Annotated in this window: 155 protein-coding genes, 1 tRNA gene and 4 pseudogenes; 67 read left to right on the top strand and 93 right to left on the bottom strand. The window is 60.1% G+C overall.

Annotated elements, in window-relative coordinates:
• The 8 genes and pseudogenes from VCA57_RS04770 to VCA57_RS04735 form a co-directional block, all read left to right on the top strand.
• Positions 1 to 833, top strand: a pseudogene (locus VCA57_RS04770) (hypothetical protein); the annotation flags it as partial.
• A 615-nt stretch (positions 834 to 1,448) separates the two neighbouring features.
• A complete protein-coding gene (locus VCA57_RS04765) occupies positions 1,449 to 1,679 on the top strand; it encodes a winged helix-turn-helix domain-containing protein (protein WP_411183813.1) in 231 nt (76 codons plus the stop codon).
• Entirely contained in the window at positions 1,624 to 2,244 is a 621-nt protein-coding gene (locus VCA57_RS04760) for a GIY-YIG nuclease family protein (RefSeq protein ID WP_411183822.1), read from the top strand. Before VCA57_RS04765 ends, VCA57_RS04760 begins: the two co-directional genes overlap by 56 nt.
• Before the next feature lie 91 nt (positions 2,245 to 2,335).
• On the top strand, positions 2,336 to 2,995 hold the full coding sequence (locus VCA57_RS04755) for a hypothetical protein (protein ID WP_411183812.1): 660 nt from the start codon (positions 2,336 to 2,338) through the stop codon (positions 2,993 to 2,995).
• A gap of 82 nt (positions 2,996 to 3,077) precedes the next feature.
• Positions 3,078 to 3,356 carry a putative quinol monooxygenase gene (locus tag VCA57_RS04750; protein WP_411183811.1) on the top strand — a complete coding sequence of 93 codons (279 nt, stop codon included), beginning with the start codon at positions 3,078 to 3,080 and terminating at the stop codon, positions 3,354 to 3,356.
• Between the two features lie 235 nt (positions 3,357 to 3,591).
• Positions 3,592 to 4,599, top strand: coding sequence for a GlxA family transcriptional regulator (locus tag VCA57_RS04745; protein WP_411183810.1), 1,008 nt, complete (start codon positions 3,592 to 3,594; stop codon positions 4,597 to 4,599).
• Complete coding sequence (locus tag VCA57_RS04740) at positions 4,592 to 4,840, top strand: DUF1272 domain-containing protein (protein WP_411183809.1); 249 nt, start codon at positions 4,592 to 4,594, stop codon at positions 4,838 to 4,840. The genes VCA57_RS04745 and VCA57_RS04740 overlap by 8 nt, the downstream gene beginning before the upstream one ends.
• A gap of 36 nt (positions 4,841 to 4,876) precedes the next feature.
• Positions 4,877 to 6,070, top strand: coding sequence for an MFS transporter (locus VCA57_RS04735; protein WP_411183821.1), 1,194 nt, complete (start codon positions 4,877 to 4,879; stop codon positions 6,068 to 6,070).
• Positions 6,071 to 6,150: 80 nt separating this feature from the next.
• On the opposite strand, the gene VCA57_RS04730 is transcribed toward VCA57_RS04735, so the two are convergent.
• On the bottom strand, positions 6,151 to 6,714 hold the full coding sequence (locus tag VCA57_RS04730) for an MFS transporter permease (protein WP_411183808.1): 564 nt from the start codon (positions 6,712 to 6,714) through the stop codon (positions 6,151 to 6,153).
• Positions 6,715 to 7,072: 358 nt separating this feature from the next.
• Between VCA57_RS04730 and VCA57_RS04725 the strand changes: the two genes are divergently transcribed.
• The gene (locus VCA57_RS04725; protein ID WP_411183807.1) at positions 7,073 to 7,726 is read left to right on the top strand and encodes a 7-cyano-7-deazaguanine/7-aminomethyl-7-deazaguanine transporter; all 654 of its coding nucleotides are present in this window, start codon (positions 7,073 to 7,075) and stop codon (positions 7,724 to 7,726) included.
• 39 nt (positions 7,727 to 7,765) lie between these two features.
• Here the strand turns inward: VCA57_RS04725 and pdxY are convergent, their stop codons facing one another.
• Positions 7,766 to 8,644 (bottom strand): pyridoxal kinase PdxY, encoded by an 879-nt coding sequence (gene pdxY, locus VCA57_RS04720; RefSeq protein WP_411183806.1) that lies wholly within the window; start codon positions 8,642 to 8,644, stop codon positions 7,766 to 7,768.
• 226 nt (positions 8,645 to 8,870) lie between these two features.
• On the opposite strand from pdxY, the gene VCA57_RS04715 reads away from it, so the two are divergent.
• Positions 8,871 to 9,365: a PaaI family thioesterase gene (locus tag VCA57_RS04715; RefSeq protein ID WP_411183805.1), complete on the top strand. Its 495-nt coding sequence runs from the start codon at positions 8,871 to 8,873 to the stop codon at positions 9,363 to 9,365.
• A gap of 93 nt (positions 9,366 to 9,458) precedes the next feature.
• Here the strand turns inward: VCA57_RS04715 and VCA57_RS04710 are convergent, their stop codons facing one another.
• On the bottom strand, positions 9,459 to 9,956 hold the full coding sequence (locus VCA57_RS04710) for a DUF2938 domain-containing protein (protein WP_411183804.1): 498 nt from the start codon (positions 9,954 to 9,956) through the stop codon (positions 9,459 to 9,461).
• 79 nt (positions 9,957 to 10,035) lie between these two features.
• Here VCA57_RS04710 and VCA57_RS04705 point away from each other — a divergent pair, with 79 nt between their 5' ends.
• From VCA57_RS04705 to VCA57_RS04685, 5 genes are all read left to right on the top strand, one after another.
• Positions 10,036 to 10,440, top strand: coding sequence for a helix-turn-helix domain-containing protein (locus tag VCA57_RS04705; protein ID WP_411183803.1), 405 nt, complete (start codon positions 10,036 to 10,038; stop codon positions 10,438 to 10,440).
• A gap of 124 nt (positions 10,441 to 10,564) precedes the next feature.
• Positions 10,565 to 10,696: a hypothetical protein gene (locus VCA57_RS04700; RefSeq protein WP_411183802.1), complete on the top strand. Its 132-nt coding sequence runs from the start codon at positions 10,565 to 10,567 to the stop codon at positions 10,694 to 10,696.
• 79 nt (positions 10,697 to 10,775) lie between these two features.
• The gene (locus VCA57_RS04695; RefSeq protein ID WP_411183801.1) at positions 10,776 to 12,239 is read left to right on the top strand and encodes an NAD-dependent succinate-semialdehyde dehydrogenase; all 1,464 of its coding nucleotides are present in this window, start codon (positions 10,776 to 10,778) and stop codon (positions 12,237 to 12,239) included.
• Positions 12,240 to 12,258: 19 nt separating this feature from the next.
• On the top strand, positions 12,259 to 13,635 hold the full coding sequence (locus VCA57_RS04690; RefSeq protein WP_411183800.1) for an aspartate aminotransferase family protein: 1,377 nt from the start codon (positions 12,259 to 12,261) through the stop codon (positions 13,633 to 13,635).
• Between the two features lie 216 nt (positions 13,636 to 13,851).
• The gene (locus tag VCA57_RS04685; protein WP_411183799.1) at positions 13,852 to 14,358 is read left to right on the top strand and encodes a hypothetical protein; all 507 of its coding nucleotides are present in this window, start codon (positions 13,852 to 13,854) and stop codon (positions 14,356 to 14,358) included.
• A 30-nt stretch (positions 14,359 to 14,388) separates the two neighbouring features.
• On the opposite strand, the gene VCA57_RS04680 is transcribed toward VCA57_RS04685, so the two are convergent.
• The 5 genes from VCA57_RS04680 to def are packed head-to-tail and all read right to left on the bottom strand — an operon-like array spanning position 14,389 to position 18,922.
• Positions 14,389 to 14,709 carry a hypothetical protein gene (locus VCA57_RS04680; RefSeq protein WP_411183798.1) on the bottom strand — a complete coding sequence of 107 codons (321 nt, stop codon included), beginning with the start codon at positions 14,707 to 14,709 and terminating at the stop codon, positions 14,389 to 14,391.
• 8 nt (positions 14,710 to 14,717) lie between these two features.
• Entirely contained in the window at positions 14,718 to 16,091 is a 1,374-nt protein-coding gene (gene trkA / locus VCA57_RS04675) for a Trk system potassium transporter TrkA (protein WP_411183797.1), read from the bottom strand.
• A 12-nt stretch (positions 16,092 to 16,103) separates the two neighbouring features.
• Positions 16,104 to 17,417 carry a 16S rRNA (cytosine(967)-C(5))-methyltransferase RsmB gene (gene rsmB / locus VCA57_RS04670; RefSeq protein WP_411183796.1) on the bottom strand — a complete coding sequence of 438 codons (1,314 nt, stop codon included), beginning with the start codon at positions 17,415 to 17,417 and terminating at the stop codon, positions 16,104 to 16,106.
• Positions 17,414 to 18,358 (bottom strand): methionyl-tRNA formyltransferase, encoded by a 945-nt coding sequence (gene fmt, locus VCA57_RS04665; RefSeq protein WP_411183795.1) that lies wholly within the window; start codon positions 18,356 to 18,358, stop codon positions 17,414 to 17,416. The genes rsmB and fmt overlap by 4 nt, the downstream gene beginning before the upstream one ends.
• Before the next feature lie 57 nt (positions 18,359 to 18,415).
• Positions 18,416 to 18,922 carry a peptide deformylase gene (gene def / locus VCA57_RS04660; protein WP_397491924.1) on the bottom strand — a complete coding sequence of 169 codons (507 nt, stop codon included), beginning with the start codon at positions 18,920 to 18,922 and terminating at the stop codon, positions 18,416 to 18,418.
• A gap of 152 nt (positions 18,923 to 19,074) precedes the next feature.
• On the opposite strand from def, the gene VCA57_RS04655 reads away from it, so the two are divergent.
• The 3 genes from VCA57_RS04655 to VCA57_RS04645 all read left to right on the top strand — a co-directional run bounded on the left by VCA57_RS04655 (position 19,075) and on the right by VCA57_RS04645 (position 21,912).
• Entirely contained in the window at positions 19,075 to 20,100 is a 1,026-nt protein-coding gene (locus tag VCA57_RS04655; RefSeq protein WP_411183794.1) for a LysM peptidoglycan-binding domain-containing protein, read from the top strand.
• A gap of 96 nt (positions 20,101 to 20,196) precedes the next feature.
• Positions 20,197 to 21,300 carry a DNA-processing protein DprA gene (gene dprA / locus VCA57_RS04650; RefSeq protein ID WP_411183793.1) on the top strand — a complete coding sequence of 368 codons (1,104 nt, stop codon included), beginning with the start codon at positions 20,197 to 20,199 and terminating at the stop codon, positions 21,298 to 21,300.
• Between the two features lie 54 nt (positions 21,301 to 21,354).
• Positions 21,355 to 21,912, top strand: a complete 558-nt coding sequence (locus VCA57_RS04645; RefSeq protein WP_411183792.1) for an L-threonylcarbamoyladenylate synthase — start codon at positions 21,355 to 21,357, stop codon at positions 21,910 to 21,912.
• 182 nt (positions 21,913 to 22,094) lie between these two features.
• On the opposite strand, the gene VCA57_RS04640 is transcribed toward VCA57_RS04645, so the two are convergent.
• The gene (locus tag VCA57_RS04640; RefSeq protein ID WP_411183791.1) at positions 22,095 to 23,072 is read right to left on the bottom strand and encodes an NADPH:quinone reductase; all 978 of its coding nucleotides are present in this window, start codon (positions 23,070 to 23,072) and stop codon (positions 22,095 to 22,097) included.
• A gap of 186 nt (positions 23,073 to 23,258) precedes the next feature.
• Here VCA57_RS04640 and hemF point away from each other — a divergent pair, with 186 nt between their 5' ends.
• The 7 genes from hemF (at position 23,259) to VCA57_RS04605 (ending at position 29,551) form a co-directional block, all read left to right on the top strand.
• A complete protein-coding gene (gene hemF, locus VCA57_RS04635; RefSeq protein WP_411183790.1) occupies positions 23,259 to 24,176 on the top strand; it encodes an oxygen-dependent coproporphyrinogen oxidase in 918 nt (305 codons plus the stop codon).
• Between the two features lie 189 nt (positions 24,177 to 24,365).
• Positions 24,366 to 25,190, top strand: coding sequence for a shikimate dehydrogenase (gene aroE / locus VCA57_RS04630; protein WP_411183789.1), 825 nt, complete (start codon positions 24,366 to 24,368; stop codon positions 25,188 to 25,190).
• A gap of 4 nt (positions 25,191 to 25,194) precedes the next feature.
• Positions 25,195 to 25,824 carry a class I SAM-dependent methyltransferase gene (locus VCA57_RS04625; protein ID WP_411183788.1) on the top strand — a complete coding sequence of 210 codons (630 nt, stop codon included), beginning with the start codon at positions 25,195 to 25,197 and terminating at the stop codon, positions 25,822 to 25,824.
• A 202-nt stretch (positions 25,825 to 26,026) separates the two neighbouring features.
• Complete coding sequence (gene modA / locus VCA57_RS04620; RefSeq protein ID WP_411183787.1) at positions 26,027 to 26,785, top strand: molybdate ABC transporter substrate-binding protein; 759 nt, start codon at positions 26,027 to 26,029, stop codon at positions 26,783 to 26,785.
• 17 nt (positions 26,786 to 26,802) lie between these two features.
• Complete coding sequence (modB, locus tag VCA57_RS04615) at positions 26,803 to 27,483, top strand: molybdate ABC transporter permease subunit (RefSeq protein WP_411183786.1); 681 nt, start codon at positions 26,803 to 26,805, stop codon at positions 27,481 to 27,483.
• Entirely contained in the window at positions 27,480 to 28,622 is a 1,143-nt protein-coding gene (modC, locus tag VCA57_RS04610) for a molybdenum ABC transporter ATP-binding protein (protein ID WP_411183785.1), read from the top strand. Before modB ends, modC begins: the two co-directional genes overlap by 4 nt.
• Positions 28,623 to 28,807: 185 nt before the next feature.
• Positions 28,808 to 29,551 (top strand): hypothetical protein, encoded by a 744-nt coding sequence (locus VCA57_RS04605; RefSeq protein WP_411183784.1) that lies wholly within the window; start codon positions 28,808 to 28,810, stop codon positions 29,549 to 29,551.
• A gap of 96 nt (positions 29,552 to 29,647) precedes the next feature.
• Here VCA57_RS04605 and VCA57_RS04600 read toward each other — a convergent pair whose 3' ends face one another.
• Positions 29,648 to 30,172 carry a DUF962 domain-containing protein gene (locus tag VCA57_RS04600; protein WP_411183783.1) on the bottom strand — a complete coding sequence of 175 codons (525 nt, stop codon included), beginning with the start codon at positions 30,170 to 30,172 and terminating at the stop codon, positions 29,648 to 29,650.
• Positions 30,173 to 30,260: 88 nt separating this feature from the next.
• Between VCA57_RS04600 and VCA57_RS04595 the strand changes: the two genes are divergently transcribed.
• Entirely contained in the window at positions 30,261 to 30,944 is a 684-nt protein-coding gene (locus VCA57_RS04595) for a Crp/Fnr family transcriptional regulator (protein WP_411183782.1), read from the top strand.
• 86 nt (positions 30,945 to 31,030) lie between these two features.
• Here VCA57_RS04595 and VCA57_RS04590 read toward each other — a convergent pair whose 3' ends face one another.
• Positions 31,031 to 32,344, bottom strand: coding sequence for an NAD(P)/FAD-dependent oxidoreductase (locus VCA57_RS04590; RefSeq protein ID WP_411183781.1), 1,314 nt, complete (start codon positions 32,342 to 32,344; stop codon positions 31,031 to 31,033).
• Between the two features lie 632 nt (positions 32,345 to 32,976).
• Here VCA57_RS04590 and VCA57_RS04585 point away from each other — a divergent pair.
• Both VCA57_RS04585 and VCA57_RS04580 read left to right on the top strand, forming a co-directional pair.
• Positions 32,977 to 33,753: pseudogene (locus tag VCA57_RS04585) on the top strand (PAS domain-containing protein); the annotation flags it as partial.
• Positions 33,748 to 34,293 carry a methyl-accepting chemotaxis protein gene (locus VCA57_RS04580; RefSeq protein WP_411183820.1) on the top strand — a complete coding sequence of 182 codons (546 nt, stop codon included), beginning with the start codon at positions 33,748 to 33,750 and terminating at the stop codon, positions 34,291 to 34,293. The pseudogene VCA57_RS04585 and the gene VCA57_RS04580, both read left to right, overlap by 6 nt.
• 69 nt (positions 34,294 to 34,362) lie before the next feature.
• Here the strand turns inward: VCA57_RS04580 and VCA57_RS04575 are convergent, their stop codons facing one another.
• On the bottom strand, positions 34,363 to 34,779 hold the full coding sequence (locus VCA57_RS04575; RefSeq protein WP_411183780.1) for a MerR family transcriptional regulator: 417 nt from the start codon (positions 34,777 to 34,779) through the stop codon (positions 34,363 to 34,365).
• A gap of 76 nt (positions 34,780 to 34,855) precedes the next feature.
• Between VCA57_RS04575 and VCA57_RS04570 the strand changes: the two genes are divergently transcribed.
• Positions 34,856 to 36,088: an NADH:flavin oxidoreductase/NADH oxidase family protein gene (locus tag VCA57_RS04570; protein ID WP_411183779.1), complete on the top strand. Its 1,233-nt coding sequence runs from the start codon at positions 34,856 to 34,858 to the stop codon at positions 36,086 to 36,088.
• Positions 36,089 to 36,144: 56 nt separating this feature from the next.
• Here VCA57_RS04570 and VCA57_RS04565 read toward each other — a convergent pair whose 3' ends face one another.
• From VCA57_RS04565 to VCA57_RS04500, 14 genes are all read right to left on the bottom strand, one after another.
• A complete protein-coding gene (locus tag VCA57_RS04565) occupies positions 36,145 to 36,801 on the bottom strand; it encodes a cupin domain-containing protein (RefSeq protein WP_411183778.1) in 657 nt (218 codons plus the stop codon).
• A gap of 85 nt (positions 36,802 to 36,886) precedes the next feature.
• Entirely contained in the window at positions 36,887 to 37,570 is a 684-nt protein-coding gene (locus VCA57_RS04560; protein WP_411183777.1) for a type 1 glutamine amidotransferase domain-containing protein, read from the bottom strand.
• Positions 37,571 to 37,750: 180 nt separating this feature from the next.
• Positions 37,751 to 39,232, bottom strand: a complete 1,482-nt coding sequence (locus VCA57_RS04555) for a methyl-accepting chemotaxis protein (RefSeq protein WP_411183819.1) — start codon at positions 39,230 to 39,232, stop codon at positions 37,751 to 37,753.
• Positions 39,233 to 39,635: 403 nt separating this feature from the next.
• A complete protein-coding gene (locus tag VCA57_RS04550; RefSeq protein ID WP_411183776.1) occupies positions 39,636 to 40,709 on the bottom strand; it encodes an FAD-dependent oxidoreductase in 1,074 nt (357 codons plus the stop codon).
• Positions 40,710 to 40,930: 221 nt separating this feature from the next.
• Positions 40,931 to 41,665: an MBL fold metallo-hydrolase gene (locus tag VCA57_RS04545; protein ID WP_411183775.1), complete on the bottom strand. Its 735-nt coding sequence runs from the start codon at positions 41,663 to 41,665 to the stop codon at positions 40,931 to 40,933.
• Between the two features lie 49 nt (positions 41,666 to 41,714).
• A complete protein-coding gene (locus VCA57_RS04540; protein ID WP_411183774.1) occupies positions 41,715 to 43,055 on the bottom strand; it encodes a purine-cytosine permease family protein in 1,341 nt (446 codons plus the stop codon).
• 86 nt (positions 43,056 to 43,141) lie between these two features.
• Positions 43,142 to 43,579 (bottom strand): YybH family protein, encoded by a 438-nt coding sequence (locus tag VCA57_RS04535; RefSeq protein ID WP_411183773.1) that lies wholly within the window; start codon positions 43,577 to 43,579, stop codon positions 43,142 to 43,144.
• Between the two features lie 40 nt (positions 43,580 to 43,619).
• On the bottom strand, positions 43,620 to 45,221 hold the full coding sequence (locus tag VCA57_RS04530; protein ID WP_411183772.1) for a 5-guanidino-2-oxopentanoate decarboxylase: 1,602 nt from the start codon (positions 45,219 to 45,221) through the stop codon (positions 43,620 to 43,622).
• Positions 45,222 to 45,308: 87 nt separating this feature from the next.
• Positions 45,309 to 46,268, bottom strand: coding sequence for an agmatinase (gene speB, locus VCA57_RS04525; protein ID WP_411183771.1), 960 nt, complete (start codon positions 46,266 to 46,268; stop codon positions 45,309 to 45,311).
• 131 nt (positions 46,269 to 46,399) lie between these two features.
• Positions 46,400 to 47,122, bottom strand: coding sequence for a class II aldolase/adducin family protein (locus VCA57_RS04520; protein ID WP_411183770.1), 723 nt, complete (start codon positions 47,120 to 47,122; stop codon positions 46,400 to 46,402).
• Positions 47,119 to 48,633, bottom strand: a complete 1,515-nt coding sequence (locus tag VCA57_RS04515) for an amino acid ABC transporter permease/ATP-binding protein (RefSeq protein WP_411183769.1) — start codon at positions 48,631 to 48,633, stop codon at positions 47,119 to 47,121. The genes VCA57_RS04520 and VCA57_RS04515 overlap by 4 nt, the downstream gene beginning before the upstream one ends.
• Positions 48,634 to 48,821: 188 nt before the next feature.
• Entirely contained in the window at positions 48,822 to 49,631 is an 810-nt protein-coding gene (locus VCA57_RS04510) for an ABC transporter substrate-binding protein (RefSeq protein ID WP_411183768.1), read from the bottom strand.
• A gap of 42 nt (positions 49,632 to 49,673) precedes the next feature.
• On the bottom strand, positions 49,674 to 50,714 hold the full coding sequence (locus VCA57_RS04505) for an isopenicillin N synthase family dioxygenase (protein ID WP_411183767.1): 1,041 nt from the start codon (positions 50,712 to 50,714) through the stop codon (positions 49,674 to 49,676).
• 8 nt (positions 50,715 to 50,722) lie between these two features.
• A complete protein-coding gene (locus tag VCA57_RS04500) occupies positions 50,723 to 51,565 on the bottom strand; it encodes a sugar phosphate isomerase/epimerase family protein (RefSeq protein ID WP_411183766.1) in 843 nt (280 codons plus the stop codon).
• 287 nt (positions 51,566 to 51,852) lie between these two features.
• On the opposite strand from VCA57_RS04500, the gene VCA57_RS04495 reads away from it, so the two are divergent.
• A complete protein-coding gene (locus VCA57_RS04495) occupies positions 51,853 to 52,746 on the top strand; it encodes a LysR family transcriptional regulator (protein WP_411183765.1) in 894 nt (297 codons plus the stop codon).
• Here the strand turns inward: VCA57_RS04495 and VCA57_RS04490 are convergent.
• Positions 52,743 to 53,771 (bottom strand): AraC family transcriptional regulator, encoded by a 1,029-nt coding sequence (locus VCA57_RS04490; RefSeq protein WP_411183764.1) that lies wholly within the window; start codon positions 53,769 to 53,771, stop codon positions 52,743 to 52,745. The genes VCA57_RS04495 and VCA57_RS04490 overlap by 4 nt on opposite strands.
• Before the next feature lie 99 nt (positions 53,772 to 53,870).
• On the opposite strand from VCA57_RS04490, the gene VCA57_RS04485 reads away from it, so the two are divergent.
• The gene (locus VCA57_RS04485) at positions 53,871 to 54,941 is read left to right on the top strand and encodes a fatty acid desaturase (RefSeq protein ID WP_411183763.1); all 1,071 of its coding nucleotides are present in this window, start codon (positions 53,871 to 53,873) and stop codon (positions 54,939 to 54,941) included.
• Positions 54,942 to 54,945: 4 nt separating this feature from the next.
• Here the strand turns inward: VCA57_RS04485 and VCA57_RS04480 are convergent, their stop codons facing one another.
• The 5 genes from VCA57_RS04480 to arsS are packed head-to-tail and all read right to left on the bottom strand — an operon-like array spanning position 54,946 to position 61,130.
• Complete coding sequence (locus VCA57_RS04480) at positions 54,946 to 55,659, bottom strand: DUF3047 domain-containing protein (RefSeq protein WP_411183762.1); 714 nt, start codon at positions 55,657 to 55,659, stop codon at positions 54,946 to 54,948.
• On the bottom strand, positions 55,659 to 57,800 hold the full coding sequence (locus VCA57_RS04475; protein ID WP_411183761.1) for an FAD-dependent oxidoreductase: 2,142 nt from the start codon (positions 57,798 to 57,800) through the stop codon (positions 55,659 to 55,661). Before VCA57_RS04475 ends, VCA57_RS04480 begins: the two co-directional genes overlap by 1 nt.
• A complete protein-coding gene (locus VCA57_RS04470) occupies positions 57,793 to 58,761 on the bottom strand; it encodes a hypothetical protein (RefSeq protein WP_411183760.1) in 969 nt (322 codons plus the stop codon). Before VCA57_RS04470 ends, VCA57_RS04475 begins: the two co-directional genes overlap by 8 nt.
• Positions 58,761 to 60,146: a sodium:solute symporter family transporter gene (locus VCA57_RS04465; RefSeq protein WP_411183759.1), complete on the bottom strand. Its 1,386-nt coding sequence runs from the start codon at positions 60,144 to 60,146 to the stop codon at positions 58,761 to 58,763. The genes VCA57_RS04470 and VCA57_RS04465 overlap by 1 nt, the downstream gene beginning before the upstream one ends.
• Before the next feature lie 15 nt (positions 60,147 to 60,161).
• A complete protein-coding gene (gene arsS / locus VCA57_RS04460; protein WP_411183818.1) occupies positions 60,162 to 61,130 on the bottom strand; it encodes an arsenosugar biosynthesis radical SAM (seleno)protein ArsS in 969 nt (322 codons plus the stop codon).
• A 200-nt stretch (positions 61,131 to 61,330) separates the two neighbouring features.
• On the opposite strand from arsS, the gene VCA57_RS04455 reads away from it, so the two are divergent.
• Together VCA57_RS04455 and VCA57_RS04450 are read left to right on the top strand one after the other, a co-directional pair.
• Entirely contained in the window at positions 61,331 to 61,747 is a 417-nt protein-coding gene (locus VCA57_RS04455) for a hypothetical protein (RefSeq protein ID WP_411183758.1), read from the top strand.
• 159 nt (positions 61,748 to 61,906) lie between these two features.
• Positions 61,907 to 64,807: an EAL domain-containing protein gene (locus VCA57_RS04450; protein ID WP_411183757.1), complete on the top strand. Its 2,901-nt coding sequence runs from the start codon at positions 61,907 to 61,909 to the stop codon at positions 64,805 to 64,807.
• A gap of 190 nt (positions 64,808 to 64,997) precedes the next feature.
• Here VCA57_RS04450 and gabT read toward each other — a convergent pair whose 3' ends face one another.
• Positions 64,998 to 66,278, bottom strand: coding sequence for a 4-aminobutyrate--2-oxoglutarate transaminase (gene gabT / locus VCA57_RS04445; protein ID WP_411183756.1), 1,281 nt, complete (start codon positions 66,276 to 66,278; stop codon positions 64,998 to 65,000).
• Between the two features lie 171 nt (positions 66,279 to 66,449).
• Positions 66,450 to 67,892, bottom strand: coding sequence for an NADP-dependent succinate-semialdehyde dehydrogenase (gene gabD / locus VCA57_RS04440; protein ID WP_411183755.1), 1,443 nt, complete (start codon positions 67,890 to 67,892; stop codon positions 66,450 to 66,452).
• Between the two features lie 337 nt (positions 67,893 to 68,229).
• Here gabD and VCA57_RS04435 point away from each other — a divergent pair.
• The 3 genes from VCA57_RS04435 to VCA57_RS04425 all read left to right on the top strand — a co-directional run bounded on the left by VCA57_RS04435 (position 68,230) and on the right by VCA57_RS04425 (position 70,009).
• Positions 68,230 to 68,306 (top strand) — tRNA-Arg (locus VCA57_RS04435).
• A 165-nt stretch (positions 68,307 to 68,471) separates the two neighbouring features.
• Complete coding sequence (locus VCA57_RS04430) at positions 68,472 to 69,698, top strand: tyrosine-type recombinase/integrase (protein WP_411183754.1); 1,227 nt, start codon at positions 68,472 to 68,474, stop codon at positions 69,696 to 69,698.
• Complete coding sequence (locus tag VCA57_RS04425) at positions 69,695 to 70,009, top strand: hypothetical protein (protein ID WP_411183753.1); 315 nt, start codon at positions 69,695 to 69,697, stop codon at positions 70,007 to 70,009. Before VCA57_RS04430 ends, VCA57_RS04425 begins: the two co-directional genes overlap by 4 nt.
• Before the next feature lie 121 nt (positions 70,010 to 70,130).
• Here the strand turns inward: VCA57_RS04425 and VCA57_RS04420 are convergent, their stop codons facing one another.
• Complete coding sequence (locus VCA57_RS04420; RefSeq protein ID WP_411183752.1) at positions 70,131 to 71,102, bottom strand: hypothetical protein; 972 nt, start codon at positions 71,100 to 71,102, stop codon at positions 70,131 to 70,133.
• Positions 71,103 to 71,223: 121 nt separating this feature from the next.
• The gene (locus VCA57_RS04415; RefSeq protein WP_411183751.1) at positions 71,224 to 71,766 is read right to left on the bottom strand and encodes a gamma carbonic anhydrase family protein; all 543 of its coding nucleotides are present in this window, start codon (positions 71,764 to 71,766) and stop codon (positions 71,224 to 71,226) included.
• Positions 71,767 to 71,938: 172 nt separating this feature from the next.
• On the opposite strand from VCA57_RS04415, the gene prlC reads away from it, so the two are divergent.
• From prlC to VCA57_RS04400, 3 genes are read left to right on the top strand one after another with little or no spacing between them, the layout of a single operon-like run.
• Complete coding sequence (gene prlC, locus VCA57_RS04410; protein ID WP_411183750.1) at positions 71,939 to 73,987, top strand: oligopeptidase A; 2,049 nt, start codon at positions 71,939 to 71,941, stop codon at positions 73,985 to 73,987.
• On the top strand, positions 73,984 to 74,271 hold the full coding sequence (locus VCA57_RS04405; RefSeq protein ID WP_411183749.1) for a YheV family putative zinc ribbon protein: 288 nt from the start codon (positions 73,984 to 73,986) through the stop codon (positions 74,269 to 74,271). The genes prlC and VCA57_RS04405 overlap by 4 nt, the downstream gene beginning before the upstream one ends.
• A 21-nt stretch (positions 74,272 to 74,292) precedes the next feature.
• Positions 74,293 to 75,072 carry a DUF3658 domain-containing protein gene (locus tag VCA57_RS04400; protein ID WP_411183748.1) on the top strand — a complete coding sequence of 260 codons (780 nt, stop codon included), beginning with the start codon at positions 74,293 to 74,295 and terminating at the stop codon, positions 75,070 to 75,072.
• On the opposite strand, the gene VCA57_RS04395 is transcribed toward VCA57_RS04400, so the two are convergent.
• The 8 genes from VCA57_RS04395 to recC form a co-directional block, all read right to left on the bottom strand.
• Complete coding sequence (locus tag VCA57_RS04395) at positions 75,062 to 75,823, bottom strand: substrate-binding periplasmic protein (RefSeq protein WP_411183747.1); 762 nt, start codon at positions 75,821 to 75,823, stop codon at positions 75,062 to 75,064. The two genes, VCA57_RS04400 and VCA57_RS04395, sit on opposite strands and share 11 nt — an antisense overlap.
• Before the next feature lie 58 nt (positions 75,824 to 75,881).
• Positions 75,882 to 77,564 carry a phosphate ABC transporter substrate-binding/OmpA family protein gene (locus tag VCA57_RS04390; RefSeq protein ID WP_411183746.1) on the bottom strand — a complete coding sequence of 561 codons (1,683 nt, stop codon included), beginning with the start codon at positions 77,562 to 77,564 and terminating at the stop codon, positions 75,882 to 75,884.
• Between the two features lie 37 nt (positions 77,565 to 77,601).
• A complete protein-coding gene (locus VCA57_RS04385) occupies positions 77,602 to 78,459 on the bottom strand; it encodes a hypothetical protein (protein WP_411183745.1) in 858 nt (285 codons plus the stop codon).
• On the bottom strand, positions 78,456 to 80,105 hold the full coding sequence (locus VCA57_RS04380) for an AAA family ATPase (RefSeq protein ID WP_411183744.1): 1,650 nt from the start codon (positions 80,103 to 80,105) through the stop codon (positions 78,456 to 78,458). Before VCA57_RS04380 ends, VCA57_RS04385 begins: the two co-directional genes overlap by 4 nt.
• 3 nt (positions 80,106 to 80,108) lie before the next feature.
• The gene (locus tag VCA57_RS04375; RefSeq protein ID WP_411183743.1) at positions 80,109 to 80,861 is read right to left on the bottom strand and encodes a PspA/IM30 family protein; all 753 of its coding nucleotides are present in this window, start codon (positions 80,859 to 80,861) and stop codon (positions 80,109 to 80,111) included.
• A 312-nt stretch (positions 80,862 to 81,173) separates the two neighbouring features.
• Positions 81,174 to 83,012, bottom strand: a complete 1,839-nt coding sequence (recD, locus tag VCA57_RS04370; protein WP_411183742.1) for an exodeoxyribonuclease V subunit alpha — start codon at positions 83,010 to 83,012, stop codon at positions 81,174 to 81,176.
• Positions 83,013 to 83,135: 123 nt separating this feature from the next.
• Complete coding sequence (locus VCA57_RS04365; RefSeq protein WP_411183741.1) at positions 83,136 to 86,801, bottom strand: UvrD-helicase domain-containing protein; 3,666 nt, start codon at positions 86,799 to 86,801, stop codon at positions 83,136 to 83,138.
• Positions 86,798 to 90,088, bottom strand: coding sequence for an exodeoxyribonuclease V subunit gamma (recC, locus tag VCA57_RS04360; protein ID WP_411183740.1), 3,291 nt, complete (start codon positions 90,086 to 90,088; stop codon positions 86,798 to 86,800). The genes VCA57_RS04365 and recC overlap by 4 nt, the downstream gene beginning before the upstream one ends.
• 319 nt (positions 90,089 to 90,407) lie before the next feature.
• On the opposite strand from recC, the gene VCA57_RS04355 reads away from it, so the two are divergent.
• Positions 90,408 to 92,054: a Na/Pi cotransporter family protein gene (locus VCA57_RS04355; RefSeq protein WP_411183739.1), complete on the top strand. Its 1,647-nt coding sequence runs from the start codon at positions 90,408 to 90,410 to the stop codon at positions 92,052 to 92,054.
• Between the two features lie 76 nt (positions 92,055 to 92,130).
• Here the strand turns inward: VCA57_RS04355 and VCA57_RS04350 are convergent, their stop codons facing one another.
• Positions 92,131 to 92,883, bottom strand: a complete 753-nt coding sequence (locus tag VCA57_RS04350; protein ID WP_411183738.1) for a M48 family metallopeptidase — start codon at positions 92,881 to 92,883, stop codon at positions 92,131 to 92,133.
• Between the two features lie 247 nt (positions 92,884 to 93,130).
• On the opposite strand from VCA57_RS04350, the gene VCA57_RS04345 reads away from it, so the two are divergent.
• Positions 93,131 to 93,442, top strand: coding sequence for a hypothetical protein (locus VCA57_RS04345; protein WP_411183737.1), 312 nt, complete (start codon positions 93,131 to 93,133; stop codon positions 93,440 to 93,442).
• 157 nt (positions 93,443 to 93,599) lie between these two features.
• Positions 93,600 to 95,855 carry an EAL domain-containing protein gene (locus VCA57_RS04340; RefSeq protein WP_411183736.1) on the top strand — a complete coding sequence of 752 codons (2,256 nt, stop codon included), beginning with the start codon at positions 93,600 to 93,602 and terminating at the stop codon, positions 95,853 to 95,855.
• A 203-nt stretch (positions 95,856 to 96,058) separates the two neighbouring features.
• Here VCA57_RS04340 and VCA57_RS04335 read toward each other — a convergent pair whose 3' ends face one another.
• Positions 96,059 to 98,614, bottom strand: coding sequence for a TRAP transporter permease (locus tag VCA57_RS04335; protein WP_411183735.1), 2,556 nt, complete (start codon positions 98,612 to 98,614; stop codon positions 96,059 to 96,061).
• 184 nt (positions 98,615 to 98,798) lie between these two features.
• Positions 98,799 to 99,770 (bottom strand): TAXI family TRAP transporter solute-binding subunit, encoded by a 972-nt coding sequence (locus VCA57_RS04330; RefSeq protein WP_411183734.1) that lies wholly within the window; start codon positions 99,768 to 99,770, stop codon positions 98,799 to 98,801.
• A gap of 288 nt (positions 99,771 to 100,058) precedes the next feature.
• On the opposite strand from VCA57_RS04330, the gene VCA57_RS04325 reads away from it, so the two are divergent.
• Both VCA57_RS04325 and VCA57_RS04320 read left to right on the top strand, forming a co-directional pair.
• The gene (locus VCA57_RS04325; protein WP_411183817.1) at positions 100,059 to 100,406 is read left to right on the top strand and encodes a VOC family protein; all 348 of its coding nucleotides are present in this window, start codon (positions 100,059 to 100,061) and stop codon (positions 100,404 to 100,406) included.
• Positions 100,407 to 100,419: 13 nt separating this feature from the next.
• A complete protein-coding gene (locus VCA57_RS04320; RefSeq protein ID WP_411183733.1) occupies positions 100,420 to 101,433 on the top strand; it encodes a DUF5924 family protein in 1,014 nt (337 codons plus the stop codon).
• Between the two features lie 113 nt (positions 101,434 to 101,546).
• Here VCA57_RS04320 and VCA57_RS04315 read toward each other — a convergent pair whose 3' ends face one another.
• The 5 genes from VCA57_RS04315 to VCA57_RS04295 form a co-directional block, all read right to left on the bottom strand.
• Positions 101,547 to 102,776, bottom strand: coding sequence for a nucleoside recognition domain-containing protein (locus tag VCA57_RS04315; RefSeq protein WP_411183732.1), 1,230 nt, complete (start codon positions 102,774 to 102,776; stop codon positions 101,547 to 101,549).
• Between the two features lie 104 nt (positions 102,777 to 102,880).
• On the bottom strand, positions 102,881 to 103,339 hold the full coding sequence (locus tag VCA57_RS04310; protein ID WP_411183731.1) for an inhibitor of vertebrate lysozyme family protein: 459 nt from the start codon (positions 103,337 to 103,339) through the stop codon (positions 102,881 to 102,883).
• A gap of 150 nt (positions 103,340 to 103,489) precedes the next feature.
• The gene (locus VCA57_RS04305) at positions 103,490 to 103,654 is read right to left on the bottom strand and encodes a DUF1328 domain-containing protein (protein ID WP_069521449.1); all 165 of its coding nucleotides are present in this window, start codon (positions 103,652 to 103,654) and stop codon (positions 103,490 to 103,492) included.
• A 77-nt stretch (positions 103,655 to 103,731) separates the two neighbouring features.
• On the bottom strand, positions 103,732 to 104,166 hold the full coding sequence (locus VCA57_RS04300) for a ferritin-like domain-containing protein (RefSeq protein WP_411183730.1): 435 nt from the start codon (positions 104,164 to 104,166) through the stop codon (positions 103,732 to 103,734).
• 162 nt (positions 104,167 to 104,328) lie between these two features.
• Positions 104,329 to 105,165 (bottom strand): BON domain-containing protein, encoded by an 837-nt coding sequence (locus VCA57_RS04295; RefSeq protein WP_411183729.1) that lies wholly within the window; start codon positions 105,163 to 105,165, stop codon positions 104,329 to 104,331.
• 245 nt (positions 105,166 to 105,410) lie between these two features.
• On the opposite strand from VCA57_RS04295, the gene algB reads away from it, so the two are divergent.
• Both algB and VCA57_RS04285 read left to right on the top strand, forming a co-directional pair.
• Complete coding sequence (gene algB / locus VCA57_RS04290) at positions 105,411 to 106,763, top strand: sigma-54-dependent response regulator transcription factor AlgB (protein WP_411183728.1); 1,353 nt, start codon at positions 105,411 to 105,413, stop codon at positions 106,761 to 106,763.
• On the top strand, positions 106,760 to 108,535 hold the full coding sequence (locus VCA57_RS04285) for a KinB sensor domain-containing domain (RefSeq protein WP_411183727.1): 1,776 nt from the start codon (positions 106,760 to 106,762) through the stop codon (positions 108,533 to 108,535). Before algB ends, VCA57_RS04285 begins: the two co-directional genes overlap by 4 nt.
• Before the next feature lie 73 nt (positions 108,536 to 108,608).
• On the opposite strand, the gene VCA57_RS04280 is transcribed toward VCA57_RS04285, so the two are convergent.
• Both VCA57_RS04280 and VCA57_RS04275 read right to left on the bottom strand, forming a co-directional pair.
• Positions 108,609 to 109,397, bottom strand: coding sequence for an N-acetylmuramoyl-L-alanine amidase (locus VCA57_RS04280; RefSeq protein ID WP_411183726.1), 789 nt, complete (start codon positions 109,395 to 109,397; stop codon positions 108,609 to 108,611).
• Positions 109,394 to 109,987, bottom strand: coding sequence for a MarC family protein (locus VCA57_RS04275; protein ID WP_411183725.1), 594 nt, complete (start codon positions 109,985 to 109,987; stop codon positions 109,394 to 109,396). Before VCA57_RS04275 ends, VCA57_RS04280 begins: the two co-directional genes overlap by 4 nt.
• Positions 109,988 to 110,165: 178 nt before the next feature.
• On the opposite strand from VCA57_RS04275, the gene VCA57_RS04270 reads away from it, so the two are divergent.
• The gene (locus VCA57_RS04270; RefSeq protein WP_411183724.1) at positions 110,166 to 111,584 is read left to right on the top strand and encodes a DASH family cryptochrome; all 1,419 of its coding nucleotides are present in this window, start codon (positions 110,166 to 110,168) and stop codon (positions 111,582 to 111,584) included.
• Positions 111,585 to 111,592: 8 nt separating this feature from the next.
• On the opposite strand, the gene VCA57_RS04265 is transcribed toward VCA57_RS04270, so the two are convergent.
• The 5 genes from VCA57_RS04265 to VCA57_RS04245 form a co-directional block, all read right to left on the bottom strand.
• The gene (locus VCA57_RS04265; RefSeq protein WP_411183723.1) at positions 111,593 to 113,491 is read right to left on the bottom strand and encodes a diguanylate cyclase; all 1,899 of its coding nucleotides are present in this window, start codon (positions 113,489 to 113,491) and stop codon (positions 111,593 to 111,595) included.
• Between the two features lie 78 nt (positions 113,492 to 113,569).
• A complete protein-coding gene (locus tag VCA57_RS04260) occupies positions 113,570 to 114,430 on the bottom strand; it encodes an endonuclease/exonuclease/phosphatase family protein (RefSeq protein WP_411183722.1) in 861 nt (286 codons plus the stop codon).
• Positions 114,431 to 114,454: 24 nt separating this feature from the next.
• The gene (locus tag VCA57_RS04255; RefSeq protein ID WP_411183721.1) at positions 114,455 to 115,084 is read right to left on the bottom strand and encodes a thiol:disulfide interchange protein DsbA/DsbL; all 630 of its coding nucleotides are present in this window, start codon (positions 115,082 to 115,084) and stop codon (positions 114,455 to 114,457) included.
• Between the two features lie 173 nt (positions 115,085 to 115,257).
• Entirely contained in the window at positions 115,258 to 115,863 is a 606-nt protein-coding gene (locus VCA57_RS04250; protein ID WP_411183720.1) for a c-type cytochrome, read from the bottom strand.
• Positions 115,864 to 115,909: 46 nt separating this feature from the next.
• Positions 115,910 to 116,200, bottom strand: a complete 291-nt coding sequence (locus VCA57_RS04245; RefSeq protein WP_411183719.1) for a c-type cytochrome — start codon at positions 116,198 to 116,200, stop codon at positions 115,910 to 115,912.
• Positions 116,201 to 116,448: 248 nt separating this feature from the next.
• Here VCA57_RS04245 and yihA point away from each other — a divergent pair, with 248 nt between their 5' ends.
• Complete coding sequence (yihA, locus tag VCA57_RS04240) at positions 116,449 to 117,102, top strand: ribosome biogenesis GTP-binding protein YihA/YsxC (RefSeq protein WP_411183718.1); 654 nt, start codon at positions 116,449 to 116,451, stop codon at positions 117,100 to 117,102.
• A gap of 290 nt (positions 117,103 to 117,392) precedes the next feature.
• On the opposite strand, the gene polA is transcribed toward yihA, so the two are convergent.
• Positions 117,393 to 120,236 (bottom strand): DNA polymerase I, encoded by a 2,844-nt coding sequence (gene polA / locus VCA57_RS04235; RefSeq protein ID WP_411183717.1) that lies wholly within the window; start codon positions 120,234 to 120,236, stop codon positions 117,393 to 117,395.
• A gap of 74 nt (positions 120,237 to 120,310) precedes the next feature.
• Between polA and VCA57_RS04230 the strand changes: the two genes are divergently transcribed.
• Together VCA57_RS04230 and VCA57_RS04225 are read left to right on the top strand one after the other, a co-directional pair.
• On the top strand, positions 120,311 to 120,595 hold the full coding sequence (locus VCA57_RS04230) for a DUF2782 domain-containing protein (protein WP_411183716.1): 285 nt from the start codon (positions 120,311 to 120,313) through the stop codon (positions 120,593 to 120,595).
• A gap of 15 nt (positions 120,596 to 120,610) precedes the next feature.
• Positions 120,611 to 121,561, top strand: a complete 951-nt coding sequence (locus VCA57_RS04225; protein WP_411183715.1) for a homoserine kinase — start codon at positions 120,611 to 120,613, stop codon at positions 121,559 to 121,561.
• A gap of 66 nt (positions 121,562 to 121,627) precedes the next feature.
• On the opposite strand, the gene znuA is transcribed toward VCA57_RS04225, so the two are convergent.
• Positions 121,628 to 122,557: a zinc ABC transporter substrate-binding protein ZnuA gene (gene znuA, locus VCA57_RS04220; protein ID WP_411183816.1), complete on the bottom strand. Its 930-nt coding sequence runs from the start codon at positions 122,555 to 122,557 to the stop codon at positions 121,628 to 121,630.
• An 87-nt stretch (positions 122,558 to 122,644) separates the two neighbouring features.
• Here znuA and VCA57_RS04215 point away from each other — a divergent pair, with 87 nt between their 5' ends.
• The 7 genes from VCA57_RS04215 to VCA57_RS04185 all read left to right on the top strand — a co-directional run bounded on the left by VCA57_RS04215 (position 122,645) and on the right by VCA57_RS04185 (position 128,511).
• Positions 122,645 to 123,130, top strand: a complete 486-nt coding sequence (locus VCA57_RS04215) for a Fur family transcriptional regulator (RefSeq protein WP_411183714.1) — start codon at positions 122,645 to 122,647, stop codon at positions 123,128 to 123,130.
• Positions 123,127 to 123,933, top strand: coding sequence for a zinc ABC transporter ATP-binding protein ZnuC (gene znuC, locus VCA57_RS04210; RefSeq protein WP_411183713.1), 807 nt, complete (start codon positions 123,127 to 123,129; stop codon positions 123,931 to 123,933). The genes VCA57_RS04215 and znuC overlap by 4 nt, the downstream gene beginning before the upstream one ends.
• Positions 123,926 to 124,714 carry a zinc ABC transporter permease subunit ZnuB gene (gene znuB / locus VCA57_RS04205; RefSeq protein WP_411183712.1) on the top strand — a complete coding sequence of 263 codons (789 nt, stop codon included), beginning with the start codon at positions 123,926 to 123,928 and terminating at the stop codon, positions 124,712 to 124,714. The genes znuC and znuB overlap by 8 nt, the downstream gene beginning before the upstream one ends.
• A 210-nt stretch (positions 124,715 to 124,924) precedes the next feature.
• Positions 124,925 to 125,770 (top strand): PA5502 family lipoprotein, encoded by an 846-nt coding sequence (locus VCA57_RS04200; RefSeq protein WP_411183711.1) that lies wholly within the window; start codon positions 124,925 to 124,927, stop codon positions 125,768 to 125,770.
• Between the two features lie 201 nt (positions 125,771 to 125,971).
• Positions 125,972 to 126,979 carry a methionine ABC transporter ATP-binding protein gene (locus VCA57_RS04195; RefSeq protein WP_411183710.1) on the top strand — a complete coding sequence of 336 codons (1,008 nt, stop codon included), beginning with the start codon at positions 125,972 to 125,974 and terminating at the stop codon, positions 126,977 to 126,979.
• Positions 126,979 to 127,656 (top strand): methionine ABC transporter permease, encoded by a 678-nt coding sequence (locus VCA57_RS04190; RefSeq protein WP_411183709.1) that lies wholly within the window; start codon positions 126,979 to 126,981, stop codon positions 127,654 to 127,656. The genes VCA57_RS04195 and VCA57_RS04190 overlap by 1 nt, the downstream gene beginning before the upstream one ends.
• Positions 127,657 to 127,734: 78 nt before the next feature.
• Positions 127,735 to 128,511, top strand: a complete 777-nt coding sequence (locus VCA57_RS04185; protein ID WP_411183708.1) for a MetQ/NlpA family ABC transporter substrate-binding protein — start codon at positions 127,735 to 127,737, stop codon at positions 128,509 to 128,511.
• Between the two features lie 81 nt (positions 128,512 to 128,592).
• Here the strand turns inward: VCA57_RS04185 and VCA57_RS04180 are convergent, their stop codons facing one another.
• From VCA57_RS04180 to VCA57_RS04155, 6 genes are all read right to left on the bottom strand, one after another.
• A complete protein-coding gene (locus tag VCA57_RS04180) occupies positions 128,593 to 129,996 on the bottom strand; it encodes an ABC transporter ATP-binding protein (protein ID WP_411183707.1) in 1,404 nt (467 codons plus the stop codon).
• Positions 129,993 to 130,790, bottom strand: coding sequence for an ABC transporter permease (locus VCA57_RS04175; protein ID WP_411183706.1), 798 nt, complete (start codon positions 130,788 to 130,790; stop codon positions 129,993 to 129,995). Before VCA57_RS04175 ends, VCA57_RS04180 begins: the two co-directional genes overlap by 4 nt.
• On the bottom strand, positions 130,790 to 131,728 hold the full coding sequence (locus tag VCA57_RS04170; protein ID WP_411183705.1) for an ABC transporter permease: 939 nt from the start codon (positions 131,726 to 131,728) through the stop codon (positions 130,790 to 130,792). Before VCA57_RS04170 ends, VCA57_RS04175 begins: the two co-directional genes overlap by 1 nt.
• The gene (locus tag VCA57_RS04165) at positions 131,716 to 133,245 is read right to left on the bottom strand and encodes an ABC transporter substrate-binding protein (protein ID WP_411183704.1); all 1,530 of its coding nucleotides are present in this window, start codon (positions 133,243 to 133,245) and stop codon (positions 131,716 to 131,718) included. Before VCA57_RS04165 ends, VCA57_RS04170 begins: the two co-directional genes overlap by 13 nt.
• Before the next feature lie 183 nt (positions 133,246 to 133,428).
• Entirely contained in the window at positions 133,429 to 135,480 is a 2,052-nt protein-coding gene (locus tag VCA57_RS04160; protein WP_411183703.1) for a TonB-dependent receptor, read from the bottom strand.
• A gap of 141 nt (positions 135,481 to 135,621) precedes the next feature.
• On the bottom strand, positions 135,622 to 136,482 hold the full coding sequence (locus tag VCA57_RS04155; protein WP_411183702.1) for a LysR substrate-binding domain-containing protein: 861 nt from the start codon (positions 136,480 to 136,482) through the stop codon (positions 135,622 to 135,624).
• A gap of 110 nt (positions 136,483 to 136,592) precedes the next feature.
• Between VCA57_RS04155 and VCA57_RS04150 the strand changes: the two genes are divergently transcribed.
• Positions 136,593 to 137,018, top strand: a complete 426-nt coding sequence (locus VCA57_RS04150; RefSeq protein ID WP_411183701.1) for a VOC family protein — start codon at positions 136,593 to 136,595, stop codon at positions 137,016 to 137,018.
• A gap of 16 nt (positions 137,019 to 137,034) precedes the next feature.
• Here the strand turns inward: VCA57_RS04150 and VCA57_RS04145 are convergent, their stop codons facing one another.
• The 5 genes from VCA57_RS04145 to VCA57_RS04125 are packed head-to-tail and all read right to left on the bottom strand — an operon-like array spanning position 137,035 to position 140,951.
• On the bottom strand, positions 137,035 to 137,667 hold the full coding sequence (locus VCA57_RS04145) for an SCO family protein (protein ID WP_411183700.1): 633 nt from the start codon (positions 137,665 to 137,667) through the stop codon (positions 137,035 to 137,037).
• Between the two features lie 6 nt (positions 137,668 to 137,673).
• Positions 137,674 to 138,573, bottom strand: a complete 900-nt coding sequence (gene cyoE, locus VCA57_RS04140) for a heme o synthase (RefSeq protein ID WP_411183699.1) — start codon at positions 138,571 to 138,573, stop codon at positions 137,674 to 137,676.
• A 21-nt stretch (positions 138,574 to 138,594) separates the two neighbouring features.
• Positions 138,595 to 139,635, bottom strand: a complete 1,041-nt coding sequence (locus tag VCA57_RS04135; RefSeq protein WP_411183698.1) for a COX15/CtaA family protein — start codon at positions 139,633 to 139,635, stop codon at positions 138,595 to 138,597.
• Positions 139,636 to 139,660: 25 nt separating this feature from the next.
• On the bottom strand, positions 139,661 to 140,245 hold the full coding sequence (locus VCA57_RS04130; RefSeq protein ID WP_411183697.1) for a hypothetical protein: 585 nt from the start codon (positions 140,243 to 140,245) through the stop codon (positions 139,661 to 139,663).
• Positions 140,220 to 140,951, bottom strand: coding sequence for an SURF1 family protein (locus VCA57_RS04125; RefSeq protein ID WP_411183696.1), 732 nt, complete (start codon positions 140,949 to 140,951; stop codon positions 140,220 to 140,222). Before VCA57_RS04125 ends, VCA57_RS04130 begins: the two co-directional genes overlap by 26 nt.
• 88 nt (positions 140,952 to 141,039) lie before the next feature.
• Here VCA57_RS04125 and VCA57_RS04120 point away from each other — a divergent pair, with 88 nt between their 5' ends.
• Positions 141,040 to 141,243: a twin transmembrane helix small protein gene (locus VCA57_RS04120; RefSeq protein ID WP_411183695.1), complete on the top strand. Its 204-nt coding sequence runs from the start codon at positions 141,040 to 141,042 to the stop codon at positions 141,241 to 141,243.
• Between the two features lie 5 nt (positions 141,244 to 141,248).
• On the opposite strand, the gene VCA57_RS04115 is transcribed toward VCA57_RS04120, so the two are convergent.
• From VCA57_RS04115 to coxB, 4 genes are read right to left on the bottom strand one after another with little or no spacing between them, the layout of a single operon-like run.
• Positions 141,249 to 142,145 (bottom strand): cytochrome c oxidase subunit 3, encoded by an 897-nt coding sequence (locus tag VCA57_RS04115; RefSeq protein WP_411183694.1) that lies wholly within the window; start codon positions 142,143 to 142,145, stop codon positions 141,249 to 141,251.
• An 11-nt stretch (positions 142,146 to 142,156) separates the two neighbouring features.
• Complete coding sequence (locus tag VCA57_RS04110) at positions 142,157 to 142,720, bottom strand: cytochrome c oxidase assembly protein (RefSeq protein ID WP_411183693.1); 564 nt, start codon at positions 142,718 to 142,720, stop codon at positions 142,157 to 142,159.
• Position 142,721: 1 nt separating this feature from the next.
• Complete coding sequence (gene ctaD, locus VCA57_RS04105) at positions 142,722 to 144,326, bottom strand: cytochrome c oxidase subunit I (RefSeq protein WP_411183692.1); 1,605 nt, start codon at positions 144,324 to 144,326, stop codon at positions 142,722 to 142,724.
• A gap of 4 nt (positions 144,327 to 144,330) precedes the next feature.
• A complete protein-coding gene (gene coxB / locus VCA57_RS04100) occupies positions 144,331 to 145,455 on the bottom strand; it encodes a cytochrome c oxidase subunit II (RefSeq protein ID WP_411183691.1) in 1,125 nt (374 codons plus the stop codon).
• Positions 145,456 to 145,816: 361 nt separating this feature from the next.
• On the opposite strand from coxB, the gene VCA57_RS04095 reads away from it, so the two are divergent.
• Complete coding sequence (locus VCA57_RS04095) at positions 145,817 to 146,473, top strand: hypothetical protein (protein WP_411183690.1); 657 nt, start codon at positions 145,817 to 145,819, stop codon at positions 146,471 to 146,473.
• Positions 146,474 to 146,503: 30 nt separating this feature from the next.
• Here the strand turns inward: VCA57_RS04095 and VCA57_RS04090 are convergent, their stop codons facing one another.
• From VCA57_RS04090 to VCA57_RS04080, 3 genes are all read right to left on the bottom strand, one after another.
• On the bottom strand, positions 146,504 to 147,232 hold the full coding sequence (locus VCA57_RS04090) for a carbonic anhydrase (RefSeq protein ID WP_411183689.1): 729 nt from the start codon (positions 147,230 to 147,232) through the stop codon (positions 146,504 to 146,506).
• A gap of 157 nt (positions 147,233 to 147,389) precedes the next feature.
• Positions 147,390 to 148,448 carry a PA0069 family radical SAM protein gene (locus tag VCA57_RS04085; RefSeq protein WP_411183688.1) on the bottom strand — a complete coding sequence of 353 codons (1,059 nt, stop codon included), beginning with the start codon at positions 148,446 to 148,448 and terminating at the stop codon, positions 147,390 to 147,392.
• 93 nt (positions 148,449 to 148,541) lie between these two features.
• The gene (locus VCA57_RS04080) at positions 148,542 to 149,480 is read right to left on the bottom strand and encodes an AEC family transporter (protein ID WP_411183815.1); all 939 of its coding nucleotides are present in this window, start codon (positions 149,478 to 149,480) and stop codon (positions 148,542 to 148,544) included.
• A 79-nt stretch (positions 149,481 to 149,559) separates the two neighbouring features.
• On the opposite strand from VCA57_RS04080, the gene VCA57_RS04075 reads away from it, so the two are divergent.
• Complete coding sequence (locus VCA57_RS04075) at positions 149,560 to 149,961, top strand: GFA family protein (protein ID WP_411183687.1); 402 nt, start codon at positions 149,560 to 149,562, stop codon at positions 149,959 to 149,961.
• 13 nt (positions 149,962 to 149,974) lie between these two features.
• Here the strand turns inward: VCA57_RS04075 and VCA57_RS04070 are convergent, their stop codons facing one another.
• The 13 genes and pseudogenes from VCA57_RS04070 to VCA57_RS04010 form a co-directional block, all read right to left on the bottom strand.
• Positions 149,975 to 151,927, bottom strand: coding sequence for a DUF4105 domain-containing protein (locus VCA57_RS04070; RefSeq protein WP_411183686.1), 1,953 nt, complete (start codon positions 151,925 to 151,927; stop codon positions 149,975 to 149,977).
• Entirely contained in the window at positions 151,924 to 152,244 is a 321-nt protein-coding gene (locus tag VCA57_RS04065) for a DUF2388 domain-containing protein (RefSeq protein ID WP_411183685.1), read from the bottom strand. The genes VCA57_RS04070 and VCA57_RS04065 overlap by 4 nt, the downstream gene beginning before the upstream one ends.
• Before the next feature lie 104 nt (positions 152,245 to 152,348).
• On the bottom strand, positions 152,349 to 152,666 hold the full coding sequence (locus VCA57_RS04060) for a DUF2388 domain-containing protein (protein ID WP_411183684.1): 318 nt from the start codon (positions 152,664 to 152,666) through the stop codon (positions 152,349 to 152,351).
• Positions 152,667 to 152,747: 81 nt separating this feature from the next.
• Positions 152,748 to 152,954 (bottom strand): DUF1127 domain-containing protein, encoded by a 207-nt coding sequence (locus VCA57_RS04055; RefSeq protein ID WP_411183683.1) that lies wholly within the window; start codon positions 152,952 to 152,954, stop codon positions 152,748 to 152,750.
• A 269-nt stretch (positions 152,955 to 153,223) separates the two neighbouring features.
• A complete protein-coding gene (locus VCA57_RS04050) occupies positions 153,224 to 153,439 on the bottom strand; it encodes a DUF1127 domain-containing protein (protein ID WP_411183682.1) in 216 nt (71 codons plus the stop codon).
• A 384-nt stretch (positions 153,440 to 153,823) separates the two neighbouring features.
• A pseudogene (locus VCA57_RS04045) lies at positions 153,824 to 153,999 on the bottom strand (NAD(P)(+) transhydrogenase (Re/Si-specific) subunit beta); the annotation flags it as partial.
• 39 nt (positions 154,000 to 154,038) lie between these two features.
• A complete protein-coding gene (locus VCA57_RS04040; protein ID WP_411183814.1) occupies positions 154,039 to 158,652 on the bottom strand; it encodes an autotransporter domain-containing protein in 4,614 nt (1,537 codons plus the stop codon).
• Positions 158,653 to 158,700: 48 nt separating this feature from the next.
• Positions 158,701 to 158,811: pseudogene (locus VCA57_RS04035) on the bottom strand (ESPR domain-containing protein); the annotation flags it as partial.
• Between the two features lie 138 nt (positions 158,812 to 158,949).
• Positions 158,950 to 159,930, bottom strand: coding sequence for a helix-turn-helix domain-containing protein (locus tag VCA57_RS04030; protein ID WP_411183681.1), 981 nt, complete (start codon positions 159,928 to 159,930; stop codon positions 158,950 to 158,952).
• 264 nt (positions 159,931 to 160,194) lie between these two features.
• The gene (locus tag VCA57_RS04025) at positions 160,195 to 161,631 is read right to left on the bottom strand and encodes an NAD(P)(+) transhydrogenase (Re/Si-specific) subunit beta (RefSeq protein WP_411183680.1); all 1,437 of its coding nucleotides are present in this window, start codon (positions 161,629 to 161,631) and stop codon (positions 160,195 to 160,197) included.
• Complete coding sequence (locus VCA57_RS04020; protein WP_411183679.1) at positions 161,631 to 161,948, bottom strand: NAD(P) transhydrogenase subunit alpha; 318 nt, start codon at positions 161,946 to 161,948, stop codon at positions 161,631 to 161,633. Before VCA57_RS04020 ends, VCA57_RS04025 begins: the two co-directional genes overlap by 1 nt.
• Before the next feature lie 14 nt (positions 161,949 to 161,962).
• Positions 161,963 to 163,084: a Re/Si-specific NAD(P)(+) transhydrogenase subunit alpha gene (locus tag VCA57_RS04015; protein WP_411183678.1), complete on the bottom strand. Its 1,122-nt coding sequence runs from the start codon at positions 163,082 to 163,084 to the stop codon at positions 161,963 to 161,965.
• Positions 163,085 to 163,639: 555 nt separating this feature from the next.
• Entirely contained in the window at positions 163,640 to 164,539 is a 900-nt protein-coding gene (locus tag VCA57_RS04010; protein WP_411183677.1) for a LysR family transcriptional regulator, read from the bottom strand.
• A 197-nt stretch (positions 164,540 to 164,736) separates the two neighbouring features.
• Between VCA57_RS04010 and VCA57_RS04005 the strand changes: the two genes are divergently transcribed.
• On the top strand, positions 164,737 to 165,915 hold the full coding sequence (locus VCA57_RS04005; protein WP_411183676.1) for an acyl-CoA dehydrogenase: 1,179 nt from the start codon (positions 164,737 to 164,739) through the stop codon (positions 165,913 to 165,915).
• A gap of 123 nt (positions 165,916 to 166,038) precedes the next feature.
• The gene (locus VCA57_RS04000; RefSeq protein ID WP_411183675.1) at positions 166,039 to 167,262 is read left to right on the top strand and encodes a CaiB/BaiF CoA transferase family protein; all 1,224 of its coding nucleotides are present in this window, start codon (positions 166,039 to 166,041) and stop codon (positions 167,260 to 167,262) included.
• Positions 167,263 to 167,281: 19 nt separating this feature from the next.
• Here VCA57_RS04000 and hmpA read toward each other — a convergent pair whose 3' ends face one another.
• On the bottom strand, positions 167,282 to 168,463 hold the full coding sequence (hmpA, locus tag VCA57_RS03995; protein ID WP_411183674.1) for an NO-inducible flavohemoprotein: 1,182 nt from the start codon (positions 168,461 to 168,463) through the stop codon (positions 167,282 to 167,284).
• 175 nt (positions 168,464 to 168,638) lie between these two features.
• On the opposite strand from hmpA, the gene norR reads away from it, so the two are divergent.
• From norR to VCA57_RS03975, 4 genes are all read left to right on the top strand, one after another.
• Positions 168,639 to 170,192: a nitric oxide reductase transcriptional regulator NorR gene (norR, locus tag VCA57_RS03990; protein ID WP_411183673.1), complete on the top strand. Its 1,554-nt coding sequence runs from the start codon at positions 168,639 to 168,641 to the stop codon at positions 170,190 to 170,192.
• Between the two features lie 193 nt (positions 170,193 to 170,385).
• The gene (locus tag VCA57_RS03985; protein WP_411183672.1) at positions 170,386 to 172,080 is read left to right on the top strand and encodes a putative bifunctional diguanylate cyclase/phosphodiesterase; all 1,695 of its coding nucleotides are present in this window, start codon (positions 170,386 to 170,388) and stop codon (positions 172,078 to 172,080) included.
• A gap of 150 nt (positions 172,081 to 172,230) precedes the next feature.
• Complete coding sequence (locus VCA57_RS03980) at positions 172,231 to 175,185, top strand: PAS domain S-box protein (RefSeq protein WP_411183671.1); 2,955 nt, start codon at positions 172,231 to 172,233, stop codon at positions 175,183 to 175,185.
• A partial coding sequence (locus VCA57_RS03975) for an STAS domain-containing protein (protein WP_411183670.1) occupies positions 175,175 to 175,431 on the top strand: 257 nt, incomplete at its 3' end. The genes VCA57_RS03980 and VCA57_RS03975, both read left to right, overlap by 11 nt.

Below are 175,431 nucleotides of genomic sequence, written 5' to 3'. Positions count from 1 at the left end.
GATCAGGAACAACTCTTTGCGGGTCTGCTTGCGCTTACCGGCGTACTCGGCGTCGGCGAAGGTCATCTGCTTCATCGGAAAACTCAGCGGGTGGAGTCTGGGTATTTTGCCAAAATCAGGAAGTCTTTTTCAGAGTTTCCCTAGAAGAAACCTTTCATGAAGCAATGTTGACTGTATATACCCAGGCAGGAAAAGAGGTCGGGTATTGGGCAAACTATTTCTTACGTTCAGTTCGGCGCCATGGGGGCTTAGAAACCGCACATCGCATGCTTCTTCCTTTAAAGAGTGAGTCAGTCCAAAGCGGACTACAAGCTCTTATAGACTCTGGTCGTTCAGATATTAGCGTTGAATCACTAGTACTCAGGCCACAATTCCAATCTCTTTTTTCTGAGCCAGAGCTTAGTGAAGCCAAGCGTCGATTAAGCACTTTCCCTGATTACACTGTCCGTAAAAGTGTACAAATTGATTCTATATTTCCTGAAACCCTGCACCAAGACTTACCTTATTTCGAAGATGCTGTTCGCAAAGTTACTATAAATTCTTACGAACGTGATCCTAACGCTCGTGCCGCTTGCCTTGCTAGGCATGGCTACAATTGCTCTGTATGCAACATGAACTTTAAAGAACAATACGTAGTAATTGGTGAGAAATTTATTCATGTTCACCACAAAAAACCGCTGGCTACTATTCGTAAAAATTATGAGATAAAACCAACCAAAGATTTGGTTCCGGTTTGCCCAAACTGTCACGCGATGCTTCATACCAGTGAGCCGCCACTTTCAGTTTCAGAACTAAAAGTAATTATTGAAGAACACCGCGTTAGTGTCGGCTAACAATGCGCTAAAATCGGTCGATTTGCTCACTGGGACTGGCTAAAGCTAAGCCCCTTAGCTTAAACGTGATGTGAATAGGGGGAAGTAAATTTGAACTGGAGCCCAATAGAAGCAAGAGCGCTTTTAGATAAATAAACACTTTGTAAATTTGTTCGATCTGTCAAAAAGATATCTGGATTTTCATTCGAGTCATCTAGAGAGCTCGTGCTATTAGAGGCAAATATAACTAAAGTTACGGTCTACGTTTCTGTAGCTCCTTGTTATATGTCGGATGTTGAGGTTGAAGAAGAGTATTTACCTACATTTACAAAACGTGGCCGTCATGCTGATATTGAATCAGTGTCTCGTTCTTTAGGCTATGAACATAAGGCGTACAGACTCCATGTAAAAACGGAAGTTACATTTGAACTATTGCTAGACTGGTATCAGTATGCAAAAAAAGTCGCTCAGCTCCGCTATTTCGTGGCTGGACAGTTTTTAAGTCGCTGCTAAAGGGGCGGGTTGAATTATCTAGCAGTCGATATCCCGCTCAAAATTGGTCTATTTATTAATGGATTAGTGCGGGCTCCGTCTAATCCTTGTTAGACCCCTATCCAAAATATATTCGGTTATCACATGACAAAAGAACTTACTTGGCGTGCAGCTATCGACAAAGTGTTGGGAGTATCAACAACTCCGCTGCACTATAAAGACATCACGGACAAGATCATTGCTGACAAATTACGCACAAGTCTAGGGGCTACGCCAGCAGCAACAGTTATCGCCCAGATAAGCGCTTCCATTAAGCACGATGGGGAGTCGTCCCCCCTACATTCGCGTAGCAAAAGGCACGTTTACACTAAATAAATCTGCCGCAACATTAGGTTCACCGAGCAAAGTCAAACTAACCCCTACAGTCGAAGAGTCTGAGGAGACTGAAGAGCAATACGACATTGTTAGCTCCTTCGGTATGTTCTGGCGTAGAGAAGCGGTTCAATGGGTTGCAACGCCAAAGCTACTAGGCATGCAACAGCTAGGAGCCACACCAGTAGACTTTAATAAGCAGCTTGGTATCTACCTACTGTATGACGGCAGAGAGGTCATCTATATTGGTCGCTCTACTGATCGCCCATTAGGGCGCAGGCTGTACGAACATACCTCGGATCGTCTAGCCGCTCGATGGGATCGATTCTCTTGGTTTGGTCTTCTGCCCGTCTCAGAGTCTGGTCAGCTTGGAGAGCTGCCAGCAACATTTGAGGCAGCAAAGATGATTCCTGCACTAGAAGCCATTCTAATCGAGGCACTTGAGCCCCGCCAAAATAGAAAGCGTGGTGACGACCTTTCGGCTGTTGAGTTCATTCAGCGCGAAGACCCTGAGATTAATAAGAAGCGCGTAAAGGCCTCTCTAGAAGCGGCAATTGAAAAGTTGTGAGGTCTAACAACGGATTTCTATCGTTCGCTACGCTCACTGGGACGGGCTAAAGCCCGCCCCTTAACCAAACCTTAACCCTTAAGGAGATATCGTGGCATATATTGCCGGAATGGATTTTCATATTGACCTAGACTTCAGTGAAATTGACCTCGAAAAAACAGAGCAATATCTAAAAGAGATTGTCCGTAAATACTCTGATATTATTTTCCGTCAAGATACTGAAGTGCTAGTAAGGCTCGAAGATGGCAGTCTTAAAGTAAAGCTTGCAATAGTTGGTGCCATTTACATAGGTGTCGGCCAGTATGGCTCTTTTCGTTCAGGCATTGACTATTTGATTAAGGATGCCAAGTCTCTTAAAGAAATTGTTACTAGTGAGATTGTTAGAAATGGCCTTAATGAGTCAGATATTATAGATAGCAAAAGAATTTACTGTGACCCAGACAGAATACGCCGAGTATTTCTAGCAATTGATCGACTTGAATCTAAAAAAGGGGTCTCTGAAAGTGAGCTGCTTAAAGAGGTCTCAAAAATTAAGAGATCAATCCGAAATATCTGTCATTTAATTGGCGAGATAGATGCTGGGCTTTTCGCTTCTTCAGTTTCAGAAAAATATTGGCCAGATGACAGGCGAATTCCGGAATATGTTCGTAGATTTCAGATCGTCGCTAGAGAAGAGGATATTGTTCCGCTCCTGGGTGATAGCTTGAGTTCACCTGAGGTTAACAAGGCATTGCCGCGGAAAAGCCGCTGAATGCTGCTAAAGGGGTCAGATTAATATCCAAAAACTGATAAAACTAAATCAGCCTGATTACTTTAATATTGAGGTAAAGCTTGTGTCGAAAGTAATCCTGGAAGGATTTATAGTTGTACCAGAAGCCGACCTGAAGCAGATCAAAGAAGAGTTACCCACTCATATTGAATTAACCCGGAATGAGCCGGGTTGTATGGTTTTCCATGTAGAGCAGTCTGCTACGGATGTTCAGCGATTTGCTGTTTATGAAGAATTTGATAGCGAAGCGGCATTTGAACAACACCAAGCAAGAGTAGCGGGTTCTCGTTGGGGGTCCGTTACGAAGGACGTTCAAAGGCATTACACGATTACTAAAATTTAATATCTAAAGTAAGCAGGGTTATTAAACATCCACAATTTTTAACCTATAGGTAAACAGAATTGTTCTGTTACCAGCAAAGCTAAAAATAAACACTCCTCGCCTCAAGAACCTTTGCTGCAAAAATCCTCGAGGCTTATCCGCCACAGCAAAAAGTGGCGAGATATGTGGGGTTAATGTCATTGCCGCCAGGCTTGCGCCTGCGCACACTCTGTCCATCGTGCTCGCAGAGATCGCCATGGACACCATCAAGTGCATCGCCGCCCTTATTTACCCTGATTTTATGAGCCTGGATGTAGTCGGCCCATTGCAGGTTTTTGCCTCGGCCAACGCCGAGCGCAACCGGCAGGGCTTGGGCGATGCTTATCGCTTGCTGTTGCTGAGCGAACAGGTTGGCCCGGTAAACAGCTCATCCGGCATGCGTCTGTTGGCGGATGCCAGTTGGCTGGACTGTGACCCAAGTGAGCTGGACACGCTGCTGATTCCCGGTGGCGTGGGTGAAACCGTGCAGTGTGAAAACCCTGCTCTGCTGGCCTGGTTGCGCGCTGCCGAACCGCAGATTCGTCGGCTCGGCTCGGTGTGTTCCGGGGCGTTGATTCTTGCCCGTACTGGCTTGCTCGATGGCCAGCGCGTGACCACGCATTGGGCCGATGTGGCGGCGTTGCGTGAGCACGAGCAAGTTGAGGTAGACGCCGACTGCTTACACACCTATGACCCCGACGACCGCCGCGCTGCCCATCTGTTTACCTCGGCGGGTGTGACAGCCGGCATCGATTTGGCCCTGGCCCTGGTGGAAGCCGATCTGGGTCGCAGCATGGCGCTGGCTGTGGCGCGGCGTTTGGTGATGTTCCTGCGTCGCCCTGGTGGCCAGGCGCAATTCAGTGCGCTGCTCGCACCAGAGCCCTGCCGTACACCGCGTCTGGCCGATTTGTTGGCTTGGATTCCCGGCAATCTGGGTGGCGATTTGTCGCTGGAGGCGCTGGCCGAACAAGCCAGGCTGGCGCCGCGCACGCTTTCCCGAGTATTCGCCAAAGAGTTGGGCACCGGCCCGGCGCGCTATGTCGAGCGGGTTCGCCTTGAGGCTGCCCGCGCGCTGTTGCAGGACGCCCAGGCTTCGATCAGTACGGTGGCCAGGCTCACGGGCTTTGGCCACCCGGAAAACCTGCGGCGGGTTTTCCATAAGCACCTTTGTGTTAGCCCTCTGGAATATGCCGAACGCTTCGGCCGGGAGATTCACCATGCTTGAGTTACGCCCCAACTGCGAATGCTGTAACCGCGACCTGCCGCCAGATGCGCCGGACGCGCGGATCTGCTCGTTCGAGTGCACGTTTTGCAGCCACTGCGCCGATAGCCACCTGCAGGGGCACTGCCCGAACTGTGGCGGTGAGCTGGTGCGTCGGCCTATCCGCCCAGCCGCCAAGCTGGAAGGCGCGCCGGCGTCCACTACGCGGGTATTCAACCCTGCCGGCTGTAGCGCCGCGCACTAACGTCAACGCCTGGGTATTGGCTGGAGTCACCCTATGGTGCTGTTACGCAATCCATCGATTCGCCTGTTGTTCGCCGGCCAGGCGCTGTACTGGTCGTGCTCGATGATCGGCATCACCCTGACTGCCTTGGTGGGGCTGCAACTGGCCCCACTGAATAGTCTGGCAACCTTGCCGTTATGTTTATGGATGCTCGGCAACCTGTTCAGCGTGCAGCCGATGTCGCGGTTTATGCAGCGCCATGGTCGTCGCCCTGGTCTGATGCTCGGTGCCGGCGCTGGCGTAGTGGGCGGCCTGCTGAGCGCGCTGGGCGTTTGGCTGGGTGACTTTATGCTGTTTTGCTTGGGTGCCCTGCCCATCGGCGTGTATCAGGCGTCGGCGGTGTACTACCGCTTTGCCGCCCTGGAAGCCGTCGCAGCGACTGAAAAAGGCCGGGCCAGCGGTTATGTGATTGGCGGCGGGGTATTGGCGGCCTTGCTGGTGCCGAGCGCGCTGCAGTGGGCCGGCAGCTTACTGGGCACGCCCTTTGTCGCGGCTTATCTGCTGATTGCTATCTTTGCCCTGCTCGCGTTGTTGCTGATGAGCCGGCTGCGCGAGGGCGCTGCACCGCCCAGGCCCAAGGCTGGATTCACGGCGCTACGGCAACTGTTGAGTAACCCGGTGGTGCGCGCCGCTATCGCCACCACGGCGATTGGCAATGGCCTGATGGTTTTAGTGATGAATGCCACGCCTCTGGCCATGAACTTCTGCGGCTTTGCCCTGGAAAGTAGCGCCCAGGTGATCCAGTGGCACATGCTCGGCATGTTTCTCCCGGCCTTTTTGGCAGGCCCTCTGGTCGATTATCTCGGTAGCCGCCGGGTGGCCTTGCTTGGCGGCTTGATACTGCTGGGCAGCGCCACCATTGCCCTCAGCGGCCTGCAACAGCTGCACTTTCTCCTCAGCTCGTTGTTGCTTGGTTTGGGTTGGAACCTGATGCTGGTCGCGGGCACCACGCTGCTCGCCGAGGGGCATGGCGAAACGCAGCGTGCCCAGGCGCAGGGGTTGATGGAGTTGCTCAACGGCATACTGGCTGCCGGTGCTGCCTTTAGCGCTGGGGTGTTGATCAGCGGCCTCGGCTGGAGCGCGATCAACTTGATTGTTCTGCCCTTCGTTGGCCTGGCCGTGCTGATGCTGTGGCCGGCAAGGCGCAGCCTGCAGCCAATTGATGGCATGCCGGTAAATGGCAGGCAATAAAAAGGCGACCTAGTAGGGTCGCCTAGACGCTTATCTCGCGGTGCAACGTCTTGTTAGAGCCGCCCGCGATGGGGGGGCGATTAGAGAAAAAGACCGACTAGGATCAGCAACCAGAGCAACGCCCCTGGAATAATGCAGAGCACGTTGTGCAGGCTGATGCGCTTGTTGTTTGCACCTTGTGGGTCGCCGCTGGCCAGGTTGGCTTTTGCTTGGATCACCGCCATGGGCCAGGCGGGGATAATGACGCCGACCGTTATCAGGAGCAGCTCGACGACTGCGCTCTCTTGGCTATCGACTTTGGCCAGGCCGTTACTAACCACAGTGATAACGATATACATCCAGGCGGTCAGGCCGTATTTCCAGTCGTCCAAGCCTTGGGCTTGCAGTTGGTCGCGGATGCGCGCGCACAGCGAATGGACGAAGAAGATGTTGAACAGCGAACGCGCTGCCGGGTAAATCTTCTTTGGCAGCATGGCGGCGCGCTGGGTGTCCCACTGTTTGTAGAACCAGTAAACGCTGTACAGGCCCAAGGTCAGGAAGAACAGCAGAAACAGCTTGCTGGTCGAGGTGACGAAGAAGGTTGTGGCGGAGGGGGAATCATTGACCAGCAGATCCGCGCTGGGGGTTTGATACAGGTTATCCATTGACCTTTGCTCATGAGTGGCGCTGCGTGATCGGGATGCGCAGGCGCGTTGGTTTCGAGTCCGTGATCCGCTGCGGGTATCCCTGTGGCCTGTGCGGCGGACGAACTGTCCGGTTAACTGACTGCTGCAAAACGCCCTGCGTTCCTCAACAGCCCGTTCAGGGCAGCCGCGATTCTATAAATAATCGGCGGCTAGGTGTGCCAAGTGCTTGGTATAACCGCACGGCGGATTGCCGTCTGTGCCGCCCGCTGAAACCTATCTCCTGAGTCAAGATCGCGCTAGAATGCGCGCCGCTTGTGGCCATGTCGGCTGCAGCAATGGGTTCCCTAACCCCATTCAACGCAAAAAGGACACACCCATGACCTTGATTCCTGCGTCGGTCAGCCGCTCTGTGCTGGCTGGGCTAATCGCCTTTCACCTGCTTATCATCATCGCCAGTAACTACCTGGTGCAGCTGCCGATCACCCTGTTCGGCTGGCATACCACCTGGGGCGCATTCAGTTTCCCGTTTATCTTTCTCGCCACCGATCTGACTGTGCGCCTGCTCGGCAAGCACTCGGCGCGGGTGGTGATCGCCCGCGTTATGCTGCCGGCGTTGGCGGCTTCCTACGTGGTGTCGGTGCTATTCCACGACGGCGCTTTCGGCGGCCTGGCGACGCTGGGTGAGTTCAATCTGTTCGTCTTCCGTATCGCCATTGCCAGCTTTCTGGCTTATGCCTTCGGCCAGTGGCTGGATATTCAGGTGTTCGACCGCCTGCGCACGCTGCGCCAGTGGTGGGTCGCGCCGACGACCTCGACCATCTTCGGCAACCTGCTGGATACCTTCCTGTTCTTCTCGGTGGCCTTCTGGCACAGCGACGATCCGTTTATGGCCGCCAACTGGGTGGAGATCGCCTCGGTGGATTACGTGATCAAGCTGGCCATCAGCCTGATTCTGTTCGTGCCGCTGTACGGCATGCTGCTTGGCGCCATCGTGCGGGCGTTGCCGCAGCGCGCGGTGCCGGCTGTTTGAGCGCAGGAAAGCGCGCAAGCAAGCCCAGCTGGCGCGCCGTTATGCGCCCTGCACTGGGCTGGCGGGGTAACGCTGCTGTGGTTCGATGATCTGCTCCTGGGCGGCCACTAAGGGCAGGTCACGCGAGCCTTCAGCGGTTTTCTGCACCAGCGCATAAAGCGTCGCGGTGGCCAGTTCCAGCGCTTGCGGCAAGGCATGGCCGGCCAGTAAACGCGCCAGCAGGGTCGCGGAAAACACGTCGCCCATGCCGTTGGGCAGCGGATGCAAGGCCAGGCGCGGGGTGCTCACTAACCACGCCCCTTCACCGTTGACGGCCAAGGTGCCGAGTTGGTCGGCGGGGATGTCGGGTGTGGACAGGCTGGTGATCACAATCACGTCTGGGCCACGGCCGCGCAGTTGGCGTGCCGTGCGTACGGCGTCCGCCACGCTGTTGAGCGTGCTGGCGGTCAGCAGTTCGAACTCGAACTGGTTGGGCGTGATGATGTTGGCGCAGGGCAGCGCCAGGTTGCGCAGAAAATCCGGAATAGCCGCGTTAACGAAAACACCCCGGCCGACGTCGCCCATCACCGGGTCGCAGAGGTAGCGCACGGCTGGGTTGTCGCGACGAATCTCGTCCACCGCTTCGAGAATCACCGCACCAATCGCCGCATCGCCCAGGTAGCCGGACAACACCGCCGATACCCGCGCCAGCGCGCCTCGCTCACGCAGCCCGGTGAGCACGTCACGAATGTGCTCGGCATCGAATACCTGGCCACGAAACTGACCGTAACCGGTGTGGTTGGAGAACTGCACCGTATGCACCGGTAGCACCTCAAAACCTAAGCGTTGCAGCGGGAACACAGCCGCGTCGTTACCCACGTGGCCGAGGGCGACATGCGATTGAATCGACAGAACAAGGGATGGGGCGCAAGCATTCATGGTCGGTGAAGATCCTTATGCGAAGGGTGCGAGTCCAGCGGCGCATTATTGGCCAATCACTGCGGTCTAGGCCATGACCGCTTGCGTTTGATGATCGCTGTCGCGGCACGTTGGCTTGGCCGAGCCTAACTAATTGCCCCTCTGGCATATTTCCGGCAGGGTTGCAGATTGATCACCGTGAGCCACATGAGCTGCGCTGTTAACAATAAATAAGAGGTGTTTGGCTATGAATGATGCATCCCTCCAAGACGCGGCAGCCCCCGAGGGCGTTTGCTACGGCTGCGGTCCTTCTAATTCTCATGGCCTGCATATTAAAAGTTACTGGCATGAGGACGGCGTGCACGTCATGGCTGAGCACCTTCCTGACGCCAAATACTCAGGCTGGCCAGAGCTGGTCTACGGCGGGTTGATTGCCATGCTGGTCGACTGCCACTCCAACTGGACGGCCATGGCCTATCACTACCGCGCCGAGGGTCGCGAGGTTGGTAGCCTGCCGCGCATTGATTGCGTCACCGGTAATCTCGGCATCAAGTTCATCAAGCCAACGCCTATGGGTGTACCGCTAACCTTGCGCGCCAAAGTTGAAGGCGAAGTCGGGCGTAAGAGCCGGATTGTCTGTGAGGTCTACGCAGGTGATGTGCTCACTGCCATCGGTGATTCGGTATTCGTGCGGGTTGATACCGCGCAATTAACTGCTGATGCGCACGGGCGGGATGCTTGAGGAGCTAATAGGGGACAGCTCCCCATTCTTCTGAGGGTTTTCAAGCGCAGTGGTCAACTAATCCCGGACAGCGCTTCAGGTTTTCTTGCGCGTTTAAGCAATCAGCCAAGCCGCTAACTTGAGCGCTAGGTATAAGCCAAGCCCGAAAACACTGTGCGTTACTAGGCTTTTTAGGCAGTTTTTCAGGGGGGTGGCGGTCTTGGATGATGCGATGCCCGATCCCATTGCGGGCTGAATGATCAGCAGTGGGATGAGCACCGTTAGCACACCCATCGCCAATGCCGGCAGCCAAGTCGGCTGCAGCGCCCACTCCATGCCTTGAACACCAATCAGTACGCCAGCAAAGGCGATTCCGGTGGCGTAGTGCATGAGCCACCCGAGAGCAAGCTCATCCTGCACAGGCGCAGATTTGGCGATAGCCTTGTGGCGAAACTGGCCGCGAAAAATATGTCCCACCCAGCGCCCGACGTAGGCAAAGTTGAGTGTTGCCACGCCAAAGCGTTGCAGCAACATTAGCCATGCGTCCATGACTAATGTTGCGCCGACGCCGATGCTGAAAATCAGTAAAAGCTTATTGAGTAGTGGGGGCATGATGACCTCGATGGGTTGATTGCTCTGCTGTTGAGCATCAATCTACAAGTTCAAGTTAACTTGAGGTCAAGAGGTCGTTATGGACATTCGCGATGTGGTTAAACGCTCGGGCTTGCCTGCGTCGACTTTGCGTTTTTACGAGGAAAAGGGCTTGGTCATGACCCTTAGCGAAAAGGGCGAGCGGCGGCGCTTTTCGGCAAATATTCTCGACCAGTTGGCGTTGATCGCTTTGGGCCAATCTGCCGGCTTCACGCTTGAAGAAATTCGCCTGATGCTTGCCGCCAATGGCGGGGCAAGCATTGACCGGCAGGCTCTTATGCACAAGGCCGAGGAGATCGAGCAGAACATTAAACGCCTGCGCGCAGTGAGTCTCGGGTTGAAGCATGCAGCGCAGTGCCCGGCACCCAGTCACGCCGAATGCCCGACGTTTCAGCGCCTGTTAAAAGCGCAATCTGCTTTAGCGCAGGCTAAACGCAAAAAGTGAAAACGGGTTGGATATCGCCAAACAAAACGCAAACAAGCCCCGCACGAGGCGAGGCACAGGGAGCGTGTTGAGCGCCGCTTAAGCCGCGCTCAATGACCCCCAGCATTTGCAATGCCGTTACAGCATGGCCAGCAAACTGGCGTACGGCATGGCTTGGAAGTCGATCGACATCATTGCCAGCGCGCCGGGTGCATTCCACCGCACTGACACGAAAAACACCCTGCCCGCCCGCCGTTTTCAGAAAAAACTGCGGTGACGCCCTGCTGGCTTGGAAAAAACGCCAAGCCGCCTGCCCCTAAGCTGTGTCCCATGCCCACCGGCCCGGAGACATTGCCATGCCCCTCGACCATCCTCTTTTGTTTAAATCGCTCTGCTATGTCGACGGGCATTGGCTGCACAGCAGCAACGGCGCCAGCGTTGCCGTGCAGAACCCCGCCGACCAGCGTGTGATCGGCCATGTGCCGATGCTCCAGCGGGAGCAGATCGTTGCCGCGGTAGACGCTGCCCAGCGCGCCTTTGTGGTGTGGCGTGAGCAGAGCCTGGACTACCGCGCGGCTATTCTGCGGCGCTGGGCCGAGTTGATCCTGCAGCATCAGGAAGACTTGGCGCGCATCCTCAGTGAAGAACAAGGCAAACCCCTGGCCGAGGCCCGTGGCGAAATCCGTTACGCGGCGAGCTTTATCCCTTGGTATGCCGAAGAAGCGCGGCGCTTGTATGGCCAGACTATCCCCAGCCACATTGCCGGTGCCCAGCTCGGCACGCTGAAGGAGCCGGTGGGTGTCTGTGCCCTGCTCACGCCGTGGAATTTCCCCTCGGCGATGATCACCCGCAAGGCCGCCGCCGCCCTGGCTGCTGGCTGCACGGTGGTGGTTAAACCGGCGCATGAAACGCCCTATTCTGCCTTCGCCCTGGCGCAATTGGCCGAGGAAGCGGGCTTCCCCGCCGGGGTGTTCAACGTGGTGTTGGGCGAGCCGCAAATGGCCATGGAAACCCTGGTTAAGGACGTTCGCGTGCGGGCGGTGAGCTTTACCGGCTCAACCCGCGTCGGCAAGTTGGTGCTGCATGCTGCGGCGCAGGACGTGAAAAAGGTCGCGCTGGAACTGGGCGGCAATGCGCCGTTGATTGTTTGCGCCGATGCCGACATTGGCCACGCCGTGCAGGTGGCGCTGGACGCCAAGTTTCAGACCTCCGGCCAGGACTGCTGCGCGGCCAACCGCATCCTCGTGCAGCGCCCGGTTTATGAGGAGTTTTTGCAGCGTTTTGCCAAGGCGGTGCGCGGCCTGAGCGTCGGCCCGGGCCTGGATGACCGGCATGCAATTGGCCCGCTGATGCACCAGGCGGCGTTTGATGTAACGGCGGCGCGGGTGGCCGATGCCCTGGAGCAAGGCGCGCGCCTGCTGGCGGGTGGCGAGCCGCATGCGCTGGGCGGCTGGTTTTGGCAGCCGACGCTGCTGGCTGATGTCACCCCGGCCATGCGTATCTACCAGGAAGAAAACTTTGCGCCAATTGCCGGCGTGCTGCCCTTCGACACGCTGGATGAGGCCGTGGCCATGGCCAACGACACCGAGTACGGCCTGGCAGCTTACATTTGCTCCAATCGGCTGGACGTTGTTCACCCACTGATCCGCCGTCTCGACCACGCCATGGTCGCGGTCAATGGAACCAAATTCACCGGCCACCCGATCCCTTTCGGTGGCAAAAAATCCTCCGGCCTCGGCCGTGAGGGCGGCGCGGAGGGCTTTGAGCCTTTCGTCGAAACCAAGTACTTCTGCATTCATCACCAGGGCCAGCGTTACTGAGCCAATCCGGAGGATTTCCATGAGCCATTACGACGAGTTGTTCGAGCAGGACCGTGCCCACTTTATGCACCCGTCCACCCACGCCCATGACCACGCCAGCGGCGCGCTCCAGGGACGCATCATCAAGAGCGCTTCGGGCATCCGCATCAAGGATCACCAAGACCGCGAGCTGATCGACGCCTTTGCCGGCCTGTACTGCGTGAACATCGGCTACGGCCGCACCGAGGTCGCCGAGGCGATCTACAAGCAGGCCAAAGAGTTGGCCTACTACCACACCTACGTTGGCCATTCGACCGAGGCGATCATTGAGTTGTCCCGGCGCATTATCGAGTGGGCACCGCAGGGCATGAAAAAGGTTTACTACGGCATGTCCGGCTCGGACGCCAACGAAACCCAGATCAAGCTGGTGCGTTACTACAACAACGTGCTCGGTCGGCCGCTGAAGAAGAAGATCATCTCGCGTCAGCGCGGCTACCATGGCTCGGGCATCATGACCGGCAGCCTGACCGGCTTGGCCAGCTTCCACCAGCATTTCGACCTACCGCATGCCGACATCAAACACGCCACGTGCCCGCATTTTTACAAGGCTCCGGCGGGTATGGATGAGGCGGCGTTCGTGCGTTATTGCGCCGAGGACCTAGAACGCATGATCCTGGCTGAAGGCCCGGACACCGTGGCGGCCTTTATCGGCGAGCCGGTGATGGGCACCGGCGGCATCATCGTCCCGCCTGAAGGTTACTGGGCCGCGATCCAGGCCGTGCTGGCCAAGTACGACATCCTGCTGATCGCTGACGAAGTGGTGTGTGCCTTCGGTCGTCTGGGTACGCCGATGGGCAGCCAGTTGTTCGGCATGCAGCCAGACCTGATCACCACGGCCAAAGGCCTGACCAGCGCTTATGCGCCGTTGTCAGCGGTGATCGTCGGTGAAAAGGTGTGGAACGTGATCGACGAAGCCTCCACCCGCGACGGTGCCATGGGCCACGGCTGGACCTATTCCGGTCACCCGATCTGCGCCGCTGCTGCACTGGCCAACCTGGACATTCTGGAGCGGGAAAACCTCACCGCCAACGCCGCCGAGGTGGGTGCTTATCTCAACCAGCAATTGCGCCAAACCTTCGAAGGCCACCCGTTGGTTGGCGAAGTACGCGGTGTCGGCATGCTCGCCGCGCTGGAGTTTATGGCGGACAAAGAAGCGCGCACGCCGTTCGATGCCGCGCTGAAGGTTGGCCCACGGGTCTCGGCCGCTTGCCTGGAGCGCGGCATGATTGCCCGCGCCATGCCGCAAGGTGACATCCTCGGCTTCGCCCCGCCGCTGGTGCTGACTAAGGCTGAAGCGGATTTGCTGGTGGGTATCGCCAAGTCGGCGGTGGATGCAGTGGCCAGCGAAGTGCTGTAACGGCGGTCACGCTGAGCCAAGCACATCGTCGTAGCAAGACGCCTACAGGAAGTTGTTTCTGTAGGCGTCTTGCTCGTTGCACATAAGCCTGCCCAGGTGCTGTGGCAGGTTAGCTTTACATGGTCTTTACACTGCGCTGACCTGCGCTTGCACAGGCTTGCCGATAATGTGCCCTGCCCGTAAACCCTGCGGGCGCTGCATTCTTCGGAGCCCATGATGAAATCATCCCTCGCGCGTAGTGCCATCGCTGCTTTGCTGTTGGCGACCCTTTCCGTCAATGCCTTTGCCGGCCCGGGTGGGCCTGGCCCTGGACATGGCCCGCAGCCTGGTGGTCCGGGATTTGGCTGGGGTGGTCCAGGCCCGCGTCATGGGCACGGCTTGCCAGACTTTGCGCGCGAACTGTGGATAGGCAGTGCTTTGTATTTCGTTGCGGCAGGTTCCTATTACATGTGGAACGCCGACCGTAAACAGTACGTGGTGGTCGATGCGCCGCCAGTAGCGAACAATGCTCCGGCCGCTAACTACACCGTCATTGCTTATCCGGCACGGGGTCAGGACGCCGATTTGCAGGCCCGCGACCGCTACGAATGCCATACGTGGGCGGTTAGTCAGAGTGGCTTCGATCCAGCCAGTGCGACCAGTGCACCCGCGGAGAGCACTAGCGGTTATTACCGGCGTGCCCTTGGTGCTTGTCTTAGCGGGCGTGGTTACAGCATTAACTAAGCGTGTAGCCTAACTTGGAGCAGAGCGGCCTCAGCGGGCCGCGCTCTTCTCCAGCTTGCGCAGGAACACACTCATTTCCTTTTCTGCCTGCTTGTCGCCCTTGGCCTGTGCCGCGCTGATGCCTTGCTGCCAGGCTTGGCCTGCGCCCGTAGTGTCGCCGTCGGCTTGCAGGGCCTTGCCCAGCAGCTTCCAGGCGGCGGAGTAGCTGGGGTCGAAGGCCACACAGCGTTGCAGGTGCTCGCTTGCCAGAGCGGCGTTGCCTGCATCCAGATGGCCTTTGCCTAGGCCGAAGCGCAGTAAGGCGTTATCGATGCCCTTGGCCAGCATCTTCTCCAGCGCTTCAGTGCTCATTGCGACTCCTAGAAGAAGGTCAGGCCGACCTGGAACAAGCGCTCGGCATCGCGGATGTACTTTTTGTCGACCAGGAACAGGATCACGTGGTCGCCCGACTCGATCACCGTATTGTCGTGGGCGATCAACACTTCTTCCTTGCGGATCATCGCGCCAATCGTGGTGCCGGGCGGCAGGGCGATATCGGCGATGGCGCGGCCGACCACCTTGCTCGACTTGGCATCGCCGTGGGCGATCATCTCAATGGCTTCGGCAGCACCACGGCGCAGGCTGTGCACGCTCTCAATGTCGCCACGGCGCACGTGGGTCAGCAGGGTGCCGATGGTGGCCATCTGCGGGCTGATGGCAATGTCGATTTCGCCGCCCTGAACCAAATCAACGTAGGCCGGGTTGTTGATGATGGTCATCACCTTGCGCGCGCCGAGGCGCTTGGCCAGCAAGGACGACATGATGTTGGCCTCGTCGTCGTTGGTCAGGGCTAGGAAGATGTCGGCGTCGCTGATGTTTTCTTCCACCAGCAGGTCGCGGTCCGAGGCGCTGCCCTGCAGCACGATGGTGCTGTCGAGGGTTTCCGAGAGATACCGGCAACGGGCCGGGTTCATCTCGATGATCTTCACCTGATAGCGGCTCTCGATGGCTTCGGCCAGGCGTTCGCCAATATGCCCGCCGCCAGCGATTACCACCTTTTTGTAGCTGACTTCCATGCGGCGCATTTCGCTCATCACTGCGCGGATATGCGCTTTGGCGGCGATAAAGAACACTTCGTCATCAGCTTCGATCACGGTGTCGCCTTGCGGCATGATCGCCCGGTTACGGCGGAAAATCGCCGCCACGCGGGTGTCGACATTCGGCATGTGTTCGCGCAGCTGGCGCAGTTGTTGGCCGACTAGCGGCCCGCCGTAGTAGGCCTTGACCGCCACCAGTTGGGCCTTGCCGTCGGCGAAGTCGATCACCTGCAGCGCGCCAGGGTATTCGATCAGACGTTTGATGTAGTTGGTCACCACCTGCTCGGGGCTGATCAGTACGTCGACCGGAATCGACTCGTTGCTGAACAGGCCGCTGCGGGTCAGGTAGGCCGCTTCGCGCACCCGGGCAATCTTGGTCGGGGTGTGAAACAGGCTGTAGGCCACCTGGCAGGCGATCATGTTGATTTCATCGCTGTTGGTCACCGCCACCAGCATATCGGCATCATCCGCGCCGGCCTGGCGCAGCACCGTCGGGAACGAGCCGCGACCCTGTACGGTGCGGATATCCAGACGGTCGCCGAGGTCACGCAAGCGCTCGCCGTCAGTGTCGACCACGGTGATGTCGTTGGCTTCACTGGCCAGGTGTTCGGCCAGGGTGCCGCCGACTTGGCCTGCACCGAGAATGATGATCTTCATGCAGTCTGTTCCTCAGCCGCGCGGGGCGGCAGCGATTTTCATCAGCTTGGCATAGTAAAAGCCGTCGTGGCCGTCTACTTGCGGGAATAACTGGCGACCGTGCGGCGTTTTGCTACCGAACGTGCCGGCAATATCCAATTCACGGGCACCTGGGGTACGCGCCAGAAACGCCGCGATGTTCTCGCTGTTTTCCGCGGGCATCACCGAGCAGGTGGCGTAGAGCAGAATGCCGCCGACCTCCAGGGTTTGCCACAGGCTATCCAGCAACTCGCCTTGCAACTGCGCCAGCGCCGGAATGTCTTCAGGCTGGCGGGTGAGTTTGATATCCGGGTGACGACGAATCACCCCAGTGGCTGAGCAAGGTGCGTCGAGCAGGATGCGTTGGAACGGCTTGCCGTCCCACCAGGCCGCCAGATCGCGACCATCGGCGGCGATTAATTCAGCGTGCAGGCCCAGGCGTTTTAGGTTTTCACGCACGCGTACCAGGCGCTTTTCTTCCAGGTCCACCGCCACTACCCCGGCCAGCGCGGGTTGCGCCTCCAGCAGGTGGCAGGTCTTGCCGCCGGGCGCGGCGCAGGCGTCCAGCACGCGTTGGCCGGGTGCGAGGTCAAGCAGTTCGGCGGCCAGTTGCGCGGCTTCGTCCTGCACGCTGAGGCGACCTTCAGCAAAGCCCGGCAGGGTGGTCACGTCACAGGCTTGCAGCAAACGGATGCCATCGCGGCTATAGGTGCAGGGCTCGGCTTCAAAGCCGACCCGGCGCAGCTCGGCCAGATAGTCGTCCCGTGTACCGAGGCGACGATTGACCCGCAGAATCAGCGGTGGATGGGCGTTATTGGCCGCGCAGATGGCTTCCCACTGCTCCGGCCATTGCGCCTTCAGGGCTTTCTGCAGCCAGCGCGGGTGGGCGGTATGCAGCACCGGGTCGCGATCCAGGCTGGCGATAATGCTCTCGCCGTCGCGCTGGGCATTGCGCAGCACGGCATTCAGCAGGCCTTTGAGCGACGGCTTCTTCAGCTTGTCGACGCAGGCCACTGTTTCACCGATGGCGGCATGCGCCGGGATACGGGTGTAGAACAGCTGATAGAGGCCGATCAGCAGCAAGGCTTCAACGTCACGGTCGGCGGCCTTGAAGGATTTTTGCAGCAGCTTGTCGGCAATCAGCGCCAGGCGTGGCTGCCAGCGGGCGGTGCCGAAGGCCAGGTCCTGGGCCAGGCCACGGTCGCGTTGCTCAACCTTATCCAGTAGCGGCGGCAGGCTACTGCCCAGCGAGGCTTTGCCATTGAGCACCACGGCCAGGGCGCGGGCAGCAGCCAGACGTGGGTTCATTGACCGAGCACCAGGCCTGGGGCGAACTGCTCGCGGCGGCTGTTGTACAAGTCGCTGAAGTTCAGCGCCTTGCCACCGGGCAATTGCAGGCGGGTCAGGCGCAATGCGCCGCTGCCGCAGGCCACGGTCAGGCCGGATTTGTCGGCGGCGAGAATGCTGCCTGCTGCCCCGCTGCCTTCACCGATCTCGGCTGCGTGTACTTTGAGTGCTTCGCCATTCAGCGTGCTGTGACAGATCGGCCAGGGGTGAAAGGCGCGTACCAGACGCTCCAGCTCGATGGCTGGGCGGTTCCAGTCAAGCCGCGCTTCATCCTTGTTGAGCTTGTGTGCGTAGGTCGCCAGGCTGTCGTCCTGCACCTCGCCAAGCAGCGTGCCAGCAGCCAGGCCGCTAATGGCTGCAATGACTGCCTGCGGGCCGAGGCTGGCCAGACGGTCGTGCAGGCTGCCGCCTGTGTCGGACGCAGAGATCGGCGTGCAGACTTTCAGCAGCATCGGCCCGGTATCCAGGCCGGCTTCCATCTGCATCACGGTGACGCCGGACTCGGCATCGCCGGCTTCGATCGCGCGCTGAATCGGCGCGGCACCGCGCCAGCGTGGCAGTAGCGAAGCGTGACTGTTGATGCAGCCCAGGCGCGGCGTATCCAGAACCACCTGCGGCAGAATCAGGCCGTAAGCCACCACCACCATCAGGTCGGGTTGCAGTGCTGCCAGTTCGGCCTGTGCATCGGGGTCGCGCAGGGTCTGCGGCTGATACACCGGAATTGTGTGTTGCAGGGCGAGCTGCTTGACCGGGCTTGGCGTGAGCTTTTGCCCTCGGCCAGCCGGGCGATCTGGCTGGCTGTACACGGCAACAATCTGGTGGGGCGTGTCGAGCAGGGCTTTGAGGTGCTCGGCGGCGAACTCGGGGGTGCCGGCAAAGACAATACGCAAAGACTCAGACATGGGTTCTCACTGCTAGAAAGAAAAAGGCTTGCCGCAGCAAGCCTTTATAGATGTGGCTCAAGCCTGCTGGCGATGTTGCTTTTCCAGCTTCTTCTTGATGCGGTCGCGTTTGAGATTAGACAGGTAATCGACAAACAGCTTGCCGTTGAGGTGGTCGCACTCGTGCTGAATACACACGGCCAGCAGGCCTTCGGCGATCAGTTCATAGGGTTGGCCATCGCGGTCCAAGGCCTTGATCTTGACCTTCTGCGGGCGGTCGACGTTTTCGTAGAAGCCCGGCACCGACAAGCAGCCTTCCTGGTACTGATCCACTTCCTCGGTCAGCGGTTCAAACTCGGGGTTGATAAATACCCGTGGTTCGGACTTGTCCTCGGATAGGTCCATCACCACCAGGCGCTTGTGCACGTTGACTTGCGTCGCCGCGAGGCCAATGCCGGGTGCGTCGTACATGGTTTCAAACATGTCATCGATCAGTTGACGCAAGGCGTCGTCGACTACGTCCACCGGTTTAGCGATGGTACGCAGGCGCGGATCGGGAAATTCGAGGATATTCAGGATCGCCATATGCGTTTGTGATGCACTTGTGGAATAAAGTCAAAATCCGCTGCTAAGATGATGAGCAGCATTGAAAAACGGCTTCACGCCGCAGTACGACTGGGTTTCGTCGCGGCGCTAGGGCGCTCTACGTGAAGGCACATAATAAAGGGATTCACCGCATGAGGAAATCACTACTCGCCCTGCTGCTGCTTGCCGCAAGCGGCTTGGCCCAGGCCGAAGTGCAACTCAAGGACGGTCACCCAGACCGTTACACCGTCGTTAAGGGTGACACCCTCTGGGATATTTCCGGAAAGTTTCTTAGCCAGCCGTGGAAGTGGCCTGAGATCTGGCACGCCAATCCACAGGTGGAAAACCCTCATCTGATCTATCCGGGCGACCAGCTCAGCCTGGTATATATCGATGGCCAGCCACGCCTGATGCTCAACCGTGGAGAGTCGCGCGGCACTATCAAGCTGTCGCCGCAGGTGCGTAGCACGCCGATGGCCGAAGCTATTCCGGCGATTCCGCTGGAGGCGATCAACAGCTTCTTGTTAAGCAACCGCATCGTGGATACGCCTGAACAATTCCAGGCTGCCCCTTATATCGTTGCTGGCAACGCGGAGCGTGTAGTCAGTGGTGCGGGTGATCGTGTGTATGCCCGTGGCAGTTTTGTTCAAGCTGCGCCGATCTACGGCATCTTCCGTCAGGGCAAGACCTATACCGACCCTGACACCAAGGAGTTCCTTGGGATCAACGCCGATGACATCGGTTCCGGTGAAATCGTTGCTGAGGAAGGTGATATTGCCACCATGACCCTCACCCGTTCGACTCAGGAAGTACGCCTCGGCGACCGTCTGTTTCCGACTGAAGAGCGGGCCATCAACTCGACCTTTATGCCGGGTGAGCCGAGCGCTGAGATCAATGGTGTGATCATTGATGTACCCCGCGGCGTGACCCAGATTGGTCAGTTCGATGTGGTGACCATCAACAAGGGCGCACGTGATGGTCTGAGCGAAGGCAACGTGCTGGCGATCTACAAGACCGGTGAAACCGTACGTGACCGGGTAACGGGCGAGTCGGTGAAGATTCCGGATGAGCGCTCTGGCCTGCTAATGGTGTTCCGTACCTACGACAAGCTGAGCTATGGCTTGGTCCTGGGGGCTTCTCGCTCCCTGGCAGTGATGGATAAAGTACGTAACCCTTAACACCGAGAGCCCCGCGAATGCGGGGCTTTTCATGGCGCGCCATCCCCGGCCGCCGCTCTGCCGCCCATGCGGCGCGACTGATCAAGGATGATCCGCATGTCGCAACCTTCTGCTGTTTCCCCGTCTGAGTTAGAAGCCCGTTTGCGCCTGCACTGCTTGCCAGAGCTTGGGCCTAGACGCTTTCGCAAATTACTCCAAGCCTTCGACAGTGCCTCCGCTGCGCTCAGTGCCCCGGCCAGTGCCTGGCGCTCTTTGGGGTTGCCACAGGCGTGCAGTGACGCGCGGCGCAGTGCCGAGGTGCGCGAGCGAGCGGCGCAGAGCCTGGCCTGGCTAGAGGCGGATAGGCATCACCTGCTGATGTGGGATGCCAGCATTTATCCCGGGTTGCTGGCCGAGTTGGTGGATGCACCGCCGTTACTGTTTATTGCCGGTGATTCGACGCTGCTGGAGCAGCCGCAATTGGCGATGGTTGGTAGTCGGCGTGCATCACGGCCGGGGCTGGATACCGCACAGAGTTTTGCCCGCAGCCTGGCCGGTGGCGGCTTTGTGATTACCAGTGGCTTGGCGCTGGGGATTGATGGTGCTGCCCATCAGGGCGCGCTGGATGCCAATGGTAAGACGGTCGCGGTGCTCGGTACTGGCTTGCAGTGTTTGTACCCGGCGCGACACAAAGCCTTGGCAGCGGCGATTGTCGAGCAGGGTGGTGCGTTAGTCTCCGAGTTGCCGCTGGACTGCCCACCGCAGGCGGGTAATTTTCCGCGGCGCAACCGCATCATCAGTGGCCTTTCTGTAGGGGTATTGGTGGTTGAGGCCAGCCCGTCTAGCGGCTCGCTGATCACTGCGCGCCTGGCCGCCGAACAGGGCCGTGAGGTGTATGCGATCCCGGGCTCAATTCACCATCCCGGCGCGCGTGGTTGCCACCAGTTGATCCGCGAAGGGGCGACGCTGGTGGAAAGTATTGAGGACATTCTGCAAGCCTTGCGCGGCTGGCAGGTGCAGTCGCCCAGTGCTGCAACACGCAAAGCAGAGCCGGTTAGCCATCCACTGCTGGCGCTGTTGCATGCTGCGCCGCACAGCAGCGAGGCGCTAGTAGCGGCCAGTGGTTGGCCATTGGTCGAGGTTTTGGCCGCGCTGACCGAGCTGGAGCTGGAAGGTCGTGTGGCCTGTGAAAATGGCCGCTGGGTGGGCCTTGCACCTTGAACGGGGTCTTGGCTTGGATACACTGCCCGTCAAGTGTTTAGCGGAGAGCAGTAAATGGTCAGCAACTGGCAGATACAGCAAGCCGCACTGGTGGTGCGTAATGGTGGGGTGATTGCCTATCCGACTGAAGCCGTATGGGGCTTGGGCTGTGACCCGTGGAATGACGAAGCGGTCGAGCGTTTATTGGCGCTGAAGGACCGCCCCGTGCACAAAGGCCTGATTCTGGTGGCTGGCGATATCGAGCAGTTTGATTTTCTGCTCGAAGACTTGCCGGAAATTTGGTTGGCGCGCCTGAGTGGAAGCTGGCCGGGACCGAACACCTGGCTGGTGCCGCATCAAAACCGCTTACCGGAGTGGATCAGTGGGCAGCACAGCAGCGTGGCCCTACGCGTCAGCGATCATCCACAGGTGCGGGCACTTTGCCGGTTGACCGGCCCGCTGGTCTCGACGTCGGCCAATCCGGCAGGCCGGCCTTCGGCACGCAGCCGTTTGCGCATCGAACAGTATTTTCCCGGTCAGTTGGACCACGTGCTAGGTGGCACCTTGGGTGGGCGCAAAAACCCCAGCCTGATTCGTGACCTGGTCAGTGGTGATGTGGTCAGGCCGTCCTGAGGGTTTCCGCTTACGTAGGGTGGGTTAGCGGCGCATTGCCACGAAATCGATAATCTGTGCGGTGTTAGCGCCGCGTAACCCACCATTCCGGCACCACGGATGGCCATGGTGGGTTACCGCGCGGCAGGCATTGGACTGTGCCTGTGAAACCGCTTGGCGTGCCTAACCCACCCTACGGGTTTTTATGGCAGCAGAATGGTCGAGCCAGTGGTTTGCCTCGCGCTCAGGGCTGTTTGCGCTAGCGCAGCATCTTTGAGTGCATAGCGGTTACTGATCTCAACCTGCAGTTGCCCGCTGCTGATCATGCTGAACAATTCGTCAGCCATGCTTTGCAAGTGTGCCGGTGTATCGGCGTATCCCGCCAGGGTCGGGCGCGTGACGAACAACGAACCCTTCTGCGCGAGAATGCCCAGATTGACCCCGCTAACCGCACCGGAAGCGTTGCCGAAGCTGACCAGCAAGCCGCGCGGTGCCACACAATCCAGCGATGTTTCCCAGGTGTCCTTGCCGACGCCGTCGTAGACCACCGGACACTTCTTGCCGTCAGTCAGCTCCAGTACGCGCTCGGCGACGTTCTCATGGCTGTAGTCGATGGTCGCCCAAGCACCCTGCTCTTTGGCCCGCGCGGCTTTTTCAGCCGAGCTAACGGTGCCGATCAACTTGACGCCTAGTGCCTTGGCCCATTGGCATGCCAGCGAGCCAACGCCACCGGCGGCGGCATGGAACAGAATGATTTCGCCGCCTTGCAGGGGGAAGGTCTGGCGCAGCAGGTATTGCACCGTCAGGCCTTTGAGCATCACCGCGGCGGCCTGCTCGAAGCTGATCGCATCCGGCAGCTTCACCAGCTTCTCAGCCGGTAGCACATGCAATTCGCTGTACGCGCCCAGCGGCCCGGTGGCATAGGCCACGCGGTCGCCAACCTGAAAGCTGCTCACCGCAGCACCCACTGCCTCGACAATCCCCGCGCCTTCAGTGCCCAAGCCGGAAGGTAGGGCTGGCGGCGCATACAAACCGCTGCGGAAATAGGTGTCGATAAAATTCAGGCCAATTGCCTGGTTTTGCACCCGCACTTCATGCGGGCCAGGCGCGCTTGGTTGATAGTCGAGGTAGTCGAGAACTTCGGGGCCGCCGTGGCGGTTGAACTGGATACGCATGGGCATTATCGGATTCCTCAACGATTGAATTGCTGGATCATGCACGTGCAGGCGCAAGAGTGTCGCTATCCAACCGCCTCCATTGACTGGCGTCAACTGCGACGTGGTACTGGCAGATGCTATGCTTGCCGCCGATTTTGCTGCTCAGCGCCTGTGCTGCTGAGTGGCCTTAACTGCTTTCAAGGTGCCGCCGTGAGTGACCGTACTGAGGCCGTCAAAGCCTACCTGCTGGATCTACAAGACCGTATCTGTAATGCCCTGCAAGCCGAAGACGCTGGTGCTGAGTTCTTCGAAGATGCCTGGCAACGTCCTGCCGGCGGCGGCGGTCGTACGCGGGTTATGGAGAATGGTGCGCTGATCGAAAAGGGCGGGGTGAACTTCTCCCATGTGTTCGGTGACAGCCTGCCGCCTTCGGCCAGTGCCCATCGTCCAGAATTGGCCGGGCGCGGTTTTGAAGCCCTCGGCGTGTCGCTGGTGATCCACCCGGAAAACCCCTACGTGCCGACCTCGCACGCCAACGTGCGGTTCTTCAGCGCCGAGAAGGAGGGCGAAGAGCCGGTTTGGTGGTTCGGTGGTGGCTTCGACCTGACGCCTTACTACGGCAATGAAGAAGACTGCCGACACTGGCACCAGGTCGCCCGTGACGCCTGTGCGCCGTTCGGTGCCGAGGTCTATCCAAAGTTCAAGGCTTGGTGTGACCGCTACTTCCACCTCAAACACCGGGGTGAGCCGCGTGGCATTGGCGGGCTGTTCTTCGATGACCTGAACCAGTGGGACTTCGACACCAGCTTTGCCTTTATGCGTGCCATCGGCGATGCCTATATCGAGGCCTATCTGCCCATCGTGCAGCGCCGCAAGCTGACCCCGTATGGCGAGCGCGAGCGTGAATTCCAGGCCTTCCGCCGTGGTCGCTACGTCGAGTTCAACCTGGTGTTCGACCGTGGCACGCTGTTTGGTCTGCAGTCTGGCGGCCGCACCGAGTCGATCCTTATGTCGCTGCCGCCGCATGTGCGCTGGGGCTACGACTGGAAGCCCGAGCCCGGTAGCGAGGAAGAGCGCTTGACCGAGTACTTCCTGACTGACCGCGATTGGCTGCCGGCAGCACCGTAGGATGGGTTAGCCGTCCGCGCCGTGCTCGAAGTTGAACGCGGTGTGTAGGCGGCGTAACCCATCATTGCGTAGTACCTGCTGACGCCTTGTTGGGTTACGCGGCGGCTTATACCGTTGTATTTTTCTGATGAGCGAGTGCGCCGCTAACCCAACCTACGAGCGCGCTCTGTTGCTACATAAGGACTCTCCATGGACCGCTACGGTGTATTCGGCAACCCCATCGGCCACAGCAAGTCGCCGCTGATCCATCGCCTGTTTGCTGAGCAAACGGGCGAGTATCTGAGTTATGAGGCCTTGCTCGCTCCGCTTGAGGACTTCCCGGGCTGTGCCCGCAGTTTTTTTGCGACGGGGCTGGGCGCTAATGTCACCGTGCCGTTCAAAGAGCAGGCATTCGCTCTGGCTGATCAGCTCAGTGCCCGTGCTCGCCGTGCTGGTGCGGTGAATACCCTGAAGAAACTCGCCGATGGCCGCTTGCTCGGTGACAACACCGACGGTGCCGGCCTGGTGCGTGATCTGACCGTCAATGCCGGGGTCACGCTCAAGGGCCAGCGCATCCTTCTGCTTGGGGCTGGCGGTGCGGTGCGCGGGGTGCTTGAGCCGCTGCTGGCCGAGCACCCGGCGGCGCTGGTGATCGCCAACCGTACGGTAGAAAAAGCCGAGCAACTGGCCCGCGAATTCGCTGACTTAGGCCCAGTGGTCGCCAGCGGCTATGACTGGATCGACGCGCCGGTGGACCTGATTATCAACGGCACGTCGGCCAGCATGGCTGGTGATGTCCCGCCGCTTGCCCCGAGCCTGATTCACCCAGGGCATACCCAGTGCTACGACATGATGTACGGCAAAGATCTGACGGCCTTCAACCGTTGGGCGGTCGAACAGGGTGCGGCCCGCGCCCTGGATGGCCTGGGCATGCTGGTTGAGCAGGCGGCTGAAGCTTTTGCTCTGTGGCGCGATGTGCGTCCAGCCAGCGGTCCGGTGTTGGCCGAGTTGCGTCGCTTGTTAGCCGAGGGTTAAGCGCATGCGCCTGAGTGCGGATCAGTTGGCGCAAATTAGCGCGCTGACCGTGAGCCATTATCAGGACTGTGCCGAAGACTTCCGCGCCGGCACTCGCGATCATGACGTCAGCCAAAACATCGTTGCCCTGCTCGCTGCTATTCAAGCCTCTGCGCCCTACCAGATTCTCGATTTCGGCTGCGGGCCGGGACGCGATCTGCGCACGTTTAGCGCCATGGGTCATAGCGCTGTTGGTTTGGACGGTTGCTCGCGCTTTGTCGAAATGGCCCGCGCGGACAGCGGCTGTGAAGCCTGGCAACAGGACTTTCTAGCCCTCGATCTGCCGCCTGAGCGCTTCGACGGGGTGTTCGCCAATGCCGTGCTGTTTCATATCCCGAGTCAGGAGTTGCCCCGGGTGCTGGCGCAACTGCATGCCACGCTGAAGCCGGGCGGTGTGCTGTTTAGCTCCAACCCACGGGGCGATAACCAGGAAGGCTGGAATGGGGATCGCTACGCGGCGTACTACGACCTCGACAACTGGCGCGCTCTGCTCCGCGCTGCCGGCTTTAGTGAGCTGCAGCATTACTACCGTCCAGCCGGTTTGCCCCGCGCTCAGCAGCCCTGGTTAGCCAGTGTTTGGCGGCGGGATGAGTGATGCCGGCGCTGCACAAACCATGGCGGTAGCCTGTTGTGGCCCGGCTTAAAGCCAGACGTTAAAAGCCTCGCTGCTTCGTGCAATTGCCGACCTTGCTTGTGTTTGAGTCGTAGCGGGGCGTATCGCATTATCGTTATATCTTGCTGTATATAACGATGGCTGCTCTACTTGCGCCAGCGCCACAGACAATCAGGAGTTTTTGATGAAGTTCGGTCTTTCCCAAGCACTGCTCACGCTATTTGCCGCCGTGGCATGCAGTAGTAACGCCATGGCTGATCAGGTGCAGGTCGCGGTTGCCGCTAACTTCACTGCGCCTATGCAAGCGATTGCCGTCGAGTTTGAGAAGGATACCGGCCACACCGTGCTCGCCGCCTTCGGTGCCACTGGTCAGTTGTATGCGCAGATCCGCAATGGTGCACCGTTTGAGGTATTCCTGAGTGCCGATGCGAGCACGCCGGCCAAGCTGGAGAGCGAAGGTCTTGGCGTTCGTGGTTCGCGCTTTACTTATGCGCTTGGCAGCCTGGTGCTGTGGTCGGCCAAACCGGGTTACCTCGATGGCAGCGATGCGGTGCTCAAGGCCAATCAGTACCAGCACCTAGCGCTGGCCAATCCGAAGGCTGCGCCGTACGGCCTGGCTGCCAGCGAAGTGTTGGCGAAACTGGGCCTGAGCACGGCGGTGCAGGACAAGCTGGTTGAGGGGCAGAACATCACCCAGGCGTATCAGTTCGTGGCGACTGGTAACGCTGAGCTGGGCTTTGTCGCGCTGTCGCAGGTGTACAAGGATGGCCAGCTCAGCAGCGGTTCGGCGTGGAGGGTACCGGCGCAGATGCATACGCCGATCAAGCAGGATGCGCTAATCCTCAAGCAAGGCGAGCAGAACCCGGCCAGCCAAGCCTTGGTTGACTACCTCAAAGGTGCCAAGGCCGCTGAGATCATCAGGTCCTATGGTTACCAGCTCTGAACAGGTAAGTAGTTGCGATGCCACTGACTAATGCTGATTTCGCGGCGGTACTGCTGACGCTTGAGCTGGCCGCGCTGAGCACGGTATTGCTGCTACTGATCGGTACGCCGATTGCCTGGTGGTTGGCGCGCACCGGCTCGCGCTGGCAGCAGCCGATTGGTGCCATCGTCGCCCTGCCGCTGGTGCTGCCGCCAACGGTGATCGGTTTCTACCTGCTGCTCAGCATGGGTCCGCATGGCGTTATTGGCCAACTGACCCAAAGCCTCGGCCTGGGCGCTCTGACCTTTAGCTTCGCCGGGCTGGTGATCGGTTCGGTGTTCTATTCTCTGCCCTTTGTTGTGCAACCGTTGCAGAACGCCTTTGAGGCGATTGGCCGGGCACCGCTGGAGGCCGCCGCAACCCTGCGCGCCGGGCCGTGGGATGGGTTTTTCAGTGTGGTACTGCCGTTGGCCAAACCAGGTTTTGTCACTGCCGCGATTCTTGGCTTTGCCCATACCGTGGGCGAGTTCGGCGTGGTGCTGATGATCGGCGGCAATATCCCCGGCAAGACGCAGGTGGCCTCCGTACAGATCTACAACCATGTAGAAAGCATGGAGTACGCGCAGGCCCATTGGCTGGCAGGCGGTATGTTGCTGTTTTCCTTTATCGTGCTGCTGGCTCTCTACTCCGGGCGTAGTCGCCAGCGGGTGTGGCAATGATCTGGCCGTTTTCGCCTGGTAACTCGGTTATTCGTACAGTCGCGGGGCTGGGGGAAATTCAGGCGCGGTTCAAGGTTGAGCATGCTGGCTTCACCCTGGATGTCGACGTGCATCTGCCTGGTCGCGGGGTCAGCGCCCTGTTTGGTCACTCCGGCTCGGGTAAGACCAGTTGCTTGCGTTGTTTCGCTGGCTTGGATCAGCCCGCTGAGGGCTACCTGCAGGTTAATGGCGAGTTGTGGCAGGACAGCGCCCAGGGCATCTTCGTGCCGGCGCATAAGCGTGCCGTGGGGTACGTGTTTCAGGATGCCAACCTGTTTGCCCACCTGTCAGTGCTGGGCAACTTGCAGTTTGGCCTGAAACGCATTCCCACCGCGCAGCGACGGATTGCCCTGGAGCAGGCGGTGGAGCTGCTGGGTATTGGCCATTTGCTGCAGCGTTTGCCGGGCAAACTGTCCGGTGGTGAGCAACAGCGGGTCGGCATCGCCCGGGCGCTGCTGACCAGCCCGCGTTTGCTGCTGCTGGATGAGCCGTTGGCCTCGCTCGACCTCAAGCGTAAGAAGGAAGTGCTGCCCTACCTAGAGAGGCTGCATGCTGAGCTGGAAATTCCAATTGTCTACGTCAGCCATTCCCCGGACGAAGTGGCGCGTTTGGCCGATCATCTGGTGCTGCTGGAGGACGGCAAGGTCAGCGCCAGCGGCCCGCTCAAGGAAACCTTGCTGCGCGCCGACCTGCCTTTTGTTTTCGAGGATGATGCCGAGGCCGTTATCGATGCACAGGTCTTGGCCCATGACCACGCTTACGGGCTGCTTGCGGTGCAGCTGCCTGGCAGTGCCATCAGCCTGCAGTTGCCGCACGGACCGTTGCCGCTGGGCCAGTCGGTGCGGATTAAGATCAAGGCGCGGGATGTCAGCCTGAGCCTGCAGCGGGCCGAGGACAGCAGCGTGCTCAACCTGTTGCCGGCCCGGGTAATCGACTGGATCGAGGTGGCTGAACAAGCCCACGTATTGGTGCGCATCCAAGTGGCTGGTGAGCAACTGATTGCGCGCATCACGCGTTATTCCTTCGACCGCCTGAACATTCAGCGCGACCAGTCACTGTGGGCGCAGGTCAAGTCGGTGTCGCTGCTGAGCATTGCCTGACTCAGCGGCTTTTGGCTGTCGACACGGATGCCTGCCAAGTTCTGCATAATCGCGCTATCTTTCTGACGGAATCACTCTTTCGGCTGCTTTTATCCCGTATTCGCTGCAGTACCCTGTGGCGCGCGTTTGTCTAAGCTGACTCGGTTCAGCATTGCTCACAAAAATAATAAGGAGCACACCCTCGTATGCGTTCTACAGCGCTATCTCGTCCGCTATTGCTTGTGGTTGTTGGCCTGTTGCTCGGCTTGGCGCCGTTAACCTCGGCCCAGGCTGTCAGCTCTCAGGAACAGGTTCAGGTGCAGGCCAGTCGGGTCACCAGCAGCCTGATGCTGTTACGTGGCGAAGGTTTCCAAAAGAAACATCAGGAAGCCCTAGAGGCCGATCTGCAGGCGCTGGCCGCCGCCGTGCAGAGTTTGCCGCAAAGCAGCGATGGCCTGCGTAGTGCCCATCAGGAACTGGTGGTGCAGATTCGCCGTGGCGTGGGCTTTGGCCCGAATGAGGATGACATGCCCTGGCGCTACCCCGAAGAGCTCAGCAAAGCGCTGCTCGGTGTGCTGGAACATACTCGCCCACTCGCCAGCCCAGGTGACAGCGAGTTGGCCGCCAAGCTCGAATACCTCGCGGTGCAGTACCTCAGCCGTGCCTACTTCGGCAATTTTGAAATCGCCCGCGAGCAGCCCGATAACTACCTCGGCCAGGACGAACGCAAGATTGTGCCCTCGGTTGATCAGCACCTGGCCGCGCTGGACGGTAAAACCAACCCGCAGATTGGCAAGCTGAAAACCCGCTGGGACTACCTCAAGGCCGCGCTGGTCGACCTCAACAGCCAGAGCAGCGCCTTGCAAAGTGCCTCAGGCCGACCCTTTGCGCCGCTCACCGTGTATCGCCAAACGCGCGCATTTACCAATCAATGGATGGCGATGTACTAAGTCTGCTTACGATCTGCTGCGCATATACCGGCTGCGAGGTTTGGCTGTGCTGCAAACCGCCCCGGATTACATCCGGGCTACCAAGGCTTGGCCACCTTAGGCGGTGGCCTTTTTCTCGCGAATACAGGTTGGCCCGGCGCGCTCGACGATGGCCTGTTCCACTTCTTTACGCAGGCCCAGCAGGAAGGCTGCTTCGGCGGCGACAAACAGCGGGCCAACCAGCAGCCCCATGATGTCGTCGACAAACGCCGGTTTGCGCCCTTCGTAGTAATGGCCGACAAACTGGATGATCCAGCCGATCACGAACAGGCCGAGGCCACTGCTTAGCCAGACTGCTGTTGATTGCACGGCTAGCCCAGCAGCGGCCCACAAACTGAGTGCCAGCAGCAGTGCCATAAGCAGGCCGAAACGCCGGTCTAGGCGCAGGTAGAATGCCCCGGCTGCCAACGCCACCAGCAGGGCTGGCGAAAGCCATAGACCGAGAACCTCAACGCCGGGGCGCGAGAGCAGCACCGCAACGGCCAGAACGATCAGTGGAATACCGATAAAGTGGCTGAGAATATTGCGTTGGTCGCGGTGATACGCCGCGTATTGAGCCAGATGGTCGACCAGGGTTTTCATTATTGTTTTCCTCACGCAGACAGGTGCTCAGCATGAACCCGGTTACGCGCGCGGCACTGTCAGCTAGCCGACAAACCAGGAGCGACCCATGAGTGATGCCAGTTGTTATCAGGCGCGTTTACGCGAGGGCAACTGGTTTAACGCCCTGCCTGCTGAGCTGCAGGCGGCGCTATTGGCGAGTGCCCAGGTGCAGCAGCTAACTGCGGGCCAGGTGCTGTTTCGCCGTGGTGATAAACCCTGCGGCCTATATGCCGTGGTTGAGGGTGGCATGCGCATTGGTGCGGTCAATGCGGCCGGCAAGGAAGCGCTGCTGACCCTGGTTGAACCGCCCTATTGGTTTGGCGAAATCTCCCTGTTCGACGGCCAGCCGCGTACCCACGATGCCTTTGCCGAAGGGCCTACGACGCTGCTGCTGGTGCCGCAAGCGCGCTTGCTGGCGCTGCTCGAACAACAACCACAGCACTGGCGCGACTTCGCCCTGCTGATGAGCCAGAAGCTGCGCCTGGCGTTTAACGCCCTGGAAGAAATGAGCCTGCTGCCCGCCGCCCCGCGCTTAGCTCGGCGGCTCCTGTTGATTGCCGAGAACTACGGCGAAGGTGAACCGCGTCGGGTCATTCATCTGCCGCAGGAACAGCTGGCGCTGATGTTGGCGATCTCCCGGCAAACCACCAACCAGATTCTCAAGGAGCTCGAAGGCCAGGGCATTTTGCGCCTGACCTACGGCGAGATTGAGATTCTCGACCTGCTGCAGTTACGCAAAGCCTCTCAATAATCCGTGCCCGGCTGTTTCGCGGCTAAAGCCCCTCCCACAGGAACGCTGAGGATCCGTGGGGGGCTTTAGCCGCGAAAAATGATGGTTTAACGCAGCTTTTCCAGCATCTGGTAGTACCACATACCGGCGGCCAGCATCGGGTTGCCGAACACATCACCCAGCGGCACCTTGATGTGCTTGCAGGCGGCGAAGGTGTCGTAATGGCCCATGGTGCCGGTCAAGGCGTTGGCCATGATCTCACCCATGATGTGGGTGGTGGCGATGCCATGGCCGGAGTAGCCCTGGCAGTACCAGACGTTGTCCGAGAGCTTGCCCAACTGCGGGATACGGTTTATCACGATGCCCATGGCACAGCTCCACTGGAAGTCGATATCGACGCCCTTGAGCTGCGGAAAGGTCTGTTCGATACCGGGGCGCAGCTCGGCGGCGATATCGCGAGAGTCGCGACCCGAGTAATTGCAGCCGCCGCCAAACAGCAGGCGACCGTCAGCGGTCATGCGGTAGTAATCGAGGACAAAGCGGCAGTCGTACACGGCCAGGTCTTGCGGGTTGATTTGCTTCGCTAATTCACCCAGCGGCGCGGTGGTGACGATGCCGCCCATGGCCGGGAAGATCATGCCCTTGAGCTTTTTCGGCTCTAGCTTGTGGTAAACGTCGCCGGCCAACAGCACCTGTTTGGCATTGATCCGGCCGCTAGCAGTTACCACTGCCGGTTTGGCACCGTGAACAATCTCCAGCACCTCGGAGTGCTCGAAGATCAGCGCGCCCAGGCTGGCGGCGGCTTTGGCTTCACCGATACACAGATTTAGTGGGTGCAGGTGCATATTGCGGGTGTTCTTCAACGCGCCGTTGTACAGGTCGCTGGCCAAGTGGCTGCGCACGCCGGCGCGGTCAAGCAGGGTGACATCGTCGGCCATGCCGCGGCGCACAGCTTCAGCGTAGGTGGCTTCCAGTTCGTGCATGTGCACCGGCTTCATCGCCGCGTGCAGGTGGCCGTGCTTGAGGTCGCACTGAATGTCGTACTTGGCCACGCGCTTTTTAATGATCTCGTGGCCGCGCCAGCGCAGGTGCCAGATAAAGTCTTCGACTTCCTCGCCGAGGGTGTTGCGCATCTGCTTGGTCATCGCCGCATCGCCCGACAGGCTGCCGGTGACCTGGCCACCGTTGCGCCCGGTGGCGCCCCAGCCAATCTTGTTGGCCTCGACAATCGCCACTTTCAAGCCGCGTTCGGCCAGCTCCACGGCGGACGCTACGCCGGTAAAACCGCCACCGATGATCACCACATCGACGCTGACCTCACCTTGTAAGGTCGGGTAGTGGGTTTCTTCATTGAGGGTGGCGCTGTAATAGGACGGGCAGCGTTCGGCAACAGGCGTCACGGCTTGGCTGGCGGCATTCATTGCGGTGTTCCTTGTTCGATATTGGGCACACTGGCCCAAGGCAGCCTGGTTAAGCACCGAGGCTTTTTGGCGCGCCGGTTAGGCGGCATGGTCTGGTTCGGCTCAGGCAGAGTCTGGCGGCCGCGCGTGCCGGCAGTGCCAGAGCGCCCAGAAGGCGCGCTGTGAATAGCGGGTGCCTGTGCGCAGCAACAGGGCCGGATAGAGAAGTGAGTAGCTCATGAGGCAGGAGACTCGCACGCTGAAGAGCTCCGGTTAAATCATATTTCAGGCACGTTTATGTTCGCGGTGACTAAACATTGTGTGCCGTCACGCTAAACCGCAGGCATGTAGAACGTTCGTAGGTTCAATAAGAGGGCTGTGAGGTTTGCAAACCGAGCTTGTTTCGCTGCGTGCGTGACACGTCTGGTTAATAAATTAATGCCTTAGTGTTCGTTTTTGTGCCGTTCTGCGGCTTTACTTCAAGGCAGCCGCGCAGAGGAGTGACGCAGTTGTACACGTCCCATCTTGAACCGCAGCAGTTGCTCCGCACGCTACAGGACGTAACGCCTTGCTATTTTTTCTGCTGGTCATTTAGAAAGTCGCCGATCAGCCGAAGATGCAAGAACAAGAAACTGCACCCTCATGGTGGTCACATGTTTGGTAAACAGCTGAAACAAGAACTGGAAGCGTTGCGTGAAGTGTACGCACGTACTCGGCAGATCAAAGAGTCGCTCTGCGAAGAAATGTTGGTGTTGGACCTCGACCCCAAAGGTCAGATTACTGACGTGAACGAAAACTTTCTTAGTGAAATGGGCTACCGCCGCGAAGACCTGATTGGCCGTGATGTTAGAAGTCTGCTCCCTGATTCGTTTAGAAAGGAGCCCAATTACGCGTTGCTGATACAGGCTCTGGAGCAGGGCAAGCACTTAACAGGGGCGTTTCGGTTACTTAGCGCTAATGGCAAAGCAGCCTGGCTGCGCTCTATCTGGCAGCCGTTGTATAACAGCCGAAAGCAACTTCTGGGATTTACCGTTAACTCCTCCAATCTGACCCGTACCATTGAAACGTCTAAAGAGCATGAGGGGTTGATCAACGCCCTAATCCGTTCGACTGCGGTTATCGAGTTCGATCTTCAGGGTGAGGTGTTGACGGCCAATCAGCGCTTTCTCGACACCATGGGTTATCGTCTGGAACAGATCAAAGGTAAGCATCACCGCACCTTCTGTGAGCCGGAAGAGTACAACTCCCCGGCGTATCGTGATTTCTGGGCCAAGCTTAATCGCGGCGAGTACATTGCTGATCGCTTCAAGCGTCTCGACAGCGCCGGTCGCGCGGTCTGGTTGGAGGCCTCTTATAATCCTGTCTACGATGCGTATGGCAACTTGTACAAAGTGGTCAAATTCGCCACGCCAATCACCGATCAGGTGAAGCAGGAAGAGGCTGTCGCCGAGGCTGCAACGATTGCCTACAGCACCTCACAACAAACCGACGCGACGGCGCAGAAAGGCACCGCAGTGGTTAGCCAGACGGTAGAGGTGATGCGCAGGATTACCCATCAGGTGCAGGAAGCGTCGGAAGGCATCGAGGCGTTGGATAAGCAGTCGCAGCTGATCAGTACAATCATCAAAACCATTAGCGGCATTGCTGACCAAACCAACCTGCTGGCCCTCAATGCGGCCATTGAAGCCGCCCGCGCCGGTGAGCAAGGCCGTGGTTTTGCTGTGGTAGCCGACGAGGTCCGTAGCCTGGCCGCCCGCACCAGCCAGGCAGCAAAAGAAATTGTCGAAGTGGTGCAAAAGAACCAGGCTCTGGCCCAGGCTGCTGTAGAAAGTATGGCCAGTAGCCGCGTGCAGGCTGAGCAAGGCTTGAGCCTGGCCAATGAGGCTGGCTCGGTCATCGTCGAAATTCAGGATGGCGCGCAGCGGGTGGTCGATGCCGTCGGGCAGTTCGCCAGCCAGCTGAAAAGCTAAGGCACAGGGTAAGCCACAGCATTTCCCCATCCGGTAACTGTTGTCTCGGCAGAGGCGGTAGTGTGCGACCTATTGCTGGGGTTGAGCGTCGAGCATATTAGCCAGCACGCGCTCAGCGTGTTTGGCGCAGGCCATGCCCTCTGGCTTGCTTTCGATGGTGGCGATGATGGTCAGCAACTGTGCCTTGTTCTGTGCCAGGCGCTGCTGCATAAGCTCAATTTCGCCGATCTTGCGCCGCAAGCTGATCACTAGTTCATCATGAGCCAAGCCCTGTGAGTCCGCTTGCGGCAGCAGGCGGCGGATCTCGTCCAGGCTGAACCCGGCCTGCTGGGCGCAGCTGATGATGCCCAGAATCTGCACCGCTTGCTCTGGATAGTGGCGATAACCGTTGGCCTGGCGCTGGGCATTGATCAGCCCGCTGGCTTCGTAGAAACGGATGCGCGAGGCGGCGAGTCCAGTGCGTGTAGCCAGTTCACCAATCTTCATGTTCTTCATTCCGGGTCTTGACCTTAAAGCCGACTTTAACCTTAGGCTTGCGGCATTGACCATCCCGGAGTTCTCCATGAGCGCGTTCGAAGCCCTGCAATTGCCCAACGGCAGCGTTATCCCTAATCGTATTGCTAAGGCGGCGATGGAAGAAAACATGGCCGACGCGAGCCTAGGGCCGTCTGCTGAGCTGCTGCGGCTTTATCAGGCCTGGGCTGAAGGCGGTACAGGTTTGCTGCTGACGGGCAATGTGATGGTCGACCGTCATGCCATGACGGGGCCTGGTGGCGTGGTGCTGGAGGATGAGCGGCAGCTGGATAAATTCCGCGAGTGGGCGCGCATCGGCCGAAGCAGAGGTGCGCAGATCTGGATGCAGCTCAATCACCCGGGGCGGCAAATGCAGGCCAACCTCGGCCAACAGACTGTCGCGCCCTCTGCGGTTGCGCTGGAATTAGGTGGCCTGTCGAAGATGTTCCCGCTGCCCAAGGCGCTCGATGAGGCGCAAATTCATGCGTTGATCCAGCGCTTCGCGCGCAGTGCGCAGTTGGCCGAGCAAGCCGGCTTTAATGGTGTGCAGATTCACGCGGCGCACGGTTATTTGCTCAGCCAGTTTCTTTCGCCGTTGAGCAATAAGCGTACGGACAGTTGGGGTGGCTCACTGGAAAACCGCGCGCGGTTATTGCTGGAGGTGCTCAAGGCTGTGCGCGCGAGCGTTACGCCGGGCTTCAGCGTTGCGGTCAAACTCAACTCGGCGGACTTCCAGCGTGGCGGCTTTGCAGAGGCTGATGCCAAGCAGGTGGTGCAACTACTCAATGAGCTGGCAGTGGACATGGTTGAGTTGTCCGGTGGCAGCTACGAAGCACCGGCTATGCAGGGTGATTCGCGTGATGGCCGGACGTTGGCACGTGAGGCGTACTTTCTGGAGTTTGCCGGCGAGATAGCTGCCGTGGCGAAGATGCCGATCATGGTCACGGGCGGTATTCGCCGTTTGCCGGTGGTTGAGCAGGTCTTGGCCAGCGGCGTCGCCATGGCCGGTATCGGCACGGCGTTAGCCATTGAGCCGGCATTGCCCAAGCAGTGGCAGGCAGGGCAACGCGAGGCCCGCGCTGAACTGCCGCCGATTCGCTGGAAGAGCAAGGTGTTTGCTTCGTTGGCGTATATGGCTGCTGTGAAGTTCCAACTGCGCCAGCTCAGCCGAGGTAAACGCACCAATGCCCAGGTCTCACCGTTGCGCGCTTTAATAGTGGAGCAACTGAAAACCGCGCGGCGTACGCGACTCTACAAACGCTTGATGGCCAGCCTTGGATAGGGTCTGTTGCCGTTTCAGTCGCGGCCACGCGGCTCGCGATGAAACGGTAACAGACCCTAATTTGCCAGGTGCCCGGTTTTTACCCAGATCAGGCAGCCCTGTTCACTGAACGGGGTGTGCTGCGACAGGTGCGGGCTGCGTAGCCAGCTGCCGGCGGGGTAGTCACCGAGCTCATCTTGAAAGGTGCCTTCGAGCACCAGAATCTCTTCGCCACCCCAATGCCGGTGCGCGTTGAAATAGGTACCCGGCGCCCAACGGACCAGCGCCACATGCTCGGTGCCATGCTGATGCAGCGGCAACACCTGCAGACCCGCAACCAAGCCTTGTCGCCACTCGGCGCGGTTGCTGTCGACGACGACGTGCTGATCATCTGCTGCAGCAAACTGCATGAGTTTTACGAAGATCGTGCAGCCATCGCGGCTGAACGGCGCGTGTTGGCTGCCAATCGGGTTACGCACATAGGTGCCGGCCGGGTAATCGCTACGCTCGTCGGAGAACACTCCTTCCAGCACCAGAAATTCCTCGCCACCCGGGTGCTGATGCGCGCTGAAGTGAGAACCAGCGGCATAGCGCACGATGGAGGTCGCCCGCGCCACTTCCTCTCCGACCCGGTCGAGCATGCGCCGCTCCACGCCGAGCATAGGCGATGCGACCCAAGGGCTATCGTTCGGGCGGACCAGTGCGCGTTGGCGGAAGTCGGCGTTGAGTTGCATGTTCGCAGTGATCTCTGGCTGGCGTTTAACTTACGTGGGTTCGGTGATAGCCGAGTTAAAGCGTGTATGCCAGCCAGATTAGCGCTTAGTGGCTTTTTAGCAGCTTGATTAGCGCTTCGGCGGTGGCATCCGAGGAGCCCGGATTCTGCCCGGTGATCAGCAGGCCGTCGACCGCTACGTGGCTGTGCCAGTCGTTGCTGCTGCTGTAATGGCCACCGTTGGCGATGAGCATGTCTTGCACCAGGAAGGGCACCACTTCGGTGAGCTGCACTGCAGCTTCTTCGCTGTTGCTAAACCCGGTAACTTTTTTGCCGCTAACCAGCGGTTTGCCGTTGGCTGCTTTCACATGGCGCAGCACCCCTGGCGCGTGGCACACCGCCGCCACTGGCTTGTTTTGCGCCTGGAAGTGTTCGATCAGGGCAATGGAGGTACGGTCCTCAGCCAAATCCCATAGCGGGCCATGGCCACCTGGGTAGAACACCGCGTCGAAATCCTCGGCCTTTACCTGGCTTAAGGGCAGGGTGTTGGCCAGCGCCTGCTGCGCTGCCGTGTCTGCCTTGAAGCGCTCGGTGGCGGGTGTTTGCGCGTCGTCGGCGTCGCTTTTCGGGTCGAGCGGTGGCTGGCCGCCCTTGGGCGAGGCCAGGGTCAGTTGTGCACCGGCATCTTTGAATACGTAATAGGGCGAGGCGAATTCTTCCAGCCAGAAACCGGTCTTGAGCCCGGTGTCGCCCAGTTGGTCGTGAGAGGTCAGTACCAGCAGAATCTTCATCGCGTGCTCCTTGAGGGCGGATGGCCCATAAATGGCGTACAGCTTAAGAGCTTCAGCACGGTCCGATAATTCAAAAGATATTTCTGGTTATCCCGTCCGCGCACTCCGTCAGTGCCAGAGTAGGGTCGGTTGGGCACGGCAACGCGTGTACAAGCCTTGCCTGTGCCTTGGATGAGACGTTTAGGGCTCTGGCTTGTAGCCCAGACGCAAACCACCCCAATGGCGGCCCTGAACCATGATTGGCACCGACAGGTCGTGCATCAGCTCGCCGGTGTCACGCATATAGGTTTGCAGCAACAGGGCCTTCTTATGGCTGCCACAACGGATGCCGGTGCGGTCGTTGAACAGGCGCTTGCTGCGGCTCTTGAGGGTGTCCACGGCGCGGTCACCGGTAGGCGGATGATTGAAGGCATTGTTGTGGGTCGGCACATAGCCTTCTGCGGTGCAGGCGATGGCGAACACCATGCCCTCATGCTGGCTTAGCAGTGGTTCCTGAATGCTCGGTAGAACCTGATCGGCATAACTGTCGAAACGGGTTTGGTACTTGGCCGGGAAGCTGCCGGCAATCGGCTGGTAGTGGCGGTCGAACAGGTCGCTAGCGTTGATTCGGCCAGCCTTCAGGTCGTTTTCGAACTGTGCGCTAATTTGCCCGGCAGCGTCGCGCGCGAGGTTATAGATGCGCTGGTGATAGTCGTCCAGGCCAACTTCAGCGAGTTGTTCGCTGATGCTCTCCGCCTGGCCGACCAAGCGTTCGGCCGCACTGCTGAGCTGGCGGGTCTGGCCTTCGCTGTCGCCGACATCACTGCGCAGCTGACCAACCGCTACTGACAGTTCGGCCAGGCGCTCGTGGTTTTGCCGAGTACCGCTGTCGATCTGCCCGACCTGGCTTTCGACCTCTTCGGCCAAACTGGCGATGCCCTGCAATTGCTCGCCGGTGTGCTCGACCTGCGCCGCCGCCTTCGTCAGCTGCTCGGCCTGTTGTTGCATATGGCTGACCACTGCGGTGCTCTGTTGGCGGATATCGCTGACGATCTGCCCGACTTCCTCGGTGGCGCTGCTGGTGCGCCCGGCCAGGTTGCGCACCTCATCGGCGACCACAGCAAAGCCCCGGCCGAGCTCACCGGCGCGGGCTGCTTCAATGGCGGCATTAAGGGCCAGCAGGTTGGTTTGGCTGGCAATCGACTGGATCACCTGAGTAACTTTTTCGATCTGCTCCGTACGGCTGCTCAGGCCATCAATCAGCTCGCGGCTGGTGGCCGTCTGTGCGCTTAGGTGCTGCATGGCCTCGATGGCTTCACGCAGTTCTTGCTGGCCGCTGTTGCTGTTCTGCCGCACGTTTTGCGCGGCCAAGAGGGTTTGCTCAGCGCGCTGGGCGTTGTCCTGCTCGGTATGGGTGATGGCCTCGGCCGCTTGGTCGATCTGCTCGGTGGCGGCCAACTGCGATTGCAGCCTGCCCGCCAGTTGCCCGGCTGCATGGGCCACCTCAGCGGCAGCCAAGGCGTTGTGGCAGGTTTGTCGCGATAAATTTTGGCTGAGGCCGTTGAATGATGCGCTTGCGGCCTCGGTATGCACGGAGGCTTCTTCATGCTGGCGTTGCCAAGGCCCCAGCCAAGGCCACAAGGCCAGTAGGAGGAACGACGGAATGCTGATAAACCAGGGCATCTGCAGCTGCTGATAGGCCAGCATCAACCCAGCCAGCCCGCTGGCATGTAATAGGCATGCCTTGGGGTAGGAAATAAATGCAGAACGCATGAAAAACCTCATTATTTTTATTCTGCTCGGACTCTCACCAGAAACTGCCTGTAGCGCACCGCCAGAAAGTGCTCGGGCCATGCCTGCTGGAGCGTACGTGCGTGCAGTTGTATCTGTCTGCTTAGGCCATCGGCTGCTAGCGGCGGATCTGTAGACCATAGCGAGTGTCGCTCCCTGTAGCCAACCTTACCTGAGGGATTGATTCGAGCACTCATGGCTACTGTAGACCATGGCACTTTGGTCGCAGGTGAGATCATCCCAAAGCGTCTGTTTAAGCCTGCTGGTCACAGTACAACCATGGACTAAATGGCCGTTACAGGCGATGGCGCTGGATAAAGCCTCTATCGAGAAAGTCTTTCCAGCGTCCGTAAAACTGGCCGCCAGCGCTGTGTCCGTGCCAGTCCAGCAAGGCTCCGCCGTCGCCGGTGGCGAGCAGGGCCAGGCTCTGTCGTTGTGGCCGGTAGCGCTTGAGCGGTAACCCGCGCAGCACAGCACTTAGGTTGGCTGCCAGCACCGAACCTTGGCGCACCGCATAGACGCCACTGCGGCGGGCACCGGGCAAGCTGGCACAGTCGCCCACGGCAAAAATAGTTGGGTGGGTGTAGCTCTGCAGTGTTGGCGCAATTAATACAAAGCCCTGTTCATCGCAGCCCAAACCGCCGTGCGCTGGCCAGGCAAACGCCTTGGCACCGCTGGCCAGTAACAGGCGCTGTCCGCGCCAGACTGGTTCGTCACCACTGATCAGGCAGTCGTCCGCAATACGGCTGATTGGGCAGTCTTCGCGTACCCACACACCACGCCGGCGTAAATGACCAAGGGCACGTAAGCGCAAGCCAGCAGACAGCCCATCGAGCAGATGGCCGGCGCTAAATAGGGTCAGTTGCGGGACTTTCCCCGTTAGGGCTAGCGCCAGTTCGACCCCGGCCGCGCCGCCACCGAGAATCGCCATGGGCTGCGGCGTGTTTTGCCACTGCTGCCAGCCATCGAGAAACTCGGCGAAGGGTTTAACGGCCAGTACCTGCATGGCGTCACCCTGCTGTTGCGGCACGCTGATCTGAGCACCGACATTCAGCGACAACCAGCTGGCATTGAAAGTGCGGCCATCAATCAGCTGCACTTGCTGCTGGGCGGCGGACAGGCTCTCTACCGGGCTGATGATCAGTTCGACTTTGGCTGCGCGGCACAATGTCTGCAATTCGATCTGGCAATCGTCTGCCTGGTGCCGTCCGGCCAACAGCCCCGGCAGCATGCCGGAATACCAGGCCACCGGACCGGCACTGAGCAGGGCAATACGCCCCGGCGGCCGTTCGACCAATGCCCAGCGCCGCAGCACCCCGAGGTGGGCGTGGCCGGCACCGATCAATAGCAGGTCATAGTGATGAGTCACGCCAGGCTTCCATGGATTGCGCTGCAACAGTGCCCGTATGGTAAAGACTTCGGGGCGCGGCTGTCGCCCGGCGTGGCGGTTTTTTATGCGGTTGCCGGGTTGGTCGGATCTCTCACGTCGTGACTGGGGTTGAACACGGTTAGGCAGGTGACGCTGCTGGCGCGCGGCTAGGCACCATCAATAAACAGTTGTGCGGTCATGCATCGCCTAAAAACGCAGGGCTAGGCCAGGCTCGGGTGGGCAGCAAACCAGGTATCAATCAGTTGCCGCATGCGCTCGCCGGAAAAACTGGCAAAGTGACCGCCATGCACAGCGCGCACCGGCAACTCGCGCAGACGTGCCAGGCTGCGGGCGTAGTCGTCCAGATTGGAGTGGTAGGCGTCTTCGATCAGCGGACCGTCGTAGAGTATGTCACCGGAAAAGAGCGTCTGCGTTTGCGCCTCCCACAGGCTGATGCCGCCCGGTGAGTGGCCCGGTGTGTGCAACACCTGCAGCACCCGGTTGCCCAGGTCCAATACATCGCCTTCCTCAATCAGGCGGCTGGCCGGGGCCGCCCGCACGCGATACTCGGCGTAGCACAGTGGGCAGTCCGGGTGCGCCTCGAACATCTCGTCGCCGACAAAATCCGTCGCCAGGGTGTTGGCACCGTCCGGTTTGGCGAGAATATCGGCTTCGGCTGGGTGTACCAGGCGCTCGGGAAATTCATGGTGGCCGGCGATATGGTCGAAGTGGCAATGGCTGGCGACCGCCAGCAAGGGCTTCTCAGTGAGCCAGGGCAACTGCTCGCGCAGGCTGACCAGGCCGGAGCCGGAGTCGATCAGTACATCGCGCTCGCGGCCTTGGATATGCCACATATTGCAGCGGTAAAAGGGCCGCACATAGGGCTCGTGAATCAGCTGTACGCCATCATCCAGGCGGCGGACCTCAAACCATTGGTCGCGTGTAACGATTTTCATACCTGGCCCTCAACACTGTGGCGGGTCAACCCCGCCACGCTTTTTCAACCTAGGCCAGCTGCGCCTTAGGCACCAATACCCAGCGACGCAGGATGGCATAGCTGGCGGCGGTGATCAGAAACACCGGCAGCGAGGCACCGAAGTCCAGTGGCGCGACCCAGCCCCAGTAATAGGCCAGCACAGCACCCACGCCATAGGCAGCAAAAGCAGCGGGATTGCAGCCGCTGATATAGCGATAGCGGCCACCGTCTTCGCTCATCAGGTCGGCGACGTTGTACTGGCCTTTGTGGATCAAGTAGTAATCAGCGATCAGCACGGCGAAGGCTGGGATAAATACGCTGCCGATGACCAGCAGGAAGTTCTGGAAGTTATCGAGGATGCCGGGGATCTGTGAACCCAGAATCGACAGCACACCAATCACCAGTGCCGGCTTCCAGAATGCAGTCTTGGGGCTGATGTTGAGGTACGACAGCGAGGCGCTGTACACGCACATCACGTTGGTGGTCATCACCGAGAGGAACACCACGATCGCCGCCGGCAAGCCGAAGCCGAAACCGGCCAGCAGCACGGCCGGGTCGTAGGTTTGCTCCATGCCACCGAGTACCGAGAAGCCTGACACCGTGGCACCCAGGCCCATAGCCAACAGGGTTGCAGCGACATAACCGACCCAGGTACCGACGGCGGCTACGCCCTGAGTGCGGCAGTTGCGATTGTAGTCGGCGGCCAGGGGAATCCAGGAAAACGCGGTGGCGATAACGATGTCGAAGGCGACGCCAGGGGTGATGCCGTTACGTGGCTCCACCGGCATGCTCAACAGGCTGCTGAACTCGAACTTCTGCCCCATTACATAGAACACCGCGCCGGCCAGCAGCAACATGCCAATGGCGGCCCAACGTTCGACCCGCTCGATGCCCAGATGGCCGCGCAAAGCGATCATCAGCACCAGCGCTTCGCAGAGGATGGTGAACAGCGGCAGGTTGGAATAGCCGGTGATGTGCTCGATGGCAAAGTTCAGGCTCATGCCAGCCAGCAGCGCCTGAATCCAGCTCCAGGCCAGCAGGGTCAGCAGATTGACCAGCGAGGGTAGTTTCGCGCCCTGCGGGCCATAGCTGCCGCGCGCCAGGACCATGGTAGTCAGGCCGGTGCGCTGGCCCATAAGCCCCACCAGAACCAACGGCAGAATGCCGATGGCCGAGCCGAGCAGGACGATCAACATGGCCTGCATAAACGGCAGGTCGGGCACCAGCAGCATGCCGGTGAGGATGGTGGTGACGACCACGTTGGCACCCAGCCAGAGCGCGGTGGTGCCGCTCAGGCCGAGGCTGCGATGGGCTTGGTCAGTGGGCGCAAGGCCGTCCTGACCGAAGTAGCGGATTAGGTTCTTGAACACGCGGGTTACTCCCCTGATTGTTGTGCTTATTGGTTAAGTGGCTGCGTGGCAGTTACGGCAAGTGTTTCAGGCTGTGCGCGTCGGTCTTAGCCAGTGGGCATCAGCGATAGGTGTTCGTGGCAGGCCAGCCAGCGACGGCTGTCGGGCTGCCGGCGAAAGACAATGGTTTCGCGCTCCTGGCTGTGCAGTTCGCTGCCGGCGATACGCAGGTGGGTGCTGACTTCATGAATAAAAATTGCGCAGTCGCCCTGCAGGCTCAGCAGCGGCTTGCTGGAGCTGCAGGCCAACACGACAAAGCCTTCGGCCTGCCAAGTGGCCCAGAGCCGGCGATAGGCGTCGAGGTCAGGCAAGACCGTGGCGCAGCTATGGAAGACAAAGCTGGCGTCCTCGCTGAACGCCGCGAAATACGCCGCGCTGTCGTTGCTGGCAAAGGCGGTGACCAGCGCGGCGGCGGCCTGCAATACCTCTTGCTGGTCGTCGCATGGCGCGGGTGTAGGTACGACTGGGCTAGCGTTAGTGAGCATGACGGCCTCTGTTGGGGTGATGAGTGTTTTTCCAGCCCGTTCAGGGATGGAACGGCGCTTGCTCCAGCACTTCGATAATCAGCGGACGGTCGCTCGGCGCGCCGCGCAACAGTTCGCTCAGGTGGGCGTGATCGCGGGCGCGTTCGGCGGCGCAGCCAAAGCCACGAGCGATGGCCAGCAGGTCCGGGGTGTAGATATCAACGGCAATGGGCTCGATATCACGGCGCTGCATATAGCGCTTGATCTCGCCGTAGCCAGCGTTGTTCCACAGCAGCACGATGATGCCGACCCCGGCTTCCACGGCGCTGGCGAGTTCCGGCAGGGTGAACTGCATACCGCCATCGCCCATCAGGCTGATCACCGGTCTCGTCGGCTCAGCCAGCTTGGCGCCGATGGCTGCCGGCAGGCCGTAGCCGAGGGTGCCGTAGCCAGTGGACGCGTTGAACCAGCGCCGTGCGCCGTCCAGCTCAACCAGGTGGTTGCCGCTGTAAACGGTTTGGGTTGAGTCGCCGACAAAGCGGGCCTCGGGCAATACCTCAAGGATGGTGTCGAACAGCTGGCGGTAATGTGCCCAACCGCTGAAGTCTTCGCTTAGCTGCGCCTGCACCGCAGCGGTACGTAAAGCACCGGGGCTGTTCTCGCGCAGCTCGGCGGGGTTGAATTCGGCCAGCAGCATGCGCATCGCCAGGCGCGCATCGCCCTGAATGGCCAGGGTTGGAGCGAAATTGCGTTGCAACTGTTGGGCGTCGATATCAATGCGGATCAGTGCACCGCCCAGCTTGAAATTGCCGTCGAACACCACGTCGTAGTCGGTTTCGCCCAGCTCAGTACCGATCGCCAATACTACGTCGGCTTCCAGCGCTAGTTGGCGTACGGGCACCAGCGACTGGTTACTGCCCAGCAGCAGCGGGTGTTCAGGCGGCAGCAGCCCTTTGGCATTGATGGTCAGCGCGGTGGGCGTATCCAGCGCGGCGGCCAAGGCGCGCGCTTCTGCCTGTGCGGTGACGCAGCCACCGCCGAGTAACAGTAGCGGCCGATTGGCGTTTTTCAGCAGGGTCGCGGCTTCGCGGATCAGCGTGCGATTGGGGGCGGGACGCTGAATGTTCGGTTTTACCTGTACGCACATATGGCTGGCGTCGGCAGTGATGATGTCCAGCGGCAGCTCGATATGCACCGGGCGCGGGCGCTCACCTTCGAATACGGCGAAGGCACGGGCCAGAACTGCAGGCAGCTCTTCGACGCTCATCAGGGTGTGGCTGAAGGCGCTGACACCAGCGGTCATCGCGCGCTGGTTCGGCAGTTCGTGCAGATAGCCTTTGCCCAGGCCTAGGCGCTCGCGTTCGTTGACGCTGGAGATCACCAGCATCGGGATCGAGTCGGCGTAAGCCTGGCCCATCGCCGTGAGGATATTGGTCATGCCAGGGCCGGTGATGATAAAGCACACTCCAGGTTTACCGCTGACGCGGGCATAACCGTCGGCCATAAACCCTGCACCCTGTTCGTGGCGCGGGGTGATGTGGCGAATGCCGCTGGTGGGCAAGCCGCGATAGAGCTCGACGGTATGTACGCCGGGAATGCCGAACACCTTATCGACGCCCCAGGCTTCGAGCTGTTTGACGAGAAATTCGCCGCAGGTGGTCATGTCATCTAATCCTCTGCCGTTGTGCAGGCGCGGCTCACGCCTGCGCCTATCACCTAAAAACTATTCAGCCGACAATTCAGGGCGCCATCAGCGCTGCTGAACACCCGGCAGTACGCAGAGCATTTCGTAGAGCAGGTTGGCGCCCAGCAAGGAGGTATTGCCGGTGGTGTCGTAGGGTGGCGAGACCTCTACCAGGTCGCCGCCAATCAGTTGCAGGCCCTGGCAACCACGAATGATCTCTATCGCCTGGATGGTGGTCAGGCCGCCAATTTCCGGGGTGCCGGTGCCAGGTGCCCAGGCCGGGTCGATACCGTCGATATCGAAACTCAGGTACACCGGACCGCCGCCGACCTTGGCGCGCACTTCTTCCATCAGCGGAGCCAGGGATTTGTGCCAGCACTCTTCTGCCTGAACCACGCGAAAGCCCTGCTTGCGGCTCCAGTTGAAGTCCTCGGCGGTGTAGCCCTGGGCGCGCAGGCCGATTTGCACCACGCGGTCGCAATCGAGCAGGTCTTCCTCGACGGCGCGGCGGAAGGTGGTGCCGTGGGCAATCTTCTCGCCGAACATATGGTCGTTGACGTCGGCGTGGGCGTCGATATGCACCAGCCCGACTTTGCCGTGCTTCTTCTTGATGGCCCGCAGAATCGGCAGGGTGATGGTGTGATCACCGCCCAGGGTCAAGGGGATGATGCCCAGGTCGAGAATCTCGTCGTAGGCCTCCTCGATGATGCGGATGGCCTCGGCCATGTTGAAGGTGTTGATCGGCACGTCACCGATGTCGGCGATATTCAGCGAGTCAAACGGCGCGGCACCGGTGGCCATGTTGTAAGGGCGGATCATCACCGACTGGGCACGGATCTCGCGAGGGCCGAAGCGGGTGCCGGAGCGCAGCGAGGTGCCGATATCCAGCGGCACGCCGACGAAGCCGACGTCCAGCTCACGTTTCTCTTCGGGCTTCTGGATATGCGGCAGGCGCATCATGGTGGCGATGCCGCCAAAGCGCGGCATCTCGTTGCCGCCCAGGGGTTGGTGCAGAATCTTGTCCATGACAGGGCCTCAGGCTCGTTGTGGTTGTGACCAGATTCTTGGCCACGCGGGGATTGGGAAAAATCGGCAGGGGCAAAAACTTAGTTCAGGATTGCCTGAACTTAAGGTCTAGGCCCCGTGCTACGGGTATTTCAGTCACGGTACGTTGGGTCCAGGCGATCCAGTTTGCGCAGCCAGGCCTGCCACAGCAGCTGGCGTTGCCATTCGCTGCCCTGTAACTGCTCGCAGGCATGCCGAGACAGGTGCGCGGGAATTTCGCTGCAGGCCTGGCCACCGCCGGTGGCGGCGAGCTGGATCTCGCAGGCGCGGTTCAGGTAGTACATGACATAGAAGGCATCGGCGACGCTGGCACCGACGCTGAGCAGGCCGTGGTGGCGCAGCAGCAGGGCGATGTTGTCACCTAGTGAGGCTTGGATACGCGCGCGTTCGTCCAGGTCCAACGCCACGCCTTCGTAAGCGTGGTAGCCAAGCCGGTCGTGAAATTCGGTGCTGATCTGGTTGAGTTGCAGCAGCCCCGCGTCCTGCGCGGCCACCGCCATGCCGGCCAGGGTGTGGGTGTGGATTACGCAGTGGGCGTCCTCGCGGGCCATGTGTACCGCGCTGTGGACGGTGAACCCGGCGACGTTGTAGTCGGCGTGGCCCTCGACCACCTGCCCGTGCATGTCCACCACGATCAGGTCGCTGGCGCGGATCTCCTCGAAGAACAGGCCGAACGGGTTGATCAGAAAACGCGGTGCGCCGTCACCCGGCAGGCGCACGGAGAAGTGGGTGTAAAGGGTGTCGTCCCAGCCGAACAGCGCGGCCAGGCGATAAGCCGCCGCGAGGTCGCGGCGCAGGGTGGCGATGTTGTTCATGCGCTCTCCAGGCCGATAAACCGGCGCACGCGTTGGTGGTCGCCGCTGCGGATATCCTCGGGCGAGGCGTCGAGCTGGACGTGACCGTCCTCCATAAACAGCACGCGGTCGGAAATCGACAAGGCGAAGTCCATCTCATGGGTGACGATCAGCATGGTCATGCCTTCGCGAGCCAGGTCGCGGATCACCGCAAGCACGTCGCCGACCAGCTCCGGGTCGAGGGCCGAGGTGGGTTCGTCGAACAACATGATGTCCGGCTTCATCGCCAGCGCACGGGCGATGGCCACGCGTTGCTGCTGGCCGCCGGATAATTGGTGCGGGTACTTGTCGGCATGGGCCAGCAGGCCGACCTTGTCGAGTAGGGCCAACGCTTCATTGCGCAGGGTCGCGGCGTCGGCCAGGCGGTGATAGCGCGGGGCGAGCAGCACGTTATCGACAATGGTGCGGTGCGGAAACAGGTTGAAGCTCTGGAACACCATGCCGATGCGCCGCACGCCTTGGCGCTGGCGGCGGTTGTCGGGGTGGTCGCCGGCCTGGATGAAGGTTTCGCCGAACAGCACAATCTCGCCCTGGTCGATCCGCTCCAGGCCATTGACGGTGCGGATCAGCGAGGTCTTGCCGGAGCCGGATGGGCCGATGATGGAGATCACCTCGCCGGGGCGTACGGCCAGGTCGACGCCCTTGAGCACCTCATGGCTGCCATAGGCTTTATGGATAGAGCGCAGGCGCAAGGCATCCGGGGTGCCAGGGCGGCTGGTGTAGCTGGGCGCGGTCTGGGCGCTGGGCAGCTGGCTACGCAGGCTGGCGAGCAGGTCATCATTGAGGGCGTTGGGTTTGCGCCGGCTCAGGTCCAGGGAGCGTTCGAGGTACTGCAAGCCCCAGCCGAACAGGCTGACGATCAGCACGTAGTACACCGCCACCGCCCCGAGGGTTTCCAGCACCAGGAAGTTTTGTGCATAAAGGCGCTGGCCAACCAGTAGCAGCTCGCTGAGCGAGATCACCGAAACCAGTGACGTCAGCTTGACGATGGTCACGTACTCGTTGGTCAGGGTTGGCAGGGCGATGCGAAACGCCTGCGGCACCACGATCAACCGTTGTGTTCCCAGCGTGCTTATGCCCAGCGCACGCGCGGCTTCACGCTGCCCTTTGGCCACCGAAAGCAGGCCGCCTCGGTGGATTTCCGCCATGTAGGCCGCCTCGGTCAGCACCAGGGCGAGCAGGCCGGCGAAGAACGGATTGGACAGCAGCGCGCCACTGGCGGGCAGCAGTTGCGGCAGGTTGTAGACAAAGATCAGCAGTACCAACAGCGGCACGCTGCGAAAGAACCAGACGTAGACAGCGGCAGGCGTGCTGACCCAGCGATTAGTCGCCTGCTTGGCGCTGGCCAGGCCGAAGCCGAGCAGCAAGCCGATCAACCAGGCCAGGGTGCTGAGCTTGACCACCGTCCAGCAGGCTGACCAGAAGGCTGGCAGAGAAAACAGGGAGAAAAAGTAGTTCCACTCGAACGACATATAGGGCACCTGTGACGCAAGCCAGATAGGCGGTTAGCCAAGGTAAAAGCTGGCTTGCGGGGTGATAGGGCATGACACAGCAGCGGTCGTTGGAGGGGCTTTCGGCGCGGGCATCCTGCCGCGCTATCAACTGCATCCATGCAGTCGTAGCCGCTACGGTTCGCCACTAAAGTGCCTCCCACGTGGGCTTAGGCTTCTTCTAAGTTGTATTTCTTCAGCAGCTTGGCGTATTCGCCACTGGCCTTGAATTGCTCCAGTGCGGCCTTCAGGGCATCAAGCAATTGGCTATTGCCCTTCTTCACGTAGATGCCCAGAACTTGCGGATAGATCGAGCCCTTGGAGCTGATGGCAATGCGTCCGCGCGCTTTCTCAACAATCAGCAGCGAGGCGGCGTCGATTTCCAGGTGGGCCTGGATGTGGCCCGAAAGCAGGGCCTGGGAGGTCTCGGCGGTGGTCGGGTATTGGTTGATGGTGATGGCACCAGCGCCGTGCTCTTTGCAGTAACCCTCGGAGACTTTTTCCAGCGCCGGAATCCACGAGGTGCCTTGCTGCAGGCCAACGGTCAAGCCGCACAGCTCCTCAGGCGTGGCTGGTTTTTTCTCAGCATCGGCACGCACCATGATCGCTGCGCCCGTTTTGGCGTAGGGGATGGCGTCGGCTTTCTCCAAGCGCTCGGGCAGGATGTACATGCCGGAAATGATGGTGTCGAAGCGGTTAGCGTCCAGACCCAGAATCAGGTTGGGGAAGCGCGTGTCGCTGAAGCTGGCGGTCAGCCCCAGTTGCTTGGCCAGGGCGGTAGATACCTCCGGGTCGAAGCCCATCACCTTCTCGCCTTCGTAGTATTCAAAGGGCGGGTAGGAAATCTCCATGCCCACTTTCAGCTCGCCGCTGGCGAGGGTTTTCGGGGCGTCGGCGGCCACAGCGGTGCCGAGTTGCAGCAGGCCCGCCAGGGTGCAGGCGGCTAGGGCGGTACGGTGCAGCGGGGTACGAATTGCCATTGTGGTTATCTCCGGGTCAGGTTTTGTGTTGGCAGTCGAAGGTCAAAGCGTGTTGGCTTGGTTTTTCAGGTGGCCGAAGCTGGAAGGCCGGCGGGCGCGGTCGGACAACTGCAACTGGCCGTCCTCGACGCGCTTTTTCAGGTACTGGTAGGTCTGCAGCGCTTGGCTCCACATGTGCTCGCCGATGCTGATGGCCTCGTAAGCCTGGCCGGCTGCCTCGAACTGCGGCAGTGGGCGGATCTGCGTGTGGTAGTCGCAGGCATAGAAGAATGGGAAGGAATAGCGCTCGGCGCTGACCTTGCGCACCCGGTGCGCCGTGGCGACAAAACTGCCGGCGCTCATCACTTCGAGCATGTCGCCGATGTTGACGACGAAGCTGCCTTCGCGCGGTGGCGCATCGATCCACTGGCCGAGGTCGTTCATCACCTCCAGCCCCGGCCGGTCGGCGAGCAGAATGGTGAAGCACTCGTAGTCGGTGTGGGCGCCGATGCCAGGCGCGTCCTGGGCTGCGCCATCGAAGGGGTAATGGATCAGACGCAGTTTCGACGGTGGGAAATTAGCCATGTCGTCGAACGTATTCTCGGGCACGCCAAGCGCCAGGGCGAAGCCACGGAACAGCGTGCGGCCAAGCTGGAAAACGCTTGCATAGTAGGCCTGTACGGCCTCTTTGAAGCCCGCCAGTGGCGGCCAGTTATTCGGCCCAAGTAGTGGCGTACCGGCCAGTACCAGCGGGTTATTCGCGGGTACTTCAAAACCGATGTCGAAGGCTTCCTTGTGATCCGGCTTGCCCTCGCTGTAGCGCTCTTCACCCTCGGGCACGAAACCCTTGTGGCTTGCCGAGGTGCCAATGTAATGGTCCATCTTGGCGTTCAGCGGCTGAGCGAAATAGGCTTCGGCTGCGTTATGCAGGCCGTCGATTAGTGCCTGCTCGATGCCGTGGCCGCTGATATAGAGAAAGCCTACCTCGCGTGCCGCGCGGCCCAGTTGCTCAGCCACGGCCTGGCGCTCTGCCGGGTCGACGCTGAACAGGCCGGCGATGTCGACCACGGGAATTGCCGTGAAGTGTTTGCTGGTTGTATTCATCGACGCTCTCAGCGGCTGGAAAAACGATGGAAGTGCTGGCGCTCGCAGGCGGCCATCCACTGGTTCAGTTGCCACAGGTCGGCCACCGGCATGTTGGTAAAGGGCAGGTGATGCAGATAGCCATCTGGGCCGAACTCGGGGGTCATGCTGGTGCTGGTGTGGCCACGACGCTCCTGGCTGTGCCAGATGCTTTCCCAGTGGCGTTGGTGAAACGCCAAATGCTCGGCGTATTCCGCTGCGCCGGGATGCGGCACCTGTGGGCCTTGGTCGTAGCCGACGCGGGCCTGGATATGCTCGACCCGCTCAATAAAGCTACTCAGGTCGTCGGCCGGGTCATCGAGCAGGCGTTCGCAGGTCACCACCCAGTGGCTGATATCACTGGTGAAGCGCAGTTCAGGCAGGTGACGAATCAGCTCCAGGGTGACCCAGGGGCTGTACAGTGAGCGGCCACGATGGATCTCAAAGCAGCACTGCAGGCCGCTGGCTTTGCCTAGTTCCAGGGCGCGGCCGAAGAATTCGACCTGTTCAGCCATCGGCCAGCGGTCATTGCCCGCGAGAATATTGACCCGGCGCGGCGCCAGCTCTGCCGCCCAGTCAAGTTTGTGGGCCAGGTCCTGCAGGTGTTCGTCGATTCCGGCGCTCTGTAAGGGCAGAACCGGGGTGGAGGTGAACAGCGTGGCGATGTAAGGGACGTGTTGCTCGCGCAGTAGACGGGCATTGATTAGCCGCTGGGCTGCGGTTTCCGGTACGCGTGCCTCAAGACCATCAAAACCGGCGCTAAGCAGCTCGTCGAGCGCTTGTTGCCAGGTTCCGTGATAGCCCCACAGGCTACGAAAGAGTTCGAGTCGCATGGCCGTTCCTGTTGAGGATAAGGTCTGCGGCAGATGAATAAGGGAACGTTTACATGTCGTTCGATGACAGCCGGCAAGGCCGGTGTCTGGTTATTATGGGTTGGATTGTTGGCTGCACTCGCACGTTGGATCAATCGGCGTAGGCCAAATACTTAGTTCAGAGTTTCCTGAACTTTCAGCGCCAGCTCTTGTGCGCAGTGCCGCGCACCTCGCTAAACTTCGTTGCCGCAGCCAGGCAGATGCACCTGGTTACCTCGCCGTACTATTCACCGCTGCCCGGAGCCCTGATGAGCCTGTCCCTGCCTGATTTAAAACTGCTGCGCATCTTCGCCTCGGTGGTGCGTCACCAGGGTTTTGCCGCAGCGCAGCAGGACCTCAACCTGTCGACCTCGGCGATCAGCACCTACATGAGCCAACTCGAAGCGCAGTTAGGCCTGAGCCTGTGTCATCGGGGGCGTGGTGGTTTTAGCCTGACCAGCAAAGGCGAGTTGTTCCATCAGGAAACCTTGCGCCTACTGGGTGAGCTGGATGACTTTGAGCGTTATTCGGCGGCGCTCAAGGGCGAGCTGCGCGGCACGCTTAACCTTGGCGTCTTGGATTCTACGGTGAGCGATCCGGCCTTGCCGCTGGCGGAGGTGATTGGCGCTTACAGCCAGGAGCATCCGGGCGTGCACCTGCACCTGTCGGTGGCCAGCCCTTATGAGTTGCAACTGGCGGTGCTGGATAACCGTCTGGATCTGGCCATCGGTGCATTTTCCACACGGATGAATGGCTTGGTTTACCAGCCGCTGTACCGCGAGCAGCACTGGCTGTATTGCAGCGAGCGGCACTCGCTATTTAGTGAGCGGCGTGTGCCGCAGGAAGTGATCGCCCAGCAGCGCATGGTCGGCCGTGGCTATTGGAGCCAGGCCGAGCTGGCCCGGCATGGTTTCAAACACAGCGCCGCGACGGTGGAGTCGATGGAGGCGCAGCTGATTTTGGTGCTATCCGGTGCCTATATCGGTTACCTGCCAGAGCACTATGCGCAGCCGTGGGCCGATCAAAAGCGGCTGCGGGTATTGCTCCCGGCCACCTTTGGTTATCAGGCCCCGTTCTCGCTGATTCTGCGTCGCGGGCGCTCCAAGGAGCCGCTTATTCAGACCTTTCGCGAGTTGCTTAAAACCCAGCTTAATCAGGGTTAGGCATCGCCTGTTCGCGTTGCTTTCAGGCTTTCGCGGTAATGGCTGGGCGCTTGTCCGGTCCAGCGTTTGAACGCGCGGCTGAAGCTGCTGGTATCGGCAAAGCCGAGCAGGTAGGCGATCTCACTGATCGAACAGCGCGGGTCGTGCATGTGCTGCAGCGCCAGGTTGTGCCGGGTGTCTGCCAGCAGGCTTTCGTAGTTGTTGCCCTCGTCGGCCAGGTGCCGCTGCAGGCTGCGCAGGCTCAAGTGCAGAGCCTGGGCGATACGCTCGGCGGACGGTTCGCCGTCCGGTAACTGCATTTGCAGGCAGTCGCGCACCTTACGCGTCCAGGTGGCGTTATGCAGTTGTTCGAGGGTGCGTTTGAGTACGGCCTCGTTGTGTTCGGCCAACTCCGGGTTGCCATCGTCCAGGCGTTGCTCAAAGGTCGCGCGGCTAAACCGTAGCAAGTTGTCGGCGGCGGCAAACTGCAGGGGCGCACGGAACACCGCATGCCAGGGCTGGGCATCAAGCGGCTCGGCACGCTGCAGATGCACGGCCAGCGGGGCAAAGTCGCGGCCCAGGCGGTTGCGGCAGCTGCGCACATAAATCGCCGCAAAGGCATCCAGCGCTTCGGCTGCGGGTGGCAGGCTACCGGGCGGTACGCGAAAGCGGAATTCGTAGCCGTCCTCGGTTTCGCGTAACTCCAGCTCCAGGGCATCGCTGACCACGTGGTGGTAACGCACGATGCGCTCAAACATTTCCTTCAGGCTACTGCTGGCGACCAGGGCGTAACCGAGGGCGTGAAAGGTGGTAGGGCTGACGAACTGTGACGTCTTCAGGCCCAGCGCCGGATCGCTGCTGGCCGCCACCGCCAGTTGCCACAAACGCGTGGTGATGGACAGCGAGCAACGAGCATTGGGATCGTCGAGCAGGCTCGGGTCGAGCCCGGCCGCTTGGCACAACGCGGCACTGTCGAGGCCCAGCGCATCGAGCTGCTTACGCAGGGCGCGGGTCCAGCTGGCCAGGGTTGTGGGTTCGGCAGTCATGCAGATTGGCGGGTCCGGTCAACAGGTTGGCGTTCAGGGTCAGGCACTCGCCCGGGCTTCGCGGCACAGTGGCCGTCACATCAACAAGAGGATGTAGCCATGTCCCATTCCCCTGCAAGTGCTGCTGCGCTTAATGACCAACAGCGATCAGCGCTTATTCGCGAGCAGGTGTTAGCGCACGGCGTTGAACTGCGTCAGCGCTTCCCCATTCTGAAGCATCAGGACGCCCTCGGTGCCGGTATTCTGGCCTTTGCCCTGGCCGGGATGATCGGTTCGGCGGCGCTGTATCTCACCGGTTATCTGGCTTGGTGGGGCTGCTTGCTGCTGAATGCCTTCTTTGCCTCGCTGACCCACGAGCTGGAACACGACCTGATCCACTCGATGTATTTCCGCAAGCAGCGGGTGCCGCACAACCTGATGCTGGCGCTGGTCTGGCTGGCGCGGCCGAGCACCATCAATCCGTGGATTCGCCGCCACCTGCACCTCAATCATCACAAGGTGTCCGGCAGCGAGCAGGACTTGGAGGAACGCGCTATTACCAATGGCGAGCCTTGGGGCATCGCCCGCTTGCTGATGGTCGGCGACAACGTTATGGCCTCCGTGATTCGTATGCTGCGGGCGGCAACCTGGACGCACAAACGCGCGATCCTTTGGCGCACCCTGCGCGTCTACGCGCCGTTGGCGCTGCTCAACTGGGGTACCTGGTATGTGTTTCTCGGCTTTCATGCCATCAGCGGCATTAGTGCTCTACTCGGTGTGCCGGTAGCCTGGTCAGCGACCACGCTAAGTGTGATGAGCGTGGTCAATATCGCCGTGGTGGTGCTGGTTGGCCCTAACGTGTTGCGCACCTTCTGCCTGCATTTTGTTAGCTCGAACATGCACTACTACGGCGATGTCGAGCCGGGCAACGTGATCCAGCAAACCCAGGTGCTCAATCCTTGGTGGTTATGGCCGCTGCAAGCCTTCTGCTTTAACTTCGGTAGCAGCCATGCGATTCACCATTTTGCGGTCAAGGAGCCTTTCTACATCCGCCAGCTCAGCGTGCCGTTCGCGCACAAGGTGATGCGCGAGCATGGTGTGCGCTTTAACGATTTCGGCACCTTTGCCCGTGCTAATCGCTGGACGCGCCAGGCCGACAAGCAGGCGGTGCAGCAGACGCAAACTGCCTAAGGCGTCAGGGCTTGCCGCGCTGCAATTGCGGCGCGGCGAAGTAGCTGGTGGCCGACTCGCCGGTGTTGTCGCTGTCGGCGGCAAACACCACGCCGAGGATCTTGCGTGGTGCGCTGCCAAAGGCGGCGATGGCATCGGCATTCAGGTCGCGGCTTTCGCTTAGCCACTCGCCCAGCGCTGCTTCGGGGCCGCGCAGCACCATCATCTCAACCGTTTCGGTATAGGCACTACGGGCATGAGTGCCAGGGGCTTCGTGGTTATCCCAAACGTAGCTCAGGGTTGCGGCGGGCAGGTCGGGGTCGAAAAAGGTCCGCGCCAGCCGTAGCTTTTGCCGGGTGACAAAACTCAGCGAGTTCAGCGGGTAATCCAGCAGCACATACACCCGTGCGGCGTAGTCATCACCTTCGCGGGTGGCGAAACGGGCTTTATCCAGGCGCTGTTCGGTGCGCCATTGCCAACTCAGTTGCCAGGGTTGATCGCCGGGTAGATCGAGCGGATGCAACAGCCCGCCGGCAGCCGCATCGGCCTGGATGCGCAGCGCCTGCTTACCGTCCTGCTCGACCAGCGTGCGCTGCGACGGCTTGAGCTTGGGAATGTCCGCGAGCTTCCACGGCGCTGACCATTGTGCGGCGGGCGGGCCTGCTGTCCAGGGCGTCAGCAGGTTCTCCGCCTGGGTCAGTGGCGTGATGAGCAGCAGGCCTAGTAGTAAACCGCGCATCAGCTGCGCCGCCAGGCGTGAAAGCGCTCGACCAGCCGCAGCAACCCTTGTGGGGCGTGGGCGCGTTTCCATTCACCGGCGGCGTACTTGTTCGCTTCACTCATGGTCGGGTAGCTGTGGATGGTGCCGAGAATCTTGTTCAGGCCCAGGCCGTGTTTCATTGCCAGCACGTATTCGCTGAGCAGCTCACCGGCGTGTTCACCGACTATGGTTACGCCGAGAATGCGGTCTTTGCCTGGCACGGTGAGCACTTGTACATAGCCATGGGCTGCTTCGTCGGCAATGGCGCGGTCGAGGTCGTCGATGCCGTAGCGGGTCACTTCATAGGCGACGTTTTGCCCCTTGGCTTCACCCTCACTGAGACCAACACGGGCTACCTCTGGGTCGGTGAAGGTGCAGTGTGGAATAACCCGGTAATCGACCTTAAAGCGCTTGAAGCCGGAGAACAGCGCGTTGACCGCCGCGTACCAGGCTTGATGCGCCGCTACGTGAGTGAATTGGTAAGGCCCGGTGACATCGCCTACCGCAAAAATATTGGGGAAGCGCGTGGCCAGGTATTCATCGGTTTCCAGGGTGCCATTGTCGCGCAGGGTCAGGCCCAGTTCCTCGGCACCATAACCGCTGACATTGGCTTGCCGACCGAGGGCCAGCAGCAGACAGTCGAAGGCGATAGTTACCGCTTCGCCGCTGTCCAGGTTGCGCGCGATCATGCGGGTTTCGCCGTCGACCACTTCAAAGCGCTCGGCCTGATGGCGCAGGCGCAGGTCGACGCCATCGGCGCGCAGGCTGCTCATCACCGCTTCGCTGGCGTTGGCATCTTCACGGGGCAGCAGGCGGCCGCCGCGCTCGACCTGAATCACCTGGCTGCCGAGGCGCTGGAAGGCCTGCGCCAGTTCGCAGCCAATCGGCCCGCCACCCAGAACCAGCAGCCAGCGTGGCTGCTGGCGCAGAGTCCAGATGCTGTCGGAGGTATAGGCACGCACCTGCTCAAGGCCGGGAATATCCGGCACAAACGGCCGCGCGCCGGCAGCGATGATCAGGTTGCGGCTGCTCAGGGTTTGGCCATTAACTTCGACGGTCCAGGGCGAAAGGATTTTCGCCTCACCCTCAATCACCTCGACGCCCAGGCCGCTGTAGCGCTCGACCGAATCGTGCGGCTCGATGTCGGCGATCACCCGCTGGATGCGCTGCATCACTGCTGGGAAATCCACCTGGCCCTGTACGCCGGTAAAGCCCAGGGCTTCACCCTTCTTAAGTTCGTTAGCCAGCTTGGCCGAGCGCAACAGCGCCTTGGACGGCACGCAGCCGGTATTCAGGCAGTCGCCTCCCATCTGGTGTTTTTCGATCAGGCTGACCTTGGCCTTCACCGCTGCAGCGATATAGGCGCTGACCAGGCCACCGGCACCTGCGCCGATCACCACCAAGTTGCGGTCGAAGGTTTTCGGTTTGTGCCAGCCGGCATACACCCGCCGCGCCTGGATCAGCCCGAGCAGCTTGCGCGCGATCAGTGGGAACACCCCAAGCAGCACGAACGCGCCGAGCAGCCCCGGCGAGAGGATGCCAGCCAGGGAGTCGAGCTGGCCCAGTTCACGCCCGGCATTCACGTACACCAGGGTGCCCGGCAGCATGCCCAGCTGGCTGACCCACCAGTAGGTGCGCAGCGGCAGGCGGGTCAGGCCCATGGCCAGGTTGATCAGGAAGAACGGAAACAGCGGCACCAGACGCAGGGCGAACAGGTAGAACGCGCCTTCACGTTCGACCCCGGCATCGATGCTCGCCAGGCGCTGGCCGAAGCGGCTCTGCACCCAGTCACGCAGCAGAAAACGGCTGCTGAGCATGGCCAGGCTTGCGCCCAAAGTGGAGGCAAAGGAAATCAGCACGAAGCCTTCAATCAATCCAAACAGCGCGCCGCCAAGCAAGGTCATCAGTGCCGCACCGGGTAGGGAGAGCGCCGTGACCGCGACATAGGCGAGAAAGAACACCCCCGCCGCCAGCCAGGGCTGCTCGGCGACCTGGGCGTTGAGGGCAACTTGCTGCGCTTTAAGCGCCTCCAGGTTGAGGTACTGGCCAATGTCGAAGACAAAGAAGCTGCCGAGCAGTGCGAGGATCAGGCCCATTAGGGCGATTTTGCGGCTATTCATCAGTCAGCGCCTCCAGGGCGCAGAGGCTCTGGCACAGGCTGAAGCCGGCCAGCAGGGCTTGCGACGGTTGATCCGCCACAGTGCCGAGAATGCGTGTGCGATAGGACAGCGCCGCCGGGCTGTGGGCGGGCCATTGGCGGTCAAAGTCGGCGAGAAAGGCAGCGTGGTCGTAGTTCAGCGGCAGGGCCTCGATAAACAATCCGTCGCGCTGGCAGCGATACAGCGCCGCCGGGTGCGCAGTGGTGGCGATACGGCTGAGCAAACCATAGCGGCCGCCGGCGAAATTGGGCATGCCGGCCGCGCCGTTATTGACCAGCGCGCCATGCTTAAGGTTCAGCGCGACGGCGGCGCAGCTATGGCTGGTGGCCAGAACTTGCACGTTGTGAGTGGCGAACCAGCTATCCAGCTGTTGTTGGCGTGCCGGTTCACTCAGCAACTCGCGCGAGCAATTCCAGCCGGCCAGGGACTGTTCATCGCCATGGCTGATGGCCACACGTTGCCCGCCGATGCTGACCAGTGCCGTACTCGGGCGTGCGACCAGGCGCTCGGCCATACCGGGTAAGCCCTGCACAGTTTGCTTGAGGGTTTGTTGAATGGCATTGGAGCGTTCGACCACGCCGTCATCCACGCTCAACGGATAGGCGCAACCACAGCCAGCACCGCTGTCATCAGCGCGGCCCAGCTCGGTTTCGACATTGCCGCGCAAGGCCAGGTGCGGGTTCAGCCCTTCTTCGATGTGCTGGAAGATTTCGCCGTCACGATCAAACCAGTGCGCATCGCCGTTGAACACCACTCGGGCATTGGGTTCGGCAGCCAATCGTCGTTGCAGTGCCGCGAGCGCCTGACGGTTGCCATAAAGACCGCCGACTACATAGAGCACATCGCAGTCGAACAGCGGCTCGCCGCTAAAGGCCTCTGGTGCCAGGCGATAGTCCAGCGGGCAATCGCGGCCGGCGCGCATCAGGCCGCGCCTCGTTGACCGGTGCGCAACCAGCCGGGAATCAGGTAGCCCAGCACACACAGGCCCAGGCCATACAGGTTGGTGCCGAGCAGCAGCGCATATTTACCGTCACCGATGGCCCAGCTCGGCGGAATCCAGCCGAGGGTCAGGGCCAGGCCGAGACCCAGACCGGTCCAGAAACTCAGGTGAAAGCCCAGGCGGGTTGGCGTGGTCAGGCCGTGCAGGATAAACACCGGCGCCAGGCCGATAACCATGGTGCCGCTGATGGTGGTGGCCTTGAGGATGTCGGTGCCGGCGATCATCGGCAGATTGCCGAGCAGAGCGAACAGCACCATCACCGCCATGCCGACGCCGATGGCTTTTTGGCCCAGATCGCGGCCCGCCAACTTGGGCAGCTCACGGCCGGCCAGCTTGGCCAGGCTGGAGAAGGTTGAGTCCAGGGTTGAGCCGGCGGCAGAGACCATCACCACGGTCATCACCAGCAACGCGCCGATACCCATGGTCTTGGCCAGGGTGGCGGGTACGTTATCTGAAGCCGCTAAACCAGTAAGCTGCGCATGTACGCCGATCAGGCTGAACGCGAGGATGGCGATAAAGCCCAGCACGCCGGCAATCACGAATGAGCGACGCATGGTTTTCTCTTCGCTGATAAAACCGCGATCAGTCAGTACCGGGTCATGAAAGCCATAGCTAAAGGCCTGCAAGCCGGCGACCAACAGTAAGTCGACCCCGGCGTTCAGCGCCCAGTGGCTGGTGCTGGCCAGTTCGCTAGGTGAGTGCTGTGGTAATACCAGACCCAGTACCCAGATCAGCGCGACGATAAAGATCGCCGCCTGCGCCGCGTCGGTGAGGATCGAGCTACGTAAGCCGCCGCGCAGGCTGTAGGCCAACGTCACGGCAGTAAACAGCAAGGCTGCGCCGATAAACTCGATGCTGCCGGCGTCGCCGTAATAACCGCCAACCACGGCGGTGTTGCTCCACACCTCGTTGAACAGGCGGATCAGGATGGCCGCAGAAAACGCCAGCGCTGCGCCACGGCCGTAATGGCTGCTGAGGAAGCTCACCAGCCCCGTGGCTGCATAACGCCGGCGCAGGCGGTAGATGACGAAGCCGGTCAGCGGAATCGACAGCCAATACATGGCGTAGGCCAGGCCACCGATCAGGCCGTAACTGGCCCCCAGATTGGCGGCATTGGTCACCGACTTGGCGAAGATCCAGCTGATAAAAATGCTTGAGGTCAGCAACCAGGGCGCAGCACTGCGGCCTTGATTGTCTTCACCGTTGAAGAAGCCACCGAGGGTCACCGCGCGCGGTGACAGCGCCACCATCAGCACGCCATACACCAGCAGGAATCCCCAGAAAAACAGCCCGACCGTGCTGCTCATATGTCTACTCCACGCTTATTCATTTAATGCGCCGCCACAGCTGGAACCCTGCCCGGCCGTGCAGGCGTAGCAGTGGTCGCGGGTAACAATCGGGTTGCCGTCGAGTGTGGCGCTGAGCAGGTCGCGCAAGTGCGCGCGCTGGCGGCCAATCAACTGACCTTGCAAGGGCAGTGGCAGGTCGAGCATTTGGTTGAAGTCGCAGTCGTACAGGTAGCCCTGCCAGTCAATGCTGACCAGCGAGCGGCACATCAGCGCGTCGAGATTTTCCGGGCGGTAACTGTCGCGCAGCAATTGCATGTAGTTGTTGAACTGGCCCTTGCTGACCAAGGTGCTGCCAAAGCGCGCAATCGGCTGATTGGTGATGGTCAGTAGGTGGTTGAAGACGATGCCAAAGTCTTCGGCCAGGTGCCGCTTATAGTCGGCCTCAAGGCCTTGCTGAGGAGGCGGCAGGCTCGCACCCTGCGGGTTGTACACCAGGTTGAGAATCAGACCGCTGCCGGGTTGGCCATAGCCGAGCGCGTTGAGTTGTTGCAGGCCGTTGATGCTGGCCGCGAACACGCCATCGCCGCGTTGTTTGTCGACGTTATCCCGTGAGTAGCAGGGCAACGAGGCGCTGACTTCAACGCCTTGCTCGGCGAGGAACTGGGCCAAGTCTTCATAGCCGGGCTCGCTGAGAATGGTCAGGTTGCAGCGATCAATCACCCGCAGGCCTTCACGGCGCGCATGGACAACAATTTCGCGAAAACGTGGGTGCATTTCCGGCGCGCCGCCGGTGAGGTCCAAGGTTTGCACCGGGTGTGCATCGATTACCTGATGCAGCAGGGCCAGGCTTTCGTCGGTCATCGCCTCGGTGCGCGTCGGCCCGGCATTCACGTGGCAATGCAGGCAACGTTGGTTGCAGCGGTAGGTCAAGTTGATCTGCAGCGCTTCCAACTGGCCCCGGCGGATTGCCGGAAAAGCCAGTTGGTCGAGCAATGGCAACATAGCGTGCACGGCTAACTCCTCATGCTGACGCGCCGTGTGGGCGCGGCGGGCTGAATCTTGTCAGCCTCTGTGTAGCCACTATAGAGAGTGCCCGGAGGTTTTTGTTACGGCGCAGCACGAAGAATATTGTTCAATCAGTTTTACGAACCTCACAAGCGTCAGGCAGTATCAGCCAACGCCAGAAAGCGGGAGATCTATCGATGTTACGTTTGAGCTTGTTCTTTGTGGCGGGATTCTTGGCTGTGCCGTTTTTCCATCAACCCATACTGGGCTTGCTGCATGCCATGGCGGTGGTGCCGTTCGCGCCGTTTAACCTGAGCCCGACCGCGCCGTTAGGCGTGCCGGCACTGCTCTCGGCATCTTTCTGGGGTGGGGTTTGGGCCGTGGTGATGCTGCTGGTGCTGCGCTGGGATGCGCACAAGCCACAACCTTGGCTGAAGGCACTGCTGTTCGGCGGTATCGCCCTCACCACTGTCGCACTACTGGTGGTTTTTCCGCTCAAGGGCCTGGGCTTTGATCTGCGGCAGTTGCCTGGCCGCTTCCTGATCGGCTTTCTGCTCAACGCCACTTGGGGTGTTGGTACTTTGATTCTGGCCCGGACCTTGTTGCTGCGCTAAAGGAGCCGATTCACCGGCTTATTACTAGCGCTGAGTGAGACGGTCAGCGCAATCAAATCGCCGGTTCTCAGCTAGAATCTTTTGGCGTCAACTCGTCCTCGCTGGCGGGCTGTGTTCATTCGAGCCTTGGCGCACCTCGCAGTTTATTGAGGCGCCAGGATGTCCCGTTTGTTTAACCTTCCTTTGTGGGCGCTGCTGCTGGGTTTTCTCCTGGGCAGCGGCCCGGTATTTGCGGACCTGCCGTTGCTGGTGCTGAGCAGCGAGCAGCTGCGGCAGCCTGTTGAGATACCTGCCAGCCGGCTATTGGAAGACCCTAGCGGTAAGTTGACGGTGGATGACGTGCTGCCGCGGATTGAGCTGCAGGGGCAGTTGGTGCTCGGTACGCCATATATGGGCTATTCGGCCAGTGCGTGGTGGGTGGCGTTCCAAGTGGCGGTGCCCTCAACAGAGCGCATTAGCCTGATTATTGATCGACCTTCGCTCGACGATATCGAAGTCTGGGTGTATGAAAACGGCCGCTTGCTCACGCCACTTTACAGCGGTGATCACCGTAATTTTCTCCAGCGAGGCGAGCCTTCGCCGCACATCATGCTCAGTTTGCCGCGTTTGGCCGTTGGCCCGCACAGTGTATTGGTGCGGGTGCAAAGTGGCTCCTCGGTGAGCCTGCCGTTGCTACTGGTCGGGACGGCGCAAAGCAGTACGTTGCTGGCCCAGCACTGGCTGCAAAGCGGCCTGCTATTGGGCGCTTTGCTGGTGTTTACGGTGTTTTTCCTGATTCGCTTCAGCACGTTGCGTGAGCCGCAATTGCTGTGGTTTTGCCTGACCCTGATCAGTGTCGCGTTGTACAACGCCAGCCTGCACGGTGTGATCGGATTGCTGGGGCCGCAGTGGATCTGGCTGGAGAACCAACTGTCCAACCTGTCTAACCCTGGGCTGTTGATTTGCAGCAGTTTGTTCCTTGCCAGTGCGTTGCGGGTACGGCTGGGACGACTCAGGTTGCTGCGTAGTGGCCTGTTTGTGCTGATCTTGCTGGTATCTGCCTGGACGATTGGCAGTTATGGCAACTACCGCGCTTATCAGGCATTGAATGTTCTGATTCTGCTGACCGGCGTGTTTCAGCTGTTGTTGTTGGTGCTTGCCGTACGCCAACGACGGCCTTATGCCATCGGTTATTTGCTGTGCTGGAGCGGCGCTATCCTGTTGATGTTACTCGTGCCGCTTAGTCGCTCGGGGCTAATTCCGCTGCTGCCGGGCTCCAACTACCTACATGCCTTCCTGCCTGTGCTCAGCGTGCTGTTATTTGGTGGTTTGCTCGATAAGCAACTGGAGCAGGTCCGTCGTGCGCTGTTGCAAAGCAAGGCTCAGGCGCGGGGTAACTTGCAGCAGTACCAGGCGTTGTTCAGCAGCAGCGGTGAGGGGATTTTCCGCTGCACCCGCAGTGGCGAATTGATTGAAGCCAACCCGAGTTTTGCCAAATTGTTGGGGCTTGGACAAGCTGTCGCGGGGCTGTCCATGCAACAGCTATTAGGCGCAGAACAATGGGCTGATCTAGTGGCTGCTTTGCACCGTGAACAGCCTGCGAGCAGCCAAGAGTGCCAGGTGCTGGGGCTCAATGGGCAGCGCCACTGGGTTTATCTGTCCCTGCATTTGCGCCCTAGCCAGGACTGCATCGAAGGCATCGTGGTCGACCTGAGTGAGCGCCGCGCTCTGGAAGAGCGTCTGCATTACTTGGCCGCCCATGATTCATTGACCGGTTTACTCAATCGGCGAGAACTGGAGCGCTTGCTGCGCGAGAGTCTCAAGAGTCAGGGCACGCAACGCTTCAGCCACCTGCTGAGCATGGATCTCGATCAGTTCAAGCAGGTTAACGATCTGTGCGGGCATTCGGCGGGCGATCAATTGCTGCGCCAGCTGTCCAGTTGCCTGCTGCATCACTTGCCAGCGCAGGCCGAACTGGCACGTATCGGTGGTGACGAATTCGCGGTGTTACTGCGCGGGGCCAGTAATACAAAGGCGCAGGCACATGCGGAAACCTTGCGTAACTGCGTTGAGCAATTTGTCTTCAGTTGGCAGGGGCGGCCATTCCGCGTGCAGGTCAGCATCGGCCTGCTGGAGTTGGATAGCACGGTCAGCGACTGGGAGACTGCGCTGAATTGGGCCGACAGTGCCAGCCAGTTGGCCAAGCACCTGGGGCGCAATCGGGTGCAGCAATTTAATCCAGACGATGGTGTGTTGCTTGAGCACCAGCGCCAGCTGCAATGGATTACCCGCCTGCGCGAGGCCATTGAGCTCGGTCACTTTGAGTTGTTCTACCAGCCGGTGATGGCGTTGCAGGGCAATAGCGATGGCCTGCGTTATGAAGTGCTGCTGCGCTATCGCGATCCACAAAACGGCGAGTTGATCAGCCCCGGACAATTTCTCGGCGCGGCAGAGCGCTATGGTTTTCTCGGGGCCATCGACCGCTGGGTGGTGACACATTTGCTGCAGTGGCTGGCGGACAACCCACGGCATATGCAGCAACTGGCCCAGGTTAACGTCAACCTGACTGCCAGCTCGCTGCTTAACGCGCACTTCCATGAAATGCTCCACAGCGAACTACTGCGACATAACCTACCGGCGCACAAGGTATGCATCGAGGTGACCGAGATGGTTGCCCTCGGTGAGTTGGGTGTCTCTGCGCATTGGATCAAGCAGATGCGTAGCCTGGGGCTGAAAGTGGCACTGGATGACTTTGGCAGCGGCTTCGCCTCATACGCTTATCTGCGTCATTTGCCGCTGGATATCGTGAAGATCGATGGCAGCTTTATCCGCGGCATTGAGGCCGATCCGATCAACCAGGCCATGGTCGGCTCGATGCAGCAGATTGCCAGCCAGTTGGGCCTCAGTACTGTGGCCGAGTTCGTCGAAACTCAGGCGACCCTCGATTGCGTGCGCCAGCTGGGGCTCGACTATGCCCAGGGTTACTGCATTGGCCATCCACAGCCGCTCACGCAGTTGAGTGATGCAGCTCAGGACGAGGTTTACACGTCTACAACCCAGGGATGCGCTCCAGCAGACTGAGATCCCTGCCTTAGCCAAATAAGCTGTTTAGAGTGCTTGGTTTGTCCTGCAAGGTGATGCGCAGGGCAACCAACAATGCGGGTGGCGGCACTGCGCCAGCGTTCCATGCCTAATCGGGCTATTGCGCAGAGCAGATTGCAGCAAACAAAAAACCCGCCGAGGCGGGTTTTTTGCATTCACGGGCTGAGTATCAGGCCAGTTCGTCGAAGCACTCGGCGAGGATCGCGAGACCTTTCTCCAGCTGTGCATCGGGAATGGTCACTGGCATCAGGAAGCGAATGACGTTGTAGTAAGTGCCGCACGACAGCAGGATCAAGCCCTTCTCGCGCGCACGTGCGACGATCATGCTGACCAGTGCGGCTGCCGGGGTGCGCTTCTCGTCGCCCTCGAACAGTTCAATGGCAATCATCGAGCCCAAACCACGCACGTCGCCAATCACCTTGTGCTTGGCTTGGATCGCGCGCAGACCAGTTTTAACTTTCTCACCCAGCGCTTGTGAACGCTCCAGCAGGTTTTCTTCGTCGAATACCTTCAGCACGGCCAAAGCCGCTGCGCAGGCAATCGGGCTGCCCGCATAGGTGCCGCCGAGGCCGCCAGGGGCGATCACGTCCATGATCTCGGCTTTACCGCACACGCCCGAGATCGGGAAGCCACCGCCTACCGATTTGGCGAAGGTGGTCAGGTCTGGAATCACGCCCAGTTGCTCAGTGGCAAAGAAGGTGCCGGTACGGCCAGCGCCGGTTTGTACTTCGTCAGCGATCAACAGAATGCCGTGCTCATCGCACAGGGCGCGCAGGCGCTGCATAAATGCTGGGGAGTTGGTGTAGAACCCGCCCTCGCCCTGCACCGGCTCGATGATGATTGCCGCGATGTCTTGCGGTTGTGCGTCGTTCTTGAACACACGTTCGATGCTGGCGATGGACTCGTCTTCGCTAACCCCGTGTAGCTCGCACGGCGATTGGGCGCGGTACACACCAGCAGGCATCAGGCCCATGCCGGCAGAGTACGGCGCGACTTTACCGGTCAGGCTCAGGGTCATCATGGTGCGGCCGTGGTAGGCACCGGTGAAGGCGATTACGCCGGCGCGGCCAGTGGCGGCACGGGCGATCTTCACGGCGTTTTCTACCGCTTCCGAGCCGGAGGTCACCAGCAGGGTTTTCTTGGCGAAGTCGCCCGGTACGCGCTTGGCGATTTCTTCACACAGCTCGACATAGGGCTCATAAGCCAGCACCTGGAAGCAGGTGTGCGACAGCTTGGTCAGCTGTTCCTGCACGGCTGCCACCACTTTGGGGTGCAGGTGGCCGGTGTTGAGTACGGCGATACCACCGGCGAAGTCGATATATTCGCGGCCTTCGACGTCCCATACGCTGGCGTTTTCCGCGCGCTCAGCGAAGATCGGGTGGATTTGGCCGACACCGCGTGGAACGGCGGCCATACGGCGTTGCATCAAAGATTCGTTGGTCTTGCTCATGGTGTCCTCATTCGCCGTTTAGTCGCGGCGTGGTTCAAGGATGTGTTACCGCAATGGCTTGGCAGTATTCGATGATCGACTGCCGCAGCACACCCGGCCACAGGGTCTGTCCATATAAATGCAGAAGGTGCAGCGCTCTCGTGCACCTCTGCGGAGTTACTTCGCCGGGGTTTAGATGCCCAGGCAGAGGTATTTGATTTCCAGGTAATCCTCAATGCCGTACTTCGAGCCTTCGCGGCCGAGGCCCGAGGCTTTAATGCCGCCGAACGGCGCGACTTCATTGGAGATTAATCCGGTGTTGACGCCGACCATGCCGTATTCCAGTGCTTCTGCTACGCGGAACACGCGGCCCAGGTCGCTTGCATAGAAATACGAGGCCAAGCCGAACTCGGTGTCGTTGGACATGGCGATCACGTCAGCCTCGTCCTTGAAGCGGAACAGCGGTGCCAGCGGACCGAAGGTTTCTTCCTTGGCTACGGCTGCGTTGTTCGGCACGTTGGTGAGGATGGTCGGTTCGAAGAAGTTGCCTTCCATCGACTTGCCGCCAGCCAGCAGCGTTGCGCCTTTGCTCAGGGCATCGGCGATGTGTTCCTTGACCTTGGCCACGGCTTTTTCATCGATCAGCGGGCCAGTGGTGGTGCCGTCTTCCAGACCGTTGCCGATCTTCAACTTGGCCACCGCGACTTTCAGCTTCTCGGCGAACGCGTCATAGACCGAATCCTGAATGTACAGGCGGTTGGCGCACACGCAGGTCTGGCCGTTGTTGCGGTACTTGGAGATGATCGCGCCTTCGACGGCCTTATCCAGGTCCGCGTCGTCGAACACGATGAACGGCGCGTTGCCGCCCAGCTCCAGGGACACTTTCTTGATGTCCTTGGCGCATTCGGCCATCAGCTGGCGACCGATTTCGGTGGAGCCAGTGAACGACAGCTTGCGCACGATCGGGTTGCTGGTCAGCTCGCCACCGATGTCGCCAGCGCTGCCAGTTACTACGCTCAAAACGCCTTTCGGAATGCCGGCGCGCTCAGCCAGAGCAACCAGGGCCAGGGCGGAGAATGGGGTTTGCGAAGCCGGCTTGATCACCATGGTGCAACCGGCGGCCAGGGCCGGGCCGGCTTTACGGGTAATCATCGCAGCCGGGAAGTTCCACGGGGTAATGGCTGCGGTCACGCCGATTGGCTGCTTGATCACGATCAGGCGCTTGTCAGGCTGGTGACCCGGAATCACGTCACCATAGATACGCTTGGCTTCTTCGGCAAACCACTCGATGAACGACGCGGCGTAAGCGATTTCGCCTTTGGCTTCGGCCAGCGGCTTGCCTTGCTCCAGGGTCATCAGGCGGCCGAGGTCGTCCTGATTTTCGATCAGCAGTTCAAACCAGCGGCGCAGTTTGTTCGAGCGTTCCTTGGCGGTCAGTGCACGCCAGGCCGGCAAGGCACGGTCAGCTGCTTCGATGGCGCGACGGGTTTCTGCTGCGCCCATCTTCGGCACTGTACCGATGATTTCGCCGGTGGCCGGGTTATTGACCTTGATGGTCTGGCCGCTGTCGGCATCGAGCCAGGTACCGTCGATATAAGCCTGCTGGCGGAACAGCTGGGTGTCTTTCAGTTGCATTGCAGTCTCCTAAATTCCGACACCCTGGCATCGGTACGGGTAGTTGAAAGCGCCACATGGCAGCGCATCCGGGCTTAATCGGTGGGGCTAGGCCGTGTTTGGCGAGCGGTAACATGCAGCTCAGGCCATTCCAGCAATAGCGTTTGAAATCTCAAACGAATCCTAGGGTCAAGAGGGGTAAAGGGCAAGAGTCTGTTCGGAAAAATTAACGGGTATTGTGTTTAATTCTTCTGAATTGGAAAGATAGAAGCTGAGTTGTAGCTTCTGTGCAGAATCGTGAACAAAAAGCAGCAGCATGGACGCCAGCTAGCGAGATGCGTATGATTGCGCCCGCGCTGCACCAGTAGCTCAGCTGGATAGAGTACTGCCCTCCGAAGGCAGGGGTCGTGGGTTCGAATCCCGCCTGGTGCGCCATATACTAGTTTCCACATGTTCCCACATGAACCGGAAACACCATGAAAAGCCCGCCTAGTGCGGGTTTTTTGTTTCTATATGCGCCCTCTTATTCCCATATAGCCTTTCCGTTCGTGTATGCCAGCTTGTATGCTGGCTTGAAATTCGAACCGGAGGCATACAGGAATGAAGCGCAGCGAGATCAAGCGCCGTCCACTGGCAGATACCGCCCTCGCTGGCCTGGAGCCAGAAAGCGCGGCCTACAGGGAGCATGACGGCCAGAGTCTGTACTTCCGGGTGAAGCCCAATGGCGGTAAGTTCTGGGAGCTGCGTTACAAGAAGCCGGACGGCAAGTGGTCATGGCTTGGCCTCGGCAGTTACCCCGAGGTGAGCGGTGCCGGCGCAAGGCAGAAGGCTGCCGAACTGCGGGCCGACGCTGCGGATGGTGTTAATCCTCTGACTGCCAAACATGCGCGCAAGGCTTCCGAGCTGGCGGCGGCCAACAGCACCTTTGAGGCCCTGGCGCGAGAGTGGATCGAAATACGCCGACCAGGCTGGGCACCCAGTACAGCCACGCGCACCATCGGCGCCTTAGAGCTGCATGTGCTGCCGGTATTCGGCAAGCGCTTGTATGCCAGCATCCTGCCGATTGAGTGGATGGAGTTTCTGCGGGGCATGGAGCAGTTGGATATCATCGAGCAGATGAGCCGGGTGCGCCGATCTTGCAAAGAGATCTACGACCTGGCCCGCGTCACTGGCCGTGCAGTGCATAACCCCCTGGAAGGGCTTAACCGCTTCCTGCAATCCAAGCCTGCCGAGAACTACGCTCACGTCACAGTCACGGAGCTGCCTGCACTGCTGCGTGCCATCGCTGCTTACCCTCACGCCCATGATGTGCGCCTTGGTCTGCGCTTGTTGATGCTTACCGGCGTGCGACCCAGTGAGCTACGCGAGGCACGCTGGGATGAGTTCGACCGCAAGGCCGGGCTGTGGCAGATACCTGCAGAACGGATGAAGAAGCGCCGCCCCCACACCGTGCCGCTCTCTCGCCAGGCGCTTGATGCTCTGGAGCAGCTGCACAAGATGACCGGGGTTTATCCTCTGCTGTTCCCTGGTCGTAACGATCGCTCCCAACCACGCAGCAATATGGCCTTTAATATGGCCCTGCGCCGCATGGGTTACGCCGGCCGGCAAACTGGCCACGGCTTCCGTCATATCGCGTCCACCATCCTGCGTGAAAATGGCTTTGCCAAGGATCACGTCGAGGCTCAGCTATCCCATTTCGAAGATGGTGTGTCCGGCGTCTACAACAAAGCCACTTACATCGAGCAGCGCCGCACCATGATGCAGTGGTATGCCGATCACCTAGACACGCTCGCACAGGGCAACGTGGTGGAGTTCAAGACGGCATGAATAAACCCAAGAGTGAGGTGCCTATGGAAAGGCCAGAATACGATCCGTGGGAGTGGTTACAAGGAGATGACCCAGCAAACAATCCGGGCGACCTGCTGAAGTCGTGCGCCTTTCAAGCTCATCGGGTTATTGAGGCTAACAAAGGCAGCCCCGAGATGCAGAAACAGGCTCTCGATCTGCTGAATATGGCTGTTGGCATGTTCACCTCATTCGACTGGAAGAGCCAAGACGGCACGATAAGTGAGGATGCTGTTAGGCGCTCACTGAAACGCTTGAGCTATTTAACGAGCCTTCTCTTCACTGCCGCATAGGCAGCTCAGAAATACTACAAGCTCACCGTAAACGGCGAAGACATCTTCACTGCCGCACAGGCAGCTAAAGAGGCAACAAAATGCCCGCACTCGGCGGGCATTTTCACTGGTGCGGGCGCTATTAGGCCGGCTGCGCGCGATAGCCCCAGCGCAGGCCAAGCTGGCTGAATGGCCAGAGCAATGCCAACTGCACCAGGCCGAACAGCGCCAGCATAACCAGCTCCCCCTTGATCGAACCGGATATTAACAACACCACCAGCAACAACGCAGAAAGTGCAGTGGTAACGAGCCAGAGCAGCAGCGTAATAACACTGGCCAGTAGCAGACGATCCCCCCTGAACCCCCGTACCTTTGTCGGTAGAGCCCGCCAGGCGGCAACGAAGGCCAGTAAAGCGACGAGCATGCTGTTGATCAGTATCAGCAAAATCTCCCAACCGCTGCTGCTAGGCAACGAGGTGAAATGGCCAACGAGCTGCACAACCAAGGTGCTCAAGTGAATATTCAGTGCCGCCGTTATCAGCGCAAAGCACAGCGCTATGGTCGTTGCGCTGAACACGCTAACACTGGCCTCACCTGACGCGGATGACCTGAGCAGGTGCAGGCACAGCCATAGCGGCAACACAATTTCCACGCCGAATTGCACCAAGCCAACTAACCGCATAAACAACGAGCCAAGAACCTGGCCATATTCAAATAAGCCAGAGGTCTCGTAGGCCCAGAACAGCACCTGACTGAAGACCAACCCCATCACCAGGTACATGACCAGGCTGAATACGCCGTAGCCGATCAGCAGATGCTGCTGGCGATACGCGCGCAGGGCATAACGCTCTAAGTAGGTATGGCTGAAACAGAACGTGAAGACAGCAACCGTAAGCAGATGAGCGCCCCACCAGCCCAGCGATTGAGACAGAACGCTAAGCCATATGGAAAGGTCCATCGGCTGCCAGAACCACTGCATGATCTGCTCATAGAGCAATGCAATCAGCGCGATCAGCAGTGCAGTACCCGTGAGGGCCAGGGGCAAAGTGGGTGATTCGTCGACAGGCGTGGGGGCGGCAGCCTGCGGCGCGAGAAAGGGGTTAGTGGTGCTCATGCGCAGTCCTTTTCAGTGATGGGCAGTCCATTGGCGCGCAAGAATAACCACGCATGGTCGCAATTACCGTGAATCGCCGCGCACGACTCTTCGCCCGTAGCGGGCAGACGCTAGCCGCCGCTTATTGGCCGTAGCCCTCGGCGAGGTGTTGGTTTTTAAGGCGCACGTAGTTGGCAGCGGTGTAGGTGAAGAAGTTGCGCTCTTTGTCCGTCAGCGCTCGCGCTTGCTTCACCGGGCTGCCGACGTACAGGTAACCGCTTTGCAGCACTTTGCCCGGCGGCACTAGGCTGCCAGCGCCAATGATCACGTCGTCTTCGACCACGGCACCGTCCATGACGATGCTGCCCATGCCAACCAAAATACGGCTACCCAGGGTGCAGCCGTGCAAGATCACTTTATGGCCGATGGTCACGTCGTCGCCGATGATCAGCGGGTAGCCTTCAGGGTTGAACGGCCCGGCGTGGGTGATATGCAGCACGCTGCCGTCCTGAATGCTGCTGCGCTGGCCGATACGGATCTGGTGCATGTCGCCACGGATCACCGTTAGCGGCCAAACCGAGCTGTCGGCACCCAGCTCTACATCGCCCAAGACCACGGCAGACGCGTCGACAAACACCCGCTCGCCAAGCTGTGGAGTGAATTGCTGGTAAGTACGAATCGCCACGATAGAAACCTCTTAAGCTGCGTCAGGCCTTGATTGTAATTAAGATGGCACCCATGTTCAGGGTATGCGCGCTGTTTTACCAATAGCCACTGCCCACTCAAGCCTACCCTGGGAGCCTTTTGCGCCCGCCGGGGTCACAGCTGCAAACCCATTCCGTTACAGGTGACCTGTCGTGACTGCCAACAATCCGCTGCTGCAAGCCTTTGATCTACCGTCCTACTCCGCCATTCGCCCAGAGCATGTCGAGCCCGCTGTGGACAGCATCCTGGCCGATAGCCGTGCAGCCATGGCCGAGCTGCTGGCGCAACAGTCTGGCACCCCGAGCTGGGATGGTTTGGTGTTGACGCTGGATGAGTTGGGCGCGCGCCTGGGCCAAGCCTGGAGCCCGGTCAGCCACTTGAATGCGGTGTGCAACAGCGCCGAACTGCGCACGGCCTACGAGGCCTGCCTGCCGAAACTGTCCGAGTATTGGACCGAGATCGGCCAGAACCAGCCGCTGTTCCAAGCCTATGAAAAACTCGCCAGCAGCCCGGCAGCCGCTGGTTTTGACGTGGCGCAGAAGACCATCCTGGAACACACCCTGCGCGATTTCCGTCTGTCCGGTATCGACCTGCCTGCCGAGCAACAAAAGCGCTACGGCGAAATTCAGATGAAGCTCTCCGAGCTGGGCAGCAAATTCTCCAACCAACTGCTCGATGCCACTCAGGCCTGGAGCAAGCACGTCACTGACGAAGCCGCGCTGGCAGGCCTGACCGACTCAGCCAAGGCGCAAATGCAGCAAGCCGCTGCCGCGAAAAAGCTCGACGGCTGGCTGATCACCCTGGAATTCCCCAGCTACTTCGCGGTAATGACCTACGCCGACGACCGCGCCCTGCGTGAAGAGGTGTACGCCGCTTACTGCACCCGCGCCTCCGATCAAGGGCCAAATGCCGGACAGAACGACAACGGCCCGGTGATGCTGGAAATCCTCGCGCTGCGTCAGGAACTGGCCAAGCTGCTGGGCTTTGCCAATTACGCAGAACTGAGCCTGGCCAGCAAAATGGCCGAGACCACCGAGCAAGTGCTGAGCTTCCTGCGCGACCTCGGCACACGCGGCAAGCCATTTGCCGAGCAAGACCTGAAAGAGCTGCAAGCCTTTGCCGCCGAACAAGGCTGCAACGACCTGCAAAGCTGGGATGTCGGCTACTACAGCGAGAAGCTGCGCGAGCAGCGCTACAGCATTTCCCAGGAGATCCTGCGCGCCTACTTCCCCATCGACAAAGTGCTCAGCGGCCTGTTTGCCATCGTCGAAAAACTCTACGGCATCCAGATCAAAGAACTCTCCGGCTTCGACGCCTGGCACCCGGACGTGCGCCTGTTTGAAATCACCGAGAACGGCGCGCATGTCGGGCGCTTCTTCTTCGACCTCTATGCCCGCGCCAACAAACGTGGCGGCGCGTGGATGGACGGTGCCCGTGACAAACGCCGCGACGCCGCAGGCAAACTGATCAGCCCAGTGGCCAACCTGGTGTGCAACTTCACCCCGGCAGTCGGCGGCAAGCCGGCGCTGCTGACCCACGATGAAGTCACCACCCTGTTCCACGAATTCGGCCACGGCCTGCATCACCTGCTGACCCGCGTTGAGCATGCCGGCGCATCGGGCATCAACGGCGTGGCCTGGGATGCTGTCGAACTGCCAAGCCAATTTATGGAGAACTGGTGCTGGGAGCCTGACGGCCTGGCGCTGATCTCCGGCCATTATGAAAGCGGCGAGCCACTGCCACAGGACCTGCTGGACAAGATGCTGGCGGCGAAGAACTTCCAATCCGGCTTGATGATGGTGCGGCAGATCGAGTTCAGCCTGTTCGACTTCGAGCTGCACGCCACCCACGGCGACGGCCGCAGCGTGCTCGACGTACTCGAAGGCATCCGTAGCGAGGTGTCGGTGCTGCGTCCGCCGGCCTACAACCGCTTCCCCAACAGCTTCGCGCACATCTTCGCCGGTGGTTATGCGGCGGGTTACTACAGCTACAAATGGGCGGAAGTGCTCAGTGCCGATGCCTTCTCCAAATTCGAGGAAGACGGCGTGTTCAACAGCGCCACCGGCCAAGCCTTCCGCGAGGCAATTCTGGCGCGCGGCGGCTCACAAGCGCCGATGGTGCTGTTTGTCGACTTCCGTGGCCGTGAGCCACGTATCGACGCCCTGCTGCGCCACCTTGGCCTGAGCCAGGAGGCGGCATGAGCGACGCACCGGTGAATATCAGCGCAAAACGCTTTATCGCCGGCGCGGTGTGCCCGGCGTGTAGCGAAATGGACAAGATCCAGATGTGGAATGTCGATGGCGTGCCGAACCGCGAGTGCGTGGCCTGCGGCTACGCCGACACCCTGGATGAACGCGGCAACTCGGTGCCCAAAGAGTTGCCCACGCGGGTCAATATCAGCGCACTAAAACCCAAAGCCGCCGATCCCAAGGTACAGGCGGTGCAGTTCTTCCCTAATCCGAAGTTGAAGAAGCCGAGCGAGTAAGCACGCAGCCAAGGAGGGCGTATGTGGCATCTAGTCTGTGGTGATGCAGCGGCCGAAGGCGTGCGCTTTGCCCTCGGAAGCGAGGTAGCGGAAGAATCCCTGCGGGTAATGCGTGACGACCTTGCCGTCGGCACGCTAGAAGACGTCGACACGCCACCTTGCAGCATTCGTAGCGCTTACTGGCAAGGCGTTTGGCCGCAGTCAGAGCAACCCGTGCCGGATTTCACCGCAGGCTTGAGTGAGGACGCGCGTTGGCTGGCCGGGCTGGCAACTGGCGAGCGGGCGGTTACCGTCTGGCATGGGGATAGCTGCTCCGAGCAATTGCTGCTGGCACGCCTCGCCCATGCGCTGGCGGGCTCGGCTGTCGAATTGTGGCAGGTAGCGTGCGGCAATCCGCAGTTACCGCCGCGCCGCGCGGTGTCGTTACGTCGTCCAGAAGAACTGCCGGCGCTGTATCAGCAGCGGCAACGGCTGGATGCCAACAGACGTGCCTTGCTGGCCGAGCAATGGCAGCATGCCAAACACCACAACGCCGCCATTCGCACCTGGTATGCCGGTAGCTTTCAGCACTGCGAATATGGGTTGGTAGATAAGCCATTGCTGCACGCCTGTACCGCCGCATGGCAACCGCTGGCACGGGTCATGGCCGGTGTTATGGCGCAAAGCGATGGGTTCTTTCCGACAGACTTTTTCCTGCACTGGCGCGCCCGTGAGTTAACCCAGACTGGTTTGCTGGAGCTGGCGTTGCCGATGGCCTGTGCTTACGCAGAGCAGCAAGTCCGCCGGCCTACTACTCACTAGCCGTGAGCCCTCGTGCCTGCATATAGCCTTCAAGCACCTGCTGGTAGCCACCGCTGAGCCTAAGCTTGGCCAGCCCCTGGTTGAATAGATCGATGATCTCGGCTGCGCGCGGGTTATTGCGCGGCACGATAAGGTGCAAAGAGCTGCTACTGATCATCTTATGGGAACGACTCACCTGCTGCTGCCGGCCATCCAACAGCTGCAACGCCGTTTCACCCAAGCGTCGATCAGCAACAAAGAAGTCATCACGGCCAATCACCACCAGCAGCGCGCACTCTTTGAGGCCTATTGGCGAGTGTCGGCTCATGACGTTCTGGTCCAGCAACGCTTGGATGACTGACGGCGGCTGCCAGCCCAGCGGTATACACGCCCGACGCCCCTGCATGGTCTGCGCAGTCGCCTGCTCGATAGGGTCATCCGCACGGCTGAAGATATGGTCTTCAAGCACCAGCAATGGCGCGGAGTAGAGGTAATCCTGCTCTCGCTCAAGCGTGCGCACATAGGGAAAAGTCGCGTCGTACTCACCGCGCAAGGTCTTCAGGTAGCCGCGATTCCACGGCTGCCACTCCAGCGAGCTATCGACACCGCCCCGCAGCAGCGCGGCATGCACAACCTGAGTGAGCAGGCCGCCAGCCGGCAACTCTCTGCCGGTAAAGGGCGCATAGCCATCTCCGGTGACCAGACGCAGGTTTTCGGCCTGAGCACAGCAGCACAAACTCAATAACAGGTAGACCACCAAGCGCTGCAACATCAGACCAATATCCAGAGGCTATGGTTGAAGCTTAGGCCACGACTTGTCTGCCATAACTTTATTCGAGGGTAAACCATTGCACCTCGACGCGGCGGTTCTGCTCGCTGTCCTGGCCCAAGGGCTCTTCCCAGCCACGGCCGACCAGCTCGATACGCGCCTCAGAGATACCTGGGTGGCGAGCCAACAGGGCTTCCTTGACGGCCAGGGTGCGTTCGCGCGATAGCTCCATAGCCTTCAAGGCCATGCGTTTAACCAGCGCCGGGCCGCCTTGGCGTTCAAAGTCGGCGACCATGGCATTATCCACGTGGCCACGCAGCAGAACGATGGAACCTGGGCTGACCTGGAGGAATTTCTTGATGGTGTCCAGGTAGTCCTGATTGTCCTTGGCCTGTTTGTCCAACTCAGCCGAGTTGGCTTCGAAGAAGAAGCGGATATCCTTGCTCAACAGCGCGTCGCCCTCCAGGGCCACCTTACCGCTGGTGCGGATCGGTGCGATGGCAATGCTCTGGCCCTTGAACAGGCCGCCTGCATCCAACGCTTTGAGGTACTGCAGATCAGCAAAGCGCGCCGGATCGGACGGATTGCGGATCAGCGAACCGTAGGCCAATACCGAGGACTGGAAGATGCCCTGGAAGGAGCCAGCCGAGTCGATGCTACCGTCGAAGAACGCCAGGTTCTCCGGCAGGTTGCTTAGGTGCACTTTGCTCAACTCGTCGAGGGTTTCCTCGCGGGTCCAGCCGAAAGCCTTGCCGACCAGTTCGGCATGCGCCTGCGGGTCGTCGCGCAGTTGCCGGTTACCTTCCAGCAAGCCATGCACCAGGCCCTTAACTATTTCCGGGTGGGCGCTGGCAAAGCCTTTGTTGACCACCAGGATATCGGCCACCACCAACAGGTTGCGGTTAGACACCAGCATCTTCGCTGCACCAGCAGACTCAGCGACCACCTCATCGGTACGCGGCGACCAGCCGACGCAGCCATTCAGCCGCTGCTTGCCGGTCAATTCAGCGGCGTAGGCATCGCACGCGATAAAGGCATCCTCGTAGAACACCAAGCCCAGCTCGTTAGGCGCAGGGCGGGAATCCAAGTCGCGCAGCACTTTAACCGGCACACCGGCTTCGGACGCCAGATAGCGGATAAAGAACTCGCTCTCATTGAACTGGGTAGCACCGAGCACCTTGCCCTTGAGCTGATTGACGCTGGCGATGCCACTGTCCACCACCACTTGGTCGGCCCCACGGGAGAAGCCGATTTGCGCCGGCACCGTGACCTCAAACTGGCGACCGAGTACCGCCAGCACGTCGGCGGTGGTCGCCACGGCGGCCAGTTGGCCGTTGTTCAGCGCCGACCATTCCTCGCTCTCGCCCTTGCTCAGGCGCACCTGAAAACCGTATTGCTTGGCGAAGAAGGATTCCGGATTGGGCTCCAGACCACCGTTGGCGACGATCAGCCCGCCATAGCCGGCGTACTCACTCATGTCGATGTCGATGATGTTGTTCTTCATCTCATAGGGCGCAGCCGACTGCAGGGTCGGCGTGCCCGCCACCGGTTCACTCGGGGTTGGCGTGTTGCTCACCCCAAGGCTGGCGGGCAGACCGCCGAGCAACGGGGCACTGCTCTTGTCGAGCATATCCTGGCTGACCAGCCAGCCGCCCAGACCGAGCAGGCCGAGCACCAGCACGATGGTCAGCAACTTACCGGCGGCGTTGCCGCGCTGGCGCTGCCGAGGTGTGGATAAATACATGACGTGTCTCCCTGTCATAGCCGGTACGCCCCGGCCATCAATGTTTAACTGATTCGGCTTGCGCCGGTTGCTCGCCCTGGCCCTGCAACACATAGCGCGGCAGGGTCTGTTGTTCGTTAAGTTCGAGTACGCCGAGAAGGTCGCGCTGGCTGTTAAGCCAATGACTGGCCTCGTTGAACGAAGTGGTCAAGGCATTCAAGGCGATGCCGATTTGCTCTTCGTCGGTGGCCAGCAGGGTCTGTTCGCGGATCAAGGCGATCTGCTGTTCGATACGCTGCAACTCGGCATTCACATGTTCGCTGCGGCGCAGGCCTTCTGTATGCGCCGCCTGGCGGGCGTCGATCACCTGCTTCTGTTGCTCCAGGCTACGCCGCAGCTCATCGTCCAGCGCGTTACCAGCCAGGCGTAGGTCGATCTGGTCCTCCTGCTGCTGCAGCTCAGCGCTCTCCTTGGCGGCCGTGTCAGCCACCACGCTCAGTGCCTGACCCGCCACCAGCAGGCGCAGGTTGAGCCACACCAGTTGCTCCAGGCTGCTGGCATGCGAGGCCATCAGTGGCGAACGGGCAAGCAGCTGCAACACCTCGCGGGCGCGGGCCTCGACCCGCTGCTGGCGCTGGCGCTGGGTCGCATCAAGCAGTCCCAAGGTGTTTTCATAACGCAGCCCGGCGGGGTCGACTGCACGCGGTTGCTGAGCATCCACGGCGCGGCGAAAGCGGACATTGCGCGACAACAACAGCAAATAACCCAGTTCCAGGCCGACCCCGAGCACCCAAAAGCCTGGACTGACGAAGGCACCGAGCAGGCTGACAGCCGCCAGTGCGAACCAGTTCGGTGCAATCGGCATACCCAGCGGACGGGCGTTGGCGGCGGCCCACAGATAGCGCCCGGCACTCATAAGCTGACAACCTCCGCCGCTAGGTGGCGCAGCGGTTCAGGGACGAAGGCCATATCGGTGGCTTCGCGGATGGCGATGCTCATCTGCATCCGCAGCACCTGCTCGGCAACCGGCGGCTGATAACCCTGCAAGCAATGTTTGAGTGCCGCCAAGGGCTCCATCTGTGCGGTACGCACCTGGCGGTAGACCTTGACCGCCAGCGCTTCCGCAGCGCCAGGGGTCAGTAGCAAGGGCAGCGACAATTCCACCAGCGCTGTGATTTCCAACTTGAGTTCGAAGCGTTTAAGCAGGGCCTTGAGCAACGCCGCGCTTTCTTCGACCGTGGTGGTTGGCAGCAGTGGAATCTTCACATCGACCCGCCCAGGACGCTTGAGGTCGACTTCGATCAGGTCGGGGCGCGAAGAGGCAAGAATCCAGATCACCTTGCCACGGTTGTCGGCGTCGCCCATTTCCTGGGCAATCATTGAGTAGAGACGCCCGGACAGGCCGCCGTCGCCACTACCGCCGTCACGCTTGCCAAGCGTTTGGTCGGCTTCGTCGATAAACACGATGCAGCGACCGAGGCCGCGAATCAGCCGAAAGATTTTCTCTAAATTACCTTCGCTAGAGCCGACCCAGCGATCACGGAAGTTCTTCAGTTTGACCACCGGCACCCCAGCTTCACCCGCCAGGCACTCCACCAGATAGGTTTTGCCAGTGCCCACCGGGCCACAAAAGATATAGCCCTTGGGCAGCGCGCGCAGGTCGGCGGCCTGCCACAGCGCCATGTCCTGACGAAGCCAGACTTTTAGCGCCTCCTGGGCGTGGTAGTCGTCGAGGGTACGTTTAGACTCGATGAATTCCACCAGGCCGGCGCTGTCGTTTTCCACCATCTCTTTTTTCGCAGCGATCCAGTCCTGAGTGCCGAGCACCTTGCCTTCATGGGCGCGGCGTTTGACCAGGCTGGCCAGAGCACTGAGACTGACGCCCGCCAAGGCCTGCACAGAGCCGTTGTCGTCTGCGGCGAAGGCAGTAGGATGATCGGTACGCAGTTGCGCTAGGCACTGGCCGAGGCTCGCGGCATCCGGCAGCGGTACTTGCACCCGGTCGATACGCGGGTTATTGGCCACCAGCGAATGTAGGTCATTGAGGTTGTCGGTGAGCAGCAGGCTGGCGAAAGCCATATCGGCGAACGGCGGTTCAGCCGCCCAGTCACGCACCAAGCTGGCCAGGCTGGCCGTGGCGAAATCGCCCTGACGAGCGGCCGGCAGCACCAGATCGGCACCGCGCAGGATCACCGCCACGTGCTCATTATCACCACGACCAAGAGCCGTAAGGTTGGCGCGGTAACGCAGGTAGCGGCTGATTAGCTCAATCGCCGCGCGCGGCTCCTGCGGCCAAGGCTTGACCTGCTCGGCCGCTGGCCACTGAGCAAAACGCTCGCCACCACGCAACAGGTTCAGGCCGTTGCCCGGGTCGTAGACGAACACTAAATCAAAGTTACCCAACAGCTTGGCATCTAGATAGCGGGTCAGGCTGACTAGGCGGCCGTCCAGGGGAAAACGGTCGGCGACATTTCCATACAGCACAAACTGGCCATGGGCACCGCTTTCATAGGCCAGACGCAATTCTTCGACCCAGCTCGGCACTGGCGCTTCACCCGGCATGAGTTACTGGCTTTCCGACTGCGGGTTGCCACCCATGCTGCGATTGGCCGCTGGTGCTTCGCTGGTCTCCTGCCCCGGCAGGCTGAGGCCTTCCTTGGCAGCGAAATCAGCCAGGGCCTGGTCGGCTAGGGCATCCATCTCGGCTTCCTTGAGGTTGACCTCACTCATGTCCATGGCATCACGGGCCATACGTGCGCGACCGGCAGCCTTGGTGCGTTCTTCCTCGACCATCTCGTGCAGACGATTAAGGGTATCGCCCGAGCCGCCGATAGTGCTCACCATGCCTGCAGCCATCTCGTTCATCTCGGCCATGGCGGTTTTCATGCGCATATCGTTGATCGCGCCTTTAAGCGCCTCGATTTTGCTGCGCGCGGCGGCCACTGCCACTTCACGGGCCTTGGTCAGGTTCTGGTAGGTGTCTTCAGCCTGGGCCAGTTGGCGGCGGTTCTCTTCCAGCTCGCGGGCTAGGTTCTGCAAACGCAGGGCATTCTGCGCGGCAGCCGACTTGTTGCCGGCCCGCAAGTGCGCGGTGGTGCGCGCATGCAACTCACGCTCTTCGGTCTCCTGCTTGCGCACCTGACTCATCAAGCGCTCGGCGAGGCCAGCGTGGGCGGCCAGGCCTTGGTTGAAGTTAGCGATCTGCTTGCGCAGGTTTTCCTGCTCTAACTCCAGCAAGGCTTCCGGATTTTGCCGCTCCAGATCCTTGATAAACAGCGAGAGGATGCCTTTGAAGATATTGGTCAGGCGATAAAACATGGTGTCTCCTTACGGTCTGCAAGCAATCCATCGGTTACGGCGGCATGGCCGGCCAAGCTTGCCGCATTCTTGGCGAGGTGGCGGGTGGATGCAACCTCGTCGCGCAATTATGCGAAGCCGCTCCAATGCGTTGGCCTGACGCGCAACTAGCACAGACCTTCTCTATCTGCGCTTATACAGCGCTAAGTAGCACTAGCAGACCTATTACACAGGTCAATCCGTGTCCGGTACTAAGTAGCCGCTACCACTGGCAGAGTGGTAGTGGCTACTTAGTACGGCCCAGATGGACAGGTACACGCTCTTCGGCAGCACCTAGAACAGCGAGAGTTGCTCATCGCCGCTCTTGCCCGGGCGCTCTGGTGATAAGGCCGGCCCTGGCGTTGCCATCATCGCCAGTCGCTGCGCCAACCCCGCCGCGCGTTCGGCGCGGGTGGCCACAGCTTCAGCCAGGCGGGCTGGCAAGCCCCAGATTTCCACCTTCTGCTTGGCCCGGGTAATACCGGTGTAAAACAGGCTGCGGGTCAGCAACGGGCTGGGCTGTTCGGGCAGCACCAGCAGCACTTCGGCAAATTCCGAGCCCTGGCTTTTGTGCACGGTCATGGCGAAGGCGCTGTCGTGGCTGGGCAGGCGCGCCGGGGCGAAGGGCCGGTAGCCGTCCTCACCCTCGAAGAACACCCGCAGACCATACTCAGTGTGCAGGCAAATGCCGATATCGCCGTTGAACAGGCCGAGGGCGTAGTCGTTCTGTCGCACCATCACCGGTCGGCCGACGTACCAGCGCTCGCGGCTGGCCACTTGGCTACGCCGCTTGATCCGTGCTTCCAGTGCTTCGTTGATGCCGGCCACGCCCCACGCGCCTTCGCGCTGGGCCGTCAGGGTGCGAAAGCTGTTGAAAGCGGCGAACGCAGCAGCGGCATCTGCGCTTTTCGCCGCTGCCATATAAGGGCCGTAACCCTGATCGAGACGATCGAGCAAGTCCACTGGCGTTGGCTCGGCGTTCCAGGCCAGATCGCTGCGACCCTCCTTGAGCAAATTGAGCGTACCGCTGACATCGCCGCCGTTGATCCGCCGCGCCAGTTCACCGATGCCGCTATCGCCGGCAAAGCGGTGGCTATGGGTGAGCAGCACCACAGCGTCGCCCAGCTTTGAGGCAGGCTCAGAAACCGACACGGGCTGGCCGGTGATGCGTTGCAAGTCGGCGGCGGCCTGGGCATCGAAGCCGCGCCCCTCGCACAATTCGGCGAACACCGCGCCAGCTTCCACGGCGCACAGTTGGTCTTTGTCGCCCAGCAGAATCAGCCGCGCCGTCGGCGGCAGTGCATCAAGCAGCTTGGCCATCAGCGCCAGATCGACCATCGAGGCTTCGTCCACCACCAGCACATCCAGCGCCAGCGGGTTGGCCGCGTGATGCCGCACCTGCGGGCTGTCGCCACGGCTGCCGAGCAAGCGGTGCAGGGTGCGCGCTTCATCTGGCAGCGCAGCTTTGATCGCCTCGCTAACCGGCAGCTGGGCCTTGGCATTGCGAATGGCTTCGGCCATGCGCGCAGCAGCTTTGCCCGTGGGCGCGGCCAGGCCGATGGCCAGATGCTCACAGCCGGGCTGTTCAAGAAGGGCAGCGAGCAGGCGCACCACGGTGGTGGTTTTGCCAGTGCCGGGGCCGCCAGAGATCACCGCCAGCTTACGCCGCACCGCTTGCGCGGCGGCCAAGCGTTGCCAGTCGGGCTGTTGCTGATTGAAAGCAAATAAGCGGCCGAGGCTTTCACTCAACTGGGCTTCGTCTACCTCAGGCAGATCGGCAGCGCGGTGCAGCAGTTGCGTGGCCAGATGCCGCTCATAGGCCTGATAGCGCGCCAGATAGAGACGGCCATGCTCAATAATCAGCGGGGTGAAATCACCATCGCCGCCGACCAGCGTTGAGGCTTGCAACTGCGCCTGCCAGTCCGCCAGTTTCGGTAGATTGAAGGCATGCTCAGGCCAAGGTCGCTGCCCTGCCAGTCGCGCCAGGGGCAGGCACACATCGCCCTTGTCCAAGGCCATGCAAAGCAGCGCCGCCGAAGCCAACACCACCGGCGACGCCTGCGTATCGAGACGCTGCAGGCTGTCGACCAGCGCGCGTTCCAGCGGGCCAAGGGGCAAGTCAGCGAGGTTCATATTGCCCCCCCCGTAGGTTGGGTTGAGCAAAGCGATACCCAAAAAGGTGCTGCCTGAAAAGTGATGGGTATCGCGGGCTCAACCAGCGTGGCCCGACCCATCCTACAAAGGCCACAGCAACCATCATTTACCCTCCGCGAACAAGCTATCCAACGCATCCAGCAAGCCATCCGCCGGGCGCGAGAAGTACACCCCGGCGCTCGGCATGCCGCGCAGAAACAGGTAGTAGGCCCCGCCCAGCTGATCGCTGTGGAAGTCGTCCAGGCGCTGACGCAGGAAACGTCGTAGCGCCACCAGGTAGATCAGGTATTGCAGGTAGTAATGCTCGGCGGCCAGAGCTTGCAGCAGGCGTTCGCCGCCGTAGTAGCTGGCGTCCGGACCGAGCCAGTTGGATTTGTAGTCGGCGATGTACCAGCGCCCGTTGTGCTCGAAAGTCAGGTCGATAAAACCTTTAAGAAAGCCCTTGAGGCTGTCGAACTCCAAACGCGCCGCCGCATCACGCATCGGCGTCGGCAGGCCGTGGGCGGGATCGCTGAGGATCGCCCGCAGGCGCTGCATATCAAGCCCGGCGACCGGGAAGGTAAAGCCCAGCTCGGGCAGGCGGCGCACAGGGTTTAGCCCGCTCAGGGTCAGGCCTTGGCCATCGAGATCGCAGTCGACCACCTGTTGCAGTTGCTCCAGCGCCACCGCATTCCACTCATTGCTGATGCCATGGCCGCTCAACCCCGGCTCAATCAACTCTGCCAGCGGGGCTTTACCACGCGCCCAATCTTCGAGAATGGCGTGCAGGCAGGTGCCGGCGCGCGCGCCACGGGGGAAGGCGAAAAAGCCCGTACCCGGTTCGCTGGCATCGGGCATCACCAAGCCATCGCGGTCCGGCGCTTCCATGTGCATACCGGCGGCCAAACCGGAGAAGCTGCCGACGCGCCAGGCGCTGTGCAGGCTGCGTTGCAAGGTCGAGAGCTGCTGCGGAGCCGGCGCGCGCTGTTCACCGGCAGCACTGGCTTCGACGTGACGCAGCGGCTGCAGGCTTATATGGCCGTGGCTGCTGGCGGTCAGTTGCTCGATCTCCGCGCGCAGGCCTTGTGGTGAGAGGGTTTGCAAATGCCCGGCTAGCTCGGCCAAGGCATCCTCACCCGGTAATTGCCGACCGTGCAGCAACCAGGCCAGGGCGCTGCTGTGCAGGCCACTGTCGCCGAGGGTGCCGTCCTTTCTCGGCTTGCAGTCCACCGGCCCCCAGTGCAGCCACAGACGGTCACGGGCGCGGGTCAGGGCCACGTAGGTCAGGCGTAATTTCTCGGCGAAGCGCTCATGGCGGGCGCGCTCACGGTGCACATCGAGTTGTTCGCTGCCGAGGTCGAGCAGCGGCGTGCCGTCGTCGGCGTGGCAACTGATGTCTTCATGCTGACGCAGTAACGCGCCGTCCCACAGGTAAGGGCAGAACACCAACGGATATTCCAAACCCTTGGAGGTGTGGATGGTGACGATCTGCACCCGATCAGCATCGCTTTCCAGACGCAGCAGAGCGTCCTCGCCATGGGCTTCGGCGCTGCGCTGGGCATTGAACCACGTCAGTAATTGCTCCAGCCCCGGGCGTTGCAGGCTTTCGGTTTGTAGCAACTCGGCCAGGTGCAGCAGGTTGGTCAAGCGGCGCTCACCGTCGCCCAGCGCCAGCAGCCGCTGGGCGACTTTCTGCTCATCCAGCCAGGCGCGGAAGGCGCGCATAAAGCCTTGCTGCTGCCACAGTTGGTGATAGCGCTCGGCCGCTTCGCGCTCGGCGTCCCAGGCCTGGGCATCCTCGGTGCAGGCGGCCAGATCGGCGGCGCTGCGACCGAGCAAACGGCTGGCCAGGGCATAGCGCAACGCGCCTTCACGGCCAGGTTCGGCGTAGGCGGCCAGCACGGCGCTGAGTTCATCCGCCTCTTCGCTGTGCCAGACGTTCTCTTTACCGCGCCGCACGCTAGGCACGCCACGGGCAGCCAGCTCTGCGGCCACTTCGCCGGCCTGACGGTGGCTGGCGACCAGCACGGCAATATCGCCACCTTTGATCGGCGTGCGCGTGTCGCCTTGGGCAAAGTACGCCTCGCCCTGGCTGCTAGCGGCCAACACAGCAGCGATACGCCGTGCCGTATCGGTGGCGACCAGCGCGCCGGCCTGGCCCTTGCCCAAGTGCTCGTCATCCAACCAGACCAGCGCCAGCGGCGCGTCCTGTTCGCCCTCAACCGCCGGCAACACCAACTGCGCCCGCGCCTTGTCGCTGGCCCCGACCTGCTGATAATCCAGACCGGGCTCGGCGAACGGCATGGGCCGGTCGAACAGTTGATTAAGTGAGGCAATCAGCTCCGGCGTGGAGCGGTGGTTAGTCGTAAGGCTGTATTGCCGCGCAGCCTCGCTGCGCGCTTGCAGGTAGGTCGCCAGATCAGCACCGCGAAAGGCATAAATGGCCTGCTTCGGGTCGCCAACAAAACACAGATCACCAGCCTGGCTACTGCGCGTCTCGCTGACAGCGTCAGTTCCTCGCTCAGGGCTTGCCGTACAGCCAGTACTGTCTCGCCCTTCGCTCGGAGCCTTCCTTGTCAGCAAGTCGCTCGCTACGCCAGGCTCAGAATATATGCGATGAAACACCCGGTACTGCACCGGGTCGGTGTCCTGAAATTCGTCGATCAGCGCTACTGGGTATTGCGTGCGCAGGGTGCTCGCCAAGTGCTCACCGCCCCCGCCCTGTAGCGCTTGTTGCAGTTTGTTGAGCAGGTCGTCGAAGGCCAACAAGCGTTGTGCTGCCTTGCGCGCCGGCAGTTGTTCGTTGAGCTGATGGATCAAACGCACCTGCAGGTCGATCAGCCGTTGTTCGGCTTCTGGTTGCGCCGTATCGAGGGCATCACACAGCTCCTGCAGCGCAGCAGCCAACGGATTAGCCGGCGCTTCGCAGCCCTTCTTGCTGGCCTTGTTCAGCCCTTCACGGGCCAGGCGGCGGTGTGCTTCGGTTTTGCTGAACAGCGCGGCGGCGTCGCTGAAATAGCCGTCCAGCTCGGCCTGCCAAACGCCCAACTTGGCCGGGTTGCACATATTGCTCTTGAAGCCATCAAAGGCTTGTAGCTGCTCCAGCCAAGCCGCACTTTCGCCCTGCCAGAGACGCTGCGCCTGTTGCCAGGCCGCGCGCAGGGCGGCCATGTCGCTGTGCGTGCCTGGCTGCGGCTCGATGCGCAGGTAGGGCTTGCCCAGGTGATTGCGCAGGCGCTGACGCAGGCTTTGCGGGGTGATCTTTTGCTGCACCAGAAACGCCGCCCATTCTGGCTCGGCCACCGCCAGCTCATGCCGCCACAGATCAGCGAGCAGCGCGTCGATGATCTCGCGGTCGTCGTGGGTCAGTTCGTTGTCGAAGTCGCCACCGGCCTCGAACGCGGCATCCTGCAAGGCGCGCTGGCAAAAACCGTGGATGGTGAAAATAGCCGCCTCATCAAAACCGTGCACGGCCAGCAGCAGCCGACGATGGCTGACAGCGTCCGGGTATTGCGCATGCAGCGCGTTAAGCAGCGCGTCATCGCCAGGGCCGTTGTCATACACCGCCAGCAGTTCGGCCAGGCGCTTGCGAATACGCTCGCGCAGCTCGGCGGTGGCGGCGGTGGTAAAGGTCACCACCAGAATCTGGCTGACGCTGAGCTGCTTTTCCAGCAACAGGCGGGCGTACAGCGCGGTCAGGGTCCAGGTCTTGCCGGTGCCGGCGCTGGCCTCGATCAGCGAGCGGCCGCTGAAGCTGTCGTGCAATAGGTTTAACGCTGCGCCACTCATGCCTCGTCCTCGTCACTGCCTTGCAGGGCGTCCAGCGCCGGGCCGTAGAGCTGTTCGGCGAGCACCTCGAAGCGCTCATCCAGCGGCTCGCGGTCGCGGAAGGCCAGGGCATTCCAGGGGTCTTGGCCTTCGCCGGTCATGTAGTCGTTGCCTTGCCACATCACCCTCGCCTCGCTGCGGGCGGCGTCAATCGGCTCTTTGCGCCCGGGTTTGCGCCATTTACTGGCGAAGCCATAGCTGCACTTGGCTAACAGCGGCAGCGGTTCGCACAGCGCACTTTTGTAGGCTTCGAGCCAGGGCTCCAGCAGTTGCAGAGGAGCGGCCAGCGGCCCCAGCCGCCATTCGCGTTTTGGCGACAGCAGACGGCTCTCGCGGCTGATGCCCGGCGTCGCGGCACAATTGAGCAACAGGTGGCGCAGCCAGAACGGGGCCAGCTCCCAAGCGCCGAGGTCGCGCAGGCGGTAATCGAATAAGCCCTCACTGGTCACCCCATCCAGCCAGCCATGAATGCGCACGCCGGCCAGTTCGATATCCACCAGCAGCGGTTGCGCGGCATCCTCCGGGCGCTCGTCGAACAGGGTTGGCGCAAAGGCGCGGATCGGCCCACGAATCTGCCCCCAGTGCGCCTGGCCCAGCTCGCCCACCGGCAGCCAGCCGGATGCCGCCGCCACGGCACGCTCCTCGCGCTCACTCCAGCCTCGCTCGACGGCCTGCAAGGCCAACTGGCGCAAGCCATGTTGGCTGGTCCACTCGACGCTGAACGGCTCATCACCGGCCAGGGTTTCTTCTGTCTGCGCCAGGCGCAGGCCGAGGCGCTGCTCCAACAGGTAGCGCGCCGGATGTTTGAAGCAATGGATCAGTTGGCTCGGCTCGATGCTCAGCGCCGCACCGCCCAGCCCATCTTGATCGGGGGGGGCCAATACACTGGCAAACGGCGCGGCACTTTCCACCGCCTGACTCAGACGTTGCGCCGCGTGGAACCAGGGCGCGGCAAAACCGGCATGACGGTCGCCGGCAAAGTTGCCAGGGGCGAAAGGCTGTAGCGGATGCTGATGGGTGATGCGGGCGCTGGCCGGGCCGCTGGCAGCGACGGCGGTAAGGTCGACCACATCGAGCAACTCGCTGACCAGCACCGAGGGCGGCAACTCGGCATTGCTGCGCGGGTCGCGGCCGACATAGCTGAGGTACAGGCCGCCACGGGCCGAGAGCAGGGTTTCCAGCAGCAGATAACGGTCATCCAGACGCCGCGCACGGTCGCCACGCCGCGGTTTCTGCCCAATCATGTCGAAACCAGCAGCGGGCGTACGGCGTGGTAGCGCGCCGTCATCCAGGCCAAGCAGGCAGACCAAGCGGAACGGCAGGCTGCGCATCGGCACCATCGTGCAGAAGGTCACCGCGCCGGTAAGAAAGCCCGAGGCGGCGCTGCCCTGCTCCAATGCCGCGGTCAGTTGCTGACGAATCAACGCCAGCTCAATCGGCCGCTCGACGCCGGAAGCCGTGGCCTGCTCCTGCAAGGCGGCGCAGGCTTTAGACAACAGCAACAAGGTGTCGCCGGCTTCACGCTCATCAAACAGTTGGTCGATCAGCACTTGCAGCGACTCGGCCCACTCGCCCAAGGCGCGTGGCCGTTGCAGGCTCTGCGCCAGCGCGGCCAAGCGCTCGACAAACCCAGCCAAGCGCCCGAGCAATTGCGCGCGAGCGCCTTCCAGCGCATCCAGCGGCCAGCTGCTGCCGAGCAAGGGCGCCGCCAACCCGGCGAGCTGCGGCGGTGCGGCAAAGCCCAGCAGCAGGCGATCCAGCCCTTGTCGCCAGGTAAACGCGGCATCGGCCGGCAAGCCCAACTGCTCGCGGTGCGCGTCATCGCGGCCCCAGCGGATACCGGCCTCACGCAACCAGTCGCGCAGCAGGCTGAGGTCTTCGGCTTCGATCCCGGCACGGCGGGCGACGGCGGGCTGCTCAAGCAGGGTGAGCACCTCTTCGGCGGTAAAGCGACTGTCCGGCAGGGCCAGCAGGCTGAGGAAGGCTTCAATCAGCGGGATTTCCGCGCGCAGGCTGCGGTCGGCCAGGCTGAACGGCACGCGCGGCACGCCTTCACGCGGGGCAAACACGGCTTCGATATAGGGCGCATAACGCTCGATATCCGGGGTCAGCACCACCACTTGATCGGGGGTCAGTTCGGGTTCGGCAGCAAAGCGGGCGAGCAGTTGGTCATGCAGAATTTCCACTTCGCGCAGCGGCGAGTGAGCGATGTGCAGCTCCAGCGAACGGTCGTCGTCGCGCAGCACCAAGCGTTCATTCGCCGTGCGAGTGCGCAGACGCAGAATGTCGTTCTGCAGCGCGTGCAGCAGGCTGCCATCAATTAAGTCGGCGTCCTCGGAATACAGGCCAACTTCCTGGCTGCCTTCGCTGGAGGCCAGGCTAAACAGGCTGTCGAAAAAGTCGCGGCCCTGCTTGCCCAGGCTGGCCAATAACGGATGGCCAACATCCAGATACCAGTCATCCGGGCTCAGCTCTTGGTTAACCGCTGCGCTTTGCGGTTGCCTGGCCAGCTCACGGATATCGCGAATTTCTCCCCAGGCCTCGCGGCAGGGATTGAGGGCGAAGATCACCACTTCAGTGTGCCGCGCCAAACCTTCCAGCACGCGCATATGGTGCGGCGGCAAACTGCTGATACCGAACACCAGCACGCGCTCGGGCAGGCCGGTGATCGGGGTGGCGTCGTAAAGCCGGGCCAGCAAGTCCTCGAGCAGGCGCGCGCGGTGCGGGTGGCCGTCTTTGGTCAGCTCGCGCCAGAGCAGCGCTTGCCAGGCTTCGTCCGGGCCAAGATCAAGCAGCTCGTTGCGCTCCCAGGCGGCCAGCCAGTCGTCGCGATACAGCAGGTATTGGTCGAATACGTCGGCGATCTTGACGGCAAGTGACAGCCTTCTGCGTTCATCGCCGCCATCCAGGTAGTGCGCCAAACGCGGTGCTTGCGCCAGTTGCTCGGGTTCGCACAGCCAGTCATACAAACGCCAGCTCAAACTGCTGGGGCTGAAGGCCGATTGCTCCGGCAGTTGGCCCAGACACAGACGCGACATATCCCAAACAAACTTGGCCGGCAGTTGCACCTCAAGCTGCATGGCGATGCCTTGCTTACGCGCCAGCTCCAGCGTCAGCCAGCGGCCCATACCCTGGCTCGGCACCACCACCAGCGCGGGGGCAAACGCGTCGCGCATCGGCGTGGCCAACAAAGTTGTGGCCAGCTCGCCAAGGGTTTCTAAATCGGGGGCATGGTAGAGCGTGAGCATGGGCAGGGTCGCATCCGTTCAATCGGCTTAGGTTACCAGTTCGATCAGCCTGACGGCATGTTGCGACAGCCTGTGTCGCCGGCGCGCGGAACTGGCCGAATAGCGCTGCATCTGACACCTGCCAGAGCACTTAACCGTGTTCGCACGACTGGCGCCAATGCCATTTGACGGCTAAAGCTAAAGGTAGGCTTGGTAAAAAAATAGCTAACCAGGCCATTCACTTAGCCGCGACACCTAATCTCCGGATTCATCGTCGAGCCCTAGGCGTCGTCCCCTATTGTTGCCCTCTTTGGGGCGACCCGCGTCAGGGAGATGCGCGATGCTAACCCTGCTCAACCTGCTATCCGCCATTGCCCTGCTGATCTGGGGCACCCATATCGTCCGCACCGGCATTCTGCGCGTGTACGGTTCACACCTGCGCAAGGTGCTCAGTAACAACATCAGCAAGCGACCCATGGCGTTTGCCGCCGGCATCGGCGTAACCGCATTGGTGCAGAGCAGCAACGCCACCGCGCTGTTGGTCACCTCCTTCGTTGCTCAAGGCCTGATGGCGCTGACGCCGGCACTGGCGATCATGCTTGGTGCGGATGTCGGCACCGCATTGATGGCGCGGGTGCTGACCTTTGATCTGAGTTGGCTGAGCCCGCTGCTGATCTTTCTCGGGGTGATTTTCTTTCTTTCGCGCAAACAGACCCGTGCCGGCCAGCTCGGTCGCGTTGGTATTGGCTTGGGCTTGATGCTGCTAGCGCTGGAGCTGATCGTCGCGGCCGCCACGCCGATCACTCAGGAACAAGGCATCCGCGTGCTGTTCGCCTCGCTGACTGGCGACCTGATGCTGGATGCCCTGGTGGGTGCACTGTTTGCCCTGATCTCCTATTCCAGCCTGGCAGCCGTGCTGCTCACGGCCATGCTCACCGGTGCCGGGCTGATCAGCCTGCCAGTGGCCATCGGCCTGGTGATCGGCGCAAACATCGGCAGCGGCATCCTGGCCTTCCTCACCAGCAGCCTGCAAACCCCAGCGGGGCGGCGCGTGGCCCTCGGCAGCCTGCTGTACAAGCTGATTGGCCTGTTACTGGTGATGCCCTTTCTCACCCCGCTGGCCAATTGGCTGGACAGCCTGAACTGGCGCCCCGAAGAACTGGTCATCGGCTTTCACGTGCTCTACAACAGCCTGCGTTGCCTGCTGATGCTGCCCACCGTCGGGTTGATGGCGCGCTTCTGTAACTGGCTGCTGCCGGATCGCGTCGAGGAAAACGGCGTGGCCCGCCCGCGCCACCTCGACCCCACGGCGCTGTCTACACCGAGCCTGGCGCTGGCCAATGCAGTGCGCGAAACCCTGCGCATCGGTGACCTGATCGAGACCATGCTCAGCCACCTGCTGGAAGTGCTGCAAGGTGGACAAATCGCCCTGAGCAAAGAGCTACGCCGCCTGGATGACGACGTCGATGCACTCTACAGCGCAGTGAAGCTCTATCTCGCTCAGGTGCAGCGCGAGGCGTTGAGCGAGCACGACAACCGCCGTTGGGCAGAGATCATTGAGCTGGCAGTCAACCTGGAACAGGCCGGTGACATTATCGAGCGCATGCTCGGCAAGGTGCAGGATCAGAAGACCGCCCAGCGCCACTCCTTCTCCGACAACGGCCTGGAGGAACTGGCCAGCCTACATCAACAGCTAACGGCCAACCTGCGCTTGGGGCTTTCGGTATTTCTTTCCGGCGATAAGGAAAGCGCCCGCCAGCTGCTGCGCGAGAAACGCCGCTTTCGCGCCCAGGAGCGCCGCTTGGCTCATGCACATGTCGGCCGTTTGCATCACCAAGTGGTGCAAAGCATCGAAACCAGCGGCCTGCACATGGAGCTGATCGCCGATATGAAGCGCCTCAACTCGCTGTTCTGCTCAAGTGCTTACGCGGTGCTGGAAAGTAGTGAGACAGGGGCGCTGCATAGTCAGGACGCGGCGGATAATTAGTCTGCGGGACTAGAGGAGAACTTGGAGGGAATTACGCCTAAAACAGATGGGGCCGCTGCTGCGGCCCCATCGTCGATCACTTCTCGGCAGCTATACGCTGGCGGATATGTTTAGCGCGGTCAGCCGAACCTGGGTGGGAGTCGAACATGCTGCTTTCGCCGCCGCCCTGCTGGGCAAGCTTGTCGAAGGCGCTGGCCAGACCTTGCAGCGGAATGTTGCGCTTCTTCAGCAAATCAAAGGAGAAGTCGTCGGCAGCACTTTCCTGAGATTGAGAGAACTGCGCATTGATCAGCGCCTCACCCAAATCACCCAGCTGCGAGCTGGACAGTGCCACGGCAGCGCTGTTGCCCGAGGAAGCAATCGCGCCACGGGCTACCGAAGTGGCGTACGCCGCCTGCATGGCTTTCTTGGTGTGGCCGAGGGCAACATGGCCCATCTCGTGGCCCAGCACGCCTTCCACTTCGTTGTCAGTCATCAGGTCCATCAGGCCGCTGTACACGCGCACGCAACCGTTGGCCATGGCCCAGGCGTTAACGTCGTCGGTCAGGTAAACCTTGTAGGTGACCGGCGTACCGTTGACCTGGCTGCCGAGGTTGCTGGCGATGGTTTCCAGGCGTTTGCTGTACTTGTTACCGGCCGGCGCGATGGGCGACTGGGCGTCCATCTGCACGCAGGCTTCGTCGGCCATGGTTTTCACTTCTGCATCGCTGAGCGTGGCGGCCTGCATAGCTTGCAAGCCAGTGCTGAGCATGGCGTCAGGGCTCATGTTCTGGCAGCCGGACAGCAGGGTGGCAAATGCGAGGGCGGAAAGAGAGAAATGCAATTTCATGATCATCATCCTTGAGGAGTGAGGCAATGGAGGGCCGAGAGGCGGCGCGGTATTGTCGGTGATATATACCGCGTAAAGCGAGACGCCGATCATATTCCGCGACCTGACGGATGCGACCAACACACCGCACCGCCTGCTCAACGCTCAGGTTGCAGCGTCGGCAACCGCGCATCAGGCCTGGTGCTTTGCGGCGACGCTTGACTTCGATCAATACGCTGTCAGTGGCTGACGTTAAAGTGCCACCACTATGGCAAAACCTGAAACTATCCCGCAGATCATCTGTGCCGACCCGGCGCTAGGCCACTTACTGAGCCAATGGCTGGCCAGCCAGGCGATAGCCGGGGAAGTCGTTTGTAGCCCTGCAATTTGTTACCACGCGCCCCTCTGTGGCTGCCTCAAACCAGTATGGCTGGAGCCTCAAGGACTAGTGCGGCACGCCTTACTCGATGCGGTCGCCACGCTGGAGCGTACCCGCCACGCCTTTAAATCCCGTGAGCTGGCAGACCTACGCATGCGCCTGGAGCAGCTGCTCAAGGATTTGTCAGCCTATGAGCAATAGCGTAAAAATATCGCCCCAGTAGGTTCCGCCACAGCGGGAACCGGCTTTGCCGGGCAGGACTCAGGGCCTGCAAGACGAAGCGCCAGCACAGCGTGTTCACTCAGAACACGCTGTGCTGGCGCTTTTTTTATGCCCGCGAAAATAACAGGAAGTTTAAATGGGGCCGATTACCGCACTCGACGAACTCATGCAGCGCATTGGCCTTAACCATGAGGAGGTAGACGAACGTTGCCGCCTACTCGACTGGCAAGAAGCGGACGCCGCACGTCTGAACGCCACCGCCGGCGCCATGGATGGCGTCCAGCAAGCCTTCACCGAACGCCTCTATCAACACCTGGAAGGCTTTAACGGGCCGGCCAGCCTCATTAGCAACACCAACACCCTACAGCGTCTCAAACGCAGCCAACTTGAGTACTACCAACGCCTGTGGCATGGCCCATATGACGGCGATTACGTGGCCAGTCGTCTGCGCATCGGCCTGGTTCATCAACTGGCTGGAATTGAGCTCAAGTGGTATCTGGCCGGCTACCGGCTGTATCTCGACGAAATTCTCGCCAAGCTGTTTGACGCACACCCGAATCAGGCGCTGTTCGCCAGCCTGCTCAAGGTCGTGTTCTTCGACATGACCCTGGCCATCGACACCTACACCGCCGCGCAACGCAAAGCCCTGGAAGAGAGCGAGGCGCGGTTTGCCAGAGCCTTGCGCGGAGCCAACGATGGCATCTGGGACTGGCATCTGGAACACGACCACCTGTACGTCTCGGCGCGTTGGGCCGGCATGCTCGACCTCGACCGCGACAGCCTGGGCGAAGGTAGCGCCAGTTGGTTCAACCGCGTGCATCCTGACGATCTGCCAGGGCTGCGCCAGGCGATTGAAGCCCATCTAAGCGGCGCCAGTGCATTGCTACACCACGAATACCGCATCCGACGTAACAGCGGCGACTACCTCTGGGTGCTGGTACGTGGCGTGTTGCAAACCGATGTCGACGGGCAGCAGCGCATCGCCGGCTCGCAAAGTGACGTCAGCGTGCGCAAAGCCGTTGAACAACAGCTACGGCATGCCGCCCGCCATGACCCACTGACCGGCCTGGGCAACCGCATGCGCCTGGATGAAGTGTTACGGCAAACCCTGCAGCAACTGGGTAAAAACGGCGCACGGGAAGCAGCGCTGCTGTTTATCGACCTAGACCGTTTCAAGCTAATCAACGACACCTTTGGCCACGCCTGCGGTGATCAGGTGTTGATCGAAATAAGCCGCCGCCTGAGCCACTGCCTGCGCCCTGGCGACTACCTGTGTCGTATTGGTGGCGACGAATTTGTCGTTCTGCTGACGGACCTGGCCTGCGCCGACGACGCCGAACAGGTCGCGCAACGCATGCTCGAAGGCCTGCACCTGCCACTGCACCTGGATGGCCAGGTGTTAGTGGTCAGCGCCAGCATTGGCATCACCGCTCTGCGTGCCAGTGATGCCTCCGAGGATGCCCTGCAGGCCGCCGACCTTGCGCTGTATCAAGCCAAACAGGCCGGCAAGGCCCAATTCGCGCGCTTCAGCGCCAACCTGCAAGCCAGCACACGCCACCAACTAGAGCTGGAAAACGCCCTCGCCCAGGCACTTGGGCGCGACGAGTTTGTTCTGCATTACCAGCCAATCCATCGCATCGAGACGAGCAGCACATGCATAGTCGGCGTCGAAGCACTGCTGCGCTGGCAGCGCGGCACAACCCTGATCGGGCCGTTGGAATTTATTAACTCACTGGAGGACTCCGGCGATATTCTCGCCGTGGGTGACTGGGTGTTGCGCCAAGCCTGCCGCCAAGTTCGCGCCTGGCAGCAAACCGGGCACAGCCACCTGTATTGCGCCGTAAACCTGGCCAGTCGCCAGTTACGCCAGGGCGATTTTGTCAGCCGGCTAACAAACATCCTTGACGAAACAGGCCTGGCACCCTCCAGCCTGGTCCTGGAAATCACCGAAAGCCAACTGCTGGAAGACACCACCACAACCCTGATCACCCTACGCGCCCTGGCCAGCCTGGGTGTGCGCCTGGCGCTGGATGATTTCGGCACCGGTTATTCGTCCCTCGGCCACCTCAAGCGCCTGCCCTTGCACATCCTCAAGGTCGATAAGAGTTTTATCGCCGGCATCCCGCAGGATGCCGAACTACAAACCACCAGCCGCGCCATCATCGGCCTGGACCATAGCCTCGGCCTGGAGGTCGTGGCCGAAGGCGTAGAACACGCCGAACACCTGGATTTCCTGCGCAGCCAAGGCTGCCAATTAGCCCAAGGCTATTGGCTCAACCGGCCTTGTGCGGCTGATGAGCTGCAACGGCTATTGCATGACGCTGACATAAGCGAATCGGTGAGTGCGTTACCCTCTCTGGCACGCAGCCGGCCACCCTGCGAAAGCCGATGAAACAGTCAAAATCTGTTCATCTGCCAGCATGAAATCGACGTATCTGCTATGAAGAGCGATACACGGCCTAGACCAACAAAAGCCAATAAATACTTGTAGAACAACTACTTATATTTATGCGGGGGAAAGTGCGCGTGCGCCATGCCACTCGGGCAATTTGATGTACGGGCCGCGCAATAAACTGCGCAGCCCGCATTAACGGCTTAGGCCTCGCGGGCACGACGGCGGCGCTGCAGCCAGACCACCAGGCCGAACAGCAGGAAGCCGGGAATCCACATCAGCTCTTTGGTCATCCGCTGGGTGGGCGCGCGGACCTTGAGGATTTGCTGATCAAATTCCAGGCCCGCTTCAGCGGCGGGGCTGCCAAAGGTCACGCTGTCGACCAGCACCTTGTCGCCGTCCTCGTAGGTCAGCAAGCCAAGCTTCTGCAGGCGCTCGTCGCCGCTAGCCCCTTCCGGCACGGGCAGCAGCAGGCTGAACTCGCGCGCATCACCGACCGCATCTTCACCCTTGATGCGCAAGCGCAACTGGCTACCGGCCTCAACATCGCCCAAGGCTTGTGCAAGCTGCGCCGGTGGGATGTCGCGGTAGGGGTCATGCGCCATGTCCATCCAAAACCCTGGGCGGAACAAGGTGAAGGCAACCAACAACAGGATGACGTTCTCGTACCATCGGCTGCGTACCAGGAAGAAGCCCTGACTGCCGGCGGCGAAGATCAGCATGGCCACGGTGGCGATGACGAAGATCAGCACGCCATGCCAGAAGTCCACGTCGATCAACAACAGATCCGTGTTGAAGATAAACAGGAACGGCAAGATCGCCGTGCGCAGGCTGTAGTAGAACGCGGCGATGCCGGTCTTGATCGGGTCGCCCTTGGACACCGCCGCTGCGGCGAACGAAGCCAGCCCCACCGGCGGCGTGACGTCAGCCATGATGCCGAAGTAAAAGACGAACAAATGCACGGCAATCAGCGGCACGATCAAGCCGTTCTGCTGGCCGAGGGTGACGATCACCGGCACCAGCAGGCTGGACACCACGATGTAGTTCGCGGTGGTCGGCAAGCCCATGCCGAGTACCAGGCTGAAGATCGCCGTGAGCACCAGCATCAGTAGCAGGTTGCCCATCGACAACAGCTCGACCAAGTCGGCCAATACCAAGCCAACCCCGGTTTGCGACACCGCACCGACAATCACCCCGGCGGCTGCCGTGGCAATGCCAATGCCGATCATGTTGCGCGCACCGGCAATCAGGCCTTCACGCAGGTCGATCACGCCATCCATAAACGAGCCGTGGGCATGCGTGCCATCGGTACGCAGCCAGGTCAGCAGCGGGCGCTGCGTGAGTAGGATGATCACCAGCATCACGCTACCCCAGAAGGCCGACAGACCAGGGGACAAGCGCTCGATCATCAGGCACCAGACCAGCACCACCACCGGCAGCAAGAAATGCAACCCAGACAGCAGCACGGCGCGGGTTTGCGGCAGTTTATCGAGCGGCGCGTCCGGGTCTTCGGCGGGCAATACCGGCACGCTGGCAGCAATTTTCAGCAGACCAAGATAAACCAGTGCCAGCAGGGCACCGATGCCCGGCAAAGCGTAATCACCCAACGCCGGCTTGAGCCAACCGAGGCCGTAATACACCGCCAGCGACAGCCCGCTGATCAAAGCGGCACCGAAGGCAAAACCGGTCAGGCGACGCAACCAAGGCTTGGGCTGATGACCACCGACCGGCTGCAGGCCAAGCTTGAGCGACTCCAGATGCACGATATACAGCAGGGCGATGTAGGAAATCGCCGCAGGCAGAAAAGCATGCTTGATGATCTCGACATAGGGCATACCGATGTACTCGACCATCAGAAAGGCCGCCGCGCCCATCACCGGCGGCATGATCTGACCGTTGACTGAAGAAGCCACTTCCACTGCGCCAGCCTTCTCGGCCGAGAAGCCTGTGCGCTTCATCATCGGGATGGTGAAGGTGCCGGTGGTGACCACGTTGGCAATCGACGAGCCGGAAATCAGCCCGGTCAGGCCGGACGCCACCACGGCTGCCTTGGCCGGGCCGCCGCGATAGTGACCAAGCAAGCTGAAGGCCAGCTGAATAAAGTAATGACCGGCACCGGCGCGCTCGAGCAAGGCGCCGAATAGCACGAAGAGGAACACGAAGCTGGTGGACACGCCAAGGGCAATGCCGAACACCCCTTCGGTGGTGATCCACTGGTGGTTGGCCAGCGCATTGAAGCTAACCCCACGGTGCGCCAACAATCCGGGCATATAAGGCCCGGCCAGGCTGTAGATAAGGAAAACCAGCGCAATAATCGCCAATGGCGGGCCGAGCACCCGGCGCGTGGCTTCCAGTAACAGCGGGATGCCAATACAGGCGGTGAGCATGTCCGCAGTGGTCAGGCTACCGGGGCGCAAGGCTAACTGCTGGTAGAAAATAAACAGGTAGGCGGCGCTGGCAGCAGCGACCAGACCCAAGGCGATATCCAACAGCGGCACTCGGTCGCGCGGCGACTTCTTGAACGCCGGGTAGGCGAGGAAGGCCAGCAGCAAGGCAAACGCCAGGTGGATAGAACGGGTTTCGGTGTCGTTGAATACACCGATGCCAAAGACGAACGGCAGTGGCGAGGCGATCCACAATTGAAACAGCGACCAGAGCAGAGCCAGGCCGGTGATGACCTGGGCCATGGCCCCCAATGGGGTACGCGCACCGACATCCTGGGCGATCAGTTCTTCGGTGGACAGTTGCTTGTCATGCATGGGTCGAACCTGCATTCGAGAGTACGGAAAACGGCAAAACCCGCAGCCTTGCAGCAGCGGGTTTGCTTATCTAGAGACACTAGCCTGTTTCCAGGCGTTGAGCCGTCTTAAACCTGTTTACGATCCCGCGCTAGACGCTGTTGCTAACTCAACAGCGCTTGCACACAACAGATCGGAATCAGGTTTACAGCCAACCACGCTCTTTGTAATAACGCACCGCACCTTCGTGCAGTGGAGCGCTCAGGCCAACTTTGATCATGTCGGCTTCTTTCAGGTCGGCAAATGCAGGGTGCAGACGCTTGAAGCGATCAAGGTTGTCGAATACCGACTTAACCAGTTGGTAAACCACTTCTGGACTGACCTTGGCCGAGGTGGAGAGCACAGCCTTGCCGCCGATCGACGGGGTTGGCGCGTCGTTACCTTTGTACATGCCACCCGGGATTTCAGCCTTGGTGTAGTAGCTCTTCTCAGCCAGCAGCTTGTCGATGTCTGCGCCGGTCACAGGCACCAGTACGGCGTCAGTGGTGGTGGTCGCTTCCTGAATCGCGCCATTTGGGTGGCCAACGAAGTAGGTCATCGCATCGATATTGTTGTCGCCCAACGCCGAGGCTTGCTCAGCTGGCTTCAACTCAGCGGCCAGGGAGAACGCAGAGTGATCCCAGCCTTTGACCTTCATGATCTCTTCCAGGGTGTCACGCTGACCGGAACCTGGGTTGCCGATGTTGACGCGCTTGCCTTTGAGGTCATCGAAGCTGGCGATATTGGCGTCACGGCGGGCGAGGATAGTGAACACTTCGCTCTGCAGCGAGAACACCGCGCGCAGGTCATCCATCGCGCCTTCTTTCTCGAACGGTGCAACGCCTTTCATCGCTTTGTACTGGTGATCCGACTGCATGATGCCGAAGTTGAATTCGCCACTGCGGATACCGTTGACGTTGGCCACACCACCGCCACTGGCTGGGGCGTTGCACTTGATGCCGTGCTCAGCAGCACCGCGATTGAGGAAACGGCAGATGGACTGACCGGCCACGTAATAAACACCGGTTTGACCACCGGTACCAATGGTCACGAATTGCTCTTCGGCCTGTACGGCGCTGCTCAGGGTAATACCTGCAAGTGCAGCCGACAGAACCCATGCCAGGGATTTACCTTTCATGGGAGTTCTCCTTTTCTGTTTATTTTTTGAACCGACCGCACCTTTTGAGTGCGTTCGGAAGAACCAGAGTCTAACCGCTCCGCCGCAGGTTGCACGATGTAATAGCCACAAACGCTGGTAACCAAGTGTTTATTGGCCAACACCTGCGGGCTCTGATGCGGTTTATCGCGTGCTACGTTTGCCGAAGCAGGGCCCTCGGTTAGGCGCAGAACACAGGTAATGGTTGCTCCCAGGCCCAGTCAGCGCGCTATGCTCTGCGCCCAATTACTCACCCTGGGGTATGCCGAGATGAGCCAAGCAGAACAGAACCTGCGCATCGACTACATCGAATTTGCCGCCGTCGACCTGCCGCAACTCAAGCAGTTCTACCAGCAGGTGTTCGCCTGGACATTTACCGACTACGGCCCGCACTACAGCAGCTTTACCGATGGACGCATGACGGGTGGTTTCACCACAGAGGCGACCGTCAGTGACGGTGCGCTGGTGGTGATTTATGCCAGCGACCTGGAGAGCGTGTGCGACCAGGTGGCCGCTGCCGGTGGGCAAATTACCCAGGCCATTTTCAGCTTCCCCGGTGGGCGACGCTTCGAGTTTCGCGATCCCAGCGGTAATCGCCTGGCCGTCTGGTCGCAATAATCGAGTTCACTTCATGCTTGCGCTGAAACAACTGACCCTCAACCTCATTGCCTTGGTGCAACGCCATCCGGGCATCGTCGCCGTCTTCGGCTTCTTTTCCGGGCTAGCGAGCTTTCTGCTGGTCAAGCGCCAGGCTGAACTGGCGCAGGTGCTGGCCCTGGTAATGCTGGTTAGTTGGTTGTGGCTGATTCTGGAAAACGTCCTGCGTGAGCGCATCGCACAACGCTTCGGCTTCGAGCTACCGCCGCCGCTGTTGCGCTATGCCACGCAGATGATCCACCAGGAAAGCCTGTTCTTCGTTCTGCCGTTTTTCTTCATTACCACCACCTGGAACAGCGGGCAGCTGTTGTTTAGCGGCCTGCTGGCTGCTGCGGCATTGGTGTCGATCACCGACCCGCTGTACTACAAGTGGCTGGCGCCCAAACGCTGGCTGTTTCTTGCGTATCACACCCTGACCCTGTTCGCCGTGCTGCTCACGGCGCTGCCGATCATCTTCAAGCTGACCACGCCGCAAAGTTATCAGTTGGCACTGGCGGCAGCGGTCGTGCTGTCGTTTCCCTCACTGTTTTCGCTCATCACCGTACGGCGCTGGTGGCGTGGCTTACTGCTGATTGGCCTGAGCCTGGCCTTGGGTGGTGTGGGTTGGCTGGCACGTATCTGGGTGCCGCCCGCCACACTGTGGCTGACCGAGGTAGCGGTGACGGAGCAATTCGATGACCAGAATCGCGCCCCCGGCGAGAGCGTCAAACAGTTGAGCGTGGCGCAACTGCGCAGCCAGGGCCTGTTCGCCTACACCGCGATCAGTGCGCCGCGCGGGCTTAACGAGCGGATTTATCATGTCTGGCGGCGCGATGGCGGTGAAGTCGAGCGCATCGCTCTGGACATCCACGGCGGGCGCAAAGAAGGCTATCGCGCCTGGACCCACAAACAGAACTTCCCGGCCGACGCCGTGGGCAACTGGCAGGTGCAGGTACTGACCGAGGCCGGGCAGATGATCGGTGTACTGCGCTTTAAGGTCACTGAATAGCCGGCAGCGGCGCTTAGCCGAAGAACCCGCGTCGTAGCCCGGATGCAATCCGGGGAACATTGGTGCAGCTGAAAGCACTCCCGGATTGCATCCAGGCTACGGGCATTCTGGTTTTAACCAAAGAACCAGTAGCACACCGATATGGCTGCCACCACGCCGGCGAATTCGGCCAACAGCGCACAACCCACGGCATGCCGCACGCGCTGAATGCCGACTGCACCGAAGTACACGGCCAGTACATAAAAAGTGGTTTCCGTGCTGCCCTGCACGGTGGCGGCGATCAGCGCGGGGAAACTGTCGACGCCCTGGGTCTGCATGGTTTCGATCAGCATGGCGCGCGCCGCACTGCCGGAGAAGGGTTTGACCATCGCCGTGGGCAGCGCTTCAACAAAACGCGTATCCCAGCCGATTGACTCGACCAGCCAACGAATACCGTCGAGGCCAAACTCCAGCGCGCCAGAGGCACGCAGCACGCCAATCGCACAGAGCATGGCCACCAGATAAGGCAGCAGACTCTTGGCCACGTCGAAGCCTTCCTTCGCGCCTTCGATGAACGCCTCGTACACCGGCACTTTCTTCCACGCACCCATCAGCAGAAACAGCAGGATGATGCCGAACAGCGTGAGGTTGCCTGCCAGCGCTGACAGCGCCGCCAGCGCCGTGGCCGACATCCCGGCCAGCAGCGTCATAAACCCACCCAGCGCCAACGCGCCGGGTACCAGATACGCCAGCACCACCGGGTCCCACAGGCGCAGGCGCTGCATCAGCGCCACCGACAGCAAGCCCACTAGGGTCGAAGCACTGGTGGCCAGCAGGATTGGCAGAAATACCAGCGTCGGGTCGGGCGCGCCTTGCTGGGCGCGGTACATAAAAATGGTCACCGGCAGTAGGGTCAGCGATGACGCATTGAGCACCAGAAACAGAATTTGCGCGTTACTCGCCGTGGTGCTGCTGGGGTTGAGCGTCTGCAGGGCACGCATAGCCTTCAGGCCAATTGGCGTGGCAGCGTTGTCCAGGCCCAAGCCATTGGCAGCAAAGTTCATGGTGATCAGGCCGAGGGCCGGGTGGCCACGCGGCACTTCGGGCATCAGTCGCGCAAATAATGGGCCGAGCAGGCGGGCCAGGGCATCCACCAAACCGGCCTTCTCGGCAATGCGCAGCAAGCCGAGCCAGAGCGTCAGGGTGCCGAACAGTAGCACCATGACTTCGACCGACAGCTTGGCCATGGCGAACAGGCTTTCAACCATGGCGGCGAACACCGCCGGGTCATCACCAAGCAACCAGCGCGACAGACCGGCAACCGCTGCCACCACGAAAAACCCCAGCCACAAGCCGTTGAGCATGCTGTCACTCCCCCTAATCAATGGGCGCGATGATAGCGCGGCTTAATAACGCTGGGGCGGGGGGTTAGCAAGATAGGCTCACTTGAACGGCGAGCCCGCAAGCACTAGTACCAGTTGGGATCGCTTTTCAGCTGCTCTTCGAGCAGTTTGCGAGTGCCTTCGTCAGGGTCGCCGAGCCAGCGCAGAGTGGCATGCTGACTGGGTGCTTTGTCCGTCGGCAGGCCATCCGGTAACTGCACGTAGAGGGCATAAGCGTCCTCCTTGTCCCAGCTGAAGGCGACGTAGAGGCGCTGATTGAAACAGTTCTGCTCCTCGCAAAGCTGGCCGACCAGGTATTTGTCGCCGTCGTCATCCAGGCCTTGCATCTGGCTGGCAATGCCGTTGAGGTTGATTACCCACTCTGGCAGACGGCTTTCGTCTTCCACCAATTCCTGCCAGCTGTGCTGGTAGGCCGGGTCACTGGACAGCAGTTCATTGAGGCGGAATTGGCCATCGGTATCCGCAGCCAAAGCCGTTGCACTAGCGCCCAGTAACAGGGCGGCAAGCAGCGTCTTAATGGTCATGGTCGCTCCTTTAGCAGGTCGCTGAGAGAAGATAATCGCGGCAGGCAAACCAAGGAAAAACGGCCTAAAAGCATAATTTACTGAGGTAAATGAGCATTTTTAGGCCGTTCTATCGCTGTATTGCCAAAGCAGGTGGTGGTTAACCACCGGCTATCCACGCGGGCGACGGCCCATGATGAAGGACACAACAAACATCACCAGGAACACCACGAAAAGAATCTTCGCAATACCCGTTGCCGTGCCAGCGATACCACCAAAGCCCAAGACTGCAGCGATGATAGCGATGATCAAAAAGGTAATGGCCCAACTCAACATAACGACTCTCCTTATCTACTCAGGGTGCGCGTTGGCGCGATAAAACCTGGTGCGGCCGAGGCCGCACCAGGCAAGGCTTATTGCATGGACTGCTTCAGGCTGCGCATGCGGTCATGGTTGGCACGCACTTTCGGCATTTCTACCGCGAGCAGGGCCTGCACACTCGGCTCGGACGCGTCCAGAGCATCCTCAAAGGCATGCAGGATGCGGTCTTCGGCCTCTTCCAGCTGCGCCACATAGGTCGCTTCGGTGTCGCTGGCGAGGTTGGCCTTGGTGTCGGCATAGACCTGGCGCAACTTACCGACGAAGGTGCCACCGCTTGCAGGGATTTCCTGATTAGCCGCCACTTTCACCGACAGCGCACGGATCAACTCCGTCTTGCTCTGCGACATGTCGCGGAACAGCACCTGCAAGCGCACATCCTTCACTTCATCGTGGGCGTGCTGGTAGAAACGTTGGCCATCACGGGTGATTTCGATCAGTTCGTTTAGTTGCTTGGTGGTGTCAGTCATGGTGGTTCTCCTTGGTTGTAGCGGCTGCTAAGGCAGCCTCAGAACCTGCCTACAATCGGCGGCGAGTCGTCCCTACTGCGTTAAACACGGGCGCTCGCTCGGCAGATCGTCGGAAGGCTCCCGACAACAGGCAGCGACCGGCATGGCCGCCGCCCGGATGAATTAACTGGCGACGCGTAGGGCGTCCGCATCGACACCGCGCACACCACGGATATTGCGTGCGGTTTCAACGGCCAATTGCTTCTCGGCGTTGCTCAAAACGCTACCGCTGAGAGTGACCATGCCCTTCTGGGTGTCGACTGAAATATTCAGGCCGTCGATGTTACGGCTGTAGATGAAGCTGGATTTCACCTTGCTGGTGATCCACGCATCACTGATTGCCGCACCGGCCTTGTCGGCAGCGTTCTGCGCCTTGGCGGCCGTGCTATCGACAGCGCTGACGCTGATCAGGTTGCTCACCTCACGCACGCCTTCGGTATTGGCGGCCAGGCGACCGGCTAGCTCTTTGGCCTCGGCGCTCTGTGCGCTACCGGTCAGGCTGACCTTGCCATTTTCGGCGCTAACCTTGATGTCCAAGCCTTCGGTATTGCTGTTCCACAACAACTTGGATTTCACCGTGGCCACGAGGCTGGCATCGTCAAAGCGCTGCGACAGGCTTGGCTCGCTGCTGGCTTTTGGCTGAAAACCAGGGTCGAGGGTAAGCTGGTTGTCGACCTCTTTAACACCCTCAATACCCAGGGCGATCTGTTCCGCCAAATCGCGGTCGACATCGGTTTCCACCTTACCGGTCAGCTTGGCTTTACCGTTCTCTACATCCACATCAATGGTGAACGGATTGAGATGACGGTTAAGCGCAAATGCAGTCCAGATCGAGCCCTCTTGGCGCGCCTCGCTCAATGCACTGCTGGTAGCGCCTTCAGCCGCATAAGCTGAGAAAGGAGCCAGGCCGATTAAGCCGGCGGTCGCGATAGCCAGGGTCAGCGTTTTAAATTTATGCATGGCAGTTCCTCCAATGGATAACGATCAGGTAGCCGTTTGTCGCCACCGATACAGGTATATCGCAAGTGCCATGCCAGCTTTTTAAACTATTAAAAATCTATAATTATCAAAGACTTAAAACAATTACCCAAACACCGCACACATGCAGCTTGCATGATCACGGCAGAACCACCGTGCAACTTGCACGACAGACTGCGGACTAACGATCTGCGCGACTGATCGCGGAACTGCTCAAGGAGATGAACATGTACGCAAGCACAGAGGAAAACAGCCTGGGACGTATTTTGCTGGTTGATGACGAGCCCGCGATTCTGCGCACCTTCCGTTATTGCCTAGAGGATCAGGGCTACCAGGTCAGTACTGCCAATAGCGCGGCCCAGGCCGATGCCCTGTTGCTGCGCCAGGTCTTCGACCTGTGCTTTCTCGACTTGCGCCTAGGTGCTGATGATGGCCTGGATGTGTTGGCACAAATGCGCCTGCAAGCCCCCTGGATGCGCGTGGTGATCGTCACTGCACACTCGGCGGTGGATACCGCCGTGGATGCCATCCAGGCTGGCGCGGCGGATTATCTGGTCAAGCCGTGCAGCCCCGAGCAGCTGCGCCTGGCCGCGGCCAAGCAGCTTGAGGCGCGGCAAATGGCCGAGCGCCTGGAGCGCCTAGAAGGTTATGTGCGCAAACCCGGCGACGGCCTCGATTCGCAAAGCCCGGCGCTGATGGCGGTGCTACAAACCGCCAAACAGGTGGCCGATACCGACGCCAACATCCTCATTCTCGGTGAGTCGGGTACCGGCAAGGGCGAACTGGCGCAGGCTATTCACCGCTGGAGCAAGCGCGCGAAGAAATCCTGCATAACCATTAACTGCCCATCGTTGAGCGCCGAGCTGATGGAAAGCGAGCTGTTCGGCCACAACCGTGGGGCCTTTACCGGTGCCAGCGAAAGCACCTTGGGGCGAGTTAACCAAGCCGATGGCGGCAGCCTGTTTCTCGATGAAATTGGCGATTTCCCACTGGCCCTGCAGCCCAAACTGCTGCGTTTTATTCAGGATAAACAGTACGAGCGCATCGGCGATCCGGTGACCCGTCAGGCCGATGTGCGCATTCTCGCCGCGACCAACCTGGACCTCGACGAGATGGTTCAACAAGGCCGCTTCCGCGAAGACCTGCTGTATCGCCTCAACGTCATCACCCTGACCCTGCCGCCGCTACGCGAGCGCCGCGAGGACATCCTCGATCTGGCCGAGCGCTTTCTCGCGCGCTTCGTCGTCGAATACGCCCGCCCGGCGCGGCAGTTCAGCGAAGAGGCGCGTGAAGCGCTACTCGGCTACGCCTGGCCAGGCAATATCCGCGAGCTGCGCAACGTGATCGAACGGGCGAGCATCATCTGCGGCGAAGAACTGGTGCAGGTCAGCCATCTAGGGCTCTCCGCGCAGGTCACGCCTAGCGCACCGCAGGTCGGCGACCAGCTGAGTTTGGAAGCTTTGGAGAAAGCCCATATCAGCGCCGTAATGGCCAATAGCGAGAGCCTCGACCAAGCCGCGAAAACCCTCGGCATCGATGCCTCCACGCTGTACCGCAAGCGCAAGCAGCTCAGCCTGTGAAGCTACGTAGCCGGCTGTTCCTCAGCAGCAGTGCGTTACTCACCGTGGCCCTGGTCGGGCTGTTACTGGGAATTTTCAGCGTGTTGCAGCTGACCCAGGTACAGAGCCAGGCCATGACCCGCAACCTGCAGATCATCGATGCCAGCCTCGGCCTGCGCCAGGAGCTGGGCAAGCAGGTGATTCTGTTGCTCGCCGAAGACCTCGACCGCGAGGCCCTAAAAGCCTCTGATCAGCAGTTCAAAGTCTGGCTGCAGCGCGCCGCCGAAAGTGCCACAGATAGCAGTGACCGCCAGGCGATTACCGAGGTCGAGCGCGCCTACAGCACGTTCGACGACCTGCTGGCCAAACCGCTGACAATACGCCGTGAACTGCTCAGCAATGACAGCTTCGGTCACGCCATAGAAGCCCTGCGTGACCGCATCAACGCGGTGCAGGTACGTTACGTCAACGCGGTTGAGCAAGAAGAAACACGAGCCAGGGAACGCGCCTGGTTGATCGCCGGCCTACTCGGGCTGATTGGCCTGGCGGTGCTGGTGATAGGTTTTGTCACCGCGCACAGCATCGCGCAGCGCTTCGGTCGGCCGATTGAAGCGCTGGCAAGGGCTGCGGATCAGATCGGCCAAGGCGACTTTCAAGTCACCCTGCCGTTAACCCCGGTCGCGGAAATGTCCGCCCTGAGCCAACGCTTTGGCTTGATGGCCGAAGCCCTGCGCGAATTCAAAAACAGTGATGTAGAGGCGCTACAAGCCGAGCAGCAGCGTCTGCAGGCGGTACTCGACAGCATTGATCACGGCCTGCTGATCTTCGATTGCGCTGGGCGGGTCGAGCACATCAATCCGGTGGCGCAACGCCAGCTGGGCTGGGGCAACGAGCAACTGGGACAGACGCTGGCGGTAGCCTTGCAGCGTGCCGACCTGGATGAGCAACTGCAACGGGTATTGCAGGGCGAGAACCTGGACGAAACTCTGGACGACGTACAGGTGCAGATCGATGGTGAACAGCGCCTGCTGGCCTACAGTTTGTCCGGTGTTAGCCACAGCGAAGGTCGCGCCATGTGCGCGGTGATGGTGCTGCGTGATGTCACCGAACAGCGCGCCTTTGAGCGCGTGCGCAGCGAGTTTGTACTACGCGCCTCGCACGAGCTACGCACCCCGGTTACCGGCATGTTGATGGCGTTTTCTCTGCTGCAGGAGCGCCTGCAATTCGCAGCAGAGTCACGCGAAGGTGACTTACTGAATACCGTGGATGAGGAAATGCACCGCCTGCTGCGGCTGATCAACGACCTGCTGAATTTCTCGCGCTATCAAAATGGCCTACAAACCCTCGAGCTGTCCTCCTGCGCCTTAAAGCCCTTGCTAATGCAGACCCAGCAGCGCTTTAACGCACAAGCGCAAGAGCTGCAGATCAACCTCACCTGCGAGGTGCACAGCGAGCTGCCAGACGTGCAGATCGACCCGCTGCAAATCGAACGGGTGCTCGACAACCTGATCGGCAACGCCCTGCGCCATAGTCACCCCGGTGGGCAGGTGCGCTTACAGGCGCGCCAGCAGGACGACCGGGTGGTGCTGAGCGTGGCGGATAACGGCGAGGGAATCCCTTATCGCCAACAGGCGCGGATCTTCGAGCCCTTTGTACAGGTCAGCCGGAAAAAAGGCGGGGCAGGCCTCGGCCTGGCCCTGTGCAAGGAAATCGTCCAGCTGCATGGCGGGCAGATCAGCGTGCAATCACGCGCAGGTCAGGGTGCGCAGTTTTACGTCGCGTTACCGGTGTAAGCCATACAGCCAGCGTGATGCAGCTGGCTGTCCACAACAAACGTGGTTAGTCAGCAACGCCGCGAGCATGGGCTCAGGGCTGCTGCCCAGCCATTGCGGCCAACACCAACAATAGCGCCGCCGTTTCTGCATCCGGCTCACCGTCATAACGGGCCGGGCGGTACTTCATCTGGAAGGCGGCGATCACGTTGCGCGTGGCCTGGTCCAGTTCGCCATGTGTCGGCACGGCATAACCCTGCCGCGCTAACTGCTGCTGAAACCACTGCACACTCGGCAGACTGGCGCCGAATAGCACCTGCTGACGCGCCACCGCATCAGCATCGGGCCACGGCATTAGCCCTGCATCGGCAAGGCGCTTCCAGGGAAACAACGGGCCTGGATCGACCTTGCGCTGCGGGGCAATGTCGCTGTGCGCCAGGATGCTGCCCGGTGGTAAGTGGTGGCGCTGCATAATGTCTTTGAGCAACACGATCAGCGCATCGATTTGCGCCGGTGCAAACGGCTGCCAATAGCGGCCTTTCGGGGTGTCATAAAACCCTTGGTTGACCAGCTCGATGCCGATTGTCGAGGCATTGAGCCAGGTGCGCCCCTGCCACTGGCTATCGCCCGCGTGCCAAGCACGACGATTCTCATCGACCAAGCGGTAGATGGTCGGCGGTGCCTCGCCGATCAGGTAATGGCTACTTACGTCGGTCTCGGTGAGCAAATGCATCGAGCGCGCGAAGTCAGTCGAGGTGTAATGCAACACGATGTATTGCACGCGGCTGTTCTGGCCAGTGGCGGTGTGACTGTTATCAATGCGCAGACCATGGCTACAACCGGCCAACAACAGGAACAGCGTATTTAAGAAAAAAACTCTCATGGGGTGATATGCAACACGCTTTGCAGGTTATCCAGCAGCATGTCGACGCTGAGCATGATCAACAGCATGCCCATCAGTCGCTCCACTGCGGTCAACCCGCGAGGTCCGAGAAAACGCTGCAGCCACGAAGCCTGCAACAAAATGAATGCGGTCGCCGCCCAGGCCAGCAGCAAAGCCGCGTAGAGCTCCCAGAGCGGCCCTTCATGGGTATTACGCAGGGTCATCAACACTGCCAGGGCAGAGGGCCCAGCCACTGCGGGCGTTGCCAGTGGCACCAGCATCGGTTCGCCATCCGGCACATCACCCAGCACGCCTTGCGGGCCAGGGAAAATTAAGCGCATGGCGATCACGAACAGGATGATACCGCCAGCAATCGCCGTTGCCTCACGCGACAGCCCAAGAGAGCTAAGTACTTTGTCGCCAAACGTGAGGAACAGCAGTAACAATGCCAGGGCAAATAGCAGCTCGCGAGCCGCTACCCGCAAGCGCCGCTCGGCCGGTACATTTTTTAGCGCGGCAATAAAGATCGCGATATTGCCAAAAGGGTCGGTGACCAGAAAGATCAACGCGGCGATGCCGAAAATTTCCATAACTACTCCTAAACAGACCGGCAGAGTTTAGTGCTTATCAAGGTAGAAACGCCTTTGATCCGGCAGAACAAACACGCTGATCTATTGCTCTAACAGGCTACGACAGGGTTGCTAGACTAACGCCTGTACAAACTTTTTACTCTTGTACAGGCTCTGTCTTGATTTGGAGATCAGCACAATGCGCGCGCTTCTGTGGTTTAAGCAGGATTTACGTCTTGATGATCATCCGGCACTGCAAGCAGGGCTTGCCGCCGAGTGCCTGCTGCCGATCTATGTGCTGGACCCGGCGCAACTCCAACTTAATGAATTTGGCACGCGCCGCATGGGCGTACACCGTGCGCGCTTTCTTCTGGAAAGCCTGGTAGCGCTGGAAAGCGAACTGCACCAGCGCGGCTCTCACCTACTGGTAATCATCGGCACAGCCGAGCAGGCCATCGCGCAACTGGTGGCGCAGTTCGACCTTGACCAGGTGCTGACCCTGGAAGAAATCGCCCCTGATGAACGGGCACAGGTGAACCGGGTAGCTCAACAACTCGGCTCGATTGCTCTGCAACAATTTCCTGCCAACGACCTCCTGCACAGCGAAGAACTCCCCTTCACCCTTGATCAGTTACCACCGGTGTTTAGCCATTTCCGCAGCCTGGTCGAAGAACGTTTGCAGGTGTTCCAGCCGCGTCATGCACCGCAGCGCCTCCCCCTACTGCCCGATGGCGCGCTGGCACTGATGCAACCGCTGCCGACGCTATCCCAGCTTGGCCTGGGCGACCCGCTCAGCGTGCCATCTAGCGCCTTCCCCTTCTCCGGCGGCGAACCAGCAGCACTGGGCCGGCTGCGCGACTACCTGTGGAACACCCAAGGTGTGCGGCAATATAAAGACACCCGCAACGGCATGATCGGTAGCGAGTACTCTTCGAAGTTCTCGCCCTGGCTGGCCAATGGCAGCCTCTCCGCGCGCCGGGTAATTGCCGAGTTGCGCCGGCATGAGGCGCAGTACAAGCGCAATGATTCAACTCATTGGCTGTGGATCGAGATGCTTTGGCGCGATTTCTTCCGCTGGACGCTGCGGCGTCACGGTAGCGCGCCATTCAAGGCCGGCGGGCTGAAAGCCACCGAGCATGCGCCACAACAGCTGGATCAGCGCTTTCAAGACTGGTCACGCGGGCGCACAGGCATGCCATTGGTGGATGCCAATATGCGTGAACTCGCGGCAACTGGCTTTATGTCCAATCGCGGCCGCCAAGTGGTCGCCAGTTATCTGATCAATGACCTACAGCAGGACTGGCGCCACGGCGCGGCCTGGTTCGAGGAGCACCTGCTCGACTACGACCCCGCCAGCAACTGGGGCAACTGGGCGTACCTGGCTGGCGTAGGCAACGACCCACGGCAAAGTCGCGTATTCAATGCCCTGCGCCAAGCCCGCCAATATGACCCGGAAGCACACTACGTCAGCCTCTGGTTACCGGAGTTGCGTGATGTGCCACAGAGCCTGCGGCACACACCTTTTCTGCTCGCGAGTGGGCACTTACACAACCTGGGTTATCCGCAGCTGGATACGATTCCCGAAAGCTGGAAGCCCTACCTGCATGCGGTGGCCTGAGCCGGACGTCAGCCCAGCTCGACTCGGTTGCGGCCGCCGCTCTTGGCGCGATACAACGCCTGGTCGGCGCGCTCGAAGACCTTTTCACTGCTTTCGCCACTGGCAAACGCGGTCAGGCCAGCGGACAGGGTGATGGTCACCCGTTCGCCACGGAAGTGAAATGGGCACTCTGCGACGCCGTCGAGCAGTGTCTGCAACAGCTGCTGACCACCCTCTAGCGGCGTCGAAGGGATTAGCAGGACAAACTCCTCGCCACCAAAGCGCGCCATAAAGTCTGTTTTACGCAGGCGCTTGGCCAGTTCCCCGGCAATGATCTTCAGCACCTTGTCACCCGCCAGGTGCCCGTAGCTGTCGTTGATTCGCTTGAAGTGGTCAATGTCCAGCACCGCCAACACCAGCTCGCCGCCGTAGCGCTTCCAGCGCGCCATCTCCAACTCCAAGCGCTCACCCCAACCGGCGCGGTTCGCCAGCCCGGTAAGCGGATCAATCATCGCCTTCTGTCGCTGCTCTTCTAGGTGATCACGGAAACCCTGGGCCTCACGCTCCATATCGGCAACTTTCTCGGTCAGACTTTGCAGGCGCTGCGCCACCTCCTCCTCGCGGCCATCGCGGTGCTTCTGATGTTCGCTGACGGTGTTGAGCAAGCCATCCAGGCGTGCCTCCAGTGACTGCTTGAGGCTATGTAGATCGGCCGCATCTTGCACACTGGCCTGTAAACCAGTTACTTGTTCACGCAGTTCCTGGTTAAAAGTGCGCGCACTCTCCACCGATTCGCTGTATCCCTCATGGGCTTCTGCGAGGGTGCCAAGAAACGCCGCCAAACGCTCATTGAGCTGCGTCAGGTAGCTGGCAAACTCGCGCTGACCGCTGTCTGTAACGGCTAAAACCAGTACCGCCAGATCATCTAGCACAGCCACCAACTCATACCAGTTCAGCCCGCCCAATACCCGTTGGCGCAAGGCCTCGCCTTGCGGTTGATGGCGCGTAGGCAGCTCCAGTTCGTCAAGCAGGCTCATCAGGCTTTCGCCGATATGCGGGGCAACAGCGCTGTAACCGGGCTCAGGAATTTCCGGCAGAGCGTAGGCCGGGTCGCGCGATGCCAGCGCGGTGGAGACTGCATCAACTGGAGCGCTAACAGCAGGCGGCGCAGGCTCTGACGCCACACTATCTGCCGCTAGCGGCGTATCGAGCAACGCAGCAGCAACCGCTGCGGGGGCCGAGTTGCCGGGTTGCGACGGTAGGCTGGGAGCCGTCACGGTTTCGACTGTGGCTTCGGTTGTGGCTGCAGCTACAGCTGTGGCGGGCTGCTCGGTCACCGGCGCTAGCGGAACAGGAATAGGCGCTGCAGCCGGCTGATCGCCAACAGGCGCTGCAAGTTCGACTTCTTTGCTGCCAAACAGGCGTTGCAACAAACCAGGACGGGCTGTTGCGGCTTCGCCATCAAAGACTGCCAACGCCTGCTGCTGTAAACGGCTCAGCTCACCGAGCAGCGCAGGCAATTCACGGGGCTGGCTGGCACGTTCTTCTATGCGTTTAGCAAATTGCTTGAGTGCATTACGCACTTCACGGGGCGGCTCTAGGGCAAGCAGTTGAGTGGTCAGACTGGTGACCCCGGAAACGTTCTGGTCAATGCGGTCTTGTCGACGCTTTTCAGAATCCAGTACGGCCTTTTCCAGACGAGGAATCAGCGCAGCCAGGCCTACGTCGATATCGTCGCGGCGCAGGGTTTCCCGTAACTCTTGCATGCATTGGTCGACCGACTTGTCGCTACCCTCGGCGGCTAATGAGCTGCGCACCAACCCACGCCGCAGCAAATCCAGGCGGGCATCCCAGCGGCGCTCAAGCTGCTCTTGCTGCTCCAGGCTTTCCAGATACTTGCTTTTCCAGCGCTGGGCATCGTTGCTCATTATCACCGTCCACGTTCAATGGTCTGTTGCCGTTTTATCGCAGACCAACAGGGTGCGAAAAAACGCTAGCTGGCCTTACTAGTCAACCAGCATAGGCGGTGCCGGCCCACAGAGTGAAGTAGGCAAGCGAATTTGCACCGCCACCGGTAAGTGATCGGAGATCGGCAATGGCAGCACCTCACAGCGTTCCAAGGTCAACTCCGGACTAAGCAAAATGTGGTCAAGGCAGCGCTGCGGTTGCCAGCTTGGGAAAGTCGCAGCGACCTGCGGTGCCCACAAGCCAAGGTCACGCAAGGGCGAATGTTCCAATAGATCATTGGCATGGGTATTCATATCACCCATCAGCACTCGGTGCCGATAGTCGCCGAGCATTTCGCGGATATACGCCAACTGCCGCGTGCGGGTTCGCGCACCAAGAGACAGGTGCATCATCACCACGGCAATCGCGTCAGGTCCTTCGCCAAGCCGCATCAGCATCGCGCCACGCCCCGGCGGACCGGGCAGCGGATGGTCTTCAAGCAGACTGGGACGCAACCGACTCAACACGCCATTGCTGTGCTGCGCAAAGCGCCCAAGGTTACGGTTGAGTTGCTGATACCAGTAGGGGAACGCGCCGAGGCGAGCCAGGTGCTCAACTTGATTCACATAGCCAGAGCGCAGGCTACCGCCATCGACCTCCTGCAATGCCACCACGTCAAAGTCGCCGAGCAAATCGCCAATCCGTTGCAGATTAACGCTACGCCCGGCATGTGGCAGCAGGTGCTGCCAGCTACGCGTCAGGTAGTGGTGATAGCGCTGAGTGCTGATGCCCACCTGAATATTGAAGCTGAGCAGGCGCAGGCTATCACTCTGCGGCCAGTCATCCACGGGCACACAACCTGGATTGACCTGTGGATCACACAGGCCAATCGTTCGCTTAGCCGGCCAGCGCCTAAGCACTTACGCGCGCGCCGCGTCCGCCGATTACTGCGCGGCGCGTTCTTTGGCGATCAGGAAATCGGCCACTTGCAGAGCCTGCTCCGGACCACCCGAGCTGCCGATATCGAAACGGTACTTACCATTGACGATCATCACCGGCACACCCGTGATCTGATAGGCCATGGCCAGTTTCTTGGCCTTTTCCAACTGGCTCTTCACGCCAAAGGAATTGTAGGTCTTGAGGAAGGCATCCTTATCGACACCTTCAGTGGCCAGAAAGTCGGCCATTTCTTCAGGCGTAGCGAGTTTCTTGCCCTGCAAGTGGATAGCGTCGAATACCGCGCCATGTACCTTGTGCTCAACATTCATCGCTTCGAGCGTGATGAACATCTGCCCGTGCACGTTCCAAATGCCGCCAAACATGGCCGGGATACGTACGAAGTTGACATCCTCCGGCAAGCTAGCGATCCACGGATTGATGGTGGACTCGAACTTGTAGCAATGCGGGCAGCCATACCAGAACAGCTCGACCACTTCGATCTTGCCCGGCTTGGAAACTGCGACAGGATTGCTCAGCTCAACATACTGCTTACCCGCTTCAATTGGCTCGGCATGAGCGCTCAGGCCAAACAGGCTAGCGACGACGAGTGTGGTACTGAGAATCAGATTACGCATGCGTTACTCCTTGGCTATAGACGGTGCGTGCTGGCGAACCAAGGTTCGACCTGCGAGGCAAACTTGGGTTCCGCTCATTGTAGGGGTTGTTGCTGAGACGTAGCGATGCAACAAACGAAAAAGGGCGGCCTAAGCCACCCTTTTTCATTACTGCATGTCGCCTTGCGCGCAGATCAGTGCAGACCCTGGATAAAGCTGGCAACTGCTTCGATATCTTTGTTGCTCAGCTTGGCGGCGATGGAGCGCATGATCATGCTGTCGCCGTCATTGGTGCGGTTGCCTTCACGGAAATCAGTCAGTTGCTTAGCAATATAGGTTGCGTGCTGACCACCCAACTTAGGGAAGCCCGCCGCCGCCAGACCAGCGCCGCTTGGAGTATGGCAACCCGTACATGCAGGCATACCCTCAGTCAGCTTGCCACCACGGAACAGCTCGCCACCACGCTTAACCAGCTTAGGATCAGCAGCACCTACGCTCATTTGCTGGCTTGAGAAGTAGGCAGCAATATCTGCCAAGTCTTCTTCCGTCATGTTATCCAGCAAACCGGTCATTTCCACGACAACACGCCCACCGGACTTGATGTCATGCAGCTGCTTGAGCAGGTATCGCTCGCCTTGACCAGCCAGTTTCGGGAAGTTCGGCGCAGCACTGTTGCCATCGGCACCATGGCACGCACCACACACAACCACCTTACCCTGACCAGCTTCGGCATTGCCTGCGGCCTGTGCCAGGCCGGTGATGCCCAGGGTCAACAGCAGACTCACGAGTACTTTGTTCATCAGCTAATCCAATTTGCGACTAAGAGAAAGAGTTTATAGGCCGGGGTTACTCAGTCATCAACTTGATGACGCCTTGGTAATCCTCGGCCGTGCAGTCCATGCACAGCCCGCGGGGCGGCATGGCGTTCAGACCATTGGTGACACTCTGTACCAGAGCATCAGTACCCTTGGCCAGACGGGGTTCCCAGGCGGCCTTGTCGCCACGTTTCGGCGCGGTTGGGAGCTGTCCGTTATGACAAATCCCACACGCACGCGCAAACACGGCTTCTGGATCCTGTGCAGCATACGCACTGAACGAAAACATCAATACACTGGCTGCAATCAGCACGTTTTTCATCAGATCAACCTCATCAGGGAGGGGAACGTACTGCTTTCTATGGGCAGATGATCTAAATCGTTCCCGTGGACACTTATCCAACTACAGGGAGAAAGCGCACACAAAATCTGCGCCATTATATACTGGCGTCATTGAAACGGAAACGACGCAGCTTGCCGCGCTTCGCACAGACAGGCAGGCTGCGCGCAAATGTCGCAAGGGCATCGCGCCTGTAACGCCACCCTACGCTCGCCCTCACGGATACTCAGATGCAAGCCAAGAACCCTATTATCGGCCTGTGCCAACAGGCTACTTTCCTTATTAGCGCAGCCAAAGTTGACCAGTGCCCGGAAGATTTCGGTCATGAAGTAGCCTTTGCCGGGCGCTCCAACGCCGGTAAATCCAGCGCGCTGAACACCCTGACCCACGCCAGTCTGGCACGCACCTCGAAAACCCCAGGCCGCACTCAGCTGCTCAACTTCTTCAAGCTGGATGAAGAGCGCCGCCTGGTCGACCTGCCAGGTTACGGCTATGCCAAGGTGCCAATCCCGCTGAAACTGCACTGGCAGAAGCATTTGGAAGCCTACCTCGGCAGCCGCGAATGCCTGCGCGGTCTGATGTTGATGATGGATATTCGCAAGCCGCTGACCGAGTTCGATATCCTCATGCTGGATTGGTCAGTCGCCAGCGAAATGCCCATGCACATTCTCCTGACCAAAGCCGACAAACTGGCTTTCGGTGCAGCGAAGAACACCCTGCTCAAGGTGCAACAGGAAATTCACAAGGGCTGGGGTGATCGCGTCAGCATCCAACTGTTCTCAGCGCCCAAGCGTATTGGTATCGAAGACGCCCAAGCCGTGTTGGCCAAGTGGATGCAGCTGGGGGAGTTTGCCCTTGAGGATGATCAGGACACTGAAGCCTGATCCATACGAGCGACTTTATTACAGGCAAAAAAAACCCCGGACTTCTATGGGGGAGGGAAGTTCGGGGTTCAACATCTGAACCGCTAGGGCGGGGGTCCAGAATCTGCCAACACTTAACACAACAAGGAGCATCGAATGGCTGTCTAGGCCATTCATATACTCTGAGTGGCCGACCCAGAATAAAGTTCAGGCCAGCGTAAAAATTAATTAGTTATAGCGGATTAATTTTTAATACCCTGGAACCACAACACCTACAGCCAAGGCACTTTGCCCCGGCTGTGGGCAATCCATCAATGCGCCTCGTCCCAGTTATCGCCCACTCCCACTTCCACCAACAGCGGTACATCCAGGGCTGCGGCATTGCCCATCAGCGGCTTGATCTGCTCACGCACCTGCTCGACCAGATCCTCACGCACCTCCAGCACCAATTCATCGTGTACCTGCAGGATGACTTTGGCATCCAAGCCGGATTCGCTCAGCCAGTTGTCCACCGTCACCATCGCACGCTTGATAATGTCCGCTGCGCTGCCTTGCATCGGCGCGTTGATCGCCGTGCGCTCGGCCCCTTTGCGCAGCGCCGGGTTCTTCGCGTGAATATCCGGCAGGTACAAGCGGCGGCCGAACAGGGTTTCCACATAGCCCTGCTCCGAAGCCTGCTCGCGCGTGCGCTCCATGTAAGCCAGCACGCCCGGATAACGGGCGAAGTACACATCGATATACGCCTGCGCCTGCTTGCGGTCGCAACCGATCTGTTTGGCCAGACCGAAAAAGCTCATGCCGTAGATCAAACCGAAGTTGATCGCCTTGGCGCTGCGGCGCTGATCGCTGGTTACCTCCTCCAAAGCGACGCCGAACACCTCGGCAGCAGTGGCCTTGTGCACATCACGACCGTGGCGGAAGGCATCCAGCAGGCTTTCATCCTTGGCCAGGTGCGCCATAATGCGCAGCTCAATTTGCGAGTAATCCGCCGCCAGTAGCTTGTAGCCTTTGGGCGCAACAAATGCCTGGCGAATACGCCGACCTTCAGCCGTGCGGATCGGGATGTTCTGCAGATTTGGATCAGTCGACGACAAACGACCGGTCGCAGCCACCGCCTGGTGATAACTGGTGTGGATACGCCCGGTGCGCGGGTTGATCTGCTCCGGTAGACGGTCGGTATAAGTGCTTTTCAGCTTGCTCAGGGAGCGGTACTGCATCAGCACCTTGGGTAGTTCAAAGTCCTGTTCGGCTAACTCAGCCAACACCGCCTCGGCAGTCGAAGCCTGGCCTTTGGCGGTTTTGCTGATGACCGGCAGGCCGAGCTTCTCGTAGAGAATCACCCCGAGCTGCTTGGGCGACGCCAGATTGAACTCCTCCCCGGCGATTTCGAAGGCCTGTCTCTCCAGCGCGACCAATTTCTCACCCAGCTCGTTGCTTTGCAGGCCGAGCAGGTTGGCATCGACCAGTGCACCTTGCCGCTCGATTCGCGCCAGCACCGGCACTAGCGGCATTTCAATTTCGCTCAGCACCTTGGCCAGGCTCGGCTCGGCTTCCAGCTTGCTCCACAGGTGCTGATGCAGACGCAGGGTTACGTCGGCATCTTCGGCGGCATAGGGCGCAGCCTGAAGCAGATCGATCTGATCGAAGGTCAGCTGTTTCGCGCCCTTGCCGGCAATGTCCTCGAAACGAATGGTGCTGTGATCCAGGTACTTAAGCGCCAGGCTGTCCATGTCGTGACGGGTGGCCGTGGAATCCAGTACGTAGGATTCGAGCATGGTGTCGAACTTCACGCCCTGCACCTGAATCGGCGTACTGGCATTGGCGAGGATATTGATGTCGTACTTGGCGTGCTGCCCAACCTTGGCCTTGCTTGGGTCTTCCAGAATCGGTTTGAGCGCCCTGAGTACGGCATCGCGATCCAACTGCGCCGGCACGCCCATATAAGAATGCGCAACCGGGATATAGGCCGCCTCGCCAGCCTTGACCGCAAACGACAGGCCGACCAACTGCGCCTTTTGCGCATCGAGGCCGGTAGTCTCGGTATCGAAGGCAATCAGCTCGGCATTGCGCAGCTTCTCCAGCCAGACGTCGAACTGCGCCTGCTCCAGGATGCATTGGTAATCGCCCTGGGCTTTCGCTGCGGGCAACTCGGCAACCACCGCCTCGGCAGTCGATGCTTCAGCAACCAGAGTGGTCGGGGTGGCGGCAGTGGCGCTAGGCGCCAGGGCGAACAGATCATCCGCTGCAGCTACCGGGGCCTTGGCAGCCGGAGCCGGATTGCTGCGCAGCAGTTCATCGCGCCAGGTTTTGAATTCCAGTTCGGCGTAAAGCTCGACCAGTGCAGGGACATCCATCGGCCCCGGGTGCAGCGACTCAATAGCGATATTCAGCGGCACATCCAGTTTGATGGTCGCCAAGGCGTAGGACAGGTAAGCCATATCACGGTGTTCAGTGAGCTTGGCCGGCAAGTTCTTGGCCCCACGAATCGGCAGTTCCGGCACCTTGTCGAGGTTGGCGTAGAGCACATCGAGACCGCCACCGACACCGACCAACAAACCCAGCGCGGTCTTTTCACCCACGCCCGGTACGCCGGGAATGTTGTCAACCTTGTCGCCCATCAGCGCCAGGTAGTCGATGATCAGCTCAGGACCGACACCGAATTTCGCTTTCACGCCATCGATGTCGTAGACGCTACCGGTCATGGTGTTGACCAGCGTAACGTGCGGACAAACCAGCTGAGCCATGTCCTTATCGCCGGTGGAGATCACCACATCGCGCCCCTCGGCCGCGCATTGACGGGCCAGGGTGCCGATCACATCATCGGCCTCGACGCCTTCAACGCACAGCAGCGGGTAACCCATGGCTTTAACACTGGCATGCAGTGGCTCAACCTGCACACGCAGATCGTCCGGCATTGACGGGCGATTGGCCTTGTAGTCGGCAAACATTTCATCGCGAAAGGTCCCGCCCTTGGCGTCGAACACCACAGCAAACGGGCTTTTCGGGTACTGCTTACGCAGACTTTTGAGCATGTTCAACACGCCCTTGACCGCGCCGGTAGGCAGGCCCTTGGAAGTGGTCAGCGGCGGTAAGGCATGAAAGGCACGGTAAAGATAAGAAGAACCGTCGACCAGGACTAAGGGAGTTTGACTCATGAGCAGGATCAACCTTTTCGGCGGGGGCGGCGTTAGAATGGCCGCACCATTGAAATCAAAAGGACAAGGTTACCATGCGCGTACTCAATCGCCTGTTACTGGCCAGCCTGCTGGCATTCACCACTCTGACTGCTCATGCTGAAGACCCGGTCTCGGCAGACCCAGATGTGACCATCCGCCAGGACGGCGACCGCACCATCCACGAATACCGGGTAAATGGCTTTCTTTATGCGGTCAAGGTCACCCCAAAAGGCGGCAAGCCATATTTTTTAGTACGGTCTGATGGCACCGATGGCAACTTCATCCGCTCGGACAGTCCGGATATGTTGATTCCGGCCTGGGAAATTTTCAGCTGGTAATAAGGCAGTTCTGCAATGTCGGTGTTTACCCCACTTGAGCGCCATGAGCTCGAGGCGTTTCTTGCCCCCTATGGCCTGGGTCGCTTACGCGACTTCCAGGGCATTGCTGCGGGCAGCGAGAACAGCAATTTCTTCGTCAGCCTGGAGCAGGGCGAATTCGTTCTGACCCTGATTGAGCGCGGGCCAAGTGCCGACCTGCCGTTCTTTATTGAGCTGCTCGACGTGCTGCATGACGCCGGACTGCCTGTGCCGTATGCCCTGCGCACTGCGAGCGGCGATGCGTTGCGCAGCTTGGCAGAAAAGCCGGCGCTGCTGCAGCCACGCCTGGCCGGTAAACACGTAAAAACCGCCAGCCCACACCATTGCCAAGAGGTTGGCGCACTGCTGGCGCGCATTCACTTGGCGACACGCGCACAACCACTGCCGCGCAAGAGCGATCGCGGGCTGGACTGGATGCTCAGCGAAGGACCAAGCCTGGCGCTGCAGCTGCCGGATGAGCAGTTGCCCCTGCTGCGTGATGCGCTCGCGGAAATCCACGAGCTCAAGCCACGTATTCTCGCCTTACCGCAGGCCAACCTGCATGCCGATATGTTCCGCGACAACGTATTGTTCGACGGCAATCACCTGGCCGGCGTCATCGACTTCTACAACGCCTGCTCGGGACCGATGCTCTACGACCTGGCGATTGCCCTGAATGATTGGTGCTCACATGAGGACGGCAGCCTCGACAGCAAGCGCGCGCAAGCGTTGCTCGGCGCCTATGCCGGCTTACGGCCATTTACCGCGGCAGAAGCCGAGTTGTGGCCGGCCATGCTGCGCGTCGCCTGTGTACGCTTTTGGTTGTCACGCCTGATTGCCGCCGAGTCCTTCGCCGGGCAGGAAGTACTGATTCATGACCCCGATGAATTCCAGCGTCGCCTAGCGCAGCGTCAGCAGGTAGATCTGGCGCTGCCGTTTGCCTTCTAACTATGCAAGCCTCGCTAAGCAAAGCGAGGCTTTCTAGCCCAGGGCGTCGCGACACTCAAGCGACAGTTACAACCCCTCCAAACACCCTGCCAACTCGCCTGCCAAATTGTTCAGCAGGGCTTCATAACCGCCTGCATCGACTGGCAAAGCGCCGCCCATGGCATCCAGTTCGGCCAAGGTCACTGGCAGGCCCGCGGTCAGGGTTTGCGCCAGGCGCGGGCGAAACGGCGGTTCGTTGAAGACACAACTCGGACCGGCTTGTTGCAGACGTTCACGCATAGCGGCGACGTGCTGCGCACCCGGCTGAACTTCACCGAGTACACTGAACACGCCAGCGTGCTTGAGGCCGTAGGCGGCCTCGAAGTAGTCATAGGCCTCGTGGAAAACGAAGTAGGGTTTGCCGGCCAGACCACTCAAGCGGGTTTTCAAGCGCTGATCCAATGCGTCCAGGCGCTTGCTGAAGGCATCGGCATTGGCCTGATAACGTGCGGCATTGGCAGGATCGGCTAGCGTCAGGTCGGCGGCGATTTTAGCGGCGATAACTCGGGCGTTGGCGGGCTGCAACCAGAGGTGCGCATCCAGGCTACCGGGACGATGATCATGGTCATGCTCGTCGGCCGCCTGCGGGTGAGCGGCGTGCTCATCCTGGTGCTCGTCCTCCGCTGCATCGCTGCTGCCAAAATGGCGCAGGTACAAGCCTGGGATATCCTGCACAACCACGCTCGGTCTATCTCGGCCGGCCAGTACTCGCGGCAGGAAGCTTTCCAAGTCAGGGCCGATCCAGTACAGCAGATCAGCATCGCGCACACGGCGTACATCGGAGGGACGCAGCGCATAGTGATGCGGCGATGCGCCCGGCGGCAGCAACACATCAGGCTGACCAACACCCTCCTGCACGGCAGAGGCAATCAGCTGCAGAGGCTTGATGCTAGTCAGCACGCGCACCTCCGCATTGGCCACGAAACTAATGGAAAAACTGATCAACAACAGAACCAAAGCAGGAAAAAGACGTAACACGGGGAGCACTCAAGCGGGAAGGAACGGGTAATATAATAACGTCTCTCACCATATTCGTCGTTGCCCATGACTCAAGCACCCTTGGCTTCACGCCCACACGACCACTCTCATTGCGTCAGCCATGCCCTGGCTGAGGCAGAAAGCATCTGCACGCGCCAGGGTTTGCGCTTAACCGTGCTACGCAAACGGGTGTTGGAGTTGGTTTGGCAGAGCCATAAACCGCTGGGTGCCTATGACATCCTTGGCGTATTGAGCGAAGCAGACGGCCGCCGCGCCGCGCCGCCAACGGTCTATCGCGCGCTGGATTTCCTCCTGGAAAACGGCCTGGTGCACCGCATCGCCTCACTCAACGCCTTTGTCGGCTGCAGCCATCCGGAGCATGCCCACCAGGGTCAGTTCCTCATCTGCCGTGGCTGCAGCGCGGCCATTGAGCTGGAGCAAGCAGCCATCAGCAATGCCATCGTCAATGCGGCAGCAGGCGTCGGTTTCACCGTGGAAAGCCAAACGGTGGAAGTTGTCGGCTTATGCGCCGGCTGCCAGGAGCAGTCATGAGCGATGCCTTGATTCGCCTCGAAGGCATTGGCGTAACCTTTGCCGGGCAGAGCGTGTTGCAGAATGTGCAGCTCAGCGTAAAACCCGGCGAGATCGTCACCCTGATCGGCCCCAACGGCGCCGGCAAAACCACCCTGGTACGCGCCGTGCTCGGCCTGCTCAAACCAGACAGCGGCAGCGTCTGGCGCAAGCCCAAGCTGCGCATCGGCTATATGCCGCAGAAGCTGCATGTGGATGCCACCTTGCCGCTCTCAGTGCTGCGCTTTTTACGCCTGGTGCCCGGCGTTGACCGCCCCCGCGCACAAGCTGCGCTGGCTGAGGTCGGTGCCGGTCAGGTGATCGACAGCCCGCTGCAAAGCATCTCCGGCGGTGAGCTGCAGCGCGTGCTGCTGGCCCGTGCGCTGCTGCGCGAACCGCAGCTGCTGGTTCTGGATGAGCCCGTGCAAGGCGTCGATGTTGCCGGCCAGGCCGAGTTGTACCGGCTGATCACCCAGCTGCGCGACCGCTACGGTTGCGGCGTATTAATGGTCTCGCACGACCTGCATCTGGTGATGAGCACCACCGACCAGGTGGTCTGCCTAAACCGTCACGTTTGCTGCTCCGGCCACCCGGAGCAGGTCAGCTTCGACCCAGCCTTCGTCGAGCTGTTCGGCCAGGATGCCCAGAGCCTGGCGATCTACACCCACCATCACGACCATGAGCACGACCTGCACGGTGCCGTGGTCAACGAACACCCATCTGGGCTGAGCATCAAAGGCCCGGTAAAACCGCATATCCACGGAGATGACTGCAAGCATGGCTGATTTTCTACTCAACGCCCTGCTCGCCGGCTTAGCCCTGGCGCTGGTTGCAGGCCCGCTGGGCTCTTTTGTGGTCTGGCGGCGCATGGCCTATTTTGGCGACACCTTGTCCCACGCCGCGTTACTCGGTGTGGCGCTCGGCCTGATGCTGGATGTCAGCCCAACCCTGGCAGTAACCGTCGGCTGCGTACTCCTCGCGACTCTCTTGGTCACCCTGCAAAGCCGCCAACCGCTGGCCTCGGATACCCTGCTCGGGATTCTGGCGCATAGCACGCTGTCCTTGGGTCTGGTGGTGCTGAGCTTTATGCACGATGTGCGCATCGACCTGATGGGCTACCTGTTCGGCGACCTTTTGGCTGTTGGCCCAACGGACCTGGCCTGGATCATCGGCGGCAGCGCACTGGTGCTGGTGCTGCTGGCGCTGCTCTGGCGACCACTGCTGGCGATTACCGTGCACGAGGAGCTGGCCAAGGTCGAAGGCCTGCCGGTGGCGGCAATTCGCCTGAGCCTGATGCTGCTGATCGCCGTGGTCATCGCCGTGGCGATGAAGATTGTCGGCGTGCTGCTGATCACCTCATTGCTGATCATTCCCGCCGCCGCCGCACAACGCCACGCGCGCACCCCGGAACAAATGGCCTTCGGTGCCAGCCTGTTAGGGATAGTCGCGGTTTGCGGTGGCCTTAGCCTGTCGTGGTTTAAGGACACGCCAGCCGGACCATCGATTGTGGTGACGGCCGCTGGCTTGTTTTTGCTTTCGTTTGCCCTACCACGGCGCACAGCCTGAGAGCCGCCCCAAGCCGGCTGCGCGTCGGCCCTGCTGCGTTAAAAACAGGCTCGGAATGCTCATGTACAACTCGTACACTTCGCTTCCTCTCATGTTTTTTCCTTGCAGGGCTCTAGCTCGCATGGCTTTGAGCAGGCTCTGAACTGTTGGTGATGCCACCGGCCGCAGTGTAGAATTGCGCGTTTTTTGCACAACTTGAGACGCGCAGTAATGAAATCGTTCGTTTTTCGTGGCCTTACCTTGGCACTGGTTCTACTGGCCGGCTGCCAGAGCACGCCGCAACCGGCCAATCTGCCGGTGGACGATCTGGTCAGTGCCTTTCGCCAGCTTGACCAGAGCCTTAGCAGCGGTGACCTGAGCATCGCTGAAAGCCAGCTTAGCGACCTGCAGCAACGCGCAACTGGCGACACGCGCCTGGAGCAATACCAGCGTCAGCTTGCTGAAGCGCACCTGCTACAGGGGCAAAAATTCCTCCAAGCCGGAGACCTGGATAACGCCACCAAGGCCCTTAGCCGCGCCCGCAACCTGATGCCGCAGGCACCCGCGCTGAGCACCGGCCTGGACGGCGCCATCGCCCAGGCCCGCGAAGTAGAGCTGGCCAGCGCCGAACAACAACGCCGCGCCAGCGAACAAGTGGCAGCGCGCAGCGAAGCCATACGCCAGGAACAAGCACGGCAACTGCGTTTGGCCGCCGAGCGGCAAGCAGCAGCGACTCAGGCGGCCCAACTGCCGCCAGCCAGCGAGCCCGCCCCTGCGCCCGCCAAGCCCCAAGCCAAGCTAATCGACCCGAGCGCAGCCAGCAGCGTGATCAACCTGCCGATGCTGGATAACCAGGACAACGAACGCCTGCGCAGCCTGCTCGACGGCGTAGCGGCGGATATCGTGACCTTCCGTTGCGCGGTGCGTATCGAAGTGCGTCAAGCCAAGGACTTCCTCTGGGTCGCCTCATTACTTAATGCACGCATCAAGCGCCTGGAGCCGGGTTTCAGCCCAACCATGAGCCAGGTCATCAAACCTGCGCAGGTGCCACGGCTGGTGCTTAGCCCACAGCGCTAATCGTGCACTGACGGGACCACGACCGGGCTTGCCCGGTCGCATGCATTAGCACTGGCTACACTGCCCAGAGCAATCCAGCATTTAATGCGATTTAGCTATAACCATAGGCCTACAAAGATTTTTGCGGCCTAAACAGTGCCGGGTAGACTAGCCAGCCGTTTAGGCCTACCCGGCCACTCTGAAACCCAAAAGGTTTAACGCGTGATCAATTTTCATCAGGTCCACAAGGCGTACCGCGTCAGTGGTCAGGACATCTCCGCTTTGCAGCCGAGCGACCTGCACATCGCCCGTGGCGAAGTGTTTGGCATCATCGGCCACTCCGGGGCCGGTAAAAGCACCCTGCTGCGCCTGATCAATCGCCTGGAAGAACCCAGCGGTGGACGTATCGAGATCGACGGCGAAGACGTTACCGCGCTCGACGCGGCGGGCCTGCGGCGCTTCCGCCAGCGCGTCGGGATGATCTTCCAGCACTTCAATCTGCTGTCCTCGAAAACTGTCGCCGACAACGTCGCGCTGCCATTGAAGCTGGCGGGCGAGCTGCCGCGCAGTGCCATCGAGGCGCGCGTCAGCGAATTGCTGGCCCGCGTTGGCCTGCAGGATCACACCAACAAATACCCAGCACAGCTCTCCGGCGGGCAGAAACAGCGGGTCGGCATTGCCCGCGCCTTGGCCACCGAACCGAAAATTCTGCTGTGCGACGAGGCCACCAGCGCACTCGATCCGCAGACCACGGCGTCAGTGCTGCAACTGCTGGCCGAGATCAACCGCGAGCTAAACCTGACCATTGTGCTGATCACCCATGAAATGGACGTGATCCGCCGGGTCTGCGACCGCGTGGCGGTGATGGACGCCGGGGTTATCGTTGAGTCGGGGCCGGTCACCAAGGTGTTCCTCCACCCGCAGCATGCCACCACCAAGCGCTTCGTCCAGGAAGCCGAGCAGGTCGACGAACACGCACAACACGATGATTTTGCCCACGTTCCAGGGCGCATTTTGCGCCTGACTTTTCAGGGCGAAGCCACCTATGCGCCGCTGCTGGGCAGCGTGGCGCGCGAAACCGGGGTGGATTACAGCATCCTCGCCGGGCGCATTGACCGCATCAAAAACACCCCTTACGGCCAATTGACCCTGGCCCTGACCGGCGGCGATCTGGACGCCGCGCTGGCGCGCTTCGCGAGCGCTGACGTGTATCTGGAGGTGCTGCGCTAATGGAAGCACTACTGACCCGCCTATTGCCCAATGTTGATTGGGCAGAAATCGGCTACGCCAGCCTGGATACCCTGAGCATGCTCGGCGGCTCCATGCTGTTCACCATTCTGCTCGGCCTGCCGCTGGGGGTGTTGCTGTTTCTCACCAGTCCACGGCAAATGTTCGAGCAAAAAGCCCTGTATGGCGTGCTGTCGCTGCTGGTGAATATCCTACGCTCGGTGCCGTTCGTGATCCTGCTGATTGTGATGATCCCCTTCACAGTGATCGTCACCGGCACCTCGCTGGGCGTCGCCGGAGCCATCCCGCCGCTGGTAGTCGGAGCCACGCCGTTCTTTGCCCGTTTGGTGGAAACCGCACTGCGGGAAGTTGATCGCGGGATTATCGAAGCCACTCAGGCCATGGGTGCCACCACCCGGCAGATCGTAGTCAACGCGTTATTGCCCGAAGCACTGCCCGGGATTATCGCCGCCACCACCGTCACCGCGATTACCCTGGTGTCGTATACCGCCATGAGCGGCCTGATCGGCGGCGGCGGCTTGGGCGACCTGGCGGTGCGTTATGGCTACCAGCGTTATCAGCCAGACGTGATGGCCGTGACGGTGATCCTGCTGCTGGTACTGGTACAGATTCTACAAACCGTCGGCGACAAGCTGGTGGGGCATTTTTCTAGAAAATAAAGCGCTGTTAACAGTGCACAAGACCGCGAACCACTGGTTATCGCCGGACTTCGCAGACATCCCACAAGGAGCTTCATGATGAAAAAACTGCTCGTTACCCTCGCTGCCCTGGCAACACTCTCCAATGCCGTCCAGGCCGAAAGCCTGAGCGTTGCCGCCACCGCCGTACCGCACGCGGAAATCCTCGAATTCATTAAGCCGGCCCTGGCGAAAGAAGGCGTTGAGCTGAACATCAAGGTGTTCACTGACTACGTGCAACCCAACGCGCAGGTTGCTGAGAAGCGCCTGGATGCCAACTTCTTCCAGCACCAGCCGTACCTCGATGAGTTCAACAAGAGCCGTGGCACTAACCTGGTCAGTGTGGCTGGCGTACACGTCGAACCCTTCGGCGCGTACTCGACCGAGCACAAGAGCCTGGCCGATCTGCCGCAAGGTGCCAACGTAGTCATCCCCAACGACGCCACCAACGGCGGCCGTGCACTGCTGCTGCTGCAGAAAGCAGGGCTGATCACCCTCAAGCCGGAAGCCGGCATTCTTGCCACGCCGAAAGACATCGTCGAGAACCCGAAAGCCATCAAAGTGCGTGAACTGGAAGCCGCCACCCTGCCGCGCGTACTGACTCAGGTTGACCTGGCGCTGATCAACACCAACTACGCGTTGGAAGCCAAGCTCAACCCAACCAAGGATGCCCTGATCATCGAAGGCAGCGACTCGCCGTACGTCAACATCCTCGTGGCCCGCACCGACAACAAGGACAGCGACGCCATGCAGAAACTGGCCAAGGCGCTGCACACCCCGGAAGTCAAAGCCTTCATCCTTGAGAAGTACAAGGGCGCGGTAGTACCGGCGTTCTAACTTTCTACCTAGCCGCACGCGCTGTAACGAACCCCGCCCTTTGGCGGGGTTCTGCGTTTATGGCGCTTAGCCCAAGCGGACTTAACCCAAGCGAATATGCCGGTCACACGCCCGTGCCAATGCCTCGGCGTCGTGGCTGACCAGCAGCAGAGCACAGCCACGCTCACGGGCACTCTGTACCAGCAGTTCGGTCACATCGCGCGCGGTGATCGGGTCGAGCCGCGACACCGGCTCGTCAGCAAACAGCAACACGGGATCGAGCAACAGCGCACGGGCAATCGCCAGACGCTGCAATTCGCCGCCGGAAACCTCGGTCGCCGGCCGCACCAGCAACTCGGGACGCAGGCGCAGGCGCTCGAGCAGCGGCCGCAACTTGGCTGGATCAAGGCGGTGCAGGCGCAGCACATCATCGAATAGCCGACGCAACGGCACCCCGGCGGCGAAGGCTGCCGGCGGGTCCTGATAAAGCTTGAGGTAGCGGTGCGCAGCCACGCCCGGACGCCGCGTCACCACGCCGGCATCGGCCGGCAGCAGGCCGAGCAGCAGATCACCCAGGCTGCTCTTGCCGCAGCCACTGTCACCGGCGATGCCGAGAATTTCCCCCGGTTCGATGCGCAGGTCCAGGCCCTCGAACAGCTGCCGACCGCCGCGTTTAAGGCGCAGACCGCGCGCCTCCAGCACCGACTCACTGGCTTGCGCGCCCGTCACGGCGGCCACCAGCGGTGTGGGCCAGTGACGTGGATCGGCGGCAATCAGCGCGCGGGTGTAGTCATGCTGCGGCGCATCCAGAATCGCCTGTGCATCACCAGATTCCAACAGTTGCCCGGCGCGCATCACCAGCAGTGTACCGCCCAGTTTCCGCGCCACTTCCACATCGTGGGTGATGGTCAGCAGCGCGCCCTGCTGCGCATGCTGACGCAACAGCGTGGCGACCTGATCGCGGCGGCTGGCATCCAGGCCCTTGGTCGGCTCATCGGCAAGCAGGATAGGCGCGCCGGCGGCAGTGGCAGCGCAGAACGCCAGGCGCTGCGCCATGCCTCCGGATAGCTGACTGGGCAAACGCGCGGCGGACGCCTCCAGGCCAACTGCTGTCAGCGCCTGAGCAGCGGTGTGCCGGGCCGACTCGGGGGCCTGGCCGTGGACGCACTCATGCACCTCGGCCACCTGTTGCAGCGCCGGCATCAGCGGATCAAGGGAATGCCAAGGCTCCTGGGGCAGCATCGCCAGTTGCTGCCCCCAGAGCTGCTCGCGAGCGGTTTTGGCGAGGCTGGCGAGATCGAGATCACCGAGCAAAATGCGCCCGCTGGCCGTCAGCGGTGGCGGTAGGGTGCCCATGATGGCGTGCATCAGCAGGCTCTTGCCGGCACCGGTCTCACCAAGGATGGTCAAGCACTCGCCAGCAGCGAGGCTCAGGCTCAGCGGTTCCAACAGGATCTTGCCGTGGGCCTGGACACTCAGCGCTTCGAGGCGCAACAGAATGGTCATGCGCGTTTACCCGCCAGCAAGTTGAGGCCCAGCACCAGCAGAAACACCGCCAGCACAGGCTGCGCGAGCACCCAGGGGGCGTCGCTGTAATAGGGGAACAGCTCGACCATCATCAGGCCCAGCTCGGCGGTCGGCGGACGCAGGCCGACGGCGACAAAACCGAGCGCCGCCAGGGCCATGATCGACCCGGCGGCACCAAAAGCCGCCAGCGTCGCCACCGGTCCGACCAGAGCCGGCCAGACATGCCGGCGCAAACAGTAGCGCCAGCTGAAACCGAGCATGCGCGAAGCCTGCATCGGCTGCGAGGCCACCGCCTGCCGGGTGATCGCCCGTACCACGCGGAAATACTCCACCCACAGCACCAGCGAGATGGCCACATACAGCGCCAGCAGCGAGCCGGGCGCGAGGCCTGCGACGAGTAAAATCAGCACCAGGCCGGGCAGGGCCAGCACCACATTGAGGACGAACGACAGCACCCGGTCGACCCAGCCCTGACGCCAGCCGGCGGCGATGCCGAGGCTCACGCCAATCAGCGCCGAGGTCAACACGCAGACCAGACTCAGGCTCAACGACAGGCGCAAGGCGGCACCCATGCGCGCGAGCATGCTGCGGCCGAACGGGTCGGTGCCCAGGGGTTCGGCCAGGCTCGGCATGGCAAAGCGCTGGGCCAGGTTCTGCAGGGCAGGGTCGGTGCGCCCGAGCAGGCCTTCGAGCACGGCGAACAGCACCAGCAGGGCGAGCAGCGCGGCACCAACGCGCTGGCTGGTGGGCAAGGAAGCAAACAGACGCAGCATTAGTGGGCGCTCCGCTGGCGGGGATCGATCAGGTGACAGGCCAGGTCGACCAGCAGGTTAAGGGCCACAAACAGCAGCCCCAGGGCCATCGCGGCACCCTGGATCATCGGCACATCACGGTTGAACACGGCATGGGCCAAGCCATGGCCCACACCCGGCCAAGAAAACAGCGACTCAATCATCACCACCCCCTCGATCACGCTGGCCAGCTGGATGCCAAGGAACACCACCACCGGCAATGCAGCATTGCGCGCGCCATGCCGCTGCAGAGCCTGGCGCAAGCTCAGGCCCTTGACCCGGGCAAAGTTGAAGTAGGCCGAACGCAGCACCTCGGCGGCGCTGTGGCGCACCACCCGGCTGGACACCGCCGCCATCGCCAGGGCCAGGGTCAGCGCCGGCAAGATCAGGTAGCGCGGGCCGTCGAAGCCAGCCACCGGCAACATGCGCCACTCCAAGGCGAACACCAGCAACAGGCCCAGACCGATGACGAACACCGGCTGGGCACGCAGCAGAGCCGAGACCAGCAGGCTCAGGCGGTCGAACCAGCCACCGGCGCGCAGCGCCGCCCACACACCAACCGGGGCGGCGATCAGCAAGGCAATCAGCATCGCCGCACCGGCCAGCAACAGGGTATGGCCAAGCAGGTGGGCGATCTCGTGGCTCACCGGTAAGCCGCTGACCAGCGAATCCCCCAGGTTGAAGCGCAGCAGATCGCCCAGCCAGTGCAGGTACAGCGCCCAGCCGGGACGGTCTAGACCCAGTTCGGCACGCACCGCCTCGGCGGCGGCTAGGTCGACGTGGTCATAGCCATAGCGGCCGGCGGCGATACGAAACTCCATGTCACCGGGCAGCAGGCGCATCAGCACAAAACTCAGGGTGCCCACGCTCCAGGTGACGAAAGCAGCCTGCAGCAGGCGGCGCAGGATCAATTGCAACATGGCGAAAAACTCATCTCGGCAATGCGGTAGTTACGCTCGTAGGGGTCGAAGCTGAACCCTTGCACGCGGGCGGATACGGCGGTCTGCTGGGTGTAATAGAGCACCGGGATCAGCGGCAACTGATCGACCAGGATCTGCGCCACGCGCTGCGCCCGCGCGTGGTAATGGGCGGCATCGCGCTCGCCCTGTTGCGCCAGCAGCAACGCCGGCAATTCGTCGTTGTGCCAGCCCATGGCACCCCAGTCACCGCTGCCGCCGTCGCCGTAGTCAGCCAGCAGCAGGCCCAGCGGATCGGCGATATTGCCGTAGTTACGGGCGATCAGCGCCACCTGCAGGGTGCCGTTGTGGTGCCCGGCGGGGATATCACTGGAGTTGACCACCGACACCTGCAAGTCGACGCCCAGCTCGCGCCACTGCGCCTGGATTGCGGTGGCTAGCTGGAACAGTTCGGGGCGGTCGGCATAAGTCATCAGGCGCAGGCGAAACGGCTCGCCGTTGCGCTGCAACAGGCCATCGGCACCTGCCTGCCAGCCTTGACCGGCGAGCAGCGCCCGGGCGCGAGGCAGGTCGCGCTGGGCCACCGGCAAGCCACTCAGGTGCCAGTCGCCCAGCGAAGGCGGCACCAGTTGGTTGGCTTCGCCATCCGGCACGCGCAGCACCCCGTTGGTCAAGCCACTGCGGTCGATCGCCAGGCTCAGGGCCAGCCGCGTATCGCGCTCGGCCAGCAACGGATCGGCCAGGTTGAGCTTGAGCTGGATGGTCCGTGGAATGGTGTGCGAGTGCACTCGCACATCGTCACGCCGGCGCAGCAGGTCGAGGCTGGCAGGATCGAGGGTGTAGACGATATCGGTTTGCCCGGCCATCACCTGCAACGCGCGGCTTTCGGCGCGGTGACCGGTAAGGTAGACGGCGCGCTCGATGGTCGCCGGCGCGCCCCAGTAACCGGCGAAGCGCACCACGCCCAGGCGGTGCGGTGGGTCGAAGCGCTCAACCTGATACGGACCGGTCCCCTGCAAGCGACTGACCAGCCCCTCAGCATCGTAAGAACCCGGCGAAAGAATGGCCGTGGTGTAATGCGCCAGCACCGCGCCAAGCGGGTTGTAGGGGCGACTCAGGCGCACCCGTAGAGTTCGCTCATCCTCGGCCTCGAAGGCCTCGACCGGTGCAGCGGCGAGCACTCCCGGTTTGCTTTGCGCCACTTGCAGCGCCTGCACAACAGCAGCAGCATTCAACGCTGTACCATCATGAAAGCGCACGCCCTCGCGCAGGATGAAGCGCCATACGCGGCCGTCGTCCGACTGCGACCAGGCCGTCGCCAGGCCGGGCAACAACTGACCCTGGGCGTCCACCTCGAGCAGGGTTTCAGCCACCTGCAAGCGGGTGTAAAGATAACCGTCGCGCGACGGGTCCTGGCTGGTGAATTCAAAGGGCCCGCTGATCGACAGCTGATGCGGGTCCTGGTTGGGTGAACAGGCGGCCAGCGTGGTCGCCAGCAGCAGTAACAGCAGAAATCTCACAGGCGTTCCATCGACAAAGTGACTGAATTGAGGCCGGGTGTACACCGAGCGCCACACCATAGGATCTGTTGACGTTTCGTCGCGAGCCGCGTTGCTGCGAACGAAACGTCAACAGGCCCTAGCGGCCACAAAGACGACCGCCAAGCCTTCGACGACACCGCCCCGTAGAGCGGTGGAGCGTCGTTAGAGTTTCACATTCAGCGATATAAAGCCGGAACGCCCTGGCGCCGCCGAGAACATCGGCTGGTCGTCACCGCCCCAGAAGAAGTTGTCGTACCAGACGTACTCATAGTCGTAGTCCGTTAAGTTCTTCAGTTGCAGGTCGACGCTGGTCGTGGCGGACACCTGATAACGCACGTTGGCATCCAGCACCGCGAAGCCGCCGTACTTGCCTTGCTCGTTCAACTCATCAATGTAGTAGTCGCCCTGGGCGCGTGCCTGCAGGCCAAAGCGCCAGCGGTCGTTGAACTGGTAGTCAGCCCCGAGGTTGCTGATGTAACGCGGGGTGGAGAACACCTCTTTGCCGGCTAGCGATTGACCACCGGCGGTGAAGGCACTGACCACCTTGGCTTCCTGAATGGCGTGCGAACCCCACACCGACCACTGATCGTTCAATTGCGCGCTGAGCTGCATGTCGACGCCGCGCCGCTTGGTTTTACCCAGGCCAACAGTGGTGCCAGTACTAGGCATGTTGGCCACTTCATCAGTGGCGTCCTGCTGCCACACGGCGATGCGCGCCTCGGAGCCGACGAAGGGTTTGAACTTTACGCCCACCTCCTTACCGGTGTTGATCGACGGCTTGTACGACGCCTGCCCAGCCGTCAGGTAGGCCGGCGCTGTGGAACCGGTGAGAATCTGGAACGTACGGCCCCAGTTGGCGTAAACGTTGATGTCCGGGGTGAGGCTGTAGACCACGCTGAGTTTGGGTTGCTCAATCCAGCCGTAGTCCTGCAGTTCGGCTTTCTCGCCCGTCATCAGTTCGGTATTGCCGGAGAACTTATCGACCCGGTACGCCGGGATAATCTTCAACTGCTCGATGGGCTGGATGATCGCCTGAGCATAAGCACCGGTGTTGTACAGCGTGTAGCTGTCGTCGTTCTGCGTGCGCGCCGGTGTTGCATCGAAGTCGGTGGGGATGCCGAAGTTGTAGCGGGTGCGGCGGTACTCGTTGTCCTGCTGCTCATAGTTGACGCCGCCATCGAGGGTCAGCATCTCGTGAGCACGCCAGGTCAGGTTGCTCAGCACGCCGGTTTGCCGCTCGTTCCACTCGCGACGCTGGCGCGGCGCGTTGCCGACCTCATAGTCGGTGAAGGTCACGGTACGGTCGTCGTCGTAGCTGTTGAAGTACAGCTTGTTGCTCAGGCTCAGGTCATCGCTGAGCTGGAAATCGGCATGGGCGCTGAGGTGCTTCATGTCGCGATCATCGCCGTCGTTGGCGTTCTTTTCCGCCGACTGTGTGCGGCTTGCGGCCAGCTCCCGAGCCGTCTGAAAACCCGGTTCCTCAGCTTCATGATGGTAGAGGCGGGCGACCAGGCCGAGCTTCATCGTCTGGTCATCGTCGGTGACGAACCACTTGCCGCCCAGGGAATATTTGTCCGACTCGCTGTGGTCGCGAAAGCCGTCGGAATCCTGCTTGGCGAAGAAGTAGTTCTGCGCGAAGTTGCCTTCTTCATGGCCCACGGCAAGCTGGAACTCGCGGGTGTTGTAGCTGCCGTAGGTCAGTCGGGCATCTTTGTAGTTGCCGCCCTGGCGCGTCACGAAGTTGATGTTGCCGCCAATGTTGTGCAGGCCGTAACGCGGGTCGTTGGTGCCGCGCACCACCTCGATGTACTCCATATCCAGCGGGAAGATCATGTCGATAAAACGCTGGTTACCGCTGTTGACGTTGCTCGGCACGCCATCGATCAGCATCTTGATGCCGTTGATATAGCCCTCGCCGTTGAAGGCCCGGAAGGTCACCTTGCCGGACTCGGCGCCCATGCGCGTTTCGGTCAGCTGGATACCAGGCATCTGCCCCAGCAGCTCCCAGCTGTTCGACACGGTCTTATCCTCGATCTTGTCGCTGCCCATGATGTCGACCGAGGTCAGCACATTTTCCACCGGCAGCGCGCCGCTCGACTTGGACACGATATAGGCGCTGCCCAGGGTGACAGTGGAGTCGCCAGACTGCTCGGCGAAACCGCTACTTGAAACAGTGCACGCCAAGACGGCAAGAGAGACAGCATGGGGCTTCATTTTTGCTCCTGGTAATAAACGCAATGGCCAGACCCTAGGTATGAGAGTCAGCCGCGCACCCTACATCAAATGTTATATCGTAACAATTACATGATTAAGGACAGGGCATATCGGAGCAGTTCATCCGCCCGTAAGCACTGCTTAGCGCGGCGACCTTAGGCAATCCAGCAAGCATTCCAACGCTGGCTGCTGCTGGGCCCGACGCAGCAGCGCCACCAGTTCGCGGTGGAAGGTCAGCGCGCCCAGTCCGATCACCCGAAGTTGGCTGGATCGTTGCAGCCACAACCCAGCGCGAGGGATCAACGCTACGCCGAGGCCGCACTCGACCATGCGCACGATGGCATCCAGCTCGTCCAGCTCCAGCGCCTCATGCACATGCAGACGCTGCTCGCGAAGAAACTGACTAACCTGGCGACCGCCAAAGGAGCTGCGGTCGTAACGCACAAAGGGTTGCTCAGCGAGGATTGGCAAAGGGTCATCGCCAGGCACCGTCAGCGGCGTGATCAGTACAAAAGGTTCACGCGCCAGGCTAATCTGCAGCAACTCCTTGGGTAGCTCGAACGGCGGCTTGATCAGCAGCGCCAAATCCAGCTCGCCGGCATCCACCTGGCTCAGCAGTTGCAGCGACACGCCCGGCACCAGTTTCAACTCGACGCGCGGCGCGGCCTGACGAAATGCCGGTAGCGCCTCAGGTAGCAGACCGGTCTGCACACTGGCGATGGCACCCACCTTCAACTCGCCCTGCCAATCGGCCAAAGGCGTAGGCAAAGCCATCTGCGCATACAGCCCAAGCATTTGCTCAGCTAGCGGCAAGGCATGCCGGCCTGCGGCATTGAGCACAGCGGCGCGGCCGCTGCGGTCGAACAGACGCATACCCAGGCCCTGCTCCAACACACGCATTTGCGCGCTCACGGCGGATTGCGTCAGGCCGACTTGCTGACCCGCCGCCGAGAAGGTGCCATGCCGCGCTACCGCCACAAAGGTTCTCAATTCGCGCAACATTGATGCCTCGACTGATCATTTTTATTCGTGCTCGATCGCAAGAATATGCGCTTTTAATCAAAGCTGCTGTTGCTAAGAATCCACAGACAATGATCACAAGGAGCCTTCGCATGGCACTCGCACCGTTCCACCTGGCTATTCCCGTATACGACTTGGCTGCTGCGCGGCATTTCTATGGTGAGGTGTTCGGCTGTGCCGAGGGCCGCAGCAGTGCGCACTGGGTCGACTTCGACTTTTTCGGCCACCAACTGGTGATCCACGAAGCCCCGAAAATGGCCTACCAGGAAGCCGCGCACAGCAACCCAGTAGACGGCCACGACGTGCCGGTGCCGCATTTTGGTGTGGTGCTGGGCTGGGATGATTGGCAAACACTGGCGGCACGGCTACAGGCCAAGGGCACGGCGTTCGTGATCGAACCCTACGTGCGCTTCGCCGGCCAGGTAGGCGAGCAGGCCACCCTGTTCCTGCTCGACCCCTGCGGCAACGCCCTGGAGTTCAAGGCGTTCAAAGATATCGGCCAGCTATTTGCCAAATAGTGGCTGAGCAGGCGGGCTAGGGGCGTTCAAACAGGCTGGGCAGTTGCGCGGCCAGCTTGGTGGTATTGATCGGTGCGCGGATAAAGCCACGCTGTGTGCCGTCCGGCCCGATCAGCACCAGGTTGCCGCTGTGGTCGACGGTGTAGTTCTCCTTGCTGGTATCGGCCGGGATAAACGGGATGCTGACGGCATTGGCCAGCTTCTGGATGGTCGCCTGCTCACCGGTCCAGCCGATAAAGCCAGCGTCGAAATAGTTCAGGTACTTCTTCAACTGTTCCGGTGTGTCGCGGTTGGGGTCAACCGTGACCAGCACAACCCGCAGTTTGCTCAAGGTCTCTGGCGGTAGCTGGCCTTGCAGTTGGCGCAACTGGGCAAGGGTGGCCGGGCAGATATCCGGGCAGAAGGTGTAACCGAAGAACAGCAGGCTCCATTGGCCCTTGAGTTGATCGACCGAGACGCTCTGGCCATCCTGATTAGTTAGGCTCAGCGCCGGCAACGTGCGACTTTGCGGCAGCAGCACGATGCCAGCATCCAGCAGCGCTGCTGGGTCACCCTGACCTTTGCTGGTCAGCACCTTGTTGACGGTCAAGCCCAATACCAAGGCAACAATCGCTACGAGAACAAAGACGGTGGTTTGGGTGCGGGTCATGGGGCCTCAAATATTGAGCAGCAGATAGTGGTCTACCAACAGGGTGATAAACAGCGCGAAAAGATACCAGATGCTGTATTTGAACGTATTGATCGCCGCATGCGGTTTGCTGTCACGGTACAGCACCACCGCCCAGTGCAGAAAGCGCCCACCCGATACCACTGCACACACTAGGTACAGCAACCCACTCATGTGAATGACATAGGGCAGCAGGGTTACGGCAAACATCATCAAGGTGTAGAGCAGAATGTGCACCTTGGTGTAATGCTCGCCATGGGTTACCGGCAGCATGGGGATGTCGGCCTTGGCGTACTCCTCTTTGCGGTGGATGGCCAAGGCCCAGAAGTGCGGTGGCGTCCAGGCGAAGATGATCAGCACCAGCAGCAACGGCTCCGCGCTGATATGCCCGGTAACTGCCACCCAACCGAGCAGCGGCGGCGCAGCGCCAGCCAAACCACCAATAACAATGTTCTGTGGCGTGGCACGCTTAAGAAAGCCGGTGTAGAGCACCGCATAACCGAGCAACGACGCCAGCGTCAGCCAGGCCGCCAGCTCATTAGTGAAGGTCAGCAGCAAGGTCATCCCGGCCACTGCCAACAGCAAGGCAAAAGCCAACGCCGCGCTGGGCGAGATACGCCCCGCAGTGACCGGGCGCTTGAGGGTGCGTGCCATGATCGAGTCAATCCGCCGATCGACCACATGATTAACCGCCGCGGCGGAACCGGCGCATAAGCCAATCCCCAGATTGCCAAAGATCAGCACCTGCCAGGCCACGCCTGCACGGGTGGCGAGGAACATCCCGACCAGCGAGGTGATCAGCATCAGCACCACCACTCGCGGCTTGGTCAGCTCCAGGTAATCGCGCCAGCTGGCGTGGGCTTGATGTTCGCGCGCTAGAGTAGCCATACGGTCTCTCCTCGATTGTTGTTATTTGCTTGGCAACGCGGCAAAACCTGCACCGGTATCTGCCGCTGGCGATGCCAGCCATACGGCGCTGCGCACCCGATAATTGACCAGCACCAGCGTCAGCAGCAGAGCCGCACCGCCGAGGTTGTGTGCCACGGCGACCAATACCGGCAGGTGCAAAAGCACATTGCTGACGCCCAGGCTGACTTGCACAGCCAACGCCAGCACTAATAGGCCGGCGAGCCTGGCCAGGCCATTACGTTTGAGCTGCCAGGCCAGAACCAGCAGCACCAGCGTCACCAGCAGCGCGCCGAGACGATGGGTCATATGAATGGCGGTGCGCGCATCGCTGTCGAGCTGGCCGCCGAGGTAATTAGGGCCGATGTGTTGAGTGAGGTGAAAACCGTTCGCAAAGTCCATCGCCGGCCACCATTGACCATGGCAGGTCGGCAGATCGACACAGGCCACCGCCGCGTAGTTGCTGCTGACCCAGCCGCCGAGGGCTATCTGGCCAATCACCAACAACAACCCCAGCGCCGCCAAACTACGCAGCCGGGCAGGCAAGCTGGGTAAAACCGTTGCCTTGGCGGATAACCGCTGCGCCAGCAAGAACAACAAACTCAGGGTGGCGAATCCACCCAACAAGTGCGCCGTAACCACTTGCGGCCAGAGTTTTAGCGTCACCGTCCACATGCCAAAGGCCGCTTGTAGGATCACCATGCCAAGCAATAACAGCGGTAATTTCAGCGGCTGGCCCGGCTGGTTACGCCGGCGCAGCGCCTGAACGGCCAGGGCAAGAATCACCAACCCCAGGCTGCCGGCGAAATAGCGGTGAATCATCTCGTACCAGCCCTTGGCGACCTCAACCGGCGCTTCAGGGAAACGCACTTCGGCGAGGGTTTGCTTGTGCTCGCTCATCGGCACGCCGATAAATCCGTAGCAACCGGGCCAGTCCGGGCAGCCCAACCCGGCGTGTGTCAGGCGGGTATAGGCACCGAGCAACACCACCACAAATGCAAGGGCAGTAGCGAACAGGGCCAAACGATAACCAGGCTTGCTCATCCTTCCTCCTTAGCCGCAGGCAGCATTAGCCAATTTGCGAGATTTTCAGGAGGTGCCGCAGATCGTCGAGAATCGCCTTACCCTTGCTGCTGGCGTCATAGCGCAGCACCAGGTTGCCGTGCGGGTCGACTATCCAGAGCCGCGCGCCCTCACCCTTGCCGGCCATCTTGTCGTAGGCCTGTAACTCAAGTTGATAGCGGCCCAGCTGTGGATACTCACGACGCAGTTGTGCGTCATAGTCGGCGGCAAGCGGCTGGGCAGCGGCCAGGCCATGAGACGCGCGGCCCACATCACGGTTCAGGCCGATGTGCACTTGGCGGGCGAGAAACACCAGCTCCTTGCAGGCGGCATCGCACACATCCGGCACGGTCACCAGTAATTGCCAGAGCGGCTCCGCTGCGCCGACCACACCAAGCTCCGCGCGGGTCTGCCCGGTGCCGATCAACTCGCCGTGGTAACTGCGGGTTTCCGGCACCCAGAAACGCCACTGGTACATAGCGCTGGCGAGAATCATCGGGCCGATCACCACAGTCAGGATGAGGATTAACTGCAAACGCCCACGAAAACGCTGGCTGGACGGCACTTCAGGCAGGGCGATGGCTGGGTTCATGGTGAATCTCCCGCGCGTTAGATAGACCCAAATAAATAAACAAGCCAAGCAAGGCTGCCGCCATGGCAAACCACTGCACGGCGTAACCCATATGTTTGTCCGGGCTCATGGCCACAACTGGCCAGTCGCTCTGAAAGGATGCAGGACCAGGGTCGAGGCGGATCTCATAGCGAAAGCCACCGCGTCCCAGTTGTTGCCACAAAGTCTCCGGTTTGACCTCGCTGATCAGCCGTGGCCAAGCATTGGCGGGCTCAGCACCCTGGAGTTGAAAGGCCTCCCCCAACGGTACATACACCGTGGCCTGCAGGCGCAGCGGGGTATCCGGGGTAGCAAATACGGGGGCAATGCGCCGGTCTGGCCAAGGCAGCCAGCCACGGTTGAGCAGTAGCCAAAGACCGCTGGCTTGGTCATAGAAAGGTTGCAACACCTCGACGCCAACCTTGCCGTCACGGGTACGGTTATCCAATAACACGGTGTGCTGCACGTCGAAGAACCCCTGCAACTGCACGCGCGTGTAAGCCGGGTTGGCGTGCCGTTCAAGCTCATTAATGCTGATCGGCGCTGCCAGTTGCTGCGCCTGGTGAGCGGCCAGCAGCTCACGCTTCTCCTCAGCGCGCGCCAGTTGCCAGAAGCCTAGGGCAAGCAAACAAGGCAATAGCAGCAGCACCAGCAAACTGGGCAGCAGGCCAGGTCGGAAGCGACTCATACGGCCACCCCTAGAACCTGTTGCATGCTAGCTATACTGCAGCTGGACCGCATTTCCCGTCCCCCGACATTTCTTATAGGAGTTACGCATGCTCAAGGCCGCGATCGTCCTGTTGCTACTGGCTACTCTGGTGAGCTTGTTCAGTGGCCTGTTTTTTCTGGTCAAAGATGAGGGACGAACCTCCCGGGTGGTCAACGCGCTAACGGTGCGCGTAACCCTCACGGCCCTGACCATTGCCCTTATTACCTGGGGCTTCTACAGCGGCCAGTTGGTGTCCCACACCACTTGGTAGCCGGGTCACAGCACGTAGACAAAAACAAACAAGCCAATCCACACCACATCGACGAAATGCCAATACCAGGCAGCCGCCTCGAAACCGAAGTGTTTATCAGGGCTAAAGTGGCCGCGAATGATGCGAATCAGCATGATGCTCAGCATCAGCGCGCCCAAGGTGACGTGGGCACCGTGAAAGCCGGTGAGCATAAAGAAGGTCGCACCGTAGATGCCCGAACCAAGCGTCAGCCCCAATTCGGTGTAGGCATGGATATATTCCTCAACCTGCAACACCAAAAAGCTGATGCCGAGAAGTACCGTCAGCGCCAACCACAGGGTTAGCGGTTTGCGGTGGTTCTTACGCAGTGCATGGTGCGCCAGCGTTAGAGTGAAGCTGGAACTCACCAGCAGGATGGTATTGATCAGCGGCAGACCCCAAGCACTGATGGTGCCACTCGGTGCCGGATAGAGTTTTGGGTCCGGCGTATTGAGCAGCGGCCAGCTGAACTCGAAGCCTGGCCAGAGCATATTGCTCACCCCTTTGTCACCCTCACCACCGAGCCAGGGACCCGCCCAGGTGCGCACGTAGAACAGCACGCCGAAGAACGCCGCGAAGAACATCACCTCGGAGAAAATAAACCAGCTCATACCCCAGCGGAACGAGCGGTCCATCTGCGGGCTGTACATACCGGAGCGACTTTCCTTGATCACATTGCCGAACCAGCCAAACAGCATGTAAGCGAGGAACAGGCCACCAACAAAGAAGATCAGCGGGCCGTGGGAGTCGGCGCGATCAGCCTTCATGTCGTTAAACCAGGTGCCAACCCCGTAGACCGAAAACAACATGCCCAAGGTGGCAATAATCGGCCACTTGCTCTGGGCCGGAACGTAATAGTTTTCGTGCGTTTCGTGACTCGACATTATTGTTCTCCTTATGGAGCCACCCGGGTAAGGGTCGCCTGCGCCACCGGCGGCTTTTGCGCGGTGACATCAAACAAGGTGTAGGCCAGGGTCAAGTGGCGAACATCTGCCGGTAAGTCTCTATCGACGATAAAGCGCACCGGCATTTCAATGCGTTCACCGGGTTGCAGTACCTGTTGGGTGAAGCAGAAACATTCAGTCTTGTGGAAAAAAGCAGCCGCTTTGGACGGTGCCACGCTGGGGATCGCCTGAGCGGTCATCGGTTTGTCCGTGGGGTTTTGGGCAATAAACAGCATTTGCGTACTGTTCCCAGGATGCACCGTTACCTCATCCGCTACTGGGCGAAACTCCCAAACCATATCGGCAGCATTGGTGGCCAAAAACTGCACACGCACCTGACGCTGCTCATCCACCGCCTGGCTGCCCTCATACGCCCCTGCGGTCTTACCGTTAATACCAAAGGCTTGGCACATCACGTCGTAAATCGGCACTAGGGCGAAACCAAAACCGAACATGCCGACCACCACCAAGCAAAGGCGGATGACCAGGCGGCGAGTGCCCAGGGTTTCGCTCATATCACTTCACTTCCGGTGGGGTCTGGAAGGTGTGATACGGCGCCGGCGACGGCACAGTCCACTCCAGCCCTTCGGCACCGTCCCAAGGCTTGGCCGGAGCCGGTTTGCCGCCACGGATGCACTTGATGACGATAAACAGGAACAGCAACTGGGTGGCCCCGAACGTAAAGGCACCAATGCTCGAGACCATGTTGAAGTTGGCGAACATCATGTTGTAGTCAGGAATCCGCCTTGGCATACCGGCCAACCCGACAAAGTGCATGGGGAAGAAGGCCATGTTCATGCCGACGAAGCTCATCCAGAAGTGCAGCTTGCCGAGGGTTTCGTCGTACATGTGCCCGGTCCACTTCGGTAGCCAGTAATAGGCCGAGGCGAAGATGCCGAAGATCGCACCCGGCACCAGTACATAGTGGAAGTGCGCAACCACGAAGTAGGTGTCGTGGTACTGGAAGTCCGCCGGGGCGATGGCCAGCATCAGGCCGGAAAAGCCGCCAATGGTGAACAGGATGACGAAGGCCACCGAGAACAGCATCGGCGTCTCGAAAGTCATAGAACCGCGCCACATGGTGCTGGCCCAGTTGAATACCTTCACGCCCGTTGGCACAGCGATCAGCATGGTGGCGTACATAAAGAACAGCTCACCTGTCAGCGGAATCCCTACGGTGAACATGTGGTGCGCCCAGACGATAAACGACAGGAAGGCAATCGAGGCGGTGGCATACACCATCGAGGTGTAGCCGAACAACGGCTTACGGGCGAAGGCCGGAATGATTGAGCTGACCGCGCCGAACGCCGGCAAGATCATGATGTACACCTCGGGATGACCGAAGAACCAGAACACATGCTGGAACAACACCGGGTCACCGCCACCGGCCGCGCTAAAGAAGCTGGTGCCGAAATGGATGTCCATCAGCATCATGGTCACCACACCCGCCAGCACCGGCATCACGGCGATCAGCAAGAACGCCGTAATCAGCCAGGTCCACACGAACAACGGCATCTTCATCAAGGTCATGCCGGGGGCACGCAGGTTGAGGATGGTGGCAATCACGTTGATCGCGCCCATGATCGAACTGAAGCCCATCAAGTGCACCGCAAAGATAAAGAAGGTCACCGACTCCGGTGCGTAGGTCGTCGATAACGGCGCATAGAAGGTCCAGCCAAAATTGGGTCCGCCGCCTTCCATAAATAAGGTGCTGACCAACATGCTGAAGGCCGCTGGCAGCAGCCAAAAGCTGAAGTTGTTCATGCGCGGCAGGGCCATGTCTGGTGCGCCGATCATCAACGGAATCATCCAGTTGGCCAGGCCGACAAACGCCGGCATCACCGCACCGAAGACCATGATCAGACCATGCATGGTGGTCATCTGGTTGAAGAACTCCGGCTGCACAATCTGCAGACCCGGCTGGAACAACTCGGCCCGAATTACCATCGCCATGCTGCCGCCAAGCAGGAACATGGCGAAGCTGAACCACAGGTACATGGTGCCGATGTCTTTATGGTTGGTGGTCAACACCCAACGCATCAGGCCTTTGGCAGGCCCATGGGGATGGTCATGCCCGGCATGACCGTGGCCAGCATGGCCCGGATCGATCACTGCACTCATGTCCTTACTCCTGAGCCTGTTTGAACGTGAGGATGTCTTTCGGCGTGACCATGTCGCCTACCGCATTGCCCCAGGCATTGCGCTCGTAGGTGATGATCGCGGCAATATCAACTTCCGAAAGCTGCTTACCGAACGCTGCCATAGCCGTACCTGGCTTACCGTTGACCACGGTGCCGATATGACCGGCAGCCGGCCCGGTGGCAACCTTCGAGCCCTTGAGCGCAGGGAACATCGGCGGCAAACCCTCACCGGTAGGCTGATGGCAAGACGCACAGTTGGTCAGGTATGACTTCTCGCCGCGCGCCATCAGTTCATCCATCGTCCACTCTTTACTGGTCAGCTCCTTCTCGGCAGCCGCCAGTTGCTTGCGCTCGGCTAACCAGGCGTTGAAGTCGTCTTTCGACTTAACCTCGACAACAATCGGCATAAAGCCATGATCCTTGCCACACAACTCGGTGCATTGACCACGGTAGAGGCCGGGCTCATCAATGCGCGTCCAGGACTCGTTAACAAAGCCGGGGATAGCGTCTTTCTTCACCGCCAGCGCCGGCACCCACCAGGAGTGGATCACGTCGGCGGAAGTGATCAGGAAGCGCACCTTGGTACCGACTGGCACCACCAAAGGTTCATCGACCTCCAGTAGGTAATGCTCGCCCTTGGTAGCCTTGTTGTTGATCTGGTCCTTAGGCGTAGCCAAGTTGCTGAAGAACTCGACGTCTTGGCCCAAGTATTTGTAGTGCCATTTCCACTGGTAGCCGGTGACCTGGATATCCAATTCAGACTCGCTGGAGTCGTAAATATCGATCAAGGTCTTGGTGGCCGGTACGGCCATTACCACCAGGATGATGAGAGGCACGACCGTCCAGAGAATCTCGACCGTGGTGCTTTCATGGAAGTGCGCCGGCTCCTGGCCTGTAGAGCGGCGATGGACCAGCATCGACCAGAACATCACGCCGAATACGATCACGCCGATGACGACGCAGATCCAGAAGATGGTCATGTGCAGGTCGAATACTGAGCGGCTGACCTCGGTGGCACCCGGCGTCATATTGACGCCCCAGCTGGCGTGCGCCGAGCTGAATACCAACCACAACAGGAGGCCCATCCAAACTCGTGGATGTCGCATCATTGCGGGTTCCCCTTAATTGTTCTTGTTATCCCGCCGAATCGGTCAGTGGTTAGCCATCACACATCTTCACGGTGAAAATGCCGGTGAGGACTGTCCATGCCACAGCTGACTCGGAGTTATCAGGTACTGCCTTTCGAGTTCGAGTATAGACACGGACTTGCACCTGGCAACGCGCAAGTCGAAATGAGCAAAACGCTGCGAGGTAGGCGCTAAAGACCGCGCCAGCCTTGGGATAGAGAAAAATTGAGCACGCTCGATATAGCCGAATCGCATAATTATTTAAGAATTATGACAATCGGGTCTTAGCAGATACGCTGAGCCAGCTAAGGTTCTCGTCCATGTCCTTACCTCAGGAGCTGTCATGAACATCGCCGCTTTGCACAAGCTGATTCAGCGTGCGCAACAACACGAAACCAGCACCGGCCACTTGGCTGCCCAGATGCAAAAACACGTAGGGCAACTGCACCCATCCATTCGCCTACCCACAAGCGATACCGATGGGGTGCTGCAACGCTTTGTCAGCGCGTATATCGAGCAAGTACCCGAGTTGCTGCAAGCTGCTCATCAGGTTGCTCAAGAGGCGGGGATCGAGGCGCAGATCAAACCGGTGCTCAAAGTTGCCGAGCAGTTCTTTCTGCAACCGCCAGCGCTGATGGCCGGCCATGAGGGGCTTGAGGGTTTGCTTGATGAAGCCTATCTGGCCCATCGTCTGGTGGAAGAGGTGAATGACTGCTACATCGCCCACCTTGGCGCACCGCTGATTCCGCTGGATACCACGGTGGCCAACCTGATTGCCCATCAACTGATCGGTGAGCCCTTTGCCAATCAGTTGGATGAAGCCGTACACCACGCCGTCGAGGGCATGCTCGACGATGCCAGCTTTGCCCAAGACTCCGTACAGGCTTACCGTGAGCAACTGCACAGCCCGCAAACTGATGCGGCCTGGCAGCGCTGGCCGTGCTTATCGCGGCAGCTCGGGGTTGAGCTGCAGCTGGATGAAACCCGCGCGACGGGTTAGCCGGTCTTAAACCTCGCGCCCGTTTGCCGACTAGCTGTTCGGTAGATAGCGCGCGCGCGGCGTGGCCATCGGCAGCGGACCATCGCCAATCAGACGGAATTCGCCCTTCTCCGCGTCGTAAGCCTTGATCTCGCTGGTTTCAATGTCATACACCCAGCCGTGGATAAACAGCTGGCCGCTGGCCACCCGTGCTGCCACCGACGGGTGGGTGCACAGGTGATTGAGCTGAGCGACCACGTTCTCCTCGGTGAGAACGGCGAGCCTGTCATTGCCTTCACAGCCGCAGTTCGCCTCCACCACCCTGAGCGCCACTTCGCTGTGGCGCAGCCAGGCCTTCACCGTCGGCATGCTGTCCAGGGTCTCCGGGGCCAGCACTGCCTTCATCGCACCACAGTCGGAGTGGCCGCAGACGATGATGTGCTGCACGCCTAACGCCAGCACCGCATACTCGATGGCGGTGGAAACCCCGCCCATCATCTGCCCGTAGGCCGGCACCACGTTACCGACATTGCGGTTAACGAACAGGTCGCCCGGCGAGCTTTGTGTGATCAGCTCAGGCACCACTCGCGAATCAGCGCAAGTAATGAACATTGCGCGCGGGTTCTGCGCAGTGGCGAGTTTTTTGAATAGCTCTTCCTGTTGCGGGAAGATCTCGCTGCGAAAACGATTGAAGCCATCCACGATGCTCTGCAGTGCCTCTTCAGCACTCTCACTGCCTGTACGGCCCTGCAACGGGATCAACTGATGCTTGTATGGCATGTTTGCGACCTCTGTGTACCTGAAAAAACGCTGCTAAGGCGACAGCCAAGGTTGCTAGCGAGTCACATACCAAGTGTCACCCGCACAGGCTAGGACGGCAACTGCCAGCCTTGCTTAGGCCCCAGCCAAACCACGGCAAGCTGACGAACGCAGCGTTTCAGAGCAGCGCCAGTTGTCCGCCCGGCGGACAAAAGCGCGTGCAGTCGAGGTTGAATCTCTCACGCCGATTCAGCCCAAGGCGTTTGCTGGCCAAGGCAAAGCGTTGTGCCAATAGCTCGGCAAACGCACCCTCACCGCTAAAGCGTTTACCGAAACTGCTGTCATACAACGCCCCACCGCGACTCTGACGGATCAGGCTGAGCACATGCTCGGCACGTTGCGGGTAATGCGCCTGCAACCACTCCTCAAACAACGGTGCGACCTCACGCGGCAAGCGCAGCAACATGTAGCTGGCGCTCTGCGCGCCAGCCTCTTTAGCAGCGCTCAGCAAATGCTCAAGCTCCATGTCATTGATCATCGGGATCATCGGCGAGCACAGCACGCCAACCGGAATACGGTTATCACGCAATACGCGAATCGCCCGTAACCGCGCGGCCGGGGCTGCAGCACGCGGTTCCATGATGCGTTTGAGTTCATCATCCAGCGTCGTCAGGCTGATCATCACCGCCACCAGCCGCTGCTGCGCCAGCTCACTGAGCAGATCGAGGTCGCGCAGAATCAACGAACCTTTGGTGACGATGGTCACCGGATGGCGATAGTCGAGCAGCACCTTGAGGCTGTTGCGTGTCAGCAGGTGCTGGCGCTCGATTGGCTGATAGGGATCGGTGTTGGAGCCCAGATTAATCGGCGCGCAGACATAACCGGGCTTGCTCAATTGCTGCTCGAGCAGGGCGACGGCGTTGGTCTTGGCGATCAGTTTGGTTTCAAAATCCAGTCCTGGTGACAGGTCCCAATACGCGTGACTGGGCCTGGCATAGCAGTAAATACAGCCATGCTCACAACCACGATAGGGATTCAGCGAGCGGTCAAAGGGTAGGTCCGGCGACTGGTTGCGGGTGATGATGCTCTTCGCCGTTTCGTTGCGCACTTCAGTCGCCCGGCTGGGCGGTACTTCCTGAAACCAGCCGTCATCGCTGGCGATGATCTGCTGCGGGGCAAAGCGATTGTGCGGGTTACTGGCAGTACCACGACCACGCGGCGGCAGAGAAACGGACATGAGCTGGCTCCATAATTTACTGTATATAAATACAGTAAATTATCTCCATCGCCAAACCCAGTCATCGGCCCGACCTCTAGCCGCACAAAAAAATCAGCCTGCCACTAGCAACAACAACAGCGGCAAACTGGCCGCTGCCAGCAGGGTTTGCAGGGTAATAATGCCGGCCATCAAGTGGCTGTCGCCGCCCAGTTGCCGGGTCAACACATACGCCGTCGGGGCCGTTGGCAGGGCAAAGAACAACACCAGCACGGTGCTTTCCATCACCGGCAACGCCAGACCATAAGCAACCACCCAAGCCAATAGCGGCATCGCCAACAGGCGCAGCAGGCTATTACCGAACAGCGCCGGCACCTCGCCACTCAGCTGGTCGGGTTTCAAGGCGGCACCAACACACAGCAGGCCAAGCGGCAGACTGGCGGCAGCTAACAAACCGAGCAGGCGATCCGAACCACCCGGCAAACCCAGGCCACTGAAGTTGACCAAGGCACCGCCAAGGCAGGCGAGAATCAGCGGATTCTTCAGGATTGGCAGTAACAGGCTGCGTGCACTCACACCGCGCTCGGCCGTCAGCGACCAGACCGATAGCACATTCACCGTCGGCACCATCAACGCCAGCATTAGCGCCGCCAGGGTTAGCCCCGGCTGACCAAACAAACTGCCAACAGCGGCCAATCCGAGGTAAGTGTTGAAGCGCAGAATCCCTTGAGTAAATGCCCCGAAACGCCCTGCCGGCCAACCGCGCAGGCGGCGTACCAGCAGTAGCGCCAGCCAGGCGATGCCCAACGCCAAAAGCACCGCCAACGCCAGACGTGGCAATGCCGGATTATTCAATGGCGCCTTGGCCAGGCTACTGAACAGCAGCGCCGGGAACAGCATGTAGTAATTCAGCCGCTCGGCTCCGGGCCAGAATGCCTCACTGGGAAACGCCCAACGACGCAGGTAGTAACCAGCCACGATCAACGCAAACAGTGGCCACAAGGCCAACAACAACTCCTGCACGGCAACCTCCAGCCACACGCAAGCCGACATCTTGAGCAGCCACATGGGGTGACGCAAGGATGATGTTGCGACTAGGCTGCTTTACCTAGCCAGAGAATGAGAACAACCAATGCCCAACATCCATCAAGGCGGTTGCCAATGCGGGGCTTTGCGCTATCAGTTTGCCGCGCCCCTGCAGGACATCGCTCACTGTCATTGTTCGATCTGCCGACGCAGCACCGGCGGTATTGTCACCACCTGGATCACCGTGCCGTTGGCGAGTTTTCAATGGCTCGCCGGCACGCCGCAGGCTTATGCCTCATCGACTACCTGCACGCGCTATTTTTGTTCGACCTGCGGCGCACACCTGGCGCTGCTCACCACGCTCAGCCCAGAGAGCCTGGACGTCACCATTGCCACGCTCGACCACCCGGAGCAGGCAGCAGCAGACCGGCATATCTGGGTGCAGAGCCGCCTACCCTGGTTGCGCCTTGACCCGCAGCTACCCGAGGAAGATCAAGAAAACCTCTGAGACGACAATTACCCTAAGGCAACTGCAAACCGCCAGCGGCTTTGTGCAGCGTGCGCAGGTGCTCGCCAAGCAGCGCCAGATTGTCTTCGGCCGCTTGCAGCTCGGCCAGCCGCGCAGGCTCCAGCAAGGTCCGAACCTCCTGATCAAGGTTGTCACTGAGCTGACGCAATTGCTGCTGACGGGCCTGGCTTTCGCTTTCCAATCGCTGCCACTCGCTACGTTGCGGCAAGCCATAACCGCGATTGAGCAACTCGGCCGGCCGACTAAGAAAGCCACTGTTGGCCAGAATTTTTTGCAGCGCACCGCCTGCCTTGTTCAGCGTTGGATCAACGCCGTCACGACCACTCAAGTAGTGCCGCTTCAGCTCATCCTGAGCCAGCAGCAGTTGCCGACGCAGCGCGGCTTGCTCAAGCAGCAACAAGGCGGCGCTGGTACGCAGATCAGCCTGGGCAAACCAGGGCTGACGCTGTGCCGCTGGCAGCGCCAGCCAGTCGCCGACCTGCGTTTGTTCAATTGGCAAATGCGCCGTCAGCACGCTGAACATCGCCTGATAGCGATCACGAAAGGAGTCAAAGCGATAACCCAAGCGCAACGCCTCGACATCATTGGCCAGCACGCTGCGGTCGGCCAACCCACGGCCTACAAGGGTATCCAGCAAACCGTTGGGCATAATGCTGTCGAGGGTCTGCAGGCGCGGGTTCTGGCTGCCGCTACGCAGCAACTTGAGGGTTTCTACCGCGCAGTTATTGGAAAGAAACCAGTAGTCACCGTCATAACTCCAGTGCTGCTCAACGGCGCGGGTAACCAGTTGTTCCAACTGAGCACGGTCCAGCTTGAGTGGCACCGAGGCCAGGCTGCGCAGTTCAACCTTGGTGTATTCCTCAATCACCTGCTCCAACGGTAAAACGAACAACCGCGAGGGGTACGCGCCGGTCAGGCCATCCCAGCTGGACAGCTGCACATCGCCGACAAACGCGCGGTAGGACAGCACTAGGTGCTCCTGCAAATCGAGCCGGCAATCCGGCCCGCGCGGCCGTCCAGGCGCACAGATCACCAAGCGCAACATGCTGTGCCCCCAGCGACTGGCCAGGGCATCGTTGGCCTCGGCCAGCAAGTAATCCACTTGATAAACGCGTTCTGGATCGATATGGCCGAGTGGCTGGCGGCTGAAATCACGCCCGGCATTCAGGTAAGCCAGGCTGTCGCTGCAGGACTGTTGCTGAGCCGGCGACCAAGCGAAATGTGCGCTCAGGTAGCGCGCCAGAGACGGTCGCCGGCAGGCATAGCTCGGGTCGAGAAGGAAGTACTCCATATTCACCGCGAGAAACTCGCGCGGATTGCTCAGCTCGTAGCTGTCCGGGCTGCGCGCAACCTGGTGGTTTTCCTGCTCACGCGCGCCGCGCCGGCCGACTTGTTGCGGCCAGCCGGCCAGGTCGAGCAGTAGCGGATCGTCACTCAGGGTAAAGCGTCGCGCCGTTTGGCCACGGCAATTATCGGGTAAGCCGACTACGCCCAGGCTCTGCTCACGCTGACGACACTGGTGCTGCAGTTGCTTTTGCGCCGGCGACCAAAGCTGGGCGCGGTCATACAAGTGGGTAAGTTCATGTAGCACGGTCGCCAGCAGTTCGCGGCGGACGTTACCATGTGGGCGGTTGGTCTGCGTGGTGGCGCTGCTGCCGTCGCTTAATGTCGGGAGCAACGCCGCATTGAGCTCGATGCCACTAAAGCGCCCGGCACGGCCATAGACCTGCTCAGGCAGATCGCGCCAGCGCACGTCAACGCGGCGATCAAGCTGCTGCTTGAAACGCGGCGGTAAGGTATCTAAGGCCTCCTGCAACAGTTGCTGGCTAGCCACACGTTCGCCAGGACTGAGTTCAGCGTCGTGCAGCTGCATGCGCAACTCGGCCTGGCTACAAGCACTGGCCAGTAATGCCAGCACCAGCAGCCAGACACGCGCCCCACTCACAGCGCCAGAATGGCTTCGGCCAACACCTGGTCAGACGCGCCCTGCGCCTCAGGCACTTGGCTACGGATGCTGGTGATAGCGGCCTCAAGCTGAGCGCCACGGATCTTGCCCTCGCTGGCAACAAAACTGGCAGCGTCGTCACGGGCAGCCAGGACGACCTTCGAATCACGCACCGAGGTTGTGGTGTCCGAGGTGAAATCAAGCGTGCGATCAAGCGCCCGCACAATGATATTGCTGGTAGCCACCAAGGTTTGCGCCTGGGCAGTTGCACTGATCAGGGCAATTGCAGTTACGGCACTAAGCAAAACAAAGCGCATACACATCTCCAAAAATTAGCTTTCTACTCAATCAAGCAAGCGGCTTGGACAAGTATTCTTGCGCGTAGTTGCGCGGCAACCATTCAACCGCAGCCCGCCAGCGCCTACAAGCTGAGAATGGCCGAAGCTAACTGCATGTCATCGCCCTGCAGAGCGGGGCTTTGCTGACGCAAATGCTGCAGGGCAGCCTCCAGCCGCACACCGCGAATGACGCCCTGGCTGGCGACAAAGGAGGCAGCATCATCCCGGGCGGCCAGCACGATTTTGTCATCGCGCAGAGACGAAGAGGCGTCCGAGGTGGCATCCGATGAAGCAGCCAGCGACCTCACCACGGCATCGGTGGTGACTACAAAACTGGTGGCACTGGCGGTGCCGGCCAAAACCAATAATGTTGCCAAGCTGAGAGTACGTATCGCGGTCATATGCAAACTCCTAATAAAGGCCCAGCAAACAGTCTGAGCTGAAGTGTAGACCCGCACATTACGCGTTGGTGCCCAGCGTACTTAGCGCCAGAAGGGCGTGTCTAACTCAACTTGGCGCTGCGCCTCGCTGATACCGGCATCCGCCAACTGGCGGCTATCAAGGCGCGCCAGTTGCTGACGCGTGCGCACATTACGCCGCCATAGCCTCAGCGCGGCATAAAATCTCAACCATAGCGGAGAAGGTACTGAAGCTTTTTTGGTCGATTGGGGCTTAAGCGTGCGTTCCATAGCGCGATACCTTGTCAAAGACAGGAGAAGGCAATCTATGTTGAACCCCAACAGACTCTGCAGGCAGAGACAGTACCGGGCAATTGTCCTGGTCCAGTTTCAAATATATTTAAACTGTACCGCTCCACTGCCAAACAGACTGTTATGGGTGAGCGCTACCAGAGCGCCGCTTGCAAAAACCAGCGCATAAAAAGAAAGCCCCAGCACACGAGGCGCTGGAGCTTTCAAAAAACCTTAGGAGGTGAAGCAAAAACGGTATGCAGTAACGCTTAACGCCAGAAAGGCTTGTTCAACTCGGCCTGACGCTGAGCTTCGCTGATACCGGCATCTGCGAGCAGACGGGAGTCCAGACGAGCCAGCTGGCGGCGGCTAATAACGCGGCGCTGCCATTGCAGAACGGTAGACAACATACGCAGCGGCATAGCGCTGGAGCCGGTAGTTTGGCTGTGATCGAAAAACAGGTCGGAACTGAGGGTACGTTCCATGGTGATCATCCTTCCGCTTGTGGCGGCTTAAGTGGTGTGTGTTGCGATGGGAGAATTATCGCCACTGCCCACTGTTTGCTGTAGCCACAGCTGAATGCAATTGCAGCACAAATAGATAGTTTGCTTTGTAACTGTTTTGACTTTTTTAACTTCAACTGTACCTGCCATAAGTTATTTGTACTGAAAATATAACTTTAAAAGGTAAATAGACTGCAAAAACCACATGAAAGCAGTGCATCTATATAGGTACAGTTCCAAATTGCACTTATGTGACAGCTGACCTGTTTTTCAGTTTTTTGCCTGAAAAAATCACTTTCCTGAACGAGCAGACAGAAAAAAGCCCAGCGACTGAGCTGGGCTTTTTCTATAACGCCGCAACGAGCTTTAATCGACCGCTTTGACCATATCTTCGATGACCTTTTTCGCGTCGCCGAAGACCATCATGGTCTTGTCCAGGTAGAACAGTTCGTTGTCCAGGCCGGCGTAGCCACTGGCCATCGAACGCTTGTTGACGATCACGGTCTTGGCTTTTAGACCTCGATTATTGGCATACCAGCAATTGCCAATCGTTGCCATGAGCACGCAACCGAGGAGTAACATCACCACATCATCTTGAAGGTGGCTGAGATGTCGTGACGTTGGTCGGAAGCAGCGAACTCCCCCTGATAACCCAGGTTCAGCGAGGCCGTTTCACTGACCTGCATGTTGAGACCCAGGCCAAGCCGGGCGCGGTCGCGATCCAGCTCCGGCCCGCTGACACTGAAACTGGTGTTTGGCGCTGGGGTAAAACCGGCGCGTAGCGCGGCCTCGTTATCCATAAACTCATGAACCCAGGCGAGTTCGACCGTGGGCTGGATGCGGCTGCCATTGCCGGTCGTCCAGCTGTGTTCGAGGCGAGCGCCAAAGGCCGAGCGCAGTGAATCCTGCTGATCACGACTGACATCCAAGTTGGCAGCACCTGCCCCCTTCTCGGTAAAACCGGAGCGCTTGATATGGGCGTATTCAAGCCCCACCAGCGGCGTGATGGCGGTGCGGCTGCTGAGGGCAAACTTACGCCCGGCTTCGAGGGCGATATTGCCCGTCCAGGCGTCGTAGTCGGCTTCGGCCTTGTTGCTGGAGGGGCCGACAGTGACGCGGCGATTGGCATCAATATCGTGGTAACCAAAGCCTGCGATGCCACTGGCATAGTAGTTATCCGCCAACAACCACCGGCCGTAGAGAGCGGCCTGATAGCTATCGACTTCGATGCTGCCATCTGCGACGGCGGTATCGGTGCGGCTGTAGCCGAAAGCGGCACCCAGGGTCAGTGCGTCATCCAGGTTGAAATCGATGCCGGTGGCCGTACCGCTGGCGTTGTAATGCGCGCCGCTGGCGTTCGACGTGTCGTCGATTTCACCGTAGCTGCCGGTGCCGCGCAGCCACCAGCCGCGCTCGGCAGCAGGTTGGCTACCGAGTAGCTGCGAACCGACATCGGTCATGGTGCCGCTGTCGTTATAAGCCAGCATCAACTGGCCGCTGCTCGCGAGGAACTGGTTGTTGCCTTGCAGGCGGTCAAACAGCAGGCCCTTGAACTGATTCAGTGACTGCAGGGCAATCTGGTTGCTGTAGGTATGCTGCACGCCGCTGAGCGCGTCATAGGCCTGCTTCGCGCCCTCGACGGTCAGCACATTGAGGTTATTGAGGAGCGCATCGAGCCCCGATGCACCGCGGCCGACCAGCGTATCGAGCGCCGTGCCGACGGCCAGTTGATTGGGTGTGCCCGTGACAGAGGCATAGTCAGACGAATTACGGCGCAAGTTGAGGAAGACATTATTGGCGTCGTAAGTCAGAGTCGGCGTGAGAAAGGCCAAGTCCGAGCTGACGCTATTGAAGGTGGTGCCGCCCAACCCGCCTGCTGCGGTGAGGATGGTGTAGTCGGTGCTAAACAGGTAGTCACCGGCCTCGGGTAGCACCAACACCGTACCATTGGTCAGTGTTGCGCTGCCGGTGGCGCTGATCAGGTCGGAGTTGCCAGCGGCATCGACCTCCACCTGATACAGACCGCCCCCAGAGAAATCCACGTTGCCGGCGACATTCATGGTGCCGATGGAGTTGCCGGGGGCTAGGCTGCCGCCGTTGAGCGAAATACTGCCAAAGGTGCCGCTGCCTCCCAGCGCACCGCCTGTATTGATCGTGGTGGCGGAATTAGCAATCGAACCATTGACCGTCAGCAAACCGTCCGCAACCGTCGTGGCCCCGCTGTAGCTACTTACGCCTGAAAGCGTCAACGCACCAGCACCGGATTTGACCAGGCTGCCGGTGCCGGACATCACGCCGGCATAAACACCGTCCGCTGCCTGATCAAAGTCGAGCAGGGCGTTATTAAGGATGTTGCCCTGCAGGGACGCGGTACTGCCCCGCAGTGTTCCTGCGGAGACCGTGGTGCCGCCGCTGTAGGTATTGCCGCCAGAGAGCAGCAAGGTGCCGGCCCCGGCCTTGGTCAGTGCGCCAATACCGGAAATGGCCCCAGCAACTGTTGTATCGGCAGTATCACCGACCGTGAGCCCTGCATTCAGTACAATCGTGGATCCCGTCGCCGCCGAAAGCGACCCGATGGTCTCGGTGGCGCTGTTGACAGTCAGGTTGCCGGTGCCATTGAGCGTCACACCCGCCGCATCGCTCAGCGACGCGCCATCGGCGATCAGGCTTGCGCTGTCTTCAACAACAACGCTGGTAGAGGCGATGCTGCCAGTCACGTCTAGCGTGCCAGCGGTCACTGCCGTTTGACCCACATAAGTGTTTGCGCCGGAAAGGGTTAGTTGACCGGTACCGGACTTGATCAGGCCACCCGTTCCGCTCACCACACCAGAAAGCGCTGTGGCGCTATTTAGCCCGCCAGTCGTTAGGGTGTGTGCGCCCAGATTAACTGCACCCGATCCGGCGATGCTGCCGATCTCTTCATCCCCGGTCAGGGCAAATACACCATTGTTAGTCAAGGCCGTAGCGGCGGCCAAACCGGTAGCCGCGCCACCTTGCGTGGTCAACGTTCGCCCGGCGTTGATGGTCACATCAGTGGAGGCCAGTGCGCCCGCACCCGTAAGCGTCAGGTTGCCTCCAGACAACAGTGTTGTGCCGGTGTACGTATTGCCTCCGCTTAGTGTCAGTACGCCAGAAGAAACATCCAGGTTTGAGGTGCCCGCGCCATCCGCGAGAGTGCCGCCAAAGTTGGAGGTGCCCAGCGTTTGCAAGGTTGCGCTCCCGGCGCTGGAGTTCACCGTACCGGTTCCAGACAGGTTGTTGATTCTGACAAGCAGTCCAGCCATATCCAGCGTCGCGGCCCCAGCGACACTGGTCCCAGCAATGAAACCAAGTCCACTGTTGATAAACTCGCCCGCCCCCAACCTGAGCGTTCCACCTGCCACGTTTACCCTCGCGGAAGCAATTGCGCTGGACAAATTCGAGGCAACTACGATCCCTTCTTGCCCTGCCGCGCCAAAGTTCAGAACCGAGTTGCTACCTATTGGGTTAACGTTGCCCGTAAGGGTCAACGTTTTCCCGTTTGCGGCGGCAATCGTGCTAGTGGTGCCGCTCTGAGTACTCAAGTTTGCCTTGCCCAGCGTCAGGGTTTCCGTGGCTAACAACGTCCCCCCATCCAGTCGGACCCGCCCACTGTCCGCACCCAGAGCGCCAGCATTGTTGATGACAACTGTACCGGCCGTGAGGGTCGTATCCCCGGTATAGGTGTTCGTACCCGACAGCGCCAAGGTGCCCGCGCCGGTTTTGCTGAGCTCGCCGCTGCCACTGATCGCCCCCGCATAGTCGGCACTGCCACTGGTGGCATTCACCGTCAGGGTATTGTTGCCCAACTGGATCGCGCCACCGCTGCCTGAAAGCGCGCCGATGGTTTCGCTGTCCGACAGCGTCAGGGTGCCGCCGTTGACCACCACAGCGCCGGTGTCGGCAATGGCCGCGCCGCCGGCAAGCGTCAGCCCGCCCGCTTCCAGTGTTGTTGCGCCGGTATGGGTATTGGCGCCGCTCAGGGTATGAGCACCGCTGGCATTATTGAAGGTTAAGCCGCCCGTTCCATTGAAAGTGTTCGAAATGGTAGCCGTGGCAGCCCCCGCAATGGTCAAAACTCCGGGGTCAGTCAAGGTAACGGCACCAGTTCCGTTTATTTCCCCAATGGTTTCCGCCCCGGTAACAGTGAACTGACCGTTATTGCTTAGCGTTGCTCCATCCGCCAGATGCTCACCATTTGTCGAAAGCTCAGCGCCCGCATCAATCGTGACTGAAGTTGAGGCAAGCGACGACCCGGTGCCAAGCGCCAGGGTTCCTTCCGCAACGGTAGTGCTCCCGGTATAGCCGCTTGCGCCAGTCAGCGTGGTCGTCCCTGTTCCGATACGCACCAGCGATAGGTTGTTGGTTGCACCGTCACTGATTGCGCCGGCAAACGTGGAAGTATTCTTCAGCGTTAGCACGCGGTCGGTTGCGCTACTGTTGGTGACTGTTCCCGCTCCCCCAAGCCGCTGAACCGTGGTGTCGATACTGCCAATATCCAAAGTCGCGCCCGCAGCAACAGAGGTGCTGGAAATATACGGCAGAACACTAGCAAACTGAGACCCGGCAGCGGCCAGGGTGCCGCCGGCAACATTGACAGAAAAGTCGCCCCAGTACATACCGCCATTGGCTGTCATAACAACGCGACCGGTGTCTGTGGCAGAGCCAAAGGTAAGCGAGCCGGAGGGTGTCAAAGCGACAAACGCACCTGTTTGCGTCAATGTGGTGCCTGTTGCTGCAGAAATCGTTGCCGTCGCGCCGGCACCTATATTCAGCGCGCCGATTGTTCCGCTGCTCGTCGTGCGGAAACTGCCGGAGTCATTCAGCGAAAGGCTGCCGTTAAGTGAGCCGCCATTGTTCGTCAGGATGCCAGTATCAGTGACGGAAACAGCGCCGGTAATATCCCCGGCGTTTTCTATCGCACCCGACCCGGAAATATTTACATCGGTTGAAACAAGCTCGCCACCGGCCGAAATCGTCAGCGTCCCGGCGGAAACGTTGGTTGCTGTCAGGGCCGGCGTAACGCTGCCAAGGGTTGGCTGGTTGCCTGCTGGGCTGTTTATGTCTGCCGCATCTGCTGCTGCCGGCGTGCCGCCAGTCCAGTTGCTTGCGGTATTCCAATCGGTATCGGTCGCCCCGGTCCAGGTCTGCGCACTCGCCATGCCTGACAGCGTCATACCCGCAACAAACACCGTGCACCCAAACAAAGGCACGTGTTTTGAGCGGTGTGTGGTGCGGGCACTCGCCTTATTTTTGCCACGGGCTTTTGCTGTTTCGGGCACAGCCACCCATGCGCCCAGAGCGGCATTGAATATGGAGCAGTAGATGCGATTCATGGCGGAACCTTTTAACCGAAATTCGCCGAGCCTATTGGCCGGCAGGGACTACGGCTATCCGATTTCCGCAAACGTGTTGAGGTAAAGCCTTATTACGGTTGGTTGTTGCAGCTGCACCAACGGGGCTATGCAGATGGATCAGCAAGCAAGCGTGACAGAGGGGGATTCGTCGAACAGTTGCCGATAATCCTGAGCAAAACGCCCAAGGTGCAAAAAGCCAAAGCGCATGGCGATTTGCGTAACGGTGGTGGTTTGCGGATCTGAGGTGCGCAGCGTTGCCCGCACACGGTTCAGGCGACACCGGCGAAGGTAGGCGATGGGCGGCATATCAACATAGGTGCGAAAGGCGTATTGCAGCGCGCGCTCAGACACACCGGCCGCCGTGCAGACATCGACGATGCTGGGGACAACATCGGCTGCGAGGCTCTCTTCCACAAAGCAGCGGGCGATGCGGCAAATATGCAGCGCGCGCGATCGCTCCAGGGCCGACGGTGTTGCGATATCTGCATTTGTACCTGCCGCCACCTGCAGAATGCTTTGCAACAACAGGCGATTCATCAGATCCGTATCCACAGATGTATGAGACGCGCTGAGGGTGCTGAACCATTGGCTAATAGTCGCCTGCAACGTCGCCTGTTGACCTGTCTGAATGTGTTGCAACTGTTCTGGTGTGCGTTCCCATTGCGCGGGATTGAGCGTACGCGCGCCACTTAGAAACTCATCCTGATTAAGGCTGACATACGCCGTTTGCACGCCCGCCGGCACGAAAATGTCGAACTCGGTATGTTCGGGCATAAAGAACACGGTATTGGCCGCATTCGCCCCTAGCTCGGAGAAACGGAAACTTGGATCAGACGTGCAATATGAGAGGGTGCAGAGGTTCTGCGGTGTAACGCCAAGCTTTTGTACCGCCACCATCTGCGACTCGCGAACGACCTGCTGGCTACCAAGATCCAGGCTGTCCATCTGCGTCAGCTGCCGCCCCCGCCCGAGCTGATAACACTCCATGGCGATCCACGGCTGCTGGGCCGCCTGAACACAAGCAGCTTCGACCACTATTGAGCTCAGGTTTTTTGCGGTGATAGCGATGGACTCTCCCGCGCGTTGGTCCATTAGCATGCGTACTCCTGGCTGCTGCACTCACCGTTGTGCGCAGGCCATTTTCATTATGTTGAATCAGACGCCTCTACAGCCCGCCCCGCTTCAGTTTCAGCCACATTGTCAGTGGCTAATGGCACTGCGCCACAATGGCAACACACTCATGCGATTACAACCCTGCCCGACTAAATGCACGTGCATTTAACCAGCGCCATAAAAAATGCCGCTCACTGGGTGCAGTGAGCGGCATTAAGCATCGCTAAACGTTCAGCTAGAGCGCGGCCGTTACTCGACTGCCTTCACCATATCTTCGATGACTTTCTTGGCGTCGCCGAAGACCATCATGGTCTTGTCCAAATAGAACAGTTCGTTGTCCAGACCGGCGTAGCCGCTGGCCATCGAGCGCTTGTTGACGATCACAGTCTTGGCTTTGTAAGCCTCAAGGATCGGCATACCGGCGATCGGCGACGTCGGGTCGTTTTTCGCCGCTGGGTTGACCACATCGTTGGCGCCGAGCACCAGCACCACGTCGGCCTGGCCGAACTCGGAGTTGATGTCGTCCATCTCGAACACTTGCTCGTAAGGCACTTCAGCCTCGGCCAGCAGTACGTTCATGTGGCCCGGCATACGCCCGGCAACCGGGTGGATGGCGTACTTCACGGTGACGCCGCGATGGGTCAACTTCTCGGCCAACTCCATCAGCGCGTGCTGGGCACGGGCCACAGCCAGGCCGTAGCCCGGCACGATGATCACAGTGTCGGCGTTGGTCAGCAGGAAGGCCGCGTCGTCGCTCGAACCGGATTTAACCGGACGCGCTTCTTTGGCACCCGCCGGGCCGGCTTCTGCCGGAGCACCACCGAAACCACCGAGGATCACGTTGAAGAACGAACGGTTCATCGCCTTGCACATGATGTACGAGAGGATCGCGCCACTCGAACCTACCAAGGAGCCTGCAATGATCAACATCGAGTTGTTCAGCGAGAAACCAATACCGGCCGCTGCCCAGCCCGAGTAGCTGTTGAGCATCGACACCACCACTGGCATGTCCGCACCGCCAATCGGGATGATGATCAGCACACCGATGACGAAGGCGAGCGCCAGCATCACGGCGAAAGCTTGCAGGTTGCCGGTGAAAACAAACACCAGGCCGAGGCCGACGATGGCCAGGCCAACCAGCAGGTTGAACAGGTGCTGGCCTTTGAACTGTACCGGTGCGCCCTGGAACAGGCGGAACTTGTACTTGCCCGAGAGTTTGCCGAAGGCGATCACCGAACCAGAGAAGGTGATGGCACCGATGGCCGCCCCGAGGAACAACTCCAGACGATTACCCGACGGAATCGCGTCGCCCAGCGTTGCGACAATACCCAGCGACTGCGGCTCAACCACGGCGGCAATGGCGATAAACACCGCAGCCAGGCCAATCATGCTGTGCATGAAGGCGACCAGCTCCGGCATCTTGGTCATTTCCACACGCTTGGCCATGATCGAGCCGGCCGTACCACCGACCAACAGGCCGACAATTACGTAACCAATGCCTTGGGTGGCCAATTCAGCGCCAAGCTTGTAGATCAGGCCAACGGTGGTCAGCACCGCCAAACCCATACCGAGCATGCCAAACAGGTTGCCGCGACGCGATGTGGTCGGGTGCGACAGGCCTTTAAGCGCCTGGATAAAGCAGATCGAGGCGACGAGGTAGAGCACAGTGATCAGATTCATACTCATCAGTGCTTCTCCCCAGCAGCAGCCTTAGGCGCTTTCTTCTTGAACATTTCCAGCATGCGCCGGGTGACCAAAAAGCCACCAAACACGTTAACCGCCGCCAACGCCACGGCCAGGGTGCCCATGGTTTTACCCAGCGGGGTTACGGTGAGTGCAGCAGCCAGCATGGCGCCGACGATCACGATTGCGGAAATCGCGTTGGTCACCGCCATCAGCGGGGTGTGCAGGGCAGGCGTTACGTTCCATACCACGTGATAACCCACGTAGATGGCCAGTACAAAGATGATCAGGTTGTAGATGCCGTCAGAAATCATATCCATGAGCAGTGCTCCCCTTAGCCGTTAGTGCGCACGACGTTGCCGTCACGGCACATCAGGCACGCGGCGACGATGTCGTCTTCAAGGTTGAGGTGGAACTTGCCTTCGCCGTCGATAACCAGCTTGAGGAAGTCCAGCAGGTTGCGTGCATACAGTGCCGAGGCATCGGCCGGTACCAGGGCAGCAAGGTTGCTGTGGCCGACGATGGTCACGCCGTGCTCAACCACCACCTGCTCGGCAACGGTCAGCGGGCAGTTGCCGCCTTGCGCTGCAGCGAGATCGATGATCACCGAACCAGGCTTCATTTCCGCCACGGTAGCGGCATGCAGCAGGGTCGGTGCCTTACGGCCTGGGATCAGCGCAGTGGTGATGACGATGTCAGCCTGCTTGGCGCGCTCGTGCACCGCCTTGGCCTGACGCTCCATCCACGACGCCGGCATCGGCCGCGCGTAGCCACCGACGCCTTGCGCGCATTCGCGCTCTTCATCGGTCTCGAACGGCACATCGACGAACTTGGCACCGAGCGACTCGATCTGCTCTTTAACCGCCGGACGCACGTCCGAGGCCTCGATCACCGCACCCAAGCGCTTGGCCGTGGCGATAGCCTGCAAGCCAGCAACACCGGCACCAAGAATCAGGATGCGCGCGGCCTTAACGGTACCGGCAGCGGTCATCAGCATCGGCATAAAGCGCGGGTAGTGATGCGCCGCCAGCAGTACCGCCTTATAGCCGGCAATGTTGGCTTGCGACGACAGCACGTCCAGGCTCTGCGCGCGGGAGGTACGCGGGGCAGCTTCCAGGGAGAAGGCCGTGACGCCGCGAGCATTGATGCGCGCGATGGTCTCGTTGCTGAACGGGTTGAGCATGCCCACCAACACAGCGCCGGCTTTCATGTGCGCCAGTTCAGCGTCGGTCGGAGCGGCCACTTTCAGCACCAGATCGGCAGCAAAGGCAGCGGAGTCGCTACCAATAGCCGCGCCAGCAGCTTCATAGGCGCTGTCCGGAATGCTCGCGCTCACGCCAGCACCGGTCTGTACAGTCACCTGATGGCCTTGGCCGATCAGCTTCTTGATGGTTTCGGGAGTTGCGGCAACGCGCGTCTCACCAGCATGGGTTTCGAGAGGAACACCGATGTGCACTTCAATTCTCCTGCGTGATCTTTTTGGTGAACCGGCGCACTGCGGATGGCACGCGGGCATTAGGGAGGATCAGCACAAACCCGCGCCAAAGTGGCGGGCGCGGCATTTTGCAGGCGAACGGCAGACCATTCAAGAAGTTATGGAGTAAGAAAATTGCATTACTACAAGTTATAGGGCCATGACTACTTTTCATACTGTCTACAGGCCGCGTTAATTCTGGCCTTACCCTCTATCCACGCAGGTTTCAGAGGACTTTTGACATACGTAAGATGGATGACCGCTGATCGAATTAGCTAATGTGTCGAAGGTAACGAACGCCTTGTAAAAAATAGCCTTCATACCAGCAGGAATAGGCCTTACAAAGCTTTTGACGTCAAAAATCTTGTAGTCTGGTGATTAGCTCACTACCTAGCTACAGCACAGAGGACATGGGCTTTGGCGCATATTCGTGTGCAGCAAAACCTCCAGCGTTTTGCTGCAACTCGATATTCAGTCGTTCCAGCTGAGCAGCCAGCGCTGCCGGCCACTCAAACAACCGCACGGTTGTGCCGACGCTCACGGCTGCTGGTAGTGCGCCGCCTCACTCACCAACCAGTCGCGAAACGCCGTGAGTGCCGCCGATTCCACTTTGCGCTCCGGCACGATCAGGTAATAAGCACGCGCGTTGTCAGGCAGCGGATGGTTGAGCGCGACCACCAGCCGTCCCTCATCCAGCTCACGACGAATCAGGAAGGGCGGTATCAGGGCGACGCCCATCTCATGAATAGCCGCCTGCGCCAACATGGAAAAAAGCTCATAACGCGGCCCGGTCATATCTCGCGGGGTATTCAGCCCCTGCGCGTTAAACCACTGCCGCCAGGCGTAGGGCCGCGTGGTTTGTTGCAGTAACGGCAGGTTGGCAATCTGCTCGGCGCTGAGCTGCGCCTGACCATCAAGCAACGCCGGGCTGCATACCGGCATGGAGTTTTCCCCCATCAGCAAGTGCGCGCGCGTACCGGACCAGTCGCCATCGCCGAAATACACCGCCGCGTCGAACTCGGTATCGGCAAACAGAAAGGGCCGCGTGCGGTTCGTCAGGTTAACGGTGATCTCCGGGTGCAACCGCTGGAAATCCTTCAGGCGCGGCAGTAACCACTGCGTACCGAACGTAGGCACCACCGCCAGCTCAATGCTCATCGCCCCTTGCTGGCCCATTACCGCCAAGGTGTCGCGTTCCACTGCATCCAACTGGCCGGCCACCCGGCGCGCATAAGACTGGCCCGCTTCGGTGAGCTTCACGCCCCGGCGCGAGCGGCGAAACAGCTCGATATTAAGGAAGGCTTCCAACCCGGCGATCTGCCGGCACACCGCGCCCTGGGTCAGGCTAAGCTCATCTGCCGCCTTGGTGAAACTCTGATGCCGTGCCGCAGACTCGAAAGCGATAAGGGCGGCCGTGCTGGGAATCTTGCGGCGCATATGTGCGTCAGCCTCACTTTATTTGGCATTAAGCGGCAAATAACCCTATTTCGAAGTGAGTAATTCGCACAACAGGGTGCAGATTACTCGTTTGCCTGCCCAGCACAAGCCGCCTAGGATCAATCCCACTGACCTGCGGGCGCGGCATGGCTGCATAACTGCCCGCCCTATCACTGTGCAAATTCGAGGTTTTCGCGATGGCTAAGGCAAGCTTTAACTGGATCGACCCGCTGCTGCTGGATCAACAGCTCAGCGAAGAAGAGCGCATGGTCCGCGACAGCGCCCAGCAGTTCGCCGCCGACAAGCTGAAACCACGGGTGATCGAAGCCTTCCGCCACGAACAAACTGACCCAAAAATTTTCCGCGAAATGGGCGAAACCGGCCTGCTCGGCGCAACTATTCCCGAGCAGTACGGCGGCAGCGGTCTGAACTACGTGTGCTACGGCCTGATCGCTCGTGAAGTCGAGCGTATCGACTCCGGCTACCGCTCGATGATGAGCGTGCAGTCCTCGCTGGTGATGGTGCCGATCTATGAATTCGGCAACGAAGCCACCAAGCAGAAATACCTGCCCAAACTGGCCAGTGGCGAATACATCGGCTGCTTCGGCCTCACTGAACCGGACCACGGCTCCGACCCAGGCAGCATGATTACCCGCGCCAAGAAGGTCGACGGCGGCTATCGCCTGACCGGCGCGAAAATGTGGATCACCAACAGCCCGATTGCCGACGTGTTCGTGGTTTGGGCTAAAGATGACGCCGGCGAGATCCGCGGCTTCGTGCTGGAAAAAGGCTGGCAGGGCCTGAGCGCCCCGGCCATTCACGGCAAGGTCGGCCTGCGCGCCTCGATCACCGGCGAAATCGTCATGGACAACGTGTTCTGCCCGGAAGAGAACGCCTTCCCTGACGTGCGCGGCCTGAAAGGTCCCTTCACCTGCCTCAACTCTGCCCGTTACGGCATCAGTTGGGGCGCACTGGGCGCTGCCGAAGACTGCTGGCACACGGCCCGTCAATACACCCTGGATCGCAAACAATTCGGCCGCCCACTGGCCGCCAACCAGTTGATCCAGAAGAAGCTCGCCGACATGCAAACCGAAATCACCCTGGCCCTGCAAGGCTGCCTGCGCCTCGGCCGGATGAAGGATGAAGGCACCGCGGCGGTGGAAATCACCTCGATCATGAAGCGCAACAGCTGCGGCAAATCCCTGGACATCGCCCGCCTGGCCCGCGACATGCTCGGCGGCAACGGTATCAGCGACGAGTTCGGCGTGGCCCGCCATCTGGTCAACCTGGAAGTGGTCAATACCTACGAAGGCACCCACGACGTGCACGCGTTGATTCTTGGCCGTGCACAAACCGGCATTCAGGCGTTTTTCTAAACCCTCCACGTAGGATGGGTCGGGGCGCGCAGCCTGAGCATAGCGATACCCATCACATCGCCCGATGGGTTACGCCGCCTTGCGGCTAACCCATCCTACGTTTCTCTCCTGTGAGGCCTTCCCATGCCCGGCGCACTCTCGCATATCCGCGTTCTCGACCTGTCCCGCGTGCTCGCTGGGCCTTGGGCTGGGCAGATTTTCGGCGACCTCGGTGCCGAGGTGATCAAGGTCGAGCGCCCCGGTACTGGCGATGACACCCGCCACTGGGGCCCGCCCTATGTGAAAGATGCCGAGGGCAATGATTCCCGCGAAGCGGCGTACTTTCAAAGCGCAAACCGCAATAAGCAATCGGTCACGTTGGACTTCACCCAGGCCGAAGGCCAACGGCTGGTACGCGAGCTGGTGCAGCACTGCGACGTACTGCTGGAGAACTTCAAGGTCGGCGGCCTGGCGGCTTATGGCCTCGACTATGAAGCGCTGAAAGCCATCAACCCACGGCTGATCTACTGTTCCATCACCGGCTTTGGGCAAAGTGGCCCCTACGCCAAGCGCGCCGGTTATGACTTTATGATCCAGGGCCTCGGCGGGCTGATGAGCCTGACCGGCAAGCCTGATGGCGAGGAGGGTGCTGGCCCCATGAAGGTCGGCGTGGCCCTCACCGATATTCTCACCGGCCTGTACGCCACCGTCGGTGTACTGGCGGCGCTGAATCAGCGCGAGCAATCCGGCCTCGGCCAACATATCGATGTAGCGCTGCTTGATGTGCAGGTGGCCTGCCTGGCCAACCAGGCAATGAATTACCTCAACACCGGTATTTCGCCCAAGCGCCTGGGCAACGCTCACCCGAATATCGTGCCTTATCAGGATTTCCCCTCAGCCGACGGCAACTTCATCATCGCCGTGGGCAACGATGGGCAATTCCGCAAGCTGTGCGAGGTTGCCGGCCTCACCGCGCTGGCCGACGACCCGCGCTTTATCACTAACAAGGCCCGCGTTGCCCACCGTGCCGAGCTGATCCCACTGCTGCGTCAAGCCACAGTATTCAAAACCACCGCCGAATGGGTGGCGCTGCTGGAAGCGGCTGGCGTGCCGTGCGGACCGATCAACGACCTGGCCCAAGTGTTCGCCGACCCTCAGGTACAAGCGCGCGGGCTGCGCCTGGACCTACCGAATAGTCTGGGCAGCACCACGCCACAAGTCGCCAGCCCGCTGCGCCTGTCCGCCACACCAGTGCAATACCGCAACGCGCCACCACTACTTGGCGAACACACCGAGCAGGTGCTGAGCCGCCACCTTGGTCTGAGCACAGAGCAGATCAACGCTTTGCGTACAGCAGGGGTGCTGTAGAGGCGGCTAAACCCTGGTTTTAACTATCCAGCGCGCTGGCCGGGCCAAAGAACTCGTAGTGACTCTGTGTCGGCGGCACGCCCAGGCGTTGCAGGTGCTGTTTGATTTGCGCCATAAACGGTTTGGGACCAAGGAAGTAGGCATCCAGATCACGCTGCTCGGGCAGCCAAGCGTCCAGTTGCTCAAGGCTTAGAAAGCCTTCGGCATCCCCCGCATCCCCCTCGCGCGGCTCGCTGTAGCAGACGTAATGGCGTAACTGCGGACACGCACCGCGCTGCGTCTCAACCCAATCGCGAAAAGCATGCACACCGGCATGCCGCGCGCAGTGGATAAAGTGAATGTCGCGGCCACTGTCGCGGGCCGCCTCCAGCATGCTCAGTGCCGGGGTGATACCGACTCCGGCGGTAATCAGCACCAGCGGCTTGGGTGACTCGCGCAGGATGAAATCCCCCGCAGGGGCAAACAGTTCCAGGCTATCGCCGACCTGCAGCTGGTCGTGCAGGTAATTGGACACCTTGCCACCCACCTCACGTTTGACGCTGATACGGTACTCGCGGCCATTACTTAAGGCCGACAGCGAGTAGTTGCGGCGCTGCTCGCCCGAGTCCAGCAGCAGGCGCAAACCGATGTACTGGCCCGGTTGGAAATCCACCAGCGCGCCACCATCAGCCGGAGCCAAGTACAGCGAAACGATCTCTTCGCTCTCCTGCACCTTGCGGCTCAAGCGGAAACGCCGTGCCCCGCGCCAGCCGCCCTCGGCATTGGCGTTAGCGGCATAGGCTGCCTCCTCAGCACCCATCAGGATGTCAGCGAGCTGACCATAGGCCACGGCCCATGCCGCGATAACCGCATCAGTGGCAATCTCGGTGCCGAGCACCTCACGGATCGCCCGCAGCAGGCAGCTGCCGACAATCGGGTAATGCTCGGGCAGAATTTGCAACGACACATGCTTGTTGACGATCTGCCCAACCAACGGCCCCAGTGCGTCCAGCTTGTCGATATGCCGGGCATACATCAGCACCGCATTGGCCAGCGCACGCTGTTGGCCGCCGCTGGCCTGGTGCGCCTGATTAAACAACGCGCGCACCTCGGGGTAGTCGTTGAGCATCTGCTGATAAAAGTGCCGAGTCAGGGCTTCACCGCCGCTTTCCAGCAACGGCACGGTGGCTTTGATCAGGTCGGTTTGTGCGGGGGTCAACATGCGGGCTTCCTCGTGTGGGCGACACGCTGCACTTGCGCAGCGGTTCGGTTCATATCACCCTGACTATTACAGGAAGCATGCCAATTATTTTATCCATATAAATCATATACTTAAAAATACTTGTGTCTTTATGACAGCGAGTATTTTGAGTCTTAATGACAGCTAACGTGTCCTTATGACAGCAAACCCACTGCTCACCGCCCTGATCCCATTGGTCGCCGACCTGTCCCGCGAACTGCCGGAAGCCGAGCGCTATCGCCGTCTGCTACAAGCGCTACGGCAACTACTACCGTGCGACGCCGTGGCACTGCTCAAGCTCGATGGCGAAGTGCTGATTCCACTGGCCGTCGAAGGCCTTAGCACCGACACCCTCGGCCGCCGCTTCAAGCTCAGCGAACACCCGCGCCTGCAAGCCTTAATGGCGCAACGCGGACCAACCCGCTTCGCCACCGACTGCGAACTTCCCGACCCCTATGACGGCCTGCTCGACGGCCATCGTGGCCACCTACCCGTGCATGATTGCCTCGGTTGCCCGCTGTATGTGCAGGACCAACCCTGGGGGTTGCTAACCCTCGACTCACTCGAACCGGCCAGCTTTGGCCGCGTCGACCTAGACAACTTGCAGGCCTTTGCCAGCCTGGCCGCCGCCACCGTAATGGCCAATGAGCGGATCAACACGCTGCTGCAACGCGCCGAGGATCAGCACCAACTAGCTGAAGCCTACAAACAAGCCGCCGGCCAACAACGCCCACGTGAGCTGATCGGCCAGAGCGCCGTGCACAAACGTTTGCAGGCGGAAATTGCCCTGGTCGGCAACAGCGAGCTGAGCGTGCTGATCAGTGGCGAAACCGGGGTCGGCAAAGAGCTGGTCGCCGAAGCCCTGCATGGCGCATCGCCACGGGCTGCAAAACCGCTGATCAGCCTCAACTGCGCAGCGCTGCCGGATAACCTGGTGGAAAGTGAACTGTTCGGCCATGTACGCGGTGCCTTCACCGGCGCGCACAACGAACGACGCGGCAAGTTCGAACTGGCCGACGGCGGCAGCCTGTTTCTCGATGAAATCGGCGAATTACCCCTGGCCGCCCAAGCCAAACTGCTGCGCGTGCTGCAAAGCGGCCAGCTGCAACGGGTCGGTGCCGACCACGAACAACGGGTCAACGTACGCGTACTGGCCGCCAGCAACCGCGACCTGGCCGACGAAGTGCGCGCCGGACGTTTTCGCGCCGACCTCTATCACCGCCTCAGCGTCTACCCGCTGCAAGTCCCGGCGCTGCGTGAACGCGGCCGCGATGTCTTATTGCTGGCGGGCTACTTCCTCGAAGAAAACCGTGCGCGCCTGGGCCTACGCAGCCTGCGTTTGACTGCCGAAGCCCAGGCCAGCCTGCTGGGGTATTCCTGGCCGGGCAACGTGCGCGAACTCGAACACCTAATCGGCCGCGCCGCCCTCAAGGCCCTAGCCGGCAGCAGCGAACGGCCGCGTATCCTCAGCATCGACAGCCCCCATCTAGATTTACCAGGCAACCCAGAAACCGCCCGGTCTACCGCCCTGAGTACAACAGAGCCACACAGCGAGCTGCCGCTGCGCGAAGCGCTCGACGCCTACCAGAAGCAGCTGATTAGCCAAGCCCTCAGCCGCCACCAGCACAAATGGGCCGCCACCGCCCGCGAATTGGGTATCGACCGCGCTAACCTGATCCGCCTGGCCAAGCGCTTGGGCCTGGAAAAATAAATTAGTGATGACCTAGCCCTTGATACCTGCGCACGCAAAACCCTACTCAACGTCCCTTATGCCAGGCCCGAGTGATCGGCCTTCTCCTAGCTGGTATTAGCAGAGTTTTCGGTGATTCCCTCGGCCACATACTGACCAAGACTGAGCTAGTCTCACTGCACAGAAGGTGCAAAGGGACTATTCGGAGCCGCACATGCGCAGTAAAGGAATTAACTTGGACTCGGTCATCTTGATCGTCGAAGACCAAGCCACTGACGCTCTGGTTCTAAGCGAAGCGGTGCGCGACCTAGGTGATGTGTACATAGCCAGCGACGGCCCTTCAGCGCTGGCGCTGGCCAGGCAATGCAACCCTGATCTTGTGCTGCTCGATATCGAAATGAACGGCATGAGCGGTTTCGCGGTATGCCAAGAGCTGAAAGCTGACCCCAAATTGTGCGACGCCGCCGTCATCTTCGTGACCTCTCACGCTCAGGCGAGCAACGAGCTGCGTGCACTTGAATACGGCGGCATTGGCTTCATCCGTAAACCACTCGACCTCCCCGTGGCCCGGGCGCATATCAAAGCGCACCTGGCCTTGCGCAATGAAGCAAAACAACTCGCCAACCACGATGCGCTAACGGGGCTGCCAAATCGCATACTGCTGCAAGACCGTATCGAGCAAGCCTTACAGAAAGCGCATCGCAGCAAGGCTCGGGTAGCCATGCTGTTACTGGACCTGGATAACTTTAAAAATATTAATGATTCATTGAGCCATTCAATCGGCGACGCCTTGCTTATAGAGACCGCTGCACGTTTGTCGTTAGCCGCCAGGGCGCTGGATACCGTTAGCCGCCAAGGCGGCGATGAGTTCATCATCCTCTTACCAGAAGTGAATGGAGTCGATGTCGTAGGCGATTTTGCCAAGCGACTGCAGAGCACAATTGCAACGCCATTCGTGCTTAACGACCATCGCTACAACCTTAGCGCGAGCATTGGCATTAGCGTGTTCCCTGACGACAGCGAAAATGCCGAAGCGCTGTACCGTCATGCCGATGCGGCCATGTACCAAGCCAAACTCGACGGCCGTAACCGCTTTCGTTTTTTCTCTGCCGATATTGAAAGCAGTACCCGCGGCCGGCATTTGCTTGAGCAGCATATGCGCAGTGCGCTGGAGTTCGGCGTATTTGAGGTGTTCTACCAAGCCAAGGTGGCGGTCGGCGATGCCGCCGTAATCGGCATGGAGGCGCTTATTCGCTGGCGAAATAAAGATGACAGTTTGATTTCGCCAACGGCCTTTATTCCGCTGGCCGAGGAAACCGGGCTGATCATCCCGATTGGTAAATACGTACTACGACAGGCTTGCCACGATGCTCAGAAGCTTATTGAGCAGGGCAGGCAGGTTGTTGTCAGTGTGAATATTTCAGCGGTGCAATTTCTTGAAGAGTCGTTTTTGCAGATGGTGCAAGACATCTTGTTTGAGTCAAAGCTAAAGCCTGAGTTCTTAGAGCTGGAAATTACCGAGGGGGTGTTGGCCAAGGACGTAAATACCACTCAGCAGGTACTGACCTCACTCCGAGAACAAGGGGTACGCATTGCGATTGATGACTTTGGCACGGGCTATTGCAGCCTGGCTTATCTAAAACGCTTCCCAGTCGATGTATTGAAGATTGACCAAAGTTTTGTCCGTGACATGTTGGTCGACAAAAGCGATGCCGCCATTATTGAGGCCATTATCAAACTGGCCCAGGCGCTCGATTTGGAGTTAGTCGCCGAGGGCGTAGAAACCCAGGGGCAGGCCGACGCTTTGCAAGCTGCAGGCTGCCAGATCATGCAGGGCTACCTGTACTCTCGCCCTGTACCATTTATGCAGTTTTGTGAATTCCTTAATGCTCGCACCATGCACAGTTGATACACCTTGGTAGTAGCGCAATTAGCGTCTGCATCCCATAACGTTATACATAGCTAGCGATGACCTGGTTTTTATTCCCTAGCCGATAAACGCAAGTGCTGCGGGTGAACGCTACCGGCACAAATCGGCTGTATTTTCGGTTGGAATGCCATGCCAATAAGCAAAAAACTCACCGTGTTTGTCGCCAATCGACGGGCCATCATCAGCTTGCTAATAGGCCTGACACTTAGTGCCGCAGCCTACGTTGGCGTTTCACGCTTCAACCTAGAGAAAGCTGATGCGGCGGTAATGGCTGAAGCGCAGAGAACCGCAGACGCGGTAGCCAATCGCATAAAGCTCTACCAATATGGCTTGCGCGGTGCCCGGGGCTCGATTCAAACCATGGGCTACGATGGCATCACCCGTAAGGCTTTTGATCTCTACAGCGGCACGCGTGCTGTTGATATCGAGTTCCCTGGGGCACGCGGCTTTGGCTTTATTCGCCGTGTGGCTCCAGCCGATGAGGCCGCATTTGTAGCTCAAGCACGGGCCGATGGCTGGCCAGACTTTACCATCCGTCAACTAAGCCCCCATGACGGTGAACGCTATGTCATCCAGTACATCAGTAATCTCGAACGTAATAAGGTAGCCGTTGGCCTGGACATCGCCTCTGAAACCAACCGGCGGCAAGCCGCACTGTCCGCCATGCGCAGCGGTGAAGTACGCATTACAGGGCCCATTACGTTGGTACAGAGCATTGGCAAGCCACTGCAGTCCTTTCTTATTCTTATGCCGATCTACCGTGGCGGGGTTACTCCCGACACAACAGAGGCGCGTGAAGCGCAAGCGTTCGGCTGGAGTTATGCACCGCTCATTACCGATGAAGTACTCAAAGGCATACGACCACCGGAGCAGGCAGTCAGCCTTGAGTTACGGGACGTTACCGACCCCGCACAAAGTGTCGTGTTTTATAACGACGCGGATGAGCGCTCTCAGGAAATTGTCCTTTCCCACACCGTCCAGCGCGATGTATATGGCCGCCGCTGGGAAATTCAGTTCGGCGCACACCCGCTATTCATCGAACAACTAAACCAGCTTTCGCCGTTACTGGTGTTGAGCGTCGGCGGGCTGCTCTCGGTGCTGCTGGCAAGCTTGGTTGGCGTGCTGAGTGTCAGCCGCACCCGTCAACGGCAAATCATCGCAGAGCAGGCCAAACTGGCGGCGATTGTTGAAAGCTCGGCGGACGGCATTATCGGCAAAGACCTTAATGGCACGGTAACGAGTTGGAATCATGGTGCCGAAAGGTTGTTCGGCTTCAGTGCCAAAGAGGCATTGGGGCAGCGTATTAATGAGCTGATAGTGCCCGAGCAACTTCGGGCGGAAGAAGCTGAAATTCTCGCCAATATCAGAGCAGGGCAACCTATATCTGCCTTTGATACTCAGCGCCAACATAAAAATGGCGAGCTGATTCCCGTATCGGTGACCGTATCGCCTATTCGCAACCCTGAGGGGCTAGTGATTGGGGCGTCAAAAACGGTTCGCGATATATCTGAGCAAGTGGCCACGAATGCGAAGATTCATGAGCTAAACAGCAACCTGGAAGCTCAGGTTATCCAGCGCACATCCGAGCTGCGCCAGCTCAACGTGCTACTCGGCAACGTGCTGCGCTCGGCTTCCGAGGTGGCCATCATCGCCACTGACTGCGATGGCATCATCCGCTTATTCAATACTGGTGCCGAGCGCCTGCTGGGCTATACGGCTGCGGAGTTAATCGATCAACGCAGCCCAGCCATCTTCCATCTACAGGAAGAAGTGGCGGCACGCTCACTTGAGTTAACGGCGCAGTATGGCCAGGCAATTGAAGGGTTCCGGGTATTTGTCCACCAAACTGAACTGGAGGGTGCCGAAACCCGCGAGTGGACTTACCTACGCCGCGATGGCTCCCATATCCCCGTATCACTGGCGGTCACAGCGATGCGCGATGAGCAGGGTGAGGTCAACGGCTACCTCGGTATGGCAGTTGATTTAACTGCGCAAAAAGCGGCCGCGGCGGCCGTTGCCGCAGCGCGTGATCAATTGCTGATGGCGGCGGATGTCGCCGAGCTGGGGATCTGGTCCTGGACCGTAGCCGACGACACCCTGAGCTGGAACGACCGTATGTTCGAGCTGTACGACCAGCCGCTGAGCCTGCGTGATAACGGCTTGTGCTATGAGCACTGGTATTCACGTGTCCATCCAGATGATGTAGCGATGGCCGCCAACATGCTGCAACAGGCGGTGGATTCCGGCGCAATTTATGACCCGGTCTTCCGTGTTGTGCGCCCTGATGGCCAAGTGCGCATTGTCCAAGCGGGGGCCCAGGTTGAGCTCGACGATAAAGGCGCGGTCCTGCGGGTTACGGGCATCAATCGCGACATTACCGCCCAACGTGAACTGCAAGCACGCTTGCTGGATGCCAAAGAGCAGGCCGATGCCGCCAGCGCGGCCAAATCATCATTCCTGGCCAATATGAGCCATGAAATTCGCACGCCTATTCAGATGCCCGAAATGGATGGATTCGAGACGACTGCCATAATTCGCAAACAAGAGCAGCAAACAGGTGAACATATTCCTATTATCGCAATGACTGCCGATGTTATGAAAGGAGTTCGAGAACGATGTCTTGCTGCCGGAATGGATGGGTATGTTGCAAAACCGCTACGTTCTCAATCCTTTTTTGATATTGTAGAAAATGCACCTGTGGCAACCCCCGGGGCGCTCAATTGGGCAAAGTCGCTTCAGCGCGTAGATGGGGATGCCACGATTTTACATACTCTGGCTGAGATGTTTATTCGCAGCAAAGACGGTATGATGGCGCGAATTGATATAGCGGTCGCTTGTACTGACGCAGAAAGGCTGCGGTCGGGGGCACGTGAGTTACGAGAGAATGCAGATTTGTTCTTTGCGCATCAAACACGTGTAGCAGCGGCTGTGCTTGAAGAGATGGGTGAAAACGGAATCTGGGAAAATGTGGATGATCACTGGGAAAACCTAAAAGGGGAGGTTGATCGCCTGATGGTTGAATTGGGCAATGGGGTGTCGGGTGATCGCTTGCAAGAACACGAAAGGAAGAAAGATGGCATTTGAAGAATCTTTTGAGGGTGACATCCGTATTTTAACACTCAGTGGTCAGATTTCTGATCCCGAGATGTCTGAGTTGGCCGATTATATCACGGGTCTTATTGGTGAAAGTGAAGCGGTGAAGGTGGTTTTGGATCTTGGGCAAGCGCGCTGGTTAAACAGTATGGCTTTTGGGGTTCTGACTGCCTTGTTTCAACGTTTGCGCAAGGCCTCTGGTAATCTGAAGGTCGCCAAGGCACACGATCACGTCAT

The organism is Pseudomonas sp. (genome assembly GCF_046581935.1).
Classification (GTDB): domain Bacteria; phylum Pseudomonadota; class Gammaproteobacteria; order Pseudomonadales; family Pseudomonadaceae; genus Aquipseudomonas.
The sequence above is the reverse complement of the archived record's forward strand: the minus strand, read 5'-3'. Positions and strand labels throughout refer to the sequence as shown.

Bases quoted from the DNA above. Each gene is read 5' to 3' on its own strand.
- VCA57_RS04765 (WP_411183813.1), top strand. From the start codon at position 1,449: ATGACAAAAGAACTTACTTGGCGTGCAGCTATCGACAAAGTGTTGGGA.
- VCA57_RS04760 (WP_411183822.1), top strand. From the start codon at position 1,624: ATGGGGAGTCGTCCCCCCTACATTCGCGTAGCAAAAGGCACGTTTACA.
- VCA57_RS04745 (WP_411183810.1), top strand. From the start codon at position 3,592: ATGGACACCATCAAGTGCATCGCCGCCCTTATTTACCCTGATTTTATG.
- VCA57_RS04740 (WP_411183809.1), top strand. From the start codon at position 4,592: ATGCTTGAGTTACGCCCCAACTGCGAATGCTGTAACCGCGACCTGCCG.
- VCA57_RS04730 (WP_411183808.1), bottom strand. From the start codon at position 6,714: ATGGATAACCTGTATCAAACCCCCAGCGCGGATCTGCTGGTCAATGAT.
- VCA57_RS04725 (WP_411183807.1), top strand. From the start codon at position 7,073: ATGACCTTGATTCCTGCGTCGGTCAGCCGCTCTGTGCTGGCTGGGCTA.
- pdxY (WP_411183806.1), bottom strand. From the start codon at position 8,644: ATGAATGCTTGCGCCCCATCCCTTGTTCTGTCGATTCAATCGCATGTC.
- VCA57_RS04715 (WP_411183805.1), top strand. From the start codon at position 8,871: ATGAATGATGCATCCCTCCAAGACGCGGCAGCCCCCGAGGGCGTTTGC.
- VCA57_RS04710 (WP_411183804.1), bottom strand. From the start codon at position 9,956: ATGCCCCCACTACTCAATAAGCTTTTACTGATTTTCAGCATCGGCGTC.
- VCA57_RS04705 (WP_411183803.1), top strand. From the start codon at position 10,036: ATGGACATTCGCGATGTGGTTAAACGCTCGGGCTTGCCTGCGTCGACT.
- VCA57_RS04700 (WP_411183802.1), top strand. From the start codon at position 10,565: ATGGCCAGCAAACTGGCGTACGGCATGGCTTGGAAGTCGATCGACATC.
- VCA57_RS04695 (WP_411183801.1), top strand. From the start codon at position 10,776: ATGCCCCTCGACCATCCTCTTTTGTTTAAATCGCTCTGCTATGTCGAC.
- VCA57_RS04690 (WP_411183800.1), top strand. From the start codon at position 12,259: ATGAGCCATTACGACGAGTTGTTCGAGCAGGACCGTGCCCACTTTATG.
- VCA57_RS04685 (WP_411183799.1), top strand. From the start codon at position 13,852: ATGAAATCATCCCTCGCGCGTAGTGCCATCGCTGCTTTGCTGTTGGCG.
- VCA57_RS04680 (WP_411183798.1), bottom strand. From the start codon at position 14,709: ATGAGCACTGAAGCGCTGGAGAAGATGCTGGCCAAGGGCATCGATAAC.
- trkA (WP_411183797.1), bottom strand. From the start codon at position 16,091: ATGAAGATCATCATTCTCGGTGCAGGCCAAGTCGGCGGCACCCTGGCC.
- rsmB (WP_411183796.1), bottom strand. From the start codon at position 17,417: ATGAACCCACGTCTGGCTGCTGCCCGCGCCCTGGCCGTGGTGCTCAAT.
- fmt (WP_411183795.1), bottom strand. From the start codon at position 18,358: ATGTCTGAGTCTTTGCGTATTGTCTTTGCCGGCACCCCCGAGTTCGCC.
- def (WP_397491924.1), bottom strand. From the start codon at position 18,922: ATGGCGATCCTGAATATCCTCGAATTTCCCGATCCGCGCCTGCGTACC.
- VCA57_RS04655 (WP_411183794.1), top strand. From the start codon at position 19,075: ATGAGGAAATCACTACTCGCCCTGCTGCTGCTTGCCGCAAGCGGCTTG.
- dprA (WP_411183793.1), top strand. From the start codon at position 20,197: ATGTCGCAACCTTCTGCTGTTTCCCCGTCTGAGTTAGAAGCCCGTTTG.
- VCA57_RS04645 (WP_411183792.1), top strand. From the start codon at position 21,355: ATGGTCAGCAACTGGCAGATACAGCAAGCCGCACTGGTGGTGCGTAAT.
- VCA57_RS04640 (WP_411183791.1), bottom strand. From the start codon at position 23,072: ATGCCCATGCGTATCCAGTTCAACCGCCACGGCGGCCCCGAAGTTCTC.
- aroE (WP_411183789.1), top strand. From the start codon at position 24,366: ATGGACCGCTACGGTGTATTCGGCAACCCCATCGGCCACAGCAAGTCG.
- VCA57_RS04625 (WP_411183788.1), top strand. From the start codon at position 25,195: ATGCGCCTGAGTGCGGATCAGTTGGCGCAAATTAGCGCGCTGACCGTG.
- modA (WP_411183787.1), top strand. From the start codon at position 26,027: ATGAAGTTCGGTCTTTCCCAAGCACTGCTCACGCTATTTGCCGCCGTG.
- modB (WP_411183786.1), top strand. From the start codon at position 26,803: ATGCCACTGACTAATGCTGATTTCGCGGCGGTACTGCTGACGCTTGAG.
- modC (WP_411183785.1), top strand. From the start codon at position 27,480: ATGATCTGGCCGTTTTCGCCTGGTAACTCGGTTATTCGTACAGTCGCG.
- VCA57_RS04605 (WP_411183784.1), top strand. From the start codon at position 28,808: ATGCGTTCTACAGCGCTATCTCGTCCGCTATTGCTTGTGGTTGTTGGC.
- VCA57_RS04600 (WP_411183783.1), bottom strand. From the start codon at position 30,172: ATGAAAACCCTGGTCGACCATCTGGCTCAATACGCGGCGTATCACCGC.
- VCA57_RS04595 (WP_411183782.1), top strand. From the start codon at position 30,261: ATGAGTGATGCCAGTTGTTATCAGGCGCGTTTACGCGAGGGCAACTGG.
- VCA57_RS04590 (WP_411183781.1), bottom strand. From the start codon at position 32,344: ATGAATGCCGCCAGCCAAGCCGTGACGCCTGTTGCCGAACGCTGCCCG.
- VCA57_RS04575 (WP_411183780.1), bottom strand. From the start codon at position 34,779: ATGAAGATTGGTGAACTGGCTACACGCACTGGACTCGCCGCCTCGCGC.
- VCA57_RS04570 (WP_411183779.1), top strand. From the start codon at position 34,856: ATGAGCGCGTTCGAAGCCCTGCAATTGCCCAACGGCAGCGTTATCCCT.
- VCA57_RS04565 (WP_411183778.1), bottom strand. From the start codon at position 36,801: ATGCAACTCAACGCCGACTTCCGCCAACGCGCACTGGTCCGCCCGAAC.
- VCA57_RS04560 (WP_411183777.1), bottom strand. From the start codon at position 37,570: ATGAAGATTCTGCTGGTACTGACCTCTCACGACCAACTGGGCGACACC.
- VCA57_RS04555 (WP_411183819.1), bottom strand. From the start codon at position 39,232: ATGCCCTGGTTTATCAGCATTCCGTCGTTCCTCCTACTGGCCTTGTGG.
- VCA57_RS04545 (WP_411183775.1), bottom strand. From the start codon at position 41,665: ATGAAAATCGTTACACGCGACCAATGGTTTGAGGTCCGCCGCCTGGAT.
- VCA57_RS04535 (WP_411183773.1), bottom strand. From the start codon at position 43,579: ATGCTCACTAACGCTAGCCCAGTCGTACCTACACCCGCGCCATGCGAC.
- VCA57_RS04530 (WP_411183772.1), bottom strand. From the start codon at position 45,221: ATGACCACCTGCGGCGAATTTCTCGTCAAACAGCTCGAAGCCTGGGGC.
- speB (WP_411183771.1), bottom strand. From the start codon at position 46,268: ATGGACAAGATTCTGCACCAACCCCTGGGCGGCAACGAGATGCCGCGC.
- VCA57_RS04520 (WP_411183770.1), bottom strand. From the start codon at position 47,122: ATGAACAACATCGCCACCCTGCGCCGCGACCTCGCGGCGGCTTATCGC.
- VCA57_RS04515 (WP_411183769.1), bottom strand. From the start codon at position 48,633: ATGTCGTTCGAGTGGAACTACTTTTTCTCCCTGTTTTCTCTGCCAGCC.
- VCA57_RS04510 (WP_411183768.1), bottom strand. From the start codon at position 49,631: ATGGCAATTCGTACCCCGCTGCACCGTACCGCCCTAGCCGCCTGCACC.
- VCA57_RS04505 (WP_411183767.1), bottom strand. From the start codon at position 50,714: ATGAATACAACCAGCAAACACTTCACGGCAATTCCCGTGGTCGACATC.
- VCA57_RS04500 (WP_411183766.1), bottom strand. From the start codon at position 51,565: ATGCGACTCGAACTCTTTCGTAGCCTGTGGGGCTATCACGGAACCTGG.
- VCA57_RS04495 (WP_411183765.1), top strand. From the start codon at position 51,853: ATGAGCCTGTCCCTGCCTGATTTAAAACTGCTGCGCATCTTCGCCTCG.
- VCA57_RS04490 (WP_411183764.1), bottom strand. From the start codon at position 53,771: ATGACTGCCGAACCCACAACCCTGGCCAGCTGGACCCGCGCCCTGCGT.
- VCA57_RS04485 (WP_411183763.1), top strand. From the start codon at position 53,871: ATGTCCCATTCCCCTGCAAGTGCTGCTGCGCTTAATGACCAACAGCGA.
- VCA57_RS04480 (WP_411183762.1), bottom strand. From the start codon at position 55,659: ATGCGCGGTTTACTACTAGGCCTGCTGCTCATCACGCCACTGACCCAG.
- VCA57_RS04475 (WP_411183761.1), bottom strand. From the start codon at position 57,800: ATGAATAGCCGCAAAATCGCCCTAATGGGCCTGATCCTCGCACTGCTC.
- VCA57_RS04470 (WP_411183760.1), bottom strand. From the start codon at position 58,761: ATGCGCGCCGGCCGCGATTGCCCGCTGGACTATCGCCTGGCACCAGAG.
- VCA57_RS04465 (WP_411183759.1), bottom strand. From the start codon at position 60,146: ATGAGCAGCACGGTCGGGCTGTTTTTCTGGGGATTCCTGCTGGTGTAT.
- arsS (WP_411183818.1), bottom strand. From the start codon at position 61,130: ATGTTGCCATTGCTCGACCAACTGGCTTTTCCGGCAATCCGCCGGGGC.
- VCA57_RS04455 (WP_411183758.1), top strand. From the start codon at position 61,331: ATGTTACGTTTGAGCTTGTTCTTTGTGGCGGGATTCTTGGCTGTGCCG.
- VCA57_RS04450 (WP_411183757.1), top strand. From the start codon at position 61,907: ATGTCCCGTTTGTTTAACCTTCCTTTGTGGGCGCTGCTGCTGGGTTTT.
- gabT (WP_411183756.1), bottom strand. From the start codon at position 66,278: ATGAGCAAGACCAACGAATCTTTGATGCAACGCCGTATGGCCGCCGTT.
- gabD (WP_411183755.1), bottom strand. From the start codon at position 67,892: ATGCAACTGAAAGACACCCAGCTGTTCCGCCAGCAGGCTTATATCGAC.
- VCA57_RS04430 (WP_411183754.1), top strand. From the start codon at position 68,472: ATGAAGCGCAGCGAGATCAAGCGCCGTCCACTGGCAGATACCGCCCTC.
- VCA57_RS04425 (WP_411183753.1), top strand. From the start codon at position 69,695: ATGAATAAACCCAAGAGTGAGGTGCCTATGGAAAGGCCAGAATACGAT.
- VCA57_RS04420 (WP_411183752.1), bottom strand. From the start codon at position 71,102: ATGAGCACCACTAACCCCTTTCTCGCGCCGCAGGCTGCCGCCCCCACG.
- VCA57_RS04405 (WP_411183749.1), top strand. From the start codon at position 73,984: ATGAGCGACGCACCGGTGAATATCAGCGCAAAACGCTTTATCGCCGGC.
- VCA57_RS04400 (WP_411183748.1), top strand. From the start codon at position 74,293: ATGTGGCATCTAGTCTGTGGTGATGCAGCGGCCGAAGGCGTGCGCTTT.
- VCA57_RS04395 (WP_411183747.1), bottom strand. From the start codon at position 75,823: ATGTTGCAGCGCTTGGTGGTCTACCTGTTATTGAGTTTGTGCTGCTGT.
- VCA57_RS04390 (WP_411183746.1), bottom strand. From the start codon at position 77,564: ATGTATTTATCCACACCTCGGCAGCGCCAGCGCGGCAACGCCGCCGGT.
- VCA57_RS04385 (WP_411183745.1), bottom strand. From the start codon at position 78,459: ATGAGTGCCGGGCGCTATCTGTGGGCCGCCGCCAACGCCCGTCCGCTG.
- VCA57_RS04380 (WP_411183744.1), bottom strand. From the start codon at position 80,105: ATGCCGGGTGAAGCGCCAGTGCCGAGCTGGGTCGAAGAATTGCGTCTG.
- VCA57_RS04375 (WP_411183743.1), bottom strand. From the start codon at position 80,861: ATGTTTTATCGCCTGACCAATATCTTCAAAGGCATCCTCTCGCTGTTT.
- recD (WP_411183742.1), bottom strand. From the start codon at position 83,012: ATGAACCTCGCTGACTTGCCCCTTGGCCCGCTGGAACGCGCGCTGGTC.
- VCA57_RS04365 (WP_411183741.1), bottom strand. From the start codon at position 86,801: ATGAGTGGCGCAGCGTTAAACCTATTGCACGACAGCTTCAGCGGCCGC.
- recC (WP_411183740.1), bottom strand. From the start codon at position 90,088: ATGCTCACGCTCTACCATGCCCCCGATTTAGAAACCCTTGGCGAGCTG.
- VCA57_RS04355 (WP_411183739.1), top strand. From the start codon at position 90,408: ATGCTAACCCTGCTCAACCTGCTATCCGCCATTGCCCTGCTGATCTGG.
- VCA57_RS04350 (WP_411183738.1), bottom strand. From the start codon at position 92,883: ATGAAATTGCATTTCTCTCTTTCCGCCCTCGCATTTGCCACCCTGCTG.
- VCA57_RS04345 (WP_411183737.1), top strand. From the start codon at position 93,131: ATGGCAAAACCTGAAACTATCCCGCAGATCATCTGTGCCGACCCGGCG.
- VCA57_RS04340 (WP_411183736.1), top strand. From the start codon at position 93,600: ATGGGGCCGATTACCGCACTCGACGAACTCATGCAGCGCATTGGCCTT.
- VCA57_RS04335 (WP_411183735.1), bottom strand. From the start codon at position 98,614: ATGCATGACAAGCAACTGTCCACCGAAGAACTGATCGCCCAGGATGTC.
- VCA57_RS04330 (WP_411183734.1), bottom strand. From the start codon at position 99,770: ATGAAAGGTAAATCCCTGGCATGGGTTCTGTCGGCTGCACTTGCAGGT.
- VCA57_RS04325 (WP_411183817.1), top strand. From the start codon at position 100,059: ATGAGCCAAGCAGAACAGAACCTGCGCATCGACTACATCGAATTTGCC.
- VCA57_RS04320 (WP_411183733.1), top strand. From the start codon at position 100,420: ATGCTTGCGCTGAAACAACTGACCCTCAACCTCATTGCCTTGGTGCAA.
- VCA57_RS04315 (WP_411183732.1), bottom strand. From the start codon at position 102,776: ATGCTCAACGGCTTGTGGCTGGGGTTTTTCGTGGTGGCAGCGGTTGCC.
- VCA57_RS04310 (WP_411183731.1), bottom strand. From the start codon at position 103,339: ATGACCATTAAGACGCTGCTTGCCGCCCTGTTACTGGGCGCTAGTGCA.
- VCA57_RS04305 (WP_069521449.1), bottom strand. From the start codon at position 103,654: ATGTTGAGTTGGGCCATTACCTTTTTGATCATCGCTATCATCGCTGCA.
- VCA57_RS04300 (WP_411183730.1), bottom strand. From the start codon at position 104,166: ATGACTGACACCACCAAGCAACTAAACGAACTGATCGAAATCACCCGT.
- VCA57_RS04295 (WP_411183729.1), bottom strand. From the start codon at position 105,165: ATGCATAAATTTAAAACGCTGACCCTGGCTATCGCGACCGCCGGCTTA.
- algB (WP_411183728.1), top strand. From the start codon at position 105,411: ATGTACGCAAGCACAGAGGAAAACAGCCTGGGACGTATTTTGCTGGTT.
- VCA57_RS04280 (WP_411183726.1), bottom strand. From the start codon at position 109,397: ATGAGAGTTTTTTTCTTAAATACGCTGTTCCTGTTGTTGGCCGGTTGT.
- VCA57_RS04275 (WP_411183725.1), bottom strand. From the start codon at position 109,987: ATGGAAATTTTCGGCATCGCCGCGTTGATCTTTCTGGTCACCGACCCT.
- VCA57_RS04270 (WP_411183724.1), top strand. From the start codon at position 110,166: ATGCGCGCGCTTCTGTGGTTTAAGCAGGATTTACGTCTTGATGATCAT.
- VCA57_RS04265 (WP_411183723.1), bottom strand. From the start codon at position 113,491: ATGAGCAACGATGCCCAGCGCTGGAAAAGCAAGTATCTGGAAAGCCTG.
- VCA57_RS04255 (WP_411183721.1), bottom strand. From the start codon at position 115,084: ATGCGTAATCTGATTCTCAGTACCACACTCGTCGTCGCTAGCCTGTTT.
- VCA57_RS04250 (WP_411183720.1), bottom strand. From the start codon at position 115,863: ATGAACAAAGTACTCGTGAGTCTGCTGTTGACCCTGGGCATCACCGGC.
- VCA57_RS04245 (WP_411183719.1), bottom strand. From the start codon at position 116,200: ATGAAAAACGTGCTGATTGCAGCCAGTGTATTGATGTTTTCGTTCAGT.
- yihA (WP_411183718.1), top strand. From the start codon at position 116,449: ATGCAAGCCAAGAACCCTATTATCGGCCTGTGCCAACAGGCTACTTTC.
- polA (WP_411183717.1), bottom strand. From the start codon at position 120,236: ATGAGTCAAACTCCCTTAGTCCTGGTCGACGGTTCTTCTTATCTTTAC.
- VCA57_RS04230 (WP_411183716.1), top strand. From the start codon at position 120,311: ATGCGCGTACTCAATCGCCTGTTACTGGCCAGCCTGCTGGCATTCACC.
- VCA57_RS04225 (WP_411183715.1), top strand. From the start codon at position 120,611: ATGTCGGTGTTTACCCCACTTGAGCGCCATGAGCTCGAGGCGTTTCTT.
- VCA57_RS04215 (WP_411183714.1), top strand. From the start codon at position 122,645: ATGACTCAAGCACCCTTGGCTTCACGCCCACACGACCACTCTCATTGC.
- znuC (WP_411183713.1), top strand. From the start codon at position 123,127: ATGAGCGATGCCTTGATTCGCCTCGAAGGCATTGGCGTAACCTTTGCC.
- znuB (WP_411183712.1), top strand. From the start codon at position 123,926: ATGGCTGATTTTCTACTCAACGCCCTGCTCGCCGGCTTAGCCCTGGCG.
- VCA57_RS04200 (WP_411183711.1), top strand. From the start codon at position 124,925: ATGAAATCGTTCGTTTTTCGTGGCCTTACCTTGGCACTGGTTCTACTG.
- VCA57_RS04190 (WP_411183709.1), top strand. From the start codon at position 126,979: ATGGAAGCACTACTGACCCGCCTATTGCCCAATGTTGATTGGGCAGAA.
- VCA57_RS04185 (WP_411183708.1), top strand. From the start codon at position 127,735: ATGAAAAAACTGCTCGTTACCCTCGCTGCCCTGGCAACACTCTCCAAT.
- VCA57_RS04180 (WP_411183707.1), bottom strand. From the start codon at position 129,996: ATGACCATTCTGTTGCGCCTCGAAGCGCTGAGTGTCCAGGCCCACGGC.
- VCA57_RS04175 (WP_411183706.1), bottom strand. From the start codon at position 130,790: ATGCTGCGTCTGTTTGCTTCCTTGCCCACCAGCCAGCGCGTTGGTGCC.
- VCA57_RS04170 (WP_411183705.1), bottom strand. From the start codon at position 131,728: ATGTTGCAATTGATCCTGCGCCGCCTGCTGCAGGCTGCTTTCGTCACC.
- VCA57_RS04160 (WP_411183703.1), bottom strand. From the start codon at position 135,480: ATGAAGCCCCATGCTGTCTCTCTTGCCGTCTTGGCGTGCACTGTTTCA.
- VCA57_RS04155 (WP_411183702.1), bottom strand. From the start codon at position 136,482: ATGTTGCGCGAATTGAGAACCTTTGTGGCGGTAGCGCGGCATGGCACC.
- VCA57_RS04150 (WP_411183701.1), top strand. From the start codon at position 136,593: ATGGCACTCGCACCGTTCCACCTGGCTATTCCCGTATACGACTTGGCT.
- VCA57_RS04145 (WP_411183700.1), bottom strand. From the start codon at position 137,667: ATGACCCGCACCCAAACCACCGTCTTTGTTCTCGTAGCGATTGTTGCC.
- cyoE (WP_411183699.1), bottom strand. From the start codon at position 138,573: ATGGCTACTCTAGCGCGCGAACATCAAGCCCACGCCAGCTGGCGCGAT.
- VCA57_RS04135 (WP_411183698.1), bottom strand. From the start codon at position 139,635: ATGAGCAAGCCTGGTTATCGTTTGGCCCTGTTCGCTACTGCCCTTGCA.
- VCA57_RS04130 (WP_411183697.1), bottom strand. From the start codon at position 140,245: ATGAACCCAGCCATCGCCCTGCCTGAAGTGCCGTCCAGCCAGCGTTTT.
- VCA57_RS04125 (WP_411183696.1), bottom strand. From the start codon at position 140,951: ATGAGTCGCTTCCGACCTGGCCTGCTGCCCAGTTTGCTGGTGCTGCTG.
- VCA57_RS04120 (WP_411183695.1), top strand. From the start codon at position 141,040: ATGCTCAAGGCCGCGATCGTCCTGTTGCTACTGGCTACTCTGGTGAGC.
- VCA57_RS04115 (WP_411183694.1), bottom strand. From the start codon at position 142,145: ATGTCGAGTCACGAAACGCACGAAAACTATTACGTTCCGGCCCAGAGC.
- VCA57_RS04110 (WP_411183693.1), bottom strand. From the start codon at position 142,720: ATGAGCGAAACCCTGGGCACTCGCCGCCTGGTCATCCGCCTTTGCTTG.
- ctaD (WP_411183692.1), bottom strand. From the start codon at position 144,326: ATGAGTGCAGTGATCGATCCGGGCCATGCTGGCCACGGTCATGCCGGG.
- coxB (WP_411183691.1), bottom strand. From the start codon at position 145,455: ATGATGCGACATCCACGAGTTTGGATGGGCCTCCTGTTGTGGTTGGTA.
- VCA57_RS04095 (WP_411183690.1), top strand. From the start codon at position 145,817: ATGAACATCGCCGCTTTGCACAAGCTGATTCAGCGTGCGCAACAACAC.
- VCA57_RS04090 (WP_411183689.1), bottom strand. From the start codon at position 147,232: ATGCCATACAAGCATCAGTTGATCCCGTTGCAGGGCCGTACAGGCAGT.
- VCA57_RS04085 (WP_411183688.1), bottom strand. From the start codon at position 148,448: ATGTCCGTTTCTCTGCCGCCGCGTGGTCGTGGTACTGCCAGTAACCCG.
- VCA57_RS04080 (WP_411183815.1), bottom strand. From the start codon at position 149,480: ATGTCGGCTTGCGTGTGGCTGGAGGTTGCCGTGCAGGAGTTGTTGTTG.
- VCA57_RS04075 (WP_411183687.1), top strand. From the start codon at position 149,560: ATGCCCAACATCCATCAAGGCGGTTGCCAATGCGGGGCTTTGCGCTAT.
- VCA57_RS04065 (WP_411183685.1), bottom strand. From the start codon at position 152,244: ATGCGCTTTGTTTTGCTTAGTGCCGTAACTGCAATTGCCCTGATCAGT.
- VCA57_RS04060 (WP_411183684.1), bottom strand. From the start codon at position 152,666: ATGACCGCGATACGTACTCTCAGCTTGGCAACATTATTGGTTTTGGCC.
- VCA57_RS04055 (WP_411183683.1), bottom strand. From the start codon at position 152,954: ATGGAACGCACGCTTAAGCCCCAATCGACCAAAAAAGCTTCAGTACCT.
- VCA57_RS04050 (WP_411183682.1), bottom strand. From the start codon at position 153,439: ATGGAACGTACCCTCAGTTCCGACCTGTTTTTCGATCACAGCCAAACT.
- VCA57_RS04040 (WP_411183814.1), bottom strand. From the start codon at position 158,652: ATGACGCTGTCAGGCATGGCGAGTGCGCAGACCTGGACCGGGGCGACC.
- VCA57_RS04030 (WP_411183681.1), bottom strand. From the start codon at position 159,930: ATGCTAATGGACCAACGCGCGGGAGAGTCCATCGCTATCACCGCAAAA.
- VCA57_RS04025 (WP_411183680.1), bottom strand. From the start codon at position 161,631: ATGAGTATGAATCTGATCACTGTGCTCTACCTCGTCGCCTCGATCTGC.
- VCA57_RS04020 (WP_411183679.1), bottom strand. From the start codon at position 161,948: ATGGATATGATTTCTGACGGCATCTACAACCTGATCATCTTTGTACTG.
- VCA57_RS04010 (WP_411183677.1), bottom strand. From the start codon at position 164,539: ATGCGCCGCAAGATTCCCAGCACGGCCGCCCTTATCGCTTTCGAGTCT.
- VCA57_RS04005 (WP_411183676.1), top strand. From the start codon at position 164,737: ATGGCTAAGGCAAGCTTTAACTGGATCGACCCGCTGCTGCTGGATCAA.
- VCA57_RS04000 (WP_411183675.1), top strand. From the start codon at position 166,039: ATGCCCGGCGCACTCTCGCATATCCGCGTTCTCGACCTGTCCCGCGTG.
- hmpA (WP_411183674.1), bottom strand. From the start codon at position 168,463: ATGTTGACCCCCGCACAAACCGACCTGATCAAAGCCACCGTGCCGTTG.
- norR (WP_411183673.1), top strand. From the start codon at position 168,639: ATGACAGCAAACCCACTGCTCACCGCCCTGATCCCATTGGTCGCCGAC.
- VCA57_RS03985 (WP_411183672.1), top strand. From the start codon at position 170,386: ATGCGCAGTAAAGGAATTAACTTGGACTCGGTCATCTTGATCGTCGAA.
- VCA57_RS03980 (WP_411183671.1), top strand. From the start codon at position 172,231: ATGCCAATAAGCAAAAAACTCACCGTGTTTGTCGCCAATCGACGGGCC.